Here is a 222,807-nt window from a genome sequence, read left to right as displayed (position 1 = left end):
ATGAAGGCGATGGAGGGCGGGATCAGGATGTCCGTCGCCGCCGCCGCCGCGACGGTCCCGGCGATGAAGGGGCGGGGATAGCCGTCCTTCACCATGCTGCGCGTCACCACCTGGCCGACGGCGGCCGAGGTGGCCGGGCCGGAGCCGGAGATGCCGCCGATCACCATGGCCACCAGCACCGCCACCGAGGCCAGCGCGCCGCGCCCGGCGCCGACCACCGCCGTCGCGAAGCGCACGAGCCGCAGCGCCACGCCTGTCCGGTCGAAGACGCAGCCGACCAGCACGAACATGGGGATGGCGATCAGCGGATATTTCGCGATGCCGGCATAGACGTTGGTTGGCATGGCCATGAGAGTCTGGTCGGCCAGGGTGATCGCCAGCGCGCCGGCGAGGCCGAGGGCCACGCCGATCGGCACGCCGCCCAGCAGCAGCACCAGGAACATGAGGAAGAGGACGGCGCCGATCACGAATCCTCTCCGCGCCAGAGGCGGAGGATGCGGCCCGCCGCGCGCCCGATCACCAGAAGCGCCAGCACCGGCAGCCAGACGCTGTAGAGCCATTGCGGATGGCCGAGACCGGGGGACAGCACCTCGAAATCGTACTCGTCCCAGACCATGCGCGCGCCATACCAGGCGATCAGCGCGAAGCAGAGGATGAGCAGCGCGCTGGCGACGATGTCGGCGATACGCCGGCGACGCGGCGGGAGCTTGTCGACGAAATAGCCGATGCGGATGTGCCGGCCCGCCGCCGTCGCGAGCGCGGTGCCGACCATGGCCGCGCCCACCATCAGCGCGACCGAATACTCCTCCGTGAAGGAGAAGGAGATATCGGTCAGATAGCGCGTCACCACGTTGCCGGCCGTGATGAGCGCCATGGCCCCCATCGCGACGGCCAGCAGCACGCGCTCCAGCGTCAGCGGGAGGCGCGTGCGGGGATCGGCGGGGGCCGCGGTCGGGTCGAAATCCGTGGCCATCAGGCGGCAGGCCTCACGAGGCGGCCCGGATGGCGGCCTCGGCCTTGCCCACGATCTCGCGCCCGACCGTCGCGGACCACTTGTCGTAGACGGGGCGCAGCGCGGTCGCGAAGACGCGCTTCTCCTCGGCGCTGAGGACCGTCACCTCGACGCCGCGGTTGCGCGCCTCGACCAGCGCGCTGTCGTCGGTGCCGGGGATACCGAGGCCGCGGCGGGCCAGCGCGATGTTGCGCCGCGCCGCCTCGATGCCGCATTCGCGGATGAGCTGCTGGTCGGCCGGCGTGAAGCCGGCCATCAGCTGCTTGTTGAGGCCGAAGATCAGCGCGTCGTTCACGTAGTTCCAGATGGTCATGTGCTTCTGCGACAGCGTGTCCATGCGGAAGGCCAGGAAGAGGTTGACCGGGTTCTCCTGCCCGTCCACCGCGCCGGTCGAGAGCGCCGGCTGCAGGTCGGCGAAGGACATCTGCAGCGGGTTGGCGCCGAGGCCGTTGAAGATGTCGTTGAAGATCGCGCCGGCGGCGAAGCGGATCTTCAGGCCGCGCAGGTCGGCCGGCGTGCGGATGGCCCGGCGGGAGTTGCTGATCTCGCGGAAGCCGTTCTCGCCGAAGGAGACGGCGGTGACGTCGCGGCGGTCCATGATGCCGACCAGGTCGCGGCCGACCTCGCCGTTCAGCAGCGCGTCAAAGGCCCGGTGGTCGGGCATGAGGAAGGGAAGCTGGAAGATGCCGGCCTCGCGCACCTGCGGGGCGATGTTGATGGTGCTGAACACCGCGAAGTCGATGATGCCCTGGCGCATGGCCAGCAGCTCGCGCGTCTGGTCGCCGCCCACCAGCTGGCTGCCGGGATAGACCTTCACGTTGATGCGCCCGCCCGAGCGCTCGGTGATGAGCTCGGCCCATTGGAAGGCGCCCTCGGCGAAGGGGATGGGGCGGTTGCCGACCACGGACATCTTGTATTCGGGCCGGTACTGGGTCTGCGCCTTCGCGACATGCGGCGTGGCCAGCAGCGTGGCGCTGCCGGCCAGCAGGGCGCGGCGGCTCGGGCTCGGGGTCATGGTCTCGGTCCTCCCAGGCGGCCTTGTGCCGGCCGCACGTTGCGGTGTCACAATGCGGTCCGGAAAGCCAGGCGCGCAAGACGGCCGTGAGCGGGGGAATATGGACATGCGATTGGCCGTGACGGGCGGGGCTTCCGGGATCGGGCTCGCGATCGCCGGGTCGGCACGTGAGGCCGGGTGGCAGGTGGACGCGGCCGATCGGACACCGGGCGAAGGGATCACGGCGCTGGACGTGACCGACGCGGCGGCGGTCGCGCGCTGGGTCGGCGGGATGGGCGGGCTGCGCGGCGTGGTGTGCAGCGCTGGAATCTCGGCGGCGACGCCGATCCTGGAGACGGATCCGGAGGTGTTCCGCCGCATCCTGGACGTGAACCTGACCGGGAGCTTCCTGGTGGCCCAGGCGGCGGCGCGGGCGATGGTGGCGACAGGGATGGGCGGCTCGATCGTCTTCGTCGCCTCGGTCTCGGGCCTGCGCGGCGTGCAGGGGCGGGTGGCCTATGGCGCCTCCAAGGCGGCGGTGATCAACATGGCGCAGGTCCTGGCGATCGACCTCGCGCCGCACCGCATCCGCGTGAACGCCCTGTGCCCGGCGCCGATCGAGACGCCTCTGGTGACGAGGCTGCACGACGCCGAGACCCGCGCGCAGTGGCTCTCGCGTATTCCCGCAGGCCGCTACGGCCGGGCGGAGGAGGTGGCGCAGGCCGCGCTCTTCCTGCTGGACGAGGCGCGTTCCTCCTACATCACCGGCCACGCCCTGCCGGTGGATGGCGGCTATGCCGGAGCCGGGGTGATGGCGTGATCCCCACGACCAATCTCGGCCGGCTGCTGACCCAGACGGCGCGGCGCCTGCCGGATGCGCCGGCGCTGATCTGGCGGGAGCGGAGCTGGAGCTGGGCCGAGATGAATGCGCGCGTCGACCGCCTTTGCGCGGCGCTGCGCGCGCAGGGCATCGCGCCGGGCGACCGGGTGCTGGTCCATTCCCGCAACTCCAACGTGATGTTCGAGAGCCTCTGGGCCTGCCTGAAGCTCGGCGCGGTCTGGGTGCCCACCAATGTCCGGCTGACGCCGCCCGAAGCGGCCTACCTCGCCGCGGCGAGCGGCGCGCGCGCCATGCTGCGCGACCATGGCTTCGCCGGCCATGCCGATGCGGTGCGGGAGGCGGCGCCGGACTGCCGGCTGATCCTCGCCGTCGGCGATGCGCGGGAGGGCGAACTGGATTTCGAGGCGTTGATCGCCGGCACGCCGGCGCCGCCGCCCGATCACGAGGCGGATGTGGATCGCGACCATCCCTGCTGGTTCTTCTTCACCTCCGGCACCACCGGCCGGCCGAAGGCGGCGGTGCTGACGCATGGGCAGATGGGCTTCGTCGTCACCAACCACCTGGCCGACCTCATGCCGGGGCTGACGGAGCGCGACGTCTCGCTGGTCGTGGCGCCGCTCAGCCATGGCGCGGGCATCCACGCGATGAGCCAGGTGGCGCGCGGCGCCTGCTCCATCCTCATGCCGGGCGAGCGGCTGGATCCCGGCACCGCCTGGGAGCTGATCGAGCGGCATGGCGTGACCAACATGTTCACCGTGCCGACCATCCTGAACATGCTCGTGGCCGACGGGCGCGCGGCGCCGCATGCCCTGCGCCACGTGATCTATGCGGGCGCACCGATGTACCGGGCGGACCAGAAGCGCGCGATGGAACGGCTCGGCCGCTGTCTCGTGCAGTATTTCGGGCTGGGCGAGGTGACCGGCAACATCACCGTCCTGCGTCCCGACCAGCATACGATGGACGACAGCGATCCGAGCGTCGGCAGCTGCGGCATGCCGCGGACCGGCATGGACCTCGCCATCCTGGACGAGGACGGCCGGCGCCTTCCGCCCGGCGAGCAGGGCGGGATCTGCGTGCGCGGCAATGCCGTGCTCGCCGGTTACTGGCAGAACGAGGAGGGGACGGAAAAGGCGTTCCGCCACGGCTGGTTCCACACGGGCGACCTGGGATTTCTCGACGCGCGGGGCTTCCTGCATATCACCGGCCGCGCCTCAGACATGTTCATCTCCGGCGGCTCGAACGTCTATCCGCGCGAGGTGGAGGAGGCGCTGCTGACGCACCCCGCGGTCGCGGAATGTGCCGTGGTCGGGCTGGCGCATCCGAAATGGGGCGAGGCGGGCGTGGCCTGCGTGGTGCTGAATGCAGGCGCCTTGGCCGAAGGCCCCGAGCTGCTCGCGCATCTGGACGGGCAGCTCGCGCGCTACCGTCATCCGCAGCAATTCGTCTTCTGGGAGGAGCTCCCAAAGTCGGCCTACGGGAAGATCCCGAAGGCCTTGCTTCGCGAGCGCCTGGAAGCGGAAGGCATCCGATTCTAGTCAATGCGAGGGCCGCTGCCCTCGCCCTACTTCAGGAATGAGGGTGCAGGGAACGTGTTCCCTGCTGGGGGAGTTTGAGGGGGCAAAGCCCCCTCAAGACCGCGCCGTCAGCTGTTCGGTCCGCGGCCGATTCCCACCGGCTGCCACCGCTGCAACTTGGTGTTCTGCAGCACGGCCGGGTTCACGCAGCTCATCGGCCACTTGCCCGAGAGGACCAGCGCCAGCTCGCTGCCCACGCGGCGCTTGCGCGCCTCGTCGAAGCGCGCCGAGGCCGAGGCCGTGTGCGCGGAGAGGATCACATTGTCCATGCTCAGCAGCGGGTTGTTGTGCGAGGGCGGCTCGACCTCCAGCACGTCCAGCCCGGCATAGGCGATCCAGCCTTCGGTCAGCGCCTTGATCAGCGCGGCTTCGTCCACCGTCGGGCCACGGCCCGTGTTGATGAAGATGCTGGTCTTCTTCATCTTCCGGAAATGCTCCTCCTTGAGGAGATGCGTGCATTCCGGCCGCGCCGGCGCGTGCATGGACACGAAGTCCGACTGGCTCATCACGTCGTTGAGCGAGACCGGCATCACGCCGTGCTCGCTGATCTGCGTCTCGTCGAGGAACGGGTCATAGGCGATCAGGCGCAGGCCGAAGGGCGCGGCGCGCTTGGCCACCGCGCGGGCCACGCGGCCGAAGCTGACGAAGCCGAGCGTCTGGCCCATGAGGCGGGGGATCTTCAGCAGCGCGGGGCGGCCTTCCTTCCAGCGATGCTCGCGCACCATCTTGTCCTGCTCGATCACGCGGCGGAAGGTCGAGAGGAGCAGCGTCATCGCGTGGTCGGCGACCTCCTCGATGAAGGTGTCCGGCACGTTCGTCACGGGGATGCCGGCGCGCGTCGCGGCCTTCACGTCCACGCTGTCCACGCCGACGGAGCCGAGCGTGATGGACTTGCAGTTCTGCAGCCCCGCGATGATCTCGGCCGTGATGTTGATGCCCTTGGCGTAGATGGCGTCCGCGTCCTTGGCCGCGGCGATGAAGCCCGCCGTGTCCATGGGGGCCTCGACGATCTCGGCGTCCATGCCCTGGAGCGCCTCCATCTCGAGGTCGTAGCCGCCCCCGGCGACGGTGAAGCTTGCGCCCGCGGGCGTGACGATGCGGAATTTCGCCATCTGCGTTTTCTCCCAATGAATTTCGGCGAGCGAAGCATGCTCATGACGGTGCGGCAAGCCGGGCCCTTGCACATGCAGGCGGGGCATCTAGGCTCGCGCATCTAAGGAACGGAGGGAGTGTCCGATGGGCAAGTTGGCTGGGCAGACCGCATGGGTGACGGGGGCGGGGAGCGGCATCGGCGAGGCTGCCGCGATCGCGCTGGCCGCGGAGGGGGCGACCGTCGTCCTCACGGGGCGCACCAGGGAAAAGCTCGACAAGGTGGCGGCCACGATCCAGGCCGCGGGCGGGACCGTGCATGTGAAGGTGGCGGATCTCGCCGAGCCCGCGGCCGTGCAGAAGGTGGCGGACTTCATCCAGAAGGAGCTCGGCCGCCTCGACATCCTCGTGAACAATGCCGGCGTGAACATCCAGCAGCGCAGCTGGAAGGACCTGAAGCCCGAGGGCGTTCAGGAGCTGGTGAACGGCAACCTCTTCTCGGCTTTCTACTGCGCCATGTCGGCGCTGCCGATCATGCGCGCGCAGGGCGGCGGGCTGATGATCCACACCGCCTCGATGGCCGGCCGCTTCGTGAGCCCGCTGTCCGGGGCCGGCTACACAGCCTCGAAGCATGCGGTGGTGGCGATGAGCCACAGCCTCAACATGGAGGAATGCGGCAACGGCATCCGCTCCACGGCCCTGTGTCCGGGCGAGGTGCGCACGCCCATCCTCGACAAGCGCCCCAACAAGCTCAGCGAGAAGGAGCTGGCGGAGATGGTGCAGCCGGAGGATTGCGGGGCGCTGGTGATCTTCCTGGCGACCATGCCGGCGCATGTCTGCATCAACGAGGTGCTGATCACCCCGACGCGCAACCGCAGCTACCTGGCCTCGCAGCAGCGCAAGCTGTGATCCCCGGGGGAGCCCTCCGGCGCGCTCAGCGGCCGACGGCGTAGCCCTGCATGCCGCGGGGGTTCGCCCCGGCGAAGATTTGCCCGTCGGGCTCGCGGCGGGCGCCGGTCAGGCGCCCCTCGCTCCACTCGCCGCCCATCTCGACCTTGTGGCCGCGCGCGTGGAGCGCCGAAAGCACCTCCGGCGCGTAGCGCCCCTCCAGCACCAGCTTGCCGGGCCTGGCGCCGCGCGGCCAGAAGCTGCTCACCCAATGCTCGGAGTGGAAGGAGGGCAGGTCGATCGCCTCCTGGATGTTGAAGCCGTGGGCCAGCATCCGCGAGAGCATGATGGATTGCCACTGGTCCTGCTGCTCGCCGCCGGGGGTGCCGAAGCTCATCCAGGGCTTGCCGTCGCGCAGGACCATCGAGGGGGAGAGCGTCGTGCGCGGGCGCTTGCCGGGCTGCAGGCCGTTGGGCAGCGTCTCGTCCAGCCAGAACATCTGGCAGCGCGAGCCGAGGCAGAAGCCGAGTTCCGGGATGGCCGGCGAGGATTGCAGCCAGCCGGCCGAGGGCGTGGCGCTCACGAAGTTCCCGTGCCGGTCGATCACGTCGACATGGCAGGTGTCGCCGCCCGAGGCGCCGAGGCGCGAGACGGTCGGCTCGCCCGTGCCCGCCGCCATGGCCATGACCTCGGCCCGGTGGACGGCGGCGGCGTAGTTCACGCCGCGGATGGGGAGGCCGTCGGGGTTGCCGGGCCGGAACTCCAGCGAGGCGTCGTGGCCGATCAGCCGGCGCCGCTCGTCCGCATAGGCCTTGGACAGCAGGGTCGTGAGCGGGACCGCGGTGAAGCCGGGGTCGCCGTAGAAGGCCTCGCGGTCGGCGAAGGCGAGCTTCATGGCCTCGGTCACATGATGGACGAAGGCCTCGCCCACCGGGTCCATCGCCGCGAGGTCGAAGCCGGAGAGCAGGGCCAGGGTCTGCAGCATGGCCGGCCCCTGGCTCCAGGGGCCGCATTTCAGGACCGTCGTGCCCATGAACTCCAGGGATACGGGCGCCTCCACGCCGGCGCGCCAGCCTGCCATGTCCTGGCCGGTCAGGGCCGCCGCGTGGCGCCGGCCCGAGGTGTCCATCGCCGGCGTCCGGCCGAAGCGGTCGATCGCCTCGGCGACGAAGCCAGAATACCAGGCGTTCCGCGCGGCCTGGATCTCGGCCTCGCGGTCGCGGCCCTGCGACTCCGCCTCGCGGATCACCCTCTCATAGGTGTCGGCCAAGGTGGGGTTGGCGTAGAGCTTGCCGGGCTGGGGGCCGCCATCGCGCAGCCAGAGGGCGGCCGAGCTCTTCCACTCGGCCTCGAAGAGCGGCTTGACGGTCGCCACAGTCTGGCACACCCGGGGCACCATGTGCGCGCCGTGCCGGGCATAGGAGATGGCAAAGGCCAGCACGTCGCGCAGCCGCCAGGTGCCGTGGTTGAGCAGCATCAAGGCCCAGGCGTCGAAGGCGCCGGGGACGGGGGCGGCCAGGAAGCCGGTGCCCGGCATGATGTCGAGGCCGTACTTTCCCTTCACCAGATCGACGGTCAGGCCAGCCGGTGCCGGCCCCTGGCCGCAGATCACCAGCTCCTTCCCGAGCTTCGCGTCGTGCAGGATGATCGGGCAGTCGCCGCCGGGGCCGTTCAGGTGCGGCTCGACGATCTGCAGGGTGAAGCCCGCCGCCGCCGCCGCGTCGAAGGCATTGCCGCCCCGCTCCAGCACCGCCATGCCGACCTGGCTCGCGAGCCAGTGCGTGGAGGCCACAACGCCGAAGGTACCGGCGATCTCGGGGCGGGTCGTGAACATGGAGGGGCCTTTTCGGGAGCGGCCTGATCTGCGCAAAGAAGGGCGGCGGGGTCAACCTGGCGGGGCCGGGCGGAGGAGCGATGATCTGGGTGGCATTGGCCGGCCCTTCGGGCGCGGGGAAGGACAGCCTTCTGGACCGGGCCAGGGACGCCTTGGCGGGCGATGGCCGCTTCCATTTCGCGCGGCGCACCATCACCCGTCCGGCCGAGGCCGGCGGCGAGGCGCATGACGCCGTCTCTTCCGAGGAATTCCAGGCGCTTGCGGAGGCCGATGCCTTCGTCCTGACCTGGCAGGCGCATGGGCTGCGCTATGGCATCCGGCGCAGCGAGGCGCCGGCCGACAAGCTCGTTGTCCTCAGCGTGTCGCGGACGGTGCTGCACGAGGCCGCGCGGTTGCGGCCGCTGCGGGTCATCGAGGTCACGGCGCCGCGGGAGCTGCTGGCCGAGCGGTTGGCGCGGCGGGGGCGCGAGACGGCGGAACAGATCGCCGCGCGGCTGGACCGGGAGATGGGCCTGCCCGAGGGGCTGGACCTCCGCAGGATCCGCAACGATTCCACCATCGAGGAGGGCGCGGCGCGCCTCCGGCATGTGCTGGAAGCGGCCGCCTCGTCTTGCGCGGCAGGGGCTTTTCGGCCATAGGGCTGCGCATCCGGCGGATGTCCGCCGGAAATCCGCACGCGGCGCTCCCTTCCTGACGGCAAGGGTCCGGTCTCGGCTTCGGCCGAGGTTTGCGCCGCGGAGGCCCAACCGGACTGATTGGAAGGAATATCGCTCATGGCGATGCCCGACGTTTCCCTGCGCCAGCTGCTCGAGGCCGGCGTGCATTTCGGCCACCACACGCGTCGCTGGAATCCGCGTATGGCCCCCTACATCTTCGGCGTGCGCAACCAGGTCCATATCCTGGATCTGCAGCAGACCGTCCCCATGCTCGAGCGCGCCCTGCGCTCCGTGCGGGACACGGTGGCCGGCGGCGGCCGCGTGCTTTTCGTGGGCACCAAGAAGGCGGCGGCGGAATACGTGGCCGAGGCGGCGACCCGCTGCGGCCAGTACTACGTCAACCACCGCTGGCTCGGCGGCATGCTGACCAACTGGAAGACCATCACCGGCTCCATCAAGCGCCTCAAGGAGATGGACACGCGCCTGCATGGCGACATCCAGGGCCTGACCAAGAAGGAAGTGCTGATGCTGACGCGCGAGCGCGACAAGCTCGACCGCGCGCTGGGCGGCATCCGCGAGATGGGCGGCCTGCCCGACATGATCTTCGTCATCGACGTGGTGAAGGAGAAGCTGGCCATCGAGGAGGCGAACACGCTGGGGATTCCCGTCGTGGCCGTGGTGGACAGCAACTGCGATCCCTCGGGCGTGACCTTCCCGATCCCGGGCAATGACGACGCGATCCGCGCCATCAACCTCTATTGCGACCTGGTCGCGGCGGCCGTCTTCGACGGCATTTCGGCCGAGATGCAGGCCTCTGGCCGCGACGTCGGCGCCATGGCCGAGCCGATGGCCGAAGACGCGCCCGTCGAGGTCGCCCCTGCCGAAGAAGCTCCGGCCGTCCAGGCCTGAGCGTAGATACCCGAAGCGCCAGAACGAGGAGCTTGAGCAATGGCTGAAATCACGGCCGGCATGGTGCGGGACCTGCGCGACGCCACCGGCGCCGGCATGATGGACTGCAAGAAGGCGCTGGTGGAGAGCGGCGGCGACATGGAGGCCGCGATCGACTGGCTCCGGAAGAAGGGGCTGTCGGCCGCCGCCAAGAAGTCCGGCCGCGTCGCCGCCGAGGGCCTGGTGGGCGTCGCCTCCGGCCCCGGCGTCGCCGCCATGGTCGAGGTGAATGCCGAGACCGACTTCGTCGCGCGCAACGAGGCCTTCCAGAACTTCGTCGCCGAGGTGGCGGGCCTCGCCCTCTCGGTCGGCGACAATCTGGAGCATCTCAAGGCCGCGACCTTCCCGGGCACGACGCACAGCACCCAGGAAGAGCTGACCAAGATGATCGCTACGATCGGCGAGAACATGACGATCCGCCGGGCGAAGGTCTTCTCGGTCGAGAAGGGCACCGTCGCGACCTATATCCACAACGCCGTGAAGCCGGGCCTCGGCAAGATCGGTGTGCTCGTGGCGCTCGAAGGTCCGGGCGAGAACGCGGTGATGGAGACGCTGGGCCGGCAGATCGGCATGCACGTCGCCGCCACTCGGCCGGAGGCGCTGGACGTGAGCGCCGTCGAGCCCTCCGCCCTGGAGCGCGAGAAGGCCGTGCTGACGGAGCAGGCCATGGCCTCCGGCAAGCCGCCGGCGGTCATCGAGAAGATGGTCGAGGGCCGCATCCGGAAGTTCTACGAGGAGGTCGTCCTCCTGGAGCAGGTCTGGGTGCATGACGGCGAGAGCCGCGTGAAGGCCGTGGTCGCCAAGGCCGGCCTGGGGCTCAAGGGCTTCGCCCGCTTCCAGCTCGGCGAGGGCATCGAGAAGCAGACCTCCGACTTCGCGGCCGAGGTCGCCGCCGCCTCCGGCGTCGCCTGAGCCGACAGACTTCGCCGGGGCGGTTCTGCCGCCCCGGCGCCACATTTGCCTGCCAGTACCGAATTCTCACAAGACCGGATCAGCGATGAGCGAAACGCCGAAATACAAGCGCGTGCTGCTGAAGGTCTCGGGCGAGGCCCTGATGGGCGGCCGCTCCTACGGGCTGGACGTCGCCACCCTCAAGGCCATCGCGCATGATGTCGCGGGCGTCGTGGAGCTCGGGGTCGAGGTCGCCATGGTGATCGGCGGCGGCAACATCTTCCGCGGCATCGCCGGCGCGGCGACCGGCATGGACCGGGCCCAGGCCGACTACATGGGCATGCTGGCCACGGTCATGAACGCCCTGGCCATGCAATCGGCGCTCGAGAAGATCGGCGTGCAGACGCGCGTCCAGTCGGCCATCGAGATGAGCTCCATCTGCGAGCCCTATATCCGGCGGCGCGCCATGCGCCACATGGAGAAGGGCCGGGTCGTGATCTTCGGCGCCGGCACGGGCAATCCCTTCTTCACCACGGACACGGCCGCGGCGCTTCGCGCGGCCGAGATGGGCTGCGACGTGCTGCTCAAGGGCACGCAGGTCGACGGCGTCTATGCGGCCGATCCGCGCAAGAACCCGGAGGCCGAGCGCTACGAGACGCTGACCTACCTCGAGATGCTGGCCCGGGACCTGGCCGTGATGGACGCCGCGGCCATCTCGGTTGCGCGGGAAAACCATCTGCCCATTATTGTCTTCAACATCCACGAACCCGGGGCTTTTACGGCCGTCATGAAGGGCGAAGGCCGCTTCACCACCGTAACCGACACCCCCTGACGCCGAGGCCCTTCCCATGGCTGTCCCGCCCGACAAACAGACGCTGAAGACCGACCTTGTGCGCCGCATGGACGGCGCGCTGGAGACGCTGAAGAAGGAATTCGCCGGGCTGCGCACCGGCCGCGCCAGCCCCTCGCTGCTGGAGCCGATCCGCGTCGAGGCCTATGGCAGCAACCAGCCGCTGGCCCAGGTCGCCAACGTCTCGGTCGCAGGGCCGTCCATGCTGCAGGTCCAGGTCTGGGACCGCTCGGTGACCAAGGCCGTGGAGATCGCGATCCGCGACTCGGGGCTGGGGCTGAACCCGCAATCCGAAGGCCAGACCATCCGCGTGATGCTGCCGCCCCTGACCGAGCAGCGTCGCAACGAGCTGGCCAAGACGGCGGCCAAGTACTCCGAAGGCGCCAAGGTGGCCATTCGCGGCGTGCGCCGGGACGGGATGGAGCAGATCCAGGGCTGGAAGAAGAAGTCCGAGATCGGCGAGGACGATGCCAAGCGCTGGTCCGACGAGGTCCAGAAGCTCACCGATGACTATGTGAAGAAGATCGACGTGTCGCTCGCCGAGAAGGAAAAGGACATCAAGACCGTCTGATGTCCGCAAACCCTGCCTTGCGGGCGGGTTCAGGCGCCCCGCCGCCCCGCCACGTCGCCGTCATCATGGACGGGAACCGCCGCTGGGCACAGGCGAGGGGCCTTCCCGTGGCGCTGGGCCATCGCGCCGGCGCGGACGCGGCACGCCGGACCATCGAGGCCGCCATCGGCTCCGGCGTTTCCTGGCTGACGCTCTTCGCCTTTTCCTCCGAGAACTGGGGCCGCCCCGCCGACGAGGTGCAGGAGCTGACGGCCCTGCTGCGCCACTACCTCCGCGCGGAGGTCGCCCAGCTGACCAAGGAAGGCGTGCGTCTGCGCGTCATCGGAGACCGGGGGCGCTTCGGCGAGGAGACGCTGAGAGCCATCGACGCGGCCGAGCAGCGTACCGAGGGGGGGCTGCGGCTGAACCTGACCGTGGCCCTGTCCTACGGCGCCCGCGCGGAGATTCTTTCGGCCGCCCGTTCCGCCGCGGCCGCCGCCGCTCGGGGCGAGCTCGATCCCGATACCCTGGACGAGGCCGGCTTCGCCTCGCGCCTCTTCACGGCGGGCATGCCCGATCCGGACCTCATCATCCGGACCTCCGGCGAGCAGCGCATCTCCAACTTCCTGCTCTGGCAGGCCGCCTATGCCGAGCTGGTCTTCCTGCCCGGCCTCTGGCCCGATTTCGGCGTGACGGACTTCAACGCCGCCCTGACCGACTATGCCGCGCGGGAGCGGCGTTTCGGCGCCCGTATCGGCTGAATGCGGCATTGGGGCGACCTGCGCCAGCGCGTCCTGACCGCTGCCTTGCTGGGACCGGCGGCGTTGCTCTGCGTCTGGCTGGGGGGGCTGTGGTGGGCGGCGCTGATGGCGCTCTGCGTGGCGGGCCTCGCCTGGGAATGGGTGAGGCTCTGCGGCGGCTCGACCCGTGCGCTCCCTGGAGCCCTCGTCGGCGCCGTCGTCCTGATGGCCGGCGCCGCCGCGGTGCTGGGCCGGCCGGGACTCGGACTGCTGATCCTCGCCCTGGGAGCGCCGGCGACCTGGTATGTCGCGCGGACAGCGCCGGGCGCGCGCCCCTTCTGGCTGGCCTTCGGCATCCTCTACATTGGCCTGGCCGGCATCGCGCTGGTCGCGTTACGGCACGACGGCCTCGTCGGGCGGGACAATGTGATCTTCCTGTTCCTGGTGGTCTGGGCCTCGGACATCGCCGCCTATGCGGCCGGGCGGAGCCTGGGCGGCCCCAAGCTCGCGCCGGCGATCTCTCCCAACAAGACCTGGTCCGGCGCCCTCGGCGGCCTGATCGGGGCCTCGGCGGTGGGGCTGGGCGTGGCATGGGGCCTCGGCGCGGGCGGCTCCCCGGCCACTATACTCCTGGTCTCGGCCCTGCTCGGCATCGCCACGCAATCCGGTGACATGCTTGAAAGCTGGATCAAGCGCCGATTCGGCGTAAAGGACTCGTCCGGGCTGATTCCCGGCCATGGCGGCCTGCTGGACCGCCTCGACGGCGTTCTGGCCGCAGCCCCCCTTGCCGCGCTGATCGGCGCCGCCGCGGGGGCGGGCGTTCATCTTTGGAGGTAGGTTTGACCGTCTCGCCCCCCCGCAGCATCATGGTCCTGGGCAGCACCGGCTCGGTTGGCCGCAGCACGCTGTCCCTGCTGGCGGCCGCGCGGCCCGGCGAGTTCGCCGTGGAGGCGCTGGTGGCCGGGAAGGACGCGAAGACCCTCGCCGCGCAGGCCAGGGCGCATGGCGCGCGGCTCGCCGTGGTGGCGGACGAGCGCGCCTATCCGCTCCTCAAGGAGGAGCTGTCCGGCTCCGGCATCGAAGCGGCCGCCGGGGCCGAGGCCGTGATCGCCGCCGCCAGCCGCCCCGCCGACTGGACCATGGCCGCCATCGTGGGCGCCGTCGGCCTGCGCAGCACCCTGGCCGCGCTGGGCCGGGGCGGCACGCTGGCGCTGGCCAACAAGGAGAGCCTCGTCTGCGCCGGCCACATCGTGCTGGATGCGGCCAGGAACACGGGCGCCACGCTGCTTCCCGTGGATTCCGAGCACAATGCCATCTTCCAGGCGCTGGACGCCCGCGACCCCTCCGTGATCGAGCAGATCATCCTGACGGCGTCGGGCGGTCCGTTCCGCGAATGGACGCCCGCGCAGATGGCGCAGGCGACGCCCGAGCAGGCGGTGCGGCATCCCGTCTGGTCCATGGGGGCCAAGATCAGCGTCGACAGCGCCACCATGTTCAACAAGGGCCTGGAGCTGATCGAGGCGGCGCGCCTCTTCCCGGTCCGGCCCGACCAGCTCGGCGTGCTGATCCACCCGCAATCGGCCGTGCACGGGCTGGTGCAATATGCCGACGGCTCGCTCCTGGCCCAGCTCGGCACGCCCGACATGCGCACGCCGATCGCGAGCTGCCTCGCCTGGCCGAACCGCATGGCCGTGCAGGTGGCGCGACTCGACCTCGCGGCGCTGAGCCGGCTCGATTTCGGCGCGCCCGACACCCAGCGCTTTCCCGCGCTGCGCCTCGCCCGTGAGGCGCTGGAGGCCGAGGGCGGCGCGCCCTGCGTGCTGAACGCCGCGAACGAAGTGGCCGTCGAACTCTTCCTCGCGCGCGGCCTCGGCTTCCTCGACATCGCGGCCGTGGTGGCGGAGACGCTCGCGGCCCTGGGAAGCCAGCCGGTTTCCGACCTCGATTCGATCCTGGCGCTCGACCAGGCCGCACGCCGCGAGGCCTCCCGCATCGCCGCCCATCGCGCCGCCGCCTGAAGGAGTCCATCATGCTTGAATTCCTGCCTTCTGCCGTGCGGACCATGCTGGCCTTCCTGGCCGTGCTGGGCGTCCTGATCTTCTTTCACGAGCTCGGGCACTATCTGGCGGCGCGCTGGCGCAAGGTGCACGTCGACGCCTTCAGCATCGGCTTCGGCAAGGCGATCGCTTCCTGGCGGGACCGGCGCGGAACCCAGTGGCGCATCGCCTGGATCCCGCTCGGCGGCTACGTGAAGCTGCACGGCCAGGCGCCCCTCGACGAGACGCCGGAGGCGGACCGGGTGCCGGAGCGCCCCGGCCTCACCTTCCACAACAAGGGCGTGCTGGATCGGGCCATCGTGGTCGCGGCCGGCCCGGCTGCCAATTTCCTGCTGGCGGCGCTGCTCTTCGCCATCCTCTTCGCGACGAACGGCGTTCCGAGGGGGCTGACGACGGTCTCTGCCGTTTCGCCGGGCTCCCCAGCCGAGGTGGCCGGAGTCATGGCGGGCGACATGATCGTGGCCCTCGACGGCGAGCGCGTGACGCGATTCGACCAGGTTCAGCGCCACATCCAGCCGCGGGCGGGCCAGCAGGTCGCGGTCCGTCTGGAGCGCGAAGGGCGCGAGGTGAACCTCCAACTCGTGCCGGCCGTTCGTCCCGGCAGCGAGGCGCAGCCGGTCGGCATCCTGGGAATCCAGGGCGGCCAGGCGGTCTTCGAGCGGCTGGATCCCCTCTCGGCGCTCTGGGCCGGCACCGTGCAGACCGCCGAGGTCAGCTGGGCGACCCTCGCGGGCATCGGCGAGATGCTGTCCGGATCGCGCAGCGCGACCGAGCTCGGAGGGCCCATCCGGATCGCCGAGGTCTCGGGCCAGGCCGCGACGCTCGGCATCGTGCCGCTGATCAACCTCATGGCGCTGCTCTCGGTGAGCCTGGCCCTGCTGAACCTCTTCCCCATCCCCCTGTTGGACGGCGGCCACCTCATGTTCTACGCCGCCGAGGCGATCCGGGGGCGGCCGCTTCCGCCCAAGGCCCTGGAGGTCGGCTTCCGCGCCGGCTTCGCGGTGCTGATCTGCCTGTTTCTGTTCGCCACGTGGAACGATATCGCCCATGGCGGGATCGGCCGCTGGGTCGCCGGGCTGGTCGGATGAGGGCGCGGGAAACGGCGGGGTGGCGGCATGCCGGCGGCGCGGCTATGTTCCCGCCGGCTCCGGCTCGACGCAAACATATGGGTCTTTCCTTGACGACAACGCTGCGCGCAATCCTGCTCACGACCGCCGGTCTCGTGATGCTGTCGCCAGGCCAGGCCGAGGCGCAGGGCCGCCGGCCCGTGCCCGCCCGCGCCGCCGAGGCGCCGGGCGGAATCATCACGGCGGTCGAGGTCCGCGGCAACCAGCGGATCGAGACCGATACGGTCCGCAGCTACATGCTGCTTCAGCCGGGCGACGCCTATGACGCCGACCGGGCGGACCGCTCGATCCGCAGCCTTTTCGCGACCGGCCTGTTCCGCGATGTGCGCGTCTCCCGCGACGGCTCGCGCGTCGTCGTGGATGTGGCCGAGAACCCGCTGATCAGCCGCGTGGCCTTCGAGGGCAACCGCCGCGTCTCCGACGACGTGCTGCGCAACGAGGTCCAGCTGCGCTCGCGCGCCGTGTACACCTCGCAGCTCGTCCAGGCCGACCGCCAGCGCATTCTGGACCTCTACGCGCGCCGTGGCCGCTTCGCCGCGCGCGTCGAGCCGAAGATCATCGAGCTGGACCAGAACCGGGTCGATGTCGTCTTCGAGATCCAGGAGGGCGAGGCGGCGCTCGTGGCGCGCATCAACTTCGTCGGCAACCGGGCCTACAGCGATTCGCGCCTGCGCGAGGTCGTGTCCACGAAGGAGCAGGCCTTCTACCGCTTCCTCTCCAATTCCGACACCTTCGACCCGGATCGCCTCAACTTCGACCGCGAGCTGCTGCGCCGCTATTACCTCCGCACCGGCTATCCCGACGTGCAGGTCGGCGCCGCGACCGCCGAGCTGGCGCCGGACCGCAGCGGCTTCTTCCTGACCTATAATATCGACGAGGGGCAGCGCTACACCTTCGGCACGGTCGAGATCACCTCCGCCTTCCCGAACCTGAACACGGCCGAGATCCGGCGCTTCCTCGAGATCGCGCCGGGCGAGTGGTACGACGGCGACGCCGTCGAGCGCAGCGCCCAGGCGCTGGCGGACGCCGCCAACCTGCGCGGCTTCCCCTTCGTCGACGTCCAGCCGCGCATCACCCGCGACACGGAGGCCCGCAAGGTCAACATCACCTTCGCGGTGAATGAGGCGCCGCGCGTCTTCGTCGAGCGCATCGACATCAACGGCAATACCCGCACGCAGGACCGCGTGATCCGCCGGGAGTTCCGCCTGGCGGAGGGCGACGCCTTCAACGCCGCCCAGGTCCGCCGCTCGCGCGAGCGCATCCGCAACCTGGGCTATTTCAGCGACGTCCAGATCACCAACTCCCCGGGCACCGCCCCGGACCGCACCATCCTGACCACGCAGGTCGCCGAGCGCGCGACCGGCGAGGTGAGCGTGGGCGGCGGCTATTCGACCGATGCCGGCTTCCTGGCCGATTTCGGCCTGCGCGAGCGCAATCTCTCGGGCACTGGCCTCGATGCGCGCCTCAACACCACGATCGCGCAGCGGCGCAGCCAGGTGGACATCTCGCTGACCGAGCCGGCCTTCCTGGACCGGAACCTCGCGGTCGGCGCCGACGTCTTCTACATCCAGCGGAACCTGCTCACGGTCTCGCAATACAGCGAGCGCCGCGCCGGCTTCGCGCTGCGCGCCGGCTACGAGTTCAACGAGCGCCTGCGGCAGTCCTGGTCCTACAGCCTCGTCAATCGCGACATCTACGACATCCAGCCCGGCGCCTCGCGCTTCGTTCTGGAGCAGCAGGGCAGCACCGTCCTTAGCCAGGTCAGCCAGACGCTGGCCTATGACACCCGCGACAACCTGATCGAGCCGCGCCGGGGCTACCTGCTGCGCCTCGGCACCGATTTCGCCGGCCTGGGCGGCGACGTGGCCTATGTGCGCGCCCGTCTCGACGGCGCGCTCTACCTGCCGTTCGAGCGGGTCTTCGGCAATCCGGACTACGTGCTGACCTTCTTCGGCAGCGTGGGCGCGCTGCAGTCCTATGGCGGCCGCAACCAGGATCGCATCGTCGACCGCTTCTTCCTCGGCGGCGAGAACCTGCGCGGCTTCGCCCTCGCCGGCGCCGGCCCGCGCGATCTCGCGACGAGGGACGCCCTTGGCGGCCGCATGATGTGGACGCAGACGACCGAGATGCGCTTCCCGCTGCCGGTGCCGTCCGAGATCGGCCTGATCGGCCGGGCCTTCGTCGATGTCGGCGCGCTCTGGGACACGGTCTCGGGCGCGGGGATCGGCGACACCTCCACGCCGCGCGTCGGCGCAGGCGTGGGCATCTCCTGGAGGAGCCCCTTCGGGCTCATCAATCTCGACGTCGCTCAGGCGCTGGCGAAGCAGCGCTACGACGAGACCCAGGTTTTCCGTTTTGGCTTTGGTACGCGCTTCTGAGCGCTGGGACAGGTAGACGCCAATGACATCGTTCCGACTTCCGATGGCCCTTCTGCTGGGGCTGGCCCCGAGCGTGGCCTTCGCGCAGCAGCGGCAGGGCCAGGAGTGGTTCGTCCCAGGCCAGAACCAGGGGGCTGCCGGCCAGCGTCCGGCGCAGGCGCAGCCGCAGCGTCCGGCCCAGGCGCCTTCGCGTCCGGCCCCGGCTGCGGCCCGCCCGGCGGCGCTGCCGCCCGGGACTCCGCCGCCCGCCGCCGTGATCGGCATCGTGGACATTCCAGAGATCCAGCGCCTCTCCACGGCCTTCAACCAGGTGCGCGAGGAGATCGAGCGGCGCCGGACCCGGCTGAACGACGACCTGCAGCGCGAGCAGAACGGCTGGCGCGACGCGCAGCAGGCGCTGGCCACGCAGCGCGCCCAGATGAATCCGGAGCAGATCCGCAACCGCGAGCGCGAGCTGCAGGATCGGATCACCGACAGCCAGCGCATCTTCCGCAACCGCAGCCAGGCGATCGAGCAGGCGGCGCAGCAATCGCTCGTGCAGATCGAGGAGTCGCTCGGCGTCGTCGTGCGTCAGGTCGCCGGCAGCCGCAACGTCAACATCGTCCTGCCGCGGCCCCTGGTGATCATGAACGAGCCGGCCTTCGATCTGACGGAAGAGGTGGCGCAGCAGTTCAACCGCACCCTGCGGCAGGTCACGATCCCGGCCGAGAGCGACGGTTCGCAGCCGCCGACGCCGCCTGCCGGCGCCCAGGCGCCCGGCGGCGCCGCCCCGGCCCGTCCGGCCGCTCCGGCCCCTGCCGCTCCTCCGGCGCAGCAGCCCGCCCGCCGCTGATCCGGAAAGTGCGGGACGCTTCGCATGTCGGCTGACGCCCGCTTTTTCGGGTATGCGGGGCCTCTCCCACTCACGACCATCGCCGCCGCCGCGGGCGGCGTGGTCCATGGGCACTCCGAGCGCCTGTTTGCCGGCGTGGGCTCCCTCGAGGCGGCGACGCCGGACGAGGTCAGCTTCTGCGAGGCGCCGCGCTACGTCACCGCCCTGAGGGCCACGCGCGCAGGTGCTGTATTGGTGCCCGAGGCGCTCGCCAACCAGGTGCCGGAAGGCTGTGTCGCCATTACCTGCTCCGCGCCCGCCGCGGCGTTCGGCAAGGTGGCCGTCCTCTTCCATCCGCGGCCCCGGCCGCAGGCCCGGATCGATCCGAGCGCGATCCTGGGCCCGGACGTCGTCATCGGCGAGGGCGCCGAGATCGGCCCCATGTCGGTGATCGGGGCCGGCGCCCGCATCGGCGACGGCTGCCTCATCGGGCCGCTGGTGACGGTCGGCCCCGGCGTGGTCCTGGGCGCGCGCTGCGTCCTGCACAGCCATGCCTCCATCTCCCACGCGATCTGCGCGGAGGGCGTCGTGCTGCATCCCGGCGCCAGGGTGGGGCAGGAGGGATTCGGCTTCGCCGTCACCCCGGACGGCCGCTTCGAGACAGCCCCCCAGCTCGGCCTCGTCGAGCTCGGGCGGGGCGTCGAGATCGGCGCCAATAGCTGCGTGGACCGGGGAACCCTGGCAAATACCGTTCTCGGCGAAGGGACGCGGCTCGATAACCTGGTCCAGGTGGGGCATAACGTCCGGACGGGGCGGGGATGCATCATGGTGGCCCAGGTGGGGGTTTCCGGATCCACCGTGATGGGCGATTACGTGAGCGCGGGCGGCCAGGCTGGATTTTCGGGGCATCTCTCGATCGGAAGCCGGGCCCGGATCGGCGCGCAGGCCGGCGTAATCCAGGATCTTCCCGCCGAGGCGGAGGTCTTCGGCACGCCGGCCGTACCTGTTCGCGAGGCCTTCCGGTCCTTGCGGGTCCTGAGACGCCTGACCGCCGAGTCGCGGCATATGAAAAGACGAGAAGCGGAGTGAAAGCCATGGATCAGGCGGCACCCCCGAATACGACGATGGAATCCTACGGTATCGCCCAGATCATGGCCGCGATCCCGCATCGCTATCCCTTCCTCCTGATCGACCGGGTGGTGGATATGGTGCTGGGCGAGTCGGCGGTGGGCGTGAAGAACGTCACGATCAACGAGTTCTTCTTCCAGGGGCATTTCCCGAGCGAACCGGTGATGCCCGGCGTGCTCATCGTCGAGAGCATGGCGCAAACCGCGGCGGTGCTCGTGGTGGCGACCCTCGGCGAGCACGCGCAAGGCAAGCTCGTCTATTTCATGTCCGTGGACAATGCGAAGTTCCGCCGGCCGGTGGTGCCGGGCGACCAGATTCGCGTCCATGTGGCCAAGGTGCAGCGGCGCATGAATGTGTGGAAGTTCTCGGCCCAGGCCAAGGTCGACGGCATCGTCGTCGCCGAGGCGACCTATGCCGCGATGATCAGGGACCGGTGAGACACGTGGACAGCATCTCCGGCACCGCCTTCATCCATCCGTCGGCTGTCGTCGAGCCGGGCGCCCAGATCGGCTCCGGCTGCCGGGTCGGGCCCTTCTGCGTCGTCGGCCCCTCCGTCGTGCTGGAGGAGGGTGTCGAGCTCGTCTCGCATGTGGTGATCGAGGGGCAGACCCGGATCTGCGCCGAGAGCCGGCTTTCGGCCTATGCCTCCGTCGGGCTGCCGCCCCAGGATCTGAAGTATCGCGGCGAGCCGACCGGCGTGACGGTCGGGCCGCGCAGCCATTTGCGCGAGCATGTCACCGTGCATCGGGGCAGCGTCGGCGGCGACGGCGTGACGCGCGTCGGGGCGGACTGCCTGCTCATGGCCTGCAGCCATGTGGGGCATGACTGCCGGGTCGGCGACCGGGTGATCCTCGCGAACAACGTCATGCTGGGCGGGCACGTCCAGCTCGGCGAGCAGTGCTTCCTGGGCGGCGGCGCCGCCATCCACCAGTTCGTCCGCATCGGCCGTCACGCGATGGTGGGCGGGCTCGCCGGGGTCACCAATGACGTGCCGCCCTTCGGCAATGTCTTCGGCCTCCCGGCGCGCATCGTCGGGCTGAACGTCGTCGGCCTGCGGCGGCGGGGCTTCTCGCGCGAGAACCTCCATGCGCTGCGCGCCGCCTTCCGGCTGCTCTTCCGCGATCCGGGCACCTTCGCCGAACGCCTCCTGGCGGCCGAGGAGCGCTTCGCCGGCGACGTGCTGGTCGGCGAGGTGCTGGGCTTCCTGCGCTCGGGCGACCGCAAGCGGGAGCTGATCCGGCCGGGCCGCATGGCGGCCGAATTGGGGGCTGAGGACGAGGAGGCGTGAGGCTCGGCCTTCTGGCCGGCGGAGGACCCTTTCCGGCGCGCGTCGCCGAGGCCGCCGTCCGGTCGGGCCATGAGATCTTCGTCGTCTGCCTGAAGGGCTTCTGTGATCCCGCGGATTTCGCCCCCTTCCCGCACGCCGTGGAGCGCCTCGGAGCCGGCGGGGCGATCGTCCAGCGGCTGAAGGACGAGGGCGCCACCCACATCGTCCTGGCCGGCAAGGTGAAGCGGCCGTCGATGCTGTCGCTCTTGCCCGACGTCTGGATGGCCAGGACCATGGCGCGCGTCGGCGTCGCGATCCTCTCGGGCGACGATGCGCTGTTCAAGGCGATGGCGCAGGTGCTCGGCGAGGAGGGGTTCGAGATCGTCTCGCCGCAATCCCTCATCGAGGGCAGCACGGCGGCGGAAGCCGGCCTGCTGGTCGGGGCCGAGCCGGATGGGATGGCCCGCGCGGACATCGCCCGCGGCATCCAGGCCCTGCGCTGCCTGGCGCCGGTGGATGTCGGGCAGGCGGTGGTGGTGCAGCAGGGGCTGGTGCTCGGCATCGAGGCGGTGGAGGGCACGGATGCCCTGATCGCCCGTGCCGGCGACCTGCGGCGCGACGGCCCCGGCGGGGTGCTGGTGAAGCTGTCCAAGACCGGCCAGGAGATGCGGATCGACGCGCCCGTGGTCGGTCCGGTCACCGTGGCCGGGGCGAGGTCGGCGGGGCTGCGCGGCATTGCCATCGAGGCGGGCCGCACCATACTCGCCGATCGGACGGCCACGCTGGAGGCGGCCGAGGCGGCCGGGCTCTTCGTCCTGGCCGTCGATCCGGAACGCTTCACCGCCTGACGCCGCCACCTCGAACGCCGCCACATCGCAAGGAGACCAAGAATGAGCGAGAGCTTCCGCTACCTGCACACCATGCTGCGCGTCGGCGACCTCGACCGCAGCATCGCCTTCTACACCACCCATCTCGGCATGAAGGAGCTGCGCCGGAACGACGTGCCGGACGGCAAGTACACGCTGGTCTTCCTCGGCTACGGCGACGAGAGCCGGGAGACCGTGCTGGAGCTGACCTACAATTACGGCGTCGAGACATACGAGATGGGCGGCGCCTTCGGCCACCTCGCCATCGGCGTGCCGGACATCTACGGCAGCTGCGAGAAGATGCGCGCCGCGGGCGTGAAGATCTCGCGCGAGCCCGGGCCGGTGAAGTTCGGCACCACGCTCATCGCCTTCATCGAGGATCCGGACGGCTACAAGATCGAGCTGATCCAGCGGAAGTAGGCCCAAGCGTGATGAAGGTCCGAATCACGCGATCCCGCTGAACTCAACCGTCCAGGCGGACATTGGCCGCCTGGGCGACCTCGCGCCACTTCGCGATCTCGCTGCGCACGAAAGCCGAGAATTCCTCCGGCGTGCCCGGATCCGCGATGGCGCCCATGGCGAGGATCCGGTCCTGCATGGCGCGCTCGCCGAGGATGGCGCGCACATCGGCCGAGATCCGCTGGACGATTTCCGGCGGGGTCGCGGCAGGGGCCACGAGCCCCGTCCAGCCCGCGGCCTCGTAGCCGGGGAAGAGCGTCTCGCCGAGCGTCGGCAGGTCCGGCAGCTGCGGGACGCGGCGCGGCTGGGCCACCGCCAGCGCCCGGGCGCGGCCGCCCTGGATCTGCGGCAGGGCGCTCGCCACGCTGTCCATCATGAGCGGCACGTTCCCGGCCACCAGATCCGAGATGCCCGGCCCCGAGCCCCGGTAATGGACGATGTTGAAGCGCAGCCCGGTCCGCAGCTGCAGCAACTCGATGGCGAGGTGCTGGCTGGTCGCCGGGCCGGCCGAGGCGATGTTGATCTCGCCCGGCCTGGCGCGGACCATGGCCGCGAGTTCCTGGATCGTCTGCGCCGGGAAGCTCGGATGGGCGATCATCAGCAACGGCACCATGACGACGTTGCTGATGGGCGCGAAGTCGCGCTCGGCATCATAGGGCAGCCGCTGCAGCACCGAGGGGTTCACGCCCAGCGTGCCGGAGGTTCCGGCGATCAGCGTATAGCCGTCGGGTGCCGCACGGGCGCCGGCCTCGAGTGCGGGAGCGCCGGCGCCCCCGCCCCGGTTTTCCACGACGACGCGCTGGGGCCAGCGCTGGGAGAGCTGGTCGGCCACGAGGCGCGTGAAGATGTCGGCGGCCTGGCCCGGCGGGAAGGGGACGATGATCCGGACCGGGCGTTCCGGCCATCCGGATTGCGCCTTCGCCGCGAGCGGCAGCAGGGCAGGGGCGGCCAGCAGGGCGCGGCGAGTGATCGTCATGGAGTCCTCCGTCCGGCGGCTCTTGCCGCTTCGTTCTGTCCGGCTAGCTTGGCGCCATGGGAACGGGAAGCGCAAGGCCATGAACTCACTCGACATCGCCGTCCTGGGCGGTGACGGCATCGGCCCCGAGGTGATGGAGGCCGCGGTCGCCGTCCTGCAGAAGGTGGATGCGCGGCATGCGCTGGGCCTCGGCTTCACACAGCTCCGAGCCGGCGCCTTCGCCTATCGGGACACGGGCACCGATCTCTCGGACGAGGTGTTCGAGCGCGCGCGCAAGGCGGATGCGATCCTGCTCGGCGCCATGGGGTGGCCCGGCATTCGGCACGCCGACGGCACCGAGCTGGCGCCGCAGATCACCCTCCGCCAGCGGCTGGACCTCTTCGGCGGGGTGCGGCCGATCCGCGCCATTCCTGGCGTGCCCCTGCCGCTCGTCGATCCGCGCGCGGCGCAGATCGACTTCGTGATCCTGCGGGAGAGCACGGAGGGGCTGTTCTTCTCGAAGGACAAGGGCCGCGTCACGCCGGAGATGGCCGAGGAGACGCTGCGGATGACGCGCGGCACCTCCCTGCGCCTTGCCCGCATGGCCTTCGATCTGGCCGGCCAGCGCGCCGCGCGGCTGGGCCGGCCGGGGCGCGTGACGCTGGTGGACAAGGCCAACGTCTTCCGCGCCTTCGCCTGGCTCCGCCAGATATTCAGGGAGGTCGCGGCGGAATATCCGGCGGTGACGCACGACGCGGCCTATGTGGACGCCATGGCGCTCGACCTGATCCGCCGGCCCTGGGATTTCGACCTTCTCCCCACGGAGAACATGTTCGGCGACATCCTCTCCGACCTCGCGGCGGGGCTGATCGGCGGCATGGGCTTCGCGCCCTCGGCCGACCTGGGCGCGGCGCATGCCGTGTTCCAGCCGAGCCACGGGACCGCGCCCGACATCGCCGGGCAGGGCAGGGCCAATCCCACCGCGACGATCCTGTCCGCGGCCATGATGCTCGACTGGCTGGCGATGCGGGGTGGGGGCTCGCGCCTCGCGGAAGCCGCCGAGGAGATCCGGCGGGCGGTGGACGCCGCCTTCGCGGGCGGGTTGCGCACGGCGGATGTCGGCGGCGCGGCAGGCACGGCGGAAGCGACCCGGGCCGTGCTCGAGGCCCTTCCGTGATCCCTCGGATCAATGTTCCGTGATCCTCCGGATCAATGTTCCATGATCCTCCGGATCAATGTTCCATGATCCTCCGGATCGATGTTCCGTGATCCTCCGGATCAACGTTCCGTGATCCTCTGGATCAACGCGCTTCCGAGACGCCCTGGATGATCAGCGCGGCCATGGCGCGGGCCAGGCAGTCGTTGAGCCTGTCTATCGTGGCCGCCATCTCGGGGCGCGGCGTGCGCTCCAGGTCGATCGCGCCTGTCTCCACCCAATGCTGCATGAGGTCGTAGCGCCGGAACACCGGCGCCCCGGCCGCGGCGGCGATCAGCCGCAGCTTCTCGCGATAGGGCTCGATATTGGTGTTGGCGCGCAGGAAGCGGGAGAATTGCTGGTCGATGAGGATCGTGTCGGCGCCCCAGCCGCGGATCCGCTCGAGGCCCGCCAGCATGGCGTCGGTCATCTCGTCGGGATCCATGCCGCGCACCGCCTCGACGGTCCCCGCCTGCCAGAGCACCAGCGCCGGCTCTTGGCCGGCGGGTGGATCGCGCAACAGGGCCAGATGGTCGTTGACGTTGATCCCCCGCCCGCCCCGGACGGCGACCTCCACGGCCCGCTCCGGATACTGAAGGGCGAGGAGGTTCTGCAGCCGCGTGGGCCAGGCTCCTTCCGGGGCCGACGCGCCCGATCCGGTGACCGAGCCGGAGCCGAGCACCAGAATGCGCAAGGTCTCCGACCGCAGGGCGCGCGCGGTGGCGAAGAGCGGACGCGGCACGGTCAGGTATTCGGTCGGGATGTCGCAAGCGGGGGCTGCTCCGGCCGGAAACGCCAGAAGCAGCGCGGCCAGGATCCAGGCGATGCGTGACATCCTGGCCACGTTAGCCAGCGGCCGGGTTCGGGGGCAAGGCCGATCGGGGCGGGTGCGCCCCGTTCCTCTGCCAATCCGCGAGGAAGGCCACGAGCACCAGGATTCCGAGGCAGAGGATGTTCGCCGCGATCTGCATGGGCCAGGCGTCGTCCGCCTCCAGCATCAGCCGCGCCAGGAAGGAGAGCAGGATCCCGAAGCAGAAGACCGGGAGGCTGTTCCGGCCCATGGCCAGCAGCGGCCGGGTCCATAGCCCCTGGAGGGCCGGAGCGTCGCGCGGGACGTATCGGGCCACGAGGTAGGTGATGGCCAGGACGGAGGCGAGGCGCCATGGATGGAGCGCCGTCTTGTCCACCGTCGCGAGGAAGGCCGGGATCGCCTCGGGCAGCCTCTCGCCCAGCGACGGGAGCCACTCGAGGGCGATCAGGGCCAGGAGCCCCAGGCCCAGCACCAGGATGGCGGCCGCGTCGAGCCAGCCGCTTCGCTTCGGCATGGGCGGCGCCGGAGCGCCACGCACGGCCTGGCCCATCAGGAAGCCGAGGAAGAACAGCAACTGCCAGGCGAGCGGGTTGAAGAACCAGCCGCCGCCCTGCCAGCGCGGCAGGTTGAAATCCGTCAGCCGCGCGCCGATCCAGAGCGCGGCCGACAGGCTGAGCAGCAGCCAGGGCCGGCTCCGCAGCGCGAGCGCCGGCAGCAGCAAGGCCAGGAGCACGATGTAGAGGGGCAGGATATCGAGAAAGGCCGGCTGAAAGCGGAGAAGCAGCGCCTCGAGGAGGGTGCGGTACGGCTGCTCGGCGAAGGGGTCGAGCGCGAGTTCGTCGAGATAGGCGCTCCGGTCCAGCGTCGCGGCGGAGTAGCCGACCTGCGCCGTGAAGACCACCAGCAGGAAGATGTGGGCGACATAGAGCTTGCCGATGCGCTGCACGAGGCTCGCCGCCGCGTCCGGCCATCCCAGGCGGTCCGCGCGGCCGGCATAGGCGAAGGCGCCCGCGTAGCCGGCCAGCAATACGAAGGCCTCGGTCGCATCGCAAAGGGCGAAGTTCTTGAGCGTGACCGCGCCCAGCCAGTTCCCCGGCGTGTGGTTGACCACGATCATCCACAGCGCGAAGCCTCGGCAGATGTCGGCCCTTGGATCGCGGTGGCGGGCTTTGCTGCGCGTGGCGTCCGTCGTCATTACGGGTTAAGCTAACATGATGCGTGTCTGGCTGGGCCTTTTGATGTTGCTCGCATCCGCGACGTCCGGCTCCGCCTCCATGGGCGGCTGCCCCCGTGTCTCCCTTACTCTGCCGCCCCTGCACGGGCTGCGGGCGGAGATCGCGGCCGGCCGTCCGGTGACCATCGTGGCGCTGGGGTCTTCCTCCACGGAAGGCGCCGGCGCCTCGCGGCCGGAGGCGGCCTATCCGGCGCTGCTCGAGACCCTGCTGCGCCGGGCGCTGCCCGGGCGCGAGGTCAGCGTCATCAATGCGGGGCGCTCCGGCGAGACGACGGCCGAGATGCTGGCCCGGCTGGATCGCGACGTCCTGGCCCATCGGCCGGGCCTCGTGGTCTGGCAGGCCGGCGCCAACGAGGCGCTGAAGGACTCGGATCCCGCGGTCTTCGCGGCGCAGGTGCAGGCCGGGCTCGGCCGCCTGGACGCGGCCGGCGTCGCCGTGGTGCTGATGGACAACCAGCGCGCGCCCCGGATCCTGCAGGCGGCGGGCAGCGCGCGGTTTCCGGAGATCCTGAGCCGCCTGGCCCGCGAAAGGCGGGTGGCGCTCTTCCCGCGCGGCTGGCTGATGTCGGCATGGGCGGAGGGTGGCCTGCCCTCCGCCGAGGTTCTCTCGCCGGACGGCCTGCATCACAACGACCGGGGCTATGCCTGCCTGGCCGAGGCGCTGGCCGGCGCCGTGCTCGAGGCCGTCGGCGTCCGGACCATGGTTGCCGGCCGCTAGCCGCCTGACGCAACATGCCAAGTCGAAACTGGAGAATTCCTGCATGAGCGGTTTGAAGCCCCTGGCCCGCATCCACCGTCCGCCGCGCTCGGCCATGCAGGCGGGCCGGGCGAACACGCAGGAATGGGTCCTGGAATACGCCCCGGCCGAGCGCCTGCGCCTCGATCCGCTGACCGGCTGGCCCGGTTCGGGCGATACGCGCAACCAGGTCCGTCTGCGCTTCCCGACGCGCGAGGCGGCCGTGGCCTATGCCGAGGCTAAGGGGATTTCCTTCGAGGTGGAGGAGCCGCCGCGCGCCAAGCCCATCAGGCCCAAGGTCTATGCCGACAATTTCCGCACCAATCGGGGCGAGAACTGGACCCACTGACCCGAATCCGCGCCCTTAGCTCAGTTGGATAGAGCAGGAGCCTTCTAAGCTTCAGGCCGGTGGTTCGAATCCACCAGGGCGCGCCAGATTTTTCAATATCTTATGCGATGATTTGGCCCGAATGTTTTGCGGACCTCAGGTTTGCGGACCCCCAGCGGACCTCATGGAATCAGTGCCACGCGGCCGGCCACTAGGGCGGCGGCATCACCCGGCGCTACATCCACTCGGCCGACGCCGTGCTGCTCGCCGCGGCCGACAAGGTGGCCAGTGAGGTGCAGCGGCAGATGGGCGAGGCGGGGCCGGCGGGACACGTGGTGCAAATGCCGCGAGCGCGCGCCTGACCGGCCTCCGGCGGGCCACGATGCGGCTGAGGTCACAAGGACTGGCGGGCGATTTCGGGCAGACCTGGCGGCGCTGCTCGGCCAGTATTCGTAGCCCGTCTGATTTGGTTTGCGCGGCAGGTTGGCGGCCATCAAGTAGAAGGGGAGCCCGATGACGATTTCCTATCCTGAGCGCGACGAAGGTCGGGCTGTCACGAGGCGCTTGATCGAGGCTGCCGCCCAATTCACCCCAATCACAGCGGCCCTGGCCCATCTCTATGGCTACACGCACCCCAGCCAATTCGAGCAAGATCTCGAGCGCTTCCAGCGGGAGATCGCCGAGGCGACCAACGACCATTCCGAGCGACTGGAGCGATTGGGGGCTCGCATAAACGGGCAGATCGTGCTCGACCCTCTGGCTCTGCAAGTGGCTTTCCACACGCTCAGCATGAATGACACCGGAATGATGCGCGCCGTGTCATTCGAGTCGCTTCAGGAAGCGTTTCCCGGTGACACCAAGACCGCCTTGGAGGACGCCGTCGCCGAGCTCGCGCATCACGGGTATGTCCGCACCACGACCGCGATGGGCGCCGCGATCCTGCAATACCGCCCCACTGGCGCGTTATTCCTCGCTTTTGATCGAGTGGCGATGGATTTCGACACCCGAAGCGATGCCGTCGAGATCGCCCGCATCTGGCTCGACGGAGATCCCGCGCTCACCAACGTCTTCCAGCTCAAGGAGCATCTTAGCTGGTCGGGGCGACGCCTGAACCCGGCCTTGGCGGCGCTGGAGCACGTCTTCCACCCGCGACGATGGTCCCAAGAGATCCATCCGACGCTGTTCACGACCTCCGTGTTGGTCACGCCCGACGAGCGCTTCAAGCTTCGGCGCATCGTGAACGACGGACGTGTGGACTGACGCTCTCCCGTTCGGTCGATTCGATCGCTGCGCGCGGAGCACGATCGCCACGGTCGATCTCCGCCGGTCACTTCCGCATCGCGAGCAGAAACACCCAGAGGGCGCCACCGACAAAAGCAAGAAGGGCCGCTCCGAACAGGATCAGCCCCAGCCCGCGCAGGCGGCTGTACCCCTTCCACCATCGATCTCTGGTCGCAGCGCGGGTGGCGGTCCCATCCTTCGATGCTGTCGTATCGAAGGTCCCTCTGAAGAACTGGAGCGCTTGATGCTCCGTCAGAACGGCGTCTGCTCGCGATGCTTCGATGTGGAAGCACATAGCCAAGTAGGCCGTCACCGACGCCAGCAGGCCAGCGATCACGCCAACGATGAAGATGCCCATGGGATAGACTAGGGCTGCCTTGGCGGCCGCATCAAAGCCGATGAAGGCCGTCACCGCGGGCATTGCCAAGGCTGCGCCCGAGTTCAGCAGCACCACCATCTTGAGGCCGTCCCGGACGAAGTTCGAGGCGATCTCCTCGCCCTTCCGGGCTGTCTCGTCCCAGGGCTTGCGAGCCTCAGTCGCGGCCTTCACCGCCTCGGCTGGGGATAAGGTCTGACTCATCGGCGCGCCCTCAGTAGCCTGACATCACGCCGGCGCTATGCCACCGCACGCTTTTCCGCAGGCGCCAGCTCCTCCACGCGTTGCCGGTAGACGGCCAGAAGCGGCGTATCGATCTCGGAGAGCTTGCTGACGGCGAGCTCTCCGCCCGCCGCACCGAAGTCGAAGTGCATGGAAGCGTCTTTGCCTTCACGAAAATCAAACAGTCGGCCTGCGCGCTCGCGGCGATAGAACGCGACCATCTTCCCCTTGTAGTCCTTGAATTCGATGTTCGAAATTTCGTCGTAGAGGCGCTCTTCCTTCACGAGAAAAGCCAGCCGCTTCCTCACATATTGCATGACTTGAAGTTCGGCGGCGGTCGTCTCGACCGCATCCGTCGGCGCCACCGCGGCCACGGCCACAGGGACCTCCTGCGAAGGGCCCGCTGCCTTCTCCGCGTCATCCTTGGTGGGCAGATCGAGCCTCCGCAGAATGCGCTGATTAACGAATTCCCGGAATGCGGACTTCGTCAGGTCGCGATACTCATCGAGAGACTTGGCTCGAACGTGGCTAACCCCAGCCTTCTGAAGAAGCATCCTGACGAACGGCTCGCTCGGATCCTGCGCGAGCGCACCGAGCTGGAGGACGATGTTTTGGAAGATGAGCTTGCGCTTCGCTTCCGCTCCAATGTTCTCGGGATCGAAGGTGCTTTTCTGCAGGCCGCGCAGACCCTCCTCAACGGAGTCCTCGATCTTTCCCTTCGCAATCTCTCGGAGATCGAGGGAAAGGAACGCGCTCTGATCCATCATATTGGGCTCGTCGGAGTCTGCATAAAACTCGTAGACGAGGCCGTCCGCTATGATGCCCATTTTCACCGTGGGCGCGGCATTGAAGTATGACCGCAGCTGGCCGCGCTCGTCTCGAAGAGCCATCCCGAGGGTCTTGCACTCCAGTGCAATGACAGGCGCCTCACCACGGAGGATCGCAAAGTCCACGCGGTTCTTATATTTCTCGCTGAAGTCGCACCCGTGCTCAGGGCAAACCTCGTCGGGATTCCTGTCGTCGTAACCGAGGAAGTTCAGGAACGGGAGGATCAGGAAGAGTTTGGTGCTTTCCTCATTCGTGCAGCGAGGCGCCAGCGCGACCATGCGCTGAGCGAAGGTCCGCAACTTTTCACGAAATTCATCCACTGGCCGTTCCTCCAACCACTATTTTTGCAAACGGGACGCTAGATCGTTGTCGGAATTCTTTCCATCAAATTGTTCCTTTACTACGCATGCATCTCATGATGCGGGGAGCGGCGTATTGTGGGGACCGTTTCCTGATGCTGGTGGCGGCCGCAGCCATTCCACCATCTGGGCTGCTACATCAAAGCCGGGGCGGGCACTCCTCCTCATCGAAAATCGCGACCCAGTGCTTCGCCTCGGCCTCGGTCCTGAGGCGCGCTGCGGCTGCCCGCCATCCCGCCGCGACGCCACCGTCGACCTCTGGCGCGAAGGTCTCCGTGCGCCTAGGCCCCGGCGCGGTGACAGTCCACACGACGCGCCGGGTGGGGTTCTCGCCGGTGATGTGCCGGATCAGGGGGTAGGCGATCACTGCCCCCCCTCCAGCGCCGCGCGCCCAGTGCTCCTCCTCCAGCTCCTGCCACTCGGCCTCGGTCAGGGCCGGCCGGGTCAGCCACGGGTGATCGGCCCAGCTCGCAAAGCCCTCGGGCGGCCCCTCACCATCGATCAGGGCAATCTCAACCGCGGCCCTGCGATTCATAGCAACCACCCGCTCGACGATGGGGCGTACCGTTTCCATCGGAAGGTGGGCCAGCAGCTCAAGCACGAGGTCCCAGACGCCGGCGGCGAAGACCGACACCGTGAGCATTTTCGGGAACTGATGAGCGTGCCGGAGCAGCGCCTCCCCTGAGGTGACGGCGCCAGCGTCACCCTGCCGCACCTGACGTGACGCTTGCCGCCGCAGGGTGACAGGCTTCAGGCGCGACAGGCCCGCCGCGGCCAGGCGGCTATTGGACCGCTCCACGTCCACGGCGCCGCCCAGGAAGACCAGGTATCCCTTGGCTTTCCACTCGTAGGCCGTCTTGCGGGAGACCGACTGCAATCGCGCGAATTCGGCCATGCTCGTTGTCACCACGTGTCACCTGTCACCCTGTTTCAAAAGACTTTGGCTAGGGACGGTCCGCGCTCGGCAAAACCCCCGCCCTGCAAAGGGCCCGGGAAGGACCCGAATGGGGGGGGTCATGCGCTCATAGCGTAGCTTGATAGCCCAGCCCATCGTGTGACGCATACCTCGCCCCCACCCCTCTGCATCGGTCAGAGCGCCGCTGCCTCGGCCCAGGCCCCATCGATCTGCTCGGGCGTCAGGCTGAAGGCCGCTCCGATCTGGTCGATGAGCGGATGCGAGCGGAGGTACTGGGTCGCGTACTCCCACTCGATTTCCGCGACGGCCTGCTGGTCGTCGGGAAGCTCGGTGATCGCCTCATTGACCATTGCCGGCGTGATGCCGCGGCCGAGGAGTCCAAGCCGGAGCTGCCGAGCCGTGAGGGGCGGCGGCGCGGCCGTGGGAGCCTGCGGGTCCTGCAAGACGGGATGGCCGTCTTCGCCGGGGACGATTTCCTTGCCGGCGGTCTGCCCAGCGAGAAGCGCTGCGTGGTCCGCGCCCGTGATCTCGACGGCATCGGAGCCGGGCGAGGAGATGAAGAAGGCGCGAAGGGAGGGACTGTAGAACATGATTATGCTACTCCCAGGGCGAGCCAGTTGAAGTTGCCGTTGCCGTTCACGAACCCCGTGCCGTTCCAGGTGACGCTGTTCACGAACATGCTCCCGGCAGCGACAGAATTTCGGCCGTAGATCGTCCAGTTGCTGGCCGGGACCCAGCTGCCGGCGCCGCTCTCGCTGAGCAGGACGATAGGCGGCGAGGCTCCGAAGCTGATGGGGAACGTGACGGCCACGCCGCCCGTAACGGTGGCGCCGGATCCCCACTGGAGCAGCATCCCGTCGGGCAGGTACTGCCACCCGTTGCCGCCCATCGTGCCGCCGCCGCCGAAGATCTTGTGCGCCGCTTCGAGCACCTGCGCGTTGTTGTTGCCGTCCGGCGTGATCCCGGCCGCGGCGAGCCAGGACATCAGCTCTTCCTGGTGGCGGTTGAAATCGTCCGCGCCGAAGATGGAGCCCAGCAGGCCGGCGCCGGGATCGCCACTGGTTCCGTAGCCGGGCGTGCCGACCGGGGCGGCCGGGGTGGGCATGGACGCGACCTGCGTCCCGTTGGCGATGCGTTGCATGGTCAGGGGGTCTCCTTCGTTTCGGGGGTCTCGGGGTTGGCCGCGGTCACCTCGTCGGGGCGAGGCGCGCGGAGGCGGTGGCCAAGGCGTCGCGGGACGCGGTGCGCCTCCGCGCTGGGCTCCGGGGTGGCGTCGGGCATGGTGGGGACGGCGGGCTGCGTGCCCTGGTCAGAGCGCTGCGTCGGCGCGGGGCTCTTCATCGGATGTCCATCCGACGAAGATCGGTGACGAACCAGTAAGGCTCGAAGTGCTTGCTCGCGCGAGGCCACACGGTTCCGTCGAGCGAGGGCAGCTGAAATGCCGCGCCCATGTGCAGGGACCAGAGCGACCCGGAGCCCGTGATCTCCGCCGAGGTGTAGATCAGCGACTTGCGGTTGAGACCCGTGCTCTCCAACGCAGCCTGCGCAACGGCCCGTGCGGAATGCGCCTGCTGCTCCAACAGGAGCCCGGCACGGATCGCCTCGGCGTGCTTCGGGTACTCCTCCCGCCACCAGGTCAGGAAGGCCGTGGCGACACGGTTGGATCCCTCCAGCAGATGGAGCGCCTGCTCCTTCTTCTCGCGCTCGCTGGCCACCTCCATCTCGGCGCGCATGGCCTCGATGAGGGCTGCGATGCGATCGGCTGCGCGCTGGGCATCTGCGGCCTGCTGCTCCATGGCCTGGAGCTCGGCATCGTCCGAGGTGAGGAGCGCGGCCGAGCGCTGGCCGGCCAGGTCCTTCACGCGGTTTAGGCTCTCCACCCGCGCCCTCTCGGCACGGAGGATGGCGCCCGCGAGCGAGGCACTATCCTGCGCCTCGGGGCGAAGCTGCATGACGTCGGCGTACTGCATGTTGGTGCTCCTCAATGGGTCTGGTGGGGGTGCGACAGGGCGGCGGCGCGGGAGCGCTGCCACTCCTGCAGCCCGACCTTCGCGACCGGGGATTCGAGGTGGGCCCAGCGTTGGCGCTGAGCCTCCGTCATGGCGCCGTCGATCGGGTCGGCGGGCTCGCGGGAGTGGATGGGGTCGGATTGCATGTCAGTTCCTTTCAGGCTGCCGCGTGCGGTCGCGCGCGGTTCGTGGAGTTGAGGACGCGGGCGGCGAGAGCTTCCGGTGTTCCCGCTGCGGGCTGCGGCGGTTCGCTGCCGAGGCGGATCTGCGTCTCGCCGGCCATGCGTTCCGACAGGCTGATGCGGGGCTCGGGCATCGCGAGCGGCGCTGCGGTGCTGAGCAGGTTGATGGCGATCGCGGGATTGAGGTCGGTGGCGAAGGCCAGGTGAGCGGCCAGCGGCGGATGCTTCGCGGCCTCTGGCGATCCGAGGATCGCCAGCATGCGCGCGCGCTCGTCGCGGATGGCGGGGTTCGGACCGGCTGCGGCCTTGTCCTCCCACAGCGCGGACCATTGCGCTCCGGCCAGCGGCGCCAGGCGGGCGAAGCTCTCGGCCGTGTAGGTGGGCGGCGGGGTGTCCGCGGCTTTCGGCCCGCGCAGCGTCGGCTCGATCCGGCGAGCTGTCGCGGCGCCTTTCAGCTTGGCGCGGGCTGCCGTCGCCTTCCGGCGACTGCGCATGGCGGCGAGTTTCGCGCGGGCTCTGTCAGGCAGCCCGATCAGCTGCTGGAAGAGATGGCCCGATCGGGGCTGCCCTTCCTTCCGCGCGAGGGCGTCTTCGAAGTTCATGTGCGGGTGCTCCTGCGTCGCGGTGACGTGCTTCCCCAGCGCGGCGACGGGGCGCGCGGGGCGGTGATGGGAAGGAGTTTCGGAGGGCCCGAACGCGGCCCTGGACCACTCGGAAGCGGCGGTCGGACAACCCGGGCCGCGGCTCCGTGTAGGGTTGTGCAGGGTTTCTCTTTTCAGCCGTTCACGCGCACACACACACGTGAACGGGTGAAATAGAAAACCCTGCACAACCCTACACTGGCTCTGACGAAGGGAGGTGGCGGGCATCAGAACGCCCCCGTCGAAGAGGGGAGAAGTCGCACGCCGGCAAAGATCATCCCGGCGTTGGAGCGCTTCTTCGCAAAGTGCCGCTCGAGCGCGGAAGAGAAGCGTTTGCCGGTGCCGGCCGCCTCTCCGCGCTGGTCGCACCAGGTCGACCAGTCGCGGAACAGCGCCGAGGAAGAGGTTTCGTTGCCGTTCTTCACCTCACATCGTTCGGACAGCCACTGGGCCAGGAGATCCTGGTCTTCGAAGTAGCCGTCCGTCGCGGCCTTGACGGCCATCGGCATCCCAAGGCCCGCCTGTTGCCAAGCGAGGCAGCCCTCAATGGCCCACCGCAGAATTCCCGGCCCCTCGGCCTTCAGGATGTCGAACAGCTTCGCGTCCGGCTGCGCCGGCTTGAAGGTGAGCGGAAGGAGATGAAGCCTGCGACGAAGGGCGTCATCGGGATTGCGGATGACGGGGCGGTGGTTGCCGACCATCACCAGTTTGAAGTTCGGCCGATAGGTGAAGAAATCGCCGCGCATGAAGCGCGCGCTCACCGGATCTCCGCCTGTCAGTGTCTTGATCTTGGCCTCGGCCAGGGCGCGCCCGGCCTCGGTCTCCTGGGCAATGACGAGCCGCGCGCCGCGCAGGCCGGCCAGGTCGGTTGGGTGCCGGTCGCCCGCGCTCGCCATGAACGTCTCCATCGGAGCCGTCGCGGCATAATCCCCGAGGAGATAGGCGAGGATGTTCACCAGCAGCGTCTTGCCGTTTCCGCCCGGCCCGACGATCACCAGGAAGGCATGCTCGCGGGTGGAGCCGGTCAGCAGGTACCCGGCCCATCGCTGCAGATAGGCGATGAGGTCCTCGTCCTCCTGGACGATCTCCGAGAGGAACTTCAGGAAGCGGAGGCACTCTCCCTGAGGGGCGACCGACGCGACCTTGGTGACGAGCTCCGACTTCCTCGCCGGTCGCGTGGCGCCGGTGGTCAGGTCCACGATACCGCCGGGCGTGTTCAGCAGCCATTCGTCGGCATCGAATGCCGCAGCAGGCCGTGCATGGCGTGGATCGGAACGGGCCATGCGCTCGACCGCGGCGACCGTACTAGCCGACGCGATGCGACTGGCGCCGTCCTCCTTCTGGTCTTCCGCGATTTGAGCCTGCTCGCGGCACAGCGCGCGCGCTAGGTCGAAGACGGCAAGGGTTTCGTCCCTAGCCCAGCGGCAGCCGTCCCAGCGCAACCACGATGCCCATTGAGGGACGTAGAGGAGTTGCCCATTGTGTCGATCGCTGAAGGCGAGCGCGAGGGCGTCGTCGGAGAACTGCGGAGCCTCTGGTGGCGGGCTATTCACTGCGAAGGGCTCGCGCCGTGCGCCGGCCGCCGCAAAACGAGCTTCGGGATCGAGGCCGTCCATCAAGCGGCCCTCCGGTGTGCGTCGTTCCAGTCACCGGCCGTCGGACTGACGATGCAGCCCTCCCGGCCCGCCTCCCGCCACCGCTGACCGCAAGCGCGGGCTGCGTGCATGCCCGGCCCATCCGGCATGTCCGGGCCCGCGTGGCCGTCCTGGCCGCGGAAGCGCGACGTGTCCCGGTCAGCGAAGATGGTCAGCGCCTCGATGCCGGCCAGCACGGGGAAGCGGGCGATCGCGCCGGCACTGGCCGCCGCCCAAACCGGCCGCCAGCCGAAGCCCTGCATGACGCTCAGCGCCGTTTCGATCCCTTCGGCCAGGCCGAGCCGCGTCGTGACCTCCTCATCCGGCGAAAGGCGGATCACGCCGGCCGCACCAAGCATCATCTTCGCGGGCTCGCCGAAGGGGCCGGGCGGGGCTTTTCCGCTGCCGTCGGGCAGGAGGAACGTCCGATGCACGCCGCAGGGAGCGCCCGTCTCCGGATCGGTCATAAGCGCCAGCATGGCGGGCAGGAACTCGGGCGGGCCCCTCTTGCCGTCCCCGCGCTGGCAGCGGGGATGGAACCGCAGGGGCAGGCCGGGCTCGCGAGCGAGGCCTCGGGCGTTGAGGTAGGCTTCCGCCAGCGAACCAGCAGCGTCCTGCCCTTCCCCCCAGGCTCGGCGGGCCGCGCTTATGGTCACCGGCGCCTTGGCGGGGCGCTGGGCGGCTTCCTGGCCGTCGTGGGGCACATCATGCACCGCCGGAGCGCCGCCGAGCCAGTCCTGCGCCCACCTGGCGGCACGCTCGGGTCGTTCGCGCCGGACGTGCCCGACGAGGCCAAGGGCATCGCCGCCCACGCCGGCCTCGTGGTCGTACCAGCTCCCGCGCTTGGATCCGGCCACCTCGACGGAGAGGCTGCCCTTAGCCCGGAATCGCCACTCCTCCCGCCCTTCCAGCGTCGGCTCACCGAGCAGGGCGCGCGCCAGGTCGCCCATGCGGCAGGCCAGCGTCTTGGCGAGGTCGGGATAGCTCACCCGCTCAGCGATGCTGTGCAGCACCTCCATCTGACGATCCGTGGGGTCGGCCAGGCGCTCCATGTCGCGGAGGAAGGCTTCTTCCCAAGCGGACAGCGGCGCCGGATTCCTCCGCGCGAGCTGGACCAGGTGGTGATGGGCGGGCTGGGTCACGGGGCCTCGCTGCCGCTCGCCACGGCCGCCGCGATGCTCGCGAACGCCATGAGCAGCGGCCGGCGCCGGGAACCCGTGGCGCGCACGATCAGCGGCTCGCCGGCGCGATCGCAAAGGCCCGGGATCATGCAGAGCCGCGGCGGCTCCTCGGCGATGAAGCGAGGGGCCGAGATCGCCCGACGCTTCGAAATCTTGCTCTTCGTCATGTCCTTCTCCTCGGACATGCACGGCACTGGAAATATGCGGTCGCTGCTGCTATGTGACGGGTGTCGTAGTAGTCCGTCTCAGGCTTCAGCCCCGCACCGCTCCAGCGCGTGCCGGGTTTCTACTTCTGGCGGCTGAAGGGCGAGACGCTGGCGAGGGGCGCGCGCATCAGGCCGCCCTCGACCGGCCGGAGAGTTCGGCGGCGCGGCTGGCGTACATGCGCTCCGCTTCCCACCGTTCCACCTCGGCGATCGGATAGATGACCTTGCGCGGACCGACACGCAGAAAGCGGGGGCCCGATCCGTCGCCGCGCCAACGCTCGAGGGTGCGCAGAGAAACGTGCTGACGCTCGGCCAGCATCTCGGAGGTCAGGTGCGGGGAAGAATGGCGCTGCATGGACTGCCCTTTCGTAGAGCGGCGCGACACGCGCCGCCTGAAGGGACAATGGGAAGTCGGATAACCAGTGAGCCAGCGCCTTCACTGGTGAAAGCACCGCTTCACTGGTCGTCAGCGCTGTCTCTTCGCCCGGCCGAATTCGCCCGCAATCTCCCGAGGCTTGAAGAAATCTGGGTACTCTTGCTGGAAGCTCTCGGCGGCCTTCAACTGCATCCGGTCCAGCCGGTCTATGGGCGGTTCCTCCGGCGTTACGCTGCTCACGATTCGCAAACTGCGCTGAGCATCCAGAAGAAGGCTGCTCGATCGCGGGGGTCTGAAGGCAGTTGCCCACTGGCGGAGCCATTCGGCCCACCCCAGAACCCAAGCGACCGATTTCGGCTTTCGTAGCTCGCGAGCGATTTGCTCCGGAGTCAAAGCCGGAAGACCGGGAGCAGGCGTGGCCATCATCTTCACAAAAGCGATGTGCGCCGCGAAATGCGGTGCAACGCCGCCCCGACGACGCCATAGGCGAACCAGGGCCGGTCGATCGGGCGGGGCGGTGTACCGCCCCGCCGCATCGTCCACCGCCATAACGGCCCACGCACGAGCCATCGACGCTGGGACGGATGAATGATGCTTGGCCATAGCCGCGATTTTCAGCAGCGCCCCGCCCGCTATCATCCCCTCCTTCTCGCAGATCTGCTGAAGTTCTCGGTTGATAGCCTCGAGGCCTGGCGCCGCCTTCAACGTCCGCCGGCCGCCAGCTGCTTCGAACATGCCATCGTTTATGTCCTGAGTAGCGCCCTCCATAAGGAGCCGCTCCACCCAGGCACGGTCGTCGGCGAATTCTGGCAACGACATAATCTCGTCGACCGTCCTGCCGTGAGCCTTGGCGAGCTCTGGCATCGCTTGGTCGACCTCCTTGCGAACAAGGTTCACGCCCTCGTCCTCTAGGTAGTCCAACGCATCCGCACCGAACGACGCGAGAGCTGCATTCCTTCGTGCTATGTCTTCTGGCCAGCACATCGCAGCCATAAGGCGAGTGTGGGCGTACGGCTGATCCGGCTCGAGGGGCACAACCAGCGGCGACGAATCGACCATAACACACGCCTCCGCAGCGCCATCCGCAGGTGGAAGTCGACGGGGCAGCCCGGCGCGGAGAGCCAGGCGTTCGGCGGCCAAACCTAGCCCCGTCGATTGCAGAATACCGGCTCACGAGGCCGTGCCGCCAGCAGAAGCGGGCGGAGGCTCGCGGAGAAATCCGCCATGCTTCTCCAGCGTCGCCATGGCGCGCACGAACGGCACGTCCACCGCCTGACGCGCGCACGCCCGCTCGCATTCCACCGCGAACAGCACGCGGAAGACGATCGTCTCCAGCGCGTTCATCTCCTTCATGGAGGTCCGCTTCGGGGTCGCGACTCTCATGCCGCGCTCCCCGCAAGCAGGGCAATGGCGTCGCGGCAGATGCAGGCGAGCATTCGGCCGCTGAAATCGTCGTCCGGGTCGAACTCCGACAGGTCTGCGTCGAAGGTCGCGACCATCGTGATCCACGCCAGCAGGCCTTCTGCCGTTGTGGCTTTCAGCTCTGCCAGGCGCTCGGCAATCTCGCCCTGCCGGCCGATCATCGGGTCAGTGGTGGCGGCATCCAGCGCCGCCTCCGCCTCGAAGGTGATATTCCGCGGGCGGGAGTCCCACTCCGCGATTTTGCGGCGCTCCAGCTCGCGGTGCTCGGCGCAGAGCGCAATCAGCTCGGCATCCGGATGCGGCGCGACAGGGGCCGCCGCCGCTCGCTCCAGCAGCATGACGGCGGCGGCGCCGAACAGGATGTTGCGACGGACCGCCATCAGACCGGCCCTCCCGACATCCGCAGCAAGTCCTCAACGACCTGCCAAGCATGCTCGTCGAGTCCGGCACTCTGGGCTGCCGAGGCCTTGACCCGAAGGCCATGGAGTGTCCGGGGCGCCGTATTCAGGAACGCCTCCTCCGCCGCACGCAAGGCGAAATACTGACGATCGTCCTCCTCCTGGCTCGTGGGCTCGGGGCCGGAATTGTACTCGTTCCGGATCGCGAGATAGCGGTCGCATTTGGCGATCAGCTCGGCGTCGGGATGCGGCTCCGCAGCGATGGCCGAGCCGGCGAGCGGCGAGGCGGCGGCGGCGGCGGCGGCCAGGATGCCGCGGCGGGTCGCGCTCATGCCGCCGTCCCCCGACCGGAATAGGAGCTGAGGAGGCGATCGTGGCCGTAGATGTAGTCTTTCCCGTTGCGGCAGTGCCAGTTGGTCGCGGCGAGCGAGCGGGAGGGGAACTCGTCTTCGTTGGCGCCGAGGTCATCTTCGTCCGGCTCGGCATCCTCCAGCGTGCCTGCGCCGTGGTCGTTCTGCCTCTGCCGGCAGGGAAAGCGGGAGAGGTCGTCGTCCGCCGCTTCGCAGCAGTCCTGCTCCTCCTCCAGGTCGCAGTCGCCGTCGAGCACGTCCAGCGCGGCAATGGCCCGGTCAATCAGGGCTTCGATCGCCTCGCGCCGGCGGCGGCGCATTCCGGCGGAGGGCGTCGCGAAAGCAGCGCCCTCGGCAGCAGCGCGGCGGGTGCTATTATCTCGGGTAGCCATGATCCTGTTGCTCCACAGTGGGGTTATGGTCAGGGCGGGCGGGGTGCTCGCAACATCCCGTCCGTTCGTCATCTCGCTTGCGAGATGGCACTATTGATGACATGGTGTTCGCATGAGTGCAATCGAAAATGTCATCGTTGATGCCATAACGGCGGCGCAGCTCCGAGCTGCTCGGGCGCTTGTGAATTGGTCCCAGGAGCAACTGGCGCAGGCCAGCGAGATACCCAAGCGGACAATCGCGCGAATGGAACTGGGGCAAGGGGCGCCGCAGCGGCGTACGGTTTCCGCTCTGCGCGCAGCCTTAGAATCTGCGGGAGTCGTCTTCGTCCCCGGCAACGGCGACGGGCCTGGCGTCAGGCTGAGGAAGGACCGTGGCTGACCGCCTGCCTATCGAGGCCCCGCGGCTATGGTCGGTCACGAGGTGGCTGAGCATTATGTTCTTCTCCACCGCCTCTCTCGCGGCGTGCGGAGGCTCCCCGACACCTCCCCCCGAGCCACAGCACCGCTGCGTGGTGACGCCCAATAACCTGGTGGAATGCTCAGCGATCGAAGATGCCGGGACGGCTCGTCCGGCGCGATGAAGCCAGTGAGCAGCATCGTTGGCCCGTGGCGACTTTTTCTGGCGGGCGTTGCCGTAGCATTCGCCCTCACGCCGCCGGCCGCAGCACGAGAGCAGCTGTACACGTTCCGGCCCGCCGATCGCGAGGCGCTGCACGCCTGGGCTGGTCTATTGCGCCGCCACCCGGATCTCGCACGTGATGCACGGCGGCACGGCTTTAAGCCGGCCCGCGACGTGGCGGTGCTGCGCGTCGACCTCGACGGCGACGGACGCAACGAGCTCGTGCTCTACGCCAACCTCATGCCCTACTGCGGCAGCGCCGGCTGCATGACTCGCATCCTCGGGCGCAGGCGTGCGGAGTGGATCACGGCTTGCGAGACCTACGTCGAGGACGGCCGCGGGTTGGTTCTGGACAGCTCGCGGACCGCGGGGTGGAGGAATTTCCGCGGGACCTATCGAGTTACGTGGGTTGCGGACCCGGCGCGGGCGGCGGGTGTGGGCTGCGTCGAGGGCGAGACGGTCGATCGCGTTGAGCAGGGTCGGGTGCGAACCGGGCGATAGAGGCAGCCAAGATGGCGCGAGGGGCCGTCCCAGAACGCACGGCAGGAATGCGCGGGAAAACTTGGGACCTGAGGGGCGTTCCGCTCCGGCTACTCATCCACCCATCCGGAACGAATGCCTTTGGAACACGATCGGTATACCCAGACCCTCACCAAGCGGCCGACAGAGTGGTGCATGGACGTCCAGCTTCTCCCCCACCGTGAGGGCGAAGGGCCGGTCGAGCCCGACAGGGTGCTGAAGAACAGCATGGAGGAGGAAGGCGAGCCCAAAGGCGACGGCTGGGTAGCTCTGTTGGGGTGCTTGGTTCTGCTTGCCGGCGTCGGCGTCATGGCTCTGATGTTCCGGTAGCAACAAGATCCCGACGGCCGGAGGGGGCGGGGCCCTATGGGATTAAGCGTACTGGCGGCTCTTTCTCCAACCTTAGCGACCTTGTATTCGGCGGCACGCTGACGGGGGTGCCGGCCTCCGACACCGTTGGTGTGACTTCGCCCGAGGCGCGGACGAGGTCCGAGCGCCGGCCTTGGGCGCCGAGCGGGTTGTTCGCTCCCGCTCTATCCTGCGCCGCCCAGCCCAGCAGGAATAAGCCCAAGACCAAAGGGGCGCATGTCTAAGCCCCCAGCCACCGCGCCGCCGCATCCCGGCAGCTCGTCAGCGCCACCAGCGTCACCTCGGCCTGACGCGCGGCGGCCTGATCGCTGCGGTCCACATCCGAGACCTGCTCTTCCGCGTCCGACACGCCGGCGACCAACGCCTCGTGCAGCGCCTGCACGCGCTCTTGAACCGGCTCGACCTCCCCGCCCAGCTCGCGCTCCCAATCGCCGATGATGATCTCGACCTCGCGGGCCATGCGGCTCGGCAAAGCGCCCCGGCCGGCGAGGGTGACGATGCGCTGCACCGCGGCGTCGAGCGGGCGGACGCGGGATTTTGCCTGCCCTGGCATTGGATGCACTCCGTTCTGCGGAATGGAACATATTTGGAACATCGGCGGGAAAGCAAGGTCTACGGCTCCGGCTCGCGTACTGGGAAGCACCGACGAGGCTGCGATCTCTCCCGACGTAACCTATGAGATTGAAACGTCTCGGCCTGTTCTGGTCTTTGCGGGGGATGACATTCGAACTCGTGCGGCTGGATCGTCGTCACTTGGCCGCCCTCGCCACGATGGCCGGCGACCGAATGAGCTACCTGGTACTCGGCGAGCTCCCGCGGGGCATCGGGCACGGGATTATGCATGAACTGATGCGGCAAGAACTGGTGGAGATGGGCATCTCCCATCGGTTTCCTGGCAAGGCGGGATGGCGGATCACCGCGCGTGGCCTAGAAGTGGCTGGCGCGGCCGGTTTCCAAACCTGATGAAGGCGTGGCCCGGCCGGTGGGTCCGTGCCGGGCCACGCGCTACTGCGGGCCGGACTCGAAACCGGCTCCATCGCTCCGCGGGCAATCCCGCGCCATGGTCCATTCGCCCAGGCGTCCCCAGGCAAAATAGCGCTTCCTTCAGCGCCGCCGCAGCACGCCGATTCTGACACGCTGCGAATCACGGCCGCAACTACGATCGGCGCCGAGTCGTTGGACTCATCCGGTGCAGAGGCCTCCCTGATGCCGCGCTACTTCTTCGACTGGTCGATCAACGGCGCCACCACGGAGGACCGGCACGGCCGCGAACTCGACGACCGAGCCGCCGCCCGGAAGCTTGCCATCGACGAGATGTATTGCCGTGTCCGGGAGCGCGACCCGAGCGAGTACCTGCGGATCGAGTGCACCGTCCGCGACGAGGACGGCGCTCACGTTTATCACCATGCCACCATCGTCCCGGCCTTCACGGAGGAAATGCGTCAGGCGCTTGAAGAGCGGCAAGCGCGCCGCGATGCCGCTCGGGCAGCCCGGCTCGCCGCGCAGGCAGTGGCCGAGTAGCCTGAACAGCAGCGTAGCAGGGCGGCCTCGCCGCGACGGGAGGCACCTAGGGCCTGATCGTGATGGCCTCATCGAATCGGACGGTCTGGACCCCTTCGACACCGGCTTCCGAAATCTCGATCCGATGACTTCCCGTCAGATGGCCGGCGGAGACGTTCGCGGCCGCCATGCACCGGATCGCTTCGATCGCGTGGGACCGAGCGAGAGAAGCGGATGAGAACGACTCCCCCTCGCTGTCCATGGTGATTTCGTCATCGTACACGTGGAAGTAAAATCGGGTCATGCGCTGCCCTACAGCCGTTGAGCGCATATACTTCAAACATTGGTAAGTTTTTTTTGTAAAAAAACCCGGCGCGGGGCTCCCCGGCCGGGCGTCGTGGCGGGTGGCTATTCAGATCGTTTCAGAATTGCGGCCATTAAGGGGCCACCCAGAGCTGCAACCGAACCGCCAACGAAGGCTCCTGGCGAATTCAGGAGCCAGCCAGCAAAAACCGCCAAGGCGACCCCTGAAACAGGCACAACTATAGCGGTCAGGCGGGAGGCCTTACCCTCCCAAGCATCCTGCTCTAGAGACCGGCGCTCCATGTCTCGGACGTGCTGAGCATCGGCGGTGAAGTTGTCGATAATCGTTTTCGCTGAGCCGGGAACGACAGCGTCATACCCCCTCATCGTCAGGGGATCAGGCATGGGCCCGGCGAAGGCGTAGGCGCGCATTTCCCTCACCGACTCCTTGGTCGGCGGGGCCGCTTCATTCGGCCTGAGCAGATCTGGCTCAATCGGCGGGAGATTCAGGTCCGGCGCCCTAGTCGGTCGCGCTGGCGTTGCTTCCCTACCAGTCATACTTTTTGGTTACGCGCTTGGCCATCGACCTTTTCATGGCGTTCCCCGTGCGGATCCAGCCGAGAGCACTCGCCGCCCCCGGGGGCATAACTGGCGCTGGACCGCGGGAAGGGGCAAAAGCGTCCGCGAACGCCCCCAGCCAAGTATCGCGGCGGCGGCGACGAACCAGCGCGCCGTTCTCGTCGAACGACGCGATCATCCTCTTCTGATAGACTCGCATCATCGGCTCCCTGGCCCGTCCCGGGGGGCTCCCTCAGGCGCCGCCCGGGCCCTCCCGGGCCTCGTGCCACCACTATGATGGCATCTTCGAAGAAACCTCAAGCGTCCTTTGGGTTGCCCTGGCATGCTTCGTGATAATGCGAGGCCCCCCCCGCCGAGCTCTCTATCTAAGAGGAATGCGCCGGATCACCCCGGTCGCACATCCCGCCACCACCTCCGATACCCCGCCGCCGAGGGATGCACGCCATCCCCGCCCAGCGGCTCGCAGCCTAGAGGCTCCGATCCCCGCCACGACGCGGCGCGTCTCACGGTACTCGCCGCCGCTTCCTCTCGCGGTCGAGGCTCGCGACCTTCACCGGCGTCCCCCGACGCTCAGCGCACGCCATGACGTGCTCGGCCCAGGCGTCGAGAGCAGCCTTCCGTTCGGCCAGGAACTCGTTGCGCTGGTAGATAGCCGCAACGCCGCGGATCGTTCCCTGCACGTGGTTCAGCAGCCGGTCTGCGACGTGCGGCGGGAAGCCGGCGCCAGCGAGCCACGTGACGCCCGTGCGCCGGAAATCATGGAAAACCCACGCCGGCATCGGCTCCGGCGCCTCCCCGGTCACCTCGGCCCGCTTTGCCCGTTCGGCCCCGATGGCCTTCTCCATGTTGCGCTTCATCCACGACTGCGACGTGATCGGCTGGGGTGGAACGGCGTCCGAGCCGTTGATGCCGAAGACCAAGCGATCGGCCGGGGGAAGGGGAGGAAGATCACCCTTCGGCTTCGCGCCCATTTGGTCACGTAGGATAGCCCGCGCGGGCGGAGAGAGTTGGACCAGATGCGCGCGGCCGTTCTTGGTTCGCGCTGCCGGCTGCGCCCATTTCGAGAGATCCGGCGTGAGCTCTCCCCAAACCATGCTACCCGCTTCATCGCGGCGCGCCAGAGTGAGCAGCAGGAACCTCACCAAAGGTCCGTGGGGCGAGGGGAGGGTGCCGGCAGCCCGCCAGACCTCACCTACCTCAGCATCGTCCAGGAACCGCTCTCGCTGGACGTAGGCGCCCTCGATGGGAGGTAACCCGGCGAAGGGGTTGAGGGCGAGCCGACGCCGCTTCACGGCCCAGCCATAGCAGGCTCGGCCGGCGGTCAGAATCAGTCGCGCCGCGTTCGGCTGCCCGTCCGCAACGCGATCATCGATCGCCGCGAGAGCATCCCCGTGAGCCAGGTGGGAGGCTGGCTTATCCAGATGTTCCGCAAAGGCGAGGCGCAGGGTCCGCGGCGCGCGAGTGGCGTAGCTGGCCCGGCGGGCGGCGAGGTGCAGCCGCTCCCATTCAGAAATGAGCACTTCGAGCGTGAAGGCCGCTTCCTTCCTGGCCGTCTCTGCGTCGGCGCGCTGACGTGCATCTTCGGCCCGCTTCGCATCGCGCTCGGCTTTCGGGTCGAAGCCCGCGGCCAGGCGGCCGAGCCTGATCCTCGCCGCCTCGCGTGCCTTTTCGATCGTCAGCGCACCCCACGCCCCGAGAGGTTCGCGGACCTTCCTGCCCGTCGCGGCATCGGTCCATTGAACCAGGAACGTCTTGTTGCCGCTCGACGACGCCCTGATGCCAAGGCCGCGGCATTCGGTATCGAAGGCAAGCCGATCCTTCGCGGGCGGGATCGGCGCGAACGACGAGATGAAGCGGTCTGTGAACCTGGGCATGTGGCCTGAAGCTTTTCCGACTCAGCGATTTTGCGGACCCCTAGCGGACCCGGCGAGTGGGTCCGCATGGCACCTTATGGCGGGCCGCGTCGGAAAAATATTCGGGCCACTCGCCGGAACGCAAGCTATTTGGCGGATTACGTCGCTTCCGGGTCCGCAACGTCGGCTTGGCCCAGACGACTTCTAAGCTTCAGGCCGGTGGTTCGAATCCACCAGGGCGCGCCATTTTGCTTGGCGCGATGCCGCCCACCAACCCATCGCGCGGGTTCGGCATCGCTCCGCTCAGCCGGGCCATTCCTTGGCCGCATGCGGCACTTTCCGTCGGCCGACCCGGGAAGCGTCGCCGCGCCGAACCGCGAGGCCAGCCCGGGGAGGCCAGGGTCGGCCTCCCGGCCTGACCCTCAGTCCGCCGTGATTCCCGCCGCGCGGATCACCTCGCGCCAGGTCGTCACCTCGTTCCGCGTCAGCTCCGCCAGCGCATCCGCCGTCCCGCCCATCGCCTGCACGCCCTGGCGGCGCAGCGCCTCGGCGGTCTCGCGATCGGCCAGCGCCGCGTTCACCAGCGCGTTCAGCCGCGTGACGATCGCCCCTGGCGTGCCGGCCGGGGCGTAGATCGCCCACCAGCCCTCCACGACGAAGTCGGCGAGCCCCGCCTCGGCCATCACCGGCACCTCCGGCAGGACGAGGCTGCGCGCGCGCCCGGTCACCGCTAGCGGGCGGAGCGTGCCGGCCTGGATATGCGGCAGGAAGCCGAGCGGGTGGTAGAACATCGCGTCCACCTGGCCGGAGATCAGGTCGGTCACCGCCCGCCCGCCGTCGCGATAGGGGACATGGGTGCTGTCGACGCCGCCGCGCAGGTTGAACATGGCCTGGGAGAGGTGGCCCGTGGTGCCGATGCCGGCCGAGGCGAAGGTCAGGTTGCGCCGCTTCCCGAGCGCCACCAGCTCCGCCACGCTGGAGACGCCCAGCCCCGGTCGCACGCCGAGCACGACCGGCGTCTGCACATAGGTGGAGATCGGCGCAAAGTCGCGCACGGGATCGTAGCCGATCTCGCGGACCAGGTTCGGATTCACGGCATGGGTGCCGATCGTGCCGAGCAGGATGTTCAGCCCATCCGGCGCGGCCCGGGCCACCGAGGCTGCGCCGACGCTGCCGCCAGCGCCGGAACGGTTGTCCACGACCACCGGCTGGCCGAGCTGCGCCGAGAGGAAGTTGCCCAGCAGCCGGCCGAGCGTGTCCGTCGTGGTGCCGGCCGGGAAGGGCACGATGAGCCGCACGGGACGGTCCGGCCAGCCGGCGGGCTGCGCCGCGGCGGCCGCCGGCAGGAGCGCCATGCCGCTCAGCAGGCTGCGACGGGTGAGGTGGTTCATGTCGTTTCCCTTGTCACGTAGCGGGCGATATCGCCCCGACCGACGCCGCGGCGCAACGGCACGCAGCAATCGGGTGGCTCCTGGGTGAAGACGGCGCCTGCATCCAGCAGGCGGCCGAGGAAGCGGTCGAGATGCCGCATGGCGCCGTTCGGCTTGTCGTGCAGCACCAGCAGCACCGGCTGCTCGGCTTCGTCGATCATCGCCCAGGCTGTCGCCGGCCAGCCCTCCGGGTCGCGGAAGTCGCCGGGCACGGCATTCCACAGCACGACCGTATGCCGATGCGCCTCCAGATGCCGCAGCGCCGCCGCGTTCAGCAGATGCGGCCCGAGTCTGCCGCCGCCGCCGTTCGGGCGGAACAGCCGCTCCGGCCCGTGCAGCGCGCCCATCAGGGCATCGGCGCCGGCGATCTCGTGCACGGAGTCCGCCGCGCCGCGGCCGCCGAGCGGGGCGCCGTGGGTCAGGGTATGGTTGCCGATGCGATGTCCCTCGGCCCGGGCGCGCTCGGCGAGGGCGAAGGCCCCCGGCGCGCGCAACTTCCCGCCGATGACGAAGAAGGTCGCGGCCAATCCGCGGCGCGCCAGCACGTCGAGCACGCCGGGCGTCGTCTCCGGCTCCGGCCCGTTGTCGAAGGTCAGGCAGATCGGTTGCATCGCGACCAAATCTGGCCGGTCGACCTCTGGCCCGCAAGCCGGGAAGGACCTGGCGCAGAAGGGGGAACGGGCCCTTCGGAGCTACTTCGCGCGCACGCGATCCATCACGGCGCGCAGCACCTCCGGCACGCCTTGGCCGGTTGCGCCCGCCGCCAGCATGACCTTCGTCCCGCAGGCCTTCTCCAGCGCCTTCACGCGCGAGGCCTTGGCCTGCGGCGTCATGGCGTCGAGCTTGTTCAGCACGACGATCTCCGGCTTCTCGTCCAGCCCGCCGCCATATTCCGCGAGCTCGTTGCGGATCATGCGATAGGCGCCGGCCGGGTCGCCCTGGCTGCCGTCCACGAGATGCAGCAGCACGCGGCAGCGCTCGACATGGCCAAGGAAGCGCGTGCCCAGGCCCGCGCCCTCGCTGGCGCCCTCGATCAGGCCGGGGATGTCGGCCAACACGAATTCCTCGGTGGCGTTCAGCCGAACCACGCCGAGCTGCGGGTGCAGCGTTGTGAAGGGGTAGTCGGCGATCTTCGGCCGGGCGGCCGAGGCGGCGGCGAGGAAGGTGGACTTCCCGGCATTGGGCAGCCCGACCAGCCCGGCATCGGCGATGAGCTTCAGCCGCAGCCAGACCCATCGCTCCTCGCCCGGCCAGCCCTTGTCGGCGCGGCGGGGGGCGCGGTTGGTGGAGCTTTTGAAGTTGGCATTGCCGAAGCCGCCGTCACCGCCTTTGGCGAGCAGGGCGCGCTTGCCCGGCGCGTCGAGATCCGCGATCAGCGCTTCCTTGTCCTCGTCGAGGATCTGCGTGCCGACCGGGACCTTCATCACCACGTCGTCCGCGCCGGCGCCGGTGCGGTCGCTGCCGGCGCCGTTGCCGCCCTTGCGGGCCTTGAAATGCTGCGCGTAGCGATAGTCGATGAGGGTGTTCAGCCCCTCCACCGCTTCCGCATAGACGTTGCCGCCGCGGCCGCCATTGCCGCCGTCGGGCCCGCCGAACTCGATGAAGCGCTCGCGCCGGAAGGCGATGACGCCGTCGCCGCCGTCACCCGACTTGATGAACACCTTGGCTTCGTCGAGGAATTTCATGATGGGCCTTCAAACGAAAACGGGGGCCCAAGCAAAACGGGGGCCTTTGGGGCCCCCGCTGCCGCACTTGCTGAGGAAGCGCAGTCTTACTCGGCGGCCATCTTGATGGGCTCGACGGAGACGTGGACGCGGTCCTCGGCCTTCCGCTCGAACTTCACGTGCCCCTCGACCAGCGAGAAGATCGTGTGGTCGCGGCCCAGGCCGACATTGCGGCCCGGCTTCATCTTCGTGCCGCGCTGCTTGACGAGGATGTTGCCGGCCAGCACGTGCTCGCCGCCGAACTTCTTCACGCCAAGCCGCTGGCCGGGGGAGTCACGCCCGTTGCGCGAGGAGCCGCCTGCCTTTTTATGTGCCATCTGAGAGTGCTCCTTACGCCGCGATGGTGGCGATGCGCAGAACGGTCTGCATCTGCTTGTGGCCACGCTTGCGGCGGCTGTTCTTGCGGCGGCGCTTCTTGAGGATCAGCACCTTGTCGCCGCGGTTCTGGTCGATCACCGTCGCGGTGACGGACGCGCCCGGCACGGTCGGCGCGCCGAGCTGCAGCCCGGCCTCGCCGCCCAGGGCCAGCACCTCATGGAAGGTGACGGTCGAGCCGGGGTCGGCCTCGAGCTTCTCGACGACGAGCACCGCATTCGGCGTCACCCGGTACTGTTTTCCGCCGGTACGGATCACTGCGAAGGTCATCACACGCGTCCTTGAGGCGGCCCGCGAGAGCGAACTGCCCGTGAAACTTGAAAGATTTCGGCCGCCTGCGGGGAGGAGGGCCCCCCAAGAACGACCTCGGGCGACACGCATGCGCCGCCCGGGAGGGGCCGTTTAGGGGGGAGGGCGGGTTTGAGTCAAGTCGTCTTGCCGCCCCCGTTGCACAAGAAGCGACCTCGGCCTATACGGCGCGCCGGCCAGGACAGGTGGCGGAGTGGTCGATCGCGCCGGTCTCGAAAACCGGAGTAGGTGCAAGCCTACCGTGGGTTCGAATCCCACCCTGTCCGCCAGTTCCCATACGAGCCGTGCTCTCCGCCTGACCGAGCGCCGCACTGAGTGGCAGGTTTCCTGGGATTTTCGGGGCAGACCTGTTGACTGGCCCGGCCTGGGGATGCCCGAATTTCGCTCTCCGGAGGCCAATTCTCTCCGGACCTCCTGACTTGGCCGTTTTCGTACGGAACTCAAAAGCCTAGGCCAAAGGCCGGTTTCAGCGCGGTCGGTACTTGCGCCGGTTCGAACCCCACTTGCCCGAATTCCGTACTTCGAGAGCGAACACTTCGGTACGGATCAGGTTGCGACTGCAATGGGAGCCAAGTTTGACTGGCTGAAACCCAGACGCGCTTGGAACCGGTCGTCCAGGGCCTCGAGGACAGCAACGAATTCACTCGAAGAACGCTCATCGGGAGTCAGCGCGACCCACAGGTTCATCTGCTCGACGAGGCGCTGCAGAATGGGCGCAAGTGATGCCAGTGGCGGCGCACGACGCGACGCCGCCAAGGCCATCTCGCCGGCCCATACGCACGTCGCCCAGGTTTCCAATAGGTCGGTCGGCAACCGGTCGTGGAACGCCTCGAGCTCCAGCCGCCGCACCGCAGGGTCACGTCCGCCGAAGAAGGTATTCAGTGTGCGCCCGATGAGCCGCGGCCACGTCTCCGCGGAGCCATTTGCCGACGTGGGTAGCACTTGAACCGTAGTCGGTTTCCGCGTCGCCTCACCGAAGCCAGCAATCGCGATCGCCGTCAGGAGGGCACGAAGCCGGAGGATGTCCTTTGAGCCGATCTCCTTCGCATCAGCCATGCGCTTGCCGAAGGCGGTCACGGCATCGCCGAAGGCCCGTGCGTCGGCCAGTCGGCGCAGAGCCGGATGCGGGGTCTTTGCGCGCGGCCCCACCGCCTGCCCGGCCTCGAGCCCAGCCTCAATTGCGGAGGCGCCGTCGGCAACCTCGTCACCGGTGTCGAGCGCCCGCAGGATCTCCCTATCATCGTCCAGGCCACTTTCAGCCTCGGCGCCGGCCAGCGCCACCCCGAGCGCACGGTTCAGAAACGCGCGCACCAGGGAGGAGGCGCTGCCCGCAAGGCTATTCCGCTCCCGCTCGCCCGGCTCGACCCGCCGCCGTCGTCCGGCCAGGAAGGCGGCGTAGTCCAGCATCTGCGCCTGCCCCGTCCCTTGATCCAAGACCCTAAGCCTTCGCGGCGCCATGGAGTCCGGCGGCGACTGGGCACCGCGGTCAGCCGCATCGAGATCGTCCAGGATCTCGAGCAGCCAGAGGCCCTCTTCCTGCGCGTCATCGAGCGCCGCTGCTGCCCTTTCGCCTCGGGAGCCCATTGGCTCGCGCGTCTCTGACCGCAGTTCACCCACGCAGGAGACCACCGCCGCCCCGGAACGCCGGCCATCCTGGAAGCGGATGCGGGCGACTCTCGGACGCGCCACACCGGTGGGGATGGAGAATGCGAGCGTCGCCGTGTCCGCCCCTGCTGCAGCTTCGAACGGCACGTCGAAAACAGCGCCGTCATCGCCCACAAGCTCGATCCGGGCCGATCCGTGCGCGACGTCGACCCCAAGCTTGGGCGAAGACGGCCACCAGCGCAGCCGATCGAAGACGGCCTCGAAGGTCCCTGGATCGCTTGCTCGCGCATCGTCAAGCGGTAGGGTCTCCCCCGGGTCGAAGGCGGGGACGTCGGCAGGATCTACAGTGTTCTCGCCATCTGCGATCAGGCCGAGGCCCAGCTCGTTCAAGACCCGGCCGGCGGGGACCTGCCGATAGAGGCATGCTTCCTCGTTAATGCCGGGGGCGTCTCCGCGCCCCAGAGCGGCCAGAGTGCAGTTCGCGCTCCCGACCAGCACGTGATCGGTGTCGCCGGTGGTCGCAACGATCAGTTTCGCGTGGACGAACCGGGAGTTGCGCTTCGGGAAACGTCGTTCATCAAAGTGCGCGAGCTCGCCCAGCCGGACCGCGCGCCCGTTCCGCAGCGCGGCTGTCGGAAAGAGACCCTGGGCGGTGTCGATCAGCGCTGCCGTTTCCGTCGCGTCGAGGCGATTTTGGAGCTGCCTGAGCGCCGCAAGCCCCTCATCCCAATAAGGCGAAATCACGATCAGTCGGTCTGCGGACCTACCGCCTACCATTCTGAGGAAACGCGCACCGACCCCCTCGGCCGCGCCGGAAGCGATGAACGCAGCCTGTGTGCCGTCCGCGAGCGTCTCGAGCCCTTCCGCCGGACGTGCTCGCAGAAGCCAGGGTGTCCGGGCCCGAGCCCATTCCAACTTATCAGCCACCGCCTGCTGCCGCTCGTCGAGGAAGCGGCTCAGAAACGCCCAACCCGACGCGACGAGGCGTTGCTCTCCGCTGTCGTCCAATCCGCACTCGACCAGACTCGCGAGCTCCAAGTTGCCGGCTAGCCCCGCCCCCGTCGCGTTCGCCGAGGCAACGATCATCCGACCGCCCTTCCGGCCCAGTTGGAGGAAGATCTTGGGGTGGAAAACGCCGCCGTTCGCCACCGCCTTCACCACCAAGTAGTGCGTGCCGGCCGAACGGGGTGGAGGCGCACCACTGTCGAGCGCCAGCCCGACCATTGCCGAATCGGCGATCAGCAGGACGTTTCGGCAGCCGGCGCCGCGTAGCCGGCTCAGTGCGATCGTCTCGAACGCCTGGAAGTCAACGCCGAAGCTGCTGATGATCGTCGTGTGGTATCCGGTGTCGCCAAGGCGCTCGTATAGCCTCATGTCGTTTCGGCGAGCTCGCGCCCGAGATTGCTCAGCCCGGAAGGACCAAGGAGGTGGATGTCTCGAAGGAACGTCAGGGCGTTGCCGAGCCTAGGATTCGTCAGCACCGGCCCGTCCTTCGCTCGCACGCGGATCTTCCCGTCGTCGGCCTCGACCAGGAAGGTATAGTCGCCTTGATGCCGCAATTTCTGCATGGCGACCCATAGGTGTCGATCGAGGACCCGGTCCCGTAAGAGCCGGATCAGTGTCTGCCCAAGGGGCTCATCCTGGTGCGCATCCAGGAATGCGAGCTCCGACGCGAGAGACCGGAAGGCCGAGGAATCGATCCCCTCACCGCCAAGCTCCGATGCCAGGAGAGCGCGGCTCGGCGAGCAGCGCCGGTGCAGCACGGCCAGCAACTCGATCGCGGCCCGCCCGCTGGCGAGCTCCGCTCGCTCCTCGCCCCTCCCTGCATCCAAGACGACCTCCGAGAGGGCGCGCTCCGACGTCCGCTCCAGGTGCGACAGTGGGTTGGCGGCCGTCGGCAGCGCCGCGACCAGCTGTCGCCAGGTGCCTGGCCATCCCGCCCCAACCGCGTCGAGCGAATCCACGGCCTCAGCGATCGCGCGAGAAGGCTGGACTCCCGTCGTATGCGTCTCGACCGTATCGAGAACCCACTTAAGCAGAGCCTCGCAGGCGATGCGGCCGAGGTCGCCAGCCTGGTAGGCCCACCAGCGCTGCCGATGCGCCTCCAGTTTGTCGCCAAGATGGATGGGCTGTCCGCTTGGCGCAGCCCCGGCGAAACACGCCCAGCGCAGGACATCCGCGCTCGCTTCTCCGTCAATCACCCCGGTGAGGTGGAGCGCAAGCTGTAGAGAGTGCCGGCGCGCGATGTCATTCGGCGTTGGATCCTCGAATGCGGCGAAGAGGAGCCGCTGGTATGCATCCCTTTCCGCGCCGTTGTGCCCGATGCCCGACGGGAGAACTGGCGTCAGCGACGTGAGATCCGGCGTGGTGACACGCCCCTCCTGGGCGAGCCCAAAAAAGACGCTGGCCAAGGGACCAATCGCCTCGGCGAAACCGTCCGCCAGAGCGTCGCCGAGGCCCGGCGTCGGTACTGGAATCTCGTGCTGATCGGCTTCTCCAAAGACGCCTGCCTCGTAGAGCTGGCTGGCGTAGGCTGCGCCGTAGGCGCCCCACGCCTGCTTGAGATAAGGCGTGCCGGCGCCCCCTGGATCGGTGTCTGCCCTGAAGTCGATTAGGCCCGCGCCGTGCTCGCCGAGACGGCGGCCGGCCCAGAGCACACCCGCCACACCACCGCTGCCCTCTCCGTCAGAGGCATTCGCCGCGACGAGGGCTAGCAGCGCCTCCGCCCGCCGAACCGTTCGCTTCCAGCTCTCTGGATTCGTGTCGCGGATCCGCTCGGCATAAGTTCGGCAGAGCCAAGCATAGAGTCCGTAATACCTGATCCGGAGGGTAACATTGCTGATGCCGGGGACGAGCCGCTGATAGAGATTGACGGATGCGGCCTGCATGCCGAGCGGATCGAGTCCACTCTTCTGCCGAAGCTCCGTCCACTCAGGAATGGCAACAAACTGGGCCGGCGTCGCTGACATCGTCAGGTCGCCTCCATCAGCGCCGAGTGCGGGTCGTCGGACAACATCGCTATGCCGCCCTCGCATAGTGCCCGCTCATCGCCTGCTGCCAGACGTGGGCGTACACGTTGCTCGCAACCAATCTCTTTTCCTCCGCGGTGAAGGGCGGAGTCGGGAGCTTGGCAAACACGTCGTCGAGGATGAACACTTCAACTTCGGCCTTCGTCTGCTCCTTCTCCCAGAACCGGTCGAGCTCGCCGAGCCGCGCCTTGATGGCTACGAGCAGCTCCCGGCTTGCTTGCTTCACCCGCTCCCGCGCGGCCTTATCGAGACCGTCCTTCTGAAGAAGATCGAATAGCGCGAGTTCATCCTCCCGAAGGCCCTCTCGCGTACCGCGCATCTGCTCCTCGTCGAGGCTGTTCACCAACTCCACGAGCCGGCGAAAGATCTCCTCGATCGCCGTGCGATCCTTCTCGCGGTTGTAGTCGGCGACGATCTCCTCGTATTTGCGCTGGTAGTCCATGCGCATGGGATTGCGCGCAAGCAGCTCCGCCAGCTTCTGCTCGACGATGTCTCGGATATCCTGGATCGCCGTTGCCTTGCGCCGGACCTTCTTGGCGAACTCGTCTCGAAGCCGCTCGAGGTCAATCTGGCTCAGATCGAAGGTCAGGCCCTCGGCCTGGTCATCCCCCACCGCCTGCGTGCGGATCGCTTCGTTGACGATCCGGTGCAACTCCTTCAGCAGCTCGGTTACGTCTGCCGTATCGCGCCGCTCGGTCAGCTTCTTGTAGATCGCCTCGATGTTGTCGTGGCGCTCGGCGAAAGCATACACGGTCGGCTCGGTGACCAGGGCCTTGAACCGGATGAAGACCTGGCGGGCGAGGATCTCGAACCGCTGCTTGGCTTCGTCGCTGGAGTAGACGGCATTCACCGCGTCAGCGAAGCCCTTGATACGAGCGAACCCCTTCGCGCCGATCAGCGTCGCAGGGTCGAAGGCAAGCCCCCTGAGATGAGCCTCGGTGGCCTCGATGGCTTCCAACAGGGCCTGAACGCGTTCTTCAATCGGGGTGACGATCTCCTCTCCGCCTGTGCCGTCGTCACCCAGGGCGTACTGCGCCAACGCCGCGCGCAGGCTGGCCAGCATGCCGTTGTAGTCGACGATCAGCCCGCAATCCTTGCCAGGATACACGCGGTTCGCGCGCGCGATCGCCTGCATGAGCGTATGGGCTTTCATCGGCTTATCGATGTAGAGCGTCGAGAGGCATTCCACGTCGAAACCGGTCAGCCACATTGCGCACACGATGGCGACGCGGAAGGGGTGCTGCGGCGTCTTGAACGCGGTCTCGACATCGACGCGCTCGCCACCGGCCGTCTCGAAGCCCTTCTTCATCAGGGCACGATGCGGGATGATGTCGAAGCCCCACTTCGCGAAGTCACCAACCTCGTTCTGCGCCTCGCTGATGATGATCTCGACGACCGTCTCGTCGAGCCAGTCGGCCTGCTTCTGCAGCGCAGTGGCCTGGGCGCGCAGGGCAGTCCGAGCCGCTTCATCGGCGGCTGCTGCGGCCTCTGCCGCCTTTGCTGCACTCGCCGCGCGAACCGCTGCTGCCTTGGCCTTCCATCGCGGCATGATCCGTTGGTGCATACGGCCGCAGGTGATCTTGTCGATGCAGACGAACAGTGCCTTGCCGGCTTCCCAACGCGCGGCGCAGTGCTCGACAAAATCGTCCGCGATCTTGTCCAGCCGTGCACAGGCGGTGATGACCTCGTAGTCCTTCCCGAGAAGCTTATCGAGCAGGGCGCCCTGGTCGGGATCGAGCTCGGCCTCCTCGATCTTGGCCGCGATGCGGTCGTTCAGGTCGAGATGGGCGACACCCAGCTTCTCACCCCGGTTCTCGTAGATGAGCTTGACGGTAGCGCCGTCTTCCTCCGACCGCTTGAAGTCGTAGCGAGAGACGTAATCCCCGAAGATGCGGCGGGTGATCTCATCCTGCCTGAACAGGGGCGTGCCGGTGAAGCCGATGAAGGCTGCGTTGGGCAAGGCGAGGCGCATGTTGCGAGCGAGCCTGCCAGCCTGCGTTCGGTGGGCCTCATCCGAGATGACGATGATGTCGTCGCGTTCGCTGTACGGCTCGCCCGGCTTCACATCCTGATTAAACTTGTGAATCAGGCTGAAGATGTAGCGGTGGTTCTCCTTCAGCAGCCGTTCCAGGTCGGTGCCCGATGCTGCGCGGGGTGTCTTGCTGTTCGCCACATCGCAGCCGACGAAGGTCTTGTAGATCTGGCTGTCGAGGTCGTTGCGGTCGGTCATGAGCAGGAAGGTGAAGTTGCCGGGCACCTTCCGGCGCACCTTCTCCGCAAAGAAGGCCATCGAATACGACTTTCCGCTGCCCTGCGTGTGCCAGAACACGCCGAGCCGGCCGAGGTCAGGGTGCGCGCGTTCGATGATCTGCACCGGGCCCTCGGGGATGAAGGAGGGCAATGCGGGAGTGCCGGCCTGCTCAGCCTCCGCCAGGCGCTGCCGATCGGCGACGGCCCGGCGTTCCAGAGGTAGTTCGATGACGCGATGCCGCAGGCGCCTCTCGGGGGGGAATTCGCGCTTCAGCGCCTCCTGGTGACGAACGGAGGCAACGGCGAGGTTGACGCCGAGCACCTGGTGATTGCGCGCCACCACCTTGCGGGTCGCACCGGCCTTGCTCTCGTCGAAGAGGATGAAATTCTCGATCAGGTCCAGCAGCCGGTCATGCGCCAGCATGCCGTTCAGCAGGACCTCGGCCTCAACACTGCCCTTCTCGTCCTCCTCGCCCCGCTTCCATTCGGCGAAGTGGTCCCAGCCGCTGGTGATCGATCCATAGCGAGCGCGGTCGCCATTGCTGACGATCAGGAAGGCGTTGTGATGGAAGGCATGGGCGACCACGTTCTCATCCATGTAGTCGCGCAGATTGCCGTCGAAGCCGGCGCGGATGTTTTTGTAAACCGCCTTCAGCTCGATGAAGACGACGGGCAGGCCATTGATGAAGCAGACAAGATCGGCGCGGCGGTTGTAGTTCGGCGTGCGCAGGCCCTGTAGCTTCAACTCACGCACCGCCAGGAAGCGGTTGCTGCCGGGCGCATTGTCGAAGTCGATGACACGGACGCGCCCATCCCGCGTATGGCCCGCGGCATCACGGTAGCGGACGGGCACGCCATTGCGGATCAGCCGCGTGAAGTCCTGGTTGTGCTGAACCATCGAACGGCTGAAGTCGTGGACGGTCAGCGCCCGCATGGCATCATCGATCGCGGCGGGCGGGAGGTCGGGGTTCAGACGCTCCAGCGCCGCCCGCAAATCACGCGTTAGGACCGCCTCCTGCGTGCTGTTGCGGCCCAGCGTGCCGGTTGGCCCGAAGGTCTCCTCGTTCCAGGCATAAACGCTGTCCCAGCCGAGGACGGTCTCCAGGTGCTTCCCGAAGGTCTCCTGCACCAGACGGTCTTCGCCGTTGATCGGCGTCATCGCCATATCATCGGGCCTCTGCGGCGAATGTCATATGTCATACTGCGATCTCACCGTTCATGAGCCGGGGGAGCAGGAGGTCTCGTGCCTGGGCAAGCTTCTCACACTGCACATTCAGTTTCGAGATCAAACGGAAATTGGCCTCAGTCGCTTCATGAAAGAGGGCAAGTAGCCGAGGCGGCGGAACCACGGCGATCGCCCGCTCAAAGTCGTCTGGCCGGACAGCCGGGTAACCAGCGCCAGTAGCATGGTTAACCAAATGCGCCACGAAGTTGTCTGTCGTTACGAACAAGTAAAGCCATGAGAATGGTACCGCGCGCGGCGAAAGAACCGTAAATCCAGTGGAGAAAACGTCGGTCTCCTCAGGGTCGAGAACAAGGGCATAGGCACGAAGGTTGGGGCGTACATTGGACCAGATGACGTCACCGTCTGACGCCTTTCGCCGTGCCCGTCCGGGGGCCTCTGCCGACGGGACATACGCCTTTTGAGCAATTCTGCCCTGGGTGACGGATCCGATGTCGATGTAGGCGATCTCGTTAGGAAGCCCTTTCGCGGCGTAGCTCTCAGCGTTGGTCACGGCGACATTACCGAGCGGTAGCCGCGCCCACCCCTCAGGGATATCATCCACAATCTTGACGTGTTCGTGGCCGGGAAAGCGGAAATCGATGAACCACTCGCGGTAGAGCATCCGCGCCGCCTCCTCCAGCAGCGCAATTCGCCGACGGTTGTTCTCCACAAGATCGTCGTAGGCGGCGAGCCTTTCGGCAATCTCGGCCTGCTCGCTCGGACCGGGCACCTTGACAGTCAGCGCGTGAACGAAATTGCGGTTGAGTGATGGCTGTGCGGCGCCGGAATTCAGCGATGAAAAGTCTTTTGTTCTAAGAAAATAATAAATAAATCGGGGATTGTTTCCAAGAAAATCGGTTACGTACAAGCAGGCATTATGAGGCCAGTAGTCAACAGGGGTGTATGTAACTTTTCCGATTGATGCGCCGCTGCGACCGATGGAAACGCCCGGTCCCTTCGCGAGGGCTTCGTTATGCCACCCATTTTGGCCCGCTGAACCAATCACTGGAACATCTCCGGGCTTCCGATTCTGGTCAGGGAGGTCATGACCACGCTGAAAGCGAACAACCTCCCCCAAAGTGCAATCTCGCCAAGTCACGCCGCCAGCTCCTCAAGATTCTTCACTATCCGCGCGACCAGCTCAGTGGCTTCCTCATTCAGCCCTGTCAGGTCAATGCGGATGGCGCGCAAAGCTTCCTCGAAGTCAAAATCTTCGTCACGCTCTTCCGGCGCGATGCCGACGTAGCGGCCTGGGGTCAGGCTCCAGTCCTTGGCAGAAATCTCAGTGCGATCGACGCACTTCACCAGCCCTTCAACATCGCGCAGCACTGCATCGGGGAAGCGCTCCTGCAACCAATCCGCCTGTTTCACAAAGTAGCGCGTCAGCCGCAGCGCCTCGACTGCCGCAGCGCGCCCCTCGTCCAATGCCTTTCGCGCGCGATTGACGTCGGCATTCGGCCACAGGGCATCCTCCCGGGCCGCAAGTTCCTTCACCGCAATATCGATCACCCGGCCCGCCAGCTTGGCCGCCAGGTCGAGCTGCTTCGTGAGGTCGCGGCAGCGTTCGGCCAAGGCGTGTAGGTCGGTGCGGGCGGTGTTCAGCCCGGCATTGTCGCGCCCCGAATCCGGCCAGGCCTTGGCCTGCGCCGCCGCCTCGGTGGCGAAGGCGTCGATGTCCGCGGCAACCATGGCCTGGGCACTGGTGAGTTCGTCCCACGGCCCTGCAAGCGGATCGTCCTTGCGCTTCGCCTTGGCAAAGGGGGCGACTATTTGCGCGAGTTTGCCAAGCGTCTGCTCGAACCCCTCAAGCGCCTTGGTCGCCGCCGCGCCCCGCTCCACCGCCTGCGCGAGGTATCCCTCTACCAGCTTGAGAAAGCGGTTCTGCTGCCCGCGATACAGCCAGACGATGGCGGCGATGTTTTTTTGCTGCTCCGGACTGAAGTCGCAGACCGAGCGCGAGACCTTGCGGAAGACAGTTCGTGCGTCGAGCATCAGCACATGCTCTCGCCGGGCCGGGTCTTTCTCCTTCATGCGGTCGAAGAACCAGAGCTGGCAGGGGACGGTGCGCGTGTAGAAGAAGTTGCTGCGGATATCGATCATCACATCCACAGCGCCGGTCTCGACCAGCTTCTGCCGCACGGTTGCCTCATCGCGCCCTGCGCTCGACGCTTGCGACGACATGACGACGCCGGCGCGGCCGGTCTCGTTCAGGTAGCTGTAGAAGTAGGACAGCCAGAGGTAGTTGGCGTTCGAGACCTTCTTGTTCTTGTTCACGCCAGGCAGGCCAAAGGGCAGGCGCTTATCGCCCTTCACCTTCTCCGCATCCACCTCATCCACGTTGAAGGGCGGGTTGGCCATGACGAAGTCGCACTTGCCGGCTAGCTCGTGCGGATCCTTGTAGTAGGTGATGGCTTCGTTGCCAGCCCTGATGGTGCCCTGCAGGCCGTGCACAGCGAGGTTGATCTGTGCGAGCTTCGCGGTGGTCTCATCTTCTCGTGGCCAAAGAAGGTGACCTTCTTCATCGTGTCCTGGCCGGCATCCTCGATGAAGTGGCTCGACTGCACGAACATACCGCCCGAGCCGCAGGCCGGATCGAAGACGATACCGTGGTCAGGTTCAATGACGTTGACGATGGTCTGCACGATGGAGGGCGGGGTGAAGAACTCGCCGCCGTCGTGCGCGCCTTGCTTCGAGAACTCGGCCAGGAAGTATTCGTAGATGCGGCCGAACACGTCGCCCGACGCCTTGCGCAGGCCTTCGGCGTCGAACATGCGCATCATCTCTTCGAGGACGCTGCCCTCGAATCGGCCGTAGTCCTTCGGCAGTTGACCTGCGAGCGGCGGAAAGGCGGCCTCGATCGCCTCCATGGCTGAGGTCAGCGCGGCGCCGAGATTGCCGTCCTTCGGCGCCTTGAGGATCACGTCGAAGCACGCGGCCTCCGGCAGATTCAAGGCGCGGCGGCGGGTGAAGTCGGCCTCGACCAGCGGGCGATCGGGCATCTTGCCCGCTGCTTTGTCGGCCTCGATCGCAGCCTTCGCTTCATAGAAGCGGTTCGTGGCATGGCGCAGGAAGATCAAGCCCATGATGGGCATGAAGTACTCGTTCGAAGCGAGGTTGGAGTTCGCCCGCAGGTTGTCAGCGATCTTCCAGAGGCCGGACTCGAACTTCTCGATGCCGTCGAAGTGGTCAGCAATCATTGTTAAATTTTCTTTCTTCAGCGCGACTGGTGGGGGGTGGCGGAGGGATCGCGGTCCATCTCCGGCCAGATCGCTTGCTGCCGTTCGGTCAGGTCGCGGCGCATCTGCTGGATCTTCTCCTGCATGTCGAAGATCGCATTCATCTGTGCGGCGATGGCGCCCTGCGCTTCGGCAGATGGCACCAGGACCGGAAGGCGTCGAAGGTCTGCCATCTGCAGTCCGGAGATCACCGAGCCGACCTTGAGGCTCTGCACCGTGACCTGGCCCATGGAGGACGAGAGGAAGCGGAACAGGATGGCCGGGTCGGTGATCGGACCGCGCCGGCGAAGCCGCAGGATGGCGAAGCTCTGGCTGGCGAGCCAGGCGGGACCATCGGGGATGTCGCGCACGAAGCCGACCTTGCCGACGCTACCCTTGATGACGATCAGCACATCGCCGGGCTCAAGCCGCGCGCGCCTGGTACGTTGGAGAAGCTCGTCGCTGGCTGGCACCGACGTCGTCGGCGTGCGTACCACGCCGGCGTCGTCGATGTCGCCGACCCCCACCTCGAGCAGAACGCCGTCGCTTCTGTCCGCGACATCTGCTTCGCGGCCTTCGCGGCCGGCGCGATCGCGGCCTACCAGCAGTGCCTGCGGACGGCTGATCTCCGCCACGTCTTCGAGCGGCACAGCTTCGGCATTTGCGAGAAGGTCCCGCATCCGGCGGGCCTCTGAATCGAGCACGTAGCGCTCGACGGAGAGATTGAAGTCGTGCCCGGCGATCTCGTCGGCAGAAGCCAGCACCGAGATATCGGTCTCAGCGTGGCGCTGCAGAATGTCGGCGAGGTCGCCGACCGTGGAAAAGCGACCGATCGTGGATTGCCGCGACTTATCCCGGTCCCGCTCTGGTCGGCCGTCGACCATGAGGACGCGCTGCTGCTGGCGCATCCACGGATGGGCTTTGGCCTTCGGGCGGAAAACAAGCATTGCGACCTGGACCAACGACGACGAGGGGAACGCATCCCTCGGCAGGCTAATGACTGCGTCCAGGCCATAGAGCCGAATGGCCTGCTCCTTGAACGCCTGATCCGCTTTGGTCGTGCGAAAGAGGAAACCAGTGGGGAGAAGGCACACAGCCGCGCGGCGGCCGCGTGCCAGGGCAAGCGCCACATACTGTCCCTCCGCCACGCCGGGCTGCGGGAGGTTGGTGCCGAGGCTTCGGTAATCCTCGCCGCGGCTTCGTATGCCAAAGGGGGGAAAGACGACCGCCGCATCGTAGCTTTCCTGTTCCGCGAACAGGTCCTGATCTACGTTTGCTGGCTCGGATAGTGGGTCGCGTTCCCGGACGATCAGCGGCAGATCATCGGTGACAGCGATGCATGCGCAGATGCCTGCGAGCCAGGCCTCCTCAACATCCAGGGTGACCTGGACGCCTCGGGTCTCGGCGAGGTGCGTAGCGACGATGGCCGTCATCCCATAGGCGCAATAGATGTGCTGCGCTTCGGTGGGGTCGATCGCCGTTGCGATGAGCTGGCAAAGCTCAAAGCTGGCAATGGTGGCGGACAGGGCCCGGTCGCCACTGGCGGCCAGGAGGGCGCGCCGAATCCAGCCGCGCATCGGCGACACCGCATCTGCCGCCTCCCCCTTCTTGACATAGGTGGCGAGCGCCAGGCGCCTAAGTCGCTCGAGATGACCTGGCGGAAGAGGTTGGGATACCGGTGCAAATGTCGCCCCCGGCGCTCGCCAGGCCTGGGGCCATGCGGCAGGCAGACGGTCCAGCATCGCTTGCCAGTCGGGGGCCGTCAGCTCCCTCTCCATGTCGAGGAAGCCCATGCCATTCGGGCCAGACACAGGCAGCAGGCGCGCCGCGACGCGCATCTGCGCCACGGTCAGAACAAGTGACGCGGGATCCTGACCACTCTCGGCTGCGGCGCGCTGCAGCTCGTGCTGGAAGGTCCGGATCAGCTCCATCTGCGCCGACGGCGAGGTGAGCTGGTGATCAGCGTGCATGGATGCGGCCGCGGTCAAAGGAGTCGACGTCGTATGCGGTGATCAGGGCGCCGTCCGCCTGCACCACGATGACGCCCCCCTTATCGAGCGCCTGCATGGCAGTGCGCTGCAGATCGCGGAGCTCATCGATGAGCTGCATGAGTCCCCGCCGCCCGAGGACGCATTTGTCCTGCGTATCCTCTCCAAATTGAAGGGTGAGGTCGACGAGCGCCTGCTTGATCCCGCGCTGGGACATTCGCCGCCCGATGTGTCGTGTCCTAGCCATGCCCAGCCCCCGTCCTGATAGAGATTATCTAGGACGGCAGGATCGAAAAATCAATCCTTCCTTTTTGTGGTTCGCGATATTTTCTTCGGCTTGCCTGCATGGGGCGCTTGTTCGTGATGCGTTTCCTCCCTTCGGCAACGATATCGACCCCGTGGCGGCTTCTCTAGGCTGTTGTTTTCCTTCGATGTTTCATCGTTGGCTCGCCCACTCCACCGGGAATGGCTCCATCAGCCCAGGCAGCGTCATCCCATCCGGCTGCCGCCCGTCCAGGATGGACTCGACGATGTCCGGCGCCAGCAGCGTCAGGCGCAGCAGGCGCGAGACATAGGACGAGTTGATATTCTCCGCCGCCGCCAGCTCGTTGATCGTGCCGTAGCGACCCACCTCCATCATCCGCCGCCACCGGAACGCCCGGGCCAGCGCCTTCACCAGCGTGGTGTCCGCCGCCAAGGGGCCCCGGTTCGTGCTGCTGGCAGGCGCGATCATCAGCTTGCGGCCACCCCGCTGCTTTCGAACCGCCAGCGGCACCCGCACGGTCAGCATCTGTCCGGCGCCCGTCACGCTGCCGCCCTCGCCGCTTCGGCCGGCGGCGCCGCCAGGTCCCGCGCCAGGCTGGCCAGCCCTTCGAGCTTCAGCCGCACGTCAGCGCCGCCCACGCCGATGTCTACCCGGTCGACCAGGAGGCGGATGATCCGCGCCTGCTCGGCGGGGAAGAGCTCCTCCCACAGTGGGTCGAGCCGCTCCAGTGCCAGCCGCGCCTCGTCCTCGGTCATATCCGACGCCGAGGCCCGTGCGGCGCGCCAGGCGCCAAGCACCACCTCCGGCTGACGCAGCAGCCCACGGACCTGGGCAATGACCGCGCCCTCAATCTCTGCGGCGGAGATGCGCGCGATGGCCGGGCCGTCTGCGGCGCTGCCCTTCAGCACTGACTGGCTGACATAGTAGCGGTACTGCTGGCCGCGGCGCCCCCGCGCGTGGGTGGGCGACATCGCGCGCCCATCGCTGCCGAAAATCAGCCCGCGCAGCAGCGAAGGCGTTTGGCAGCGGGTGCGATTGGCGCGAGTCTTCGGGCTGATCGCCAGCAGGGCGTGCGCCGCATCCCACATCGCCTGCGGCACGATGGCAGCATGCTCGCCCGGGTGCGACTTCCCCTTGTGCATGGCCTCGCCGAGATAGGTGCGATTGCTCAGCACCCGATAGATGTCGCTCTTGGTGAAAGCGCGGCCGCGTTTCGTCGTAGCGCCCTCGGCGCGAAGGGCCTGTACCAGCTTCGTGCCGGATTCCGTCTGGACGAAGCCATCGAAAATGCGCCGCACCAGGGCCGCTTCCACCTCGTTCACCAGCAGCTTGCGATCTCGCGCGTCGTAGCCGAGCGGCACGAAGCCGCCCATCCAGATCCCGCGCGCCCGTGACGCCGCCACCTTGTCGCGGATGCGCTCGCCAATGACCTCACGTTCGAACTGGGCGAAGCTGAGTAAGATGTTCAGCGTCAGCCGCCCCATGCTGGTCGTCGTGTTGAAGGACTGCGTCACGGAGACGAAGGTCACGCTGTTCGCGTCGAACACCTCGACCAGCTTGGCGAAATCCATCAGCGCGCGCGACAGCCGGTCGATCTTGTAGACCACCACCACATCGATCAGTCCGCGCTCGATGTCCGCCAGCAGACGGCGCAGCGCCGGCCGCTCCAGTGTCCCGCCGGAGACGCCGCCATCGTCGTAGCGGTCGCGGACCAGCACCCAGCCCTCCGACCGCTGGCTGGTGATGTAGGCCTCGCAGGCCTCGCGCTGCGCGTCGAGCGAATTGAACTCCATGTCGAGCCCTTCCTCGCTCGACTTCCGCGTGTACACCGCGGCCCGGATCTTCCTGACGGTGGCCGGCATGGCGGCGTCGGCGGCGGCTTTGCGCTTCATGCCGTGCCCCTCCGGTTCTTCAGGCCAAAGAACAGCCAGCCATTCCAGCGCGTGCCGGTGATGGCCCGCGCGATGGAGGAGAGCGACTGGTACGGACGACCCTGATACTCGTACCCGTCGTGCAGCACGGTGACGCTGTGCTCGACGCCCTGGTACTCGCGGATCAGCCGCGTGCCGGTGATCGGCTTGTCGTCGCCGCGGATGCGCCGAAGGACGGGATTGCCCCCGTCGAGCTGTTCTCCCAGGGCCTCGAGGCGCTGGATCGTCTCGGGCTTCAAGCCGCCATAGGCCAGTTCCTGGATGCGGTAGGCCAGGCGGCTTTCCAGGAAACGCCGGTTGTAGGGCGGCGGCTCGGCGGCGAAGAGCTCCCGCCATTGCTGCTTCAGGTCCGGCGTGCCGGTGGTCTTCAGGGCCGCCAGCCGACCGAGTACGTCGGCCGGTGGGATGGCGGGGATGGTCGGCGCCGGGGGGGTGCCGGCTTTGGCTTTGGTGGCGCGTGTCATGCGGGTCTCCGGTTGGTCCGGTTCGCATGCAGGCGCTGGGGCGCCGGGAAGTGTAGGCCACGTTCTCCCCGGTCAGCAGCCTCCCGCGCAGCTTCCGCGGCAGCGCGGCTGCGCAGCCGCAGCAGACCGGCGGCGAGGATGCTGCAGACCTCGCGGAGGTGCGGTGGGAGGTGGGGATTGGCCGCAGGGCGGAGGGGTTCACTTGCCACCTCCACCATTTACCCAGGCAGGCGGGAATCCGTCTCACCGGGTGCAGAATCGATTCGACAGGCGCACGCCTGGGTTGATAGAACGCATGGCGAACACATTGCGCGGAGTCCAGGTTGGCGAAGAATGTCAGGAACTTTGTAAATCGCGCGTTCATGCGCACAGTAGATCTCGATCTGCTCCAGGAGCTTCTGGCGCCGTATGCCGCCGAACTGAAGTTCGACTGGAATACTCTACCAGCCGACGAGGCTGAGCGGAGAGATGCGCTCTTCATCCTGTTCAAGGATGGCGGAGAAGATTTTCCGGATGCGCTCCTGGATGCTTTGCACTGCATCCTGACCCTGTCCACTCCGAATGGCGCGCGTGCCCTGCAGGAGATTGCGGACGAGAAAGGGGTTGCGCTCGTCCCGGAGAGCGAACTCGCTGCGCCGGGCGACGGCAAGCATCTGACACCGCGGCATCTCGCGCTTCGGGCCTACCTTCGCCACCCCGGCATCTTTGAGCGCGCGGTGCACCGCCAGGCTTTCTTCGCCGCCTCTCCACTGCGTCTCGTGGGGGCCCGCCGCGGCGTCGTTGTGCTGAACGAGAATGCCGCGGCCCAGGGCGCCTTCAAGGCGGCATGCTCGGTATTCTTCGCAAAACGGTACCTTGGACGGATCTGCGATATCCATTGGTACCCGGAAGCGGGCCTCATCAACGTCCTGATCGAGCACGGCATGAACGCCGTGACCACCACCGTCGAGGAGGAAGGCGAGCAGAAGGTCAGAACCATCCGCGAGATGACGCTGGACGCCATCAGCTTTGATCCAAGGACAGGGCACATCAAGGTCAATGCGCGAAGCCTTGTCGAACGCCGCGAGCTGGTGCGGCTGTTCGCCACCCACCTTCTTGCCGATCCTGACTTCTTCGCCGGACCAGGCAACGATCGGCTTTACACGCTTGCGCCCATTCGGTCTGGCGGTGCGCCGTGGAAATTCAAGAATGGTTGGGACGAGGACCTGAAGGAGGTCTTTGTAAAGCAGGTCGATGTCGACGAGGCAGAGGAGGGACATACCGGGCGCGGCGGCTCGCCGTGGTCGCTCAGCATGCGCGACACGGAGAATGCGCTGGCGCGGCTCTATGAGATGGTGCCAGACATCGATCTTGGCGTGCTGCGGATCGAGACAATCAAGCTGTTGCTCCGCTTCGAGGTCGATGGCCGGAAGCGCGATGTCCTCGTGACCATTCGCCCGAATAATGTGGCCAACTTCCGCGACCACATGTTTGAGGCACGTATCTTCCAGCATCTGCGCGAGAACGGCTTTGTCCAGTCACCTCCATCTCTCCCGGCTGTTGCTTCGGCAGCTTGACCGTCATCCGATTCGCGCCCTGCCGGAAGCCGAACTCGCGTCGTATGGAGAAGCTTTCGCGGACTTTCGGCAGGCGGGGATGCTGCACTATCGGCGGCCGGAAGACGACCTCGACCTTTGCCGTACCGGCTTCGGCGACAATGGCGAACTCATCGTCGAAGGCATCACCGCGGGTGGGCATCGCTGGCTCGACATAGACTTTAGCGCAGTCGGTGCTCAAGCGCGCCGCGCTGCAGGCTTGGCAGGCCCGCCGCTCGAACGGCTCTCCGACCGCGTCCTCCACCTCGGTCAGCCGCCTGGCGACGTCCATCGCAGGGCCTTCTACCTTGTTCGGCTTTTTACCAACGCCAATGCCCTCGACATAGCCCTGGCGTTGAAGGGGCGGAGCAGCGGGACACGGCCGGTCATCGTGACGCCTGTGGCGCGCGATCTCGCACTCGATGTCGGCCGACGGCTGGAGTTGGAAGGCATTCCCGTCGTCGCCGCGATCGGGCTGCTGGACGAGGAGGCCGCTGTGCCCGTCGCCTTGCGCCTGACCGAAGCGGGAATCCCACAGGAGCGTCCGCCTGATGCTCTCGAAATCGACGAGCACGCGGGCGCGGCACTCTTCCATCGCCAACCGCTTGACTTGGAACCGCGGCATTTCCGCGTGCTCGTCGCCTTGGGCCGCGAGGCCAGCACCGACTGCGGGATCGTGCCGGCTGACGCGCTCCTTGAGGAACTCGCCAAGAGCAAGGATCAAGACCGGCAGCCACAGCAGGAGCAGGTCGCGGTGTCGATCAGCCGCATTCGCGCGGCCCTTCGTACCGCCGCGGGTACCTCCGCGGACAGCGAAGGGCAGACGGTTCGGAATGACCGGCAGGGCGGCTACGCGCTGATGATCGAGAAGCGCCGGGTATTCGTCGACTGAGCGTTCGCTGCCCGCGCCAGCCTGGCCGATAGACTACCGATAGGAACCGATAGGCTGTCGAAAGGCCAGGACGCGCGCCGTCCACGAGGCTGTCCCCATCGCCACCCGATGGACAGGACCAGCCAATGCCCTTCACCCCCACCCGCGCCGAAACGCATGCCCTGCAGCGCAGCGCCGACCGCGTCGCCCTGCGCATCATCCGCACCTGCCGCATTCCCCGCCATGAGCAGGAAGATCTCCGTCAGGACCTGCTGACGGACCTCTTCGCCCGATTGAAGGGCTTCGACCCGGCCCGCGGCGAGCTTGGCCCGTTCGCCGCCGCCTGCTTCGACCACCGCGCCATCCGCCTCACCGAGCGCATCCTGCGCGGTCGCGCCACCATGGCGCCAATCTCGCTGGATGACCCTCAGCCCGGCGGCGAGGGCCTGACCATCGGCGACAGCGTCGCCGAGGCGGATGGCTACGGCGCCTGGCTTGGCCAGCCGACCGACGCCTTTGCGGCGGCGGAGCGCCGCATCGACCTCGACCGCGCGCTGGGCACCCTGCCGGCCGAGACCCTCCCCCTCTGCGCCGAACTGACCGAGCGCTCCCCGCACGAGCTGGCCAAGGCCAGCCCGACGTCGCGCGCCACCCTCTACCGCCATCTGCGCGAGCTGCGGCTCCGCCTGCTCGTCGCCGGTATCCCGGCGACGGCGTGAGACGGATTTGCGGGAGGCTGGGTAATACTCAACATGGACAGCACGATCACTGGCTTCCGCTCTGCGGAGCCGCCGCTCACCGAGACGATGTTCTGTGCCTGGTTCGGCTCCGCCATGCCTGGTGACCGCATCGTCTATCACCGCGGCTTCCTGGCGGTCGACGGCTCGCCGCTCACCTCGACCGTGCCGGACGCCGAGCGTCGCGCTCTTCTGCGCGTCGCCGAACGCGCCCTGCAGCTGGCCCAGGACGGGTTGGTGCACCTCGTCCAGCGCCGCATGGGCGAAAGCGACTTCATCTACCTCGCCATCGCCCGGCCACGCGCCCGCAGCCGCGCCGGCACGCTGGCCTCGGTCCTGGCGGCGGCCAAGCCGATGAGCGTCGCCGCGTGATGGCGCTCACCGCTGACGCGGGCGTCGCGCCCGGCACCCACTCCACCGCACCCAACCAGGAGAACGGCATGACGCCGCGGACCCCGCTCGACCATCTGCGCGAGAAGCTCTGGCTGAAGATGCTGCCCGACAGCATCGAGGTGCCGACCGGTCCGGGCGGCAGCCCGGTCATCACCAAGCCGATCGCGCAGGCGACGGTGGACGACGTGGCCTTCGCCGCCGAGGCGCTGTTTCGCCAGTCGGTCGCGCTGCATCGCAAGGCCGACGCGCTGCGGCAGATTCACGACCTGGCGCGCCGCGCCGGCGCCGTCGGCACGGTCAATGCGACGGCCGCCGCCGCCCGCATCGTGGACAGCGCGGAATGAGCGCCCCCTTCGCGCAGGCGCCGGGGCGCGGCTTCCGGATCATCACCGCCGACGAACGGCAGGCCGAGCCACGCGGCGTCAAGGCCTGCATCTTCGGGGGCAGCGGCCAGGGCAAGACCAGCCTGCTCTGGACCCTGCTGGCCAGCACCACGCTCTTCATGGACCTGGAGGCGGGCGACCTCGCGGTCGAGGGGTGGGGCGGCGACACGATCCGCCCGCGCACGTGGCAGGAGTGCCGCGACTTCGCCGCTTTCATCGGCGGGCCCAACCCGGCGCTGCGCGACGACCAGCCCTATTCCCCTGCGCACTACGCCGCCGTCTGCGAGCAGTTCGGCGATCCCGCGCTGCTCACCCGCTACGAGACGGTGTTCATCGACAGCATCACCGTCGCGGGCCGGCTCTGCTTCCAGTGGTGCCGCGGCCAGCCCGAGGCCTTCGCCGAGAAAACTGGCAAGCCCGACATCCGCGGCGCCTACGGTCTGCATGGCCGCGAGATGATCGCCTGGCTGACGCACCTGCAGCACACGCGCGGCAAGAACATCATCTTCGTCGGGATTCTCGACGAGAAGCTCGATGACTTCAACCGCAAGGTCTTCGTGCCGCAGATCGACGGCAGCAAGACCGGGCTCGAGCTGCCCGGCATCGTCGATGAGGTGCTCACGCTGGCGGCGATCAAGGACGAGGCCGGCGCGCTCCGCCGCTCGCTGATCTGCCAGACGCTGAATCCCTGGGGCTATCCCGCGAAGGACCGCAGCGGCCGGCTCGACCTGGTCGAGGAGCCGCATCTCGGCCGGCTCTTCGAGAAGATCCGCGGCCCTGCGCGCCCCGCCGCCGAACGTCTCGCACTGCCACCGCCGCCGCTCGCGCTGGCCGCCCCCTTCGACACCCCGAACACCTGATCCGAGGAGATCCCGCATGGCTTCCTGGAATGACTACAACGACGCCTCGCAGAACCCGAACCTGATTCCCAAGGGCACCATCGCGAAGGTGCGCCTGACGATCCGCCCCGGCGGCTTTGACGATCCGAGCCAGGGCTGGACGGGCGGCTACGCCACCCGCGGCAGCACCGGCGCCGTCTATCTGAACGGCGAGTTCACCGTGCTGGAGGGCCCCTACGCGAAGCGGAAGATCTTCACGTTGGTCGGCCTCTACAGCCCGAAAGGCCCGGACTGGGGGAATATGGGCCGCAGCTTTGTGCGCGGCATGCTGAACTCCGCCCGCGGGATCTCCGACAAGGACGCCTCGCCGCAGGCCCAGGCCGCGCGCCGCATTGGCGGCTTCGCGGACCTCGAGGGGCTGGAGTTCCTCGCCAAGATCGACACCGGCACCGACGCCAACGGCGAGCCGAAGAACGAAATCCGCATGGCGGTCACGCCGGACCACCGGGCCTATGCCACGGCGATGGGGCCGCACGCGGGCGCGCCCGGGCCCGCCTACGCGCCGCAGGCGCAGACCTATGCTCCGCCGCCCGCGGCCCCGACGCAGGGCGCCTTCCCTGCCGCCGTGCCGCGCACCCCGCCGGCGGCTGGAGCCGACAATCGCCCCGCCTGGGCGCGCTGAGGGAGGGCCGCACCAGCATGATGCTCCGCCCCCGCCAGAAGCTCTTCGTCGAGCGCAGCCTCCGTGCGCTCGGTCAGCACGGCAACACCCTCGGCGTCGCACCGACCGGCGCCGGCAAGACGATCATGCTGTCGGCGGCGGTGGGCGAGCATATCGGCAGCAGCGCCGCCAAGGCTGCCGTCCTCGCGCATCGGGATGAGCTCACGGCGCAGAACCTGGCGAAGTTCCGCCGCGTGAACCCGGGCGTCTCCACCTCGGTGGTGGATGCCGGCGAGAAGTCCTGGGGCGGCCAGGTCACCTTCGCCATGGTGCCGACGCTGACGCGCGCCGCCAATCTTGAAGCCATGCCGGTGCTGGACCTGCTGGTGATCGACGAGGCACATCACGCCGTCGCCGACAGCTATCGCCGGATCATCGATCGCGCCCTCAACCGCAACCCGGACTGCCGGATCTATGGCGTCACTGCCACGCCAAACCGCGGCGACAAGGTCGGGCTGCGGCAGGTCTTCTCCAACGTCGCCGACCAGATCCGGCTCGGCGAGCTGATCGCCTCCGGCCACCTGGTGCCGCCGCGCACCTTCATCATTGATGTCGGCGTCCAGGATGAGCTCCGGGCAGTGCGGCGCAGCGGCGACGATTTCGACATGGGCGAGGTCGCCCGCGTCATGGACACGGTGCCGGTCACCGACGCGGTGGTGAAGCACTGGCAGGAGAAGGCCGGCGGCCGCCAGACAGTGGCCTTCTGCTCCACCATCGCCCACGCCGAGCACGTCGCGGCCGCCTTCAACGCGGCCGGCGTCCCCACCGTCGTGGTGACCGGCGACATGCCGGACGGCGAGCGGCGCTCCGTCTTGGCCGCCTATGCCAGGGGCGAGGCACGCATCGTCGTGAATGTCGCGGTGCTGACGGAGGGCTGGGACCACCCGCCCACCTCCTGCGTCGTGCTTCTGCGGCCAAGCTCCTTCAAATGCACGATGATCCAGATGGTCGGCCGCGGGCTGCGCACCGTCGATCCCACGGAGCATCCCGGCATCGTCAAGCGCGACTGCATCGTGCTCGACTTCGGCACATCCTCGCAGATCCACGGCTGCCTGGAGCAGGACGTCGATCTCGACAGCCAGCCCGGTGAAGGTGAGCCGCCCACCAAGACCTGCCCCTCCTGCGAGGCCGAGGTGCCGATCGCGGTGATGGAGTGCCCAATCTGCGGCCACGCCTTCGAGCCCCGCGGGCGCGAGACGGCGCCACTCACCGATTTCATCATGACGGAGATCGATCTCCTCCGTCGCTCCGCCTTCCAGTGGTGTGACCTGTTCGGCGACGACGCTGCCCTGCTGGCCAATGGCTTCAACGGCTGGGCGGGCATCTTCTTCCTGAACGGGGCCTGGCACGCGGTCGGCGGCGCCAAGGAGGAGCGGCCGCGCCTGCTGTCCATCGGGGAGCGGCTGGTGGCGCTGGCCGCGGCGGACGATTGGCTGAACGCCTACGAGACGGACGAGAGCGCCCACAAGAGCCGGCGCTGGCTGCGTGAGCCGCCGACCGAGCGCCAACTGGTCCACCTGCCGCCGGCAGTCCGGGCCGATCTCGGCATGACCCGGTACCAGGCGTCGGCGCTGCTGACCTTCAAGTTCAACCGCCAGGCCATCCAGCATCTCGTGCGCAGCGCCCAGCCCGCGGCGCTGGGGCAGGCGGCATGATCAGTGGCCCGCTCCCCGGAACCGCCCTGCGCCGTCTGCTCCCGCCCGGCGCGTGGCTTTGGCTGGTTCGACCCGGCGCCGCGGAGGAAGCCGCGACCCTCGGTCTCCTTCTGCTGCATCGCCTGCCAGGGCTTCTGGTCGCGCTTGGCGGGGAGGTCGTCCGCCATGGTTGACCTCACCGAGCAGGAGAGGACCGCGATGCGTGCGGCCATGCGCCGCGTCGCGGAGACGATGGCCGAGATCGGCTGGGGCACCCGCTTCAAGGATCTGAGCGAGGCGCAGGTGCTGACGCTGATCGAGGTCGCTGTCGGCGGCTTCCAGGAGGCCATGCAGGCGATCGCCCGGCAGGACGCTACGGCGGAGGTGCCCTTCTGATGCTCGACTTCAACAGCCGCAGCGAGACCTCCGCGCATGTGAATGCCGCCATCGACGCGGCACTGATTACGGCCAATCAGGCGACGCCGCCGCGCAGCTACCTGGGCGGCTCTCGCCTCGGCCATGCCTGCGAGCGGGCGCTGCAGTTCGAGTTCGTGCAGGCCCCGAAGGATGAGGGCGCCGACTTCGACGGACGGCTGCTGCGCATCTTCGGGATCGGCCACGCGCTGGAGGACGTGGCCGTCGCTTGGCTGCGCGCCGCCGGCTTCGATCTCTACACCCGCCGTGGGGGTGGCGAGCATGGCGAGCAGTTTGGCTTCTCGGTAGCGGGCGGTCGCATCCGCGGCCATATCGATGGCGTCTTCGCCGGCGGCCCGACCATCCCCGGCATGGCGTTCCCCGCGCTGTGGGAATGCAAGACCATGAACGCCAAGGCCTGGCGCGAGACGTCCAGCAAGGGCGTCGCTGTGGCCAAGCCGATCTACGCGGCGCAGATCGCGGTCTACCAGGCCTACATGGACGCCGCCGTGCCGGGCGTGGCGGAAAATCCGGCGCTCTTCACCGCCATCAACAAGGACACGGCGGAGCTGCACCACGAGCTGGTGCCGTTCAACGCCGAGCTGGCGCAACGCATGTCCGATCGCGCAGTCCGGATCCTGGCCGCGACCGATGCTGGCGAATTGCTCCCGCGGGTCGCAGCCCAGGCCGATCATTTCGAGTGTCGCTTCTGCCCCTGGGCCAAGCGCTGCTGGGCGCAGCCTGCATGACGGCATGGGGCGACTTCAACGATGCAGCGCCGCTGGTGGATGAGAGCGAGACCGATATTCCCGCCATTGGGCATGTCGAGATGGATCAACTTCCCGGTGCTGGGCAGTCGATGCCGCGCGTTGGCGGACACGTCGCGCCGGATATCGAGCAGATCGCCGCCTTCCTCGACGTGGTGTTCGGCTATTGCGACGGGCTGATCCCCGTCCGCGGCTTCGTCGACCAGGGCCAGGGCCTCGACACCAAGCCGCACAATATCTGGGTCCCTGCCGATCGGCACGCCGCCGCATCCCTCAGCGCCTACGCTACCTGGGCCGCGCGCGAAGGCAGCGCCGTCTATGTCATCCCCGGCACCGTCGCCGAGCAGGGGCAGGCCCGCGCCGAGCATGTGCACCAGATGCAGACGGTGGTGGTCGACCTCGACGCCGGCGACATCGCCGCCAAGTTGGCGCACCTCGTCCACCACCTCGGCGCGCCGACCCTGCTGGTCGAGAGCGGTGGCCGCACCGCCGAGGGCACCGCCAAGCTGCACGCCTGGTGGCGGCTGACCGAGCCGGCGGAGGGCGAAGACCTGGCGCGGGTCTGCGCGCTGCGCGGGGAGATCGCCGACAAGGTCGGTGGCGACACGCATTTCCGCTCCGCGCACCAGCCCATCCGCGTGCCCGGCACCGTCCACCAGAAGCATGGCGTGCAGCGTCGGGTCACCATTCGCGAGCACCGGCCCCGGGTCGAGGTGGAGCTCCCCGACTTTGCCGCGGCCGTCGCGGCCATGCCCGCCATGCCAGGCTTCACGGCGCCCACGGCCGCCCCTGGCGTCAATCGGCCAGGGCTCGATGCCGTCCTCACCACGCCGGTGCGTGAGGGCAGCCAGGACGCGTGGACCCGCTTCCAGGGCGCCAGCGCCGCCATCGGTCACTTTGTCCGCATGGTCCACGAGGGCCGCATGACCGGCGATGAGGGCTGGGAGGCGATCTGCCAGTACAACGCTGCTTGCCTTCGCCCCGAATGGCCGCTGGACCGCCTCAAGGTCGAGGCCGATGCGATCTGGGCCTTGCACGTCGACCGCAACGGGCCGCCGCTGCTGCGGGCAGCGGCAGCGCTGCCCGGCGCCATCGCGGCGCACACGCTCGGCGCGCTGCTGGACGACACCTCGCCGATGCCCGACGACCTGATTGGGCCGCGCCTGCTGACCCCGGGCGGGATGCTGGTGCTCGGCGGCGCGCCGAAGGTCGGCAAATCAGACTTCCTGATCAGCCTGCTGGTGCACGCCGCGGCCGGCGCCCCGTTCCTGCGCTTCACCGCGCCGCGCCCGTTGCGCGTATTCTATCTCCAGGCGGAGATCCAGTATCACTACCTGCGCGAGCGCCTGCAGCAGCTGCGGCTCGATCCCGCGATCGTCGCCCGCGCCCGCAACACCCTCGTCGTCACCCCCAAGCTGCGCATGTTGCTCGATGACCAGGGTGTGCCCCTCGTTGCGGCTGCCATCCGCGCCGCATTTCCTGACGCGCCGCCGGACATCATCTGCATCGATCCCATCCGCAACCTCTTCGATGGCGGGCCCGCCGGCGAAGGCGAGAACGACAACGCCGCGATGATGTTCTTCCTGCAGAGCCGGGTCGAAGCGCTCCGCGACATGGTCGCCCCCGAGGCCGGCATCATCCTGGCCCACCACACCAAGAAGCTCAGCAAGCAGCAGGTGAAGGACGATCCCTTCCTGTCGCTCTCCGGCGCCAGCGCACTGCGCGGCTACTACACCTCGGGCGCCATCCTGTTTCGCCCCGACGAGGAACAGACCGAACGCGAGCTGCATGTCGAGCTCCGCAACGGGCCCGGCCTCGAGCCGATGCTGATCGATAAACGTGGTGGCGCCTGGGTCGAGCTCGATCGGAAGGGTGAGCGGATCGTCCGAAAGGACATCGGCCGCAAGCTCGATGCCGAGCGCACGCGCCGCCACGACGTAATCCTGCGCCTGATCGCCGAGGAGGCGGAGGAAGGCCGGCTCTGCACCACCAACGCCTTTGCGTCGAAGTTCGAGAACAAGCGCGGGCTCGGCGGCAAGGACAACATCCGTGAGCGGATCGGTGTCCTGGCCATGAAGGGCTACATCAAGTACCGGCGCGAAGCGCGCGACCTCGGGCAGCCCTACACCAAGTCGAAGAACGGCTATCTCGTTGTCCAGGACATGCTCCTCGGCACCGGCGAGGAGACCATTGATCCGGAGACCGGCGAGATCATCCCGGCCACCGTGCGGGTGCTCCCGAGCCACTTTCAATGCCCCCGCAGCGAGGCGCTGCTCGAGGTCGAGAACCCCGAGGTGTGGGTGCTGCACGACCCCGAGGAGCCCGCCTGATGCCCCCCTCGATGCGACTCCGCACTGACCTAAACTGCTCCCGAAACTGCGCAGTTTCGGTCCCAATCTGCTTCCCTGCCGAAACTGCGAAACTGCTTTTCGTCAATCAGATCAGCGGCTTCTGGCCGAAAGCAGTTTCGCGTAACGAATCTGTCCGAAACTGCTCCGAAACTGCTTTTTCTGACGTGAAACCAGTAACTTGGAGCAGTTTGGCAGATTCGGTTTTTCGCCTCCCCCCTACGGGGGGTGTGCGTGCGCGCCTCAACGGCGCGCGCACACCACACCTCGGGCGACCGGGTTGGGCGCGTGGGCCACCCCCTCCAAGGGTCATCCACCCCAAGCCGGGCAGCGACGGCGAGCTCCGCCAAGAACCGCACCGTCGCCGCCCTCACCAGGACGATCCCATTCCGGAGACCACCATGGCACCCACGACTCTCACCATGTCCGCCGCCCATGCAAGCGGCCCGCCCATCGCCCTCCCGCCCGCGATCAGCCTGGCGCACCACACCGTGCTCGCCCTGGACCTCGGCACCACCACCGGATGGGCGCTGCGGTCACGCGATGGCGGCATCACCTCCGGCACCATGACGTTCAGGCCAACCCGCTTCGAAGGCGGCGGGATGCGCTTCCTGCGCTTCCGTGGATGGCTGGTCGAGGTCGCCGCCCTGTCCGGCGGTGTCGCGCGGATCGTGTTCGAGGAGGTCCGCGCGCATGCCGGCACCGATGCGGCGCACATCTACGGCGGCTTCCTCGGCATGCTAACCGCTTGGTGCGAGGAGCACGACGTCCCCTACGAGGGCGTTCCGGTCGGCACGATCAAGCGCTACGCGACCGGCAAGGGCAATGCCGACAAGGCAAAGATGGTCGCCGCCATCCAGGCTCGCGGCTTCGCGCCGGCCGACGATAACGAGGCGGATGCCATCGCCCTTCTGCTCTGGGCGACCGACCCCCAGGGAGGCCGCGCATGAGCATGCACGGCGCACCTCTACCGCCCCGATCCTGCCTCGACCGCGGGACGCGCAGCCCGACCAACGACAGCGAGGTGAACGCCATGCGCGCCGCCGCCTGGCATAGGCACGGCGTCGCCGCCCTGCCGGTCGCCGACATCACTGACGACTGGCTGCGCCAGGCGATTACCAACGAGGCCAATCGGCGCTGGGGTCGTCGCAACGGGGAGAACTACAATGGCCGGTAAGCGGAAGACCAAGGTGGCGAAGCCCAAGCAGGATGATCTGGCGAAGCCGTCAAAGTGGCGGCTGCAGCATGGCGAATTCACAGAACCCCTCCGCGAAGCGGATCCGGAAACAGGCGTGCCGGTGACGCATCGACGTTCTGTCGACACGCTGGGCCTCATGCTGGTGAAGGGCAGCATCACGCAGACGATGCACGACGCCGGGGCGATGTTTCGGGTGACCTTCCGCCTCGCCGCACTGGACGGCATGCGTACCACGCAGTTGCTCCGCGTCCAGGGCGGTGGCGGCGACTTGCTGAGCGAACGCCAGGCTGCTGCACGGCGTCGGTTGGCCGCGGCCCTGGACGTGTTCGGCGGCGCGGACAGCGCCGGCGGAAGCTGCCTGTGGCACGTGCTCGGCCTCGAGTGCTCCCTCCGGGAATGGGCGATGCGGCAAGGGTGGTCCGGCCGTCCGATCCACCACGTCCAGGCACAGGGCATCCTGCTCACCGCGCTCGGCGTGCTGGCGGCCCATTATGGCCTGCAACCGCGGGAGCATGCCGCGTGAGCGTCAGCCCAGGGCGGCCTTCAGGTCCGCCATCGTGGCCATCAGCGTCATCGGGTCGATCGCTGACGGCGTGAAGCCACACGCCTGGTAGAAGCGCTGAGCGTCGGCGTTCAGGGCCTGCACCAACACCCCGCGCACCGCCAGCACCTCGCTGGCCTGTAGCACGCGCAAGACCGCATCCCGCAGCAGCGCCCGCCCGATGCCCTGGCCGTGCAGGCTACGGTCCACGGCCAGTCGGCCCAGCATCGCCATGGGGATCGGGTCGGGCATGTTGCGCTTCACACGCCCTGGAGCAGCGGTCACGGCCACAGCCCCAGCCGCCAGGCAGTAGAACCCCACCACGAAGCCGGCGCGGCACACCACGAAGGTCCTTGACGCGCCGGCCGCCTGATTCGCCCGCGCACGCCGCCGTAGCCAGTCATCGAGCGTGGCCTCGCCGCTATCGAACATCGCCAGGTCGTGCGTGTCGTCGAGCGGCGTCGGGGCGCTGAGCCTGTCGGCACTCACTCCCACGGTGGCGCGGTTTCCAGCAGCTTGCGAAGCCTGCCGTTCGGGTTGGGCGGCGCGTCGAGCAGCGCCTGGAACTTGGCGTACGCGGCCGGCTGGGTGCGGAACAGCGTGCGGTCGAGAATGGCGTCGGTCGCAGCGCGGCGCGCGGCCTCCAGCATGAACTCGGAGCGCGACTTACCCGAGAGCACGGCGGCCTGGTCGATCAGGGCACGCTCCTCGGGCCGGACGCGGATGTTGATCGCGCCGACGGTGATGGCGGGCTGGGCCTTGGCCGGGCGGCGGGTCGGGGTGGTGGTGCGCTTGGCGGGTGTGGGCATGGTGGCCTCCGAGGCTGGTTCTACGACTCTGTATAGACATTGTCCACCACGCAGTCGTGGCGCTGCTGAAACGCGATTGCGGCACCGGAACCAGAAGGGATAGTGTTTCGACAGTCGTTGAATTGCGACCGCAGCAGAGTGGCTCCCGAGCCACTGACCCGCTGTTCAGCCACAGTGGCTCTCGAGCCGATGGTTCCTTCCTGGCCCCGCTGTATGCGGGGGGCGGAAGCGCGCAACATCGCTAGCGCCAGGCCGAAAATATGGGTTGCGGTTTGCAGCCTTCGCCCGCGGCTTCAAATCGTTAGCTGCAAACCGATGCCGCGCCGCGGCCCTGCAAACCACCTGCAAACCGGATGGCATCATGACGCTCCCCTGGATGGCGGCGAAGATCCTGCTGCGTCCGGTGGGGGAGCTGCGTCCGCACGCCGGCAACGCCCGCGTGCACAGTGCCGAGCAGCTGGAGCAGATCAAGGCCAGCATGCTCGCCTTCGGCTTCACCAACCCGCTGCTGGTCGATGAGGACGACGTGCTGATCGCCGGCCACGGTCGGCTGGAGGCTGCGTCGGCGCTCGGCATGGCCAAGGTGCCGGCGATCGTTCTGCGGCACCTGTCCGCGGCGCAGAAGGAGGCGCTGCGGCTCGCGGATAATCGCATCGCGGAGAACGCGACCTGGGACCAGGCGCTGCTGCGCGATGCGCTGGCTGCGGTGCAGGCGGCGCAGGACATCGATCTCGGCGCGCTCGGCTTCTCGGCGGATGAGCTCGCGGACATCCTCGCGGCGGCTGGAGATGCCGTGTCCGACGGCGACGCGCCCGAGGCTCTGTCCGCGGATCCAGTCGAGGGGGGCGGTGCGGCCGGCGCGGCGGATGTGGAGGAGCCGGCGGACGACCCCGCCGATGCCGATCCGGAGCCGCCGCGCCAGGCCGTCACTCGTCCAGGCGATCTCTGGCTGCTGGGCGAACATCGCCTGCTCTGCGGCGACAGCACCGACGCCGCCTCAGTGGCGCGAGTCATGGGCGAGGACCGCGCCGCGCTGCTCTTCACCTCCCCGCCCTACGGCAACCAGCGCGACTACACGACCGGCGGCGTCACGGATTGGGATGCGCTGATGCAGGGCGTGTTCCAGCATCTCGACGCGGCTTTGCGGCCCGACGGCCAGGTGCTGGTGAACCTCGGCCTGATCCATCGTGACAACGAATGGCAGCCCTATTGGGCCGGCTGGCTCGACTGGATGCGCGCCCGCGGCTGGCGGCGCTTCGGGCTGTACACCTGGGACCAGGGGCCTGGCCTGCCGGGCGACTGGAATGGGCGGCTGTCGCCCGCCTTCGAGCTGCTCTTCCACTTCAATCGCGAGGCCCGGCGCCCCAACAAGATCATCCCCTGCCGCTGGGCGGGGCACGTCAACTCCGAGAAGGGTGGCCTCCGCGCCAAGGACGGCACCGTCGGTGAATGGCAGCATGCCGGCCAGGGCGTGCAGGAGACCAGGATCCCGGACAACGTGCTGCGCATCACGCGGCACAAGGCCCGCGGCATCGAGACAGAGCATCCCGCGGTGTTTCCGGTCGCGCTGCCTGACTTCGTGATGCGTGCCTATGCCGATGAGGGCGACGTGGTGTTCGAGCCCTTCGCTGGCGCTGGCACCACCATCATTGCCGGCCAGCGCACCGGCCGTTGCGTGCGGGCGATCGAGCTCGCGCCTGCCTATGTCGACCTGGCCGTGGCGCGATGGCGGATGCTGCATCCCGATGTGCCGGTAACCCTGGCCGATGACGGGCGCGATTACGACGCCGTGGCGGCGGCGCGAATGGAGGTCACCGCGAATGCAGCCTGACCTCGTGATCTCCGCTCTGCCGCTGGCAGCGCTGGTCCCCTATGCCGAGAACGCGCGCACGCATTCGCCGTCGCAGGTGGCGCAGATCGCGGCGTCCATCGCCGAGTTCGGCTTCGTGAACCCAGTGCTGGTCGACGCAGAGGGCGTGCTCATTGCCGGCCACGGCCGCGTCATGGCGGCCAAGCAGCTGGGCCTGGTCGCGGTACCGGTGCTGCAGCTCGGACATCTCTCCCCTGCGCAGGCGCGAGCCCTTCGCCTGGCCGATAACCAGATCGCCCTGAACTCCGGCTGGGACGAGGCGCTGCTGGCCGCGGAGATCGCCCGCATCCGTGACGAGGCCGTGGTCGATCTCGACGTGCTCGGCTTCTCGGGCATGGAGCTCGACCGTCTGCTGGCGGCAGCCGATGCGGGCCTTGGCGATGACGCCGACGAGGCTCCACCGCCGCCGGTGGTGCCCGTCACGCGCGCCGGCGACCTCTGGCGCTGCGGCGAGCACCGGCTGCTCTGCGGCGACGCGACCAAGATCGATGATGTCCAGCGTGCGCTCGGCGCCGGCCACTTGGCCGACATGGGCTTCGTCGATCCGCCCTACAATGTGGCCTACGAGGGCGGCACCGCGGCCAAGATGACCATCGCCAACGACGCGCTCGGCGGCGGCTTTCCGGAGTTCCTGCGGCCGGCGCTGACCAACCTGCTCTCGGTGACCAAGGGCGCCTGCTACGTCTGCATGTCCTCCTCCGAATGGCCGACGCTGCATCGCGTCTGGCAGGAGGCCGGTGGGAAGTGGTCGAGCACCATCATCTGGGCGAAGAACACCTTCGCGCTCGGCCGCGCCGACTACCACCAGCAGTTCGAGGCGATGCTCTACGGATGGAAGGCCGGCGCGCAGCACTATTGGTGCGGCGCGCGTGACCAGGGGAATGTTTGGCACTTCGACAAGCCGGCGCGGAATGACCTGCACCCGACGATGAAGCCGGTGGCGCTGGTCGAGCGCGCCATCCGCAACAGCAGCAAGCCGCGCGACACAGTGCTGGACTGCTTCGGCGGCTCGGGCACCACCATGATCGCTGCCGAACGCACGGGGCGGCGCGCGGTGCTGCTGGAGATCGACCCCGCCTATGCCGATGTCATCGTGCGGCGGTGGCAGGAGACGACCGGCGAAGCCGCCGTGCTGGAGGGTGATGATCGCATCTTCGCCGATGTCGCCGCGGCGCGTGGCGTCGTCGATCATGATGTGATCCAGACCGCCGAAACATAGCAATTCCGCGCCGCTGCATCTTGCTTGGCTCGTGCGCAGCACAGCGCGAATGGTCCGTCACACGCAGAGCACGCCGCCCTGCACCACGACGGAGACCACGATGACCGACCGCGAAGCCCGCGCCGCCCGCAACCAGGAACGCAGCCTGGCCGCCTTCCTCGCGAAGAAGGCCGAATTCGACGCCCTCCTCACGGAACTCACCCAGGCCAGCGCGGACCATTTCGGCGCGGACCCCGAGACGGTGCTCTGGGGCGAAGCGGCCTGGCTTTCGGATGCCACCGCGAAGCTGAAGGACATCGCGGACCAGCATTTCCGCCGCGGCGAATACGAAGCCTGACGCGGGTCACTCCCACACCGCCCCGACCGGCGACGCCGGCGGGGCTCCGGGCAGTAGGGGCCGATGGTCGGCGCCCGACACCGGAGACCACCAGGATGACCAAGCTTTCCGACACCCAGCGCGTGATCCTGAGCGCCGCCGCGCAGCACGAGATGGGCCTCGCCCGCGCGCCGAAAACGCTCCCGGCCGCCGCGCGCAACGCGGTGTTCCGCAGCCTGATCAAGAACAACCTGCTGACCGAGATCAACGCCCCGCGGGACTACGTGGGCCTGGGCTGGCGCCAGGATGACGACGGAACCTGGATTGTGGCGCGTATCACCGACGAGGGGCTGCGCGCCATCGGCATCGACCCGAACGAGGACGACGCGGTGGCCGGCGAGCCCGACTGCTCCGGCATCGAGGGCAGCGTGCCCGACACGGCGCCCACGGGCGCGGAGGAGCCGGCGCCGCAGGGTGAGGACGCCCCGCCGCCCGAAGCCGCCCAGGCCGCGCCCCTGGCGGAGGAAATCGCCCTGCTCGACCAGGCCCTCGCTGCGCGCGCCGCCACTCCGCGCGCCAGCCTGCGCGACGCCGCCGCGGCGATCCTCGCCACCTGGGATGACGAGGCCAACCGCGAGGGCGACATGATCGGTGCACTCGACGCGCCGATGGAAGCGCTCCGCACCCTGCTCGCCGGCAAGCCCGCCCGCATCGCCCGCGAGCCGGGCGCGCTGCGCAAGCCGCGCGAGGGCACCAAGCAGGAGCAGGTGCTGGCCATGCTGCGCCGCCCCGAGGGCGCCACGGTCGCGCAGATCGCCGAGGCAACGGGCTGGGCGCAGCACACGGTACGCGGCTTCTTTGCCGGGCTGAAGAAGAAGGGCCACGCGGTCGAAGTGAAGTCGCGGGAGCGGATGGTCGGCCCCAACAAGACCGGCGCGAAGGGGTCCTTCACCATCTACGCATTGGCGGAGTGAAGCATCTCAGCCACGCCGCTGAACATGATCGGGAGCGCCGGGGATCATCGAGATTCCCGGCGCCTTATCGAGTTGGCTGCGCTCCGACACAGCGCGAATCGTCCGTCACGCGCAGGGCCATCCCGCCCCGCCGAGACGGAGACGACGATGAGCGCCACCATCCTCCCGCACCAGACTGCCGAAGGCCCGCAGGACCGCGCTGCCTGGCAGCAGCTTCTTGCCACCGCGCCGCGCAGCACCGACAGCGTGGGCCGCGCCACCATTCAGGTCTGCACCGCCAGCGACGGGCGCGGGATCTTTGCCACGGTGGACTACGCCACCTGGCAGACCGAGAAGGAGGAGGGCTGATGCCCTCCGAGCGCCGCTGGATCATCCTGGCGCAGGATGGCCGGCACGTGACGATGGGCCGCGCCGCGCCGCCCAGCGAAGCCGAGGTCGAGGCCGCCGCCGCGGCGCTTGCCGCACAGGGGCTGGCAGGCTGGCTCGCCACGCTGGACGGAAACTACTGGGCGCGCCGCCGCGTGGCCCTCGCGCCGGTGCAGATGCTCGGCGACGGCGCCACGCTGGACTGGTCCGCCGCCATCACCGCCTTTGAAGCCGCCCGCCAGCGCGCCCTTCGTCCCCTCTGAGGAGGCCGGCATCGCCATCACGCGCGGCGGCTTGCGGGCCCCCATCGCGGCTCCGCGATGGGAGGCAGAGTCGCCGCCATGCCGGAAATGACCGCCTCCACGCGCGAGGCCGCCCGTCGCCTCGGCGTCAGCGACACCGCCATCCACAAGGCCGAGCGGGCGGGCCGCATCGCCCGCGAGCCGGATGGCCAGTGGGACATCGACAAGACCCGCCGCCGCCTGACTGAGACCGCAGACCCGGCGCGGTCGCCGCTGGCCAATGGCGCGGGCGCCGAGGGCACGCCCTTCGCCCGGCTCAAAGTGGCGCAGCTTGCGCTGAAGGTGGAGGCGCAGCGCCTTTCGCTGGATGAGACCAAGCGCCGCCTGGTCGATGTCACCGAGGCCAATGCCGCGCTCGACGAGATCGGCAGCACCATGCGCGACGCGCTGCTGAACTGGCCGGCCCGCGTCTCCGGCCTGATCGCCGCCGAGATCAGCGTCGATCCGCATCTGCTGCAGACCATCCTGCAGAGCCACATCAACGACCTGCTGACGGAGGCGGCCGATCGCTTCGATCCAGCAGGCCTCGGAGGGGACCGGTCTCCGCAGCCGTGAGCATGTGCGCCGGCGTGTCGGCGCCATGCTCCGCCCGCCGCCGCAGCTCACCGTCTCGGAATGGGCCGAGCGGCACCGCATGCTCGGCAGCCGCGCCTCCGCCGAGCCAGGGCCGTGGCGCACCAGCCGCACGCCCTACCTCAAGGATGTGATGGACGCGCTGTCGGCAGTGCATCCGGCCCGGCGCGTCGTCTTCATGAAGGGCGCGCAGGTCGGGGCCACGGAAAGCGGAAACAACTGGCTCGGCTACATCATGCACCACGTGCCGGCGCCCGCGCTTGCGGTGCAGCCGACCGTGGAACTGGCCAAGCGCTTCTCGCGCCAGCGCATCGACCCGCTGCTTGAGGAGACGCCGGCGCTGCGGGAGCGCGTCGCCCCGGCTCGCGCCCGCCACAGCGGCAACACGATGCTGTCGAAGGAATTCCCCGGCGGCATCCTGGTCCTGACCGGGGCGAACAGCGCGGTTGGGCTGCGCTCGATGACCGCGCGGTTCCTGTTTCTCGACGAGGTGGATGCCTATCCCGGCGACGTCGCCGGCGAGGGTGATCCCATCGCGCTCGCCGAGGCGCGCGCCCGCACTTTCGGCTGGCGGCGAAAGGCCTTCCTGGTCAGCACGCCCACCATCGCCGGGCGCAGCCGGATCGAGCGGGAGTATCTGGCCTCCGACCAGCGCCGGTTCTTTGTGCCGTGCACGGCGTGCGGCGAGATGCAGTGGCTCCGCTTCGAGCGGCTGCTGTGGGAGAAGGGCGCGCCCGAGACAGCGCGGTATCACTGCTCGGCCTGCGACCACCCCATGCAGGAGCACGACAAGACCGCCATGCTCGGCGGCGGGGAATGGCGCGCAACGGCGGAGGGCCAGGATCCGCACACCATCGGTTTCCACATCTCGGCGCTCTATTCGCCGGTGGGCTGGCTGTCCTGGGAGCAGATCGCCCGCGATTGGGAGGCAGCCCAGGGCAAGCCCGAGGATATCAAGACCTTCAAGAACACCGTCCTGGGCGAAACCTGGCAGGAGCAGGGCGAGGCGCCGGATTGGGAACGCCTGGTCGAGCGCCGCGAGGATTTCGCTATGGGCGTCGTCCCGCCCGGTGCGTTGGTGCTGACGGCCGGCGTGGACGTGCAGGACGATCGCCTGGAATGCGACGTCTGGGGCTGGGCGGAGGGCTTCTCGTCCTGGCTCGTTGACCATGTGGTGATCCCCGGCAGCCCGCGGGATCGCGAGCCATGGGACGAACTGGCACGGGTGTTGGCTCGCGACTGGCCACGCCAGGGTGGCGGCGCCATGCGCATCGCCCGGCTCTGCGTCGACACCGGCGGCCGCGACACCGCCGCCGTCTATGGCCATCTGCGCCGCCTGCGGGATCCGCGCATCGCGCCGACCAAAGGCATCGACGGTTGGAACCGGGCGCAGCCCGTGCAGGGTCCGACGCCGGTGGATGCGCTGGTGAACGGCCAGAAGCTGCGGCGCGGGCTCAAGCTGTGGACGGTGTCGGTCTCGACCTGGAAGGCCGATCTTTATCGCCGGCTCTGGCTCGGCCGCGGCGACGCGGAGGAGTTGCCGCCCGGCTGGGTGCATCTGCCGCGCGGCGTCGAAGTCGAATGGGTCAAGCAGCTCGTCGCCGAGCAGCTGCGCACGGTGAAGGACCGCCGCGGCTTTGCCCGGCAGGAATGGGCCAAGCTGCGGGAGCGGAATGAGGCACTGGACTGCGCGGTGCTGGCTCGCGCGGCGCTCTGGCTGCTGGGCGCGGACCGCTACGGCGAACAGTTCTGGGCGCGGCTGCGTGACGAGGCGGCGGACGCACCGCTGCGGCCCAGCGAAATTCCCGCCGCTGGGAATGTCGCTCCCCCATCGCCGGCGTCGCAGGCCGCGGCGGTGCCGCCATCCGACAACCAGCGCCCGCGGGGCTGGCTCGCGCCGCGCAGCGGCTGGCTTCGTTGAAAGGAGGACGAGCATGGATCCGACCGTCCTCGCCTGGGCACTCGCCCAGCCCGCCGGCACCCGTGCCGCCGTGCTGGCCGCCGCCTTCACCGGCGGTACCACGCGCGTGACCTTCGATGGCCGCACCGTTGAATACCGGTCGCTCGATGAACTGGGCCGCGCCCTATCGGTGCTCCATGCCGCGGAGAACGCCGCCGCGCGCCGCCCCAGCGCGACCTTCGCCAGCTTCTCGCGGGAGGGCAGCCGGTGATGGGGCGTCTTCGTGATGCCTGGCACGCGCTGCGCGGCTATGCCGCAGCCCAGGACAGCCGCGCATCGAGCTGGGCGGCCTCGGGGAGCAGCGCCACCGCGGAGGTCGGCGCCGCCGCTCCCACGGTCGCGCGCCGTGCCCGCGATGCTGTCCGCAACGACCCCTACGCCGCCCGCATCGTCGATCTCTGGACCGGCAACGCCGTCGGCGCCGGCATCACCACCCGCTGGCCTGACAAGCCCCATGCCGAGGCCTGGCGCCGCTGGTCCGACAGCACCGCCTGCGACGCGGAGGGCCGGCTCGACCTCTATGGCCTGCAGGCGCTGGTGATGCGCGCTGTTGTCGAGAGCGGCGAATGCTTCGTTCGCCTCCTGCCGGCCGACATCACGCCAGCCAATCCGATCGGCCTGCGGCTCCAGGTGCTGGAGAGCGATCACCTCGACGCGGCCCGCCAGGGCGTCATCGAAGGCGTCCCCACCCTGCAGGGCATCGGCCTGGGCGAGGCCGGCGAGCCGGTCGGCTACTGGCTGCACCGCGTGCATCCCGGCGCGTCCTGGGTGCTGCCGGGCGGCGCCACCTGGTTGAGCAGCCAGCGCGTGCCCGCGCGCGACGTGCTGCACATCTACCGCAAGCGCCGCCCCGGCCAGCTGCGCGACGTCTCCTGGCTCGCTCCGGTGCTCACCCGCCTGCGCGACCTGGGCGACTACGAGGCCGCGCTCCTCATGAAGGCCAAGATCGAGGCCTGCCTCGCGGCGGTCGTCTCGGAGGATGGCGACGAGGCCATGACCGGCCCGGCCTCGGGCCTGCTGCGCGACGCCCAAGGCCGGACGGTCGAGAGCTTCGAGCCGGGGATGATCCTGTATCGCCGCGGCATGGGGTCGGTGGAGGTCGTGAACCCCTCGGGCGGTGGCAGCCACGCCGCCTTCGCACGCCGTGCGCTGGAGGCTTCCGCCGTCGGCACCGGCCTGACCTATGACCAGGTGGCCGGCGACCTGACCCAGGCGAACTACTCCTCGCTGCGTGCCGGCAAGATCGAGTTTCGGCGCCTCTGCGAGCAGGTCCAGTACGGCATGCTCATCCCGATGCTGGTGCGGCCAATCGCGGACCGGTTCCACGCGCAGGGCGCGCTGCTCGGGTTGTGGAGCGCGGATGTTCCCGAGGGCCTGTCGCACGTCCCGCCCGCGCACGAGATGATCGACCCGCTCAAGGACACCACGGCGCTGATCGCGCAGGTGCGCGCCGGCTTCGTGCCGCAGCCCGAGGCGGTCGGCGCCTTCGGCTACGATTTCCGCCAGGTGGTGGAGATGATCCGCGAGGCGAATGCCCTGCTCGACGAGGCGGGCCTCTCGCTCGACAGCGATCCGCGCCGCGTCGCGAAGTCCGGCGCCGCACAGGATGCGGCTCAGCTCGCCGCCATCGAGATCGCCGCCACCGGCGCTGCTTCGCCGCGTGCGGATGCCGGCGCTGCCGCCAATCCAGGAGCATCCCCATGATCGCAGGCGCCTACGACTGGACCGACGACATGCTCAAGATCAAGAGCATGCAGAAGAAGTTCCGCGACAGCTTCAACGGCACCGAGATCAACCCGGCGCGGTGGGAGATCGCGGCCACCGGCGGCGGCATCACGCACACCGTGGCAGAGGGCGCGGTGACCATCTCCACCGGCACCACGCTCGACGACGAGCTCACGCTCACCAGCCGCACCACCTTCACCATCCCGCTCCGGGTCATGGTGGCGGTGAACATGAGCCAGCGGATCGTCGGCCAGTCGGTGTGGCTCGAGCTCGTCAGCATCGATCCCACCACCGCCCAGCCGGATGGGCGCAGCGCCGCGGCCTGGCGGCTGGATGGCGCCAGCCCGACGCTCGCCAACTACGAGGTGGGCAGCGAGGGCGCCCCGCGCCTCGGCAGCGCCTCCGGCAGCACCATTCCCACCACGGCGCCCGCGGGGTGGTCCGTGCTGGAGATCGAGCCGACCAACGACGAGTGCTACTTCCACGGCCGGCTGCTCGACACCACGGCAGCGCGCTCGAACTCCTATGTTCGCCACCAGCAGATTCCCGAGCCGAATGCGCTGTATCGGTTCCGGATCCGGGTGCGGAACCGGCAGGTGATCAACGGCATCTCGGCGGTGGCGAACAACGGCGGCGGCGCGGTGCGCGTCACCCGTGCCGCGCATGGCTTCGCGACGAACGACGTGGTGACCGTGGCCGATGTCTCTGGCGTGCCCGGGGCGAATGGCAGCTTCACCATCACGGTCATCGACGCCAACAGCTTCGACCTGGTGGGCTCAACCTTCAGCGGCGCCTATCTCAACACCGGCTGGGCCTCGGTCAGCCGCAATTTGGCGCCGGCCTCGAACACCGACATCAGGGTCCAGTTCGTCACCATCGCCGACTATGCCGAGCTGACGACGGAGATCACCGCCGGCCGCGGCCAGTCGGTCGCTGGCCAGGGGCTGGGCGTGAACGTGCTCAGCACCATCCCGCCGGCGGTCACGCCAGTGGGTGGTCAGGCGCGCAACACGGCTGGCGCCGTGCCGGTGTTGGCCGCCACTGGCTACTCGGCCAACCCGATCGCCGTCACGACGGCGCGTGGTGTGGATCTGCTGGCGACGCTGATCGGCGCGCTGGTCACCAAGCCCTACGCCATCCCCGAGGCCGACTGGCAGACCGCGGCCGCGGCGGGTGGGATCATCACTACCACCGACGTGGTGCTCCGGGCGGCGGCTGCGGCGGGCATCCGCAACTACGTGACCTCGATCGACCTCCGCAACGCGCATCCGACGGTGGCGACCGAGGTGGTGATTAAGGACGGCGCCACGGTGATCTGGCGACAGCTGCTTCCGGCAGCGATGGCGGCGCCGGTGGAGATCACCTTTCCCACCCCGCTGCGCGGCACCGCGGCCACGGCGATGAACGTCGCCTGCATCACCACCGGCGCGCAGGTCTACGTCAACGCGCAGGGCTTCGCCGCGCCGTAAGGCGCCGCCCCAGGAGCATCCCATGACAGAGCCGATCGACCTGGGCGGGGGCTCCCCCGTGCCGGAGGCCACGCCATTGCCCGATCGACTGCCCACCGCTGGGCAGTCGATCACCGCCTGCCGTGCGCTCGCCGCGCCCGTTACCGTCGACCGTGCCGCGCGCACCGTCGAGGTGGTGTGGTCCACTGGCGCCCGCGCGCGGAACTTCGTGCCGCCGCTCGGTCCCATCATCGAGGAGCTCGACATGCGGCCGGAGGCGGTACGCATGGATGCGCTCCGGTCCGGCCGGGCACCCGTGCTGGACACGCACCGCCGCGCCGGGACGCGGGATGTGCTGGGCCGCGTCATCGCCGCCCGCCTCGAGGCCGGCCGCGGCTACGCCACGCTCCAGTTCAGCGGCGCCGATGACGTGGAGCCGGTCTGGCAGCGCGTGGCCGACGGCACGCTGCAGTCCGTCAGCGTCGGCTATCGCGTTCATCGCTACGAGCCCCGGCCCGACGCCGCCACCGGCCAGACCATCCACCGTGCCGTGGATTGGGAGCCCTACGAGATCTCGATCGTGCCGGTGCCGGTGGACGGCTTGGCCGTGATCCGTGGCGAGGGGGATCAGGGCACCTCCGCCACCGCGATCGAACCCGCCCTGACCGAGGAACACCCCATGCCCGAGACGACGCCGGCTTCGCCGGATCCCGCGCCGGCGCCGCCCGCGCCGCCCACCGCCCCGCCCCAGGAGATTCCCGTGACCACCGCACCCGCCACCCCGCCCGCCGCTCCGCCCGAGCCGACCCGCGCCATGCCGCCCACGCCCGACCTGGACTCCATCCGCGCCGAGGCGGACCGCGCCGCCGTCGAGCGCATCGCCGCCTATGAGCCGGTGCTGGCCGGCGCCCGCGGCCTGGTGACCCCCGACATGCTCGACGCCATGCGCGAGGCCGCCATCCGCGACCGCATCTCGCCCGAGGTCCTGCGCGGCCGCCTGTGGGACGCCTTCGCCAGCCAGGGCCCGCGCCCGAGCCTGCCGGCGCGCCCCGAGACCGGCCCCGGCCAGGACGATCCGGCCAGCCTGCTCGACGCCATGGCCGAGGCGCTCGCCGCCCGTTCCATGCCCGGCTACCAGGCGCCCAGCACGGGCCCCGGCGCTGGCCGCCACGTCGAGTTCATGGGCTGGCGCCCCTCCGACATGATGGGCGAACTGCTCCGCGCCCGCGGCGAGCGCAACATCCCCCGCAACCCGACCATCCTGGCCGAGCGCGCCTTCCACACCACCAGCGACTTCCCCGCGCTGCTTTCTGCCGCGGCCAACAAGATGCTGCTCGCGGCCTACGGCCCGGCGCAGCCGACCTATCGCACGCTGTTCCTCCGCCGCGACTTCCGGGACTTCAAGCCGCACCGCCACCTGCGCGTCGGCGACTTCCCCAACCTCGTGGCGCTCTCCGAGAACGGCGAGATCCAGGCCGGCACCATGTCGGAAAGCCAGGAGCTGGTCTTCCTGCAGACCTTCGCGCGCCGCATCCGTGTGACGCGGCAGATGCTGGTCAACGACGACCTTGGCGCCTTCACCGACTTCGCCTCCATGATCGGCCGGCGCGTGGCCGATTTCGAGAACGCGACGGCCTATGCGCTGGTGAACAGCGCCAACGGCGATGGCCCGACGCTCATCACCGGCAATGCCGCGGTCTTCGGCACCGCTGCGGCCCGCGCCAACAAGGCGGGCGCCGGCACGCTGCTCGACCTGCCGAACCTGGCGCTCGGCCGTGCCGCGGTGATGCGGCAGCGGACGCTCGATGGTCTGCCCATAGCGGTCGGCGCGCAGATGCGCCTGCTGGTCGGGCCGAACCAGGAACTGGCTGCGCGGCAGCTCACGGTGTCCGTCCAGGCGACGCAGACCAGCAACGCGAACGTCTATGCCGGCTTCGTGCAGCCGCTGGTCGAGCCGCTGATCCCCGCCAACCGCTGGTACCTCTTCTCTGATCCCTTCGCGGCTCCCGTCTACGTCTACGGCTATCTGAACGGCGCCGAGGGGCCCCAGGTCACCACCGGCAACGTCCAAGGCGTGGATGGTGTCGAGGTGTCGGTGATCTTCGACTTCGGCGTCGGCGCCATCGACTGGCGCGGCGCCTGGTTCAATCCGGGTACCTGATCCCGGCTCCTCCCTTCCATCGTGAACCCATGCAGAGGGCGCCCCACCGGGCGCCTTCTGCGTTTCTGGAGACCTCATCCCCATGCGCAACTACGTGCAGCCCGGCGACAGCCTGGCGCTCGCCGTCCCCTATGCGGGCGGCGTCACCTCCGGCCAGGGCGTCCTGGTCGGCGCGCTCTTCGGTGTGGCCGCGGTCGATGGCGCGCAGAACGCCGTCATCGAGGCCGCAACTCAGGGCGTGTTCGACATCACGAAGGAGCCGGCGCTCGCCATCACCGCCGGCGCCCGCGTCTTCTGGGACAACACCAACCGGCGCATCACGACCACCGCCACCGGCAACTTCCAGGTCGGCATCGCCAGCTTGGCGGCGCTCGCCGCGGACACCACCGTCCGGGTCTGGCTCAACCGCGTGCCGGCGATCGGCACGTGAGCATCGATCCGAAGGCCACGCGGGGCTATCGCAACCGCAATCCGGGCAACATCGAGCACGTCCCCGCCAACAAGTGGCAGGGGCTGGCCGATCCGCCCTCCGATGGCCGCTTCTGCCGCTTCACCAGCCATGAGCTCGGCATCCGCGCGTTGGCGGCGCTGCTGGTCACCTATCAGGACCGGCACAAGCTGCGGACGCCACGCGCGATCATCGAACGTTGGGCGCCCAAGGTGGAGAACGACACCGCGGCTTATGTCGCGGTGGTGGCGCGGCGGATCGGCGTCGGGCCGGATGAAGCGATCGACCTGCATCGGCACGATCACCTCCGCCCGCTGGTCGAGGCCATCATTCACCATGAGTGCGCCGGCCTGTCCTATCCGGCCGCGGTGATCGATCGCGCGCTGACGCTCGCGGGTGTCCCTCCGGCGCAGCCCGCGACCCTGCGCGAGGTGGCCGCCATCACCGGCACCGGGCGTGGTGCGGTCCTCGTGGGCGCGGCGGGCATCGCCACCGCGGTGGCGCAGGCGGCACCAGCCATCCAGGCGCTGGGCACGCTGGCGCCGGCCGTCGCCATCGCGGTCATCGTGGCAGCGGTGGTCGGCGTGCTCGCCTGGCGGCTGCGGCGGCCGGCATGAGCGCCTTCGCCGCGGCGATGGACGCGCTGGCCGCGGATCCGAACATCGGCGCGGATGCGACCTATCGCGAGGGCGGGACCGGTGCGCCGGTCCTGCTCCGCGTGGTCCGCTCGGCGCCGGACCGGCTGGGAGATGCCTTCGGCACCAGCGTTACCCAGGCCAGCGATGTGCTGACCGTGGCCATCGCCGTGCTGGCAGCGGTGGACGCCGACGACACCTTCACCCTCGGCGCCTACACCCTGACCGTCCAGCACGCCGAGCGCGACGCCGCCGGCATCGCCTGGCGGGTCTTCTGCCGCAGATAGGAGCACCGCCATGATCGATCCGGAGCGCATCGGCGGCATCGTCGGCGAGGCGCTGCTCGCTGGCGCCCTGGGTGCGCTCGGGGCGATGGCGCGCTTCTCCTCTACCGACCGGCCACTGCTGACCCGCGCCTATCTGCTGCATGCGTTGGCCGGCGGCAGCCTGGGCACCGGCGCCTGGCTGATCGCCCATGCCTTCGAGCTCGATGGCTGGTGGCTCTTCGCCGTCGCGTGGCTGGCCGGCACGCTCGGCTATGCCGCCCTGCATGACCTGCTGCTGCGCATCCTGAGCCGCAAATTCGGTGGGCGCTGATCCATGCGGCTCGGTGCCGCCATCGCCGGCGACCTCCGCAAGGTGCTGGCCGATGAGGTGAAGGCGGGTGAGCGCGCGGCCATGACGGCCATCCGCGCCGAGACCGATCAGGTGAAGGCCGAGCTGCGGCGGCAGGTCACCACCGCCTTCTCGGGGAACGCGCGCGGCATCGCCAATGCCTGGCGTTCGATGATCTTCCCGCGGAGCGGCCAGTCGCTGCGGCCCGCGGGGCTGGTCTTCACCAAGGTGCCGAACGTCATCGACGCCTTCGAGCGTGGCGCGCTGATCCGCGCCAAGGGCGGCGGGGAGTTCCTGGCGATCCCGACCGGCTTCAACGCGGCGCGTGGGCGCCGGGGACGTGGCGAGAAAGGCATGCGGGTGACGCCAGCGCAGATGGTCGCCTCCGGCCAAGCCTTCCTCCGGCCCTTCAAGTCGGGCCGAGGATTCGTCTGGTGCCTGCCGCTGCGCCAGGGCGAGCAGACCGGGCGGCGGCGCCGGACCCGTCTCGTGGCGGGCGGCGTCACCGAGGTCGGCACCGCCAATCGCAAAGGCCGCGAGGCCTGGGCGCGCGGCCTGCTGGAGCAGGGGATGGTGCCGATGTTCCTGCTGCTGCCTCAGGTGAGGCTCGCCAAGCGCCTCGATGTGCGCGGCGCCGCGGAGCGCGGGCTGCGCCGCCTGCCCGGCCGCTTCGTGGCGGCTTGGGAACGCGAGAGCGGGAGGTCATCGTGAGCAGGCGCGAGATCGCCATCGCCGCACTGCACAGCCGGCTGGTCACGTCGCTGGCGGCACGGAACCCAGCACCGATCGTGCTGCGCGGCGAGACCATCCCGCAGCGCATCCCCGCCGGCGGGCTGGTGGTCGTGCGCGATGGCGAGGCGGTGGAGGAGACGCCGATCCTCTCCCCGCTGGCCTGGCAGATCGAGCATCGCGCCGAGGTCGAGATCACCGTGGCCGGCGCCACACCCGCTGCGCGCAACGCCTTGCTCGACGCGCTGCTGATCGATGTCGCCGCAGCGATCACCGCCAGCCGCACCCTCGCTGGCGCTGTGGAATGGTCTCAGCCCGGCGGCGCGTCCTTCGAAGATGTCGAGTTCGAAGGCGCGGCCGCGGCCCGCGCTGCCGCCGTCCCCATCACCCTCTGGTTCACCGTCGCCGGCTCGCCGCTGGCCTGATCCCCCTCCAGGAGAAAGCCCATGCCCCGTGCCATCGGCGCGAATTGCCGCCTGCTCATGCTGCCCGAGACCACCTACGGCACCGCACCTGGCAGCAACTGGCGGCGGATGCCCTTCCTGTCCTGCGACCTCGGTGCCGAGCAGCCGCTGTTGGACGCTGACGTCATCGGCGTGGGCAACAACCGGGATCCCGCAGCGCCGTTCCTCGACACGGTGACCGTCGCCGGCCAGGCGGTGGTACCAGTGGACCTGATCAATATCGGGCACTGGCTGCGACTGCTGCTCGGCGCGCCCACCACCACGGGCACGACCAACTTCATCCACACCTTCGGATCGGGTGCCGCCTCGCTACCGAGCAATGCGATGGAGATCGGCTATCCCGATGTGCCGTCCTTCGACGTGTGCACCGGCGTCCGTGCCGACACGCTGGAGATGGACTTCACGCCGACCGGTGCTGCGACGGCGACTTTCGGGCTGCTGGGCCAGGGCTCGGTGCGCACCGGTGCCACCTCAGGCGGCACGCCGACCAGCGCCGCCTACACCGCGTTCAACAAGGCGCAGGGTTCCATCACCCGCAGCGGTTCGGCGCTGGCGCAGGTCACCGGGGCGCGGCTCACTTACGCCAACGGGATGGAGGCGGTGCGCACCATTCGCGCCGACCGTCGCGTCGAGGGTGTGGATCCCGGAATCGCGCGCTGCACCGGCCAGATCACCGTGCGCTTCGAGAACACCACGCTGCTGGCCCAGGCGCAGGCCGGCACCTCGGCGGAGTTCGCGCTGGCCTTCACCATCGACGCCAACCGCAGCCTGACCATCACGCTGCACGAGGTCTATCTCGCGCTGGCCAAGACGCCGATCGAGGGGCCGGCCGGAGTGGAGGCCAGCTTCGATTTCCGCGCCGCGTTCAACGCGACGGCGACGCGGATGATGACGGCAGTGCTGCGGAACCAGCAGGCGGGAACGGAGTATGCGTGAGAGCCGACAATCGGGCCCGGTAACTGTCTGATGCGGAAATCCGACCTGTGCGGCTTCAATCCGCAATGATCGATACCCGAATACTAAGGGGGGCATCTTTTCCGATTGCGATCCAGAGTTTCCAATATCAAGGCTTTCGAACAGTATAGCCGAAAGGAACCTGTAATTCGCCCTTCACGGCAGACGCTGGCGTGTAAGTAAGCTTGAGAGAACGCATCGGCACAACAAGTTCCTGTGATAATTGTTCTTTAAGGTCAGCCGCACTTTTCCGTCCATAAACTTTTTGCTCCTCACCCCCTACTGTCCATTCTTCGTCCTCGGCCCGAAATACATTTATCCCATCGACGTAAATTGCATCAACTCGGTAAGCATCCTTTACTTTTGTGGTTCCAACGGTCACTGCCAATTCATGATCGCGCCCCGGTAAAGCATAAAATTCTCCGTCGGAGGCGATAAGCGCCTCAGCGATAAATTCAAAACTTTCTTTTAAGGAGGCGTATTTCTGTAGATCAAATAATTCGTTAAAGAGATTTGATTTAATTTTTGATCGTAGTTTTGCTTTTGGGTCAAAAAATATCTCGAACAGCATTCCGTCGAGGAGCGCCTTGCGCTTCTCATCCGGGTAGCCAGATGTCTCGTCCATGAAAGAGAGTACAAAAATCCTAGCTGAGTTCGAGCCGCCGCATGCTGCTTGGTAAATATTTCGTCCAAGAACGAAAAGATTACTGTCAGTCATCTTCTTGACCGACGCAGCGGTAAGCTGGCTAAGCACGGCATTCTGGGTATACCAGTTGTGACTCTTTAGACCCTTAATGATTTTGTGGGATGGCTTTGTCTCGTCCACCACAAACAGTTCATCAGCGATTGCGATTTCAGGATAAGATTTTATTATTTTTCCAAGGCTAATATTAAAGAAAAAATTTCCTGATAGAGAGGTGTGTTCCCACGAAGTTTGTTTGCCTCGTGTCTCGGCTGCGACTGTGTTTCGCACCCTCTTAAACATCGTTTCAATTGTCAGATCCGGTTCGTCAATATGCTGGAGTAGCGCCTCAGTATAGGTGCCGTTACGTCCCTTGCCGTCGGAAGCCAGCTCACCGGGAGAGGTGGCAAAGCCGATGATCGTACCCTTAGGCGCATAGACCGACGCTAAGCCGCGGATTGAGGCCGCTCGACTCCACGCACGCTCCCAAGGGTTATCGCGGCAGGCATCTAGGATAATGATTTTCGTCGAAGCGTTGGACTTCTCCATCACGTCGATAACTTTATCGAGCGATAAAGAACTATGCTTCGCGTCTGTTTCATCAGATATATCAGTATCGATCGCCAGCAGATAATTGCGGCCATCTATCTGCATCCCATGGCCTGCAAAAAAGAAAAGACCTACATCATTTGCCTCTAGTAATTTTTTGAATTCTTTAAGTTTTTTATCCATTTCTTTATTTGTCGCGTCGGTTGCGACGATTACATGAAAGCCATAGGATGACAGCTTAGCCGATACATCAGCGGCGTCGTTGGCAGGGTTCTTTAAAATGCCGCCATTCACGTAATTGGCGTTGCCGAAAACCAACGCCGCCATATTGCGCTTCACGTCGAATATTCTCCGATGGGCCTTCATCGTCTGGGTAGCGGAACGGTATGCGAAAGGGAATGCCGCCCTCTAGCAGCGCTGCGGTGCTGCCGGCACGCCAACCCTTTCCCACGCTATCATGCTGCTTGGCTTGACTTACCTGCCGCTGGCGGCCGCGTCCGAGCTGCCGTCGAGTAGCCAAGAAGCTGCAACAACGCTCTGGGCAGAGTCGCCCGCCTCGAGGAATTCGGCTTTCGCGCCCCCCCCCGCACCCGGGGCTGAGCGTCGTCCTGCATGCACCTGATCGGCTGGCAGATCCACATCCTCCCAATTCCTCAACGGAGAACTACATGCTCACCCTCGACCTCCCGGTCGAGCCGTACTGGCTCGACCTGCCGCGCGGCGTCCGCGTGGAAATCCGTCCCGTCACCACCGCTGTCATGGCCGCGGCGCAGGCCGGCTCCGCCCGTCGCCTTGGGGCACTGCGGGCCGCGGAGGCCGACCTGGACCCCGACATGGCCCGTGGCCTGGCCTTCGCGTTCCTGGTCAAGGCGCTGGCCCGCCACGCCGTCACCGCCTGGGAGGGCGTCGGCGACGCCGCCGGCAAGCCGCTGCCGCTCTCTCCCGAGGCCGTCGAGCGCCTCATGGACATGGACGAGATGGCCGCCGCCTTCTGGGACCGCGCGACCGGCCCTGTCGTTGCCGTAGCCCTGGAGGGAAACGGCTAAGGGCTCGGGCCGAATGGCACTTCGGCCAGGGCCCTGATTACTGCCGCGGCTGCGCGGCTCTTGATCGCGACTGCGGCCTGGCCTGCCCCTACGCTGCTCACGCCCCGGTCAGCGTCGAGGGTGCCACGGTCTGGGCCGCCGGCACCACCTGCGCCGCGGCGACGATGACCGGCCTCGACCTCGACATGCCGGCCGCGCTCGCCACCGCCCGCGAGATGGGCGCCTCCGGCTGGCCCGCCGCCGAGTTGCTCCTAGCCATGCGCATGGGCCTCGCCGCCGGCAGCGCCGCGCGCCGCACCGATCCCCCCGGACCCTGACCATCCCACCGACGCAGGAGGCGTGACGCATGGCGGATAGCACGCGCCGTGTCTCGGTCCGGCTGTCGCTGGACGACGCCGCCCGGGTCAAGCAGGAACTCCGGGAGGTCGGCGAGACCGGCCAGCGGTCGCTGGAGCGGATCCAGGGCGGCGCTGATCGCGCATCCCGCGCGCTCGACCTGCTCGACGTCGCCGTGCGCGGCGTGCAGATCGCCGGCCTCGCCGCCGGGCTGCGTGCCGTGGTGGTGGCTGGCGATGCGCTCACCCAATCCATGGGCCGGCTGAACACCGCGCTGGGTTCCGTGGAACGCGCCGGCGAGATCTACGACCGGCTGTACCGGGACAGCCTGCAGACCGGCGTCGCCGTGCGCGAGAGCGTCGACGCCTTCGCCCGCTTCTCGATCGCCGCGCGCGAGATCGGCGCCACCTCCGACCAGGTCGCGACCCTGGTCGGCGGCCTGCAGCGCATTGCCATCGCCTCCGGTGCCTCGCAGCAGGAAATCGCCTCCAGCACCCAGCAGCTCGCGCAGGCGCTGGCCTCGGGCACGCTGCAGGGCGACGAACTGCGCTCGATCCTGGAAGGCCTGCCCACGCTCGCCCAGGCGCTGGCGCGCGAGCTCGGTGTCTCCATCGGCGAGCTGCGCAAGCTCGGCTCCGAGGGCAAGCTCACCGCCGACACGGTCTTTCCGGCGCTGCTGCGCGCCGTCGAGCGGCTGAATGGCGAGTTCGAGCGGGCGCCCCTCTCCGTCGGCCGCGCCTTCGGGCAGCTGACGGCCGCGGCCGACCAGTTCCTCGCCCGGCTCGACCAGGCGATCGGCCTGTCCAACGCCCTGGCGCGTGCGCTGTCCGGTGCCGCCCGTGTGCTGGACGGTGTCCGCCGCGGCTCCGGCCTGCTGCTGCCCAGCGAGCAGGAGGCCGACCGCCGCGCCCAGGCCGAGGCGCTCCGCACGCAGATCGCCCGCCTCGAGGCGGAGAATGACGGCCGCGACAGCCTGCGCTCGCAGCCGCGCCGCGGCAGCATCCGGGGCGGGCTGGTCGGCGCCGCGCAGCAGCAGGCGGGCGTGGACCGCGCCGCACGCCTCGAGGAACTGCGCCGGCAGTACCAGGAACTCACGGAGGAGATCACCCGCGGCGAGCAGGCCGCCGGCGAGCGCCAGCGCACCGAGCAGGAGGCGGCAGCCGGCCAGGCCGCCGAGGCGCGTCGTCGCCGGACCGCCGCGGATGCCGAGGAACTGCGCAAGGCGCTCGACGACCGCTTCCGGATCAACAGCGAATACGACGACCGTGTCCGTCGCCTGCGCGAGGCCGAGGCCGCGGGCGGCATCACCGCCGCCGATCGCACACGCATCGAGACGCTGGCGCTGCGCGAGCGTGACGAGGCGCTGCGCCGCATCGAGGGCACCACGCGCCGCGTCGCGTCCATCCCGCGCCCGGACCGTGAGGCCGAGCGCGAGATCAACGACATCATCCGCGAGCGCGAGCGGCTGATCCAGAACAACGAGAACGCCCAGGAGCGCTACGCGCGGCGCCTGGAGACCCTCGGCCGGCTGGTGGAGCGCTCCGAGCGCATCGGCCAGCCCATCCCGGACGAGACCGTCTCGCGCGAGGCCAATGCCGCGCTGGAGGAGCTGGAGCGCAGCCAGCAGCGCGTCCAGCAGGCCACCGAGCGCACCAGCAACACGGCACGCGAACTCGGTCTGACCTTTTCCTCCGCCTTCGAGGACGCGATCATCAAGGGCGAGAGTTTTTCGAGGGTGCTGCAGGGCATCCTGCAGGACATCGCCCGCATCGTGGTCCGCCGCACCATCACCGAGCCGCTCGGCACGGCGGTCACCTCCAGCCTGGCCGGCTTTGACTTCGGCTCGATCTTCTCGGGGATCGGCTCGGCGCTGGGCGGGCTGTTCCGCGCCGAGGGCGGGCCGGTGGCGGGAGGCCAGCCCTACATCGTGGGCGAGCGCGGACCCGAATGGTTCGTGCCCAACCGCAGCGGCACGGTCCTGCCCAACGGCATGGCGCCCGGCGGGCCGGTGATCAACCAGAGCATCACCATCGATGCCCGTGGCGCGGATGCCGGTGTCGAGGCGCGGCTGCGGGTGCTCTCGGCACAGATCGTGCGCCAGGCCAGTGCGGCGACGCTCGACGCCATCCGCCGCGGCGGCAGCGCCACCTCCATCGTGCGGGGATAGGGCCATGACGGAATACCCTTGGCCGGCCGTGCTGCGCCCGTCGCGGCTGAGCTTCTACCTGCAGCACAACACCCTGCGCTTTGTCTCCCCCGTCACCCGCGCCACGCAGGTGCTCCGGCGCGAAGGCGCACGCTGGGTGGCCGAGGCGAGCTTCGAGCCGCTGGGCCGCGTGCAGGCGGGCGTGATGGACGGGCTGCTGGCGGCTCTCGCCGGTTCCGCCAACACGGTGCGCATCTGGGACTGGCGGCGGGAGTACCGCACCGGCGATCCGCGCAGCCAGGGCGACGTGCCGATCGGGCCCTACAGCTTCTCGGACGCCACCATCTTCACCGACGGCACCGGGCTGGTGGTGGGATCCGGCAATCCCTCGCTGGCGGCCGGGGCGCCACGCGGCGCGCTGTCCATTGTCACGCAGGGCTGGTGGCCGAGCACGGTGGCCGTCGGCGCCGGCGACTACATCGGGCTGGGTGGGCGGCTCTACATCGCCACCGCTGCGGTCGCGGCCTCCGGCGCCGGGACCGCCACCATCGCCATTGCGCCGCCGCTGCGCGCCGCGGTGGTGGTCGGTGAGCCGCTCATCCTCTCGCTGCCGAGCGTGCCGATGCGGCTGGTCTCCGATGACGAGGCGGCGAACCCGACGCGGCCGGGGCCCTTCGCCGCGGTCACCATCCGCATGGAGGAAGCCCTCTGATGTCCGGCACCCCCCGCCTCAGCAACCAGGCCGCCTCCGCTGCCACGGCGCCGATCGCCACGCCGGTGGTGCTGGTCGAGCTCGACTTCGCCACCGGCCCCTTTCGCGTCTGGACAGGGCTCGGTCCGCTGGACTGGGCGGGTAAGGTCTTTGAAGGCGCCGGCAGCATCGGTGCCATCTCCGATGTCGAGGAGACGGTAGAGCTGCGCGCCGTGCGGCTCACCCTCGCGCTGTCGCCGGTGCCGCAGGAGGTGGTGGACATCGCGCTGGCCGAGCGCAGCTATCGGCTTCGGCCGGTCACGCTGTGGGGCGCGCTGCTCGATGCGCAGGGCGCCTTCGTGGCGGACCCGTTCCCGCTGTGGGCGGGGCTGATGGACACGATGGAGGTGACGGACGGCGCGGAGTCTTCCGTGGCGCTGGCCTGCGAGAGCCGGCTGGTCGACCTCGAGCGGGCCGAGGTGCGCCGCTACACCGACGCCGACCAGCAGGCCGAGTATCCCGGCGATCGGTTCTTCGAGTTCGTCCCCGCCCTGCAGGAGGCGGAGATCCGGCTGCCGATCCAGTGACCCGGCTGCCGGACTGGCCGGAACGGCTCGCGGCGCTGATCACCGCCGCGGAGCATCGGCCCTTCGACGCAACAGGCTGGAACTGCGGGCACTTTGCCATAGCTGCGGTGGTGGCCTGCACGGGCCGGCGGCCATCCTGGCAGCACCGATCCTCCCTGGCGGAGATGGCCGACACCGCCGGCTACCCCCGCGTGCCGGTGCCCTTCGCCCGTGCGGGCGACGTGGTGCTGGCCGCCGACCCGGATCGCCTGGGCGTCGTGCTCGATGCCGGCCGCGCTGCGTTCGTCGGTCCTGCGGGCCTGGTCCGCCTCCCCATCACCGCCTGCACCATCGCCTGGAGGGTTGGCTGATGCCCGTCGCCATCCCCTTCATCGCCGCCGCCGCAGGTGCCGCGGCCTCCGCCGTCATCGGCGGCGGCGTCCTGGGCGCCGTCGCGGCCGCCGGCGCCGCCCTGGTGGTCTCGGCCGTGGGTGCCGCGGTCTTCCGCCCCAAATCGCCCTCCGCCGCCCGCAGCGCCAACGTCACGCCAGGGACCGACACCGGTCCCGGATCCGGCTTCGATCCCCGCACGCCCGGCGCCGGCCGCACCCAGTCCTTCCGCCAGCCCATCACCGAGCACCAGATCGTCTTCGGCCGCTGCCGCACCTCGGGCCCGGTCGTGTTCCTGCACTCGGCCACCGACGATGAGGGTCGCGCCGATGGCTTCCTCCATGTCGTCGTGGTCCTGGCCGCGCATCGAGTCCGCGCCATCGGCGAGGTGTTTCTGAACGGCACCGCCTCCACCGACGCGAAGTTCGTCGGCCTGCTGCGCATCGACCGCGCCCTCGGCGATCCGAGCCAGGCCGCCAATGCCAATCTCATCGCCGATACCGGCAGCCAATGGACCGCGGCCCATCGCGGCCAGGGGCGGGCCTATCTCGCCGTGCGGCTCAAGCTGCGGCCCGAGGCCTTCCCCTCCGGCGCGCCCAGCCTGTCGGCCATCGTCGAGGGGGCGGACACCATCATCGATCCGCGCACTGGCGCCACCGGCTGGTCGGACAATCCGGCGCTGTGCCTGGCTTGGTACCTGACCTCGCCCTTCGGGTGGCGCGCGGCCTGGGCGGATATCGACCTGCCGGCGCTCATGGCCGCGGCCAACATCTGCGACGAGATCATGGGCCGGCGAGATGGCACCGCCGAGCGGCGCTACACGGTCAACGGCGCCGTCACCCTGGGCGAGGGCAAGATCGCCATCACCCGCAAGCTGGTCGCCGCCATGGCTGGCGCGCTGGTCGTGTCGGGCGGTCGCTTCTACATCCATGCGGGTGCGCCGGCGCTGCCGGCGGCGACACTCACCTCCGACGACCTGCGTGGCGACGTCACCATCGTCGGCTCGCGCCCGCGGCGGGATCTCTTCAACGGGGTGCGCGCCGTCTATGTCGAGCCGGCCGCCGCCTGGCAGCCGACCGACGCCCCGCCGCTGCTCGCCAGCAACTACGTCACCGAGGATGGTGGCGAGGCGATCTACCGGGACATGGAATTCCCGCTCACCACCTCGGCGGCGACGGTCCAGCGCCTGATGAAAATCGAGCTGGAGCGCAACCGCCGCCAGCGCGAGGTGGCGATGCAGGCCAACCTCTCGGCGCTGCGCCTACGGCCCTGGGATGGGGTGACGGTGGCGCTGGAGCGGCTGACGCCATTCCCGGCGCGCGTGACGGGCTGGGCGCTGGCGCCGGATGGCGGGGTGAACCTGCAACTCGCGGAGGAGGATCCCGCCGTCTGGGCCTGGAACCCGGCGACGGATGAGCGGGCGACGGGGCAGAACCCCTCGGTAGTGCTGCCGAACCCGGGCGTGATCGCCGCGCCCGCCGCCATCCTGGTGGAGACGCCTCTGGCAGTGACCTTCAGCGCGATCGCGGTCTCCTGGTCGGCGGTGGGCTCGGCCTATCTGGCCGGCTACGAGATCGAGTTCCGCCCAGCCTCCGTCGCTGTCTGGCAGGGCTATGCCGGGGGCTTCGGCGCCACCGCCGTGGCCATCCCCACCGCGGAGCCGACAGCCTTTCGTGTGCGGGCGCAGGCGCGCAGCGGCGCGGTGTCGGGCTGGCGGGAGGCGCTGGTGCCGGCCGCCGCGTCAGGCCTGGCTGCAACGGGCATCGCCGGCGGCGTGCGCCTGTCGGGTGGCTTTCCCGCCGATGCGCTCCGGCTGCAGGTCTTCGAGGCCAGCAGCGCCAGCCTCGCCGCCGCGTCCAAGCTGGTCCCCGAGCCGACCTCGCTGCCCTGGGACCGCACCGGCCTCACCACCGGCCAGACCCGCTGGTACTGGCTGCGCAGCGTCTCGGCCGAGGGGAATATCTCGGCTTTCGCCGGCCCGGTCACCGCCACCGCCCTCTGATCGGAGTACGCCATGCCGGCCCGTATCGACGACCTGCTGGTCCTCAACGCCAACCTCAACAAGACCGACTTCGCCAAGTACCTGCGTGACCGCGAGGCCGTGCTGCCGAATGACTTCGGTGGGCTGGGCGATGGCGTGGCGGATGATCGCACGGCCATTCAGGCCGCCTTCGATCGCGCGGGCGCAGACCAGAAATTCGCGATGATCCCGCCCGGCACCTGGAACGTCTCCGGCACCGTCACCCTGCCGGGCGGCGCGCGCGGCCTGATCATGCAGGGCACCATCCGCTACACGGGCACCGCGCCGACCGCCGTGCTGGTGCTGGGCGATGGCGGCACCATCCGCAATGCGGAGAAGCTCTACACCGGGTTGAACGTCATCCGGCAGACGCAGTCCGACTGGTCCTCCGAGGCCGACATCGGCATCACCGTGCGCAACGTCGATGCGAGCCAGATCGAGCTGCGACGGGTGGAAGGCTTCACCATCGGCATGCGCACCCTCGGCGATGGCCGCGGCGTCGAGGATAGCACCTTCACGCTGGGGCGCATCGTCAACAACCGCATCGGCCTCGACATCTGGTGCGCGACCGCCACCGCCTGGAACACCTCGATCCGGTACTACGGCGGGCACTTCGCCCAGGCGACGGGCGTGAATGCCGCGCAGGACCGCTTCGGCGTGCGCTTCGGCAATGAGCCCGGCGCCTACACCAACCACAACCGCCACGTCTTTGACGCACCGAACTTCGAGCTGCGTCAGGCCGGCAGCAACATCGCCATCCCCTTCCTGAACCAGACCTCGGGCTCCGCCATCATCGCGCGCAACATGCGCATGGAGGCCTGCTCGCCAATGGCGGCGCGGCACACGGCGGGCGCGCAGGACTGCGAGTACGACATCGCCTGGACCAATACCTACCTGGTCGGCATCGACTACACGGCGACGGCCAACCGCTGCGGCAATGCGGTGATCAACCGGCACCGGGCACCGGCGTCGCGCCTCCAGCGATTTCTCGCCGGTGTGCCCAACACTCGCGCGGCGGCGTTTCGCCAATCGGCGACCGAGGTCGGGGTGGAGGGGCTGATCACTATCGCCACCTCCACCACCACCGCGACCTTCATGGCGGATTTCTGCTTCAACGGGCTGACGGACGTCACGCCGACCGACCGCGCCGTGACGCTGGCGGCGAACCGCGGCCTGGGCTGGATGCTCGACAGCTCGCAGGCGAAGGAGTTCGCGCTGGCGCATTGGCTGACGAGCGGCGCCTCGGGCGGGCGGCTTTTCGTGCGGGTGTTCGATGGCGCCGGGAACGTCCGCGAGGACATTGCCGGCGATGTGCTGGCGTCGATTACCACGATGCAGTGGAACGGGCCGGCCAAGGGCTGGAATGCCGGCGCGCCAATGGATGATGCGAACTTCAATCGGCGGCAGACCATCCGCGTTGGCGCGGCCGTCGCCTATGCGCAGGTGGGGGTGATCGGGTTCGACGGGGCGATCGACCTGCAATCGCTGCGGCTCTACGGGCTGCCGGAGGCGGCCCCGGCCGTGCTGAACGGCACGCCGTTGCTGACGGGGGCGCTGTTCGGCTCGGGGCGACGGGAGTTCGCGGCGGAGGTGTCCTGGGACCTGCCGAGCCTGGCGCCGGGGGCGACATCGCTGCTCGACGTCACGGTGAACGGGGCGCGGGCGGGCGACCTGGCGCAAGCATCGCTGGTGTCGTCGACGCGGTTCATCGAACTCGACGCGGCGGTGTGGTCGAACAACACGGTGCGGGTGATGGCGCGTAACATCTCCGGGGCGACGTTCGATCTGGCGGCGGCGACGCTGTCGGTGGGGGTAACGAAGCGGCTTGTGCCGTGACCCGGAACAGGTCGAATGTCCGGGTGCCTCGGGGTCCAAGGTTACAGCCTTGGCGACCTAGGGAGAGGAGGAAAGCTTACCCTTACTCCAAGGCAAGGTATAAGGACGTTCTCGTGGGATATTGGGCGGGCATTGCACTTGTCGCGAACAATGGGCTTTTGCCTTTCCCTCCATCTTGGCTATTTTATCTGCGGTAAAGGGGTACGTCGTGGGCCAGGAGAGGCGACGGAGGGCTGCTAGGCGCCACGTCTCGCCGGCCGCACCTCCGGTAACAATGTTGGAGGCCGGCACCCTACCGGTGCGCGAGCTTGCTACAATCGCTGTCCGCGAGGGGCAGCGCCCTCGTCCTGTCTACGGCGCTCACAAGTGGTTCGCCCGCCGCCTTGGGTCGGCCTTCCGGGCCCTGTTGCTCGCATCGACTCTTCCCCCGAACGGGGATTTTTGGGCGGCCTACGAGACCGGAGTCTCGCTCGAAGGGATCACCCTGCTGGATCCTTTCGTCGGCGGAGGCACCTCTTGCGTTGAGGGACAGCGGCTTGGGGCGCGCTGCCTGGGCACCGACGTAGATCCCGTTGCCGTGGCAGTTAGCCGGTTCCAGGGGCGGATGCACGCTCTCGGCGACCTGGTGCAGCCGCTCGCTCGCCTCTCTGCTGAAGTCGGTGCGGAGGTCGAGCGCTTCCATAAGCGCCCCGACAACCGTTTGATCCTCCATCATTTTTGGGTCCAAGTAGTCGAGTGCCGTGGCTGCGGTCTTTTGTACGACGCTCAACCCCATCACGTGCTAGCTGCCGAGGTCGGCAAGCCGGAGCGCCACGTTTTCTGCGGGCAGTGCGATCAGGTGCATCTGCGACCAGTCGGCGAGGAGGTCCTTGCCTGCGACGCTTGCGGCGCCAGCACGGAGATTGCAAAGGGTGCCGTCGTGTTCGGCACGGCGACTTGCCCGCATTGTGGCCTGGTTGAACGACTAATCGACCTGTCGGAGCGCACCGGAGTGCCGCCGCGGTTCCGCCTCTTCGCAACCGAATCTATCCCGCCCAACCGGAGCGGACGTGCGGTCCCAATGACGGAGCGCCAATTCCAGAAGGCCGATGAACATGACTTCCGGCTGCTGGACGCTGCGGCCGCCATGCTGAAAACGTTGCTCGCTGACGGTGGTCCTGGCCTGCCAGACCGCATAATCCCGAACGAGGGGCGCGCGGATGACCGCCTAATCCGCTATGGGTATCGACGCTACATCGAACTCTTCAACGATCGCCAGCGGCTTCACCTTCTCCTCCTCGCCAGGGCGATCACAGCGTTGCCGGAAGGTCTCGAACGGGAGGCGCTGGCAATCGCGTTCAGCGACCACCTCAAGTCCCTCAACATGATGGCCGGATACGCATTCGGCTATCGCCGAATCTCTCCTCTCTTCGCCCTTCGCGCGTTCCGTCATATCCCCCGCCCGGTGGAGCTCAACCCATGGGTCCCGGGCACCGGCCGTGGCGGCTTTCCAAACGCGGTGCGCTCAGTTCAGCGCGCAGCGCGGTGGGCGCTTTCTCCCGTGGAGTACAACCCGGCGGGGGGCTTTTTCCCACCGCGCCAGGAGAAGAAGGGTGAGGTAGACGTTCGGCATGTGCCGGCTAGCCACCTCGCACACGTTCCCGACGGATCTGTAGATCTGCTCCTGACCGATCCGCCCTACTTCGACAACATTGCCTACTCAGAGCTCGCTGATTTCTTCCTGCCCTGGCAGCGAATGCTTGGCCTTGTGGATTCGCCGGAGGTGCCGGGCCTGCCCCCAGACCAGCTTGCTGCGCCCGGACGGTCAGATGCGGAAGGGGACGTTTTCCGGGAGAAGCTCGGCGCATGCTTTGCCGAAGTGTCAAGGAAGATGAAGGACGGCGCTTTAGGCGTGTTCACCTATCAGCACCGCACGGCAGTCGGCTGGGAGCGCCTTGCTTCCGCACTGGCCTCATCACCTCTGCGCGTCGTGAACGTGTTCCCCCTCGCAGGGGACGTCGGCACGAGCCTGCACAAGCACGATGAAAGCATCTCCTGGGACGCTGTCCTCGTGGTCAGAAAAGACGTGGCCCTCAAGCGTCGATCTAAGCCGGCGAATGTGGACGTGATTGCCGCCGCCGGCATGGTGGAACGCTGGTCAAGGGTTCTCGACGACCTCACCTCGCCCCGGTTTCGGAAGGCGGACCAGGATAATCTCTGGCGCGCCGCCCTCGTCGCCAGCAGCCTGTCCAATGGCAGTGGCCCGATTGCCCTCAGCGACGCGTTGAAGCTGCCCTGGGACGCCTCCCTGGGCATCGCCGGCGAGACCGGTCCGGAAAAGCTGCAGGCCGCAGCCCTGGCTACCTCACCCGCGTCCTAATCTCGCAAGGGCCGAGCCGCGGAAGGTTCTCGCGCCGGACTTGGCGGAGGTGCCCGTCGGCGTAGTGCTTGATGAGAGCCGATTGCCGCATCACGACGGGGTCAGACGGAATGTGGTCGATGAGCGGCCGGCTCGCTAACAGGATGAACTTGGCCTGCGCGCGGGAGGCAATGACGTTGAACCGGTTGAGCGAGTAGAGAAACTCCTCCTCGCCCCGGATCTGGTCCACATCACCCAGGCCCAAGCTCGCGATCATCACTAGCCTTTCCTGTCCCTGGAACCGCTCGACGGTGTCCACCGCCTCGTACAGGGCAGCCCGTCCGGGACCGCGTGGCAGGGCATGTTCCAGAAGGCTGATGACCGTAGCCTGCTGTGCCCGGTGAGGGGTAACCACCCCTATACCGCTTCGGAGGAATGTCTCCAGGTCCATTGGGTCGTTCGTCCCCAACGCATTCGGCGGCCCTCCTGTCATGCCCGCGAGGCGCCCCCAGAGGGATCGCACGAGGGCAGCCACCGCATGCGCCTCTCCCTCATTGCTCTGACTCGACATATCGTCGGCATGCAGAACTGCCACGAGGGGCTCTTCGGGATCTAGGATGCGCTCCCACGCAGGTGACCATTCAAGATCGACAGGCCACCCTGCCGGCTCGGCAATCGGCACCGATCCCAAGAGGCGAAGCCGCTGGTCTGGGTTCACCGCCTGCAGCCCGGGCCCGTAGCCTGCCTCTCTGACAAACTCGACGATGTCCCGGTTCGATCGGTAACTCCGGTCGAGCATCGTTGGGATCACTTCGTCAGCTGCAGTGCCCTCGTTACGGTAGTAGTCGTAGATGGACCCAACCATCTTCTCGAGGCCCTTCGGAGGCGGCACGGGTTGGATCGGTGGCATTTGCTTGTCGTCACCAACAACGGTGATGGTTGCCTCCGGCGCGACGGAACTAAACGCCATAATCGCATGGGCGACGTCCATCTGCGACGCTTCGTCCACCAGGACGAAGTCGAACAGATCGGCTCGGAGTTTATTGTTCGGGGAAAGCCCACACTTCCGCACAAGGTTCGCAACCTGATGCGACGTCGCCGCCACCAATACGACAGGGGGACCAACTGCAAGGTCGTTCACGAGGCTCTGGAACCGGGGGGCAGTTTGGTCGGTTGGGCAGACGAAGTCGCGGAGCTCGGCCGCGACGGCCGCGTCGTCCCCCTGGGAGGACTTCAGCCGATAGATGGCAAATTCGTCCTCGGCCATAAAGCGGCGAAGGCGCGCAGGCATTCGCTTGGCAACGTTGTCGATCGCCGTCCAGGTCGGCCCGGTCACGAGCATCCGGATCCTTTGTCCGGTCGTCCTGGCCCACTCCGCAAGGCAGCCGAGCATCGCCTCGCATGTAAAGCTTTTTCCGGTGCCGGGCGGCCCCCAGATAAGGCTGAGTCTGAGGGTGACTGCCTGAACAAGGGCGCGCCGCTGCGTCTGCGTTAGGCGATGCGCTTCGATAGCGGCATTGGCCAGTCCCGCAGTTGCAGTAAACCGGGACGGGGTGGTCGATAGGCCGCGCGCGTCCCAGATGAACGGTTCGACTGGGTTCGAAGGCGTTTGTCGCGGTCCTCGAGCGCCTGGACGAGGGCCGAGCACCTGCGGAAGCCTAGCCATTCCTACCCGCGGCCGAGCCACCGCGAGCGGGGGATTTCCCATGCCGGCGAGGGCCTCCTGGATCTTGGAGGTGGAGAAATCGGTCACGACTGGATCGATGATGCCCCACTCGTCGGGATGAGAATCTTCAGCCTGCGGCAGCACCATTAGGCCATGGTTGATCGCCAGACGGCTGATCGGCACCCCTGCGGCGCGTGCGTAGGTATCGAGGTCAACGGCCACGCGCCGGCGCGAGCGATCGATCGCCGCAATATTGACCTTCATGACCTCGAAAAAGCGCTTCTTCAGATGCCAAGGGTCCACGCCAGCAAGATCGGCAACAAAGCCCCGAGGCAATAACGCGTGGACGTTGCTGCCCGGCCTTAGCATCGAGCTCACAGTTGCGTACTGCAGCGGGACTAACGCTTCGGTCATGAGGGACCACCCCATGCCGGGCTTAAGCTTCGCGTCACGCGACCCTTCCGCTATCTCAAACACCAGCCGGTCTCCGCCGACGTCGGCTAGGCCAAGGTCAGCAAGCGCGTTCGCACGCTCAGTGCCGACGAGGAGGCGACGAACTCTGGCCGACGCAAACTTGGCCTCCCGCTGTTCTGACGTGAGGGCACGAAGCATGTCGTTCTCGAACTGCTCTGATGCCGCCTGTAGCTTGCGGTGCGCGAGCCACACGAGCCCGTCTGCAGAGATTCCAGACTCCACACGCCCGGCCGTCGTGATGTCCTGTAGCTCGGGTGCGCTCGCCTCTAGACCAACGCGAAGGTCCGCTGTCAGGCGCTCGGTTACCGCTGAGAGGGCGCGCAGCTTTACGACGGTGGTGCGTCGCAATTCATCGCGTACGTCGGACGGGATCGGAAGGGGACGAAGGCCGCGGACGGTACGGCGAAGGTTGCGTGCGTTGATCTCGGCAGGGTCCTGCCAAATTTCATGTATACGCTCGACGGGGACGTAGTCCGTAAGCGGGTCCTCATACACCGGATTCACTCTAAAGCGGACGTAATCGGCCAATGCTGCTAGGCGCTGCGGATGAAAGAGCCTGGCGCAGCCGAGGAGCGAGTAGAAGTGCGGCGAGTCTGCCGCCGTCAAAGCGCGAAAGGCGTCTGAGACGATTGAGACCGGGCTTCGGAGGGACAGCGTCTCCGGGTTCGGGATCACCTGCTCTGGGGGGAACAACCACGCCAAGTCGCGAAGCTGCGGCGCGCCAACAAGGAAGGAAAGGTGCCTGCCGATAACTCGACGGAGGTGCTCGTATCCGATCCGGTCCCAGAAATACACCTGTGCGGTCGGTCGTCTCGGCGTTCCATCTCGCCACGTCCAGACCTGCTGAAGGGCGAGTGCAAGGCTTTGTTGGATGGCGTTGAGCATTGCGACGAGAGCGTTCCGCTCTGCATCTACCGATTTGCTTTGCACCTCGGCGACGCGGGCCTGGTTGCCGGTGAGCCCGCGATGCTCGACCATCCAGCCAAAACAGCCTGTGATGCCACTAGCCGGGTCGAACTCCACGACGATATGAATTTTCACATCCACGTGCTTCGGAAGCACAGCGGTGCTCCCGGCTGCCGGCACAACGGTGGCTGTCCGCGATCCGAGCACCTGGGCCCGAGTGCCGGCTAGTGCCCGAATACCCTTTAGCGATCCGTGGCCATCGAAGATCGCATCCCCTGGCGACATTGCCGCAATGTCGGCCACAGTGCGGACATGCTGACTTTCGAGTATTCGACGGGCGCCATCCGTGATGCCTGGAATCCGACTGATGTGGCCGTCGGCCCTGGCCATGGGCTTGCAGTAGAGTAGCCGGTTCGGATCGGCTTCAGGAGCGTCGTCTTCGTGCCGGCGGTTCCAGTGATGCCCGAGGAACTCACATCCTACGCAGCGGGAGTCGACGTGATAGCCGATAGCCCTCCAGTCTTCTGGCGTCAGTGCGTCCCGGAGATCCGCCTCGAAGAATCGCCGGACCCGCGCTGTGAAAACCGGTGCAGGCAAATAATCCAGGTCAAGCTCAAAGGCCGCGAGATTTTCCACATCGGTAGGCTCCCTACCCGCGGCCTCAGCCTCCCGGAGCCTGGTCTCCATCGTCGAACCGCCATGCCGTCCGGGCCAAACAGCGGCGTCTGCTCGGACGAAGAAGCGCTCAGACAACACGCGTCCGTCCTGGTCGACTGTGGCGCCTAACCAGGCGGCGAGCGTCATGCAGTAGTAGGCGATCTCGGCGAAATGTGCCTCCGACGCCTCGGCAGCGAGCTTGCAGTCAATCACCCGGAGACCGATGCGGGCGTCTCCGTCCGGCAAACCCACGATCTCGCCAGATCCAGTGATCTCCATCACCGGTAGGTTGACGTCTCCCATGGCGCCGAGCTGACTCGCTGCCATGGCTTGAATAATGTCAGGGCGCGCATGTCCGAGGGTGAGGGTCTGCTCCATCGCTCTGTTGCAAAGCGAGGAGGTCACAATCTCGTCTAAGCCAACAATCTCCTGAAAGGCTGGCGGCACCGCATATTCCGTCTCGATCAGGAAACGCGGAGTGTCCAGAAGACGCGACCAGACCGTCTCCAGCCTGAAGATCAGCCCGTCGCCATGCACTATGGGCCTGGCATCGGCGTCCCCCACGACGGGCCGGGATGTATTCGCCGGGAATATCTCAGCCAATTCCTCGTAGCGCTCTGCTTCGTTTCGCCGTCCTTCCTCCGCCAAAATCGGTAGGCCTGGCCTGGCGGTCTCCCGCTCCGGCGGGGGATTTGGGATCAGATTCCCGGAGGGGTCTCGTATAACCTCCTCGTCGCGGGAGTTGCTGTAGAGATCAAACCGCAGGCGGCGCTTGCAAGAGCGCCGGACGTATTGAGAGATGTGACGTTTTGCTAGGTGAGGCACCCGAATCCCTCATAAACGGCGGCTGCTTAAGCTTAGCATTGCACGCAGTTGGCGATGAAGTGATTCCTCCTTCAACGCGACCGAACGCTTGAGCATGCCCCCTAACCACGCAATCGCAGACCGAACTCCGGCCCAACTCTCCAAGGCTCCAGCCTAGAGACCGCCTGTACCGAGTCGCACCTCCTCCGCCAGATCTTATATGCCCGACGCCTTCCTCAACCCACTGCCCGGGTCTGCGAGCCGTCCGCCGCCGCGCAGGGGAACGCCTGGGCTCAGTTGCTGAAATACGCCCGGTACTTCGTGTCCTGCTCGCCCAGGAACGACGCGAAGGCCGGCGCGCCGAGGAACCGGATTCCGAAGCCCTGCTGGGCCATGAACTGCTGGAAGACCTCGTCCTGCAGCGCCTGCCGCACGGCGCTCTCCAGCCGCGCCAGGGCCGGCGTCGACGTGCCGCGGGAGGTCGCGAGCCCGCGCCACGTGCTCACGTCGAGGTCCAGGCCCTGTTCCCTGGCCGTCGGCACGTTCGGATGGGTGCGCATCCGCTCCGGCGCCGCGACCGCGACCATCCGGGCCTGCCCGCCGCCGACCGGGGCCCGCACCTCCACGGCGCTGAAGGTGACCGCGTCGATATGCCCGCCGACGAGGTCCTGCAGCGCGGGCCCGGCGCTGGCATAGGGCACGTGGATCAGCTCGATCCCAGCCTTCCTCTCCAGTTCCAGCGAAAGCATGTGCCAGGCGCCGCCCTGGCCGCTGTTGCCCACGCGGATGGACCGCGGATTGCGCCGCGCCTCCTCGAGGAACTCGGGCAGGTTGCGCCAGGGCTTCTGGGCGCCCACGGTGATGGCGCCCGGATCGGTGTTCAGAAGCGCGACCGGCTGCAGCTCGCGCCAGGTGACCGGCACGCTGCCCAGAAGCGGGCCGGTGATGAGCTGCGGCGTGACGAAGCCGATCGTATGGCCGTCCGGCGCCGCGTCGCGGATCGCGACATGGCCGACGGTCCCGTTGCCGCCCGCGCGGTTCATCACCGGCACGGGCACGCCGAGATTCCTCGACAGCGCCTGTCCCAAGGCGCGCCCCACGGAATCCGTGCCGCCGCCGGGCGCCCAGGGGACGATGAGCGTGACCGGACGGTTGGGCCAGTCCGAGGCCTGGACCCCGCCGGACAGCGCGGCCGCGCCGGCGATGCCGGCCCCCGCACGCAACCACGAACGCCTGCCGTGCATGACCGCTTCTCCTCCTGAGGGAGCGGATGTTCTTCCGCTTCCCGGGTCAGCCCTTCGGGAGGAAGGGCTTCGCCTCCTTGTCGTAGTCGCCATAGCCGAGGGTGGTCCGCAGCTCCGCCGCGGGCAGCGCCATCTCGGATTCCGCGCCGCCGGCCGCCAGCGCCGCGAGCCCGGACTTCACGCCCGCGATCGAGGCCGAGAGCATGGCCGTCGGATAGGTGCCGATCTTGATGCCGAGCGCGATCGCCTCCTCGCGGCTCGGGATGCGCCGCCCCGGTCCGGGCGAGAGCACGGCGAAGGAAGGCCTCCCTTGCGCCGCCGCCACGGCGCGCTGGAATTCGCCGTCATCGGCGGGGCTGTCGAGGAAGAGGATGTCCGCGCCCTCGTCCACGAACATGCGGATGCGCGCCTCGGCCTCGTCGATGCCCTGGGTCGGGCGGCAGTCGGTGCGCGCCATGACCAGGATGCCGGAATCCTTCGCGGCCTCCACGGCGGCGCGGATCTTCATGCGGGCTTCCTCGCGCGGCAGGCAGGGCTTGCCGGCGGCGGTGAGCTCGCGCGGGGTGATCTTGTCCTCTATGAGGATCGCGGCCGCGCCCGCGCGGCCATAGGCGCGCACCGTGCGCTGCACGTTCATCGCATTGCCGTAGCCGTGGTCGCCATCCGCCAGCACCAGCAGCTCGGGCGCGGCGCCGCGCACCATGTTGAAGCTGTCGAACATCTCGCCGAAGGAGATGAGGTCGAGGTCCGGCCCGCCGAGCCGGCTGGCCGCCACGCAGGAGCCGGAGAGAAAGGCCGTCGCGAAGCCGGCGCCGGCGGTGAGCTTGGCCGTCAGCCCGTCCCAGACGGCCGGCATGGTGACGAAATCGGGCTTGGCCAGAAGGGCGCGCATGCGTTCGGGGGCGGTCATGGAGTTCCCTCAGAGATGTTCCTTATGAGGACGCTATAGGCGATCCGCGCCGTCACCAAGCTGCCGTCCCGGTCCCTATTCGACGGTCACGTTCGCCGTGCGGATGACGGTGGCCCAGCGGTCCACCTCCGAGCGCAGGAGATCGGCGGTCCCTTCGGGGCTGCGCCCTTCCGCAAGCAGCCCCATTCCCAGGAGGCGAGCGGTCATCGCCGGCTCGCGCACGATCTTCGCGATCTCGGTAGAGATGCGCCCCACGATCTCGGCCGGCGTTCCCGCGGGCGCGAGCAGCATGGACCAGGTGCTGACGACGAAATCGGCGACGCCCTGCTCCTCGAAAGTGGGCATACCGGGCGCGAAGCCGGCGCGCTGGGCGGCGGCGATTCCGAGCGGCAGGATGCTGCCCGCCTGGAATTGGGGCCGCAGGGCCGAATCGACGTCGAACATCGCGCCGATATTGCCGCCGATGAGATCCTGCAGCGCCGGCTGCGTCCCACGATAGGGCGCATGCACCATGCGAAGCCCCGTGCGGATCTGCAGGAGCTCCATGGCCAGATGGGCCGTCGAGCCGATGCCGCTCGACCCGTAGGTGAGCGCGCCCGGCCGAGCGCGGGCATAGGCCAGGAATTCGGTGAAGCCGCGCGCGGGAAGGTGCTTTCCGCTCGCCATCACCAGGGGCGAGGTCGCGATCAGCGAGACGGGCGCGAAGCTCCTGATGGAATCGAAGGGCATCTTGCCCGCCTGGAGAGTGGCATTGGCCGCATGGGCCGGCAGCACCATTACCAGCGTATAGCCGTCCGCCGGACTTGTCGCGGCGATGCCGGCGCCAAGGATGCTGTTCGCCCCCGGCCGGTTCTCGACCACGACGGGCTGCTGCAGCGCCCGCGAGAGCGGCTCGGCGACCAGGCGGGCGGAGAGGTCGGTGAAGCCGCCGGGCGTATAGGGGACGATGATCCGGATGGGGCGGGTCGGATAGTCGGCCGCGCGGGCCGCGACCGCGGTTCCCGCCACGAGGCCGAGCCCCAGGGTCGTGCGACGGGACAGGGCTGCCTTGGAGGTTTTCACGGTGGTTCTCCCATTTCCGCTTGTCCCGGCGTCTCCCGCGTCCGCCACGGGGGAAGCCGGCCAGCGGTTGGGGGGTAGTGTGACGACGCGCCCGCGGCGTCGCAAGCGCGCTGGCGCGGGCCGACCAGGGCCGTCGCCGGCCCAGATGGCGTTGGGCCCATGACGATCGGGTCCCTGGGCCGGATGCCGGGCTATCCCCCGCTCATCGCGGTCAGGATGAGCACCTCGGAATGCGCGGCGACCGGCGTCTCCAGGCCGGCCTTCCGGCCGTCGACGAAGACGTCCAGATGCCGCCGGATGCGCGGCGTGGAATCGGCCACGCGGTCGCGCATTCCGGGCCAGCGCGCGTCCAACAGGTCGAGCACGGCGGCGACATCCGCGGCGTCGACCTGCTGCTCGCGCGGCGCGCCGGGGAAGAGCCGCGCCAGCGCATCGGCCAGGACCACGGTGGCCATGCGCTCAGCCCGGCACGCGGAGCGTCTCGACCGACAGGATCGGCGGGAGATGCCGCGCGAGGCAGCGCCAGCTCTCGCCCTCGTCGGCGCTGCCGTAGAGCTCCCCGGAGCTGGTGCCGAAATAGACGCCCGTGCCCGCCATCCCGTCCACCGCCAGCGCCTGCCGCAGCACGCCGAAGTAGCAGCCCTCCTGCGGCAGCCCGTTGCGCAGCGCCTGCCAGCTGCGGCCGCCGTCGCGCGTGCGCCAGACCGCGGCCTTGGCGTCGGGCATGAAGCGCCCCAGGGAATCGCCGTTGAGCGGCAGGAGGAACAGCGTGTCCGGATCATGGGGATGCGCGGCCACGGGGAAGCCGAAGCTGGAGGGCAGCCCCTGCTCGATGCTTTGCCAGCTGCGGCCGCCATCGTCGCTGCGGTACATGCCGCAATGGTTCTGCTGGTAGAGCCGGCCGGAGCGGCCCGCCGCCATCGTTAGGCCGTGCACGCATTGCCCGTATTCGGGATAGCGCTGGTCCTCGGGATTGTAGTCGCAGCGGATGCCGCGGTTGCGCGGCGCCCAGCTCCGGCCGCCATCCGCCGTGTGGAACACGCCGACCGAGGAGATGGCGACCCACATCTGCGCGCGATCCTCCGGATGCGGCAGGATGCCGTGCAGGATCAGCCCCGCGCCGCCCGGTTGCCAGTCCGGCCGAGAAGGGTGGTCGCGCAGGCCCCGCACATGCTCCCAGCTTTCGCCGCTGTCGGTGCTGCGGAAGAGGCCGGCCGGCTGGACGCCCGCATAGAGCGCCCCATCGGCGACGGCCAGCGACCAGGCCGTCTTCACCGGCTCCTCGCCCTCGGGATAGGCGAGGCCCCGGCTCGAATGCGTCCAGCTCCGGCCGAGGTCGGTGGACTTCCACACGGCCGGCCCGAACCACTCGTTGCCGCCGGCGCCCCAGATGGTGCCGGTGGCGGGATCGGCGACGACATGGTTCAGCGGCCAGGTCTCGCAGAAGGGACCGCGCAAGGCCCAGTCGCGCCGGGCCTCGTCGCTCTCGAGAAGGAAGGCGCCCTTCTTCGTGCCGAGCAGCAGCAGCAGTCTGGACATGGCGTCAACCCAGGCGGCGGTAATGCGCCTGCATGATCTGGTGCCACTCTCCGTCCGGCCCCTTCATGCGCGAGCGCAGGATGCGGTGATCGTCAGCGACGATCTCCAGGATGTCCTGGTAGGGGCAGGTCTTCGTCGGGTCGGCGAAGTCCGGCCCCTCGCAGTCCAGCGTCAGCACGTCGCCGGCGAGGCTGCCCTCGTAGATCCAGAGGTTGGACATGACGGAGCTGATGAAGCTGCCGACGAAGCGGCCCTTCACCGGGTCGTAGCCCAGGGTGATGACGTTGCGCGCCTCGCCCCCGCCGCCGGGCATCTCGCCCCGGCCCTCGCCCATGATCCACAGCTCGCCCAGGGCGCGCATGGTCTCGGTGCCGGTCATGGTCTCGGGCGCCTTGTCGGGGCCCATCTCGCAGCTCCCCTCCACGCTCCATTCGCCGAGCATGCGCTGCAGCCAGCGGTGCTCCGCCTTGGGGTCGGGCTTCATCATGTCCTGTTCCTCCTGTGGGTGCTCAGTCGGCGGCAGCGACGGCGAAGGCCGTGGCCAGCCGCTCGAAGCTCTCGGTCCAGCCGCGGCGATGGTTGGTGGCCGTCGTGGCATCGGCGAAGCGGTCGTGGATGAGGGTGACCTCCGTGCCTTCCGGCACGGGCCGGAACGTCACCATCACGCGGGATTCGCGCTCGGGCATGGTGACCCAGGCCCAGGTGAAGACCAGCAGCCGATCCGGATCGAATTCCGCATAGGTGCCCGAGACCTGGTGCCGCTCGCCATTGTCCTCGACCATCCGCACGGTGAAGCCGCCGCCCGGGCGCGCATCCACCTCGGCGGATTCCACGCGCGTGTGATGCGGGCCGAACCAGCGCATCAGCGCCTCCGGCGTCGTCCAGGCCTCGAAGACGCGGGCGGGCGGCGCCTTGATGCGACGGACGATCGTGACGCTGGGCATGCAGGTCATGGGGTCTTCTCCACAAGGGCGGCCAGGCGATCGAGGCTCTCGGACCAGAAGCGCGCATAGCGGGCGAGCCAGGACATGGCATCCTCCAGGGGGGCGGCGGTCAGCCGGCACTCGACGGTCCGCCCGATCTTCCGTCGCGCGATGAGGCCGGCCCCCTCCAGCACGTCCAGGTGCTTCATCACCGCCGGCAGCGACATCTCGAAGGGCCGCGCCAGCTCGGAGACGGAGAGCCCGTCCTCCTCGTCGAGCCGGGCGAGCAGGGCGCGACGGGTGGGGTCGGTGAGCGCACCGAAGACGCGGTCGAGCTGGGCCGTCTCTAGGTTAACCATCAGGTTTAGTAAACCCTCGGGTTAACCGTCCGTCAAGTCATTTGGCGAGACGCTCGATCATGGCCATGGCGGCGGCCGGGTTGCGGGCCTTGTGGCCGCTGATGACGTAGAGGAAGACGTCGCGCGGCTTGCCGTCCGGCTTGTGCGCGCCGAAGGTTTCCAGCCCCTTCGGAGCCTTGCCCTCGGCCCATTCCTTCGCCCGCTCGACCCACTTGCTGAGCGCCGCGGAGGGGTAGCCAAGCTTCTCCTCCTCTCGCGTGCCCATGATGCGGGCATAGACAAAGGGCGCGGTGACGTCGGCGATCTGCGGGAAATCGGAATCGCCGGCCGTGACGATGGCCACGCCATGCTCGCGCATCATCGCGACGAAGTCGGGCGACCGGAAGCTCGGATGCCGGACCTCGATGGCATGACGGAGCGCGTGCCCCTCGTAGCTGTGCGGCAGCAGCCTGAGAAAACTCTCGAAGTCCTTCGGATCGAACTGCTTGGTCGGCGCCATCTGCCAGTTGATGGGGCCGAGCTTGCCCTTCAGCTCCAGCAGCCCGCTGGCGAGGAATCGCTCGATGGACTCGCCGGCCTCGGCCAGGACGCGGCGGTTGGTGGTGTAGCGCGTGCCCTTCAGCGAGAAGACGAAGCCCTGCGGCGTCTCGTCATGCCACTTCCTGAAGCTGGCCGGCTTCTGCGAGCCGTAATAGGTGCCGTTGATCTCGATGGAGGTCAGCTTGCCCGCGGCGTATTCCAACTCGCGCTTCTGGGCGAGGCCCTCCGGGTAGAACTCGCCGCGCCAGGGCTCGTAGGTCCAGCCGCCGACGCCGATATGAATCCTGCCCTTGGCCATGCATCCCTCCCAGGAAGGCGCGGGTCAGGAAACGCCCGGCGCGCGACTCAGTTCCATGCTGCAGGCGCAGCGGCCCTCGGCATTCGCGCCGAAGGCAAGCCCCACCTCCTCGACGGCATCGACCGCATCATCGATACCGGCACCAAACGCCTAGCCACCGACCAGCCCGGGCAGCGGGGGCGCATCATCGCTGGCAGGGAAAGAGCGCCTCAGCGCCGGGCCGCCCAGTCCCAAATGTTCCGACAGCAGTCCCTTGGCCACCCGCCTCAGATCCAAGGTGGGCGCCAGGTCGCGATTCTCGAAAAGTCTCTGCGGCGAGAGGCCAGGCCAATCCGCCAGCACGCGGCCGCCCCGCACCGCGCCCCCGAGGAGGAAGGCCGCACCGGCCGTCCCGTGATCGGTCCCCATCGTCCCGTTGATCCGAGCCGTGCGGCCAAACTCGGTCATCACCAGGATCGCGGTGTCCGCCCATGCAGGCCCCAGGCCAAGCCGCAACGCGTCGAGTCCGTCATCGAGCGTCCGCAGGGCCGCGGCGATCCGGACCGCCTGGCTGCCGTGAGTGTCCCATCCGCCGGTTTCCATCGCGGCGATGCGAGGGCCACGTGGATCTGCCAGGAGCCGGCCAGCGGCGCCGGCCAGCGCGACAAATCCGTTCGTGCCTCTGGGCGGCGGCTCCTGTCCGGCGAGAACGGCCGTGGAAAAGCCGCGAGCCCGAAGCCCCTCGGCGAAGGCGGGGCCAAGTTGAGCGTCGCCGGCGTGCCAACGGGCCAGGAGAGCCAAGGTCTGGGTATCGGCTTCGGAATCCGCGAGCGCAGCGTAGCTGCCTACGCGCGCCGGGCCGCGCATCATCAGCGGCAGGTCTGGTCCTATGGCAATGCCGCGCCGTGCCGCGCCGCCCTGCGCCTCCGCAGGCATGGTCGCGATGGCCCGGTTCAGCCATCCGTCATGCAGGCGCTGTGCCGCGCCGCTCTCGAGCATGTCCTGCGCCTCGAAGTGGCTCCGGCTGCGCCACGGGCCGGCCACCGCATGCACGACCATGGCCTGATTGGCCTTGAACAGGGCGTGCAGCTTGGGCAGGGCAGGGTGCATCCCGAAGCGGCCCCCGAGATCGAGCACGCCACCCTCCTGGCCCGGCTCGGGCAAGGCCAATGCGCCGCGAAGCGCGCGGAAATCCGGGTCTCCATAGGCCGGCACGGCCGAAAGACCGTCCATGGCGCCCCGCAAGAGCACGATGACCAGCCGCTTGTCGCCGGCAGGCCCATTTGCGAGGGCGAGGCGGCTTTGCCCCGCAGACATCAGGCTGGCGAGGCCGAGGAGAAGGGGGCGGCGTTCAATGTTCATCGGCGCTGCGCCTCCGGACTTGCGAGAAGCAGGAGAAAGGCCTCTTGCATCGACCCTGCGCCGCGGACGCCCGCCACGGTTTCGGCGCGGGCGAAGGGGCCGAGAAAGACGTCCGCCACCTCGGCGGGATTGGCATGCCTGGCCGTGGCGAGCCGGCCCGAGTGGCGCCTGGCCAGATCCAGACGCCGCATGAGCTGCTCGGGGGCGGCCCACTCCTCCGCCACATCCGCCCACCCGTTCGGGGCAGGCGCACCCCAAAGGGATTGGTTCAATCGGATCATCGACGCGATGGTGAGCGATGCGTCTTCAGGCCCGGAGCCGAGCGCGCGCTGGGCCGCGATCACGTAGTCCTGCGCGTCGCGGACCTTGCGAAGCGGCTCCCAGGCCTCAGGCGCCTCGATCACGGCGCGCGCCGCTGCCCCGAGGTCGCCCCCGGTGTCACGAAGCGCGGCTTCGATCCGGCGCACTGGCCCAACGGGCGGATCGTCCGCGATGAAGTGGCGGGACAGCTTGAAGGCGAGCGAACGGAACGTGGCAGGATGCCTCGCCAGGAAGCGGAGGGCCTGCAGGCCGCCCTCTTCGCCCTCCGGGAAGGATCGGCCGAGCACGCGCTTGGTCCCCGGCTCGTGGTTCGCCGACCGAAACACGAACCCGTCGGGCTCACCTGCGGCTTCGCCCCGCCCCGTGGTCCAGCCCGTCAGAACTCTCGCCAGGCTGGTGACGTCCTCCTGCGTGTAGTTCGCCGCCGGCGTAACGGTGTGCAGTTCCATACATTCGCGCGCCAGATTCTCATTGAGGCCACGGCTTCTACGTTGGCCAGTTCGGCTGGCCGGGCCCGTCGATGTGTTCTGGTCGAGATAACCCAGCATCGCCGGGTGTCTATACGCCGCGACGAGCATATCCTCATATCGTGCGAAGGAATGCGCGCGGATCGCCTCGCGTTGATAGTTCCCGATGAGGGGGGCCATCGCGCGACGGCGCCGGCTGACGGTCAGATGGTTGGTCCAGAAATTTGCCCACCGCTCCAGAAAGGGCTCGCGCGTCTGGATCATGCGCGAGGCCCATGCCGCGCACTCGGCCCGGAACACCTCGACGGGCGCCCGGCTGGCACGGTCGAGCTTCTGTTCGCGCATGGCCGAGACCGCCTCGCCGAGGCTCGCGCCGGGGGCAGGGCTCGGGGTGTGCACCTGCGCCAGGAGCCAGGGCAGAGGGTCTGCCGGCGGCATCGCATCGGGGCGGGCGCCAAGGCCGAAGCGGATGGCGGCTTGGGCTGCATTTGGAAGCATGACGAACCCTACTTTGGTCCGGCAGCGCTAAATGCCACAAAATGTGTCAAAGATTTGCGGGCCTGGGTTCGCCCGGGTTAGATTCGCCCTGGCCATCGCGTGGCGAGGGGCCTGGCCCCAGGGACCGCACCGGCAGACCCTGGGATCAGGCAGCTACCGCGCCGGCCGCACCGTCGCGGGATCGTTGCGCTCGTCGGACCGCGCTTCGTAGGTCACGCTGGACCGCATCGCCCAGATCGCGTTCTGCAGGTACAGCGGCACGATCGGATAGTCCTCCAGCACCAGCCGCGTCGCGCGCCGCAGCAACGCCTCGCGCTTCCCATCGTCCAGCTCCACCTCGGCCTGGCCGATCAGCTCGTCCAGCGCCGGGTTGGAGTACTGGATGCGGTTCGACGAGCCGTGCCCGCGCTCGCGGCTCACCGTGCGCAGAACCGAGTTCAGCAGCACCGAGACCTCGCCGGTGGAATTGCCCCAGCTCAGCAGGTTCGCCGGCGCCTCGCGACGTGACGCGCGGCCGATGAAGGTGGCGTAGGGCTGCGCCTCGATGGTCGTGCGGATGCCGATGCGCGTCCACATCTGGCCGACCGCCTGCACCACCCGGGCATCGTTCATGTAGCGGTCGTTCGAGCTCGCCAGCGTGAGGGAGAATCCCTGCGGATAGCCGGCCTCGGCCAGCAGGCGGCGCGCCGCCTGGGGATCCGCGGTCGGTACCGGGAAGTCCGGCATGTGGGAGAAGCTGCCGGGCGGCATGAACTGGCCGGTGGCCAGCGCCGAACCCTCCATCACCCGCTCCTGGATCATCCGCCGGTCGATGGCGAGCGACAGCGCGCGCCGCACCCGCAGGTCGGCGAGCGGATTGCGGTCCAGCGCCGCGCCCGTGCTGGAGGCGAGCGCGGGTACCGGCGGCGCGCGCACGCCGTCAAGCGTCAGGTACATGGTGCGCAGGCTCGTCGTCTCCGCGACCCGGAAGCGGCTGTCGCGGCGCATGCGGCCGATGTCGCTGGTCGGGACCTGGTCGATGAAGTCCACGTCGCCGGCCAGCAGCGCCGCCGTGCGCGCCGTGTCGTTGGTGATGATGCGGTAGCCCACCTCCGCCCAGTGCGGCTTCGCGCCCCAGTACTGCTCGTTGCGCGCCAGCACGATGCGGTCGTTGTTGGTGTAGGAGACGAGGCGGAAGGGTCCGGTGCCGATGGCGACGCGGCCACTGTTGAAGTCGGCCGTGGCGGCGCCGGCGTGGATCTTCCGGCTCAGCATCACGACCTGGCTGAGATAGGTCGGCAGGAGCGGCGAGGGGCCGGTGGTGTAGAGGCGGATGGTGCGGTCATCCACCACCTCCACGCGGCTCACCGGGCGGATCAGGCCGGAATAGGAGGCGCCAGGGCCCGTGACGGTCGGGATGCGCTCCAGGGTGAAGGCGACGTCATCGGCGGTGAAGGCGGTGCCGTCGTGGAAGCGGATGCCCTCGCGCAGGCGGAGCTCCCAGCCCTCGGTGCCCATGGCGCGCCAGCTTTCGGCCATGCCGGGATGGATGCGCGCCTGGGCATCGGTCCGGGTGAGCGTGTCGAAGATGGACTGGGCGATCTCGCCGTTGGAGCGGAGCTGGTGATAATGCGGATCGAGCGAGGAGATGGGCGAGCCCACGCCCATGGTGAGCGTCTGCGCCATCGCTCCGGCGGCGCCGGCCATGGTGGCGGCGGCGCCGAGCAGCGCCCGGCGGAAGACGGACCGGCCAACGAGCTTCCGCATGGAACTTTCCTCCCGCGCGCCGGTTCGGGCGCATTGATTATACGCAATTTGAAGCCGACCGACCGATCGGTCGACGGGGCGGAACCTAGGCCGGGGGCCGGATCCGCGCAAGGCGAAACGGCCCGATTGCGGAGACCGGTATCGCGGCCTATGCTCGGCGGAAACCGACCGACCGTCCGGTCAGCGGTGTGAACTTCGCCGTCGCCCGCAGAGGCGGCGGCCGGGACAGGAAACGATCCCATGGCGACACGAGCCCCTGCGGCGACCGCACCCTCCTCATCCTTGCCGACCGGCGGCGGACTGTCACGCCGCGCCGCAATATCGGGAGTCCTGGCCGCGCCCTTCCTGACGACGGCCGCCGCCGCGCAGGAGGGCTACCCCAGCCGGCCGATCCGCATGGTCGTCCCCTTCGTTCCTGGGGGAGGCGCCGACATCACGGCGCGCTTCCTCGTGGAGCCGCTGGGCGCCGAGCTCGGCCAGAGCGTCATCATCGAGAATCGCGGCGGCGCCGGGGGCACGATCGGCACGGCCGCCGTCGCGACGGCCCCGGCCGACGGCTACACGCTGCTCTACGGCACGCCGGGCCCGCTCATCACCAACCGTTTCCTGATGGCGAACCTGCCCTACGATTCGGACAGGGACTTCGCGCCCGTCAGCCTGCTGACGCGCGGCGCCTACCTGCTAGCCGTCCACAAGGACGTGCCGGCGCGCACCCTGCCGGAACTCATCGCGCTCGCCCGCGCGCGCCCCGGCGAGCTCACCTTCGCCAGCGCCGGCAATGGCGCGGGCAGCCACCTCTCCGGCGAGCTGCTCTCCATGATGACCGGCATCCGCATGACGCATGTGCCCTATCGCGGCACGGCGCAGGCGGTGCAGGACGTGGCCTCCGGCCGCGTCACCATGTCGATCGACACCTATGGCGTCATGATCCCGCAGATCCAGGCCGGCAACCTCCGCCCCATCGCGGTGACGAGCCCGCGGCGCTACCCCGAGCTGCCGGACGTGCCGACGGTCGCGGAGACCGTCCCCGGCTTCGAGGTCGGCGTGGTGAACTATGTCTGCGTCCGCTCCGGCACGCCGCGGCCGATCATCGACCGCCTGAATGCGGCCTTCGTGAAGGTGCTGGGCGATCCCGGCCTGGCGCAGCGCATGCGCGACGCCGGCAGCAGCCCGCCGCTTTCCAGCACGCCGGAGGAACTGGGGGACATGCTGCGCTCCGAGGTGGCGAAATGGGGCCCGGTGATCCGCCGGGCGGGCATCACCGCAGGGTGACGCGACGCATGGAGAGGGTTGCGGACCGGGCGGGCGCCGTGCCATCGCGAAGCATGGACGATCTCGCGGAAATCCTGGAGCTCGACACGGCCGGCAACCCACTGCAGGGCAGGATCGTCCAGATCTTCCAGGTGGCCTGCCGCCTCTTCGCCCAGCGTGGCTTCGACGGCGTCTCCATGCGCGACATCGCGGCCGAGTGCGGCATCTCCAAGGCCACGCTCTACCACTACTTTCCGGACAAGGACTCCATCCTGCGCCCGCTGGCGATGGGGACGACCAAGTCCATCTTCGTGCATGTCTCCCGGCACGACGATCCGGCGCAGCCGCCGCTCGCCCGGCTGCGGGTCTTCCTTGTCGAGACTGCGAACTTCTTCGAGAAGTTCCGCTGGGCCTGGATCGCGGGATCGACCGCCTTCTGGAGCGATCCGAAGGCGCGCGCCCGCAAGGAGCGCATCGGCTGGCGCGACCGCTACGAGCAGCTGCTGCGCGACATCCTGCAGGCGGGCATCGATGCCGGCGAGATCAAGGTGCAGGACGTGGCGATGGCCGGGCGCTTCGTGCTGGGCAGCGTCAACTGGATGGCGCGCTGGTACGACCCCGAGGGGCCGCTGACCGCCTCGCAGGTGGCCGACCAGTTCTGCGACATGATCGTGGACGGCATCCGCGCGCCGCAGCCGCGGAAGCGCTGAATATAAGGACGGGATATAAGGACGGGACAGCTTGCGCCAGGCCGCGCGCCGGCCTAGGGTCCCGACCGATCGGTCGGTCGGATGCCGGCCAGCAGCCATCGCGTGGCGGAGGGAACAAGACCATGTCATCTGACATCGTGAAATTCGAAGTGTCCGACTACATCGGCGTCGTGACGCTGAACCGCCCGCCGGTCAACGCGGTGAATGCCGAGATGAAGGATCGCCTCATCGAGATCTTCGATGCGGCGACGGATCGCGAGGACGTCCGCGTCGTCGTGCTGACCGCGCAGGGCAGCATCTTCTGCGCCGGCGCCGACCTCAAGCAGCGCCCGGACCCGAAGGTTCCCGGCCAGTACTGGGGCCACAACCGCACCACGCGCGAGCTGGGCAATTCCATCAAGGAATGCGCCAAGCCCGTCATCGCCGCGGTCAACGGCACGGCGCTCGGCGCGGGCTTCGGCCTCATGGCCGCCTGCGACATCATGATGGCCTCCGAGAACGCGACCTTCGGCATGCCCGAGATCGACGTCGGCCTGGCCGGCGGCGCGGCCATGATCCGCGAGATGTTCGGCAAGTCCTGGACGCGCCGGCTGATGTTCACCGGCGATCGCATCCCCTCGGCCGAGCTCTACCGGCAGGGCATCATCGACAGCATCTGGCCGCAGGAGCAGCTGCTGCCGGAGGCGCTGAAGATGGCCGCGCGCATCGCCTCCAAGAGCCCGCTGGGCATCAAATATGCGAAGAACAGCTGCAACTTCGTCGAGCTGATGTCGCCCAAGGACGCCTATCGCTTCGAGCAGAACTTCACCTACGAGCTCTCCAAGACGGAGGACGCCAAGGAGGCCCGCACGGCGCAGCTCGAGAAGCGCAAGCCGAACTTCAAGGGCCGCTGAGCATGCCCGCCGCCATCGATTACGAGGCCTTCCGCGAGGAGGTCCGCGACTTCGCGCTGCGCAACTGCCCGCCGGAGATCCGCGCGGTGGTGGCGAGCTACCGGAAGCTCTCGCGCAAGATCTGGTATCCCTGGCAGAAGATCCTCTTCGAGCATGGCTGGGGCGCGCCGAACTGGCCGCAGGAGTTCGGCGGCACCGGTTGGGACACGCGCCAGCGCGTCATCTTCGACGAGGTGATGGCCGAGTGCGACTGCCCGCCGCAATACCATCACGGGCTGCGGCATCTCGGCCCCGTCATCATCGAGTTCGGCAACAAGGAGCAGCAGGAGCGTTTCCTGCCGGGCATCCTGAACGGCACGGACTGGTGGTGCCAGGGCTATTCCGAGCCGGGCGCGGGCTCCGACCTCGCCTCGCTGCGCACGACGGGGCGACGCGAGGGCGACGAGTACATCGTGGACGGCCAGAAGACCTGGACCTCGCACGCCCAGGAAGCGGATTGGATGTACACGCTGGTCCGCACCTCGAAGGAGCCGAAGAAGCAGCAGGGCATCAGCCTGCTGCTGATCCCGCTCAATTCGCCCGGCATCACCATCCGCCCGATCCGCACGATCGACGGCTGGCACCACGTGAACGAGGTCTTCCTCGACAATGTCCGCGTGCCGGTCGCGAACCGCATCGGCGAGGAGGGCCAGGGCTGGACCTATGGCAAGTTCCTGCTGGAGCGCGAGCGGCTGGGCGGCGCGAACATCGCGCCGCACCGCATGGCGCTGGAGCGCGTGCGCGATATGGTCGGCAAGGAGCTCGCCGGGGAGGACCGCCGCGCCGAACGCGAGCTGCTGAATCACCGCCTGCTCCTGGCCGAGGCCGAGCTGCTCGGGGCTTCGGAGCTGGGCCGCGAATCCATCGAGGCCGCGATCGAGGGCAAGCCGCTGGGCATGCTGCCGGCCGTCATCAAGCTCTGCACCAGCGTGACCATGCAGACGATCAGCCAGATCGCGCTGGACGCGGTGGGCGACCGGCTCGCGCCGCGCTTCAAGCGCGTGGACGGCGAGGGCCCGAACGCCGAGGCGCCCGGCATCGAATGGGTGCAGAACTACATGTACGCCCGCGTCCGCACGATCTATGGCGGCAGCAGCGAGGTGCAGAAGAACGTCATCGCCAAGCAGCTGTTCGGGATGTGATCATGGGCTTCGAAACCAAGCCGGTGATCGGCGGCGAGATGTACGAGATGGCCTCGCGCTTCGCGACGGAGGCGGGCGAGGAGCTGGCGGCCATCGCCGAGGCGCACGCGCAGGCCGCCTGCATCGGCCGGCATTGGGCCGGCATCGCGGAGCTCGGCTGGATGGCGACCGCCATTCCCGAGACCGAGGGCGGCGCCGGCGGCGACCTCGCCGACCTCGCCTCCCTGGCCGCCGGCGCCGGGCGCGCCGCCCTGGCGCTGCCGGTGGCGGCGAGCTGCGGCGTGGTCCCGGTGCTGCTGGCGGGCCACCCCATCCTCGCTGATGTCGCGAGCGGCAAGGCCCGCGTCGCGGCGATCCTGCCCGGCGCGGCGCGCGATGCCGACGGCAAGGCGCTGAGCGCGGCGAAGGCTCTCGACGGCGACGCCGTGGGCGTGGAGACGCCGCCCGACCCCACCCATGTCGCGCTTGCGATCGGCGGGGACGAGGCGGTCCTGCTGCTGGTTCCGACCGGCGCCGCCGGCCTGCAGACCGCGACCTATCTGCGCATCGACTGGCGCCTCGCGGCCGACTTCCACTTCGGCCATGTCGCGATCCAGCCCGAATGGATCGTGGCCCGCGGCGCCCAGGCCATGCGCCGCGCCGAGGCCGCGCGCGACGTCGGCGCCCTGCTCACCGGCGTGGAATGCGTCTCCGCCATGGGCGCCTTGGTCGAGCAGACCATTCACTACCTGCTCAACCGCGTGCAGTTCGGCCAGCCGCTGGCGACCTACCAGGCGCTGCGGCACCGGGTGGCGGAGATGTATGTGGAATACGAGACGCTGCGCGGCATCGTCTCGCGCGCGCTGCGCGCCGCGCAGTCGGGCGAGGAGGCCTCGCAGGCCATTTCCTTCGCCAAGCTGCGCCTCGGTGAGGCCGGACGCGCCGTCGCGGAATCCGCCATCCAGTGCCATGGCGGCATGGGCATGACGGAGGAGCTGCCGGCCAACCGCCTGTGCAAGCGCCTGATGATGGCGGAATTCGAATTCGGCAACCGCGTGTTCCACGCCACGCGCCTGCTGGCCGGCCAGGAAGCCTGAACCATGCATCAACTGGACAAGATGTTCCGGCCGCGCTCGGTCGCGGTCATCGGCGCCTCGGGCGATCCCGACAAGCTGGGCGGACGTGCGCTGTGGCACATCAAGGAGCTCGGCTTCCAGGGGAAGATCTACCCCATCAACGTCACCGCCAGGGAAGTGCAGGGCCTGCCCGCCTATCCGAGCGTCCTCGACCTGCCCGAGACGCCCGACACGGCGATCATGGTGCTGCCCGCCAAGCTCGTCGCGAAGTCGCTCGAGGAATGCGCGCAGAAGGGCATCAAGCTGGTGCAGGTGCTCTCCTCCGGCTTCGCGGAAGAGGGCGGCGAGGGCGTGGCCATGCAGGCGCAGCTCGTGGAGATCGCCAAGCGCCACGGCATGCGCATCACGGGGCCTAACGCGCTCGGCAGCATCAGCCCGCCCGATTCCTATTTCGCGACCTTCTCGAGCCTGCTCGCGACCGCGCGTCCCGGGCCCGGGACGGTCGGCGTCGCCACGCAAAGCGGCGCCTATGGTTCGCATATCTACGCCGTGGCGGGTTTCCGGGGCGTGGGCATCAGCCGCGCGATCGCGACGGGCAATGAGGCCGACATCGACGTCGCGGCCTGCATCGAATACCTCGCCGAGGATCCCGGCACGACCGTCATCTGCGCCTCGCTGGAGGGCTGCAAGGACGGCCCCGGCCTGCGTCGCGCGCTGCTGAAGGCGGCTGCCGCGAAGAAGCCGGTCATCATCATGAAGGTCGGCAGCACCGAGGAGGGCGCGGCCGCCGCCGCGACCCATACCGGCTCGCTTGCCGGCGAGGATCGCATCATCGACACGGTCTTCCGCGAATGCGGCGCCGTCCGCGCGCAGTCGATCGAGGAGATGATCGACATCGCCTATGTCTGCTCGGTCGCGCCGCTGCCGCCCTCGCGCGGGGTGGGCATCCTGAGCGTCTCGGGCGGGCTGGGCGTGCTGATGGCCGATGGCGGCATCCATGCGGGCCTCAAGGTGCCGGCGATGACGCCGGAGGTGCTGGCGCGCATCCGCGAGATCCAGCCCCCGGCCGGCGGCTGCAACCCCATCGACACCACGGCCCAGCTCAATGGGCGGATGCACATCTTCGAGAGCATCAGCCAGGCGATGCTCGGAGGCGCCGAGCTCGGCTCCTTCGTCTTCTACCTCGCCCATCTCGGCCGTGATCTCCGCCGTTTCCCGCCGCTGGAGAAGGCGCTGACCGAGCTGCGCAAGGCCGCGCCCGATCGGCTGGTCGTCGCCGTGATGACGCATGTGGACGAGATCCGCCTGAAGCTGGAAGCCGCCGGCATTCCCGTCTTCGAGGATCCCTCGCGCGCCATCCGCGCCATCGCGGGCGCGACCTTCGTCCGTGAGCTCCAGGCCGCGGCGGCGTCGGTGCCGGAGGTGGCCAAGGCCGCGCCCATCGCGCTCGCCTCCCGCAACGAGGCGGCGGCGAAGGAACTCCTGGCGCGATCGGGCGTGCCGGTCCTGCCGGAAAAGGCCTGCGCCAGCGCCGATGCGGCCGTGGCGGCCGCGACCGCCATGGGCTTCCCCGTCGTGATGAAGATCCTGTCGGACGACATCCCGCACAAGACCGAGGTCGGCGGCGTGCTGCTGAACGTGGCCGATGCGGCGGCCGTGGCCGTGGGCTTCGACGAGCTCCACCGCCGCGCCCGGGCGAAGAGGCCCGAGGCCAGGCTGGACGGCGTGCTGGTCGCCCCCATGGTCTCCGGCGGCGTCGAGACCATCATCGGCGTGCAGCGCGATCCCGTCTTCGGCCCGATGGTCATGTTCGGCCTGGGCGGCGTCTCGGTCGAGCTGTTCAACGACGTGGCCTTCGCCACCGCGCCGCTCACGCCCGAGCGGGCCGAGGCGCTGATCGCCAGCGTGAAGGGCGCGAAGCTCCTCGAGAGCTTCCGCGGCCGTCCGCCGATGGACAAGGCGGCGCTGGTGAAGGCGCTGGTCGCGGTGTCGGAGCTGGCCGTTGCGCAGCAGGACGTGATCGAGAGCGTCGAGATCAACCCCTTCCTGGTCCGCCAGGACGGCGCCTATGCGCTCGACGGCCTGGTGGCCCTGCGGGGCGAATCCGCGGCCCGTTGAGGGCCGCGGCTCGGCTCAATCCACCGACGCGCCGGAGGCCCGGATGATCGGCGTCCAGGCCGCGAGCTCGGCGCGCACGAAGGCCTGCGCGTCGTCCAGGAAAAGGCGCCCGGGCGCGGTCGCGCTCTCGGCATAGCGGCGCAGCAGCTCGGGCGATTGCAGCGAATCCCGCGCCGCTTCGGCGAGCCGCTCCAGGATCGGCCGTGGCGTCCGCGCGGGCGCGGCGATGCCCGACCAGCCATCGACCACGAGCGAGGGGAAGCCGAGTTCCGCGAAGGTCGGGATATCGGGAAAGGCCGGCACGCGCTCGGGCCAGCTATGGGCGAGCGGGCGCAGCGCCCCGCTGCGGATATTCGCGCTGGCCGCCGTCAGGCTGTCGATCATCATGGGCAGCACGCCGCCCGCGATGTCCGTCACGATCTGCGCCGAGCCGCGATAGGGCACATGCGTCATCTGGATGCCGGCGGCCTGGAGGAAGCGCACCATCACCAGATGCGGCATGGAGCCGATGCCCGAGGTGCCGTAGGAGAAGCGGTTGGGCTCGCGCTTCGCCGCTTCCACCAGTTCGGCGAGGCTGCGGACCGGCAGGTCCGGCCGCACCAGGATCAGGTAGGGCGTGCTCATCACCATCGCGACATGGGCGAAGTCCCGGTCGGGGTCCCAGGCGACGCGGTCGCCCTGCAGCACCTTGCCGACGATCATCGCGCTGATGACGGAGAGCACCAGGGTGTAGCCGTCCGGCGCCGCGCGGGCGACCTGGCCCGTGCCCAGCAGCGCCCCGGCGCCGGGGCGGTTCTCCACCAGGATGGTCTGGCCGATGCGGCGCGACATCTCGGCGGTGACGATTCGCGCGATGATGTCGGTCGTGCCGCCCGGGGTGAAGGGCACGACGAAGCGGATGGGTCCGCCCTGCGGCCAGGGCGCCTGGGCCAGGGCCGGGGCCGCGAGGGTGGCTGGGACCAGGGCGAGGCTGCGGCGCTTCAGCATCACGCCACCCCCGCCGCGAGGCCGTCGCGCTGGGGGTCAGCGCCGCCTTCGAGGCGCCCGTCCCACATCGCGATGCCATGCACGCCCGCGAAGGGGAAGGTGGCGGCGCTGCGCTTCACCTCATAGCCCATGGCCTCGACCTCGCGCTGGACAGCGCGGGGGATGCGGTTGCCGATGTCGATGGCGTCGCTCGTCGCGCTGAAGCGCGGCGCCTGGACCGCCTCCTGCATGCCCATGCCGAAATCGAGCAGGTTGAGGAGCACCTGGGCGATGGCGATGGGAATCCAGGCCCCGCCCGGCGCGCCCAGCGTGGCGACGGGTTTGCCCTCCTCCAGCACGATGCTCGGCGTCATCGACGAGAAGCGCCGCTTTCCGGGGCCGATGGAGCCCGGCCGGCCCGGCCGCGGGTCGCACCAGTTCATGGCCCCGTTCAGCATGAAGCCGGTGCCCGGCACGATGACGCCCGATGGCACGCCCAGCGTGTGGGTCAGCGAGACGACCATACCCGCCGCATCCACGCAGGAGATGGCGGTGGTGTGCTTGGAATCCGCCTCCGTGCGGGGCAGGTGGTGCTTCTCGCCCGCGCGGATGGCGGCGGCGCGCTCCTCGGCATAGGCGTCGGAGAGCAGGCGCTCCAGCGGCGGGGGGATGAAGCGCGGATCGCCGATGTGCAGGTCCTTGTCGCGGCCCGCGACCTTCATGGCCTCGGCCACCACGCGCATGTATTCGGCGCTGTTGTGGCCGAGGGCGGGCAGATCGAAGCGCTCCAGGATGCGCAGCATCTCGGCCACCATGATGCCGCCGGCCGGCGGGGCCGGCACGGCGATGGTCCGGCCGCGATATTCCACGGTGAGCGGCGAGCCGATCTCGGGCGCGATGCCCGCGAGGTCGGCGGCGGAGAGCAGCCCGCCATGGGCCTCCATCTCCGCGACGATGCGCCGCGCGATGCCGCCGGTGTAGAAGTCCTCGGCGCCCTCGCGCGCCAGCGTCGAGAGCGTCGCGGCGAGGTTGGGGTTGCGCACGCTGTCGCCCACGCGCTTGGGCGAGCCGTCGGGCCGCAGATAGAGCTGCCGGCCCTCCTCGGTGAAGGCCAGCTTCTCGCGGTAGGGCAGGCGGCCATAGCCGGCCTCGTCCAGGGCGAACATGGTCGCGACATGGGGCCGCACGAGCCAGCCCTCGGTGGCCGCCGCGATGGCGGGGCCGAAGAGCTCCGCCCAGGGCCTGCTGCCCCAGCGGCGATGCGCCTCGGCGAAGACGCGCAGGATGCCCGGCGTCGTCACCGCGCCGTGGCCGAGCTCGTTGACGAAGCCCTTCAGCACATAGCCGTAGCCGTCCGAGCATTCGCGCTCGAAGGCCTCGGCCCACATGGTCTCGGTGCAGGCGCCGGGGCAGGTGGAGAGGCCGTTGACGACGAGGTGGTCACCGGTTTTCGGGTCGAGGATGTGCAGCACGCCGAGCCCGCCGATGCCGCTCATCATCGGGTCCACCACGCCCTGCGTCAGCGCGCAGGCGAGGGTGGCGTCGAGCGCGTTGCCGCCGGCCGCGAGGATGGCGGTCCCGGCCTCCACGGCCTCGGGCTGGGGTGCAGCGATCATTGCGCGGGGGGCGGGGATGCGGCGTTCGGGACGGGCCATCGGTTCTACTCCACCCGGATGCCGCGGCGGCGGATGAAGGAGGCGATTTCGCTGCTCTCCATCCGCGCGCGATCCTGGATCGATTGGGCGGTGCCGGAGATGGGCTCCAGCACGGAATCGCGCAGCTTGCGGGTCACCTCGGCGCCGTCCACCACGGCGCGGGTCGCGGTGTTGATCCGCTCGACGACGGCGGGCGGCATGCCGGCGGGCCCCACGAAGGCGTACCAGCCGGGCAGGGTGATGTCGCCCAGGCCCGCCTCGCGCAGCGTGGGGGTGCTGGGGAGGGCCGGGGAACGCTCGCGCCCCATGGTCACCAGCGGCACGACCTGCCCCGCTTCCGAGGCGCGCACGATGCTGCCGAGCGGCGTGAACATGCCGTCGATGTCACCCGCGATGATCGCCGTCAGCGCGGGGGCCGAGCCCGCGAAGGGCACGTGGGTGAGGCGGATGCCGGCCTTCTCGGCCACCATCTCCATGCCCAGATGCGTGGAGTTGCCGTTGCCCGCGCTGCCATAGGTGATGCGCTCGGGCTGGGCGCGGGCCCGCTCGACATATTGCTGCATGGTGGTGATGCCCGTGCGCCGGCCCACGATGATGGCGAAGGGCGTGTCGGCGATGGGCGCGATCCAGGTGAAGTCGGCCCAGGGATCGTAAGGCAGGTTGGAGAAGAGGTTCGGGTTGAAGGCGAAGATCGAGACGCCGCCCAGCAGCACGGTGTTGCCGTCGGGGCGCGACTGCTTCAACGCGTTGATGGAGACGATGCCGTTCGCCCCCGGCCGGTTGTCGATGACCACGTTGCGCCCCAGCTCGCGCGAGAGCGGCTCGATGAGCAGGCGCGCGAGCACGTCGGTCGCGCCGCCGGGCGGCTGCGGGATGATGAGGCGCAGCGTCTGGTCCTGCGCGCGCGCGACGGCCGGCGCCGCGAGCAGGAGGGCGGCGGCGCGGCGGGGGATGCGGACGCTCATGCGATCTGGCTTTCGATGATGCTGAGGAAGGGGGCGATGGACAGGCCGGCCAGGACGTTCAGCACGGGCCGGTGCTGCGGTCCGTAATAGCCCGCCTCATGCAGCAGGTTCAGCGATCCCAGCGTCCGGCCGTTCCAGCGCACCGGCATGTTCACCCCGGATTCGCAGCCGAGCCCGAGGATGGCCGGGTGATCGGGAAAGGTGCGGATGATCGTCTCGCGGTCGCGCAGGTAGCGCGGCTCGCCCTGGTTCACGACGATCTCGTAGAACTCTCGGGTGGGGTCGATCGGCTTGAAGCCGCCCACCGGATATTCCGCCGGATGGCTCGTGTAGAAGCGGCTGTTGAGGCCGCGCGCATGGTCCAGGATCAGGATGGTGAAGAGCTTGTGGCCGATCAGCTCCTGGCAGGCATTCTGGATCGCCTTCAGGGCGACCTCGGGTTGGCCGGGCTGGGCCAGGGCCTGGGCGAGGCGGTCGAAGCTCACAGGATCACCTGCGATGCGAGGGTCTTGGGCGAGTGGGTGATGACCTCAGGGGTCGCGCCCACGATCACGGTGTCGTCGTGCCGGAAGCCGCCGAGCCCCCATTCATAGAGGCCGGGCTCGGCCGAATAGACCTCGTTCTCCAGCAGCGGGCGGTGGTTGAAGGCCATGTCCTCGGGGAATTCGTGGCCCATGGTGCCCATGCCGTGGCCGGTGCGGTGGAGGATCAGATCCGCCACGCCCGCCTTCTCGATGACCGCCTGCGCCGCGGCGTCGATTCCCGAGACAGGCCGCCCCGACACCGCCGCCTCGCAGGCGGCCTCGTTCGCCGCGCGCGCCGTTTCGAAGAGGAAGGCCTGCCGCGGCGTCGGCTTGCCGCAGAACCAGGTGCGCTCGTTCTCCACCACCAGCCCGTTGACGCGCGGGATGACGATGTTCACCAGCCCGTCGCCCTTCTCGATGCGCTGGCCGGAGGAGCGCCCGTCGCCATGGGGCGCGCAGCTCGCGGGGCCGGAGAGCGTCCAGCAGCGCATGATCTCCAGATGCTGGCCAGGGAAGCGGACCGCCGATTCCTCGGCCAGCAGCGCGGCCATGGACATGTCCAGCTCCTGGACCAGCCGGCCGGGGCGGATGTTCTCCCGGTAGCGGTCCTGCACCCAGTCGGTCAGCCCCGCGATCTCGCGCAGGAGCTGCAACTCCTCCGGATGCTTCACCCAGCGCAGCTGGCGGCAGCCCGCGGTCGCGCCCTCCAGCTTCAGATGCGGCAGCAGCGCCGTGGCGCGCGCCAGCATGCCGCCCGCCGCGTCGGCGCCGATGCGCGCCTTGGCCAGCCCCGCGCGCCGCAGCCGGTCGGCGACGAGCTGCGGCCATTCCGTTACCAGCGGAACCCGGTTCGCGAGGCGCGGATGCTCGGCATAGAATTCCACATCCGTGACCCAGAGCTTCTGCGCCTCCATCCCGAAGCGCCAATGATTGGTCGAGAGCTCGCAGAGCACCGCGAAGGGCTCGCCGTCGCGGGGCACGACGCAGACGATGGGCCGCTCCCAGGGCTGCACGTCGGTCGCGAAATTGGTGGCGAACTGGAAGAAGTCGGCGCCCGTGAAGGCGAGGGCGTCATAGCCCTCCCGGTCCATCAGCCTGCGCATGAGGGCGAGGCGGTGGTCGCGGACGGCGGTGCTGAGCGTCATTCGGAAATGGTCCTGGATTTGGATTTCCGCGCAGGATGGCATGGCGCGGGGCATGCGTCATGCCGGCCGTGCGGCTAAGTTGAGCCCCGATACAGGAGCCCGGCATGGACGAGACACCATCCCCGCGCGGCGAGCTGCAGATCCGGCAACTCGCCATGCCGGCCGACACCAACCCGGCCGGCGACATCTTCGGCGGCTGGGTCATGGCCCAGATGGATGCGGCCGGCGGCATCGCGGCGGCGGGCGCGGCGCGCGGCCGCGTCGTCACGGTGGCCGCCTCCACCATGATCTTCATCCAGCCGGTGAAGGTGGGCGACGTGGTCTGCGTCTACACCGAGCTCAAGCGGGTCGGGCGGACCTCGCTCACCTTCGACGTGGAGGCGTGGGTGCTGCGCCAGCGGACCGGCGACCGGGTGAAGGTGACGCAGGCGGAGTTCACCTTCGTGGCCGTGGACGAGGCGGGGAGGCCGCGGCCCGTCCCGGGGGATCCGGCGCGGGCCTGACCTTCGGGCCCTGCTAGGCCATGGCGCGCCCGAAGCGCCCTGCCGTCCGCGTCACGCCGATGCCGAGCCACACGAAGAGGGCCAGCACCGCCGCCTGCGCGATGGCGAAGGGAGGCTCGGACTGCGTCGGCGCCAGCACGTGCAGCGAGGGGATCTTCGCGAAGCCCTGGGCCACCAGCACGAAGACCAGGAAATAGAGGCTCGCCACCATGCCGATGGCGTCCACCTTCCTCCAGGGTCCGCCGAGGCCGAGGGCGTAGCGCGCGGCCAGCACCACCGCGAGCACCAGCAGCGCGAAGCCGCCCACGACATGCGAGGGCAGCACGCCGTTGAACGGGAAGAGGTAGCCCGTTGCGCTCGTCAGGATGGAGGTGGCGAGGAAGAGCACCGTCCAGAAGGGCGTGGCGCCCGCGCGCAACAGCTCATAGACCACGACCACCCCGGCCGCGATGGCGACGAAGCTGAGCACGGTGTGGATGGTCACCAGATCGAAGGCCATGATGGATCTCCCCTGTGCGGCGAGCCGGCCGCGTCTGGCCGGCGGTCCATCATTCCCAGTTCTGGAGGGAAACGCCACCGAGAGTTGCAGGTCGGGCCGCTGCCTGTCCGCGCGCAGGGCGACCAAGGTCGTTCTGGGGATACCGGCGGTTCGTGCGCCGGCCAGGCGATGCCGGATCAGTCGCCGGCCCGGGCCGGCACGCCGCGCGCGAGGCCGCCGAAGAGGTCCAGCATGCGCTCCATCCAGGCGTGGACGGGGTCGCTCTCCTCGAGGATCCGCAGCGGGCTTGCCACGCGCGCCCACATGAAGCCGCCGAACATGAGGTAGTCGGCGTAGTCCGGCGCATCCCCCGCGACGCAGGGCTGCTGCATGAGCACGGCGCGCAGCGGCTGGAGGCTGGCGCGGAATTCCGGCAGCTTCGCCTCGCGGCCGGCGGTCACCTGGTCCAGCGGCATGCCGAAGCGCCTCTCGCGGCTCTCCACGAAATAGGCGCGCTCCCCCGCGCCGAGCAGCGAGGGGATGTCCGAGACGATAAGCTTCGCGAGCCCGGCATTCAGCACGCGGTCGGCCCAGGAGGCGGCGAAGCGCAGCGCGGCGGGCGGGCCGGGGAAGAGCGCGGGCCGGTCGGGATAGGTGCGGTCCAGATACTCGGCGATGGCCCAGCTGTCGGCGACCGCGTGATCGCCGTCGATCAGCACCGGCACGGTCTTGGAGCCGGCGAAGGCGATGGCCTCGGTCTGCGTGAAGCGCCAGGGGATCGTCTCGGCGTCGAGGCCCTTATGCGCGAGCGCCATGCGGATGCGCCAGCAATAGGGGCTGAAGCGAAGGTCCGGATCGGTGCCGCAAAGCTCGAAGAGCTTTCGCTCGGTCATGATGTCCCTGTCTCCTCGGGGCGGTTCGGCGAGCGCCGGGCCTATCGCAGCGCGCGCGCGAAGGCCTCGTGGCCCTCGCGGAACTGCAGGCCGAGCTCGGCCTGCCCGACATGCGCCACCCGGCCGAACCAGCGCTCCACCAGCTCCTTCATGGCCGGGCTCGCCGTGGCGTCGCGGATGGCCGCATCCCACCAGGCGAGGATCGGTGGCGGCATCCCCGCCGGCCCGACGACGCCATAGGCCACCGCCGCATGCAGCGGGTAGCCAAGCTGTGCGAAGGTGGGGATGTCATGCCCGGCGGCGGGAACCGGCCCCGTCTCCACCAGCAGCCGCACCGCGCCCTGCCGCAGCAGCGGGCCGAAATCCGTCGAGGCCACGGCATCCACATGCCCGCCGAGCAGCGCCGTGATCGCCTCCGCGCCGCCACGGAAGGGCGCCGAGGTGGTCTGCAGGCCAAGCTGCCGGAAGGCCGCCTCGACCGTGATCTCCGCCATGCTGCGGCTGCCCGCCGTGCCCCAGGAGAAATCGCCGGGCTTCGCGCGCAGATGCGCGAGCACGGCGTCCCAGGAGGCGAAGCGGCTGTCCGCCTTTACGTAGACGGGCATGGGCTGGGTGCAGATCTGCCCGAGCGGCGTGAGGTCCTTCAGCGGGTCGTAGCCGACGCGCTGGAGCTGCGGCACGATCCAGACCGTGCTCGGGCTGTAGAGCGCGACGGTGCGGCCGTCCGGCGCCGCCTGGGCGGCGCGCTCATTGGCCAAGGTGCCCGCCGCGCCCGGCCGGTTCTCGACGATCACCTGCACGCCGCGGCTCTGGCGCATGTGCTCGGCCAGCGCGCGCATCAGCGCATCGCCGATGCCGCCCGGCGCGAAGCCGACCAGGATGGTGACGGGCCCTGCCGGTTGCGCCGCTGCGGCGAGGGGAAGGGCGGCGCCGGCGGCGAGCAGGCTGCGACGAAGAAGCATGCGGGTCCTCATGCGGAAGGGCCGCCGATGGCGGCGGAAATCCGAGCGGCCACCTCTTTCACGTCGCAAGCGACGCGGCGGCGGTCCTCCTGCGGCGCCGCGGAGGGGAGCCAGGCGACGGAGACGGAGGCGACGGTCCGGCCCTGCGCGTCACGCACCGGCGCGCCGAGCGAGAGCACGCCGGGCAGGTTCTCGTTGTCGGTCACCGACAGCCCCTGCCGCCGGAACTTTCCGAGCTGCGCCACGACCTTGGCCGGATCCGTGATCGTCTGCGGCGTCACGGCCTCGAGCGGGCCGGGGCCGAGCAGGGCGGCCGCCTCCGCATCCGTCATGCCGGCGAGCAGCGCCTTGCCCATGGCCGTGGTGTGCAGCATCCCGAAATCGCCGGGCCGCGAGCGGATCGCGATCGGGCCGGTGGACTGCACGGCGACGAGGTAGAGCGCCTGCCGGCCGCGAAGTACGGCGAGATAGCCGTTGAGCCCGCGCGCGGCGAGGGGCGCCAGCGCCTCGCGCGCGGCCTCGGCCATGCGGTCGGAGAGGTCCACGCGGACGGCCAGCGAGAGCAGCGCGCCGCCGAGCCGGTAGCGCTGGGTGGCCGCGTCCTGCTCCACCCAGCCGCGCCGGGCCAGCGTGTTCACCAGCCGCTGCGCCGTGGCCGGCGCGAGGCCGCAACGCCGCGCTATGTCGCGCACGCCAAGCGGCGCCTCCGCGCCGAGGCGGGTCACGATGTCGAGGCCGCGCTGGAGCGAGAGGCTGGCCTCCGCTTTCTTCGCATCCTCCGGAAGGGCATTGCCCATTTCGGAACACTGTTCCATTATTCACGAGGATGCGAACTCTGGACGGAGAAAGCAAGCCCATGCTGCGCCTTTCGCGACGCTCGACGCTCGCCATGCTGGCCGCCCCGGCGGCCCTTCCGGCGGCTGCGCAATCCTGGCCGACGCGGCCCATCCGCCTGATCGTGCCCTTCCCGCCGGGCGGCGGCGTGGACCTCACGGGCCGGCTTCTGGCGGAGCCGCTGGGGCGTCATCTCGGCCAGTCCGTCGTGGTCGAGAACCGCGGCGGCGCGGGCGGCGTCATCGGGGTCGAGGCGCTGTCGCACGCGCCGCCTGACGGCTACACGCTTTCGCTCACCGGCGCCGGCACGCTGACGGTGGGACCGCATCTGCGTCAGCTGCCCTATGATCCGCTCGGCCTCGGGAACATCACGCGGCTCGTGCGGATGCCCTTCATCCTGGCCGTCCGCACCGATCTTCCGGCGCAGACGCTGCCGGAGTTCATCGCCCTCGCGCGACGCGGCGGCCTCCGCTACGCGAGCGGCGGCGCCGGCACCAGCCAGCACCTGACGGGCGAGCTCTTCAACCAGTCGGCCGGCGTCCGCATCGAGCACGTGCCCTATCGCGGCACGGGCCCCGCGCTGAACGACCTCGCGGCCAAGGTGGTGGACGCCTATTACGGCGACCCGGCCACGCTGACCCTCATCAACGGCGGCCAGGCGCGCGCCATGGCGGTGACCTCGCCGGAGCGCTGGGCGCTGCTGCCGAACACGCCGGCGGTCGGCGAGGCGGTGCCGGGCTTCGTGTCGGAGAACTGGTACGGGCTGGTGGCCCCCGCGGGCACGCCCGAGCCGATCCAGGACCGCATCCACGCCGAGGTCCTGCGCGTCTTCGCCGACCCGGCCTGGAAGCGCCGCTTCGACGAGGCGGGGCTGACCCCCGCGCCCATGCCGCGCGCCGACTACGTGGCCTTCCTTCGCGCGGACACCGAAGTCTGGGGGCGCGTCGTGCGCGCCGGCAACATCAGGATCAACGACTGAGATGCAGCACCGACTGGCCGTCGACATCGGCGGCACCTTCACCGACCTCGTGCTCGAAGCGCCTGGCCGGAGCTTCTCCCACAAGCTGCTGACCACGCCCGATGCGCCCGAGCGCGCGGTGATCGAGGGCACGCGGATCCTGCTGGCCTCGGCCGGCGTCCAGCCCTCGGCGATCGGCCTCGTCCTGCACGGCACGACCTTGGCGACCAATGCGCTCATCGAGCGCAAGGGCGCCAGGACGGCGCTCATCACCACCGAGGGCTTCCGCGACAGCATCGAGATCGCCTACGAGCACCGCTTCGCCCAATACGACCTGACGATGGAGCGCCCCGTGCCGCTGGTGCCGCGCGCGCTGCGCTACACGGTGCCCGAGCGCATCGCGGCCGATGGCGGCGTGCTGCTGGAACTGGACGAGGCGGCGCTTCGCGCGGTCTGCGGGCAGGCGAGGGCGGACGGCATCACGGCCATCGCCATCTGCTTCCTGCACTCCTTCACCAACGACGCGCATGAGCGCCGCGCGGCGGCGATCGTGGCGGAGATGCTGCCGGGCGTTTCCCTCTCGCTCTCCTGCGAGGTCTGCCCCGAGGTTCGCGAATACGACCGCGCCAGCACCACCATCGCCAATGCCTATGTGCGCCCGCTGATGGACGGCTATCTCGCGGGCATCGAGGGCGGGCTGCGCGGCCTGGGTCTGAACGCGCCGGTGCTGATGATGATGTCCTCCGGCGGGCTCTGCACGGTGGAGGCGGCGCGCCGCTTCCCCGTGCGGCTGGTGGAGAGCGGCCCGGCGGGCGGCGCCATCCTCGCGCGGCACGTGGCGGCCCAGAATGCGCTGGACCGCGTGCTGGCCTTCGACATGGGCGGCACCACGGCCAAGCTCACGCTCATCGATCACGGCAAGTTCCACATGGCGCGCAGCTTCGAGGTGGCGCGCGCCTATCGCTTCGTGCAGGGCAGCGGCCTGCCGATCCGCATTCCGGTGATCGAGCTGGTGGAGATCGGCGCGGGCGGCGGCTCCATCGCGCGGCATGACAGCCTGGGCCGCATCCAGATCGGCCCGGACAGCGCGGGCAGCAAGCCGGGCCCGGCCAGCTACGGCCTCGGCGGCACCATGCCGACGGTGACGGATGCGGACCTGCTGCTCGGGCGGCTCGATCCGGATCTCTTCGCCGGCGGCACGATGAAGCTGGACACAGCCGCCGCGGACCGGGCCTTCACGGCGATGGGCGCGGGCGCCCCGGTGGGCGTGGCCGAGATCGTGGACGAGACCATGGCCAGCGCCGCCCGCGTCCATGCCGTGGAGAATGGCGAGGACACCGCCGGCCGCACCATGATCGCCTTCGGCGGCGCGGCGCCGCTGCATGCCGCGCGGCTCGCGCAAAAGCTCGGCATCGCCAAGGTGCTGGTGCCGCGCGGCGCGGGCGTGGGCTCGGCGCATGGCTTCCTGCAGGCGCCGATCGGCTTCGAGGTCGTGCGCACGCGCTACACGCGTCTCGACGCGATGGACGGGGCCTCGCTGGAGGCCATGTTCGCGGAGATGCGCCAAGAGGCCGAGGGGGTCGTGCTCCAGGCGGCGGCGCCCGAAGGGCTGGTCGAGACCCGCACCGCCTTCATGCGCTACCGCGGCCAGGGGCACGAGATCGCCGTGCCTGTCACGGGCGGCATCGACCCCGCCACCCTGCACGACGCCTTCGTCGCCGCCTATCGCGGCATCTTCGGCCGGGCCATCCCGGGCCTGCAGCCCGAGATCATGACCTGGGCGCTCTCGCTCTCCTGCCCCGTGGCGGAGCCCGATCTCCTGGCGGAACTCCCCACGGAGCCGGCGCGCCGGCCCGGACGCGAGCGTCCGCTCACCGACCCCGCCACCGGCCGCACCGACCCGGCCGCCATCCATGTCCGGGACGCGCTGCCGCCGGGCGCGATGCTGCGCGGCCCCGCCCTCATCATCGAGGACGAGACCACCACCGTCGTGCCGGCCGGCTGGTCCGCCCGCATCAACGCCGCCGAGCAGATCCTGCTGGAGCTCCTGCCATGAGCCAGAACGACGACATCCGCTACCAGGTGATGTGGAACCGGCTGCTCTCCGTCGTGGAGGAGCAGGCCAAGACGCTGGTCCGCACCGCCTTCTCCACCTCGGCGCGCGAGGCGGGCGACATCTCCGCCGGCGTCTTCGACGTGGAGGGCCGCATGCTCGCCCAGGCCGTGACCGGCACGCCCGGCCACATCAACTCCATGGCGCGGAGCGTGAAGCACTTCCTGGCGAAGATCCCCGCCGGGACGATGAAGGAGGGGGACCACTACGTCACCAACGACCCCTGGCTCGGCACGGGGCATCTCTACGACATCGTCGTGACCTCGCCGGCCTTCCACAAGGGCAAGATGGTGGGGCTCTTCTCCTGCACCGTGCATGTGGTGGACATCGGCGGCATCGGCCTCGCCCCGGACGGGCGGCAGGTGTTTCACGAAGGCCTCCGCATCCCCATCATGCCGCTCGCGCGCGAGGGCGTGGTGGATCGGTGGCTGGTGGACCTCGTCCGCGCCAATGTCCGCGAGCCGGTGCAGGTGGAGGGCGACATCTACGCGCTGATGGCCTGCAACGAGACGGGCGAGCGCCGCCTCTCCGCCATGCTCGCCGAGAACGGTCTGGACGACCTGGAGCTGCTGGGCGAGCACATCATCGCCCGCTCGCGCGACGCCATGCTGAAGGAGATCGCGGCCCTGCCGAAGGGCACGTGGAAGAGCCACATGCGCATCGACGGCATGGAGGCGCCGGTCGACCTGCATGCGGCGGTCACCTTCGCCGAGGACCATATCGCCGTGGACTACGCCGGCACTTCCGGCCAGAGCAGCTTCGGCATCAACTGCCCGCTCTGCTACACCGACGCCTACACGGCCTTCGGCATCCGCTGCATCATCGGACCCGAGATCCCGAACAATGCCGGCACGCTGGACCTGGTGCGCGTGACGGCGCCGGAGGGCAGCATCGTCAACGCGCTCTTTCCGGCCGCGGTGAACGCGCGCAGCACCATGGGCCACATGATGCCCGACGTGGTCTTCGGCGCGCTGGACCAGGCGCTGCCTGGGCGCGTGCCGGCGGAGGGAACCTCCAACCTGTGGAACCTGAAGCTCGGCGCGGGGCAGGGGCTCACGGGCGACACCGGCCGGCCCTTCATGGTGACCATGTTCCACTCCGGCGGCTCCGGCGCGCGGCCGGCGCAGGACGGGCTCTCCGCCACGCCCTATCCCTCGGGCGTGAAGAACGTGCCGGTGGAGGTGACCGAGACGGTCGCGCCGCTGGTCGTCTGGCGGAAGGACCTGCGCGACGATTCCGGCGGCGAGGGCAGGTATCGCGGCGGCGACGGGCAGATCATGGAGGTCGCCCATCGGCACGGTGAGGCCTTCGGCATCTTCGCGACCTTCGAGCGCGTGAAGTACCCGCCGCGCGGCCGCCACGGCGGCGGCGACGGCGCCAATGGCGTGGTGAAGCTGGCCTCGGGCGCGGTGCTGAAGGCCAAGGGCTTCCAGGTCATCCCGGCGGGCGACCGGCTGGTGGTGGAGATGCCGGGCGGCGGGGGGATGTACGCGAAGGATTCCAGCTGAGGCCGGGGCGACGGCTGCGGCGGGTCTTCCCCGCCGCACAATCCCGTTCGCTTCGCGCGGGGCCGCGCCTATCCTCCCTCGATTCAGGGAGATCCGCGCATGCCCGACGCCGCCCTCACCGATACCGTCACCCCCGAGGCCATCCTCCAGCTCGGCCTCGGCTTCTGGGCCTCCAAGACCCTGCTCACCGCCGTCGAGCTCGGCCTCTTCACCGGCCTGGCGGCCGAGGGCCCGGCGGACCTCGCCGCCCTCGCCGCGCGGCACGGGCTGCACGGCCGCGGCGCCGCCGACTTCCTCGACGCGCTGGTCGCGCTCGGCATGCTGGAGCGCGACGCGGGCGGGCTCTATGCCAATACGCCGGCAACGGCCCTGTTCCTGGACAGCGCCAAGCCGGGCTACCTCGGCGGGCTGCTGGAGATGGCCAATCGCCGCCTCTACCCCTTCTGGGGCCGCCTGACCGAGGCGCTGAAGACCGGCCAGCCGCAGAACGAGGCGCGCGAGGGCGGCGACCCCTTCGCCGCCCTCTATGCCGACCCGCAGACGCTCGGGATCTTCCTGCGCGCCATGAGCGGCGGCACCCGCCTGACCGCCGGCATCATCGCGGCCCGCTTCCCCTGGGCCGGGCACCGGACCTTCGCCGATATCGGCTGCGCCCAGGGCGCGCTGGTCGCCGCCGTCGCGGGGGCGCATCCGCATCTCTCCGCCGTCGGCTTCGATCTGCCGTCGGTCGGGCCCGTCTTCGAGCGCCACATGGCCGAGATGGGCCTCTCGGATCGTGCCCGCTTCCAGCCCGGCAGCTTCTTCACGGACCCGCTGCCCTCGGCCGATGTGCTGGTGATGGGCCATATCCTCCACGACTGGGGGCTGGACGAGAAGCGCATGCTGCTGCGCAAGGCGCACGAGGCGCTGCCGCCCGGCGGCGCGCTGCTCGTCTACGACGCGATGATCGACGATGACAGGCGGAAGAACGCGCTTGGCCTGCTGATGAGCCTCAACATGCTGATCGAGACGCCCGCGGGCTTCGACTACACGGGCGCCCAGGCGATCGGCTGGGCCCGCGAGGCCGGCTTCGCCGAGGCGGAGGTGCAGCCCCTGGCCGGGCCGCATTCCATGCTGGTGGCCAGGAAGGGGCAATAGCTCTCCCGCCCTCCAACGCATTGCGGCGATGCCCGATGCGCGCTTTGCGGCCGGCCGCATCGCCCCTATCTGCCGGGGGCGCGCACCACGCCCGATGTGGGTTTGCGCCCCATCAGGATTCCGAAAGTGCCCTTTCCCACGCTCGCTGCGCCCATCGCGGCCGCCCTCGCCGAACGCGGCTATGCCGAGCCCACCGCCGTCCAGGCCGCGGTGCTCGAGGCCGAGACCGCCGGCCGCGACCTCCTCGTCTCCGCCCAGACCGGCTCGGGCAAGACCGTCGCCTATGGCCTGGCCATCTCGCGCGACCTGCTCGGCGAGGCCGAGCGGCTGCCCGCCGCCGGCCTGCCCCTGGCCCTCGTCGTCGCGCCGACCCGCGAGCTGGCCCTCCAGGTCCAGACCGAGCTGAACTGGCTCTATGCCCGCGCCGGCGGCCGCGTCATCTCCTGCGTCGGCGGCATGGACCCCATGACCGAGCGCCGCCAGCTCGCCCATGGCGCCCATATCGTGGTCGGCACGCCTGGCCGCCTGCGCGATCATATCGAGCGTGGGAATCTTCGCCCGCAGTCGATGCGCGCCGTCGTGCTCGACGAGGCGGACGAGATGCTCGACCTCGGCTTCCGCGAGGACCTCGAGGCCATTCTGGAATCCCTTCCGCCGGAGCGCCGCACGCTGCTCTTCTCGGCGACCGTGCCGCGCCCGATCGCGCAGCTGGCCAAGAACTTCCAGCGCGACGCGCTGCGCATCGCCGCCGCCGGCGAGGGCGGGCAGCACACCGACATCGAATACCGCGCCCTCTCGGTCGCCCCCGGCGAGATGGAGCGCGCGGTGGTGAACACGCTGCGCTACCTCGACCCGCGCACGGCCATCGTCTTCTGCACGACCCGCGCCGCGGTGAACCGCCTGCACGGCAACCTGGTCGAGCGCGGCTTCTCCGCCGTAGCGCTCTCCGGCGAGCTGTCCCAGGCCGAGCGCACCCGCGCCATGCAGGGCCTGCGCGACGGCCGCGCCCGCGTCTGCGTGGCGACCGACGTGGCCGCCCGCGGCCTGGACCTGCCGGACCTCGCGCTGGTCATCCATGCCGACCTGCCGAACGATCCCGAGACGCTGCTGCACCGTTCGGGCCGCACCGGCCGCGCGGGGAAGAAGGGCATCAGCGCGCTGGTCGTGCCGCACAATCGCCGCCGCATCGCCGAGCGCCTGCTCATGGGCGCCAAGGTGAAGGCCGAGTGGTCGCCCGCGCCCAGCGCCGAGGAGATCCAGGCGAAGGACGTCGAGCGCCTCGCCGAGACGGCGACCGCCATGCTCGACCAGATGCCCGAGGAGGCCGACCTGGCCCTCGGCCGCCGCCTGCTGGAGGGCCGCAACCCCGAGGCGATCGCGGCCGCCCTGGCCCGGCTGCTGCGCAGCCACCTGCCCGCGCCCGAGGAGCTGGCCGGCCCGGTGCAATATGCGCCGCGCACCGAGCGCGGTCCGCGCGCCGTCGCGCCTTCGCGCGATTATCCGCAGCAGGCGCCGGTGGCCGTGGAAGGCGTGTGGTTCCGCATGAATGTGGGCCGCAGCAACCAGGCGGACCCCAAGTGGATCCTGCCCTTCCTCTGCCATCGCGGCCATGTGACCCGCGAGGCCATCGGCCAGATCCGCATCCTGGATCGCGAGACGCGCTTCGAGGTCGCGCCCCAGCTGGCCGAGCGCTTCGCCATCGCCGCCTCGAGGCCCGGGCAGGACGACGCGCATATCCGCATCGAGCCGGCGGCCTCCGCCGGCCCGGCCGACCGGGCCGCGCATGCGGCGGGGCCGCGCGCGCCCCATGCCGGCAAGCCGCGTCCGGCCTATCAGGCCCGGCCGCGCGCCGAGGGCGCCAAGAAGCGCCCCGCGGCGTCGCGTCCGCCGCGCTCCTGACCGCTGCGTCCGATCCGCCGTGAGGCTCGGCGGATCGGGCCGGTCACCGTTGCTCCATGCGGAAGCCGGAGTCTCCTGCCGGCAAGGTGTCCCGGATCGCGGAAAAATTTACAGTTTCTGGAACGAATCCCTTAAGAGCACTGTCGGAAGACGGAGATTCGCGGGATGTCGGTCCAGGATTTCATCAATGATCCGGAATCTTATTCCAAATCCCATAAGGTGAAATTCGGCAATATCGGTCCGGAGATCGCCGGCCTGCGCCTGCGGAACCGGGTCAAGTACCAGGGCTGGTCCTCGTACCAGTACGAGCGCTGCCCGCCCTACTACACCAACTTCGCCTTCGACGGGGACACGGTGTTCGACGACGTGGTGAACAACATCCAGGGCTGGCACGTCCAGCTCGGCAGGCAGGCCTGGCACACCGTGACGGCCATTCCGGGCTGGCAGGACAAGGGAATCTGCTACCTGCCCTGGGAGGAGGACGCCGTCACCTGCATTCAGATCCCGTCCTCCGCGAAGACCTTCTTCACCGGCCCTCTCACGGGATGCTCCGTCCATATCGGCGATGGCTCGGACGGCTCGCTCTGGGCCTTCCACGCCAATCGCAACGGCATCGAGGAGCGGCACCGCAACGCGGCCGTCAAGCAGGCCATGACGGCCATGACCTCCACGAGCCTCGGCCTGGGGATCCGCGGGCGCCACGCGGCGATCAAGGGCACGCATTACGACAACCTCGCCTTCGTCTTCGGCAAGAAGAGCTGGCGGGGCCGCTGGACCTTCTACGTGGCCGACATTCCCATCGCCGGGGCGCGCTGCACGGTCACCGCCCTGCCCTGAGCCCGAGGGGAGCCCGCGGACGCGAAAAGGCCACGCGGGCCGGGGGGCGGCCCGCGTGGCTCAGTGTCCCGGACCCCGGAGAGGGGGTGAGGCCCGGGAACTCAGGCTCCCGCCGCTTAACCGCGCGCGGGGATCTGCACCGCCACGAAGGCGCTCTGGCCCTCGCGGATGATCCTCAGCGCCACCGCCGTCCCCGGCTGGCGGCCGGCCTCGCGGATCGCGGTCGCGACCGCGTTCACGTCGGCCACGTCGCGGCTGCCCACGCCCACGATCACGTCGCCCTCGCGCAGGCCGGCCGCGGCGGCCGGGCTCTCCGGGCGGACCTGGGCGACCACCGCGCCGCGGGCACCCTCGGGCAGGTTCAGCGCCTGCCGGGCCCGCTCGTCGATGGGCGCCAGGGCCACGCCCACCGGGCCGCCGCGCTGCTGCTCGCGCTCGCCGCGCTGGCCGGGCTTGCCGCCGCGGGCCGGGTTGCTCTCGCCGTCCTGCAGGGTGGCCAGGGTCACGCTCAGGTCGCGGGGCTGGCCGTCGCGCTGCACGGTCAGCTGGACCGTGCTGCCCGGGCGGCTGTCGCCGATCAGGCGGGCCAGGTCGCGTGGATTGGCCACCGCCGTCTCGCCGACCTTGGTCACCACGTCGCCGGGGCGCAGGCCGCTGCGGGCGGCGGGGCTGTCCGGCTGGATGTCGCCGACAAGCGCGCCCTCGGGCCGCGGCAGGCGCATCGCGCTGGCCAGCGCCGGCGTCAGGTTCTGCGTCGTGGCGCCCAGGAAGCCGCGCTCGACCCGGCCGTTCTCCTCGATCTGGGTCACCACCTGGCGGACCATGTTCGAGGGGATGGCGAAGCCGATGCCGACCGAGCCGCCCGTCGGCGAGAAGATCGCCGTGTTCACGCCGATCACCGAGCCGTCCAGGGCGAAGAGCGGGCCGCCGGAATTGCCGCTGTTGATGGAGGCGTCGATCTGCAGGAAGTCGTCATAGGGGCCCTGGCCGATGTTGCGGCCGCGCGCCGAGACGACGCCCGTGGTCACGGTGCCGCCCAGGCCGAAGGGATTGCCCACGGCCACCACCCAGTCGCCCACGCGGGCCCGGGCGCTGTCGCCCAGTTCGAGGAAGGGCAGGGGCGCGCCGGCATCCACCTTCAGCACGGCGATGTCGGTGCGCGGGTCGCGGCCGACGACGCGCGCCGGCAGCTCGCGGCCGTCCTCCAGCGTCACGGTCACGGTGCCGCCTTCGCGGACCACGTGGTTGTTGGTGACGATGGTGCCGTCGGCCTTCACCACGAAGCCCGAGCCGAGGGCGCGGCCGCCGCGCGGACGCTCCTGGCCCTGGCCGCCGCGCTGGGGGGCCTGGTCGCCGAAGAAGCGGCGGAACATCTGGTCCTGCTCGCTGCCCTCGGGGAAGGGCGAGCGGGCGGAGGCATTGGCCGCGCGCTCGGTCGCGGTGATGGTCACGACGGCGGGGCGGACGCGGTCCACGAGGTCGGCGAAGCCGGGCAGGGCCACGGCGGCCTGGCGCGTGATGGGGGCGGGGTTGATGGCGGCCTGCTGCGCGCCGGCCGAGCCTTCCCAGAAGGCGAGGCTGCCGAGCGCGGTCCCGGCCATGAGCACGGCGGCGAAGCCGGCGCGGCGGCGGCGGGAGGGGGTGGAAGTCGTCGTCATGAGGCGTCTCTCCGGTTCATCGGTCGCGGGACAGTCCCGCCTTGGATGATGGGAGCTTCCTCCGGGGACGCTGGAGGCGAGCGGGACCGATCGTGAAGATCGTGTCAGAATTTCCGCCCTCAAACGCCGGGCGCGCGCTCCGCGCGCTTGGCTTCGCCGCGCGACTGTCGTGCCGGCGGTGAATTCGGCTGGGCGGCGCCAGCCGCCATGCGGCCGGATTCGTGGTTGTGGCGCAGGGACTTGTCGGGTCAGCCGGGCGTGAAACGGTTGGGCGATGCCGGCCGCCGTGCGGCCGCGTTCGTGGTTGTGGCGCGAGACCCTTTCAGGTCATCCGGGCGTCAGGTGTCAGCGTCAGCCTGGCCCGGAAGCCCTTCCCGCCGGCGCCATCCTCCAGCGTCAGCGCGCCGTCATGCGCCCGTGCCGCCGCCGCGACCAGGGCGAGGCCGAGGCCGGTGCCCGGCGTCGACCGGCTGCGGTCCAGCCGGTGGAAGCGGCGCATCGCCGCCTCCCGCTCCCCGGCGGGGATGCCGGGCCCGTCGTCTTCCACCTCGATCACCGGCCCGGGGCGCAGCCGCAGAACGACCTGCGATCCGCCGTGATGGACGGCGTTCTCGATCAGGTTCACCACGGCCTGCCGCAGCAGCGCCGCATCGCCCCGCAGCGCGATGCCGGGCGCGATCTCGGTCCGCAGCGCCTTCCCCGCCTCCTCGGCCACGGGCGCGTAGATCTCCGCGCTGGTCTCCACGAGCGCGGAGAGGTCCACCGGCAGGAAGCCCTGCCGGAGCACCCCGCTCTCGGCCCGGGCGATCCGCAGGAGGGCGGAAAAGCTGGCGAGCACCGCGTCCAGCTCCGTCATGGCGCGCTCCAGCACCTCGGCATCGGCGGCGGGGTCGCGGGGGCCGGCCAGCGCGCCCTCCAGCAGCTGCCGCAGGCGGGAGAGGGGGCTGCGCAGGTCGTGCGCGATGTCGTCCGTCACCTGCCGCTGCGCGATCATGAGCGTCTCGATGCGGCCGAGCAGCGCGTTGAAGGTCTCGGTGAGCCGGTCGAACTCGTCGTCGCGGCCGCTGAGCGGCAGGCGGCGCATGAGGTCTCCGTCCATCACGTCGCGCGCGGCGTCCGAGGCGGAGGCCAGCCGGCGCTCCATCCGCCCCGCCGCGACGAAGCCGAGCAGCAGCGCCAGCAGCGCCGCCGCGCCGCCCGCGATCGGCGGCGTCCAGGCCAGGGCCGTCGCCGCCTGGTCCACGGGGGTGAGGTCGGCCGCGACCAGCAGCGTGCCCCCGCCGGGCAGCGATCCGCCGAGGACACGCAGGCTCGGCCGCTCCCCCGTGCCCGGCAGGTTGGCGAAGCCGCGGAGCGGCGGCGGCGGCTGGGGCAGGCGGCCGGCGATGACCCGGCCGTCGGGCGCGAGCAGCGCCACGAAGAGGGGGCCGCGCCGCCGCGCATAGGCCTCCACCGACAGGGCCAGCCCGCGGATTCCCGCCTCCTCGAATTCGCGCACGAAGCCCTCGGCCTCGGCGGCGATCGCGAGGTCGAGCTGCTGGCGCAGCGCCGCCTCGGCGCGCCACCAGCCCCAATAGGAGCCGAGCAGCGACAGCACGAGCATGACGGCGGCCGAGGCCGTCGCGGCCCGCAGCGCGAAGCTGGAGAGGTGCCTCATTCCTTCCGGTCGCCATAGGCGGCCGGAAGGAATGTTTTTTCCGCCCTCAGACGCCGGGCGGCGGCTCCGCCGCCTTGGCTTCGCCGCGCCAAGGGGGCACCCGGCGGGGCGGTCGGTTGGGCGGCGCCGGCCGCTGTGCGGCCGGATTCTGCTGACGAGTGACGATCCCTCTCCATCATCCCTCCGTCCCGGGGGCGGAGAGCGCGTAGCCCGCGCCGCGCACCGTGCGGATCATCGGCGGCTCGCCCGGCAGGTCGAGCTTGCGGCGCAGCCGGCTGACATGCACGTCCACCACATTCGTCGTGGGATCGAAGGAGAAATCCCAGACCTTCTCCAGCAGCATGGTCCGCGTGATGACTTCGCCCGGATGGCGCATCAGGAATTCCAGCAGCCGCCATTCCGTCGGCAGCAGGTCGAGCTTGCGCGCGCCGCGCGCGGCCGTGCGCTGCAGCAGGTCCATGCGCAAATCGCCCAGGCTCAGCACCGACTGCTCGGCCGGCGGCCCGGAAGGGCGGCGGGCCAGGGCCCGGATGCGCGCGCGCAGCTCGGCGAAGGCGAAGGGCTTTCCCAGATAATCGTCGGCGCCGGCCTCCAGGCCTTCCACCCGCTTCTCCACCTCGCCCAGCGCCGTCAGCATCAGCACCGGCGTGGCGATGCCGGCCAGGCGGATCGCGCGGATGATGGAGAGCCCGTCCGGTCCCGGCAGCATGCGGTCGGTCACGATCACGTCGAAGGGCTCGTTCATGGCGAGGAACATGCCGTCGCGGCCGTTATTGGCATGGTCCACGACGTGGCCTTCCTCGCGCAGGCCCTTGGCCACGTAGCCGGCGGTGGTCTCGTCGTCCTCGATGAGGAGGATGCGCATTTGGGTTCGTGCAGCCTGTTGGGCCGGCCAGCCTGCCACGGATCGCGCGACGGCGGGAGAGATGCGCCCGGCGCCGGGCCGGAGGTGCTATGAACCTGCATGTCCGTCCCCACCCCCACCGCGCCCGATGCCCCGTCCCCGGGACGGCCGCGCGACCTGCTCGCCGTCTCCCACGTCACCACCTACCGCTACGCGGTTCCCGTCGCGCTCGGCCCGCAGCGGCTGATGCTGCGCCCGCACGACAGCCACGACATGCGGCTGCTCTCCGCCTCGCTGACCCTCTCGCCGCCGGGAAAGCTGCGCTGGTTCCACGACGTCTTCGGCAACAGCATCGCCATGGCCGAGTTCGACGCGCCGACGCGGGAGCTGGTCATCCGCAGTGACCTCGTCGTCGAGCGCTTCGGCGACGAGCGGGCCCGCGATATCGCGGCCGAGATCACGCCCGAGGCGCGGAACTGGCCCTTCCTCTACTCGCCCGACGACCGCGCCGACCTCGGCACCATGATGATCGCGCAATATGCCGATCCCGGAGGCCGTGTCCTGCGCTGGGGACAGGGCTTCGTGGCCGCCTATCCGACGCCGACGTTGGGCCTGCTGCGCGACATCAACGCCAGCATCCAGGCCGGCTTCGCCTATCGCGCCCGCGAGGAGGCCGGCACCCAGACGCCCATCGAGACGCTGGATCGCGGCTCGGGCACCTGCCGCGACTTCGCCGTGCTGATGATCGAGACCTGCCGCGCCATGGGCCTGGGGGCGAGGCTCATCAGCGGCTATCTGCGCGTGCCGGAGGAGAGCGCGCTGCTCGGCGCCGGCTCCACCCATGCCTGGTGCGAGGTCTATCTCCCCGGCGCCGGCTGGATCGCCTTCGACCCGACCAACGGCCTCATGGGCAGCCGCGACCTGATCCGCGTGGCGACGGTGCGCGACATCCGCCAGGCCGCGCCCATCAGCGGCAGCTTCACCGGCCGGCCGGAGGATTTTCTGGGGATGGAGGTCTCGGTGGAGGTGCGGCGCATCGAGGCGGGCACGCTTCCGCCCTCGTAGGGCCTGGGCCTATCCTCCGGAAACGGAGGACGATTCCATGCACGATCCGCTCGACGCGGCCCACCTTCCCCCGGGCGTTCGCGCCCGCCTCCTGCGGCACGTGAACGGGCTCGACATGCACCTGCTCGAGGCCGGCGAGGCCGGGCGGCCGCTGTTGCTGCTGCTGCACGGCTTCCCCGAGCTCGCCTTCTCCTGGCGTCATGTCATGGTCCCGCTGGCCGAGGCCGGCTACCACGTCGTGGCACCCGACCAGCGCGGCTATGGCCGCACCACCGGCTGGACCGCCAGCTTCGACGGCGAGATCCAGAGCTTCGGACCGCTCAACTACGTCCGCGACGCGCTGGCCCTGGTGGCGGCCCTGGGCCACACGGAGGTCGCGAGCGTGATCGGCCACGACTTCGGCTCGCCCGTCGCGGGCAATTGCGCGATCTCGCGCCCCGACGTCTTCCGTTCCGTGGCCCTGATGAGCGCGCCCTATGGCGGCCCGCGCCCCTGGCCGAGGGGCGAGCAGCCGCAGCCCGAAGCCGCCGCGGGCCTGGCCTCGGGCGGGATGAACGAGGCGCTCGGCCGGCTCGATCCGCCGCGCAAGCACTACCAGTGGTATTATTCGACCCGCGAGGCCAACGAGAACATGTGGCACGCGCGGCAGGGCCTCGCGAACTTCATCCGCGCCTATTACCACCACAAGAGCGCCGACTGGGCGGCCAACACGCCCTTCCGCCTTTCGGCCTGGACCGCATCCGAGCTGGCGAGGATGCCGACCTACTACATCATGCCGGCCGGCCTCGGCATGGCGGAGACGGTGGCTGCCGAGATGCCCGGCGCGGCCGAGGTGGCCGCGAACGGCTGGCTGCCGGAGAAGGATCTCGCCGTCTATGCGATGGAATATGGCCGCACCGGGTTCCAGGGCGGGCTGCAATCCTACCGCTGCACGACGAGTGGGCTGGCCGCGGCCGAGATGCGGCTCTTCGCCGGCAGGCGCATCGAGGTGCCGTCCTGCTACATCGCCGGCGCCAGCGACTGGGGCGTGTACCAGAAGCCCGGCGATTTCGAGGCGATGCAGGCCACGGCCTGCGCGGATCTGCGCGGCGCCCATCTTGTGCCGGGGGCCGGCCACTGGGTGCAGCAGGAACAGCCGGAGGCGACCGTGGGGCTGCTGCTGGACTTCCTGCGCGGGCAGGGGGCGCCGCGGCGACGGGACGGGCGCTCGGACTGAGGGTCAGTCGCGCTCGATCGGCAGGGATTCGTCCCTGGCCCATTCGCTCATGGAGGCGTCGTAGACCGCCAGCTCGGAATGGCCGACCTGATGCAGGAGGAAGGCGTCCAGCGTCGCGGCGATGCCGCCGCCGCAATAGAGGATGATCCGCTTCGACCGGTCGGCGCCCACGGCAGCGAAGGCTCCGGCCACCTCCTCGGGCGGCCGGAAGGCGAAGGTCTCCGGATCCACCAGGGACCCAACCGGCACGTTGACGCTGCCGGGAATCCGGCCGGGCCGCCCATATCGCGGATTTTCGCCGCTATGCAGGTCCGGGGCGAGCGCGTTGATCGTGCAGCGTCCCGCGTCGCCGATGGCTGCCTTCACCTCCGCCTTGCCGACGAACAGCCCCGGGCGCGGCCGGGCGGCGAGGGCGGCCGGCGGGTAGTCCGCGCTGCCCGTCTCGGTCGGCCGCCCTTCGGCCTGCCATTTGTCGAAGCCGCCATCGAGCACCGCCGCCTCGTCGAAGCCGATGGCGCGCAGCATCCACCAGACGCGCGTGGCCCATTGCATGTTCTTGCGGGAATAGAGAACGACGCGCGTCCCGCTGCCGATGCCCTTCGCGGCGAGGCTCGCCGCCAGGGCCTCCGGCGCCGGCATGGTGAAGTTGAGCCCGCTCGACGGGTCGGAGAGCTCGGCCTGAAGGTCCAGGAAGGCCGAGCCCGGGATGCGCGCGGCCTCGTAGTCGCTGCGTCCGCTCTCCACGCGATAGGGCCGTCCGGTGCCCGTCTCGTAGAGCAGGTAGGTGGTGCAGTCGAAGAGGCGAAGCGACGGATCGCGAAGGTGCTCCTCGAGCCATTGCGTGCTGACGATGGCCTCGGGGTGGGCGTAGCGGGCGGTGGTCGACACGGACGAATCCTCCGGGAATGTTTCGCGGGAGCTTGGGCCGGTTCCGGCCGCTTGCAAGCTCGGGGTACGGCTTCGACCGCCTTCAGCTCCGGCCGACCAGCGCCGTCGGATCGAAGCGGCGCCCATCCTGCCAGCCGCTCTCCAGCGCATATCGCCAGGCCATCGGGCCGGGCCCGTCCCGCCCGATCATGACGGAACGCATCCGGTCGCTCCCTGGAGCGTTGCGGAGAATGCCGCGCCGCCTTTGTCCACCAGGAGGCAGCCGTCAAGAATTGGCGCGAATCCGCCCGGCGTGCTGCAACACCCGGGCAGTATGCTGTCGGCTCCGCCGCTTAGCGGGGATGGACGGCCAAGCGCCGCGGCTGAGGCGCCAGGAAGGGGACCGGCAGGTTGGAGCGCGAGATCGCAAACGTCATGAAGGCGAGCGGCCTCCGGAATTTCCGCTACGTGGCCTTTCCGCCGATCGTCTTCGATGCGGCGCAGCGCCCCGTCGAGGAGGCGCCGGCGATCCTGCCGGAGCCGGCGCCCGGCGAGCCCGAATGGGTGCTGGCCCCGGAGAACGAGCCGCCCGCCCCGCCGGCGCCGATGCCAGCCCTGCCGCCGCTCGCCCCGCATGCGGAGGTGCATGCGGCGCCGGTTCAGCCGGCGGCGCCCGTCATGGCCGCCGCCGCCCCACCGAACGCCCCGGCAAGCGCCCTGCCGCAGGCCGCGCCGGAGCCCATCCCGGACCCGCCGAGCTGGTCCCGGACGCCGCCTCCGGCCCGCCCTTCCGGCCTGCGGCTGCTCGCAGAGGCCGCCGCCGCGGCCGTGCCTCCGCCCCCGAAGCCGCCCGGGGCCCCGCGCCGCTTCGCCCTGCTCGACGAGATCTCCACCGAAATACGCCCGCGCCGTGCCCGCACCGGCCGCCGCGGGCCCGGGGACCTGCTGTGAGCGACGCATGCCGCTGATCGCCTTCGCCTCGCCCAAGGGGGGGGTCGGTAAAACCACCATCGCCGCCCATGTCGCCGCGATCCTGGCGCGGCGCGGCTACAAGGTGATCGCCCTCGACCTCGATCCGCAGAACGCGCTGCGGCTGCATCTCGGCGTCTCGATCCGCGAGGAGGGGCGCTTCCTGTCCAGCCTGCCGTCGCGCCCGCTCTGGCGGGACTGCGTGGTGGAGACCGAATCCGGCGTGCGGCTGCTGCCCTTCGGCCCGCAGGACCCGCTGGGCACGCTCGAGCTCGCCGTGGCCCTCACGCAGGAGCCCGCGCTCCTCGCCGACCCCGTGCGCGACATGCTGGCGACGCCCGACAACATCGTCATCGTGGACAGCCCTCCCGGGCCGAACGCCGCCCTGACCGCCGTCACCTCGATGCTCGACCTGCTGGTCCTCGTGCTGCTGGCCGATGGCGGCAGCGCGGCGATCATCCCGCAGATCGCCAGCAACCGCTTCCTCGGTCGCGGCACGCTGGCCAGCCGCTCGGCCGATCGCGCCGTGGTCGTACTCAACCAGGTGGACGACGCCGAGCCGCTCTCCGACGCCGTGGTCGAGATGGCGCAGGCGGCGCTCGGCAAGCGCCTGATCGGCGCCGTCTGCCGCGACCAGGCCCTCGCCGAGGCCCTGGCCGACAGGCGCATGCTGGTCGAGGGGGAGGAAGGGGCGGGCGAGGATTTCCAGCTCCTCGCCGACGCGATCGTGAAGCGCGTCAGGCTGCCGGGCGCCGATCCGCAGACCTATCAGGGCCTGTTCGAATGGAGGCAGCCTTGAGCGGCGCGCGCTTTTCCGAGTTCGTCCAGACCTTCCCCGGCCCGGTGCCGCGCGCCGCGAAGCTGAAGCGCCTCGGCGCCATGACGCTGGGATTGCTCGGCGCCTTCTTCTTCGTCACCACGCCCATGGCCGAGGAGGGGCAGGTCTGGCTGACCCTGGCGGGGATCGCGGCCTTCCTCGTCCTGAACCGCAGCGACTCCCGCAAAGCCGGGATGGTCCTCGTCGTGATGTCGGTGATGATCAGCTCGCGCTATCTCTTCTGGCGGGCGACGGAGACGCTGGAATTCGACTCCCTGCTGCAGACCGTGCTGGGCTCGGGGCTCTTCGGCGCCGAGCTCTTCGCCGGCATCCTGATGACGCTGTCCTATATCCAGACCTCCTACCCACTGGACCGCAAGCCGGTGCCGCTGCCGGCCGATCCCGAGACCTGGCCGACGGTGGACATCTACATCCCCAGCTACAACGAGAGCCTCGACCTCGTGCGGCCGACCGTGCTGGCGGCCATGAACATGGACTATCCGCGCGACAGGCTGAACGTCTGGATCCTCGACGACGGCCGCCGCCCCGAATTCCGCGACTTCGCCGAGGAGGCGGGCTGCGGCTACATCATCCGGCCGGACAACAAGGGCGCGAAGGCCGGCAACCTCAACCACGCGATGCGTCACACCGACGGCGAGTACATCGCGATCTTCGACTGCGACCACGCGCCGACGCGGGCCTTCCTGCAGCTGACCCTCGGCTGGCTGGAGCGCGACAAGCGCATCGCCATGGTGCAGACGCCGCACCATTTCTACTCGCCCGACCCCTTCGAGCGGAACCTGGCGCGCCAGCGCCTCGTGCCCAATGAAGGGCTGCTCTTCTACGGCGCCATCCAGCCCGGCTCGGACATGTGGAACGCCGCCTTCTTCTGCGGCTCCTGCGCGGTCATCCGCCGCGAGGCGCTGGAGGAGGTGGGCGGCGTGCCGCACGTCACCGTCACCGAGGACTGCCACTGCGCGCTGAAGATGCAGCAGAAGGGCTGGCACACGGCCTATCTCCGCATCCCGCTCGCGGCCGGGCTGGCCACCGAGCGCCTCGCGCTGCACATCGGCCAGCGGCTGCGCTGGGCGCGCGGCATGCTGCAGATCATGCGGACGGAGAACACGCTCTTCGCGCCGGGGCTGAAATGGGCGCAGCGCTTCTGCTACTTTATCGCGGGATTCGGCTTCCTCTTCGCCCTGCCGCGCGTGATCTTCCTCACCTCGCCGCTGGCCTTCCTTTTCCTCGGCGAAAGCGTGATCGCCGCGAGCCCGCTCGCCATCATCGCCTATGCGGGCAGCCACATGTTCCACGCCGTCGCCACGACCGCGCGGCTGAACGGCAAGCACCGCCACTCCTTCTGGTCGGAGATCTACGAAGCCTCGCTGGCGGTTCCCCTGCTGCCGGTGACGCTGCTGACGTTGTGGGACCCCTCCAAGGGCAAGTTCAACGTGACGGACAAGGGCGGCATCCTGGAGGCGGGCTATCTCGACTTCCGCGCCGTGCTGCCCAATCTGATCATGCTGGTGCTGCTGGGCGCGGGCTTCCTCATCGGGCTCTGGGGCAGCTTCACCAGCGAGTTCGGCACGATCGAGGGCAACGCCTATCTGCTGAACACCATCTGGGCCGGCATGTGCCTGATCCCGCTCTCCGCCAGCGTGGCCGTGGGCCGCGAGCGCGAGCAGTCCCGCGTGCGCGCCCGCGTCGAGGCCGACCTGCCGGCCAGCATCCGCCTGCCGGGCGGCGAGCTGCTGGCGGCGCACAGCGCCAACCTCTCGCTCTCCGGCGCGCGGCTTATCCTCGACCGCGCGCTCGGCGTCGCCGAGGGGGACCACGTCCAGGTCTGCTTCGAGACCGGCGGCGACACGGTTCAGCTCGAGGCCGAGGTGATCCGTTGGGATGGGCAGGAGGCCTATCTGCAATTCGTCATCGAGGACATCGCCGCCGAGGCCGCCGTGGTGCGCGCCTTCTTCGGCCGGCCTGACGCCTGGCTCTACTGGGACCATTGGCCCGAGGACAAACCGCTGCGCTCGCTTCTCAACGTCGTCCTCGCCACGGCCGATGCCGTGTTCCGCAAGTACCGCTTCGGCATTCTGCGGGCCGCCAAGCCCGTCGGCCCCGCCAAGCCGCAGGCGCCGCGCGTGTCCGACGTGGTCGCGCCGCGCCGGCCGGTCACCCGCGGGCGGCCGGTAGTGGAGACCGTGGCGGCCCTGTTGCTCGCGGCCGGCCTCGCCTTCGCCGCGCCGGCGGCCGCCCAGGGGCCGGCACAGCCGGCGGACCCGGCCCTGCCGACGGCGGCGGCGCTCGCCCCGGTCCCGGCCGCGTCCGATCCGGCGGCGCCCGACGCGCTACCGCCCGGGGCGCGGATCGTCACGCGGACGCTGCGCGAGCTCGGGCTCTCCGGCCCGATGCAGTTGCGCGGCATCTCCGACCTTCAGGGCGTGCTCTTCGGCCTGCGCGGCGACGAGGTGGTGACGCAGGCGCGCATGACGGTGGGAGGCGCGGCCTCGCCGCAGCTCATCCCGAACCTCAGCCAGATCGCCATCACGCTGAACGAGCAGGCCGTCGGCACCATTCCGATGGATTCCGCGCGCCAGACCTTCGGCCCGATGGAGTTCCCGCTTGACCCGCTCTTCTTCGCCGAGGTGAACCGGCTGAACTTCCGCTTCGCCGGCCGCTACACGACCGAGTGCAACGACCCGCTCTCCGGCCTGCTCTGGGCGACCATCTCCGACCTCTCCGCCGTGGAGATGCGCATCGAGCGCCTGCCGCCGCAGCGCGAGCTGGCGCGGCTGCCGGAGCCGCTCTTCGACCGGCGCATCCTCCAGGGCATCGTGACCCTGCCGATGATCCTGCCGGAGACGCTTGGGCCGGCCGGCCTGCGCGCGGCGGCCATCGCGGCCTCCTGGTTCGCCGTGCAGGCCGACTATCGCGGCGCGACCTTCCCGGTGTCCCGCGTGGCGCCCGAGCGGGGTGACGGCATCGTGGTGGCGGTGGGCGTGGATTCCGTGCCGGGCGTGTCCCTGCCGCGGATGGACGGGCCGACGCTGGCGCTGATCGCCAATCCGACCGACGCCTTCGGCACGCTGCTCGTCATCGGCGGCCGCAGCGAGGCCGAGGCGGTGGCCGCCGCGCAGTCGCTGGTCGCGGCCCGCGCGGCGCTCTCGGGCGAGGTGGCGCGCGTGGTGGCGCCCTCCATCCCCGGCCGCCAGCCCTATGACGCGCCGCGCTGGATCCGCACGGACCGGGCGGTGGAGCTGGGCAGCCTCGTCTCCGCGCAGGACCTCCAGTCGCAGGGCTATGCACCTGGCCCCGTCCGCGTCCCGCTGCGCACCGCGCCCGACATCCTGACCTGGCGCAACCGCGGCTTCCCGCTGACGCTCGCCTATCGCGCGCCGCCCGGCCCCGTGGTGGACGTCGCGACCTCGCGGCTGGATGCGGCGGTCTCGGGCGTCTACCTGCGCTCCTTCCGGCTGGCCGATCCCCCGCTGGTCCCGGCGCTGAGCGCGGCCTGGGACTGGGTCTCCGACCAGACGGGCGTCGGCACGGGCACCGAGATCCGCAGCGGCCGGGTGAGCATCCCGCCCTATCTCATCCTCGGCCGCGACGAGCTGCAGCTGCGCTTCGACATGCGGCCCATGGCGCGCGGCGACTGCGTGGCGGTGCCGGCCGACGTGCGGGCCGCGATCGAGCCCACCAGCACGGTGGACCTGCGGCGCGCGTATCGCCATGCGCGCCTGCCCAATCTCGGCTTCTTCGCCTCCTCGGGCTTCCCGTTCACGCGGATGGCCGACCTCTCCAACACGGCCGTGGTGGTGCCGGAGCGCGCCAATCCGGTGGAGCTGACCGCCTTCCTCGACCTCGTCGGCCAGCTGGCCGCGACCGTCGGCCTGGCCTCGACCGGCGTGCAGGTGGTGACGCCGGGCGGGCTGCAATCCGTCGCCGCGCGCGACCTGCTCGTCATCGGCACGATCGGGCGCAATCCGGCGCTCAACACGCTGCTGCGCGACACGCCGGTGCGAATCGAGGGCGACCGGCTCACCCTGGCCCTGCCGGATGCGCTGCAGGACGCGCGGGCGCTCTTCCTCGACGCGCCGAACGGCGCCGAGCGCGGCCGGGCCAGCGCCGCCGTCAACGAGAGCGGCGGGGAGGGGCTCGCCATGCTGCTGGGGGCCGAGAGCCCGCTGCAATCCGGCCGCTCCGTGGTGGCGCTGACCGGGGTGACGCCGGTCGCGATCGGCGGGCTCGTCGCCGCGCTGCGCGATCCGGTCCTCGCGCCGCGGATCCAGGGCGATGTCGCGCTGTTCTCGGGCGGCGTCATGCAGAGCTTCCGCACCCAGGCGCCCTATTCGGTCGGCCGGCTGCCCTGGTGGCTCTGGCCGCAGGTCTGGCTGGCCGAGCGGCCGGAGCGGGTCATGCTGCTGCTGCTGGCCTCCGCCGCGCTCATCGGCATTCCTTTCTTCTGGATGCTGCGCCGCCGCTCGCTTTCGCGGTTGCGAGGACGCACGCCTTCGTGAGATTCTTCCCGACGGGGGATTTTGTATGCGCGCCGTGCCTATGGCCCTGCTGCTCGGGGGAGCCGCACTGGGTTCCGCCGCCGCCCAGACGCAGACCGTCGCCGCCGATCCGGCCGCGACGGCTCAGGCGCCGGCGCGCGCCGTGGATGTCCTGATCCGGCAGGCCGAGCGCTGGCTGGCGCAGGACCGCCCGGATCTCGCCGCCGCCTCCATCGAGCGCGCGCTGGCCGCCGAGCCGCGCAACACCGCCGCGCTTGCGGTGGCCGCCCGCGTCGAGGCCGCCCGCAACAACCGCAGCGGCGCCGCCGCGATCGCCACGCGGCTGCGCGAGGCGGGCGCCACCGAGGAGCAGCGCGCGGTCGCTGAGAACGCGCTGCGCGGCGCCGCCATCGACCGCGCCGCGATCGAGGAGGCGCGCCGCCTCGCCCGCGAGGGCCAGGCCGAGGCGGCCGCCGCGCGCTACCGCCAGATCTTCGGCGCCCAGGGGCCGACTCCGGCCTTCGCGCAGGAATACTATTTGGCGCTGGCCGCCACCCAGGCCGGGGCCGAGGCCGGGCGCGCCGGCCTGGCGCGCCTCGCCCAGAGCCCGACGGCCACCCCCCGGGCGCGCTTCGCCTTCGCCCAGAACCAGACCTTCCAGCCCGCCACCCGGGCCGACGGCATCGCGCGGCTGCAGGCGCTAGCGGGCGATCCGGAGGTCGGTGCCGAGGCCCGCCGCGCCTGGCGCCAGGCGCTGATCTGGGGCGCCGCCGACCCGGCCAACGTCCCGCAGATCCAGGCCTATCTCCAGCGCGTGGGCGACGATCCGGAGCTGCGCCGCGCCATGGAGACGGCGCGCACCGCCGCCGTGGCCGCGCCGCCTGACCCTGGCGCGCGGCTCCGGCAGGAGGGCTTCGCCGCGCTCGAGACCGGCGGCGCGGCCGGTCTGCGTGAAAGCACCAGTCGCTTCGAGGCCGCCCTCGCCGCCAATCCGCGCGACGCTGACGCGCTCGGCGGCCTGGGCATCGTGCGCCTGCGCGAGGGCCGCGCCGCCGAGGCCCGGCAGCTCCTGGAGCGCGCCGTCGCCGCCGATCCCGCGCGCGCGCAGCAATGGCAGGGCGCGCTGGACGGCGCGAGCTACGGGCTGGAGCTCGCCGAGGCCCGCGCCGCGCTCCGCCGCAACGACATCGAGGGCGCCGACGCCGTCGCCCGCAGCGCCGCCCGCCGGCAGGTGGAGGACCGCACCGATGTCGAGGTGCTGCTCGGCCAGATCGCGCTGCGCCGGGGCGACGCCCCCGCCGCCGAGCAGCGCTTCCGCACCGCGCTCTCGCGCCGCCCTGGCTTCGCGCCGGCGCGCGACGGGCTGAACCAGGCGCTGCGGAGCCAGGGTCGCATTGCGGAGCTTCCTGCGGTGCAGCGTCCGCCGCGCATCGCCGGTGAGGCTGCGGAGTCGATCGGCGCCGGCGGTCAGCTCCGCTCCGAGGCGAACCGCTCGATGGATCCGGTGGTCGCCGAGGCGCTGCTGCGCCAGGCGCTCACCCAACAGCCCAACGACCCCTGGACGCGGCTCGACCTCGCCCGCGCCCTGCGCCGGCAGGGACGCGCCGCCGAGGGCCGCTCGGTCATGGAGGAGCAGGTTGCCCGCGATCCGCGCGCGGACAGCCTCTTCGCCGCCGCGCTCTTCGCCGACGAGGACAACCGGCTGGCCGATGCCGAATCCTATCTGAACCGAATCCCCCCGACATCACGCAGCCGCGACATGTCGCAGCTCCAGGCCCGCATCCGCACCCAGCGCGACGTGAGCCGCGCGGCCGCGATGATGGCCAGCAACCGCGCCGAGGCGCGCACGCAGCTGCTGACCATCGCCGCCCGGCCCGACCCTTCGGGCGCCACGGCCGCCGCCGTCATCCGCGCCTTCGGCGACGCGAACGAGCGCTTCGGCGCGGCCGAGGCCGCGCGCGTCGGCGAGGCCGCGAATCGCGGCGGCGCGCCGGTCCGCATCGCCATCGCCGGGGCGCTGCTCGGCGCCGGGCTCGAGGCCGAGGCGCTGGCGCTGGCCGACCAGGCGGATGCAGGCACGCTCACGCCCGAGCAGCGGCGCGATGTCGCCTCGCTGCGCGCGGGCATCGCCGTCCGCGCCTCGGACCGGCTCAACGACGAGGGCCGGCAGGCCCAGGCCTTCGAGCGGCTGCGCCCGGCCCTGGAGCGCGACCCGGGCAATGTCGACGCCAACCTCGCTTTGGCCCGCCTCTACCAGGGCGCGCGCGAGCCCGCCGAGGCGCTGCGCATCGCCGAGGGCGTGCTGGCCCGCAGCCCGCGCAACTTCGACGCGCGGCAGGGCGCGGTCAGCGCCGCCCTCGCGCTGCGCCAGCGCAGCAAGGCCGAGCAACTCCTGGCCGAGGGGCGCGAGTTCTTCCCGAACGACAGCCGCATCGCGCTGATGGAGGCGCGCATCGCCCGGGCCTTCGACCAGGACGACCGCGCCCGCCGCGCGCTGGAGACCGCCCAGGCGCAGCGTCAGGCCGAGATCGGCCGCGTCGCGGCGCTGCCCTCCGGCGTGACCACCACCACGCCGGGCGGTCTGCAGAACCCCTTCGTCCGGCCGGGGGCCGCCGTGCCGCTGCCCACCGTCGACGGGCGCATGGCCGTGGTCCAGCCGACGGACCGCATCGCCCGCGAGATCTCGCAGGAGCTGGCCTCGCTGGAGGCGGTCAATGCCGGCCGCGCCACGCTCACCGCCGGCCTGCGCCAGCGCTCGGGCACGCGCGGGCTGGACCGATTGCAGGAGATCTCCGGCACGGCCGAGGCCGAGGTCACGCCACCGGGCATCGGCGGCCGGCTGACCGCGACGGTGACGGGCTATTCGCTGGATTCCTCCAGCATCGCGACCGACCGCAACACCCTGCAGCGCTACGGCACCAATGCAGCGAGCGGCACGAGCGCCACGCCGCGCACCACCGCGGCGGGCGTGGGCCTCGGCGCCACCTACCGCCGCGGCGACGTCTTCCGCGCCGACATCGGCTCCTCGCCGCTCGGCTTCCCGACCACGACCATCCTGGGCGGGCTGGAGGTGGCGCCGCAGATCGGCGGCGTCCGGCTGCGGCTGACCGGCGAAAGGCGCTCCGTGACGGACAGCGTGCTGTCCTGGGCGGGGCTGCGCGACAGCGTGTCGGGCCGCAGCTGGGGCGCGGTGGTGCGCTCGGGCGGGCGCGCGCAGGTCGAGATTCCGGTCGGGCCGGGCTATGCCTATGTCGGCGGCGGATATTCGACCTTCGTCGGCCAGAACGTGGCCGACAACAACCGCGTGGAGGCCGGCGCCGGCTTCGCCTATCCGGTGATCGGCTCGATCACCGAGGGCCTGACCATCGGGACGGACCTCGTCTATTTCGGCTACGACCAGAACCAGCGCGCCTTCACCCTCGGCAACGGTGGCTATTTCAGCCCCCAGACCTTCACCTCGGTGAACGTGCCGGTGGATTATCGGGGGCGCTCGGGCGACTTCAGCTACCGGATGGGCGGCACGGTGGGCTACGCGGTGTTCCGCGAGTCGGCGGCGCCCCTCTACCCGAACGATCCGGGGCTGCAGCAGCAGGTGGTGGCCCGATCGCAGACCGATCCGACCGTGCTGACGAGCACGCCGGGGCAAAGCCGCCAGACCTTCGTGGGCAGCCTGCGTGGCGATGTCGACTACGCGGTCACGCCGCGGATCAACCTGGGCGCCATGTTCCGCTACGACAAATCGGCGGATTACGACGAGACGCGGGTTCTGCTGCGGCTGAACGGGCGATTCTGAACCTGACAATCGTTCGAGTGGGGATCTAAATATTTCCTCGGAATAGTATGTAATTGTGAGAGTAATTTATTTGCATGACACGCCTGAGTTGTATGGCGTTCGGCAAATGCCAGCGGTTAAGTGGCGCGCATGCGCGTCACTTGCGTGCTCGGCACGCGCCCCGAAGCGATCAAGCTGGCCCCCGTCATCCTGGCGCTGCGCGCAAGGGGCATGACCTGCGATGTGGTCTCGACCGGCCAGCATCGCGACCTCCTGCGCCAGGCGCTCGGCGGCTTCGGGTTGAAGCCGGACCATGACCTCGCGCTCATGCGGCCGGACCAAACGCTCACCCACCTGACGGCGGGCGCCCTGGAGCGGCTCGCGCCGCTCCTGCCCAGCCTCCGCCCCGACTGGCTGCTGGTGCAGGGCGACACGACCACGGCCTTTGCCGGCGCGCTGGCCGGGTTCTACGCCGGCGTGCGCGTCGGCCATGTGGAGGCCGGGCTGCGCAGCTGGAACCCGCTGGCGCCCTGGCCGGAGGAGGTGAACCGCAGCCTCGTCGCCCGCCTCGCCACGCGGCATTTCGCGCCTACGCCGCTGGCAGCGAAGAACCTGCGGAACGAGGGCATCGCGCCGCGGGCGATCGCCGTCACGGGCAATACGGGCATCGACGCGCTGCTGGTGGTGGCGGCGCGCGTGGAACGCGATCCGGCGCTGGCCGCGCGCTTCGGCTTCCTCGATCCGGCGCGGAAGCTGATCCTCGTCACCGGCCATCGCCGCGAGAATTTTTCGGGCGGGCTCGGCCGGATCGCCCGGGCGGTCGCGGTCCTGGCCGCGCGGCCGGAGGTCGAGGTCGTCTTCGCCCTGCACCTCAACCCGCGCGCCGAGGGGCCGGCGCGGGCCGCGCTGGGACACCTGCCGAACGTGCACCTGCTGCCGCCGCAGGATCATGCGGGCTTCGTCTGGCTGATGCGACGGGCGCATCTGGTGGTGACCGACAGCGGCGGCGTGCAGGAGGAGGCGCCGAGCCTCGGGCGGCCGGTCCTCGTTACCCGCAACGAGAGCGACCGTCCGGAGGCGATCACGGCCGGCACGGCGCGGCTCGTGGGCACCGACGGCGCGACGCTGCTCCGCGAGGCCGGCCGTCTCCTGGACGACGAGGGCGCCTGGCGCGCCATGGCGCGGGCGGAGAATCCCTATGGTGATGGGCGGGCCGCGCCACGCATCGTGGAGGCGCTGCTGGCCGAGGGCGGGCGGGAGCCGGCGATCACCTTGCCGCTGGCGGTCCGGACACCGGCGCCGAGAACGGCCGCACGGTCGGTGCCGGTGCAGCCCATGCTGCGGGAACTGTCGATCCGCGTGCCGGAGTCTTAAGCGGCCCTTTCCAACTCACCGGCCGCAAAGCGGCCGGCGCCGCCACTCCACTTCCCGGCCCGGTGCCGCCGGTCGTGCGGCGAAGCCAAGCGCGCGGGGCGCGCGCCCGGTGTCTGAGGGCACATCAAACCGTGAACTGCTCCGAGATGATGCGCTCGGACAGGTTCCGGTCCGGATCGAACAGCATGGTCATCGTAATGCTGCGGTCCTCGCGCACCTCCACGCGGCGAACGTCGCGCACCTCGGTGTAGTCCGCCGTGGCCGAGACGGGGCGCTTCTCCGCCTCCAGCACCTCGAAGACCACCCGCGCCGTCGAGGGCAGCAGCGCTCCGCGCCAGCGCCGCGGCCGGAAGGCCGAGATCGGCGTCAGCGGCAGCAGGTTTGCGTCGAGCGGCACGATCGGGCCATGCGCCGAAAGGTTGTAGGCCGTGCTGCCCGCGGGGGTCGCGACGATGATGCCGTCGCAGATGAGCTCCGGCAGGCGCTCCTTGCCGTCGACGAGGATGCGCAGCTTGGCCGTCTGGCGGGTCTGCCGCAACAGCGAGACCTCGTTGACGGCGAGGCTGGCGTGGGTCTTCCCGTCCATCGAATGAGCGCGCATGCGCAGCGGGTGCAGCTGCGCGGCCTGGGCGGCGGCGAGGCGGGCGGGCAGATCCTCCTCGCGGTACTCGTTCATCAGGAAGCCGACGCTGCCGCGATTCATGCCGTAGATCTGCGCATTGCGGCCGAGGAAGCGGTGCTGCGTCTCCAGCATCATGCCGTCGCCGCCGAGGGCCACGATGAAATGGGCCTCGCCGGGCTGCGCCTCGCCATACATGGCGACGAGCCGGTCGCGGGCCGTCTGCGCGACCTCGGTGGCCGCGGCCAGGAAGGCGATGCGGGGCGCGTCGCTCAAGCGAGCCGGCGGTGCTCGAGCACCGGCATGTCGCGGCGGACGCGCGCGGTGACGGCGGGGTCGATGCGGGCGGTGCACCAGCCGGTGCCGTCGCTCGCCTTGGCGACGACATGCCCCCAGGGATCGGCGATGAGCGAATGGCCATAGACCTGCCGCATCGCGCCGCGCTCCTCGTAGGCGCCGTGCGAGGCGGCGGCGGCGATCCAGCATTGCGTCTCGATGGCGCGGGCGCGCAGCAGGACCTCCCAATGGTCCTTGCCGGTCATCAGGGTGAAGTTGGACGGCACGAAGATGACATCGGCGCCCGCGCGGCGCAGGGCCAGGTACTGTTCGGGGAAGCGCATGTCGTAGCAGATGGTGCAGCCCAGGGTGACGTCGCCGGCGCGGAAGGTGACGATCTCGCTGCCGCCGCCATAGAGGGCGCTTTCGCGGTAGCCGGTGCCGTCCGGGCCGGTGATGTCGAAGAGGTGGATCTTGCGGTACCGCGCGATCTCGGCGCCCATCGGGTCGAAGACGACGGTGGTGTTGAAGAACTTTTCCGGCCCCTGCTCGATGATGGAACCGCCGTGAACGTGGATGCGTGCCTTGCGCGCGATGTCGCGCAGCATCTCGTAGGCCGGGCCGCCCGGCTCATTCGAACCCACCGGCGGCAGCACCTCCGCCGCATTGGCCCGCGCCTCGCGGCCGCCGCCGAGATTGGTCCAGGTCTCGGGCAGGGTGACGAGATGCGGCCGATCGGCGTCCAGCGCGGCCTCGATCAGGCGGCGCGCCTGGTCGAGATTGGCTGGCTTGTCGCTGCCCTGGTTCATCTGGATGGCGGAGATGCGCATGGACGCCATCAAGCCACAGAACCCGGTTCGCACAAAGCGGCGCCTCAGGCATGGCGGCAGCCCCACGGCATGGCCATGGTGCCGGGCACGCCGAGGGCCACGCGCGCCAGGTGCAGATAGCCCGCTTCTCGACGAGCGCGCGGCTCGCGGCCCGGCAGGAAGGCGAGCATCGCGATAAGGATCGCAGCGAAGCCGCGCTTGCAGGAGGGCTTCCCTTGGATGGGCCGCGCGCGATCCTCGAGCAGGCGTCGCGCGGGCTGTTCGCGATGGTGACGTAGAGGGCGGCGCGGCGAAGAGGGAGGCTGCGATCAGCCCAGGCAGCATCTACCGCTTGGGCCAGGAAATCTTCGGCTCGGCTCGCCCGCCCGGATAGATCGCCGGATGCGGCTCGGACGGCGGGGAGGGGTCGGACCGCGCGGGGGGCGTGGGCAGGTCGATCCCGGCATCGCCGCGCCAGTCGGGCCGCCGCGCCTCGGGCATGCGGGCCGCGAAGACGCGCAACTCGGCGCGGATCTCGTCCAGCTGCGCCTCGATATTGTCCAGCCGGCCCTTCACCCCGAAGACCGAGAAGGGCATCACCACGAGGCAGAACGCCAGCAGCAGCAGCACCAGCAGCGCCACGAGGCCGGTCCATTCCGGCAGGCCGGGCAAGGTGAGGCGGGTCGCGAGATCCTGCAGCATCAGCCCCCCGTCACGCTCATGTGACGAGCGACCGCGGGGGCCTTGTGGCGGCGGTCGATGATGAAGTCGTGGCCCTTGGGCTTGCGCGTGATGGCCTCCAGGATGGCGGTCTTCAGCCCGTCCTCGCCGAGCGCCTCGTCGCGGAGCGGGACGCGGAGATCGGCGTCGTCGTCCTGGCCGAGGCACATGTAGAGCTTGCCGGTGCAGGTGATCCGCACCCGGTTGCAGCTCTCGCAGAAGTTGTGGGTCATCGGCGTGATGAAGCCGAGGCGCGTGCCTGTCTCGACGACGTCGTAGTAGCGGGCGGGGCCGCCGGTCACGTAGTCGGTGGAGTTCAGCGTCCAGCGCTCCTTCAGCTTGGCGCGGACGAGGCTGAGCGGCAGGAACTGCTCCGTGCGGTCCTCGCCGGTCTCGCCGAGTGGCATGGTCTCGATGAGGCAGAGGTCGAAGCCGTGCTCGCCGCACCAGGCGAGCATGCGGTCGAACTCGCCCTCGTTCACGCCGCGCAGCGCGACGGCGTTGATCTTCACATGCAGCCCGGCGGATTTGGCGGCGAAGATGCCCGATAGCACCTTGTCGAGATCGCCCCAGCGTGTCGCTGCGCGAAAGGTGCCGGGGTCCAGCGTGTCGACCGAGACGTTGACGCGGCGGATTCCGGCGGCGGCGAGATCGTCCGCATGCCGGGCGAGTTGTGTGCCGTTGGTGGTCAGCGTCAGTTCATCGAGGCCATGGCCCAGCCGCGCGCCGAGGCTGCGGACGAGCGAAATGACGTTCCGGCGCACCAGCGGCTCGCCGCCCGTGAGGCGGATCTTGCGCACGCCAAGGTCGATGAAGGCGCCGCAGAGGCGATCCAGCTCCTCCAGGCTCAGCACCTCGGCCTTCGGCAGGAACGTCATGTCCTCGGCCATGCAGTAGACGCAGCGAAGGTCGCACCGATCCGTGACGGAGACGCGGAGATAGGAGATGTCGCGACCGAACGGATCGATCATGGAAGCTGGAGCCCCGGAATCTCGTGACATCGTCATTTGGGGCGGGCGGGGCCGCGGTTGCAACCCCCGCCGAGGTTTACGCCGCGGCCATGCGCTGGTCCGGCGACCGCGTCATCCAGTTCAGCGTGCTGGCGAAGATGCCCACCACGATCATCACCGGCCAGAAGGCATTGTAATTGCCCACCGTCTCCATCAGCAGCGCGCCCGATCCGGCACCCAGGAAGCCGCCGATCTGGTGGCTGAAGAAGCAGACGCCGTAGAGCGCGCCCAGATTGGCCACGCCGAAGCGCCGCGCGATGGCGGCCGAGGTCAGCGGCACCGTGCCCAGCCAGACGAAGCCCATCACGGCGGCGAAGACGATCGTCCCCCATTCGGTGGGCGTGGTATAGGCGAAGATGGCGATGGCGATGGTGCGCACCAGGTAGATCCAGCCCAGCCCGTTCTCCGGCCGGATGCGCGAGGAGAGCCAGCCGCAGAGCCAGGAGCCGGGGATGTTGAACAGCCCCACCATCATGAGCGCCGTCATGCCGATGCTGGCCGGCAGGCCGCAGAGGGCGATGTGCGAGGGCAGGTGCGTCGTGAGGAAGGCCAACTGGAAGCCGCAGGCGAAAAAGCCGCCGGTGAGCAGGGCGAAGTCGCGGTCGGCCAGGGCGTTGCGGGCGAGGCCGGGCAGGCCGCGCAGGCCGGCGGCGGGCGGGCCGATCCGTGGTGTCGGCTTCCACTCGATGTTCCGGGCGATCGGGATGATGAGAAGGGCCGAGAGCGCGAGCATGGCCATGGCGCCCGTGGCGCCGATCCAGCCGATCGCGTGGAACACCAGCGGCACCATGGCCGCCTGGCCGAGGCTGCCGCCCGCGCTCGCGATGCCGATATACTCGCCGCGCTTGGCCGCCGGCGCCATCCGGCCAATGGCGGCGAGGGCGAGGCCCGTGCCCGCGCTGGCGACGCCCAGGCCGGAGAACAGCCCGATGCCCAGGAGCACGGTCGCATTGGAGGGAAAGAGGGCCGGCAGGCCGCAGCCGATCACATAGAAGACGGCGCCGGCCGCCATCACGCGGCCGGAACCGTATTTGTCGGCCATCGCGCCGCTGAAGGGCTGGGCCAGCCCCCAGACGAGGTTGTGCAGCGCCACTGCAAGGCCGAAGGCCCAGGGCGCAACGCCATTCTCGGAGGCGAGTGGAAGAAGCAGCAGGCCGAAGGTCTGGCGGATGCCCATGCCGAGGCTCGATGTCGCCGAGGCCGCGATCAGCGCGATCAGCAGCACGGTCTTGGCGGAACGAGCGGAGGCTTCGGCGCTTTGCATCCCCGAAGCAGACCGGAGGCCTCCTTGCTGCACAAGCGAATGGAACGCCGGGGCCGTCATGCGTCTGCTGCAACGCAGTCCGTCAGCCCAGCCCTGCGGAGGAGCAAGCCGGGCCGCAGGGGTCGAAGCGCGGGTGCGCGCCCCGGCCGCCGGAGATCAGGCCGCGCGCCGGACCTCGGCGCGGTCGTTGGCCGGCCTCGGGACCGAAGCATGGGCGGCCGCCGGGATGCCGCTGCGGAAGAGGCCGATATCAGCCAGTTCCCGGTCGGTGAGGCCGCTCAGCTGCTCGATCGTCTCGCGGCGGGCGCGCATGGCGGCCAGGGCGTCGCGCAGGCCGCGGAAAAAGCCACTGAGGCGGGCGGCGAGGGCCGCGTCGCGGGCGCGGCGCGCCTCGTCGATGATCCGGGCGATCTCGTCGGCCTTGTCGTTGCGCGGGGCTAAGGGCATCAGCAGCGCGGCTTCGGCTGAGATGATGCGGGCGTTCATGATAGCGGTTCCGTCTTGGCGGGCAGCCACCTGCCCTGCGACGGGGTATGTAGGACGTGAAACTGTGGAAAACTTGCGCGAAGCCTGGATTTCAGATGCGCTCTGCAAGCATGACAAATTGTGAAATGCTGCATTTTTGACGGATCGAGGATCATGCCGCCAGACCATTCCGCCCGCCTTACCGCCCTTCGCTCCATCCTAGCCGCGGCGGGGGTGGATGGCTTTCTGGTGCCACGCTCGGACGAGCATCTCGGCGAATACGTGCCGCCCTCGGGCGAGCGCCTCGCATGGCTCACCGGGTTCACGGGCAGCGCCGGCATGGCTGCGATCCTGGCGGACCAGGCGGCGATCTTCACCGACGGGCGCTACACCACCCAGGTCCAGGCCGAGACCGACGGCGGCCTCTTCGAACGCCGCCACGTCACCGAGGATCCCCCGGAAGGCTGGCTGCGCGCCCAGGCCCAGGGCCGCCGCATCGGCTACGATCCCTGGCTGCACAGCGAGGTCGCGCTGAAGCGGTTCACCGGCGTGCAGCTCGTGCCGCTCAGCCCCAATCCGATCGACGCCATCTGGCGCGACCGCCCCGCGCCGCCCGTGGCTGCCGTGGTGCCGCACCCGCTCGAACACGCCGGCGCCACCGCCGAGGCGAAGCGCGAGGCCGCCGCCGCCGAACTGCGCAGATCGGGCGAGGCGGCGGCGGTCCTGGCGGATGCGCATTCCGTCGCCTGGCTGCTGAACATCCGTGGCGCCGACCTCGCCCATACGCCAATGGCGCTGGCCACGGCGCTGCTGCGCGCCGACGGCTCGGTCCGCATGTTCCTGAATGCGCCGGAGCGCGTCTCCGCCGAGACCCGCGCCTGGCTCGGCAACCGGGTGGCGGTCGAGCCTCGCTCGCAAATTCCGGCCGCGCTGCAGGAGCTTTCCCGCCAGACCGTGCGGATCGACCCCGACCTCACCCCCGCCTGGTTCGCCGCCACCCTGCGCGCGGCCGGCGCGACCGTGACCGCGGGCGAGGACCCCTGCCGCCTGCCCCGGGCCACGAAGAACCCGACCGAGCAGCAGGGCGCCCGCAATGCCCATGCGCGCGATGCCGTGGCCGTGGCGCGCTTCCTCGCCTGGTTCGCGGCCGAGGCGCCGATGGGCGGGCTGACCGAGATGTCGGCCGCCGAGCGGCTCCTCGCCTTCCGGCGCGAGGTGCCGGGCTTCACGGGGGAAAGCTTTCCCGCGATCTCCGGCGCCGGCGAGAACGGCGCCATCGTCCACTACCGCGTCACCGAGGCCACCGACCGGCCCATCGCCGCCGACGAGTGCTACCTCATCGACAGCGGCGGCCAGTTCCCCGACGGCACCACGGACATCACCCGCACCCTCTGGAGCGGCCCGGGCCCGGCGCCGGCCGGGCTGCGGGCGCGCTACACGGCGGTGCTGCGCGGCCATGTCGCGCTCGGCACGCTGCGCTTTCCCGAGGGGGTGGCGGGGCCGCACCTGGACGCCGTCGCGCGACGGCCGCTCTGGGAGGCCGGGCTGGACTACGATCACGGCACCGGCCACGGCGTGGGAAGCTTCCTCTCGGTGCATGAGGGGCCGGTGGCTTTAAGCCGGGCGGCGAAGGTGGTGCCGATCCGGGCGGGCATGATCCTGTCGGACGAGCCCGGCTACTACCTGCCGGGCCAGTACGGCATCCGCATCGAGAACCTTCTGCTGGCCCGCCCCGCCGAGCCGCAGCCCGACCAGGTCCGTCCCTTCCTGGAATTCGAGACGCTGACGCTGGCGCCCTATGCCCGGGCTCTGATCGAGCCGGCGCTGCTGACGCCCGCCGAACTGCGCTGGATCGACGCCTATCAGGCGCGGGTGCTGGAGGAGGTCGGGCCGCATCTGGACGAGGCGGCCCGGGCGTGGCTCGCGGCGGAATGCGCGCCGCTGGAGGCGTGATCAGCCGCCCCTGACGGTCAGCTTGACGTCCACATTGCCGCGCGTGGCGTGGCTATAGGGGCAGATCTTCTCATGCGCTTCCTTCGCCAGCGCCTCGAGCTCGGCCTGCGGGAGGGAAGGGTCCTCGACGGTCAGTTCCACGGCGAGGCCGAAGCCGCCGGCCTCACGCGGGCCGATCGAGACCGCCGTCGAGACCTTGGCCTTGGAGGCGTCCTTCTTGTGCTGCTTGCCCACGAAGTCGATCGCGCCGCCGAAGCAGGCGGAGTAGCCCGCCGCGAAGAGGTGCTCGGGCGTGGCCGTGCCTTCCTTGCCGGGGCCGCCCATCGCCTTGGGCACCGAGAGGTCCACCGAGACCAGCCCGTCATCGGACTGGGTGTGGCCGTTGCGGCCGCCGGTCGCGAAGGCATGGGCGGTGTAGAGCGGGTTGATCTTATCCACCATGGGTCGGTCTCCTTGCCGTGCTAGCCCTGAGGGCCGATCGGACATGGGGACGAGTCGGGCGGCGCCCAGGGGCCCGTCGCGCCCGATCAGCGCGGGGCGGCCGTGCCGTAGGGGACCGTCGCGACGGCGTTGTGGGGCGAGCCGTCGACGAGCCGCGTGCTCCAGGCGAGGTAGACCAGCACCTGCGCCTGCTCGTCCACGAAGCGCTGCACGCGCGTTTCCTTGAAGAAGAGGCTGCTGGAAGCCTCCCAGATCTGCTCGCCCCGCTCGCCGCGACGGGCGCCCTCGGGGATGGCGATCGGGCCCGTCGCCGTGCAGGAGAGCGAGAAGCGCGAGGGATCCTCCGCCACGCCCACCATGCCGGCCAGCCCGCCCGTCCGCGCCTGGCTGACATAGCAGGCGACATTGGGAATCTCGGGGTCGGTGAAGCGTTCGACCACCACCTGGTGGCTGCGCGTCAGGCCGAGATTGGTGATGGCCGTGTTCACCCGGCCGACGCGGGTGGTGTCGTCGGCCGCGGCGGGGGCGGCGACGAGGAGGAGGGCGGCGAGGACAAGTTGGCGCTTCATGCAGGGATCAGCGCCGCGCGCCGCCTTCAGGTTGCAGGGAAGCCCGCCAACTCGCGGAATTCCGCCTCGGTGAGCACGCGGACGCCGAGTTCGGCGGCCTTCGCGGCCTTGGAGCCGGCATCGGCGCCGACCACGACGAAGTCGGTTTTCTTCGAGACGCTCTTCGTCACCTTGGCCCCCAGCGCCTCGGCCCTGGCCTCGGCCTCGGCGCGGGAGAGGGTCTCCAGCGTGCCCGTGAAGACCAGGGCTTTGCCGGCAAAGGCGGAATCCCCGGCGTCGAGACCGGCGACATCCTCCGGCGTGACGTAGCGCAGCAGGTCGTCGAGTGCATCGAGATTGTGCGTCTCGGCGAAGAACTCGACGAGCTCGGTCGCGATCGCCGGCCCGATACCCTGGATGCTGCCCAGCTCCTCGCGCGCCTCGCTGCCTAGGATGCGGGCCTCCAGCATGCGGGCGCGCAGATGGCCGATGCTCTGGTAGTGGCGCGCCAGCAGCTTGGCGTTCTGCGCACCGATCCGCCGGATGCCGAGGCCGAAGAGGAAACGCTCCAGCGGCACGCGCCGCCGGGCCTCGATGCCAGCGAGCAGGTTCGAGACCTTCTTCGCCTCGCCCTTGGCGCCTTTCCCCCAGCCCTCCCACTGCCGCATCCGCGCGGCGTGATCCTTGAGCCGGAAGATATCGGCGGGGCTTTTGACCAGGCCCTCCTCGTGCAGGAGGAGGATGTTCTCCTCGCCGAGGCCCTCGATATCCATCGCACCGCGGCTGGCGAAATGCTTGAGGCGCTCGACCGTCTGCGCCGGGCAGATCAGGCCGCCGGTGCAGCGGCGCACCACGTCCTCGCCCTCGCGCACGGCGTGGCTGCCGCAGGCGGGGCAGAGGGTCGGGAAGGCATAGGGGGGGCCGCGGTCGGGGCGGTCGGCATCCACCACGCCCACCACCTGGGGGATGACGTCGCCCGCGCGCTGGAGGGTGATCGTGTCGCCGATGCGGATGTCCTTCCGGGCGATCTCGTCCTCGTTGTGCAGCGTCGCATGGGTGACGGTGACGCCGCCGACGAAGACCGGCGCCATCACCGCGCGCGGCGTCAGCGCGCCGGTGCGGCCGACCTGGATCTCGATGGCCAGCAGCCTGGTGCGCGCCTGCTCGGCCGGGAACTTCCAGGCGATGGCCCAGCGCGGCGCCCGGCCGACGAAGCCGAGGCGGGCCTGCCAGTCCAGCCGGTCCAGCTTGTAGACGACGCCGTCGATCTCATAGGCCAGGGCCGCGCGCTCGCTCGCCATCTTGCGCTGGAATTCGGCCGCCTCGGTGACCGGCGTGGAGAGCGGGTTCACGGAGAAGCCCCAGCGGCGCAGCAGGTCGAGCCAGTGCTCGTGCGTGTCGGCGGGGATCGCGCTGGCCTGGCCCATGGCATAGGCGAAGAGCTTCAGCGGCCGCGATGCGGTAATCGTCGGGTCGAGCTGCCGCAGCGAGCCGGCCGCCGCGTTGCGGGGATTCACCGGGACATTGACGGCGGGGCCGAGCTTGCCGCCGCTGGCCTTGCGGGCTTCGCGCTCGGCCAGCGCCTGCTCCTGCTCCGCGCGGAACTTCACGAAATCCGCCCGGTCCATGAAGACCTCGCCGCGGATCTCGATCAGTTCCGGGAAGGGGGCGGGCAGCTCGCGCGGCAAATCCTTCAGGGTCAGCAGGTTGGGCGTGATGTCCTCGCCCTCGACGCCGTCGCCGCGCGTGGCGCCCTTCACGAAGCGGCCGTGCTCGTAGAGCAGGTTCACGCTGAGCCCGTCGATCTTGGGCTCGGCGACGAAGCGCAGCGGCTCTTCCGCCGGGAGCGAAAGGAAGCGCCGGATCCGCGCCGCGAATTCCAGAAAGTCCTCGGGCGCGAAGGCGTTGTCGAGGCTGAGCATCGGCGCCAGGTGGCGCGACTTGGCGAAGCCCTCCGCCGGCGCGGCGCCGACCCGCCTCGAGGGGCTGTCCGCGCGGATCAGGTCGGGAAAGAGCGCCTCGATCGCCCGGTTCCGGCGCACCAGCATGTCGTATTCGGCGTCGCTGACCTCGGGCGCGTCCCTCTCGTGATAGGCGCGGTCGTGATGCGCGATCTCGCCGGCCAGCGCGGCCAGCTCCTCCGCGGCCTGGGCCTCGGTCAGCGCCTCCGGGGCGAGGGGGCGGAGGCTGGCGCTCATGCGGCCTCTCGCGCGAGGCGCTCGAAATCCGAACCGGCGATCAGGAAGTTGAGCGTCGCGCCCTCCTCGGCCGGGAGAGCGCGATGGAAGGCGAGGGCCAGCTCGTCCCCATGATCGGCGTCCCACCAGAGAAAGCGGCCCCCCTGGCCGGAGGCCTCGGCCGCCAGGGCGGCGACAAGTGCGCGTCCCTGCCCTCGCCGGCGGGCCGTGGGTGCCACGTAGAGATCGGACAGGATGAAGCCCCAGCGGCTCTCGGCGCTGTCGTAATAGGGATGGGCGACGGCAAGGCCCTGAAGCGCGCCGGCCGCTTCGGCCAGCCGGACGATGGCGCGGGGATCCTCGATGAGATCGCGGAGCACGGTTTCGGGCGTGATGAGGTCGGGCCGAAGGCCCGGCTCGTCGTTCAGGGCGCGGAGCAGCGCCGCGAAGGGGACCGCGTCCAGGGGGCGGGCGGGGCGGATCACGCCGCGCCCTCCAGAAGGCTCGCGGCCGCGGCGCGCGCGGCCTCGGTGACCACCTCGCCGGCCAGCATGCGGGCGATCTCCTCGCGGCGGGCGGCGGCATCCAGCGGGATCACGCGGGTCTCGGCCGCCGCGCCCCGCACGGATTTGGCGACCTGGAGGTGCTGCGCGCCGCGTGCCGCGACCTGGGGCGAATGCGTAACCACCAGCACCTGGAGGCGCTCGGCCACGCGCGCCAGCCGCTCGCCCACGGCGGCGGCGGTGGCGCCGCCGATGCCGGCATCCACCTCGTCGAAGACCAGCGTGGGCACCGGCGAGCCGCGCGCCAGCACCACCTTCAGCGCCAGCATGAGCCGCGACAGCTCGCCGCCCGAGGCAATCTTCACCAGCTGCCCCGGCGTCTGGCCGGGATTGGTGGCGACCAGCAGGGTCACGCGGTCCATCCCGTCCGCGCCCCAGGCGGATTCCTCGCGCGGCGCGACCTCGACCACCACGCGGGCGCGGTCGAGCTTGAGCGGCGGCAGCTCCTTCGCCAGCGCGCGCTCCAGCTTGCCGGCGGCGGCGCGGCGCGCCTCGGTGAGGGCTTTGGCGGCCGCGACATAGGCGGCGCGGGCCTGCTGCCGCGCGGCCTGGAGCGCCGCGACGCGGCCGGTGCCGGCGTCCAGGGCCGAAAGCCGCTCGCGCAGATCGGCCAGGTGCTGCGGCAGCTCGATGACGGCGACCCCATGCTTCCGGGCCGCCGAGCGCAGGCCGTAGAGCCGGTCCTCCAGCACCTCCAGCCGGCGAGGATCGGGCATGGCGTCGAGCGCCAGGCGCTCCAGCAGCTGTTCCGCCTCCGCCAGCGAATCCTGCGCGGCGTTGAGCGCGGCCAGGGCCGGCCCCGCCGCTTCATTGGGCGGCGGCAGCCGCTCCAGGGCGCGGACGGCGCTGCGCAGCGCGGAACCTGGATGGGCCGAGCGCCGGTCGCGCGGCTGCAGCTCGGCCAGGGCCGAGGCGATGGCCTCGTTGCGGCGCTCGGCCTGCTGAAGGCCCTGGCGCTCCTGCGCCAGCCGCTCCTCCTCGCCCTCCTCGGGCGCGAGCTCGTCCAGTTCCTGCACGGCGTGGCGCAGCCATTCCTCGTCGCGCACCGCGGCGGCCACGGCCTCCTCGGCCGCCGCCAGCGCCGATTCGGAGGCGCGCCATTCGCGGAACCGCGCCGCCGTCGTGCCCCGCGGCCCGTCCAGCGCGCCGAAGGCGTCGATCAGGGCGGCATGCGTCGAAGGATCGGCCAGGCCGACCTGGTCGTGCTGGCCCTGGACCTCGACCAGCGTGGCGGCGAGCCGCCGCAGCAGCGTGACGCCCACCGGCTGGTCGTTCACGAAGGCGCGCGAGCGGCCGTCGGCCGAGAGGACCCGGCGCAGCACCAGCGCGTCCTCGGCCTCGATCCCCTGCTCGGCGAGGATGGCGAAGGCCGGATGCGCCTCGGGGGGCTGGAACATCGCCGCCACGCTCGCCTGCGACTGCCCGGCGCGCACGAGCCCCGATTCGGCCCGCATGCCCAGCGCCAGCCCCAGCGAATCCAGCAGGATGGATTTTCCCGCGCCCGTTTCGCCCGTCAGCACGGAGAGGTTTGGCCCGAATTGCAGGTCGAGCCGCTCGATCAGCACCACGTCGCGGATGGAGAGGGAGGCCAGCATGCCTCCTCGCTACAGCATCTCGCGGCGTGGCGGAATCGTCCCGGCCCTAGGGCGCGGCCCTTTCGGCGGAATCGCCAAATGGATCGCGGCTCCCGTCTTCAGAAGACGGTGCCCCAGGCCCGCCGGAACAGGCCCGGCCGGTCCTCCACCGACGCCTGGGCGCCCGGCGTCAGCAGCGCATAGCTGTCCTGGTACCAGGGGCTGCCCGGAAAGTTGTGGCCGAGCACGGAGGCCGATCGCGCCGCCTCGTCGCGCAGGCCAAGGCGGAGATAGATCTCCGTCAGCCGGTGCAGCGCCTCGGGCACGTGGTTGGTCGTCTGATACTCCTCGACGACGCGGCGGAAGCGGCCGATGGCGGCGCCGAAGAGGCCCTGCCGCTGGTAGAAGCGGCCGATGTTCATCTCCTTGCCCGCCATGTGGTCGCGCGCGAGGTCCATCTTGAGACGGGCGTCGCGGGCATAGGCCGTATCGGGGAAGCGGTTCGCCACGTCCTGCAGCGCGGTCAACGCGAGCTCGGTGCCGCGCTGGTCGCGCTGGCTGTCGGAGATCTGCTCGTAATAGGAGAGGGCCCGCAGGTAGTAGGCATAGGCGATGTCGCGATGCGCCGGATGCAGCTGGATGAAGCGGTCCAGCGCGCCGATGGCCTCGGTGTAGCGGTTGCGCATGTAGTCGCCATAGGCGCCCATGATCTTGGCGTTGGTCGCCCAGGTCGAATAGGGATGCTCGCGCTCCAGCGTGTCGAAGAGCTCGACGGCCTGCTGGAAGCGGCGGGCCTGCATCGCCTCGATGCCGGCCGCATAGAGCGACTCGGGCGAGCGGTCGACCAGGCCGCTGGTCGCCGAGGAGCTCCCGAACAGCGAGCCCATGGTCCCGTCCCACGACGTGATGCCGCAGCCCGACACAGGCAGCGCAAGGGCGAGAAAAAGGGAAGTGCGAGTCAGCAGATGCATGGGCAAGTTCGGCTCCAGTCGGGCCGCTCTATACCATGCGGCCGGCGGCGTCTGCTAGGCCGCGACCGGTTGCCTGACCGGGGCCTGCCGGACGGCGGGCTGCCGGACGGGGCTGGCGCCGGCATCGGCCAGCGCATGGCCGCCGGCATAGCGCCAGGCGGAGCGATCGGCCATCAGGCGGCGCAGCAGCTGGTTGTTGATGGCATGGCCGGAGCGATGGCCCGTGAAGCGGCCGGCGATCGGCGCGCCGGCCAGCGCCAGGTCGCCCACGACGTCGAGCAGCTTGTGGCGGACGAACTCGTCCGGCCAGCGTAGCCCGCCCGGGTTCACGATCAGCGTGCCGTCCACGACGATGGCATTGTCCAGGCTGCCGCCGCGCGCGAGGCCGGCGGCCCGCAGGCGGGAGATCTCCTCGGCCAACGTGAAGGTGCGGGCATTGGCCAGCTCCGCGCGGAAGCTGTCCGAGGAGACGCGCAGCGCCAAGCTCTGCCGGCCGATCGCGGTCTCGCCGAAATCGATGGTCAGCTCGGCGTCCAGCGCGAGGTCATCGGTCGGGGTCAGCTCGGCCCAGGCGCCGTTCTCGTCCTCGACGCGGACGGGCTTCAGCACCTCGATGGTGCGGCGGGTGCCCAGGTGCTCGGCGATGCCGGCGCAGTCGATGAGGAAAAGGAACGGATCGGCCGAGCCGTCCAGGATGGGGACCTCCGGGCCGTCCAGCTCGACGACCGCGTCGTCCACGCCGGCCGCGGCCAGGGCGGCCATCACATGCTCGACGGTGCCGATGCGCGCCTCGGGATGGCCGGGCAGCGTCAGTCCCGTGCAGAGGCGCGTCTCCGAGACATGGTCGTAGCGGGCGGGGATGCTGACGTTCAGATCGCTGCGGTGGAAGACGATGCCCGCGCCGGAGGTGCCGGGGTGCAGCGACAGCGAGATGTTGCGACCGGAGTGAAGCCCGATGCCCTTGCAGCTGATGCTGGAAGCGAGGCGGCGGCGGCGGCCGAGCGTCAAAGGTGCGAAACCATCCATATAGAGAAAGCCCCCGAAGAGTGTGGCCGGGGCTCCCCTCCGCCCGGATCAGTGACGCGGAAAATGACAGCGCGGGGACTGCGGCGCCACTCAAGCGATGTTTCCTGATGTTTCCCCTTAAATGTCGGAAAAGACGGCGAAATTGTGCAGATTTTTCATGAGCCGCTTCATTGACTTCGACATCCTGGGCCGACAGGGCGGTCGGGCTGGCGTCGCGGGCGCCCGAACGAGAACGGGCGGGGCAAGGCCCCGCCCGTCATCCAGAACGCCCGAAGGGCCGTTCGCTCAGTTGCTCTGGCGACGGAGGAAGGTGGGGATGTCGAGGCCCATCTCGTCCGGCTGCGGCTGGGCCGGCCGAGGCTGCCGCGTTGGCTGGGTGGCCAGCGAGGGCTCCGCGCGTGGGGCGGCGGGCGCCTCGGGCTCCATATTGCGGCGCATCAGCCCCGTCGCGTTGCGGAAGAGCCCGCGCCAGCCGGCGCCCTGGCCCCCAACCTGGCCCGGCTCCGGCAGGGAAGGCTGGTGCAGCTGCGGCTGCGGCGGCATGGGGGCCGGCATCGGCGCAGGCTGCACCATCTGCGGCTGCGGCATCTGCTCGGCATAGACGTATTGCTGCGGCTCGGGCGCGGGGGCCGGGGCCATGGCCGTGGCGGCCGGCTGACGCAGCAGGCCGGCGCCGCCGACCTGGACCGGACGGCGCGGCGCGGCGGGAAGGGTCGGCGCGCCGAGCGGGCCGGCCGCCGGGCGGGCCGGAGCGGCCGGGGCAGGCGCCGCGGCGACCGGCGGGTTCACCACGGCCAGGCGCGGACCGGCCGCGGCCGCGGCCGCCGTCGTGTTCATGACGGCCCCCATCGAGGCGAGGTCGATGCCCGTCGCGACCACGGAGACGCGGACCCGGCCGTTCATGTTCTCGTCGATGGAGGAGCCGAAGATGATGTTGGCATCCTCGTCCACCTCGCGGCGGATGCGCATCGCGGCCTCGTCCACCTCGAACAGCGTCATATCGAGGCCGCCCGTGATGTTGATCAGCACGCCCTTGGCGCCGCGCATGGAGGTGTCCTCCAGCAGCGGGTTGCTGATGGCGGCCTCGGCGGCCTTCACCGCGCGGTCCTCGCCCTCGGCCTCGCCCGTGCCCATCATGGCCTTGCCCATCTCCGCCATGATCGTGCGGATATCGGCGAAGTCGAGGTTCACGATGCCGGGATTGACCATCAGGTCGGTCACGCCGCGCACGCCCATGTAGAGGACGTTGTCGGCCATCTTGAAGGCCTCGGCGAAGGTCGTGCGCTCGTTCGCCAGGCGGAAGAGGTTCTGGTTCGGGATCACGATCAGCGTGTCCACGAAGGACTGCAGCTCCTCAAGGCCGAGATCGGCGCTGCGCTTGCGCTTCGGCCCCTCGAAGTCGAAGGGCTTGGTGACGACGCCGACCGTCAGGATGCCGCGCTCGCGCGCCATGCGGGCGATGACCGGCGCCGCGCCCGTGCCCGTGCCGCCGCCCATGCCGGCGGTGACGAAGACCATGTGGCAGCCCTCGAGATGGCGGGCCAGCTCGTCGGTGGCCTCCTCGGCCGCCGCGCGGCCGATCTCGGGCTTGGCCCCGGCGCCGAGGCCCTGCGTCAAATGCGGGCCGAGCTGCACGCGCCGCTCCGAGCGGCTGTTCACCAGCGCCTGGGCGTCGGTGTTGGCGACGATGAACTCGACCCCATCCAGACCGAGGTTGATCATGTTGTTGACGGCGTTGGTTCCGCCGCCGCCCACGCCGATGACGGCGATGCGCGGCGAGAAATCCGTGTGCTGGGTTACCGGCAGCGTCAGGTTCAGGGTCATGTGGCGAGGTCTCCTCAACTCAGCTTAGAGCACCGGAAGCGATTCGAGTCTGCACGCGCGGGGCGTCGTCCCCGTTATCCACAGCCTTGTCGTCGAAAAACCGTCATTTCGGCCTGCAACCGTCCCAAGACGTCAGATTCTTTCCCGCAGCCAGGCGAAGCTGCGGCGGATCCAGCCGCCCTGCGCCACCGGCGGGCCGGCGGCGAAGTCCATGAAGGGGCGCCCTTCGCCCGCCGCCCAGGCCAGCAGGCCGATGGCGCCGGAGAAGCCCGGGCCCGAGGCGGTCTCCGGCAGGCCCCGCACCAGACGGGGGCGGCCGAGGCGGATCGTGGTCTCGCGCCCCAGCACGCGCTGGGCGAGCTCCCGCGCGCCGATGAGCTGCGAGGCGCCGCCGGTCAGCACGATGCGCCGGCGCATCTCGGCCGGCAGGCCGCTGCCCTCCAGCCGGTCGCGCAGCAGCTCGAAGCTCTCCTCCAGCCGGGGGCGGATGATGCGCACGATCATCTCGCGCGGGATGCGGGCGATCTGGTCGTCATCCTCGCCGACCAGGGGCACGGGCAGCATCTCGCCGCGGTCCTCGGCGGATTCCAGCACGCTGCCATGCATGGTCTTCAGCCGTTCGGCATGGGTGATGGGGGTGGAGAGCACCCGGGCCAGGTCGTTGGTCACCTGCCAGCCGCCCACCGGAAGCTGGGCCGTGTGCATCAGCCGCCCGTCGGCAAAGGCGGCGAGGCTCGTCGTGCCGCCGCCCATGTCCACCACCACGGCGCCCAGCTCGCGCTCGTCGTCCACCAGGGTGGCGAGGCCGGCCGCGAAGGGGGAGGAGACCATCTCCTCGGCCTCCAGTTCGCAGCGGTGCAGGCACTGGCCGAGGTTGAACAGCGCATGGCTGGCAGCGTCCAGCACGTGCAGGCGCGCGCTCAGCGTGTCGCAGACCATGTTGCGCGGATCGTCCACGCCGCCCGTCGCATCCACCTGGAAGCCGAGCGGGAAGGAGTGCACGGCCTCGCGCCCCTCGGCCTCGGTGCGGCGCACGCCCTCGGTCATGATGCCGCGCAGGTCCGCCTCGGTGACGGGGCGGCCGGCGACCTGCCAGAGGATATTGTGCGTCCGGCTCTCCGGCTGGCCGCAGGACAGGTTGACGATCACGCCCTTCAGCAGCGTGTCGGCCATCTCCTCGGCGGAGGCGACGGCGGCGCGGATGCTGCGCTCGGCCTCCTCCATGTCCACGATGGAGCCGGCCTTCACCCCGCGCGACTTCTGCCAGCCGAAGCCCAGCGCGCGCGGCGTGCCGTCGCTCTCGATGCGGGCGATCAGGCAGACGATCTTGGTCGAGCCGATATCCAGCACGCCGAAGGCGCCGGAGCGGGCCTTGCCGAGGCGGATGCCGCGGCTGGGCACATCCGCCTGCGGCGGGGTGTAGCGAACGAGCTCGTTCATCCGCGCTGGCTCCGGGCAGAGGGGGAGGAGGGGTTGGCGGTCGCCGGCGTGGCGGGCGCGCCCGGCTGCATGCGGACCACGAGGCGGTCGGGCAGGCGCATGTCCACGGCGGCGAGGGGGCGGTCCAGCAGCTTCTCGCGCGCCTGGAGCTCGGCGAGGCGGGTGATCGCCGCCTCCTCATGGCCCTCGGGCAGCATCACGTCGGCGCCGTTCTGCAGCCGCAGGTTCCAGCGCCGCTCGGAGACGCGCACGATGGCCTGCACGCGGTCGGCGATCTCGGGGGAACTGCGCAGCAGGTCGATCATGGGCGCCGCCGCGCGCTCCGCGCCGGTGCCGACGACCAGGGGCAGCGGCCCGAAGGCCTGGAGCCGGTCGGTCGCCATGATGCGGCCCTCGCGGTCGATCACGGCGAAGCGGCCGTCGCGCTGCCAGACGGCAAAGGCGCGGCGCTCGACCAGGCGGATGAGGATGGTGCCGGGAAGCCGGCGCTCGACATGGGCGTGCTCGACCCAGGCGATGCGCTCCAGCCGCTCCTTGGCGGCGGCGGGGTCGAAGTCGAGCATGGCCTCGCCGGGGGTGGTGGCGATGGCGGTCTGCAGGGCCTCGCGGGGCGAGAATTCGCGGCCTTCGATGCGGATCTCCTGGATCGACAGGCCAGGGCCGCGGCCGAGCTCGGCCAGGCTCGCGGCCGTGTCGCGCAGCCGCGCGGCGGGGTCGAGCGCGACCACGCCGATGGCGAGCGCGCCGACCGCGACCAGGGCCACGGAGGCGAGGCCCACGCCGCGCAGCGCGTTGCGCCAGCGCTTGAACCAGAGGCGCGTCGCCGAGGGCCGCTTCGGCGGCTTGGCGGCGTTGCGGGTGCGGGCCGGCTCTCCCCTCAGGGCTTTAGGGGCCATGAGCGGCCTGCTCCACCATCCAGGCGCAGAGCGCGGGGAAGCCGATGCCCTGATGCGCGGCCTGCTCGGGCAGCAGCGAGGTCGGCGTCAGGCCGGGCTGGGTGTTCACCTCGAGCAGGATGAGGCGGCCGGGCTCCCCCCCGGTGTCGTCGTAGCGGAAGTCGGAGCGCGTGGCGCCGCGGCAGCCGAGCGCCTGATGCGCGGCGACGGCGACCTCCATGGCCTTCCGGTAGACGCCCGGATCGATGGCGGCCGGGACGACGTGGCGCGAGCCGCCCTCGGCGTATTTGGACTCGTAGTCGTAGAACTCGCCGGCATCGGCCAGGATGTCGGTGACGGCGAGCGCGCGGTCGCCCATCACGCCCACCGTGATCTCGCGGCCGGGGATGAATTCCTCGACCAGCGCCTGGTGGCCGAAGCGCCAGCTGCGGGCGATCTCGGCGCGGCGGTTGTCGCCTGAGCGCAGGATGTGGACGCCGACCGACGAGCCCTCGTTGATGGGCTTCACGACGAAGGGGCGGGGCATGGGATCCTCGGCCTCCAGCTCCTCCATCTCGACGACCTTGTGCGGCGTCACCGGCAGGCCGGCGGCGCGGAAGACGGCCTTCGCGGCCACCTTGTCCATCGCGAGCGCCGAGGCGCGGACGCCCGAATGTGTATAGGGCAGGCCCATCCAGTCGAGCACGCCCTGGATGCAGCCATCCTCGCCGAAGCGGCCGTGCAGGGCGTTGAACACCACGTCGGGCGCGGCGGCCCGGAGCGCGCCGATCGTCGCGGCGAGGTCGGCGCTCACGTCGATCGCCGTGACCTGGTAGCCGAACTGGCGCAGGGCCTCGATCACCTGGACGCCGCTGGCGAGGCTGACCTCGCGCTCGGCCGAGATGCCGCCATGCAGCACGGCCACGTGCGTGTCCTTCGGATCGCGGCTGTTCGGGGTGAACGCGTTCATGCCGGAACTCCGATGCGCTTGATTTCCCAGTGCAGGTCGATGCCCGAATGCTCCAGCACGCGGGCGCGGACCTGCTCGCCCAGGGATTCGAGATCGGCGGCCGTGGCGCCGCCGGCGTTGAGCAGGAAGTTGGTGTGCTTCTCGCTGACCTGCGCCCCGCCGAGTCGCAGGCCGCGACAGCCGGCGGCGTCGATCAGCGCCCAGGCCTTTTGGCCCGGCGGATTGCGGAAGGTGCTGCCGCCGGTGCGGGCGCGGACGGGCTGGGTGGCCTCGCGCGAAGCCCTGATCTCGGCCATCCGGCCGGCGATGGCCGCGGCATCGCCCGGCGCGGCGCGCAGGCGGGCGCGGGTGACGACGCCGCGCGCCGGCAGTTCGGCATGGCGATAGGCGAGCCGCAGCCCTGCCGCGTCGAGGCGGACGAGGTCGGCGGGCGTCGCGATCTCGGCCCAGTCCAGGACGTCGACGATCTCGCGCCCATAGGCGCCTGCATTCATGGCGACGGCGCCGCCGAGGCTGCCGGGGATGCCGGAGAGGAATTCCAGCCCGGCGAGGCCGGCGGCCGCCGCGTGCTCGGCGACGGTGGCGTCCAGCGCCGCGGCGCCGGCGACCACGCCATCCGCCTCGATGCTCACGCTGCCGAAGCCGCGCGCGGGCAGGCGCAGGGTCACGCCCGGCAGCCCGCCGTCGCGGATGATGAGGTTGGAGGCCGCGCCCAGCACCGTCAGCGGCGTCGCCGGATCGAGGGCGGCGAGCAAGGCGAGCAGATCCTCGGCATCGGCCGGGCGCGCGAGCCACGCCGCCGGCCCGCCCACGCGGAACCAGGTGAAGGGCGCGAGGCTCGCGCCCGCCTCCACGCGTCCGCGGATGGCGGGCATGCGATGCGGGGTGGCGTCGCGCATGCTCATGCGCGTCGCAGCGGCGTCACGCGCGCGCCGGCATGCCCGCCGCCCTGCGCCTGGAGCGCGGCCAGCTGCTCCGGCAGCGCATGCGCCCAGCTCGTGATATTGCCGGCGCCGAGGCAGATCACATAGTCGCCGGGCTTGGCCATGGCGTTGATCATCTCGGGCAGGCTGGAAGGCTCGGGCAGCGGCACGACGCTGCGATGGCCGCGCGCGCGCAGGCCCTCCACCAGCCCGTCCTTGTCCATGCCCTCGATCGGCGCCTCGCCGGCGGCATAGACATCGGCCACGATCACCGTGCCGGCGTCGTTCATGCAGGTGCAGAACTCGGCGAAGAGCTGGCTGAGGCGCGAATAGCGATGCGGCTGCACCACCGCGATCACGTCGCGCGCGCCGGCCTGGCGGGCGGCCTTCAGCACGGCCGCGATCTCCACCGGGTGGTGGCCGTAATCGTCGATGACGGTGACGCCCCCGGTCTCGCCGACCCGGGTGAAGCGGCGCTTCACGCCCTTGAAGCCGGCCAGCGCGGCGCGGATCACATCCTCGGGCACGTCCATCTCGACGCCGACGGCGATGGCGGCCAGCGCGTTCTGCACATTGTGCTGGCCGAGCATGGGGAGGCGGAAAGGCTGCAGCGTGCGGGCGCGCCCCGTGGTGCGGTCCTGCACCGTCACCTCGAAGCTCGCGCCCATGCGGTTGGTGAGGAGCTTCTCGGCGCGCACGTCGGCCTGCGGCGAGAAGCCGTAGGTGACGAGGCGGCGGTCCAGCTTCGGAATCATGGCCTGCACGCCCGGATGATCGGCGCAGAGGACGGCGAAGCCGTAGAAGGGAATATTGCCGACGAACTGGGCGTAGCCTTCCTTCATGGCCTCCTCGGTGCCCCAGTGGTCGAGGTGCTCCGGATCCATGTTGGTGACGACGGCGACCGTGGCGGGCAGGCGCAGGAAGCTGCCGTCGCTCTCGTCGGCCTCGACGACCATCCACTCGCCCGTGCCCATGCGCGTGTTGGTGCCATAGGCATTGATGATGCCGCCGTTGATGACGGTGGGGTCGAGCTTGGCCTGCTCCAGCACGCAGGCGATGAGGCTGGTGGTGGTGGTCTTGCCATGGGTGCCGCCGACGGCGATGCCCCATTTCAGGCGCATCAGCTCGGCCAGCATCTCGGCGCGGCGCACGACGGGGAGCAGGCGCGCACGGGCGGCCTGGACCTCGGGATTGTCCTTCTTCACCGCGGTGCTGACGACCACGACCTGCGCCATGCCCAGGTTTTCCGCCGCATGGCCGACGGTGACCCGGATTCCCGCCTCCCGCAGCCGGGCGACGTTGGCGCTTTCCGAGAGATCGCTGCCCTGGACCGAATAGCCCAGGTTGTGGAGCACCTCGGCGATCCCGGACATGCCGATGCCGCCGATGCCGACGAAATGGATCGTCCCGATGGAGAGAGGGAGAGCGCGCATCAGCGGCCGTTTCCTTTCGCCGCTCCGCGGCAGGCGATGCCGACGAAGTGGATCGTCCCGATGGAGAGAGGGAGAGCGCGCATCAGCGGCCGTTTCCTTTCGCCGCTCTGCGGCAGGCGATGCCGACGAAATGGATCGTCCCGATGGAGAGAGGCAGCGCGCGCATCAGCGAGGTTCCTGAAGCAGGTTGGCACCAATCCGGTCGGCGGGGTTGGCGAGGGCGAGGACGAGGTCGGCCAGGTCGCGCGCGGCCTGGGGGCGGGCCAGGGATGCCGCAGCCCGGGCCGCTTCGGCAAGCCTTTCCGGCGAGCCCAGGAATTCCGCCAGCAATTCAGCGAGTCGCACCGGCGTGGTGCTGGCCTGGGGGAGAATCAGGGCCGCTCCGGCCTCCGCGAGGGCGCGTGCATTGGCGAACTGGTGGTTGTCGATGGCCGAGGGCAGGGGCAGCAGGAGGGAGGGCCGGCCGGCGCAGGCCAGCTCGGCCACCGTCGAGGCGCCGGATCGGGCGATGACCAGATGCGCATTCGCCAGCCGCCCCGCGATGTCGGGGAAGAAGGGCGAGAGCTGGACCGGGATGCCCGTGCCGGCATAGGCGGCGCGGACGCGCTCAAGGTCCTCCACGCGGCATTGCTGCGCGACCACGAGGCGGGCGCGGATCGCGTCGGGCAGGGCGGCGATGGCGGGCGGCACGAGGTCGGCGAAGACCCGGGCGCCGAGCGAGCCGCCGGTCACCAGCAGCCGCAGCGCGCCCTCGGGCGAGGGATAGCCGGCGCCGGCCAGGGCGGCGAGCGCCGGGCGGACGGGATTGCCGACCACCTGCGCCTTGGCGGCCTTCGGCACGCGCGTGGTGTCGGCATAGGCCAGGGCCAGCAGGTCGGCGCGCGGCGCCAGGGCGCGGTTGGCGCGGCCGAGCACGGCATTCTGCTCGTGCAGGATCAGGGCCGGGCGTCGGGCACCGAGGCTGAGCGCGGCCAAGGCGGGCGGGATCGCGGGATAGCCGCCGAAGCCCACCACGGCCGCCGCGTCCAGCCGCCGTAGCAGCCGCCGCGCCGTGACCGTGCCGGCCGCGAGCTTCATCGCGCCCCTGGCCGCGCGCAGCGGGCTGCGCCCGGCGATGCCCTCGCCGCTGAGGACGAAGCGCTCGGCATTGGCGAAGGCCGGGCTGTCGAAGGCGGCCGAGCGCGAATCGGTGAAGAGCACGATCCGCTCCCCGCGGGCGGTGAGCTCGGCCGCCAGGGCCTCGGCCGGGAAGAGATGCCCGCCCGTGCCGCCGGCCGCGATGGCGATGGGGCGCACCGAGGGACCTCTCATGTCATGACCGGCTGGCGGCCGCCTGCCGGCAGGCCCGAGGGGAGAAACGGCTGGGTATCCTCGGTGCGCGCCGTGCGGCGGCGCGTCAGCGCCAGCAGGAAGCCCATGCCGATGGCGAGCGCGATGACCGAGGAGCCGCCGTAGCTCACGAAGGGAAGCGTCATGCCCTTGGTCGGGATGAGGTGCAGCGAGCTGCCCATGTTGATGAAGGCCTGCAGGCCGAACTGCGTGAGCAGGCCCGTGGCGGCGAGCGTCACGTAAGGATCGCGCTCGTGGCGCAGGCGCACGAGGCCGCTGATCACCACGAAGGCGAAGATCGCGAGGATGACGAGGCAGACGACCAGGCCGAACTCCTCGCCCACCACCGGGAAGACGAAGTCGGCATGGGCGTCGGGCAGCACGTCCTTCACGCGGCCCTCGCCGGGGCCGCGGCCCAGCAGCCCGCCATTGCCGAAGGCCTCCAGCGACATGCGGATCTGGAAGTTGTCGCCCGCCTCGGGGTCGAGGAAGCGCTGCACGCGGCTGCGCACGTGCCCGTGCAGCATATAGGCGAGGATGCCCATGCCCACGACGCTCGCGCCGCCCATCGCCACCCAGAAGAGGTTGATCCCGGAGACGAAGACTTGGGCCAGGAAGACCATCACGATGACGGCCAGCATGCCGATGTCGGGCTGCTGCTTGAGCAGCACGGCCACGATGCCGATCAGGCAGAACGAGATGGTGAGGCCGGGAAACCGGCGCGAGCGCTTGCCCTCGGCGATCAGCCAGCCGCAGGCCACCGCGAGGCAGGGCTTGAGGAATTCCGAGGGCTGCAGCGAGAGCCCCGGGATGGGCAGCCAGCGGCGCGCGCCCTTGATCTCGACGCCGACCACCAGCGTCGCCGCCGTCAGCGCCAGCGCGCCGAGCGAGCCCAGCAGCGCCAGCCGCAGCACCCAGCGCGGCGTGCAGAGCGAGCAGGCGACCATCACCGCCACCGCGATCGCCGAGTAGAAGACCTGGCGCGCGAGGAACATGTGGCGCGAGGAGGCGCCGATGCGCTCGGCGACGGCCGGCGAGGCGGAGAGCATCATCACGTAGCCGATCGCCACGAGCGAAAGCAGGGCGGCGAGCGTCCAGCGGTCCACGCTCCACCACCAGCGGCCGAGGAGCGAGGTGTCGTTGCGCGAGACGGCCATCAGGCGTGCCCCTTGGAAAGGTTCTGGACGAGGGCCCGGAAATGGTCGCCGCGCTGGTCGAAGCCGGTGAACTGGTCCCAGGAAGCCGCCGCCGGCGAGAGGAGGACCACCTCGGCGGCGCCGGCGAAGGCGGCGTCCGCGGCGGCGGAGACCGCCTCCTCCAGGGTGTCGAGGCGCAGATGCGGCACGCCGTGCTCGGCCAGCGTCGCGGCGAAGATCCCGCCATCCTGCCCGATGAGATAGGCCCGGGCGATGCGCGGGAAATGCGGCGCGAGCGGCGCGATGCCGCCCTCCTTGCCCGTGCCGCCGGCGATCCAGACCACGCGCTCGTAGCTGGCGAGCGCGCGGGCGGCGCTGTCAGCATTGGTCGCCTTGCTGTCATTCACGAAGCGCACGCCGCGGATCGTGCCCACGATCTCCTGGCGGTGCGGCAGCCCGGGATAGGAGTGCAGCCCGTCGGCGAGGTCGTTGCGCCGGAGGCCGAGCGCGAGCGCCATGGCGCAGGCGGCGGCCGCATTCTGGGCGTTGTGCGCGCCGGGGAGGGTGGGGCAGGTGGAGAGGTCGGCGATGAGGCCGCGCCCGTCGCGTAGCAGGCTGCCAGTGGCCCAGAAGCCGCCATGCTGCGCCGTGTGCCCCGAGATGGGCACGACATGCGCGCGGAGGCCGTCCCGCAGGCCGGCGGTCGCCGGATCGTCCATGCCGAGCACGGCCGTGTCCCCGGCGCGCTGCGTCGCGAAGATGCGCGCCTTGGCGGCGCGGTACCCGTCCATGTCGCCATGGCGGTCGAGATGGTCGACGCTGAGGTTCAGCATGCTTGCGCAGTTGAATCGAAGCGTCTCGATTCGTTCCAGCATGTAGGACGCCATCTCGAGGACATAGATGCCGTCGTCGTCCAGGATGGGCATGTCGAGCGCCGCCGGGCCCAGGTTGCCGCCCACCTGCACGGGGATGCCGGCGCGGGCGACCAGATGCCCGAGCAGGGCCGTGGTCGTGCTCTTGCCGTTGGTGCCGGTGATGCCGGCGAACCGGGCCTTGCTGCCGGCGGCGCGGACCGCGCGGTAGAGGAACTCGACATCGACCAGGATCGGCCTGCCCAGGGCCCGGGCGGCCGCCGCGGCGGGATGCGCGCGCGGCAGGGCGTGCGGGATGCCAGGCGAGAGCAGCAGGGCGTCCTGGATGAAATCGCCGGCCGGGTCGGCCACATGCAGCCCCGCCGCCGCCGCCGCCTCGCGGCCCGGCGCCCGGTCGTCCCAGGCGGTCACCTCGGCGCCCCATTCGCGCAGCCGGCGCGCGGCCGGGAGGCCGGCCTTGCCCAGCCCCACCACCGCGACGCGCAGGCCCGCGAAGGGCTGGTCGCCGGGCGCCGCACTGGCTCTGCGATCGGACGCCGTCATCGGATCTTCAGCGTGGAAAGGCCGACCAGCGCCAGCACCATCGCGATGATCCAGAAGCGGATCACGATGGTGGGCTCGGCCCAGCCCTTCTTCTCGAAATGGTGGTGCAGCGGCGCCATCAGGAAGACGCGCCGGCCGGTCCGCTTGAACCAGAAGACCTGGATGATGACCGACAGCGTCTCCACGACGAAGAGCCCGCCCACGATGGCCAGCACGATCTCGTGCTTGGTCGCCACCGCCACCGCCCCCAGCGCGCCGCCCAGCGCCAGGCTGCCCGTGTCGCCCATGAAGACCGCGGCCGGCGGCGCGTTGAACCAGAGGAAGCCGAGCGAGGCGCCGATCAGCGCCGAGCAGAAGACCGCGAGCTCGCCCGCGCCCGCGACCGCATGCAGCTGCAGGTAGTCGGCGAAGACCCGGTTGCCGACGAGATAGGCGATCAGCGCGAAGACCGCGGAGGCGATCATGACCGGCACGATGGCCAGCCCGTCCAGCCCATCGGTCAGGTTCACCGCGTTGGAGGCGCCCATCATCACGAACACCGCTACCAGCGGGAAGGCGAGGCCGAGCGGCACCAGCGTGTCCTTGAGGAAGGGCACGGCCAGGGTGGTCGAGAGCGGCTCGGGCAGCATCAGGGAGAACCAGATGGCCGCGCCGAGTGCGATGGCCGCCTGCGCGATCAGCTTCTGGCGCCCCGAGACGCCCTTGGTGTTGCGCTTGGTGACCTTCAGCCAGTCGTCCACGAAGCCCAGGCAGCCATAGCCCAGCGTCACGAAGAGCACCGCCCAGACGAAGCCGTTGCGCAGGTCGGCCCAGAGCAGCACGGAGAGCGTGAGCGACAGCAGGATCAGCACGCCGCCCATGGTCGGCGTGCCCTTCTTGGTGAGCAGGTGGCTCGCCGGCCCGTCCTCGCGGATGGGCTGGCCGCCCGGCTGGAAGGTGCGCAGCCAGGCGATGACCTTCTTGCCGAAGAACAGGGCGATGAACAGCGCCGTCATGCAGGCGGCGCCCGCGCGGAAGGTGGTGTAGCGGGCCAGGTTGAACAGAATGAAATCGTCAGCCAACGGGCCGAGCAGCAGGGGGATCATGCGGTCTTCCTATCGGTGCCCGCCCCAGGGGCATCCTTGGGGGCACCCGTGAGTGCGCGGATGATCTCGGCCATGCGCATGCCGAGCGATCCCTTCACCAGCACCGCATCGCCGTCGCGGAGGGCCGCGGCGACAAGCGGCGCGAGGCTCGCGGCATCTGGGGTGTGCGCCCCGCGGCGGTCGGCCGGCAGGGCGGCGAAGAGATGCCCCATGAGCGGACCGCAGGCATAGACCAGCTCGGCCGCGCTGGCCGCATCGGAGGCCAGCGCCGAGTGCAGGGCAGGGCCGAACTCTCCCATCTCCAGCATGTCGCCCAGGACGGCGATGCGGCGGCGCGCCTTCTGCTGGGCCAGCACGGCGAAGGCGGCGCGCAGCGCGCTGTCCGAGGAATTGTAGCTCTCGTCCAGCAGCAGGGCCGTGCCCTTGTCCGGGGTGGAGATGCGGCGCATCTCGCCGCGCCCGGCCCCGGCGCCGAAGCCCGAGAGCGCGGCGGCGGCGAGGCCCGCATCGCCGCCCGCGGCCTGGATGGCGGCCAGCGCCGCCAGCGCGTTCATCGCCATGTGCCGGCCCGGCTGCTCCAGCCGCAGCGTCACATGGCGGCCCGAGAGGTCGAATTCCGCCTCGCCCGACGCCTCGCCGCCGCGAAAGGCGATCAGCCGCGCCGTGGAGGCGGGATCCTCGCCGAAGCCCACGACCCGGGCGCCGTAGCCGGCCGCGATGTCGGCCATGCGGGCGAAATGCGGGCTGTCCTGCGGCAGGATGGCGACGCCGCAGCGGGCGATGCCGGCCGCGATGTCGGCCTTCTCGTCGGCGATGGCCTCCGCGCTGCCGAGATGGCCGATATGGGCGGTGCCGACATTGGTCACCACGGCCACGCCGGGCTTCGCCAGGCGCGCGAGGGGCGCGATCTCGCCGCGATGGTTCATGCCGATCTCGATGGCGGCCCATTCCGTGTCGCGCGGCATGCGGGCGAGGGTGAGCGGTACGCCCCAATGGTTGTTGTGGCTGGCGGCCGAGGCATGGGTGGCGCCGAGGGCCGCGCAGGCCCGTTTCAGCATCTCCTTGGTCGTGGTCTTGCCGACGCTGCCGGTGACGGCGATCACCTGTGCCGCGCTGCGTGCGCGCCCCGCGGCGCCCAGCGCGGTAAGGCCGGCCAGCGTGTCGGCGACGCGCAGCATGGGCCCGACCGCCTCGACGCCGCGGTCCACCATGGCGGCGGCGCCCTTGGCGAAGGCCTGGCCGACGAAGTCGTGCCCGTCCCGGACGTCGCGCAGGGCGACGAAGAGCTCGCCCTCGCCGACGGTGCGGGTGTCGATGGAGATGCCGGAGACCTCCAGGGAGTCGTCGCAACTGCCGCCCGTCGCCGCGCGCAGCTCGGCGCAGGTCCAGAGGGCGCCGTCGCCCCGCCCTTCGACGCTCCGATCGTCGGGCGCGGTCATGCCGCGATCCCCGCGAGGCGGCGGACCACCTCGGCATCGTCGAAGGGCGTGGTGACGCCGGCGATGGTCTGGCCGCTCTCGTGCCCCTTGCCGGCGACGGCCAGGACGTCGCCCGGCCGCAGCGCCGAGAGGGCCGCCGCGATGGCGCCCTCGCGCTCGCCCGCGTCGCGCGCGGCGGTGGCGGAAGGGATGGCGGCGCCGAGGATGGCGGCCCGGATGGCGGCAGGGTCCTCGCTGCGCGGATTGTCGTCAGTGACCCAGAGCACGTCGGCGGACTCCGCGGCCGCGGCGCCCATCAGCGGGCGCTTGCCGGGGTCGCGGTCGCCGCCCGCGCCGAAGAGGACATGCAGCTTCGCCCCGGGCGCCACATGGGGCCGCAGCGCGGCCAGCAGCCGGGCCAGCGCGTCCGGCGTGTGCGCGTAGTCGACATAGACGGCGGCGCCGTTGGGCAGGGTGGCGGCCAGCTCCATCCGGCCGCGCACGCCGGCGAGGCGCGGCAGGAGCGCCAGCGCGTCGACGCCCAGACCGGCCGCGAGGCCCATGGCGACGAGGGCGTTGTCCGCCTGGAAGCGCCCCGGCAGCGCGAGCGTCACGCTCTCGCGCCGGCCGAAGGCGTCGAGCTCGACCACCTGGCCGGCCGGCAGCGCGCGCTGGGAGATCAGCCGGATGTCGCGCCCGGCTTCGCCGACCTCGATGCCGCGCAGGCCCCGCGCCGCGACGATCCCGCGCAGCGCCTCGAGCGTGCCGGACTCCATGTCCGCATGCAGCACGGCCGTGGCGCCGGCGGGCAGCAGCCGGTCGAAGAGGCGCAGCTTGGCCGCGCGGTAGCCGGCCATGTCGCCGTGATAGTCGAGATGGTCGCGCGTGAGGTTGGTGAAGGCGCCGGCGGCGAGCTTCGCCCCGTCGAGCCGCCGCTGGTCGAGCCCGTGCGAGCTCGCCTCCATGGCGAGGTCCGTGACGCCCGCCTGCGCCAGGGCGGCGAGCTGCGCGTGCAGCGAGACCGGATCCGGCGTGGTCAGGCTGGGCCCGACCGGGAAGCCCTCGGCGATCAGCCCGAGCGTGCCGAGCGAGGCGGCGCGCCGCCCGGCCAGCGCCATGAGCTGACGGTGGAAATCCGCCGTGCTGGTTTTCCCGTTGGTGCCGGTGATGGCGACGATCCGTTCCGGCTGCGCGCCATGGAAGGCGGCGGCCATCAGCGCCAGCGCGCGGCGGGGATCGGCGGCGCGCAGCAGCGGCCGCTCGGGCACCTCGGCCGGCCATTCCGTGCCTTCCGGCGCCAGGACGGCGGCCGCGCCGGCCTTCACCGCATCGGCAATGAAGCGCGTGCCGTCGGCCTTCGCGCCCGGCAGGGCGGCGAAGAGGAAGCCCGGCCGCACGGCCCGGCTGTCGGCGGTGATTCCGCGGATTTCAGCCGAGCCCGAACCGCTCAGCCTCGGGCAGGGCGCGCGGAGCTCATCGAGTCGCACGGCCTGTCTCGGGGGGCTGAGAGGGGGGGAAGGAAAGGGGAGGAGAGGTCACATGCAGCACCAGCCGTGGCATGGCGATGCCGTCGCTCGCATCGGTGCGGCGCAGAGGGGGAGGCTGCGGTTCCATGGAGGGGAGGGGGCGGGGCGCGATGGCGGGGACGCGCGGGGACGCCGCGGGCGCGGCCGGCGCGGTGGCGGCCGGGCGCTGGGCCGTGGGGCGGGCGCCGTTGAGCGACAGGGCGATGGTCTGCTGGATCTGCGCCATGCGCTCGATCTCGGGCACGAGGCCCAGGATGGGCGCCGTGCGCTCCACGACCCGGCGCGCGGCGGGCGCGGCCACCCAGCCGGCCGTCGCGTAGCCGCCCGTGTCGGCGCGGCCCTTGGGGTCGTCCACCAGGACGTGCAGCGCATAGCGCGGCGCGTTGATCGGGAAGGCGCCGATGAAGGAGGAGATGCGCTGGTTCTCGAGGTACTGGCCGCGATTGCCGACCTTCTGCGCCGTGCCGGTCTTGCCGCCGACGAAATAGCCCGGCGAATCCGCGGCACGCGCGGAGCCGTCGGTCACCGCGACGCGCATCAGCCGGCGAATGCTCTCCGAGGTGCGCTCGCTGATGACGCGCACGCCCTCGCGCTCCTGCCCGGGCGGGACGGCGAGCACGGTCGGCTGACGCAGGATGCCGCCATTCGCCAGCGCCGAGACGCCCGTGACGATGTGCAGCGGCGTCACCGAGATGCCCTGGCCGAATGCGATGGTCATCGTGTTGATGTCACGCCAGCGCCGGGCGGAGGGCGCCAGCGGCGAGGCCGCCTCGGGCAGCTCGACGCCGAGCCGCGAGAGCTGGCTCAGGCGCCCGAGGAACTCGCGATGCCGTGTGATCCCCTGCGCCATCGCCATGTGCGCGGTGCCCAGGTTGGACGAATAGGCGATGATCTCGGGCAGCGAGAGCCAACGGTGCTTGCCCTTGTAGTCGTCGATCTGGAACCGGCCGATGCGGATCGGGCGGCTCGCGTCGTAGCCCGAGTTCAGGGTGACGGTGCCGGAATCCAGCGCCATGGCGGCGGTGAAGAGCTTGAAGGTCGAGCCCGGCTCGTAGACGCCGGTCACGGCGCGGTTGAAGCGCTGCTCGGCCGGGGCGGTCGCGAGGTCGGAGGCGGCGAAGTCCGGCAGGCTGACCATGCCGATGACCTCGGCCGTGTTCACGTCCATCAGGATGGCCGAGCCGCCGATGCCGCTGAAGCGGTCGATCGCGTAGTCCAGCGCCTCGCGCAGCTCGCGCTGGATGCGGATGTCGATGGAGAGGCGCAGCGCCGTGGGGCTCACGCGCAGGCGCTCGTCGTACCATTTCTCGACGCCCGCGATGCCCTCGCCGTCCACGTCCACCGCGCCTAGCACATGGGCGGCGTCGCGACCGCGCGGATAGGTGCGGCGCTCGGCGGTCTCGAAGTAGAGGCCGAGGATGCCGAGGTCGTTGATCTGCTGCTGCTGCCGCGGCGTGATGAAGCGGTCGATATAGGCGAATTGCCGCGGCGGGCTGAGCCGCGGGACCAGCCTGGCGCGGTCTAGGTGCGGCAGGATGCGGGCGAGCTGGTCGGCGACCTGGACCGGATTATCGATCTCGGCCGGCCGCGCGTAGAGCGCCGTGCCGCGCACGGTGACGGCGAGGATCTCGCCGTTGCGATCGGTGATGGCGGCGCGGCTGACGGCCGGCTCCGGCGCCGGAATCCGCGGCGCCTGGGCGATGCGCGAGGCGGCGGGCGAGAGCACCGTGGCGTCGGTGAGCTTGGCCGCGACGGCCAGGAAGAGCACGCCGAAGCCGATGGAGGCCACCGCCAGCCGCCCGCGCATCCTGCGCATCTGCGCGGCCTCCGAGGCGGCGACGCGGACCAGCGCGCGCGACGGACTTTCCCGCGGCAGCGCATCGCGCGCGGGCAGGCCCGGCTCGGGCAGGGGCAGCCCGTCGAAGCCGAGGGGCCGGGCGTTCGGGGCAGGGGGGGGCAGGTCGCTCATCGGCCGAAGGGCACGGGAGGCGGCAGGCTCATGCCGCCGCCGAGCAGCGAGCCGCCGGACGCCTGCGCGGGCTGGACATGCATGGCCGTGCGGAGCGGCGCCGGGGGTGCGGCGATCGGAGCCTGGGCGAGCTGGGCCCGACGCGGGGCCGGCGCCTCGACGCGAATGCGGGGCGTGGCGCGCGGGGTCGGGGCGGCGTCTGCGACACGCGCCGCGGGGGACTCGGTGCGTGCGGCCGGCGCGGCGGCGGGACCGGCGATCGGCGGCAAGGCGCTGGCGCGCGGCGCGGCGACGGCAAGCTCGGTGGAGGAAGGCGCGACCGCCGGGACCGGGCGGGTCGCGGCGGCAAGGCTGGGCCCGGCGATGGGCGGCAGCGCGGCGGCTTCCGGCCGCGCTGCGGCGGGCGCGCGGGCAGCCGGCGAAGCGGCCGCGACGGCGACGGCGACGGGGGCCGGTTGCGGAGCCGGCGCGGCCACGACGGGCGCGGTCACGACGGGCGCGGCCACCACGGGCGCGGATGCGGCGGCCACGGCCGGCTCGGTGGCCGGCACGACGCGCTGCGCCGGCCTGGCGCGGCGCGGCTCCGCCTCGGCCAGCATGCTCGCGGCGGTGAAGACCAGGACCTCGCCCGGGGCGGAGGGCGCGTCGGCGCGGCGCCGGAAGCCGGTGGCTTCCGGCACGAAGGCCACGGCCTGCGGCATGCGGCGCTGCGCGTCGTCCAGCCGCTGGAACTGCGAGGGCTCCATCGGCTGCATGTCGCGCAGGTGGCTCGTCACCATGCTGCGCAGCCGGTCCTGGTCGTTCAGCCGTGCCCATTCGGCCGAGAGCGTCTGCGTCCGGGAGCGCTCGCCCTCGATCTGGCGGCTGACGTCGCGCAGTTCGCGGTCCAGCTTCGCCACCTCCTCCTTGGTCTGGAAGACGTAGAGCCCGGAGCCGAGGAAAGCCGCGAAGGTCACGAGGGTCAGCGGATGGATCATGCGGCGCGGCTTTCGGGCTTGCGGAGCAGGGCGCGGAGATGGGCGGAGCGGGACCGCAGATTTTCCGCGGCCTCCGTGGCGCCCGGACGGACGGAACGTGGCGTGAGCAGGGCGAATTCCGTCTCGGCGCGCGGCGCCAGCAGCGCGCCTGGGTCGTGCCGCGACGCCCCAGGGGTGCGGCCTGCGGCCTTCTGGAAGGCACGCTTCACGATCCGGTCCTCCAACGAGTGAAATGATACGACAACGATTCGGCCCCCGGGCGCCAGCAGTCCGAGCGCCTGTTCCAGCGCGCGCTCGATCTCGCCCAGCTCGTCGTTCACGCGGATGCGCAGCGCCTGGAAGCTTCGGGTCGCGCCATGGATGCCGGACGGGTCGCGCGGCACGGCGCGGCGAATGGTCTCGGCGAGGCGCAGCGTGGTCTCGAAGGGCGCCTCCGCGCGGTCGCGCACGATCGCGCGGGCAACGCGGCGGGAATGCCGCTCCTCGCCGAGCTCCCAGATCAGATGGGCGAGCTCGGCCTCGGGAAGGGTGTTCACGAGGTCGGCCGCGCTCGGGCCGCCGCGGCCCATGCGCATGTCGAGCGGACCGTCGAAGCGGAAGGAGAAGCCGCGCTCGGGCGTGTCGATCTGGAAGCTGGAGACGCCGAGGTCCAGCACCACCCCGCCCAGCGCGGACACGCCTGCGGCCGAGAGATGCGCGAGCATGTCGCCGAAGCGGCCCTCGATGAGGTGCAGGCGGCCGGGATACGCGGCGGCCAGGGCCGCGCCGCGCGCGATCGCCTCGGGGTCGCGGTCCATGGCCCAGACGGTGCAGGGGGCGGCCTCAAGGATGGCGCGGGCATAGCCGCCGCCGCCGAAGGTGCCGTCGAGGATGTTCTCGCCGGCGCGCGGCGCCAGGTATTCCAGGACCTCCTGGAGCAGGACGGGGATATGGGCCATCAGGCGCTCCCCGCCGCGGCCCGGGCGCGCGCCTTCTCGGCCAGCGCCTGACGGGCCTTCTCGATCTGTGCCTCGGCGGCCGCGGGTTCCCAGAGCTCGATGCAGTCCATGCGGCCGAGGAAGGCCACGCTGTCGCTCAGCTTCGCGAACTGGATGAGGTCGGCGGGAAGGATCATGCGGCCATCGGGGTCGGGCGTGACGTCCACCGTGTCGGAGTAGAGGGCATAGGCCTTGAATTCATCATCCTCGCTCGGTTCGTCGAGCGGGCTCTTGGGGCTGACCTCGGCCTCGAAGGCGGAAGTGGGCCAGGCCTCGATGCAGGGATGGCGGGTGGAACGGCGCAGGACGAGGCCCTCTCCGGCAAGGCGGGTGCGGAACAGGGCCGGCACGCTGCAGCGGCCCTTCTTGTCCAACCCGTTGATGAATTTGCCCCGGAACTGGGTCATCGTGCCGTCGGATGCCCCTCTCGAACGCGCCAAAGGGGGACGGTCAGTTTGGTTCCTCTGCCGGGAGCAGCGGCCGACGAGGTTCCCCCCCGGAAACCCCGTCGGCTCGCCCGACCAGCCCTTTTCCAGATGCTCGCCCCCCCGAGCGTCTCATCCGTATTGGGCTGTGGCGGTTTTATCTGGGTGGATATGGGTAATCAAGGGATAACGACTCATGCCCAGGCGGCCCTTGATGCGGAGTATCGTTTTTTGACAGGGCCTTATGCTCCGGGCTTGAAACCTTACCTCCATGGCGTGACAGGCTTTTCGAGTGCTGTTGCAATCGGGCAACACAAACGCGCTTGACCGGCCGGCAAGGGTCTGCGCAACAAGCACCCGGTGCCGGGCGGCTGGACGGCCGCTGGTCCTGCGAGCGATCGCGGGGCTGGAGGAAAGTCCGGGCTCCACGGAAATGCGGTGCCGGCCAATGGCCGGCGGGCGTAAGCCTAGGGAAAGTGCCACAGAGAACAGACCGCCGCTCCAGTGCCTGCTTCGGCGGGGGCTCGGGCGGTCAGGGTGAAACGGTGGGGTAAGAGCCCACCGCGCTTCCAGCAATGGCGGCGGCACGGCAAACCCCACCGGGAGCAAGGCCGAATAGGGAGGGCAGCGCAAGCAGGGGCATTTCCGCCCCGTCCTCCGGGTTGGCCGCGCGAGGCCCGCGGTGACGCGGGTCCCAGAGGAATGGTCGTCCATGGCTTTCGGGCCAAGACAGAACCCGGCTTACAGGCCGCCCGGCATCATTCTCCCCCTCGGAAGGCGGGCGCAACTCCGGCCGCTCGGCTTTGAGGGCAATCGGCTTCTCCACAACCCATTCGGCCCCTGGCCTTGTCCGACTCCGGCGGGGCGCCCATTCATTCCCGCATGCTGCATCTCATCAAGCTCTCGGTCGGCTCGAAGGATGTCGCGGGCCTGCAGGCCTGGCAGGCGGAGCGCGCCCTTACCCATCCGCCGCTGCGGCACCGGACGCGAAACCGTCCGAAGCGGCGCGACGACATCCTGGACGGCGGCAGCATCTACTGGGTGATCGCCGGCTTCATCCAGGCGCGGCAGCGCGTCGTCGACATCATCGACGACACGATGGAGGACGGCACGGCCTGCGCGGGCATCGTGCTCGATCCCCTGCTGGTGCCGGTCGCGGCCCGCGCGGCGAAGGCCTTCCAGGGCTGGCGCTACCTGGAGCCCGAGGCCACGCCGCCCGACCTGGCGGATCACAGCATGGCGCCGGGCCTCGACGCGCTCCCGCCCGGGTTGCGCGCCGCGCTGCGGGACGCCCGGCTCATCTGAGGCGAAGTCAGCCGAGCAGCAGGAAGGTCGAAAGACCCGCCGCAAAGGCGCTGGCAGCTGCCGCCACCAGCGGCAGCCAGAAGGCCACCGGCCCCGCCGGAATGGCCAGACACAGCCGTCCCAGCGCATTGACGCCCAGGGCCGCCAGCACCGCCTCGCCGATGAGGCGCGCCGGAATCCCCTGGTCGAAGAGGCGAAGCGCGCTCAGCACCGCGACATCCACGTCGAAGGCGCCGGACAGCGCCGAGGTCGCCACCACGCTCCCTCCCCCGAACTGGCCCACCAGCGCGGCGCTGGCTGTCGAGACCACCGCGAAGAGCAGCGCAAAGAGCAGCAGGGCGCCCAGCGCGAAAGGATTGCTCGCAGGCAAGGAGGCCTCCTCCCCTCGCGCATGGAAGATCAGCGACAGGCCGAACAGCGCGAAGGTGGCCGCCGCCGCCAGCGCGGCCGGTACGATCGCCGGCAGGACATGCGGCTGCAGCAGGGCGACCACCGCCGTCACGCGCAGGATCGAGACCATGGCCGCCAGAGCGGCCGCGCCCGAAAGGGAGCGCACATTGCTGCTCTGATGGGCCGTGCGGGCGAAGGCGAGCGTCACCGCCGTCGAGGAGACGAGCGCGCCGGCCAGGGCGCTCACCAGCAGCCCGCGCGCGGCGCCCAGGACGCGGACGGCGATGTAGCCGAGGAAGGAGAGTGCCGCGGTCAGCACCGTGAAGAACCAGATCTCCCAGGGGTTCAGCCCGCCCCAGGGATCGATCGTGCGATTCGGCAGGAGGGGCAGGACGATGGCGGTCATAACCGCCAGCACGATGGCCGATCGCAGCTCGATCCAGGTGAGCTGCCGCAACACGCCGTGCATCGCCTCGCGGCTCGCCAGCACGGCCGCCAGCCCGGCGCCGCCCCCCGCGGCGACCCGGTAGTCCCCGACCACGGCGAGCCCCCCGAGCGCGAAGACGCAGATCGCGGCGATGGTCCCGGTGACGCTGAAGTTCCGGTCGTGCCGCGCCTCGTGGAAGCTGAACCAGCCGAAAACGAGCGCGAAGCCCAGCAGGCCGGCGATGAAGACCGAGGTCGTCGCGAAGGCCTGGGAAAGCACCGCCAGAATCCCGCCGAGCAGCCCTGAGATGCCATAGGTCCGGATGCCGGCGGTGCGGCTGCCGGCGGGCTCGTCGCGCTCGCGCCAGCCGCGCTCGAGTCCCACCAGCAGCCCGATCGCCAGTGCCATGCCCAGCCGAAGCAGCAGGCTATCCATGAGCCCTCATTCGCGTCAGGGGCCTGGGGATCGACACGATCCCAAGCGGGGCGTGGGGCAGCGCCCCGCCCTTACTTCTCGCCCAGGTCCCAATACATCCCGGCGAAGGCGAGCAGCCCCTCGCGCGCCGGCCCCGGCAACAGGTGCTCGTCCGGCCCGTGCTGCTTGCAGCCGTTGTAGCTGTGCGGCACCCAGACCAGCGGCACGTTCAGGTGGTCGACGAAGACATCGCCCGGCAGGCCGCCCGAGGAATTCGGAATGACCTGCACGGGCTTGCCCAACGACTTCTCCATGCTCTCGCGCGCCCAGACGACCCAGGGGTGCGAGGGCGAGGTGCGGGAGGCCGGCATCCGCGTGAAGGCGTTCTCGATCCGCACGTTCTGCAGCCCATGCGCGTCGAAATGCTTGCGAAGCGACTCCGCGAAACTGTCCGGATCGCTGTCCACGGTGTAGCGGATCTGGCAATGCGCGCGGGCATCGGGGGCGACGGCGTTGACCGGGTTCTCCGGCCGGCCGCTGACCATGGCGAGGATGATGAGGCTGTTCCAGCCGTAGATCTTCTCCGCCGCCGTGAGGCCCGGCTCGCCCCAGTCCGGGTCGATCGTCGCGGCCTCGCCGCCGCCGCCCACCTCGCAGCCGTCCAGCACGCCGCGGACATCGGCGGGGACGCCGTTGCGGGGCAGCCAGTCGCGCACGAGGATCTTGCCGTTGCGGTCCATCATGGTGCCGATGGCATGGGCGAGGATGACGGCCGGATCGCTGGTGAGGCCGCCCCAATGGCCGGAATGCACGCCGCCGTCGCGCAGCTTCACGACGAGGTCGAAGTGGAAGGTGCCGCGCGTGCCGGTGGCGATGGTCGGCACCTCGGGCATCACGCGCGGGCCGTCGCTGGCGATGAGCGCGTCGGCGGCCAGAAGGCGGGCGTTCTGCGCCACGAACTCGCGCAGGCCGCGGCTGCCGCGCTCCTCCGCCATTTCGAGGACGAGCTTGACGTTGGCGTTCAGCCGGCCGCCGCGCGCGGCCAGCGTGGCCTCCAGGGCCATGAGGTTGATGACGTGCTGGCCCTTGTTGTCGGCCGTGCCGCGCCCGTACCATTTGCCGTCGCGCTCGATGAGCTCCCAAGCCTTGAGGCCCTCGCTCCACTGGTCGTCCAGGCCGCGCACCGTGTCGCCATGCCCGTAGAGCAGGACCGTCGGACGCGCGGGGTCCTCGATGCGTTCGGCGGTGAGGATAGGGCCGAAGCCCTCCAGGGGGTTCGGGTGGATCGTGACGGCGGTGAAGCCCAGGCTCTCCACCCAGGGCTTGATGGCCTGCTCCAGATACCGCGTCAGATGGGGCTCGTAGCCTTCCTCCTGCGCCGTCGAGGGAATGGCGACGAAATCCGCGAGCCGGGCCTTGAGCTTCCCCTCGTCGAACATCGCGGCGGCGCGCGCGAGGGCATCGGCCCGGGTACCTGTCTCAATCGCCATGTCAGTGCTGCCTTTTCGGACCCGAGCGCGATCCTAGATCGTGATGCGTTCGCATTCGCTCACTTGTCCCGATCTAGTCCTTTGTCTTAGCGCGTGATTCAGATCTCCGGACGCCTTGGCGCCTTCGATCACCACGTTTCAAAATGCCGTGCGCCACGGCTTTCGTCCATGGCCTAAGGCGAGTGCTCCGCCCGCCAGCGCAACCATTGCGCAATCTCCACCAGGCGGCGCGGCGCCAGGCTCGGCCCCGTGAGGCGTAGCGCGACCTCGGGCGCGCCCTCCTGCACGGGCAGGGTGATGCGAAGGTCGAGCACGTCGCGGGGCAGGTCGATCTGGCCGGCGAGGCCCAGCGCCAGCCCCGCATCGCCGCCCAGCGCCGCCTCGTCGACCGTGATGGTGCCAGCGGCCAGGGAGAGGCTCGCGGTCCCCCGCTCGACGGGCGTGGCGCCGCCGCGCAGCGCTGCCCGCAGCGCCGCCTCCGCCGCGCGCAGATCGGCCAGGCCGAGCGCGCCGGCGGCCGCCACGCCGTCCAGCCCCTGCACCACGCCGTCGCGCAGCGTGAGCCGCGCGGCGCCGCCCAGCCCGGCCACGAGCGAGGCCGGGGCATTCCCGGTGCTGGCCAGGCGGAACTCGCCGGAAAGGCGGCCTGCGCCGATATCCACGGGCCGGCCGGACAAGGGCGCGGAGAGCACCACATCGGTGAAGCTGCCATCGGCCGAGAGGCGGAGCGCCGGCCCGTGCTCCAGCCGGGCGGTGCCGGCCAGGGTGCCGCCCGCCAGGCTGCCGCGCAGGTCCTCCAGCCGCAGCGAGGCGGCGTCGGCGCGGAGGTTGGCCGAGACCTGCTCGATCGCCGGCAGGCCCATGGGCTCCACGCGATCGGCGGTCAGCGCGACGTCGAGGTTCAGGTCGGGCCAGGCACCGAGGTCCAAGGCCCGCCAGTCCGGCAGCGGCAGGCGGTCCATGGCGAGGCGGCCGGTGATGGCCCGGCGCCCTTCGGCCGCGGCGACGGCCAGCTGGCCGCGGCCGCGCAGTTCGCCGGCGACGAGCTCGAAGCTCTCGGCGCTCCAGGATCCGGGACGGCCGGCGAGGCTGGCGATCAGCGAGAAGGAGCCCTCGCCGATCCAGCCCGGCGCCTCCCGCTCCAGCAGCGTGCCGATCATCCGGGCCGCGCCCGGATGGCGCATGGTCACGGTGCCCTGGCCACGCCCCGAACCCTGGTCCAGGAGGGCCTCGTCCAGCGTGAGCTGCGCCTCGATGCGGGCCTCGGCGAGGTCGCTCTCCAGCCGCACCGCCAGCGCGTCCAGCGGCCCGGCGCCCGTGGCGCGCAACCGCAGCGGCAGGGCGGCCAGGCCCGGCCGGTCGAGCCCCAGGCGCGCGAGGAGCGGGCCGGCGGCGCCCTCGGCCTCCAGGCTGAGCTCGCTGACCCGGCCGGCGGCCAGCGTGCCGGCCAGGGTCACGTCCAGGCCGAGATGACGCCCGGCGAGGCGGCGGAAGAGGAGGCGCCCGTTCTCCGCGGCGCCGTCCAAGGCCAGCCGGTCCCAGATGGAGCCTCCGAGGACCAGCCGGCCGAAGCCGAGGCGCAGCTGGAAATCCGCCTCCGCGCCCGCCTCGCGCAGCGACGCCAGGAGCTGCCGGGGCGTGACGGTCGTCTCCAGCGCGTCGAATTCCAGCCCGAGGGCAAGGCTCGGCCGGGCCTGCTGCCGCCAGACGAAGCCGCCGGTCGCGCGGGTCGCCCCGAGCCGCGCGGTGAGGTCGGTCGCGGTAAACTGCGGCCCCTCCCAGGAGAGGCGAAGCTGGCCCTCGGAGCCGCCGACCGGCAGCGGCCAGCGGGCCTGCAGGCCCAGTGCCTCGGCGAGCTGCCCGGGGCGCGCGGAGCGCCAGCGCAGGGCCAGGTCCAGCCGCGGCCCGGCGCTGGCGCCGGAGGCTTCCAGCGTGGTGTCGCCGGGAAGCTCGGCCGAGACGTCGCTGAGCGTCAGGCGCTCGCCCTGGAGAAAGGCGGCGGCGCGCAGCTTGCGCAGGCGGAGGGGACCGAGCGTGGCGCCCTCGGCGGAGAGGTCGAGCGAGACGGGGACGGCCTGCGGACCGGCGCCGCGCAGGGCGGCCAGCCAGGGCTCCACGTCGAGGCGGGGCGTGGCCAGCGTCAGATCGAAGCGGGGCTCGCGGCCCAGCCGCAGCAGCGCCGAGCCGCGCACCGTCTGGCCGCCCAGCTCGAGGGTGAGTTGCCCGGCCGTGAGCGCCTCGGCGCCGGCCAGAAGCGAGGAGGTCGCGCGGAAGGGGCCGGGCGGGGCGGGGATCACGGCCGCGAGGTCCGGGCCGCCGACCTCCAGCCGCCCCTCGAAGCCGCCCTCGGCCAGCAGCGCGCCGCGAGCCTGGAGGTTCACGCCGGCATGACTCGCCGAGAGATCGAGAGGCGCGATCCCGTCGTCGCCGGCCCGGCCGAGCGTGGCCTGGAAGCGCACCGGCCGGCCGCGCCAGACCAGCGCGCCCTCGGCCGTCAGCGCCTCGGAGGGGTTGCCGGCGGTGAGGCGCGCGGAGACGCCCTCCATCACCGCGTCGCCGATGGAGATGCGGCTGTCCTCCAGCCGCGCATCCAGGGCCGTCAGGCGCGGGAGCGGCGCCAGCCCGGGCAGCGCCGTGGGTGGCCAGGGCAGGCGGATATCGGCGCCGACCAAGGCCAGCTCGCGCACCTGGATCCCGCCGAGCAGCAGGGCGCCGAGGTCGAGGCGGAGGCGCAGGGCGCGGGCCGACATGCGGACGTCGTCGGCGGTCTGGCCGATGACGATGCGCGACGCCTCCAGCCGCGGTTGGGGGAGCAGCTCGAGGGTGACGGGGCCTTCGAGCCAGACCGGGCGGCCCAGCCGCTCCGAGGCGAGGGCCGCGATGGTCCCGCGATGGCGGTCCCAGTCCAGGTATTTCGGGAGCAGGTAAGCCGCCACCGCCGCCAGGGCCGCGAGCCCCGCGAGAAGCGCGAGAATGGCCCCGCGCAGGGTGGCGGCTCGGCTCAACTCTTGCCCCAGCCGCCGCCGCCCGGCGTCTCGACGACGAGGATGTCGCCCGGCTCCAGATCGGCCTTGCCGGCGTTGCCGGGGATGATGTCGCGCGTGCCGTCGGCGCGATCCACCCATTGCCGGCCCGGCAGGCCGTCCGCGCCGCCGTGCAGGCCGTGCGGCGCCACGTTGCGGCGCGAGGCCACCACCACCGCCTGCATCGGGCGCAGGAAGCGGATGCGCCGGCGCGAGCCGTCGCCGCCCTTCCACTGCCCCGCGCCGCCCGAACCCTGGCGGATCGAGAATTCCTCGAGGCGCACGGGGTAGCGCATCTCCAGGATCTCGGGGTCGGTCATGCGGGTGTTGGTCATATGCGTCTGCACGGCGCTGGTGCCGTGGAAGCCCGGGCCCGCGCCCGTGCCACCGCAGATCGTCTCGTAATACTGGTAGGTGTCGTCGCCGAAGAGCGAGTTGTTCATCGTCGACTGCGCGGCGGCGCAGGCGTCGAGCGCGGCCAGCAGCGCGTTGCAGGTCACCTGGCTGACCTCGGTGTTGCCGGCGACCACGGCCCGGCCCGGCGTCGGGCTCAGGAAGCTCGCCGGCGGGACGATGATCTCCAGCGGCTTGAGGCAGCCGTCGTTCAGCGGGATGTCCTCGCCCACCAGCGAGCGGAAGCAGTAGAGCACCACCGCCCGGCAGACGGCGGCCGGGGCGTTGAAGTTGTCGGGGCGCTCCGGGCCGGTGCCGGTGAAGTCAATGACGGCGCGGCGGTTCGCCCGGTCCACGCGCACCTCGACGACGAGGGGCGTGCCGTCGTCGGTGACCGTCTCGAAGCGGCCGTCCTTCAGCGTGGAGAGCACGCGGCGCACGCTCTCCTCCGCATTGTCCATCACATGGCCCATATAGGCGCGCACCACGCCGAGGCCGAATTCGCGCACGGCGCGCCGCAGCTCCTGCACGCCCATCTCGTTGGAGGCGACCTGCGCCTTCACATCGGCCAGGTTCACGTCGGGGCTGCGGGCCGGGTAGCGCGCGGAGGCCAGCAGCGCGCGGAACTCCGCCTCGCGGAAATGGCCGGCATCGACGAGCAGGAAGTCGTCGATGACGACGCCCTCCTCCTCCAGCGTGGCCGAGCCCGGCGGGGTGGAGCCGGGCGTGAGGCCGCCGATATCCGCGTGATGCCCGCGCGAGCCGACGAAGAAGAGGATCTCGCGCCCCGCCTCGTCGAAGACGGGCGTGATCACCGTCACGTCCGGCAGATGCGTGCCGCCATTGTAGGGATTGTTCAGCGCCACCACGTCGCCCGGCCGCAGCGTGGCGCCGCGCGAGCGGATCACCGTGCGCACGCTCTCGCCCATCGCGCCGAGATGCACGGGAACATGCGGGGCATTCGCGACCAACTGGCCCGTGGCGTCGAAGATGGCGCAGGAGAAGTCCAGCCGCTCCTTGATGTTCACGGAGAGGCTGGTGTTCTGCAGCACCGTGCCCGTCTGCTCGGCGATGGACATGAAGAGGCTGTTGAACAGCTCCAGCATCACTGGATCGACACGACCGGTCTCGGCCAGCCGCGCGGCCGCGCGCGCCTCGACGCGGTGGAGCACGAGGTGGTTCAGCGCCGTGACGCGCGCCTCCCACCCCGGCTCGATCACGGTGGTCGCGATGGCCTCGCGGATCAGCGCGGGCCCGCGGATGGCATCGCCCGCCAGCAGCGCCTCGCGGTCATGGACCGGCGCGTCATGCGCCTCGCCCTGCGCGAAGAGCCTGACGCGGTCGAGCAGCGGGATGGCCTCGCCGGTCGGCCGTTCCGCCAGCTTCTCCTCCTGCACCGCCTCGCCCGGCATGGTGACCTCCACGAGCGCGGCCTCCACGACCACCTGGCGCTCCGGTGTCGCGAAGCCGAAGCGCGCGCGATGCGCCTCCGTGAAGTCGCGCAGCACGCCGTGGTAGCAGCCGAAGGCGACGGGCAGGAAGGCATCGGTGCCGGCATAGCGCAGGTGCAGGCGATGCTCGGCCTTCAGCCTGGCCGGATCGGCGCCCTGGCGCACCAGCTCGGCGCGCCCGGCGGCCTCCAGCTCCGCGAGCCGCGCCTCCAGCACGCCGATGCCCTCGGGCGCGAGGGGCTTCTCGACGGCCGCCTCGCGGATCACCGCCTGGTCGGCCAGGCCCATGCCATAGGCGCTCAGCACGCCGGCGAAGGGGTGGATGAAGACGGTCTCCATGCCGAGCTCGTCGGCCACGAGGCAGGCATGCTGCCCGCCCGCGCCGCCGAAGCAGGCCAGCGCGTATTTCGTGACGTCATAGCCGCGCTGCAGGCTCACCTGCTTGATGGCATGGGCCATGTTCGAGACGGCAATTCGGAGGAAGCCCTCGGCGACCTGCTCCGGCGAAGGCGAAGTGTCCGTGGTCTTCGCGATCTCTGCGGCGAGGGCGGCGAACTTCCCGCGCACCACCTCCGCGTCGAGGGGCTGGTCGCCATTCGGGCCGAAGATCGCCGGGAAGTGGCGCGGCTGGATCTTGCCGGCCATGACATTCGCGTCGGTCACGGTCAGCGGCCCGCCGCGGCGGTAGCAGGCCGGGCCCGGGACCGCGCCCGCGCTCTCGGGGCCCACGCGATAGCGCGCGCCATCGAACTTCAGGATGGAGCCGCCGCCGGCGGCCACCGTGTTGATCGCCATCATCGGCGCGCGCATGCGCACGCCGGCCACCACCGTCTCGAAGGCGCGCTCGAAAGCGCCCGCATAGAGCGCCACGTCCGTCGAGGTGCCGCCCATGTCGAAGCCGATGATGCGGTCGTAGCCTGCCATGGCCGCCGTCCGCGCCGCGCCGACGATGCCGCCGGCCGGGCCGGAGAGGATGGCGTCCTTGCCCTGGAAGCTGCTCGCCTCGGCCAAGCCGCCGGAGGACTGCATGAAATAGAGCTTGATGGGCTGCCCGGCCGATTCACGCCCGCCGCCAACGGCGTCGATCGATCGGAGGCTTGGCCCGGCCGATCCACGCCCGCCGCCTTCGGCGTCGATCGATCGGACGGGGCCGCCCAGCTCCGACGCCACCTGCCGCACGTAGCGGCCCAGGATCGGCGAGAGATAGGCGTCCACCACGGTCGTGTCGCCGCGCGGCACGATGCGGGGCAGGGGACTCGCCTGGTGCGAGAGGCTGATCTGCGGGAAGCCGATCTCGGCGGCGATGGCGCCGATCCGCAGCTCGTGCGCCGGATGCGCCCAGGCATGCATCAGCACGATGGCGACCGCGCGGATGCCGTCGTCATGGGCGGCCTGGAGCGCCGCGCGGGCGGCGGCCTCGTCGAGGGGCTCGATCTCCGCCCCGTCCACCGAGACCCGCCCGCCGATCTCGGCCACGCGCTCGTGCAGCAGCTCGGGCAGCTTCACGTTCAGGTCGAAGAGCCGCGGCCGCGCCTGGTTGCCGATGCGCAGCATGTCGGCGAAGCCCACCGGGACCAGCAGAAGCACGCGCTCGCCCTTGCGTTCCAGCAGAGCGTTGGTGGCGACGGTCGTGCCCATCTTCACGGCCTCGACCAGCCCCTCGGGCAGCGTCGCGCCCGGCTCGAGGCCCAGCACCTGGCGGATGCCCGCGACGGCGGCGTCCCTGTAGCGCTCGGGATTCTCGGAGAGCAGCTTGGCGGTGGAGAGGGAGCCGTCAGGGTGCCGGGCCACCACATCGGTGAAGGTGCCGCCGCGATCGATCCAGAACTGCCAAGTCCCCACGCTCATTCCGATACTCCTCGAGACGCCTCCGCTTTGCAGGCGCGAGGCGTGGCGCGCAAGGGGGTTGGCGTGTTACGTCCCTGCGGAGGCGAAGGGATTTCCTGTTGGGCTTCTGGGGCAAGATCATCGGGGGGATCGCGGGCTTCGCGACGGGCGGGCCCGTCGGCGCCGTCATGGGTGCCATGGCGGGGCATGCGGCCGACAGCGCCACGCGCCTCGGCCCCAACGCGGCGAACATGGCCGCGATGCTGGGCTCGCGCGAGCAGCTCTTCGCCATCTCGGTGGTCGTGCTCTCCGCCAAGCTCGCCAAATGCGACGGGCCGGTGGTCCGCGCCGAGATCGACGCCTTCAAGCGGATGTTCCGCATCCCGCCGCAGAACATGAAGGACGTGGCGGAGCTCTTCGACGAGGCCCGCCGGACTTCGGAGGATTTCGAGCCCTTCGCCGACCGCCTCGGCGAGGCCTTCGCCGCCGAGAAGCCCATTCTGGAGGACGTGCTGGGCGCGCTCTTCCAGATCGCCCGGGCCGACGGGCCGCTGACCCGCGGCGAGGTGCGCTTCCTCCAGCGCGTGCAGACCGGCTTCCGGCTGGAGGCGCGCGAATGGGAGCGCGCCCGCGACGGCCAGGCGCGGCCGGGCGCCGGCGCAAGCGAGATGCCGGGCGTGGACGCCTATGCGGTGCTCGGCCTGCCGAAGGATGCGACCGACGAGCAGGTCCGGGCCGCCTGGCGCAAGCTCATGCGCGAGAACCACCCGGATGCCATGGCCTCGCGCGGGGCGCCGCAGGACCTGATCCAGCGGGCGACGGGCAAGGTGGCCGAGATCAACAATGCCTGGGACCGCATCAAGCGCGAGCGCAAGCTTTGAGCCTGCGCGCCACGGAGCTGCCGTCCCCCAATGCGAGCGAGCGCCCGGCGGGCGCCGTCATAGACACGCTGATCCTGCACTATACCGGCATGAGGTGCGGCGGCGAGGCCATCGCCCGGCTGCGCGACCCCGAGGCCGTGGTCTCCTCGCACTATGTCGTCGAGGAGGACGGCCGGATCTTTCATCTCGTGCCCGAGCTGCTGCGGGCGCGGCATGCCGGCGTCTCGCACTGGCGCGGCCGCGAGGCGCTGAACGACGTCTCCATCGGCATCGAGATCGTCAATCCGGGCCATGAATGGGGCTACCGCCACTTTCCGGCCCTGCAGATGGCCGCGGTGGCCGACCTCTGCCTGGAGATCCTGGGTCGTCACCCCATCCCGGCCCGCAACGTCGTCGGCCACAGCGACGTGGCGCCAGACCGCAAGCAGGATCCGGGCGAGCTCTTCGACTGGCAGGGGCTGGCGGAGAACGGCATCGGGATCTGGCCGGCGATGGACGGACCCGCCGAGGGCGATGCGCGCGAACTGCTCGGCCGCATCGGCTACCGCACCGACCTGGAGCTGCCCATGCTCGTCACGGCCTTTCAGCGCCATTGGCGGCCCGAGCGCGTGGATGGCGTGGGCGACTCAGGCACGCTGGCACGGATGCAGGGCGTGCTCGCGGCGATCGGCTGACGCGGGCGAAGCCCGACGGACCCGCCGCTGGGCGTCCGGACGACCGGGCGCCCAGCGGCGGTTTCAGCCCTGCCGCGTCACCATCAGCGTCTTGATCTTGCCGATCGCATCGGCGGGGTTCAGCCCCTTCGGGCAGGTCCGCGTGCAGTTCATGATCGTGTGGCAACGGTAGAGCCGGAAGGGATCCTCCAGGTTGTCCAGCCGCTCGCCGGTCGACTCGTCGCGGCTGTCCGCGATCCAGCGATAGGCCGCCAGGAGGACCGCCGGGCCGAGGTAGCGGTCGCCGTTCCACCAGTAGCTGGGGCAGGAGGTCGAGCAGCAGAAGCACAGGATGCACTCCCACATGCCGTCGAGCTTGGCGCGCTCCTCCTTGGACTGGCGGCGCTCCTCGTCCGGCGGCGGCGGGGTCTCGGCCTTCAGCCAGGGCTCGATGCTCCGGTACTGCGCGTAGACCTGCGACAGATCGGGCACCAGGTCCTTCACCACGGGCATGTGCGGCAGCGGGGTGATCCGCACGTCGCCCTTCACCTCGTCGATGGGCTTGAGGCAGGCCAGCGTGTTCAGCCCGTCAATGTTCATCGCGCAGGAGCCGCAGATGCCCTCGCGGCATGAGCGCCGGAAGGTCAGCGTCGTGTCGACCTCGTTCTTGATCTTGATGAGCGCGTCCAGGACCATCGGGCCGCATTTGTCGAGATCGATCTCGAAGTTGTCGGTGCGCGGATTGGCGTCCTCGTCCGGATCCCAGCGGTAGATCTTGAAGGTCTTGACCTTCGTCGCGCCGGCTTCGGCCTTGAAGGTCTTGCCGCCCTGGACGGTGGAGTTCTTTGGGAGCGTGAACGTTGCCATTTTCAGCCCTTCCGCCGGTTCCGAGAATTAAGAGCGGGCATCAAATTGTTTTCTTCTTCGATACGCAGCATCCGGATGTCGCGGACGCTGGGTTGAAACCAGTCATGCTCTGCTGAAATCGCCTGAACTGCTACGACGCAATCAACAGGGCTCATTCCCTCCGCACTAAAATAAACTGAGCCCTGTTGCCATTTAAAGCCAAACTCTTCAAGAATCTTTCGAATGTCACCATAAGCATTCTTAAAAGATGCATTTCTATAAGTAGACTCAAGTGTGGCTTGATCTAAATCGAAGGTAATCGCGTAGCGAGCCATGATCAGTACACCCGCGGCTTGGGCGGAAACACCTGGACCTCGTTGGTCAGCGTCCGCATCTTCACGTCGCGATAGTCGAGCCTGACCTCGCGCTTGTCGCTCACCCAGGCGAGCGTGTGCTTCATCCAGTTCACGTCGTCGCGGTCCGGGTAGTCTTCCTGGGCATGGGCGCCGCGGCTTTCGTGGCGCGCCTCGGCGCCATGGATCGTCGTCAGCGCGTTGCCGAGCAGGTTGTCGAGCTCCAGCGCCTCGACCAGGTCGCTGTTCCAGATCAGCGAGCGGTCGGCGACGCGGACGTCGTCATAGCCGGCGGCGATCTTGTCCATCTTCTGCACGCCCTCCTTCAGCAGTTCGGAGGTGCGGAAGACGGCCGCGTGGTTCTGCATGGTGCGCTGCATGTTCAGCCGCAGGTCGGAGACGGACGTGCCGCCCTTGGCGTGGCGCACGCGGTCGAGCCGGTCCAGCGCGTTCTCGCCGGCCTTGGGCGGCAGCGGCGGCTGGCTCGCGCCGGGCTTGATCGTGTCCGCGGCGCGCAGCGCGGCGGCGCGGCCGAAAACCACGAGGTCGAGCAGGGAGTTCGTGCCGAGGCGGTTGGCGCCATGCACCGAGACGCAGGCGGCCTCGCCGACGGCCATCAGGCCGGGGACGATCGCGTCCTGGTCCTGCGCGGTGGGGCGCAGCACCTCGGTGTGGATGTTGGTGGGGATTCCGCCCATGTTGTAGTGGACGGTCGGGAGCATCGGGATCGGCTCCTTCGTCACGTCCACGCCGGCGAAGATCTTCGCGGTTTCGGAGATGCCGGGGAGGCGCTCGTGGAGCAGGGCAGCGCCCAGGTGTTCCAGGTGCAGGTAGATGTGGTCCTTGTGCGGGCCGACGCCGCGGCCCTCGCGGATCTCCATGGACATGGCGCGCGAGACCACGTCGCGGCTGGCGAGGTCCTTCGCGGTCGGTGCGTAGCGCTCCATGAAGCGCTCGCCCTCGGAATTGGTGAGGTAGCCGCCTTCGCCACGGGCCCCTTCCGTTACGAGGCAGCCCGAGCCGTAGATGCCGGTCGGGTGGAACTGCACGAACTCGTTGTCCTGCAGCGGCAGGCCGGCGCGCAGGATCATGCCGCCGCCGTCGCCCGTGCAGGTGTGCGCCGAGGTGCAGGAGAAATAGGCGCGGCCGTAGCCGCCGGTCGCCATCACCACGCTCTGCGCGCGGAAGCGGTGGATCGTGCCGTCCTCGAGGTTCCAGGCGGTGACGCCGCGGCAGACGCCTTCCTCATCGATGATGAGGTCGAGCGCGATGTACTCGACGAAGAACTCGCAATTGGCCTTCAGCGCCTGCTGGTAGAGCGTGTGCAGGATGGCGTGGCCCGTGCGGTCGGCGGCGGCGCAGGCGCGCATGGCCGGCGTCTTGCCGTAGTCCTGCATGTGGCCGCCGAAGGGGCGCTGGTAGATGCGGCCGTCCTCGGTGCGCGAGAAGGGCACGCCGTAATGCTCGAGCTCGATGATCGCGGGCACCGCCTCGCGGCACATGTATTCGATGGCGTCCTGGTCGCCGAGCCAGTCCGACCCCTTCACGGTGTCGTACATGTGCCAGCGCCAGTCGTCCTCGCCCATGTTGCCGAGGGAGGCGCCGACGCCGCCCTGCGCGGCCACGGTGTGCGAGCGCGTGGGAAACACCTTGGTGATGCAGGCGGTCTTGAGGCCTGCGGCGCCCATGCCGAAGGTGGCGCGCAGCCCCGCGCCGCCGGCGCCGACCACGACGACGTCGTAGGTATGGTCCACGACGCGATAGGCGCCGAAGGAGGGCTTGCTGATGGCGTTCATCGACCCGATCCGCTCTCTGGCGCGGCGGCAATGGCCCCCACGCCCCAAATGACCCGCCGGAACATGCCGGCCTCAGGAACGGCGGCGCGACGCCGCCGCGAATTCACAGCGCGCCCTAGAGCGCGAAGGCGATGCGCAGCACCGAGAAGCCGCAGGCCAGCGCCAGGATGGCGCAACCGCCCTTGACGACCAGCAGCGCCGCGATGCGCTGGAACTCGTTGCGCACATAGTCCTCGATCACGACCTGCAGCCCGCCCGCCATGTGGTGGAAGGTCAGCGCGATGAGCGCGAGGAGCAGCACCGCGTTGAGCGGCGTCGCGATCCAGAGCAGCGTCTCGAGATAGGTCGTGCCGGCGAGGCCGATCATGCTCAGCACGAACCAGATCGTCAGCGGCAGGAGCGCGATGGAGGTGACGCGCTGCATCCACCAGTGATGCGTGCCCGACTTGGCCGAACCGAGGCCGCGAACCCGCCCGAGGGGGGTGCGCATGGCGCGGGGAGAGGTGGTTTCGATGGCCATGGCGCTCAGCCCCAGAAGATGATGGCGAGGAGCCAAGTCAGCACCGTCAGCACGCCCGTGCCGATCAGCACCGCGTGGCCGGTCTTGTACACCGTCGGGATCTCGAAGCCGAAGCCGGCGTCCCAGGCGAGGTGCCGCAGGCCGGCCAGCGTGTGGTACCAGGCCGTCGCCGTCAGCGCGAACAGGATCAGGAGCCCCAGGAAGGAGGACATGAACCACTGCACGCGGGCGAAGGCGACCTCGCCGGTCGCGGCCGCCATGAGCCACCAGGTCAGCAGCAGCGTGCCGGCGGCCCAGGCGCAGCCCGTCGCGCGATGCATGATCGAGGTGAAGCTCGTCATCTGCATCATGTCGTAGGCCTGCAGATGCGGGGAAAGCGGGCGGCGAACGATCTTGCCGTCCGTGCGGCGGCCGATCATGCCGGCCTCGCGCGGGTCACTCATGCGCTCAGCGCCTTCATCTCGGATGAACTCCAGCCATGGCTGATTTGCGGTGCTTTCTAGGCGTCCCTTCGCAGCTGCGTCAATCCGACCCGGCCACGCGGAAGTGCTTCTCACCATTGCGAATAACTCGCAAATCGGCGCGGGCGGGCTCGGCTGCAAGACCCTCGGCTCCAGGCGGGTCAGATTCCGGATTGACCCGACCCCTGTGTGACGTGACTGTGCCACCCCAATCAGAACCGGAGTTCCGCTCCGGCAGGAAAGCCTCGTGACGCCGCTTCGCCTCCCATCGCTGATCGGCTGCGCGCTGAGCCTGGCGCTCGCGGCCGGTGCCGCCTTCGCGCAGACCGGCACGCCGGCGCTCCCGCCGGCCGACGAGCGCGAGCCGATCCGCCTGCTGGTCGGCCTGCCGCCGGGCAGCGGCGTGGACCGGATCTCCCGGGTCTTCGCCGAGGCGCTGAGCCAGCGCCTCTTCCGCCCGGTCAATGTCGAGAATCGCACGGGCGCCCGCGGCAACGTCGCCGGCGAGGAGCTGGCCCGCTCGACGCCCGACGGGAATACGCTCGGCGTCGTGACCGCGACGACGATGATCCTGAACCGGCACCTGTCGCGCCAGATGGGCTATGACCCACAAGCAGACCTGACCCCCATAAGCCGCTTCGCGAGCTTGCCTCTCCTGGTGCTCGGCGGCCCTGGCCAGGGGGTGCGGACGATCGGCGAGCTGATCGAGGTTTTGAAAGCCCGGCCAAGCACTTGCGGGACGCCTGGGGCCGGGACGGCGCAGCATCTGGCGCTGGAATTGCTCATCAGATCGGTGGGTGCCCGATGCGATTTCGTGCATTTCCGGGGGATCGCCGGCGCACTTCCGGAATTGCTCGACGGGGGTGTCCAGGTCTATGTGGAGGCTGCTGTCATCGGATTGCCACTGGTGCGGGAAGGGCGGGTCAGATTGCTGGCCGTGACTTCCCGCGTAAGGTCGGCCCTTCTGCCCGAGACCCCGACAGTGGCGGAGACGGTCGCCGGCTACGAAGCCGAGACCTGGCTTGCGCTGATGGGGCCGCGCGGATTGGCTGATTCCGTCCTGGTCAAGCTCGAGGCAGCAGCCATTGCGGTGGCGCGCGACGCCGCGGTGGTTCGGAGATTGCGGGCGCTCTCCGCGGAACCCATCGGGGGAACGCGGACGGAGCTCGCGGCTACGATCCGCGCGCAGGATTCCATTTGGGGGCCGGTGGCTAGAGCCGCTGGAGTGACCGCTGATTGACGTTGCCATCCAAGCCACCATCCCCCGCAAGCTCGGCTTCAAGCCCGGCATGGTGTGCTCCGTTCTCGAACCGCCGGCCGGGCTCAAGCACGGCCTGCCGGCCACCTCGGCCTCCGAGCCCGAGCTGATCCTGGCCTTCGCGTCGGACCGCGCCTCGCTGGGCCGGGTCGCCGCCAAGGCGCTGGACCTCTACGGAGTCGGCGGGCGGCTGTGGTTCGCCTATCCGAAGAAGAACGGGCCAGTTCGCTCGGACCTCGACCGCGACCACGGCTGGGAGCCGCTGACCCAGGCCGGGCTGCTGCCGGTCACGCAGGTCGCGCTCGACGCCACCTGGTCGGCGCTGCGCTTCCGTCTGCGCGAAGAGATCCCGACCCTGGCGCGGAAGGCCTGACGGCCTTTCGCGGCCGGTCATGAAAACGGGGCCGCGAGGCCCTGTTTTTCGTTCCGGCAAGGATGTGGGGCGAGCTCAGCGCGCGCAGCCCGGGGGGCCGGCCCTGCCCTTGCTGCGGGCGACGACGTTTCGATAGGCGAGCACCACCGGGCTGTCGCCCCAGCCCTGCAGGCTGCCGAGCCAGTCCCGCGCCGGGGTGAGGACACCGGCCTCCGCTGCGGCGCAGACGGGCAGCCGGGCCATGTTGGCCGGCAGTGCGTGGCCCGCGGGGCCCATCAGGGGCAGGATCGCCAGGCAGGTTCCGGCGAGGATCAGGGGCAGGGTGCCGCGCATCTTCGAAACGCTCCGCTTAGTCGGCTGAAGTGACGCTCCGGCATAGACGCGCTTCGGACGATCCGAAAAAGCGACAATAACGGAAATTTCGACACCTCGCGCCCGATGAAAATTCCCGGGCGTCGTGCCCGCGGCAGCTCATCGCTCCCGAGATGTGCGCCGAAATTTCGCGAAACGCAAGGATGAAAATTAAATCTTCGGAGATTATCGCAAATTTAAGACAGTTTTGGACTGTACACCGAAGGCCGCTCGGCTCCACTCGCGTCAGGGTTGCGTCCCGCCTCAGCCGCGGCCGGATGCGGCATCGGTCGGGGACTCGCGTCTGGAGGCCGAAGTTACCGGCCGGCCTGGAGCCCGTTCGGCTGAACCGTCAGAACTGGGGTGGCGCAGACGTCCATTCCGGTCATCTCGGCTGCGCGGCCGTTCACGAAGACCACGCGCACGGCGTTGATCCCCGGCCGCGCCATGACCGATTGCGTGCTGCCCGCGGGCAGGGTGCCCGGCGCCAGGTGGTCGCGGCCCCAGTCGGACGGCCCGGCCATGCTCACATAGAGCTGTTCCACCGCAATGGGCGCGGCGTTGCGCAGCTGGATGCGCCCGTCGCAGCCGGAGGTTCCGCCGCCGGGCGGGGCAGCGCAGGCGGCGAGCAGGGGCGACAGGAGCAGGAGGGCGCGCATGGGCCGATCTAATCCCAGTCCGGCTCGACCGGCGAGGGCGGCGTGCCTCCCGCCGCGATGTCCTCCCCGGCCGCGAGCAGCAGGTCCTCGCGGTAACGGCCGCCGAGGAGCTGCACGCCCACCGGCGCCTTGCCCACCATCCCCGTCGAGACCGTCAGCCCGGGCAGTCCCATCAGCGGCAGCCCGACCTGGACGAGCTGTGCCTCGATGATGGCGGAAAACGCCTCGGCGCCGCCCTGGTCGGCGTGGTTGGCGAAGGGTAGCTCGCCCGAGACGGGGACGATCACCACCGGATACCTCTCGAAGAACAGCATCCAGGCGCGGAGAAAGCCCGCGCGGGCCGTCAGCGCATCCTGGAATTCGGCGAGGCTGGGTTGCGGGCTGAGCGCCGTCATATGGCCGAAGATGGCCAGCGAGGCCGCCTCGCCCTCGCGCTCGGCCAGCGCCATCCCGCCCCGCGGAAGCATGGCGAGCCAGAGCTGCGCCTGGAGGCGGGCCGGCTCGCGGAGCGGCGGCACCTCCGCCACCTCCTCGACCTCCCATCCCGCCGCGAGCAGCCGCGCCGCGGCGTCGCGCAGCGCGGCGGCCACGGGCGCCGCGACCTTCATCCCCTCGGGCGCGACGCAGAGCGCCGCGCGCCTGGGCGCCGGCGGGCCTTCCAGCGGCGCCGGTACCCACCAGGGGTCGCGCGGGTCGCGCGCGCTCATCGCGGCCAGCGCGAGCCGCAGGTCGGGGATGGTCCGGGCCAGCGGGCCGCTCACCGCCATGAGCTGCGGGCCGATGTCGCGCTCGGGCAGGCTGGGATTCCAGGCCGGGATGCGCCCGAGCGTGGGCCGCAGCCCGTGGATTCCGCAGGCATAGGCGGGGTAGCGCACCGAGCCGCCGATATCGGTCCCGTGCCCGATCGCGCCGATGCCGGCCGCCGTGGCCGAAGCCGCGCCGCCCGAGGAGCCGCCGGGCGTGAGGCCCTTGTCGCGCGGATTCCAGGTCTCGCCATGGATGTCGTTCGCGGTGAACCAGCGCAGCGAGAAAGCCGGCGTGTTCGTCCGCCCGATGATGACGGCGCCCGCGTTCCGCAGGTTCGAGACGACGGGGCTGTCGTCCGTCGCGCGATGATCGGCCTGCAGCTTGATGCCGTTCGTGCTCGCGAAACCCGTCTGGTCCGTGTTCACCTTGACGGTGACCGGCACGCCGGCCAGCAGCCCGGGCGCCTCGCCGCGCGCGATGGACTGGTCCACCGCCTCGGCCGCGGCCAGCGCCTCCTCCGGCATCGCCTGCACGACGGCGTTGAGCCGTGGGTTCACCGCCTCGAGTCGCGCGAGCGCGGAGAGGGTCACCTCGCGGGCCGAGACCTCGCGGGATCGGACCCGTCGCGCCACCTCCGTCGCATCCAATCGCCAGAGTTCGGGCATCGCGCGCTCCTTCGAATTCATGCGTGATCCTTCGGCATGGGAAGCTTCCTGGTCAACCTGGCGGGGTCATGTATCCTGCGAAGCGGATTGCCGGGGGGCGGGGGTTATGGAAGCTGGCGCGACGATGCGGGTCGATCGGCAAGCGGATCGACGCAGGCTCGTGATGCGCTTCGCGATCA

211 protein-coding genes, 2 tRNA genes, 1 other RNA gene and 1 pseudogene (2 of these 215 cut by a window edge) are annotated in these 222,807 nt (G+C 70.0%); 101 read left to right on the top strand and 114 right to left on the bottom strand.

The annotated features are described in order from the left end of the window. The 3 genes in view from EJV46_RS16305 to dctP are tightly spaced (at most 13 nt apart) and all read right to left on the bottom strand, a layout consistent with a single transcriptional unit that may run on beyond the window. On the bottom strand, window positions 1–467 hold the 5' end (the start) of the coding sequence (locus EJV46_RS16305) for a TRAP transporter large permease (RefSeq protein ID WP_131549742.1). The gene continues 820 nt to the left of window position 1, outside the view; the window shows 467 of its 1,287 coding nt (coding positions 1–467); its start codon is at window positions 465–467; the stop codon falls past the left edge of the window. Further along, window positions 464–973: a TRAP transporter small permease gene (locus EJV46_RS16300; RefSeq protein WP_131549741.1), complete on the bottom strand. Its 510-nt coding sequence runs from the start codon at window positions 971–973 to the stop codon at window positions 464–466. Before EJV46_RS16300 ends, EJV46_RS16305 begins: the two co-directional genes overlap by 4 nt. Before the next feature lie 13 nt (window positions 974–986). Further along, window positions 987–2,027: a TRAP transporter substrate-binding protein DctP gene (gene dctP, locus EJV46_RS16295; RefSeq protein ID WP_131549740.1), complete on the bottom strand. Its 1,041-nt coding sequence runs from the start codon at window positions 2,025–2,027 to the stop codon at window positions 987–989. Between the two features lie 100 nt (window positions 2,028–2,127). Between dctP and EJV46_RS16290 the strand changes: the two genes are divergently transcribed. Next, window positions 2,128–2,826 carry an SDR family NAD(P)-dependent oxidoreductase gene (locus tag EJV46_RS16290; RefSeq protein WP_131549739.1) on the top strand — a complete coding sequence of 233 codons (699 nt, stop codon included), beginning with the start codon at window positions 2,128–2,130 and terminating at the stop codon, window positions 2,824–2,826. Continuing rightward, complete coding sequence (locus EJV46_RS16285) at window positions 2,823–4,382, top strand: acyl-CoA synthetase (protein WP_131549738.1); 1,560 nt, start codon at window positions 2,823–2,825, stop codon at window positions 4,380–4,382. The genes EJV46_RS16290 and EJV46_RS16285 overlap by 4 nt, the downstream gene beginning before the upstream one ends. 107 nt (window positions 4,383–4,489) lie before the next feature. On the opposite strand, the gene EJV46_RS16280 is transcribed toward EJV46_RS16285, so the two are convergent. Then, on the bottom strand, window positions 4,490–5,533 hold the full coding sequence (locus EJV46_RS16280) for a C-terminal binding protein (RefSeq protein ID WP_131549737.1): 1,044 nt from the start codon (window positions 5,531–5,533) through the stop codon (window positions 4,490–4,492). A gap of 124 nt (window positions 5,534–5,657) precedes the next feature. Here EJV46_RS16280 and EJV46_RS16275 point away from each other — a divergent pair, with 124 nt between their 5' ends. Further along, a complete protein-coding gene (locus EJV46_RS16275) occupies window positions 5,658–6,419 on the top strand; it encodes an SDR family oxidoreductase (protein ID WP_131549736.1) in 762 nt (253 codons plus the stop codon). A gap of 25 nt (window positions 6,420–6,444) precedes the next feature. Here the strand turns inward: EJV46_RS16275 and EJV46_RS16270 are convergent, their stop codons facing one another. After that, window positions 6,445–8,232 (bottom strand): gamma-glutamyltransferase family protein, encoded by a 1,788-nt coding sequence (locus tag EJV46_RS16270; protein WP_131549735.1) that lies wholly within the window; start codon window positions 8,230–8,232, stop codon window positions 6,445–6,447. Between the two features lie 80 nt (window positions 8,233–8,312). Between EJV46_RS16270 and phnN the strand changes: the two genes are divergently transcribed. The 16 genes from phnN (at window position 8,313) to gloA (ending at window position 22,921) form a co-directional block, all read left to right on the top strand. Continuing rightward, window positions 8,313–8,870, top strand: a complete 558-nt coding sequence (gene phnN, locus EJV46_RS16265; protein ID WP_131549734.1) for a phosphonate metabolism protein/1,5-bisphosphokinase (PRPP-forming) PhnN — start codon at window positions 8,313–8,315, stop codon at window positions 8,868–8,870. A 135-nt stretch (window positions 8,871–9,005) separates the two neighbouring features. Next, window positions 9,006–9,797 (top strand): 30S ribosomal protein S2, encoded by a 792-nt coding sequence (rpsB, locus tag EJV46_RS16260; protein ID WP_131549733.1) that lies wholly within the window; start codon window positions 9,006–9,008, stop codon window positions 9,795–9,797. A gap of 39 nt (window positions 9,798–9,836) precedes the next feature. After that, a complete protein-coding gene (gene tsf, locus EJV46_RS16255) occupies window positions 9,837–10,748 on the top strand; it encodes a translation elongation factor Ts (RefSeq protein WP_131549732.1) in 912 nt (303 codons plus the stop codon). 85 nt (window positions 10,749–10,833) lie between these two features. Next, on the top strand, window positions 10,834–11,559 hold the full coding sequence (gene pyrH / locus EJV46_RS16250) for a UMP kinase (protein WP_131549731.1): 726 nt from the start codon (window positions 10,834–10,836) through the stop codon (window positions 11,557–11,559). Between the two features lie 16 nt (window positions 11,560–11,575). Beyond that, a complete protein-coding gene (gene frr / locus EJV46_RS16245) occupies window positions 11,576–12,148 on the top strand; it encodes a ribosome recycling factor (protein WP_131549730.1) in 573 nt (190 codons plus the stop codon). Continuing rightward, window positions 12,148–12,888, top strand: coding sequence for a polyprenyl diphosphate synthase (gene uppS, locus EJV46_RS16240; protein ID WP_131549729.1), 741 nt, complete (start codon window positions 12,148–12,150; stop codon window positions 12,886–12,888). The genes frr and uppS overlap by 1 nt, the downstream gene beginning before the upstream one ends. Next, a complete protein-coding gene (locus EJV46_RS16235; RefSeq protein ID WP_131549728.1) occupies window positions 12,889–13,704 on the top strand; it encodes a phosphatidate cytidylyltransferase in 816 nt (271 codons plus the stop codon). It begins immediately after the preceding gene. A gap of 29 nt (window positions 13,705–13,733) precedes the next feature. Beyond that, window positions 13,734–14,885 carry a 1-deoxy-D-xylulose-5-phosphate reductoisomerase gene (gene dxr, locus EJV46_RS16230; protein ID WP_131549794.1) on the top strand — a complete coding sequence of 384 codons (1,152 nt, stop codon included), beginning with the start codon at window positions 13,734–13,736 and terminating at the stop codon, window positions 14,883–14,885. Window positions 14,886–14,896: 11 nt separating this feature from the next. Then, on the top strand, window positions 14,897–16,012 hold the full coding sequence (rseP, locus tag EJV46_RS16225) for an RIP metalloprotease RseP (protein WP_131549727.1): 1,116 nt from the start codon (window positions 14,897–14,899) through the stop codon (window positions 16,010–16,012). Window positions 16,013–16,101: 89 nt separating this feature from the next. Beyond that, window positions 16,102–18,429 carry an outer membrane protein assembly factor BamA gene (bamA, locus tag EJV46_RS16220; protein WP_240782589.1) on the top strand — a complete coding sequence of 776 codons (2,328 nt, stop codon included), beginning with the start codon at window positions 16,102–16,104 and terminating at the stop codon, window positions 18,427–18,429. A gap of 43 nt (window positions 18,430–18,472) precedes the next feature. Further along, window positions 18,473–19,261 carry an OmpH family outer membrane protein gene (locus tag EJV46_RS16215; protein WP_240782588.1) on the top strand — a complete coding sequence of 263 codons (789 nt, stop codon included), beginning with the start codon at window positions 18,473–18,475 and terminating at the stop codon, window positions 19,259–19,261. A gap of 24 nt (window positions 19,262–19,285) precedes the next feature. Continuing rightward, window positions 19,286–20,329 (top strand): UDP-3-O-(3-hydroxymyristoyl)glucosamine N-acyltransferase, encoded by a 1,044-nt coding sequence (gene lpxD, locus EJV46_RS16210; protein WP_131549724.1) that lies wholly within the window; start codon window positions 19,286–19,288, stop codon window positions 20,327–20,329. A 5-nt stretch (window positions 20,330–20,334) separates the two neighbouring features. Then, window positions 20,335–20,805 carry a 3-hydroxyacyl-ACP dehydratase FabZ gene (fabZ, locus tag EJV46_RS16205; RefSeq protein ID WP_131549793.1) on the top strand — a complete coding sequence of 157 codons (471 nt, stop codon included), beginning with the start codon at window positions 20,335–20,337 and terminating at the stop codon, window positions 20,803–20,805. Continuing rightward, window positions 20,802–21,656 carry an acyl-ACP--UDP-N-acetylglucosamine O-acyltransferase gene (gene lpxA / locus EJV46_RS16200; protein WP_240782587.1) on the top strand — a complete coding sequence of 285 codons (855 nt, stop codon included), beginning with the start codon at window positions 20,802–20,804 and terminating at the stop codon, window positions 21,654–21,656. Before fabZ ends, lpxA begins: the two co-directional genes overlap by 4 nt. Then, entirely contained in the window at window positions 21,653–22,483 is an 831-nt protein-coding gene (locus EJV46_RS16195) for an LpxI family protein (RefSeq protein ID WP_131549723.1), read from the top strand. The genes lpxA and EJV46_RS16195 overlap by 4 nt, the downstream gene beginning before the upstream one ends. A gap of 42 nt (window positions 22,484–22,525) precedes the next feature. Next, entirely contained in the window at window positions 22,526–22,921 is a 396-nt protein-coding gene (gloA, locus tag EJV46_RS16190) for a lactoylglutathione lyase (RefSeq protein ID WP_131549722.1), read from the top strand. Between the two features lie 43 nt (window positions 22,922–22,964). Here the strand turns inward: gloA and EJV46_RS16185 are convergent, their stop codons facing one another. Further along, the gene (locus tag EJV46_RS16185; RefSeq protein WP_131549721.1) at window positions 22,965–23,936 is read right to left on the bottom strand and encodes a tripartite tricarboxylate transporter substrate binding protein; all 972 of its coding nucleotides are present in this window, start codon (window positions 23,934–23,936) and stop codon (window positions 22,965–22,967) included. Window positions 23,937–24,015: 79 nt separating this feature from the next. Here EJV46_RS16185 and EJV46_RS16180 point away from each other — a divergent pair, with 79 nt between their 5' ends. Continuing rightward, on the top strand, window positions 24,016–25,092 hold the full coding sequence (locus tag EJV46_RS16180; protein WP_206020842.1) for an isocitrate/isopropylmalate dehydrogenase family protein: 1,077 nt from the start codon (window positions 24,016–24,018) through the stop codon (window positions 25,090–25,092). Between the two features lie 124 nt (window positions 25,093–25,216). Here the strand turns inward: EJV46_RS16180 and EJV46_RS16175 are convergent, their stop codons facing one another. Both EJV46_RS16175 and EJV46_RS16170 read right to left on the bottom strand, forming a co-directional pair. Beyond that, window positions 25,217–25,945, bottom strand: coding sequence for an SGNH/GDSL hydrolase family protein (locus EJV46_RS16175; RefSeq protein ID WP_131549719.1), 729 nt, complete (start codon window positions 25,943–25,945; stop codon window positions 25,217–25,219). 10 nt (window positions 25,946–25,955) lie between these two features. Continuing rightward, window positions 25,956–27,116: an OpgC family protein gene (locus EJV46_RS16170; RefSeq protein ID WP_131549718.1), complete on the bottom strand. Its 1,161-nt coding sequence runs from the start codon at window positions 27,114–27,116 to the stop codon at window positions 25,956–25,958. Window positions 27,117–27,159: 43 nt separating this feature from the next. Between EJV46_RS16170 and EJV46_RS16165 the strand changes: the two genes are divergently transcribed. From EJV46_RS16165 to EJV46_RS16150, 4 genes are all read left to right on the top strand, one after another. Beyond that, window positions 27,160–27,873 carry a GDSL-type esterase/lipase family protein gene (locus tag EJV46_RS16165; RefSeq protein ID WP_165585582.1) on the top strand — a complete coding sequence of 238 codons (714 nt, stop codon included), beginning with the start codon at window positions 27,160–27,162 and terminating at the stop codon, window positions 27,871–27,873. Between the two features lie 43 nt (window positions 27,874–27,916). After that, window positions 27,917–28,240 (top strand): ETC complex I subunit, encoded by a 324-nt coding sequence (locus tag EJV46_RS16160; RefSeq protein ID WP_131549716.1) that lies wholly within the window; start codon window positions 27,917–27,919, stop codon window positions 28,238–28,240. 9 nt (window positions 28,241–28,249) lie between these two features. Beyond that, window positions 28,250–28,326 (top strand) — tRNA-Arg (locus EJV46_RS16155). Between the two features lie 406 nt (window positions 28,327–28,732). Then, the gene (locus EJV46_RS16150) at window positions 28,733–29,479 is read left to right on the top strand and encodes a hypothetical protein (protein WP_131549715.1); all 747 of its coding nucleotides are present in this window, start codon (window positions 28,733–28,735) and stop codon (window positions 29,477–29,479) included. Window positions 29,480–29,546: 67 nt separating this feature from the next. Here the strand turns inward: EJV46_RS16150 and EJV46_RS16145 are convergent, their stop codons facing one another. The 17 genes from EJV46_RS16145 to EJV46_RS16070 all read right to left on the bottom strand — a co-directional run bounded on the left by EJV46_RS16145 (window position 29,547) and on the right by EJV46_RS16070 (window position 40,992). Beyond that, window positions 29,547–30,080, bottom strand: a complete 534-nt coding sequence (locus EJV46_RS16145) for a hypothetical protein (protein WP_131549714.1) — start codon at window positions 30,078–30,080, stop codon at window positions 29,547–29,549. Between the two features lie 35 nt (window positions 30,081–30,115). Beyond that, window positions 30,116–31,246: a type I restriction enzyme HsdR N-terminal domain-containing protein gene (locus tag EJV46_RS16140; RefSeq protein WP_131549713.1), complete on the bottom strand. Its 1,131-nt coding sequence runs from the start codon at window positions 31,244–31,246 to the stop codon at window positions 30,116–30,118. A gap of 178 nt (window positions 31,247–31,424) precedes the next feature. Then, complete coding sequence (locus EJV46_RS16135) at window positions 31,425–32,180, bottom strand: hypothetical protein (protein ID WP_131549712.1); 756 nt, start codon at window positions 32,178–32,180, stop codon at window positions 31,425–31,427. Window positions 32,181–32,374: 194 nt separating this feature from the next. After that, the gene (locus tag EJV46_RS16130; protein WP_131549711.1) at window positions 32,375–32,791 is read right to left on the bottom strand and encodes a hypothetical protein; all 417 of its coding nucleotides are present in this window, start codon (window positions 32,789–32,791) and stop codon (window positions 32,375–32,377) included. Between the two features lie 2 nt (window positions 32,792–32,793). After that, the gene (locus tag EJV46_RS16125; RefSeq protein WP_131549710.1) at window positions 32,794–33,342 is read right to left on the bottom strand and encodes a hypothetical protein; all 549 of its coding nucleotides are present in this window, start codon (window positions 33,340–33,342) and stop codon (window positions 32,794–32,796) included. Between the two features lie 196 nt (window positions 33,343–33,538). Then, window positions 33,539–34,171 carry a hypothetical protein gene (locus EJV46_RS16120; RefSeq protein WP_131549709.1) on the bottom strand — a complete coding sequence of 211 codons (633 nt, stop codon included), beginning with the start codon at window positions 34,169–34,171 and terminating at the stop codon, window positions 33,539–33,541. An 11-nt stretch (window positions 34,172–34,182) separates the two neighbouring features. Next, entirely contained in the window at window positions 34,183–34,356 is a 174-nt protein-coding gene (locus tag EJV46_RS22900) for a hypothetical protein (protein ID WP_165585581.1), read from the bottom strand. 11 nt (window positions 34,357–34,367) lie between these two features. Beyond that, window positions 34,368–35,261, bottom strand: a complete 894-nt coding sequence (locus EJV46_RS16115) for a hypothetical protein (protein WP_131549708.1) — start codon at window positions 35,259–35,261, stop codon at window positions 34,368–34,370. Further along, window positions 35,261–36,649, bottom strand: a complete 1,389-nt coding sequence (locus EJV46_RS16110; RefSeq protein ID WP_131549707.1) for a phage/plasmid primase, P4 family — start codon at window positions 36,647–36,649, stop codon at window positions 35,261–35,263. The genes EJV46_RS16115 and EJV46_RS16110 overlap by 1 nt, the downstream gene beginning before the upstream one ends. Continuing rightward, window positions 36,649–37,809, bottom strand: a complete 1,161-nt coding sequence (locus EJV46_RS16105; RefSeq protein WP_206020841.1) for a toprim domain-containing protein — start codon at window positions 37,807–37,809, stop codon at window positions 36,649–36,651. Before EJV46_RS16105 ends, EJV46_RS16110 begins: the two co-directional genes overlap by 1 nt. Then, the gene (locus tag EJV46_RS16100; protein ID WP_131549706.1) at window positions 37,806–38,015 is read right to left on the bottom strand and encodes a hypothetical protein; all 210 of its coding nucleotides are present in this window, start codon (window positions 38,013–38,015) and stop codon (window positions 37,806–37,808) included. Before EJV46_RS16100 ends, EJV46_RS16105 begins: the two co-directional genes overlap by 4 nt. 166 nt (window positions 38,016–38,181) lie before the next feature. Beyond that, a complete protein-coding gene (locus EJV46_RS16095) occupies window positions 38,182–38,409 on the bottom strand; it encodes an AlpA family transcriptional regulator (RefSeq protein ID WP_206020840.1) in 228 nt (75 codons plus the stop codon). Between the two features lie 111 nt (window positions 38,410–38,520). Then, on the bottom strand, window positions 38,521–39,327 hold the full coding sequence (locus EJV46_RS16090; RefSeq protein WP_131549704.1) for a hypothetical protein: 807 nt from the start codon (window positions 39,325–39,327) through the stop codon (window positions 38,521–38,523). A gap of 273 nt (window positions 39,328–39,600) precedes the next feature. Next, window positions 39,601–39,813 (bottom strand): hypothetical protein, encoded by a 213-nt coding sequence (locus tag EJV46_RS16085; RefSeq protein ID WP_131549703.1) that lies wholly within the window; start codon window positions 39,811–39,813, stop codon window positions 39,601–39,603. After that, a complete protein-coding gene (locus EJV46_RS16080) occupies window positions 39,810–40,232 on the bottom strand; it encodes a hypothetical protein (protein ID WP_131549702.1) in 423 nt (140 codons plus the stop codon). The genes EJV46_RS16085 and EJV46_RS16080 overlap by 4 nt, the downstream gene beginning before the upstream one ends. Beyond that, window positions 40,232–40,582 (bottom strand): hypothetical protein, encoded by a 351-nt coding sequence (locus EJV46_RS16075; protein WP_131549701.1) that lies wholly within the window; start codon window positions 40,580–40,582, stop codon window positions 40,232–40,234. Before EJV46_RS16075 ends, EJV46_RS16080 begins: the two co-directional genes overlap by 1 nt. Continuing rightward, a complete protein-coding gene (locus EJV46_RS16070; protein ID WP_131549700.1) occupies window positions 40,579–40,992 on the bottom strand; it encodes a hypothetical protein in 414 nt (137 codons plus the stop codon). Before EJV46_RS16070 ends, EJV46_RS16075 begins: the two co-directional genes overlap by 4 nt. Window positions 40,993–41,104: 112 nt before the next feature. Between EJV46_RS16070 and EJV46_RS16065 the strand changes: the two genes are divergently transcribed. From EJV46_RS16065 to EJV46_RS22895, 3 genes are all read left to right on the top strand, one after another. Then, on the top strand, window positions 41,105–41,371 hold the full coding sequence (locus tag EJV46_RS16065; RefSeq protein WP_131549699.1) for a helix-turn-helix transcriptional regulator: 267 nt from the start codon (window positions 41,105–41,107) through the stop codon (window positions 41,369–41,371). Window positions 41,372–41,578: 207 nt separating this feature from the next. Continuing rightward, a complete protein-coding gene (locus EJV46_RS16060) occupies window positions 41,579–42,112 on the top strand; it encodes a hypothetical protein (RefSeq protein ID WP_131549698.1) in 534 nt (177 codons plus the stop codon). A gap of 174 nt (window positions 42,113–42,286) precedes the next feature. Continuing rightward, window positions 42,287–42,460 carry a hypothetical protein gene (locus EJV46_RS22895; protein ID WP_165585580.1) on the top strand — a complete coding sequence of 58 codons (174 nt, stop codon included), beginning with the start codon at window positions 42,287–42,289 and terminating at the stop codon, window positions 42,458–42,460. A gap of 259 nt (window positions 42,461–42,719) precedes the next feature. Here the strand turns inward: EJV46_RS22895 and EJV46_RS16055 are convergent, their stop codons facing one another. Continuing rightward, entirely contained in the window at window positions 42,720–43,052 is a 333-nt protein-coding gene (locus tag EJV46_RS16055; RefSeq protein ID WP_131549697.1) for a hypothetical protein, read from the bottom strand. Window positions 43,053–43,180: 128 nt separating this feature from the next. Here EJV46_RS16055 and EJV46_RS16050 point away from each other — a divergent pair, with 128 nt between their 5' ends. Together EJV46_RS16050 and EJV46_RS16045 are read left to right on the top strand one after the other, a co-directional pair. Beyond that, entirely contained in the window at window positions 43,181–43,462 is a 282-nt protein-coding gene (locus tag EJV46_RS16050; RefSeq protein ID WP_131549696.1) for a hypothetical protein, read from the top strand. Window positions 43,463–43,705: 243 nt separating this feature from the next. Beyond that, window positions 43,706–44,020, top strand: coding sequence for a DUF6894 family protein (locus tag EJV46_RS16045; protein ID WP_131549695.1), 315 nt, complete (start codon window positions 43,706–43,708; stop codon window positions 44,018–44,020). A gap of 46 nt (window positions 44,021–44,066) precedes the next feature. On the opposite strand, the gene EJV46_RS23565 is transcribed toward EJV46_RS16045, so the two are convergent. From EJV46_RS23565 to rplU, 8 genes are all read right to left on the bottom strand, one after another. Continuing rightward, window positions 44,067–44,303 (bottom strand): DUF6894 family protein, encoded by a 237-nt coding sequence (locus tag EJV46_RS23565; RefSeq protein ID WP_408893678.1) that lies wholly within the window; start codon window positions 44,301–44,303, stop codon window positions 44,067–44,069. Window positions 44,304–44,407: 104 nt separating this feature from the next. Continuing rightward, window positions 44,408–44,707, bottom strand: coding sequence for a DUF2335 domain-containing protein (locus tag EJV46_RS23545; RefSeq protein ID WP_370323094.1), 300 nt, complete (start codon window positions 44,705–44,707; stop codon window positions 44,408–44,410). 677 nt (window positions 44,708–45,384) lie between these two features. Beyond that, on the bottom strand, window positions 45,385–46,755 hold the full coding sequence (locus tag EJV46_RS16030; RefSeq protein ID WP_131549692.1) for a site-specific integrase: 1,371 nt from the start codon (window positions 46,753–46,755) through the stop codon (window positions 45,385–45,387). A gap of 401 nt (window positions 46,756–47,156) precedes the next feature. Next, window positions 47,157–48,125, bottom strand: coding sequence for a tripartite tricarboxylate transporter substrate binding protein (locus tag EJV46_RS16025; protein ID WP_131549691.1), 969 nt, complete (start codon window positions 48,123–48,125; stop codon window positions 47,157–47,159). Next, window positions 48,122–48,775, bottom strand: coding sequence for a polysaccharide deacetylase family protein (locus tag EJV46_RS16020; protein WP_131549690.1), 654 nt, complete (start codon window positions 48,773–48,775; stop codon window positions 48,122–48,124). Before EJV46_RS16020 ends, EJV46_RS16025 begins: the two co-directional genes overlap by 4 nt. Before the next feature lie 81 nt (window positions 48,776–48,856). Continuing rightward, window positions 48,857–49,849: a GTPase ObgE gene (obgE, locus tag EJV46_RS16015; protein WP_131549689.1), complete on the bottom strand. Its 993-nt coding sequence runs from the start codon at window positions 49,847–49,849 to the stop codon at window positions 48,857–48,859. A gap of 86 nt (window positions 49,850–49,935) precedes the next feature. After that, window positions 49,936–50,205, bottom strand: coding sequence for a 50S ribosomal protein L27 (gene rpmA, locus EJV46_RS16010; protein WP_131549688.1), 270 nt, complete (start codon window positions 50,203–50,205; stop codon window positions 49,936–49,938). Window positions 50,206–50,218: 13 nt separating this feature from the next. Next, window positions 50,219–50,533, bottom strand: coding sequence for a 50S ribosomal protein L21 (gene rplU, locus EJV46_RS16005; protein WP_131549687.1), 315 nt, complete (start codon window positions 50,531–50,533; stop codon window positions 50,219–50,221). Window positions 50,534–50,751: 218 nt separating this feature from the next. On the opposite strand from rplU, the gene EJV46_RS16000 reads away from it, so the two are divergent. After that, a tRNA-Ser gene (locus EJV46_RS16000) sits at window positions 50,752–50,841 on the top strand. A 277-nt stretch (window positions 50,842–51,118) separates the two neighbouring features. On the opposite strand, the gene EJV46_RS15995 is transcribed toward EJV46_RS16000, so the two are convergent. From EJV46_RS15995 to EJV46_RS15950, 10 genes and pseudogenes are all read right to left on the bottom strand, one after another. Continuing rightward, window positions 51,119–53,551, bottom strand: coding sequence for a hypothetical protein (locus EJV46_RS15995; protein WP_131549686.1), 2,433 nt, complete (start codon window positions 53,549–53,551; stop codon window positions 51,119–51,121). Beyond that, entirely contained in the window at window positions 53,548–55,146 is a 1,599-nt protein-coding gene (locus tag EJV46_RS15990) for a hypothetical protein (RefSeq protein WP_131549685.1), read from the bottom strand. The genes EJV46_RS15995 and EJV46_RS15990 overlap by 4 nt, the downstream gene beginning before the upstream one ends. A gap of 49 nt (window positions 55,147–55,195) precedes the next feature. Then, window positions 55,196–58,615 carry a type I restriction endonuclease subunit R gene (locus EJV46_RS15985; protein ID WP_206020839.1) on the bottom strand — a complete coding sequence of 1,140 codons (3,420 nt, stop codon included), beginning with the start codon at window positions 58,613–58,615 and terminating at the stop codon, window positions 55,196–55,198. A gap of 37 nt (window positions 58,616–58,652) precedes the next feature. Beyond that, window positions 58,653–59,780, bottom strand: coding sequence for a restriction endonuclease subunit S (locus tag EJV46_RS15980; protein WP_131549683.1), 1,128 nt, complete (start codon window positions 59,778–59,780; stop codon window positions 58,653–58,655). Further along, a pseudogene (locus tag EJV46_RS23310) lies at window positions 59,777–61,878 on the bottom strand (N-6 DNA methylase). The gene EJV46_RS15980 and the pseudogene EJV46_RS23310 overlap by 4 nt, the downstream one beginning before the upstream one ends. A 17-nt stretch (window positions 61,879–61,895) precedes the next feature. Next, window positions 61,896–63,866 carry an N-6 DNA methylase gene (locus EJV46_RS15970; protein WP_131549682.1) on the bottom strand — a complete coding sequence of 657 codons (1,971 nt, stop codon included), beginning with the start codon at window positions 63,864–63,866 and terminating at the stop codon, window positions 61,896–61,898. Then, window positions 63,856–64,101 carry a DUF4258 domain-containing protein gene (locus EJV46_RS15965; protein WP_131549681.1) on the bottom strand — a complete coding sequence of 82 codons (246 nt, stop codon included), beginning with the start codon at window positions 64,099–64,101 and terminating at the stop codon, window positions 63,856–63,858. Before EJV46_RS15965 ends, EJV46_RS15970 begins: the two co-directional genes overlap by 11 nt. A gap of 219 nt (window positions 64,102–64,320) precedes the next feature. After that, window positions 64,321–64,692 (bottom strand): hypothetical protein, encoded by a 372-nt coding sequence (locus tag EJV46_RS15960; RefSeq protein WP_131549680.1) that lies wholly within the window; start codon window positions 64,690–64,692, stop codon window positions 64,321–64,323. Beyond that, a complete protein-coding gene (locus EJV46_RS15955) occupies window positions 64,689–66,041 on the bottom strand; it encodes a recombinase family protein (RefSeq protein WP_131549679.1) in 1,353 nt (450 codons plus the stop codon). Before EJV46_RS15955 ends, EJV46_RS15960 begins: the two co-directional genes overlap by 4 nt. Then, a complete protein-coding gene (locus tag EJV46_RS15950; protein WP_131549678.1) occupies window positions 66,038–66,544 on the bottom strand; it encodes a DUF2924 domain-containing protein in 507 nt (168 codons plus the stop codon). Before EJV46_RS15950 ends, EJV46_RS15955 begins: the two co-directional genes overlap by 4 nt. A 323-nt stretch (window positions 66,545–66,867) precedes the next feature. Between EJV46_RS15950 and EJV46_RS15945 the strand changes: the two genes are divergently transcribed. The 14 genes from EJV46_RS15945 (at window position 66,868) to EJV46_RS15880 (ending at window position 78,946) form a co-directional block, all read left to right on the top strand. After that, window positions 66,868–68,100 (top strand): hypothetical protein, encoded by a 1,233-nt coding sequence (locus EJV46_RS15945; RefSeq protein ID WP_131549677.1) that lies wholly within the window; start codon window positions 66,868–66,870, stop codon window positions 68,098–68,100. Beyond that, window positions 68,054–69,010 (top strand): hypothetical protein, encoded by a 957-nt coding sequence (locus EJV46_RS15940; RefSeq protein ID WP_165585578.1) that lies wholly within the window; start codon window positions 68,054–68,056, stop codon window positions 69,008–69,010. Before EJV46_RS15945 ends, EJV46_RS15940 begins: the two co-directional genes overlap by 47 nt. 125 nt (window positions 69,011–69,135) lie before the next feature. Continuing rightward, window positions 69,136–69,708: a hypothetical protein gene (locus tag EJV46_RS15935; RefSeq protein WP_131549675.1), complete on the top strand. Its 573-nt coding sequence runs from the start codon at window positions 69,136–69,138 to the stop codon at window positions 69,706–69,708. Between the two features lie 33 nt (window positions 69,709–69,741). Next, on the top strand, window positions 69,742–70,098 hold the full coding sequence (locus tag EJV46_RS15930; RefSeq protein WP_131549674.1) for a hypothetical protein: 357 nt from the start codon (window positions 69,742–69,744) through the stop codon (window positions 70,096–70,098). Further along, window positions 70,098–70,463, top strand: a complete 366-nt coding sequence (locus EJV46_RS15925; RefSeq protein ID WP_131549673.1) for a hypothetical protein — start codon at window positions 70,098–70,100, stop codon at window positions 70,461–70,463. Before EJV46_RS15930 ends, EJV46_RS15925 begins: the two co-directional genes overlap by 1 nt. Next, window positions 70,460–71,362, top strand: a complete 903-nt coding sequence (locus tag EJV46_RS15920; protein WP_131549672.1) for an ATP-binding protein — start codon at window positions 70,460–70,462, stop codon at window positions 71,360–71,362. Before EJV46_RS15925 ends, EJV46_RS15920 begins: the two co-directional genes overlap by 4 nt. Window positions 71,363–71,378: 16 nt before the next feature. Then, a complete protein-coding gene (locus tag EJV46_RS15915; RefSeq protein WP_131549671.1) occupies window positions 71,379–72,023 on the top strand; it encodes a hypothetical protein in 645 nt (214 codons plus the stop codon). 17 nt (window positions 72,024–72,040) lie between these two features. Then, window positions 72,041–73,717 carry a DEAD/DEAH box helicase gene (locus EJV46_RS15910; RefSeq protein WP_131549670.1) on the top strand — a complete coding sequence of 559 codons (1,677 nt, stop codon included), beginning with the start codon at window positions 72,041–72,043 and terminating at the stop codon, window positions 73,715–73,717. A 165-nt stretch (window positions 73,718–73,882) separates the two neighbouring features. After that, on the top strand, window positions 73,883–74,092 hold the full coding sequence (locus EJV46_RS23305; protein ID WP_131549669.1) for a DUF6511 domain-containing protein: 210 nt from the start codon (window positions 73,883–73,885) through the stop codon (window positions 74,090–74,092). Continuing rightward, a complete protein-coding gene (locus tag EJV46_RS15900) occupies window positions 74,092–74,859 on the top strand; it encodes a hypothetical protein (protein ID WP_131549668.1) in 768 nt (255 codons plus the stop codon). The genes EJV46_RS23305 and EJV46_RS15900 overlap by 1 nt, the downstream gene beginning before the upstream one ends. Then, window positions 74,856–77,207, top strand: a complete 2,352-nt coding sequence (locus EJV46_RS15895; protein ID WP_131549790.1) for an AAA family ATPase — start codon at window positions 74,856–74,858, stop codon at window positions 77,205–77,207. Before EJV46_RS15900 ends, EJV46_RS15895 begins: the two co-directional genes overlap by 4 nt. Window positions 77,208–77,626: 419 nt before the next feature. Continuing rightward, a complete protein-coding gene (locus tag EJV46_RS15890; protein ID WP_131549667.1) occupies window positions 77,627–78,175 on the top strand; it encodes a crossover junction endodeoxyribonuclease RuvC in 549 nt (182 codons plus the stop codon). Further along, window positions 78,172–78,402 carry a hypothetical protein gene (locus tag EJV46_RS15885; RefSeq protein WP_131549666.1) on the top strand — a complete coding sequence of 77 codons (231 nt, stop codon included), beginning with the start codon at window positions 78,172–78,174 and terminating at the stop codon, window positions 78,400–78,402. Before EJV46_RS15890 ends, EJV46_RS15885 begins: the two co-directional genes overlap by 4 nt. Continuing rightward, entirely contained in the window at window positions 78,392–78,946 is a 555-nt protein-coding gene (locus EJV46_RS15880) for a DUF6456 domain-containing protein (protein ID WP_131549665.1), read from the top strand. Before EJV46_RS15885 ends, EJV46_RS15880 begins: the two co-directional genes overlap by 11 nt. A gap of 3 nt (window positions 78,947–78,949) precedes the next feature. Here EJV46_RS15880 and EJV46_RS15875 read toward each other — a convergent pair whose 3' ends face one another. Beyond that, window positions 78,950–79,459: a GNAT family N-acetyltransferase gene (locus EJV46_RS15875; protein ID WP_240782586.1), complete on the bottom strand. Its 510-nt coding sequence runs from the start codon at window positions 79,457–79,459 to the stop codon at window positions 78,950–78,952. Next, window positions 79,450–79,773, bottom strand: a complete 324-nt coding sequence (locus EJV46_RS15870) for a DUF1778 domain-containing protein (RefSeq protein WP_131549664.1) — start codon at window positions 79,771–79,773, stop codon at window positions 79,450–79,452. The genes EJV46_RS15875 and EJV46_RS15870 overlap by 10 nt, the downstream gene beginning before the upstream one ends. 265 nt (window positions 79,774–80,038) lie before the next feature. Between EJV46_RS15870 and EJV46_RS15865 the strand changes: the two genes are divergently transcribed. The 19 genes from EJV46_RS15865 (at window position 80,039) to EJV46_RS15775 (ending at window position 96,514) form a co-directional block, all read left to right on the top strand. Beyond that, a complete protein-coding gene (locus EJV46_RS15865) occupies window positions 80,039–81,604 on the top strand; it encodes a site-specific DNA-methyltransferase (protein ID WP_240782585.1) in 1,566 nt (521 codons plus the stop codon). Continuing rightward, window positions 81,594–82,862, top strand: coding sequence for a site-specific DNA-methyltransferase (locus EJV46_RS15860; RefSeq protein WP_131549662.1), 1,269 nt, complete (start codon window positions 81,594–81,596; stop codon window positions 82,860–82,862). Before EJV46_RS15865 ends, EJV46_RS15860 begins: the two co-directional genes overlap by 11 nt. 49 nt (window positions 82,863–82,911) lie before the next feature. Next, window positions 82,912–83,199: a hypothetical protein gene (locus EJV46_RS15855; protein WP_165585577.1), complete on the top strand. Its 288-nt coding sequence runs from the start codon at window positions 82,912–82,914 to the stop codon at window positions 83,197–83,199. A 95-nt stretch (window positions 83,200–83,294) separates the two neighbouring features. Then, entirely contained in the window at window positions 83,295–84,152 is an 858-nt protein-coding gene (locus tag EJV46_RS23300) for a DUF3489 domain-containing protein (protein WP_240782584.1), read from the top strand. A gap of 147 nt (window positions 84,153–84,299) precedes the next feature. Beyond that, window positions 84,300–84,500 carry a hypothetical protein gene (locus EJV46_RS15845; protein WP_131549661.1) on the top strand — a complete coding sequence of 67 codons (201 nt, stop codon included), beginning with the start codon at window positions 84,300–84,302 and terminating at the stop codon, window positions 84,498–84,500. Beyond that, window positions 84,500–84,781, top strand: coding sequence for a hypothetical protein (locus tag EJV46_RS15840; protein WP_131549660.1), 282 nt, complete (start codon window positions 84,500–84,502; stop codon window positions 84,779–84,781). The genes EJV46_RS15845 and EJV46_RS15840 overlap by 1 nt, the downstream gene beginning before the upstream one ends. Window positions 84,782–84,859: 78 nt before the next feature. Beyond that, window positions 84,860–85,375: a hypothetical protein gene (locus tag EJV46_RS15835; RefSeq protein WP_131549659.1), complete on the top strand. Its 516-nt coding sequence runs from the start codon at window positions 84,860–84,862 to the stop codon at window positions 85,373–85,375. Between the two features lie 25 nt (window positions 85,376–85,400). After that, window positions 85,401–87,314 (top strand): phage terminase large subunit family protein, encoded by a 1,914-nt coding sequence (locus tag EJV46_RS15830; RefSeq protein WP_131549658.1) that lies wholly within the window; start codon window positions 85,401–85,403, stop codon window positions 87,312–87,314. A 13-nt stretch (window positions 87,315–87,327) separates the two neighbouring features. Beyond that, on the top strand, window positions 87,328–87,564 hold the full coding sequence (locus EJV46_RS15825; protein ID WP_131549657.1) for a phage head-tail joining protein: 237 nt from the start codon (window positions 87,328–87,330) through the stop codon (window positions 87,562–87,564). Then, window positions 87,564–89,057 (top strand): phage portal protein, encoded by a 1,494-nt coding sequence (locus EJV46_RS15820; RefSeq protein ID WP_131549656.1) that lies wholly within the window; start codon window positions 87,564–87,566, stop codon window positions 89,055–89,057. Before EJV46_RS15825 ends, EJV46_RS15820 begins: the two co-directional genes overlap by 1 nt. Beyond that, window positions 89,054–90,547 carry a ubiquitin-activating E1 FCCH domain-containing protein gene (locus EJV46_RS15815; RefSeq protein ID WP_131549655.1) on the top strand — a complete coding sequence of 498 codons (1,494 nt, stop codon included), beginning with the start codon at window positions 89,054–89,056 and terminating at the stop codon, window positions 90,545–90,547. The genes EJV46_RS15820 and EJV46_RS15815 overlap by 4 nt, the downstream gene beginning before the upstream one ends. Window positions 90,548–90,569: 22 nt before the next feature. Then, complete coding sequence (locus EJV46_RS15810; protein ID WP_131549654.1) at window positions 90,570–92,687, top strand: prohead protease/major capsid protein fusion protein; 2,118 nt, start codon at window positions 90,570–90,572, stop codon at window positions 92,685–92,687. An 82-nt stretch (window positions 92,688–92,769) separates the two neighbouring features. Further along, entirely contained in the window at window positions 92,770–93,117 is a 348-nt protein-coding gene (locus tag EJV46_RS15805) for a DUF2190 family protein (protein WP_131549653.1), read from the top strand. After that, window positions 93,114–93,752, top strand: coding sequence for a structural protein (locus EJV46_RS15800; RefSeq protein WP_131549652.1), 639 nt, complete (start codon window positions 93,114–93,116; stop codon window positions 93,750–93,752). Before EJV46_RS15805 ends, EJV46_RS15800 begins: the two co-directional genes overlap by 4 nt. Continuing rightward, complete coding sequence (locus EJV46_RS15795) at window positions 93,749–94,057, top strand: hypothetical protein (protein ID WP_131549651.1); 309 nt, start codon at window positions 93,749–93,751, stop codon at window positions 94,055–94,057. Before EJV46_RS15800 ends, EJV46_RS15795 begins: the two co-directional genes overlap by 4 nt. 10 nt (window positions 94,058–94,067) lie before the next feature. Then, window positions 94,068–94,367: a hypothetical protein gene (locus tag EJV46_RS15790; RefSeq protein WP_092963389.1), complete on the top strand. Its 300-nt coding sequence runs from the start codon at window positions 94,068–94,070 to the stop codon at window positions 94,365–94,367. A gap of 3 nt (window positions 94,368–94,370) precedes the next feature. Next, complete coding sequence (locus EJV46_RS15785; protein ID WP_131549650.1) at window positions 94,371–95,096, top strand: DUF6441 family protein; 726 nt, start codon at window positions 94,371–94,373, stop codon at window positions 95,094–95,096. Then, window positions 95,093–95,539, top strand: a complete 447-nt coding sequence (locus tag EJV46_RS15780) for a hypothetical protein (protein WP_131549649.1) — start codon at window positions 95,093–95,095, stop codon at window positions 95,537–95,539. The genes EJV46_RS15785 and EJV46_RS15780 overlap by 4 nt, the downstream gene beginning before the upstream one ends. 21 nt (window positions 95,540–95,560) lie before the next feature. Next, the gene (locus EJV46_RS15775) at window positions 95,561–96,514 is read left to right on the top strand and encodes a phage tail tube protein (protein ID WP_131549648.1); all 954 of its coding nucleotides are present in this window, start codon (window positions 95,561–95,563) and stop codon (window positions 96,512–96,514) included. Window positions 96,515–96,641: 127 nt separating this feature from the next. Here the strand turns inward: EJV46_RS15775 and EJV46_RS15770 are convergent, their stop codons facing one another. After that, window positions 96,642–98,102 carry a caspase family protein gene (locus EJV46_RS15770; protein ID WP_206020835.1) on the bottom strand — a complete coding sequence of 487 codons (1,461 nt, stop codon included), beginning with the start codon at window positions 98,100–98,102 and terminating at the stop codon, window positions 96,642–96,644. Between the two features lie 329 nt (window positions 98,103–98,431). Here EJV46_RS15770 and EJV46_RS15765 point away from each other — a divergent pair, with 329 nt between their 5' ends. The 9 genes from EJV46_RS15765 to EJV46_RS15730 all read left to right on the top strand — a co-directional run bounded on the left by EJV46_RS15765 (window position 98,432) and on the right by EJV46_RS15730 (window position 109,153). Further along, window positions 98,432–98,809 carry a hypothetical protein gene (locus EJV46_RS15765; RefSeq protein ID WP_131549647.1) on the top strand — a complete coding sequence of 126 codons (378 nt, stop codon included), beginning with the start codon at window positions 98,432–98,434 and terminating at the stop codon, window positions 98,807–98,809. Window positions 98,810–98,973: 164 nt separating this feature from the next. Beyond that, window positions 98,974–99,126: a hypothetical protein gene (locus EJV46_RS22890; RefSeq protein WP_165585576.1), complete on the top strand. Its 153-nt coding sequence runs from the start codon at window positions 98,974–98,976 to the stop codon at window positions 99,124–99,126. A 29-nt stretch (window positions 99,127–99,155) separates the two neighbouring features. After that, a complete protein-coding gene (locus EJV46_RS15760) occupies window positions 99,156–101,312 on the top strand; it encodes a tape measure protein (protein WP_131549646.1) in 2,157 nt (718 codons plus the stop codon). 4 nt (window positions 101,313–101,316) lie between these two features. Beyond that, a complete protein-coding gene (locus EJV46_RS15755) occupies window positions 101,317–102,003 on the top strand; it encodes a hypothetical protein (RefSeq protein ID WP_131549645.1) in 687 nt (228 codons plus the stop codon). Further along, complete coding sequence (locus tag EJV46_RS15750) at window positions 102,003–102,569, top strand: hypothetical protein (RefSeq protein ID WP_131549644.1); 567 nt, start codon at window positions 102,003–102,005, stop codon at window positions 102,567–102,569. The genes EJV46_RS15755 and EJV46_RS15750 overlap by 1 nt, the downstream gene beginning before the upstream one ends. Further along, on the top strand, window positions 102,566–102,919 hold the full coding sequence (locus tag EJV46_RS15745; RefSeq protein WP_131549643.1) for a DUF6950 family protein: 354 nt from the start codon (window positions 102,566–102,568) through the stop codon (window positions 102,917–102,919). The genes EJV46_RS15750 and EJV46_RS15745 overlap by 4 nt, the downstream gene beginning before the upstream one ends. Continuing rightward, the gene (locus EJV46_RS15740) at window positions 102,919–104,940 is read left to right on the top strand and encodes a phage tail protein (RefSeq protein WP_131549642.1); all 2,022 of its coding nucleotides are present in this window, start codon (window positions 102,919–102,921) and stop codon (window positions 104,938–104,940) included. Before EJV46_RS15745 ends, EJV46_RS15740 begins: the two co-directional genes overlap by 1 nt. 12 nt (window positions 104,941–104,952) lie before the next feature. After that, a complete protein-coding gene (locus tag EJV46_RS15735) occupies window positions 104,953–106,794 on the top strand; it encodes a hypothetical protein (protein ID WP_131549641.1) in 1,842 nt (613 codons plus the stop codon). A gap of 298 nt (window positions 106,795–107,092) precedes the next feature. Then, window positions 107,093–109,153 carry a hypothetical protein gene (locus EJV46_RS15730; protein ID WP_165585575.1) on the top strand — a complete coding sequence of 687 codons (2,061 nt, stop codon included), beginning with the start codon at window positions 107,093–107,095 and terminating at the stop codon, window positions 109,151–109,153. Here the strand turns inward: EJV46_RS15730 and EJV46_RS15725 are convergent. The 13 genes from EJV46_RS15725 to EJV46_RS15665 all read right to left on the bottom strand — a co-directional run bounded on the left by EJV46_RS15725 (window position 109,134) and on the right by EJV46_RS15665 (window position 124,887). Next, window positions 109,134–113,399 carry a bifunctional RecB family nuclease/DEAD/DEAH box helicase gene (locus EJV46_RS15725; protein WP_131549639.1) on the bottom strand — a complete coding sequence of 1,422 codons (4,266 nt, stop codon included), beginning with the start codon at window positions 113,397–113,399 and terminating at the stop codon, window positions 109,134–109,136. The genes EJV46_RS15730 and EJV46_RS15725 overlap by 20 nt on opposite strands. A gap of 533 nt (window positions 113,400–113,932) precedes the next feature. After that, window positions 113,933–114,883: a tripartite tricarboxylate transporter substrate binding protein gene (locus tag EJV46_RS15720; RefSeq protein ID WP_165585574.1), complete on the bottom strand. Its 951-nt coding sequence runs from the start codon at window positions 114,881–114,883 to the stop codon at window positions 113,933–113,935. Between the two features lie 46 nt (window positions 114,884–114,929). Further along, window positions 114,930–115,793, bottom strand: a complete 864-nt coding sequence (locus EJV46_RS15715; protein WP_131549637.1) for an oxaloacetate decarboxylase — start codon at window positions 115,791–115,793, stop codon at window positions 114,930–114,932. A gap of 75 nt (window positions 115,794–115,868) precedes the next feature. Next, the gene (locus EJV46_RS15710; RefSeq protein WP_165585573.1) at window positions 115,869–116,855 is read right to left on the bottom strand and encodes a tripartite tricarboxylate transporter substrate binding protein; all 987 of its coding nucleotides are present in this window, start codon (window positions 116,853–116,855) and stop codon (window positions 115,869–115,871) included. A 191-nt stretch (window positions 116,856–117,046) separates the two neighbouring features. After that, a complete protein-coding gene (locus EJV46_RS15705) occupies window positions 117,047–117,310 on the bottom strand; it encodes a MoaD/ThiS family protein (RefSeq protein ID WP_131549635.1) in 264 nt (87 codons plus the stop codon). A 4-nt stretch (window positions 117,311–117,314) separates the two neighbouring features. Beyond that, on the bottom strand, window positions 117,315–118,394 hold the full coding sequence (locus tag EJV46_RS15700) for an exo-alpha-sialidase (protein ID WP_131549634.1): 1,080 nt from the start codon (window positions 118,392–118,394) through the stop codon (window positions 117,315–117,317). A 4-nt stretch (window positions 118,395–118,398) separates the two neighbouring features. Continuing rightward, window positions 118,399–118,881, bottom strand: coding sequence for a DUF1579 domain-containing protein (locus EJV46_RS15695; RefSeq protein ID WP_240782583.1), 483 nt, complete (start codon window positions 118,879–118,881; stop codon window positions 118,399–118,401). Window positions 118,882–118,903: 22 nt separating this feature from the next. Then, window positions 118,904–119,347 carry an SRPBCC domain-containing protein gene (locus EJV46_RS15690; RefSeq protein ID WP_131549633.1) on the bottom strand — a complete coding sequence of 148 codons (444 nt, stop codon included), beginning with the start codon at window positions 119,345–119,347 and terminating at the stop codon, window positions 118,904–118,906. Beyond that, window positions 119,344–119,676, bottom strand: a complete 333-nt coding sequence (locus tag EJV46_RS15685) for a helix-turn-helix transcriptional regulator (protein WP_131549632.1) — start codon at window positions 119,674–119,676, stop codon at window positions 119,344–119,346. Before EJV46_RS15685 ends, EJV46_RS15690 begins: the two co-directional genes overlap by 4 nt. A 37-nt stretch (window positions 119,677–119,713) precedes the next feature. Then, the gene (locus tag EJV46_RS15680) at window positions 119,714–120,514 is read right to left on the bottom strand and encodes a DUF72 domain-containing protein (protein ID WP_131549631.1); all 801 of its coding nucleotides are present in this window, start codon (window positions 120,512–120,514) and stop codon (window positions 119,714–119,716) included. Between the two features lie 150 nt (window positions 120,515–120,664). Continuing rightward, window positions 120,665–121,855: a DUF1501 domain-containing protein gene (locus EJV46_RS15675; protein WP_131549630.1), complete on the bottom strand. Its 1,191-nt coding sequence runs from the start codon at window positions 121,853–121,855 to the stop codon at window positions 120,665–120,667. Further along, a complete protein-coding gene (locus EJV46_RS15670) occupies window positions 121,852–123,081 on the bottom strand; it encodes a DUF1800 family protein (RefSeq protein WP_240782603.1) in 1,230 nt (409 codons plus the stop codon). Before EJV46_RS15670 ends, EJV46_RS15675 begins: the two co-directional genes overlap by 4 nt. Before the next feature lie 213 nt (window positions 123,082–123,294). Further along, a complete protein-coding gene (locus tag EJV46_RS15665; protein WP_131549628.1) occupies window positions 123,295–124,887 on the bottom strand; it encodes an ABC transporter substrate-binding protein in 1,593 nt (530 codons plus the stop codon). 240 nt (window positions 124,888–125,127) lie between these two features. On the opposite strand from EJV46_RS15665, the gene EJV46_RS15660 reads away from it, so the two are divergent. From EJV46_RS15660 to EJV46_RS15635, 6 genes are all read left to right on the top strand, one after another. Further along, window positions 125,128–126,159 (top strand): tripartite tricarboxylate transporter substrate binding protein, encoded by a 1,032-nt coding sequence (locus tag EJV46_RS15660; protein WP_131549627.1) that lies wholly within the window; start codon window positions 125,128–125,130, stop codon window positions 126,157–126,159. A 38-nt stretch (window positions 126,160–126,197) separates the two neighbouring features. Continuing rightward, the gene (locus EJV46_RS15655; RefSeq protein ID WP_165585572.1) at window positions 126,198–126,848 is read left to right on the top strand and encodes a TetR/AcrR family transcriptional regulator; all 651 of its coding nucleotides are present in this window, start codon (window positions 126,198–126,200) and stop codon (window positions 126,846–126,848) included. Window positions 126,849–126,970: 122 nt separating this feature from the next. Further along, window positions 126,971–127,741: an enoyl-CoA hydratase/isomerase family protein gene (locus tag EJV46_RS15650; RefSeq protein WP_131549625.1), complete on the top strand. Its 771-nt coding sequence runs from the start codon at window positions 126,971–126,973 to the stop codon at window positions 127,739–127,741. Between the two features lie 2 nt (window positions 127,742–127,743). Next, a complete protein-coding gene (locus EJV46_RS15645) occupies window positions 127,744–128,922 on the top strand; it encodes an acyl-CoA dehydrogenase family protein (protein ID WP_131549624.1) in 1,179 nt (392 codons plus the stop codon). A gap of 2 nt (window positions 128,923–128,924) precedes the next feature. Beyond that, the gene (locus EJV46_RS15640) at window positions 128,925–129,998 is read left to right on the top strand and encodes an acyl-CoA dehydrogenase family protein (protein ID WP_165585571.1); all 1,074 of its coding nucleotides are present in this window, start codon (window positions 128,925–128,927) and stop codon (window positions 129,996–129,998) included. 3 nt (window positions 129,999–130,001) lie between these two features. After that, the gene (locus EJV46_RS15635; protein ID WP_131549622.1) at window positions 130,002–132,095 is read left to right on the top strand and encodes an acetate--CoA ligase family protein; all 2,094 of its coding nucleotides are present in this window, start codon (window positions 130,002–130,004) and stop codon (window positions 132,093–132,095) included. 15 nt (window positions 132,096–132,110) lie between these two features. Here EJV46_RS15635 and EJV46_RS15630 read toward each other — a convergent pair whose 3' ends face one another. Genes EJV46_RS15630 through EJV46_RS15610 form a run of 5 tightly spaced genes read right to left on the bottom strand, consistent with a single transcriptional unit; the run spans window position 132,111 to window position 137,350 of the window. After that, the gene (locus tag EJV46_RS15630; RefSeq protein ID WP_131549621.1) at window positions 132,111–133,082 is read right to left on the bottom strand and encodes a tripartite tricarboxylate transporter substrate binding protein; all 972 of its coding nucleotides are present in this window, start codon (window positions 133,080–133,082) and stop codon (window positions 132,111–132,113) included. Further along, window positions 133,082–134,716 (bottom strand): gamma-glutamyltransferase family protein, encoded by a 1,635-nt coding sequence (locus EJV46_RS15625; RefSeq protein ID WP_206020834.1) that lies wholly within the window; start codon window positions 134,714–134,716, stop codon window positions 133,082–133,084. Before EJV46_RS15625 ends, EJV46_RS15630 begins: the two co-directional genes overlap by 1 nt. 5 nt (window positions 134,717–134,721) lie before the next feature. Then, window positions 134,722–135,681: a tripartite tricarboxylate transporter substrate binding protein gene (locus EJV46_RS15620; RefSeq protein WP_131549619.1), complete on the bottom strand. Its 960-nt coding sequence runs from the start codon at window positions 135,679–135,681 to the stop codon at window positions 134,722–134,724. Beyond that, on the bottom strand, window positions 135,678–136,166 hold the full coding sequence (locus tag EJV46_RS15615; RefSeq protein WP_131549618.1) for a GAF domain-containing protein: 489 nt from the start codon (window positions 136,164–136,166) through the stop codon (window positions 135,678–135,680). Before EJV46_RS15615 ends, EJV46_RS15620 begins: the two co-directional genes overlap by 4 nt. After that, complete coding sequence (locus tag EJV46_RS15610; RefSeq protein ID WP_131549617.1) at window positions 136,163–137,350, bottom strand: Xaa-Pro peptidase family protein; 1,188 nt, start codon at window positions 137,348–137,350, stop codon at window positions 136,163–136,165. Before EJV46_RS15610 ends, EJV46_RS15615 begins: the two co-directional genes overlap by 4 nt. A gap of 104 nt (window positions 137,351–137,454) precedes the next feature. Here EJV46_RS15610 and EJV46_RS15605 point away from each other — a divergent pair, with 104 nt between their 5' ends. After that, a complete protein-coding gene (locus EJV46_RS15605) occupies window positions 137,455–137,853 on the top strand; it encodes an acyl-CoA thioesterase (RefSeq protein WP_131549616.1) in 399 nt (132 codons plus the stop codon). 13 nt (window positions 137,854–137,866) lie between these two features. Here the strand turns inward: EJV46_RS15605 and EJV46_RS15600 are convergent, their stop codons facing one another. From EJV46_RS15600 to EJV46_RS15585, 4 genes are all read right to left on the bottom strand, one after another. After that, window positions 137,867–138,352 carry a hypothetical protein gene (locus tag EJV46_RS15600; protein ID WP_131549615.1) on the bottom strand — a complete coding sequence of 162 codons (486 nt, stop codon included), beginning with the start codon at window positions 138,350–138,352 and terminating at the stop codon, window positions 137,867–137,869. Between the two features lie 176 nt (window positions 138,353–138,528). Continuing rightward, a complete protein-coding gene (locus EJV46_RS15595) occupies window positions 138,529–139,224 on the bottom strand; it encodes a glutathione S-transferase family protein (RefSeq protein ID WP_131549614.1) in 696 nt (231 codons plus the stop codon). A gap of 41 nt (window positions 139,225–139,265) precedes the next feature. Next, window positions 139,266–140,186, bottom strand: coding sequence for a tripartite tricarboxylate transporter substrate binding protein (locus EJV46_RS15590; RefSeq protein WP_165585570.1), 921 nt, complete (start codon window positions 140,184–140,186; stop codon window positions 139,266–139,268). A gap of 8 nt (window positions 140,187–140,194) precedes the next feature. Next, window positions 140,195–140,983: an IclR family transcriptional regulator gene (locus EJV46_RS15585; protein ID WP_131549784.1), complete on the bottom strand. Its 789-nt coding sequence runs from the start codon at window positions 140,981–140,983 to the stop codon at window positions 140,195–140,197. Between the two features lie 59 nt (window positions 140,984–141,042). On the opposite strand from EJV46_RS15585, the gene EJV46_RS15580 reads away from it, so the two are divergent. From EJV46_RS15580 to EJV46_RS15555, 6 genes are all read left to right on the top strand, one after another. Continuing rightward, window positions 141,043–141,999 carry a tripartite tricarboxylate transporter substrate binding protein gene (locus EJV46_RS15580; RefSeq protein WP_165585569.1) on the top strand — a complete coding sequence of 319 codons (957 nt, stop codon included), beginning with the start codon at window positions 141,043–141,045 and terminating at the stop codon, window positions 141,997–141,999. Between the two features lies 1 nt (window position 142,000). Further along, a complete protein-coding gene (locus EJV46_RS15575; RefSeq protein WP_131549611.1) occupies window positions 142,001–144,034 on the top strand; it encodes a hydantoinase/oxoprolinase family protein in 2,034 nt (677 codons plus the stop codon). Further along, on the top strand, window positions 144,031–145,599 hold the full coding sequence (locus tag EJV46_RS15570; protein WP_131549610.1) for a hydantoinase B/oxoprolinase family protein: 1,569 nt from the start codon (window positions 144,031–144,033) through the stop codon (window positions 145,597–145,599). Before EJV46_RS15575 ends, EJV46_RS15570 begins: the two co-directional genes overlap by 4 nt. A gap of 99 nt (window positions 145,600–145,698) precedes the next feature. After that, window positions 145,699–146,736, top strand: a complete 1,038-nt coding sequence (locus tag EJV46_RS15565; RefSeq protein WP_131549609.1) for a methyltransferase — start codon at window positions 145,699–145,701, stop codon at window positions 146,734–146,736. Between the two features lie 126 nt (window positions 146,737–146,862). Further along, on the top strand, window positions 146,863–148,635 hold the full coding sequence (locus tag EJV46_RS15560) for a DEAD/DEAH box helicase (RefSeq protein ID WP_131549608.1): 1,773 nt from the start codon (window positions 146,863–146,865) through the stop codon (window positions 148,633–148,635). 165 nt (window positions 148,636–148,800) lie between these two features. Then, window positions 148,801–149,472, top strand: a complete 672-nt coding sequence (locus tag EJV46_RS15555; protein WP_131549607.1) for a hypothetical protein — start codon at window positions 148,801–148,803, stop codon at window positions 149,470–149,472. 116 nt (window positions 149,473–149,588) lie between these two features. Here EJV46_RS15555 and EJV46_RS15550 read toward each other — a convergent pair whose 3' ends face one another. From EJV46_RS15550 to EJV46_RS15540, 3 genes are all read right to left on the bottom strand, one after another. After that, complete coding sequence (locus EJV46_RS15550; RefSeq protein WP_131549606.1) at window positions 149,589–151,130, bottom strand: DegQ family serine endoprotease; 1,542 nt, start codon at window positions 151,128–151,130, stop codon at window positions 149,589–149,591. Between the two features lie 322 nt (window positions 151,131–151,452). Further along, window positions 151,453–152,787, bottom strand: a complete 1,335-nt coding sequence (locus EJV46_RS15545; RefSeq protein WP_131549605.1) for a HAMP domain-containing sensor histidine kinase — start codon at window positions 152,785–152,787, stop codon at window positions 151,453–151,455. 175 nt (window positions 152,788–152,962) lie between these two features. Beyond that, window positions 152,963–153,652 carry a response regulator transcription factor gene (locus EJV46_RS15540; protein ID WP_131549604.1) on the bottom strand — a complete coding sequence of 230 codons (690 nt, stop codon included), beginning with the start codon at window positions 153,650–153,652 and terminating at the stop codon, window positions 152,963–152,965. Between the two features lie 99 nt (window positions 153,653–153,751). Here EJV46_RS15540 and EJV46_RS15535 point away from each other — a divergent pair, with 99 nt between their 5' ends. Further along, on the top strand, window positions 153,752–154,696 hold the full coding sequence (locus EJV46_RS15535) for a transglutaminase family protein (protein WP_131549603.1): 945 nt from the start codon (window positions 153,752–153,754) through the stop codon (window positions 154,694–154,696). Window positions 154,697–154,733: 37 nt separating this feature from the next. Beyond that, on the top strand, window positions 154,734–155,912 hold the full coding sequence (locus tag EJV46_RS15530) for an alpha/beta hydrolase (RefSeq protein WP_131549602.1): 1,179 nt from the start codon (window positions 154,734–154,736) through the stop codon (window positions 155,910–155,912). Between the two features lie 3 nt (window positions 155,913–155,915). Here the strand turns inward: EJV46_RS15530 and EJV46_RS15525 are convergent, their stop codons facing one another. Continuing rightward, on the bottom strand, window positions 155,916–156,800 hold the full coding sequence (locus EJV46_RS15525) for a sulfurtransferase (RefSeq protein WP_206020833.1): 885 nt from the start codon (window positions 156,798–156,800) through the stop codon (window positions 155,916–155,918). Between the two features lie 414 nt (window positions 156,801–157,214). Here EJV46_RS15525 and EJV46_RS15520 point away from each other — a divergent pair, with 414 nt between their 5' ends. From EJV46_RS15520 to wecB, 5 genes are all read left to right on the top strand, one after another. Further along, window positions 157,215–157,730 carry a hypothetical protein gene (locus EJV46_RS15520; protein WP_165585568.1) on the top strand — a complete coding sequence of 172 codons (516 nt, stop codon included), beginning with the start codon at window positions 157,215–157,217 and terminating at the stop codon, window positions 157,728–157,730. Window positions 157,731–157,737: 7 nt separating this feature from the next. Further along, window positions 157,738–158,547 carry a ParA family protein gene (locus EJV46_RS15515; protein WP_131549599.1) on the top strand — a complete coding sequence of 270 codons (810 nt, stop codon included), beginning with the start codon at window positions 157,738–157,740 and terminating at the stop codon, window positions 158,545–158,547. Next, entirely contained in the window at window positions 158,544–163,082 is a 4,539-nt protein-coding gene (gene bcsA / locus EJV46_RS15510; RefSeq protein ID WP_165585567.1) for a UDP-forming cellulose synthase catalytic subunit, read from the top strand. The genes EJV46_RS15515 and bcsA overlap by 4 nt, the downstream gene beginning before the upstream one ends. 25 nt (window positions 163,083–163,107) lie before the next feature. Further along, window positions 163,108–166,854, top strand: coding sequence for a cellulose biosynthesis protein BcsC (locus EJV46_RS15505; RefSeq protein ID WP_131549597.1), 3,747 nt, complete (start codon window positions 163,108–163,110; stop codon window positions 166,852–166,854). A 129-nt stretch (window positions 166,855–166,983) separates the two neighbouring features. Further along, window positions 166,984–168,207 carry a non-hydrolyzing UDP-N-acetylglucosamine 2-epimerase gene (gene wecB, locus EJV46_RS15500; protein ID WP_131549596.1) on the top strand — a complete coding sequence of 408 codons (1,224 nt, stop codon included), beginning with the start codon at window positions 166,984–166,986 and terminating at the stop codon, window positions 168,205–168,207. A gap of 124 nt (window positions 168,208–168,331) precedes the next feature. On the opposite strand, the gene EJV46_RS15495 is transcribed toward wecB, so the two are convergent. Further along, window positions 168,332–169,102 (bottom strand): NAD kinase, encoded by a 771-nt coding sequence (locus tag EJV46_RS15495; protein ID WP_206020832.1) that lies wholly within the window; start codon window positions 169,100–169,102, stop codon window positions 168,332–168,334. Next, window positions 169,099–169,932: a carbon-nitrogen hydrolase family protein gene (locus EJV46_RS23075; protein ID WP_206020831.1), complete on the bottom strand. Its 834-nt coding sequence runs from the start codon at window positions 169,930–169,932 to the stop codon at window positions 169,099–169,101. The genes EJV46_RS15495 and EJV46_RS23075 overlap by 4 nt, the downstream gene beginning before the upstream one ends. A gap of 50 nt (window positions 169,933–169,982) precedes the next feature. Here EJV46_RS23075 and EJV46_RS22885 point away from each other — a divergent pair, with 50 nt between their 5' ends. Further along, on the top strand, window positions 169,983–170,210 hold the full coding sequence (locus EJV46_RS22885) for a hypothetical protein (RefSeq protein WP_165585566.1): 228 nt from the start codon (window positions 169,983–169,985) through the stop codon (window positions 170,208–170,210). A 46-nt stretch (window positions 170,211–170,256) separates the two neighbouring features. Here EJV46_RS22885 and EJV46_RS15490 read toward each other — a convergent pair whose 3' ends face one another. The 4 genes from EJV46_RS15490 to EJV46_RS15475 form a co-directional block, all read right to left on the bottom strand. After that, complete coding sequence (locus EJV46_RS15490; RefSeq protein WP_131549594.1) at window positions 170,257–170,613, bottom strand: hypothetical protein; 357 nt, start codon at window positions 170,611–170,613, stop codon at window positions 170,257–170,259. Then, window positions 170,613–171,602, bottom strand: coding sequence for a GTP 3',8-cyclase MoaA (gene moaA / locus EJV46_RS15485; RefSeq protein ID WP_240782582.1), 990 nt, complete (start codon window positions 171,600–171,602; stop codon window positions 170,613–170,615). The genes EJV46_RS15490 and moaA overlap by 1 nt, the downstream gene beginning before the upstream one ends. A 76-nt stretch (window positions 171,603–171,678) precedes the next feature. Next, complete coding sequence (locus EJV46_RS15480; RefSeq protein WP_165585565.1) at window positions 171,679–172,905, bottom strand: MFS transporter; 1,227 nt, start codon at window positions 172,903–172,905, stop codon at window positions 171,679–171,681. Window positions 172,906–173,061: 156 nt separating this feature from the next. Next, entirely contained in the window at window positions 173,062–173,391 is a 330-nt protein-coding gene (locus tag EJV46_RS15475; RefSeq protein ID WP_165585564.1) for a DUF1127 domain-containing protein, read from the bottom strand. Between the two features lie 153 nt (window positions 173,392–173,544). On the opposite strand from EJV46_RS15475, the gene EJV46_RS15470 reads away from it, so the two are divergent. Beyond that, entirely contained in the window at window positions 173,545–175,323 is a 1,779-nt protein-coding gene (locus EJV46_RS15470) for an aminopeptidase P family protein (protein WP_131549590.1), read from the top strand. Here EJV46_RS15470 and EJV46_RS15465 read toward each other — a convergent pair whose 3' ends face one another. From EJV46_RS15465 to EJV46_RS15355, 23 genes are all read right to left on the bottom strand, one after another. Continuing rightward, window positions 175,324–175,764 (bottom strand): organic hydroperoxide resistance protein, encoded by a 441-nt coding sequence (locus EJV46_RS15465; protein ID WP_131549589.1) that lies wholly within the window; start codon window positions 175,762–175,764, stop codon window positions 175,324–175,326. Window positions 175,765–175,850: 86 nt separating this feature from the next. Further along, window positions 175,851–176,333, bottom strand: a complete 483-nt coding sequence (locus EJV46_RS15460) for a CreA family protein (RefSeq protein WP_131549588.1) — start codon at window positions 176,331–176,333, stop codon at window positions 175,851–175,853. Window positions 176,334–176,359: 26 nt separating this feature from the next. After that, on the bottom strand, window positions 176,360–178,510 hold the full coding sequence (ligA, locus tag EJV46_RS15455) for an NAD-dependent DNA ligase LigA (protein WP_131549587.1): 2,151 nt from the start codon (window positions 178,508–178,510) through the stop codon (window positions 176,360–176,362). Beyond that, on the bottom strand, window positions 178,507–178,974 hold the full coding sequence (locus EJV46_RS15450; protein ID WP_131549586.1) for a GNAT family N-acetyltransferase: 468 nt from the start codon (window positions 178,972–178,974) through the stop codon (window positions 178,507–178,509). Before EJV46_RS15450 ends, ligA begins: the two co-directional genes overlap by 4 nt. Then, the gene (gene recN, locus EJV46_RS15445) at window positions 178,971–180,647 is read right to left on the bottom strand and encodes a DNA repair protein RecN (RefSeq protein ID WP_131549585.1); all 1,677 of its coding nucleotides are present in this window, start codon (window positions 180,645–180,647) and stop codon (window positions 178,971–178,973) included. Before recN ends, EJV46_RS15450 begins: the two co-directional genes overlap by 4 nt. Window positions 180,648–180,745: 98 nt before the next feature. Next, complete coding sequence (locus EJV46_RS15440) at window positions 180,746–181,597, bottom strand: outer membrane protein assembly factor BamD (RefSeq protein WP_131549584.1); 852 nt, start codon at window positions 181,595–181,597, stop codon at window positions 180,746–180,748. A 54-nt stretch (window positions 181,598–181,651) separates the two neighbouring features. Continuing rightward, window positions 181,652–182,605, bottom strand: a complete 954-nt coding sequence (gene lpxC, locus EJV46_RS15435) for a UDP-3-O-acyl-N-acetylglucosamine deacetylase (RefSeq protein ID WP_370323091.1) — start codon at window positions 182,603–182,605, stop codon at window positions 181,652–181,654. Between the two features lie 303 nt (window positions 182,606–182,908). Next, window positions 182,909–184,447, bottom strand: a complete 1,539-nt coding sequence (gene ftsZ / locus EJV46_RS15430) for a cell division protein FtsZ (RefSeq protein ID WP_131549582.1) — start codon at window positions 184,445–184,447, stop codon at window positions 182,909–182,911. A gap of 132 nt (window positions 184,448–184,579) precedes the next feature. Continuing rightward, window positions 184,580–185,887, bottom strand: a complete 1,308-nt coding sequence (ftsA, locus tag EJV46_RS15425; RefSeq protein ID WP_131549581.1) for a cell division protein FtsA — start codon at window positions 185,885–185,887, stop codon at window positions 184,580–184,582. Beyond that, complete coding sequence (locus EJV46_RS15420; protein ID WP_131549580.1) at window positions 185,884–186,783, bottom strand: cell division protein FtsQ/DivIB; 900 nt, start codon at window positions 186,781–186,783, stop codon at window positions 185,884–185,886. The genes ftsA and EJV46_RS15420 overlap by 4 nt, the downstream gene beginning before the upstream one ends. Continuing rightward, the gene (locus EJV46_RS15415; RefSeq protein WP_131549579.1) at window positions 186,773–187,732 is read right to left on the bottom strand and encodes a D-alanine--D-alanine ligase; all 960 of its coding nucleotides are present in this window, start codon (window positions 187,730–187,732) and stop codon (window positions 186,773–186,775) included. Before EJV46_RS15415 ends, EJV46_RS15420 begins: the two co-directional genes overlap by 11 nt. Continuing rightward, window positions 187,729–188,637: a UDP-N-acetylmuramate dehydrogenase gene (murB, locus tag EJV46_RS15410; RefSeq protein ID WP_240782581.1), complete on the bottom strand. Its 909-nt coding sequence runs from the start codon at window positions 188,635–188,637 to the stop codon at window positions 187,729–187,731. Before murB ends, EJV46_RS15415 begins: the two co-directional genes overlap by 4 nt. Then, window positions 188,634–190,088, bottom strand: a complete 1,455-nt coding sequence (murC, locus tag EJV46_RS15405; RefSeq protein WP_131549578.1) for a UDP-N-acetylmuramate--L-alanine ligase — start codon at window positions 190,086–190,088, stop codon at window positions 188,634–188,636. The genes murB and murC overlap by 4 nt, the downstream gene beginning before the upstream one ends. A gap of 165 nt (window positions 190,089–190,253) precedes the next feature. After that, the gene (gene murG, locus EJV46_RS15400; RefSeq protein ID WP_370323090.1) at window positions 190,254–191,384 is read right to left on the bottom strand and encodes an undecaprenyldiphospho-muramoylpentapeptide beta-N-acetylglucosaminyltransferase; all 1,131 of its coding nucleotides are present in this window, start codon (window positions 191,382–191,384) and stop codon (window positions 190,254–190,256) included. Between the two features lie 11 nt (window positions 191,385–191,395). Continuing rightward, complete coding sequence (locus tag EJV46_RS15395) at window positions 191,396–192,577, bottom strand: FtsW/RodA/SpoVE family cell cycle protein (RefSeq protein WP_370323093.1); 1,182 nt, start codon at window positions 192,575–192,577, stop codon at window positions 191,396–191,398. Continuing rightward, complete coding sequence (gene murD, locus EJV46_RS15390; RefSeq protein WP_131549575.1) at window positions 192,574–193,968, bottom strand: UDP-N-acetylmuramoyl-L-alanine--D-glutamate ligase; 1,395 nt, start codon at window positions 193,966–193,968, stop codon at window positions 192,574–192,576. The genes EJV46_RS15395 and murD overlap by 4 nt, the downstream gene beginning before the upstream one ends. Further along, the gene (mraY, locus tag EJV46_RS15385) at window positions 193,965–195,053 is read right to left on the bottom strand and encodes a phospho-N-acetylmuramoyl-pentapeptide-transferase (RefSeq protein WP_131549574.1); all 1,089 of its coding nucleotides are present in this window, start codon (window positions 195,051–195,053) and stop codon (window positions 193,965–193,967) included. The genes murD and mraY overlap by 4 nt, the downstream gene beginning before the upstream one ends. Next, window positions 195,050–196,492, bottom strand: a complete 1,443-nt coding sequence (gene murF / locus EJV46_RS15380) for a UDP-N-acetylmuramoyl-tripeptide--D-alanyl-D-alanine ligase (RefSeq protein ID WP_131549573.1) — start codon at window positions 196,490–196,492, stop codon at window positions 195,050–195,052. The genes mraY and murF overlap by 4 nt, the downstream gene beginning before the upstream one ends. Next, entirely contained in the window at window positions 196,489–197,958 is a 1,470-nt protein-coding gene (locus EJV46_RS15375) for a UDP-N-acetylmuramoyl-L-alanyl-D-glutamate--2,6-diaminopimelate ligase (RefSeq protein WP_131549572.1), read from the bottom strand. The genes murF and EJV46_RS15375 overlap by 4 nt, the downstream gene beginning before the upstream one ends. Continuing rightward, window positions 197,945–199,966, bottom strand: a complete 2,022-nt coding sequence (locus EJV46_RS15370) for a penicillin-binding protein 2 (protein ID WP_131549571.1) — start codon at window positions 199,964–199,966, stop codon at window positions 197,945–197,947. Before EJV46_RS15370 ends, EJV46_RS15375 begins: the two co-directional genes overlap by 14 nt. After that, complete coding sequence (locus EJV46_RS15365) at window positions 199,963–200,943, bottom strand: hypothetical protein (RefSeq protein WP_131549570.1); 981 nt, start codon at window positions 200,941–200,943, stop codon at window positions 199,963–199,965. Before EJV46_RS15365 ends, EJV46_RS15370 begins: the two co-directional genes overlap by 4 nt. Next, the gene (rsmH, locus tag EJV46_RS15360) at window positions 200,940–201,881 is read right to left on the bottom strand and encodes a 16S rRNA (cytosine(1402)-N(4))-methyltransferase RsmH (RefSeq protein ID WP_131549569.1); all 942 of its coding nucleotides are present in this window, start codon (window positions 201,879–201,881) and stop codon (window positions 200,940–200,942) included. The genes EJV46_RS15365 and rsmH overlap by 4 nt, the downstream gene beginning before the upstream one ends. Beyond that, entirely contained in the window at window positions 201,881–202,327 is a 447-nt protein-coding gene (locus tag EJV46_RS15355) for a division/cell wall cluster transcriptional repressor MraZ (protein ID WP_131549568.1), read from the bottom strand. Before EJV46_RS15355 ends, rsmH begins: the two co-directional genes overlap by 1 nt. Window positions 202,328–202,708: 381 nt before the next feature. On the opposite strand from EJV46_RS15355, the gene rnpB reads away from it, so the two are divergent. Beyond that, window positions 202,709–203,105: RNase P RNA component class A (rnpB, locus tag EJV46_RS15350), an RNA gene on the top strand. A 122-nt stretch (window positions 203,106–203,227) separates the two neighbouring features. Then, the gene (locus tag EJV46_RS15345; protein ID WP_131549567.1) at window positions 203,228–203,650 is read left to right on the top strand and encodes a DUF1489 family protein; all 423 of its coding nucleotides are present in this window, start codon (window positions 203,228–203,230) and stop codon (window positions 203,648–203,650) included. Between the two features lie 7 nt (window positions 203,651–203,657). Here the strand turns inward: EJV46_RS15345 and EJV46_RS15340 are convergent, their stop codons facing one another. From EJV46_RS15340 to EJV46_RS15325, 4 genes are all read right to left on the bottom strand, one after another. Then, window positions 203,658–204,902 carry an MgtC/SapB family protein gene (locus tag EJV46_RS15340; protein WP_131549566.1) on the bottom strand — a complete coding sequence of 415 codons (1,245 nt, stop codon included), beginning with the start codon at window positions 204,900–204,902 and terminating at the stop codon, window positions 203,658–203,660. Between the two features lie 71 nt (window positions 204,903–204,973). Continuing rightward, on the bottom strand, window positions 204,974–206,371 hold the full coding sequence (locus EJV46_RS15335) for a M20/M25/M40 family metallo-hydrolase (protein ID WP_131549565.1): 1,398 nt from the start codon (window positions 206,369–206,371) through the stop codon (window positions 204,974–204,976). Window positions 206,372–206,544: 173 nt separating this feature from the next. Next, a complete protein-coding gene (locus tag EJV46_RS15330) occupies window positions 206,545–209,376 on the bottom strand; it encodes an AsmA family protein (RefSeq protein ID WP_131549564.1) in 2,832 nt (943 codons plus the stop codon). Beyond that, window positions 209,373–213,086, bottom strand: coding sequence for a hydantoinase B/oxoprolinase family protein (locus EJV46_RS15325; protein WP_131549563.1), 3,714 nt, complete (start codon window positions 213,084–213,086; stop codon window positions 209,373–209,375). Before EJV46_RS15325 ends, EJV46_RS15330 begins: the two co-directional genes overlap by 4 nt. Window positions 213,087–213,184: 98 nt before the next feature. On the opposite strand from EJV46_RS15325, the gene EJV46_RS15320 reads away from it, so the two are divergent. After that, complete coding sequence (locus EJV46_RS15320; RefSeq protein ID WP_131549562.1) at window positions 213,185–213,946, top strand: TerB family tellurite resistance protein; 762 nt, start codon at window positions 213,185–213,187, stop codon at window positions 213,944–213,946. After that, window positions 213,943–214,620 (top strand): N-acetylmuramoyl-L-alanine amidase, encoded by a 678-nt coding sequence (locus tag EJV46_RS15315; protein ID WP_240782580.1) that lies wholly within the window; start codon window positions 213,943–213,945, stop codon window positions 214,618–214,620. Before EJV46_RS15320 ends, EJV46_RS15315 begins: the two co-directional genes overlap by 4 nt. A 63-nt stretch (window positions 214,621–214,683) precedes the next feature. Here the strand turns inward: EJV46_RS15315 and EJV46_RS15310 are convergent, their stop codons facing one another. The 5 genes from EJV46_RS15310 to sdhC form a co-directional block, all read right to left on the bottom strand. Further along, window positions 214,684–215,466 (bottom strand): succinate dehydrogenase iron-sulfur subunit, encoded by a 783-nt coding sequence (locus tag EJV46_RS15310; protein ID WP_131549561.1) that lies wholly within the window; start codon window positions 215,464–215,466, stop codon window positions 214,684–214,686. Between the two features lie 2 nt (window positions 215,467–215,468). After that, complete coding sequence (locus EJV46_RS15305; RefSeq protein ID WP_131549560.1) at window positions 215,469–215,780, bottom strand: virulence factor; 312 nt, start codon at window positions 215,778–215,780, stop codon at window positions 215,469–215,471. A 2-nt stretch (window positions 215,781–215,782) separates the two neighbouring features. Further along, entirely contained in the window at window positions 215,783–217,594 is a 1,812-nt protein-coding gene (gene sdhA / locus EJV46_RS15300) for a succinate dehydrogenase flavoprotein subunit (protein WP_131549559.1), read from the bottom strand. 115 nt (window positions 217,595–217,709) lie between these two features. Continuing rightward, complete coding sequence (sdhD, locus tag EJV46_RS15295; protein ID WP_131549558.1) at window positions 217,710–218,114, bottom strand: succinate dehydrogenase, hydrophobic membrane anchor protein; 405 nt, start codon at window positions 218,112–218,114, stop codon at window positions 217,710–217,712. 5 nt (window positions 218,115–218,119) lie between these two features. Continuing rightward, window positions 218,120–218,557 carry a succinate dehydrogenase, cytochrome b556 subunit gene (sdhC, locus tag EJV46_RS15290; RefSeq protein ID WP_131549557.1) on the bottom strand — a complete coding sequence of 146 codons (438 nt, stop codon included), beginning with the start codon at window positions 218,555–218,557 and terminating at the stop codon, window positions 218,120–218,122. A 265-nt stretch (window positions 218,558–218,822) separates the two neighbouring features. Between sdhC and EJV46_RS15285 the strand changes: the two genes are divergently transcribed. Together EJV46_RS15285 and EJV46_RS15280 are read left to right on the top strand one after the other, a co-directional pair. Next, window positions 218,823–219,815, top strand: coding sequence for a tripartite tricarboxylate transporter substrate binding protein (locus EJV46_RS15285; protein WP_165585563.1), 993 nt, complete (start codon window positions 218,823–218,825; stop codon window positions 219,813–219,815). 49 nt (window positions 219,816–219,864) lie between these two features. Then, a complete protein-coding gene (locus EJV46_RS15280; protein WP_131549555.1) occupies window positions 219,865–220,206 on the top strand; it encodes a hypothetical protein in 342 nt (113 codons plus the stop codon). A 75-nt stretch (window positions 220,207–220,281) separates the two neighbouring features. Here EJV46_RS15280 and EJV46_RS15275 read toward each other — a convergent pair whose 3' ends face one another. The 3 genes from EJV46_RS15275 to EJV46_RS15265 form a co-directional block, all read right to left on the bottom strand. Next, window positions 220,282–220,539, bottom strand: coding sequence for a hypothetical protein (locus tag EJV46_RS15275; protein WP_131549554.1), 258 nt, complete (start codon window positions 220,537–220,539; stop codon window positions 220,282–220,284). Between the two features lie 335 nt (window positions 220,540–220,874). After that, complete coding sequence (locus EJV46_RS15270) at window positions 220,875–221,216, bottom strand: hypothetical protein (RefSeq protein WP_131549553.1); 342 nt, start codon at window positions 221,214–221,216, stop codon at window positions 220,875–220,877. Between the two features lie 8 nt (window positions 221,217–221,224). Then, window positions 221,225–222,628: an amidase family protein gene (locus EJV46_RS15265; protein WP_131549552.1), complete on the bottom strand. Its 1,404-nt coding sequence runs from the start codon at window positions 222,626–222,628 to the stop codon at window positions 221,225–221,227. A gap of 163 nt (window positions 222,629–222,791) precedes the next feature. Between EJV46_RS15265 and EJV46_RS15260 the strand changes: the two genes are divergently transcribed. After that, window positions 222,792–222,807, top strand: the 5' portion of a protein-coding gene (locus EJV46_RS15260) for a hypothetical protein (protein ID WP_131549551.1). 323 nt of this gene lie beyond the right edge of the window; the window shows 16 of its 339 coding nt (coding positions 1–16); its start codon is at window positions 222,792–222,794; its stop codon lies off the right edge, out of view.

It is taken from the genome of Roseococcus sp. SYP-B2431, from assembly GCF_004336745.1.
Lineage (GTDB): Bacteria > Pseudomonadota > Alphaproteobacteria > Acetobacterales > Acetobacteraceae > Roseococcus.
Note: the sequence above shows the minus strand (reverse complement) of the source record. Positions and strands in the feature narration are given on the sequence as shown.

What these genes read in the sequence shown, in the direction of transcription:
- EJV46_RS15580 (WP_165585569.1), top strand. Translation starts at nt 141,043, where the DNA reads ATGCTGCGCCTTTCGCGACGCTCGACGCTCGCCATGCTGGCCGCCCCG.
- EJV46_RS16160 (WP_131549716.1), top strand. Translation starts at nt 27,917, where the DNA reads ATGAGCGGTTTGAAGCCCCTGGCCCGCATCCACCGTCCGCCGCGCTCG.
- EJV46_RS16055 (WP_131549697.1), bottom strand. Translation starts at nt 43,052, where the DNA reads ATGCCAGGGCAGGCAAAATCCCGCGTCCGCCCGCTCGACGCCGCGGTG.
- EJV46_RS16300 (WP_131549741.1), bottom strand. Translation starts at nt 973, where the DNA reads ATGGCCACGGATTTCGACCCGACCGCGGCCCCCGCCGATCCCCGCACG.
- EJV46_RS15950 (WP_131549678.1), bottom strand. Translation starts at nt 66,544, where the DNA reads ATGACACGCGCCACCAAAGCCAAAGCCGGCACCCCCCCGGCGCCGACC.
- EJV46_RS16080 (WP_131549702.1), bottom strand. Translation starts at nt 40,232, where the DNA reads ATGGCGGTCCGTCGCAACATCCTGTTCGGCGCCGCCGCCGTCATGCTG.
- EJV46_RS15685 (WP_131549632.1), bottom strand. Translation starts at nt 119,676, where the DNA reads ATGGTTAACCTAGAGACGGCCCAGCTCGACCGCGTCTTCGGTGCGCTC.
- EJV46_RS15625 (WP_206020834.1), bottom strand. Translation starts at nt 134,716, where the DNA reads ATGGCCCGTCCCGAACGCCGCATCCCCGCCCCCCGCGCAATGATCGCT.
- EJV46_RS15765 (WP_131549647.1), top strand. Translation starts at nt 98,432, where the DNA reads ATGCTCACCCTCGACCTCCCGGTCGAGCCGTACTGGCTCGACCTGCCG.
- EJV46_RS22900 (WP_165585581.1), bottom strand. Translation starts at nt 34,356, where the DNA reads ATGCAATCCGACCCCATCCACTCCCGCGAGCCCGCCGACCCGATCGAC.
- EJV46_RS16020 (WP_131549690.1), bottom strand. Translation starts at nt 48,775, where the DNA reads ATGCAACCGATCTGCCTGACCTTCGACAACGGGCCGGAGCCGGAGACG.
- EJV46_RS15475 (WP_165585564.1), bottom strand. Translation starts at nt 173,391, where the DNA reads ATGAACGCCCGCATCATCTCAGCCGAAGCCGCGCTGCTGATGCCCTTA.
- EJV46_RS15880 (WP_131549665.1), top strand. Translation starts at nt 78,392, where the DNA reads ATGGCCGGTAAGCGGAAGACCAAGGTGGCGAAGCCCAAGCAGGATGAT.
- EJV46_RS15305 (WP_131549560.1), bottom strand. Translation starts at nt 215,780, where the DNA reads ATGGCTCGCTACGCGATTACCTTCGATTTAGATCAAGCCACACTTGAG.
- pyrH (WP_131549731.1), top strand. Translation starts at nt 10,834, where the DNA reads ATGAGCGAAACGCCGAAATACAAGCGCGTGCTGCTGAAGGTCTCGGGC.
- EJV46_RS15265 (WP_131549552.1), bottom strand. Translation starts at nt 222,628, where the DNA reads ATGCCCGAACTCTGGCGATTGGATGCGACGGAGGTGGCGCGACGGGTC.
- EJV46_RS15540 (WP_131549604.1), bottom strand. Translation starts at nt 153,652, where the DNA reads ATGCGCATCCTCCTCATCGAGGACGACGAGACCACCGCCGGCTACGTG.
- EJV46_RS15370 (WP_131549571.1), bottom strand. Translation starts at nt 199,966, where the DNA reads ATGAGCGACCTGCCCCCCCCTGCCCCGAACGCCCGGCCCCTCGGCTTC.
- EJV46_RS15860 (WP_131549662.1), top strand. Translation starts at nt 81,594, where the DNA reads ATGCAGCCTGACCTCGTGATCTCCGCTCTGCCGCTGGCAGCGCTGGTC.
- murF (WP_131549573.1), bottom strand. Translation starts at nt 196,492, where the DNA reads ATGACCGCGCCCGACGATCGGAGCGTCGAAGGGCGGGGCGACGGCGCC.
- EJV46_RS15470 (WP_131549590.1), top strand. Translation starts at nt 173,545, where the DNA reads ATGCCGCCAGACCATTCCGCCCGCCTTACCGCCCTTCGCTCCATCCTA.
- EJV46_RS15665 (WP_131549628.1), bottom strand. Translation starts at nt 124,887, where the DNA reads ATGCGGAAGCTCGTTGGCCGGTCCGTCTTCCGCCGGGCGCTGCTCGGC.
- EJV46_RS15520 (WP_165585568.1), top strand. Translation starts at nt 157,215, where the DNA reads ATGAAGGCGAGCGGCCTCCGGAATTTCCGCTACGTGGCCTTTCCGCCG.
- EJV46_RS15915 (WP_131549671.1), top strand. Translation starts at nt 71,379, where the DNA reads ATGGCTTCCTGGAATGACTACAACGACGCCTCGCAGAACCCGAACCTG.
- EJV46_RS16180 (WP_206020842.1), top strand. Translation starts at nt 24,016, where the DNA reads ATGAACTCACTCGACATCGCCGTCCTGGGCGGTGACGGCATCGGCCCC.
- ftsZ (WP_131549582.1), bottom strand. Translation starts at nt 184,447, where the DNA reads ATGACCCTGAACCTGACGCTGCCGGTAACCCAGCACACGGATTTCTCG.
- EJV46_RS16095 (WP_206020840.1), bottom strand. Translation starts at nt 38,409, where the DNA reads ATGCAGCGCCATTCTTCCCCGCACCTGACCTCCGAGATGCTGGCCGAG.
- recN (WP_131549585.1), bottom strand. Translation starts at nt 180,647, where the DNA reads ATGCTGGCCTCCCTCTCCATCCGCGACGTGGTGCTGATCGAGCGGCTC.
- EJV46_RS15890 (WP_131549667.1), top strand. Translation starts at nt 77,627, where the DNA reads ATGGCACCCACGACTCTCACCATGTCCGCCGCCCATGCAAGCGGCCCG.
- EJV46_RS23075 (WP_206020831.1), bottom strand. Translation starts at nt 169,932, where the DNA reads ATGCGCATCTCCGCCATCCAGATGAACCAGGGCAGCGACAAGCCAGCC.
- frr (WP_131549730.1), top strand. Translation starts at nt 11,576, where the DNA reads ATGGCTGTCCCGCCCGACAAACAGACGCTGAAGACCGACCTTGTGCGC.
- rplU (WP_131549687.1), bottom strand. Translation starts at nt 50,533, where the DNA reads ATGACCTTCGCAGTGATCCGTACCGGCGGAAAACAGTACCGGGTGACG.
- EJV46_RS15830 (WP_131549658.1), top strand. Translation starts at nt 85,401, where the DNA reads ATGCTCCGCCCGCCGCCGCAGCTCACCGTCTCGGAATGGGCCGAGCGG.
- EJV46_RS16235 (WP_131549728.1), top strand. Translation starts at nt 12,889, where the DNA reads ATGCGGCATTGGGGCGACCTGCGCCAGCGCGTCCTGACCGCTGCCTTG.
- EJV46_RS15575 (WP_131549611.1), top strand. Translation starts at nt 142,001, where the DNA reads ATGCAGCACCGACTGGCCGTCGACATCGGCGGCACCTTCACCGACCTC.
- obgE (WP_131549689.1), bottom strand. Translation starts at nt 49,849, where the DNA reads ATGAAATTCCTCGACGAAGCCAAGGTGTTCATCAAGTCGGGTGACGGC.
- dctP (WP_131549740.1), bottom strand. Translation starts at nt 2,027, where the DNA reads ATGACCCCGAGCCCGAGCCGCCGCGCCCTGCTGGCCGGCAGCGCCACG.
- EJV46_RS15955 (WP_131549679.1), bottom strand. Translation starts at nt 66,041, where the DNA reads ATGAAGCGCAAAGCCGCCGCCGACGCCGCCATGCCGGCCACCGTCAGG.
- EJV46_RS15995 (WP_131549686.1), bottom strand. Translation starts at nt 53,551, where the DNA reads ATGAGGCTATACGAGCGCCTTGGCGACACCGGATACCACACGACGATC.
- EJV46_RS16070 (WP_131549700.1), bottom strand. Translation starts at nt 40,992, where the DNA reads ATGGCTACCCGAGATAATAGCACCCGCCGCGCTGCTGCCGAGGGCGCT.
- EJV46_RS15985 (WP_206020839.1), bottom strand. Translation starts at nt 58,615, where the DNA reads ATGACGCCGATCAACGGCGAAGACCGTCTGGTGCAGGAGACCTTCGGG.
- rpsB (WP_131549733.1), top strand. Translation starts at nt 9,006, where the DNA reads ATGGCGATGCCCGACGTTTCCCTGCGCCAGCTGCTCGAGGCCGGCGTG.
- EJV46_RS15490 (WP_131549594.1), bottom strand. Translation starts at nt 170,613, where the DNA reads ATGCTGCAGGATCTCGCGACCCGCCTCACCTTGCCCGGCCTGCCGGAA.
- EJV46_RS15460 (WP_131549588.1), bottom strand. Translation starts at nt 176,333, where the DNA reads ATGAAGCGCCAACTTGTCCTCGCCGCCCTCCTCCTCGTCGCCGCCCCC.
- sdhC (WP_131549557.1), bottom strand. Translation starts at nt 218,557, where the DNA reads ATGAGTGACCCGCGCGAGGCCGGCATGATCGGCCGCCGCACGGACGGC.
- EJV46_RS23300 (WP_240782584.1), top strand. Translation starts at nt 83,295, where the DNA reads ATGACCAAGCTTTCCGACACCCAGCGCGTGATCCTGAGCGCCGCCGCG.
- EJV46_RS15620 (WP_131549619.1), bottom strand. Translation starts at nt 135,681, where the DNA reads ATGAGCGTCCGCATCCCCCGCCGCGCCGCCGCCCTCCTGCTCGCGGCG.
- EJV46_RS15760 (WP_131549646.1), top strand. Translation starts at nt 99,156, where the DNA reads ATGGCGGATAGCACGCGCCGTGTCTCGGTCCGGCTGTCGCTGGACGAC.
- EJV46_RS15825 (WP_131549657.1), top strand. Translation starts at nt 87,328, where the DNA reads ATGGATCCGACCGTCCTCGCCTGGGCACTCGCCCAGCCCGCCGGCACC.
- EJV46_RS15870 (WP_131549664.1), bottom strand. Translation starts at nt 79,773, where the DNA reads ATGCCCACACCCGCCAAGCGCACCACCACCCCGACCCGCCGCCCGGCC.
- EJV46_RS16130 (WP_131549711.1), bottom strand. Translation starts at nt 32,791, where the DNA reads ATGTTCTACAGTCCCTCCCTTCGCGCCTTCTTCATCTCCTCGCCCGGC.
- EJV46_RS15990 (WP_131549685.1), bottom strand. Translation starts at nt 55,146, where the DNA reads ATGTCAGCGACGCCGGCCCAGTTTGTTGCCATTCCTGAGTGGACGGAG.
- murB (WP_240782581.1), bottom strand. Translation starts at nt 188,637, where the DNA reads ATGAGCATGCGCGACGCCACCCCGCATCGCATGCCCGCCATCCGCGGA.
- EJV46_RS15910 (WP_131549670.1), top strand. Translation starts at nt 72,041, where the DNA reads ATGATGCTCCGCCCCCGCCAGAAGCTCTTCGTCGAGCGCAGCCTCCGT.
- EJV46_RS15610 (WP_131549617.1), bottom strand. Translation starts at nt 137,350, where the DNA reads ATGACGCTCAGCACCGCCGTCCGCGACCACCGCCTCGCCCTCATGCGC.
- EJV46_RS15795 (WP_131549651.1), top strand. Translation starts at nt 93,749, where the DNA reads ATGAGCGCCTTCGCCGCGGCGATGGACGCGCTGGCCGCGGATCCGAAC.
- EJV46_RS15815 (WP_131549655.1), top strand. Translation starts at nt 89,054, where the DNA reads ATGATCGCAGGCGCCTACGACTGGACCGACGACATGCTCAAGATCAAG.
- EJV46_RS15670 (WP_240782603.1), bottom strand. Translation starts at nt 123,081, where the DNA reads ATGCCGCCGGCAGACCCTCTGCCCTGGCTCCTGGCGCAGGTGCACACC.
- EJV46_RS15270 (WP_131549553.1), bottom strand. Translation starts at nt 221,216, where the DNA reads ATGCGCGCCCTCCTGCTCCTGTCGCCCCTGCTCGCCGCCTGCGCTGCC.
- EJV46_RS15750 (WP_131549644.1), top strand. Translation starts at nt 102,003, where the DNA reads ATGTCCGGCACCCCCCGCCTCAGCAACCAGGCCGCCTCCGCTGCCACG.
- EJV46_RS15530 (WP_131549602.1), top strand. Translation starts at nt 154,734, where the DNA reads ATGCACGATCCGCTCGACGCGGCCCACCTTCCCCCGGGCGTTCGCGCC.
- EJV46_RS15720 (WP_165585574.1), bottom strand. Translation starts at nt 114,883, where the DNA reads ATGCACGGCAGGCGTTCGTGGTTGCGTGCGGGGGCCGGCATCGCCGGC.
- EJV46_RS15675 (WP_131549630.1), bottom strand. Translation starts at nt 121,855, where the DNA reads ATGAACATTGAACGCCGCCCCCTTCTCCTCGGCCTCGCCAGCCTGATG.
- EJV46_RS15640 (WP_165585571.1), top strand. Translation starts at nt 128,925, where the DNA reads ATGGGCTTCGAAACCAAGCCGGTGATCGGCGGCGAGATGTACGAGATG.
- murD (WP_131549575.1), bottom strand. Translation starts at nt 193,968, where the DNA reads ATGACGGCGTCCGATCGCAGAGCCAGTGCGGCGCCCGGCGACCAGCCC.
- EJV46_RS15735 (WP_131549641.1), top strand. Translation starts at nt 104,953, where the DNA reads ATGCCGGCCCGTATCGACGACCTGCTGGTCCTCAACGCCAACCTCAAC.
- EJV46_RS15545 (WP_131549605.1), bottom strand. Translation starts at nt 152,787, where the DNA reads ATGAGGCACCTCTCCAGCTTCGCGCTGCGGGCCGCGACGGCCTCGGCC.
- EJV46_RS16100 (WP_131549706.1), bottom strand. Translation starts at nt 38,015, where the DNA reads ATGACGAAGAGCAAGATTTCGAAGCGTCGGGCGATCTCGGCCCCTCGC.
- EJV46_RS15715 (WP_131549637.1), bottom strand. Translation starts at nt 115,793, where the DNA reads ATGACCGCCCCCGAACGCATGCGCGCCCTTCTGGCCAAGCCCGATTTC.
- EJV46_RS15590 (WP_165585570.1), bottom strand. Translation starts at nt 140,186, where the DNA reads ATGCTTCTTCGTCGCAGCCTGCTCGCCGCCGGCGCCGCCCTTCCCCTC.
- EJV46_RS15680 (WP_131549631.1), bottom strand. Translation starts at nt 120,514, where the DNA reads ATGGCCAAGGGCAGGATTCATATCGGCGTCGGCGGCTGGACCTACGAG.
- EJV46_RS15550 (WP_131549606.1), bottom strand. Translation starts at nt 151,130, where the DNA reads ATGACGACGACTTCCACCCCCTCCCGCCGCCGCCGCGCCGGCTTCGCC.
- EJV46_RS15755 (WP_131549645.1), top strand. Translation starts at nt 101,317, where the DNA reads ATGACGGAATACCCTTGGCCGGCCGTGCTGCGCCCGTCGCGGCTGAGC.
- rseP (WP_131549727.1), top strand. Translation starts at nt 14,897, where the DNA reads ATGCTTGAATTCCTGCCTTCTGCCGTGCGGACCATGCTGGCCTTCCTG.
- EJV46_RS16085 (WP_131549703.1), bottom strand. Translation starts at nt 39,813, where the DNA reads ATGAGAGTCGCGACCCCGAAGCGGACCTCCATGAAGGAGATGAACGCG.
- EJV46_RS16120 (WP_131549709.1), bottom strand. Translation starts at nt 34,171, where the DNA reads ATGCAGTACGCCGACGTCATGCAGCTTCGCCCCGAGGCGCAGGATAGT.
- EJV46_RS15595 (WP_131549614.1), bottom strand. Translation starts at nt 139,224, where the DNA reads ATGACCGAGCGAAAGCTCTTCGAGCTTTGCGGCACCGATCCGGACCTT.
- EJV46_RS16025 (WP_131549691.1), bottom strand. Translation starts at nt 48,125, where the DNA reads ATGAACCACCTCACCCGTCGCAGCCTGCTGAGCGGCATGGCGCTCCTG.
- EJV46_RS15930 (WP_131549674.1), top strand. Translation starts at nt 69,742, where the DNA reads ATGGACAGCACGATCACTGGCTTCCGCTCTGCGGAGCCGCCGCTCACC.
- EJV46_RS15345 (WP_131549567.1), top strand. Translation starts at nt 203,228, where the DNA reads ATGCTGCATCTCATCAAGCTCTCGGTCGGCTCGAAGGATGTCGCGGGC.
- phnN (WP_131549734.1), top strand. Translation starts at nt 8,313, where the DNA reads ATGATCTGGGTGGCATTGGCCGGCCCTTCGGGCGCGGGGAAGGACAGC.
- EJV46_RS15310 (WP_131549561.1), bottom strand. Translation starts at nt 215,466, where the DNA reads ATGGCAACGTTCACGCTCCCAAAGAACTCCACCGTCCAGGGCGGCAAG.
- rsmH (WP_131549569.1), bottom strand. Translation starts at nt 201,881, where the DNA reads ATGGCCCATATCCCCGTCCTGCTCCAGGAGGTCCTGGAATACCTGGCG.
- EJV46_RS16110 (WP_131549707.1), bottom strand. Translation starts at nt 36,649, where the DNA reads ATGGACGGCCTCGATCCCGAAGCTCGTTTTGCGGCGGCCGGCGCACGG.
- EJV46_RS23545 (WP_370323094.1), bottom strand. Translation starts at nt 44,707, where the DNA reads ATGCCTGATCCCCTGACGATGAGGGGGTATGACGCTGTCGTTCCCGGC.
- EJV46_RS16145 (WP_131549714.1), bottom strand. Translation starts at nt 30,080, where the DNA reads ATGAGTCAGACCTTATCCCCAGCCGAGGCGGTGAAGGCCGCGACTGAG.
- EJV46_RS15660 (WP_131549627.1), top strand. Translation starts at nt 125,128, where the DNA reads ATGGCGACACGAGCCCCTGCGGCGACCGCACCCTCCTCATCCTTGCCG.
- EJV46_RS15480 (WP_165585565.1), bottom strand. Translation starts at nt 172,905, where the DNA reads ATGCAAAGCGCCGAAGCCTCCGCTCGTTCCGCCAAGACCGTGCTGCTG.
- EJV46_RS15650 (WP_131549625.1), top strand. Translation starts at nt 126,971, where the DNA reads ATGTCATCTGACATCGTGAAATTCGAAGTGTCCGACTACATCGGCGTC.
- EJV46_RS16170 (WP_131549718.1), bottom strand. Translation starts at nt 27,116, where the DNA reads ATGACGACGGACGCCACGCGCAGCAAAGCCCGCCACCGCGATCCAAGG.
- EJV46_RS15275 (WP_131549554.1), bottom strand. Translation starts at nt 220,539, where the DNA reads ATGCGCGGCACCCTGCCCCTGATCCTCGCCGGAACCTGCCTGGCGATC.
- EJV46_RS15895 (WP_131549790.1), top strand. Translation starts at nt 74,856, where the DNA reads ATGACGGCATGGGGCGACTTCAACGATGCAGCGCCGCTGGTGGATGAG.
- uppS (WP_131549729.1), top strand. Translation starts at nt 12,148, where the DNA reads ATGTCCGCAAACCCTGCCTTGCGGGCGGGTTCAGGCGCCCCGCCGCCC.
- EJV46_RS16065 (WP_131549699.1), top strand. Translation starts at nt 41,105, where the DNA reads ATGAGTGCAATCGAAAATGTCATCGTTGATGCCATAACGGCGGCGCAG.
- EJV46_RS15935 (WP_131549675.1), top strand. Translation starts at nt 69,136, where the DNA reads ATGCCCTTCACCCCCACCCGCGCCGAAACGCATGCCCTGCAGCGCAGC.
- EJV46_RS15335 (WP_131549565.1), bottom strand. Translation starts at nt 206,371, where the DNA reads ATGGCGATTGAGACAGGTACCCGGGCCGATGCCCTCGCGCGCGCCGCC.
- gloA (WP_131549722.1), top strand. Translation starts at nt 22,526, where the DNA reads ATGAGCGAGAGCTTCCGCTACCTGCACACCATGCTGCGCGTCGGCGAC.
- EJV46_RS15740 (WP_131549642.1), top strand. Translation starts at nt 102,919, where the DNA reads ATGCCCGTCGCCATCCCCTTCATCGCCGCCGCCGCAGGTGCCGCGGCC.
- EJV46_RS16290 (WP_131549739.1), top strand. Translation starts at nt 2,128, where the DNA reads ATGGACATGCGATTGGCCGTGACGGGCGGGGCTTCCGGGATCGGGCTC.
- EJV46_RS15565 (WP_131549609.1), top strand. Translation starts at nt 145,699, where the DNA reads ATGCCCGACGCCGCCCTCACCGATACCGTCACCCCCGAGGCCATCCTC.
- EJV46_RS15630 (WP_131549621.1), bottom strand. Translation starts at nt 133,082, where the DNA reads ATGCTGAAGCGCCGCAGCCTCGCCCTGGTCCCAGCCACCCTCGCGGCC.
- EJV46_RS15920 (WP_131549672.1), top strand. Translation starts at nt 70,460, where the DNA reads ATGAGCGCCCCCTTCGCGCAGGCGCCGGGGCGCGGCTTCCGGATCATC.
- EJV46_RS15840 (WP_131549660.1), top strand. Translation starts at nt 84,500, where the DNA reads ATGCCCTCCGAGCGCCGCTGGATCATCCTGGCGCAGGATGGCCGGCAC.
- EJV46_RS15635 (WP_131549622.1), top strand. Translation starts at nt 130,002, where the DNA reads ATGCATCAACTGGACAAGATGTTCCGGCCGCGCTCGGTCGCGGTCATC.
- EJV46_RS15600 (WP_131549615.1), bottom strand. Translation starts at nt 138,352, where the DNA reads ATGGCCTTCGATCTGGTGACCATCCACACCGTGCTCAGCTTCGTCGCC.
- EJV46_RS15340 (WP_131549566.1), bottom strand. Translation starts at nt 204,902, where the DNA reads ATGGATAGCCTGCTGCTTCGGCTGGGCATGGCACTGGCGATCGGGCTG.
- EJV46_RS15325 (WP_131549563.1), bottom strand. Translation starts at nt 213,086, where the DNA reads ATGAGCGTGGGGACTTGGCAGTTCTGGATCGATCGCGGCGGCACCTTC.
- mraY (WP_131549574.1), bottom strand. Translation starts at nt 195,053, where the DNA reads ATGATCCCCCTGCTGCTCGGCCCGTTGGCTGACGATTTCATTCTGTTC.
- murC (WP_131549578.1), bottom strand. Translation starts at nt 190,088, where the DNA reads ATGCGCGCTCTCCCTCTCTCCATCGGGACGATCCATTTCGTCGGCATC.
- EJV46_RS15810 (WP_131549654.1), top strand. Translation starts at nt 90,570, where the DNA reads ATGACAGAGCCGATCGACCTGGGCGGGGGCTCCCCCGTGCCGGAGGCC.
- EJV46_RS15605 (WP_131549616.1), top strand. Translation starts at nt 137,455, where the DNA reads ATGGACGAGACACCATCCCCGCGCGGCGAGCTGCAGATCCGGCAACTC.
- EJV46_RS15515 (WP_131549599.1), top strand. Translation starts at nt 157,738, where the DNA reads ATGCCGCTGATCGCCTTCGCCTCGCCCAAGGGGGGGGTCGGTAAAACC.
- EJV46_RS15645 (WP_131549624.1), top strand. Translation starts at nt 127,744, where the DNA reads ATGCCCGCCGCCATCGATTACGAGGCCTTCCGCGAGGAGGTCCGCGAC.
- EJV46_RS16150 (WP_131549715.1), top strand. Translation starts at nt 28,733, where the DNA reads ATGACGATTTCCTATCCTGAGCGCGACGAAGGTCGGGCTGTCACGAGG.
- EJV46_RS15415 (WP_131549579.1), bottom strand. Translation starts at nt 187,732, where the DNA reads ATGAACGCGTTCACCCCGAACAGCCGCGATCCGAAGGACACGCACGTG.
- EJV46_RS16165 (WP_165585582.1), top strand. Translation starts at nt 27,160, where the DNA reads ATGTTGCTCGCATCCGCGACGTCCGGCTCCGCCTCCATGGGCGGCTGC.
- EJV46_RS15925 (WP_131549673.1), top strand. Translation starts at nt 70,098, where the DNA reads ATGGCGCTCACCGCTGACGCGGGCGTCGCGCCCGGCACCCACTCCACC.
- EJV46_RS15835 (WP_131549659.1), top strand. Translation starts at nt 84,860, where the DNA reads ATGCCGGAAATGACCGCCTCCACGCGCGAGGCCGCCCGTCGCCTCGGC.
- EJV46_RS23305 (WP_131549669.1), top strand. Translation starts at nt 73,883, where the DNA reads ATGGTTGACCTCACCGAGCAGGAGAGGACCGCGATGCGTGCGGCCATG.
- EJV46_RS15785 (WP_131549650.1), top strand. Translation starts at nt 94,371, where the DNA reads ATGCGGCTCGGTGCCGCCATCGCCGGCGACCTCCGCAAGGTGCTGGCC.
- EJV46_RS15280 (WP_131549555.1), top strand. Translation starts at nt 219,865, where the DNA reads ATGGTGTGCTCCGTTCTCGAACCGCCGGCCGGGCTCAAGCACGGCCTG.
- rpmA (WP_131549688.1), bottom strand. Translation starts at nt 50,205, where the DNA reads ATGGCACATAAAAAGGCAGGCGGCTCCTCGCGCAACGGGCGTGACTCC.
- EJV46_RS15690 (WP_131549633.1), bottom strand. Translation starts at nt 119,347, where the DNA reads ATGACCTGCATGCCCAGCGTCACGATCGTCCGTCGCATCAAGGCGCCG.
- sdhA (WP_131549559.1), bottom strand. Translation starts at nt 217,594, where the DNA reads ATGAACGCCATCAGCAAGCCCTCCTTCGGCGCCTATCGCGTCGTGGAC.
- EJV46_RS15535 (WP_131549603.1), top strand. Translation starts at nt 153,752, where the DNA reads ATGTCCGTCCCCACCCCCACCGCGCCCGATGCCCCGTCCCCGGGACGG.
- EJV46_RS16185 (WP_131549721.1), bottom strand. Translation starts at nt 23,936, where the DNA reads ATGACGATCACTCGCCGCGCCCTGCTGGCCGCCCCTGCCCTGCTGCCG.
- dxr (WP_131549794.1), top strand. Translation starts at nt 13,734, where the DNA reads ATGGTCCTGGGCAGCACCGGCTCGGTTGGCCGCAGCACGCTGTCCCTG.
- EJV46_RS15855 (WP_165585577.1), top strand. Translation starts at nt 82,912, where the DNA reads ATGGTCCGTCACACGCAGAGCACGCCGCCCTGCACCACGACGGAGACC.
- ftsA (WP_131549581.1), bottom strand. Translation starts at nt 185,887, where the DNA reads ATGAACGAGCTCGTTCGCTACACCCCGCCGCAGGCGGATGTGCCCAGC.
- EJV46_RS22895 (WP_165585580.1), top strand. Translation starts at nt 42,287, where the DNA reads ATGGACGTCCAGCTTCTCCCCCACCGTGAGGGCGAAGGGCCGGTCGAG.
- EJV46_RS15555 (WP_131549607.1), top strand. Translation starts at nt 148,801, where the DNA reads ATGTCGGTCCAGGATTTCATCAATGATCCGGAATCTTATTCCAAATCC.
- EJV46_RS15820 (WP_131549656.1), top strand. Translation starts at nt 87,564, where the DNA reads ATGGGGCGTCTTCGTGATGCCTGGCACGCGCTGCGCGGCTATGCCGCA.
- EJV46_RS16075 (WP_131549701.1), bottom strand. Translation starts at nt 40,582, where the DNA reads ATGAGCGCGACCCGCCGCGGCATCCTGGCCGCCGCCGCCGCCGCCGCC.
- EJV46_RS15695 (WP_240782583.1), bottom strand. Translation starts at nt 118,881, where the DNA reads ATGATGAAGCCCGACCCCAAGGCGGAGCACCGCTGGCTGCAGCGCATG.
- EJV46_RS15585 (WP_131549784.1), bottom strand. Translation starts at nt 140,983, where the DNA reads ATGGGCAATGCCCTTCCGGAGGATGCGAAGAAAGCGGAGGCCAGCCTC.
- EJV46_RS16045 (WP_131549695.1), top strand. Translation starts at nt 43,706, where the DNA reads ATGCCGCGCTACTTCTTCGACTGGTCGATCAACGGCGCCACCACGGAG.
- EJV46_RS15700 (WP_131549634.1), bottom strand. Translation starts at nt 118,394, where the DNA reads ATGTCCAGACTGCTGCTGCTGCTCGGCACGAAGAAGGGCGCCTTCCTT.
- EJV46_RS16215 (WP_240782588.1), top strand. Translation starts at nt 18,473, where the DNA reads ATGGCCCTTCTGCTGGGGCTGGCCCCGAGCGTGGCCTTCGCGCAGCAG.
- EJV46_RS15465 (WP_131549589.1), bottom strand. Translation starts at nt 175,764, where the DNA reads ATGGTGGATAAGATCAACCCGCTCTACACCGCCCATGCCTTCGCGACC.
- EJV46_RS15845 (WP_131549661.1), top strand. Translation starts at nt 84,300, where the DNA reads ATGAGCGCCACCATCCTCCCGCACCAGACTGCCGAAGGCCCGCAGGAC.
- ligA (WP_131549587.1), bottom strand. Translation starts at nt 178,510, where the DNA reads ATGAGCGCCAGCCTCCGCCCCCTCGCCCCGGAGGCGCTGACCGAGGCC.
- EJV46_RS15900 (WP_131549668.1), top strand. Translation starts at nt 74,092, where the DNA reads ATGCTCGACTTCAACAGCCGCAGCGAGACCTCCGCGCATGTGAATGCC.
- EJV46_RS15705 (WP_131549635.1), bottom strand. Translation starts at nt 117,310, where the DNA reads ATGGCCACCGTGGTCCTGGCCGATGCGCTGGCGCGGCTCTTCCCCGGC.
- EJV46_RS16030 (WP_131549692.1), bottom strand. Translation starts at nt 46,755, where the DNA reads ATGCCCAGGTTCACAGACCGCTTCATCTCGTCGTTCGCGCCGATCCCG.
- EJV46_RS15775 (WP_131549648.1), top strand. Translation starts at nt 95,561, where the DNA reads ATGCCCCGTGCCATCGGCGCGAATTGCCGCCTGCTCATGCTGCCCGAG.
- EJV46_RS22885 (WP_165585566.1), top strand. Translation starts at nt 169,983, where the DNA reads ATGGCGGCAGCCCCACGGCATGGCCATGGTGCCGGGCACGCCGAGGGC.
- EJV46_RS23565 (WP_408893678.1), bottom strand. Translation starts at nt 44,303, where the DNA reads ATGACCCGATTTTACTTCCACGTGTACGATGACGAAATCACCATGGAC.
- EJV46_RS15965 (WP_131549681.1), bottom strand. Translation starts at nt 64,101, where the DNA reads ATGTCCCAGCGCGGGATCAAGCAGGCGCTCGTCGACCTCACCCTTCAA.
- EJV46_RS16275 (WP_131549736.1), top strand. Translation starts at nt 5,658, where the DNA reads ATGGGCAAGTTGGCTGGGCAGACCGCATGGGTGACGGGGGCGGGGAGC.
- EJV46_RS16115 (WP_131549708.1), bottom strand. Translation starts at nt 35,261, where the DNA reads ATGCCCGCCACCTCCCTTCGTCAGAGCCAGTGTAGGGTTGTGCAGGGT.
- EJV46_RS15440 (WP_131549584.1), bottom strand. Translation starts at nt 181,597, where the DNA reads ATGCATCTGCTGACTCGCACTTCCCTTTTTCTCGCCCTTGCGCTGCCT.
- EJV46_RS15805 (WP_131549653.1), top strand. Translation starts at nt 92,770, where the DNA reads ATGCGCAACTACGTGCAGCCCGGCGACAGCCTGGCGCTCGCCGTCCCC.
- EJV46_RS15885 (WP_131549666.1), top strand. Translation starts at nt 78,172, where the DNA reads ATGAGCATGCACGGCGCACCTCTACCGCCCCGATCCTGCCTCGACCGC.
- fabZ (WP_131549793.1), top strand. Translation starts at nt 20,335, where the DNA reads ATGGATCAGGCGGCACCCCCGAATACGACGATGGAATCCTACGGTATC.
- EJV46_RS15570 (WP_131549610.1), top strand. Translation starts at nt 144,031, where the DNA reads ATGAGCCAGAACGACGACATCCGCTACCAGGTGATGTGGAACCGGCTG.
- EJV46_RS15790 (WP_092963389.1), top strand. Translation starts at nt 94,068, where the DNA reads ATGATCGATCCGGAGCGCATCGGCGGCATCGTCGGCGAGGCGCTGCTC.
- lpxD (WP_131549724.1), top strand. Translation starts at nt 19,286, where the DNA reads ATGTCGGCTGACGCCCGCTTTTTCGGGTATGCGGGGCCTCTCCCACTC.
- EJV46_RS15355 (WP_131549568.1), bottom strand. Translation starts at nt 202,327, where the DNA reads ATGACCCAGTTCCGGGGCAAATTCATCAACGGGTTGGACAAGAAGGGC.
- moaA (WP_240782582.1), bottom strand. Translation starts at nt 171,602, where the DNA reads ATGATCGATCCGTTCGGTCGCGACATCTCCTATCTCCGCGTCTCCGTC.
- sdhD (WP_131549558.1), bottom strand. Translation starts at nt 218,114, where the DNA reads ATGGCCATCGAAACCACCTCTCCCCGCGCCATGCGCACCCCCCTCGGG.
- tsf (WP_131549732.1), top strand. Translation starts at nt 9,837, where the DNA reads ATGGCTGAAATCACGGCCGGCATGGTGCGGGACCTGCGCGACGCCACC.
- EJV46_RS16135 (WP_131549712.1), bottom strand. Translation starts at nt 32,180, where the DNA reads ATGGCCGAATTCGCGCGATTGCAGTCGGTCTCCCGCAAGACGGCCTAC.
- EJV46_RS15505 (WP_131549597.1), top strand. Translation starts at nt 163,108, where the DNA reads ATGCGCGCCGTGCCTATGGCCCTGCTGCTCGGGGGAGCCGCACTGGGT.
- EJV46_RS16280 (WP_131549737.1), bottom strand. Translation starts at nt 5,533, where the DNA reads ATGGCGAAATTCCGCATCGTCACGCCCGCGGGCGCAAGCTTCACCGTC.
- EJV46_RS16175 (WP_131549719.1), bottom strand. Translation starts at nt 25,945, where the DNA reads ATGTCACGCATCGCCTGGATCCTGGCCGCGCTGCTTCTGGCGTTTCCG.
- EJV46_RS15970 (WP_131549682.1), bottom strand. Translation starts at nt 63,866, where the DNA reads ATGCACGCTGATCACCAGCTCACCTCGCCGTCGGCGCAGATGGAGCTG.
- wecB (WP_131549596.1), top strand. Translation starts at nt 166,984, where the DNA reads ATGCGCGTCACTTGCGTGCTCGGCACGCGCCCCGAAGCGATCAAGCTG.
- EJV46_RS16270 (WP_131549735.1), bottom strand. Translation starts at nt 8,232, where the DNA reads ATGTTCACGACCCGCCCCGAGATCGCCGGTACCTTCGGCGTTGTGGCC.
- EJV46_RS15420 (WP_131549580.1), bottom strand. Translation starts at nt 186,783, where the DNA reads ATGGCCCCTAAAGCCCTGAGGGGAGAGCCGGCCCGCACCCGCAACGCC.
- EJV46_RS16125 (WP_131549710.1), bottom strand. Translation starts at nt 33,342, where the DNA reads ATGCAACGCATCGCCAACGGGACGCAGGTCGCGTCCATGCCCACCCCG.
- EJV46_RS15365 (WP_131549570.1), bottom strand. Translation starts at nt 200,943, where the DNA reads ATGATCCATCCGCTGACCCTCGTGACCTTCGCGGCTTTCCTCGGCTCC.
- EJV46_RS22890 (WP_165585576.1), top strand. Translation starts at nt 98,974, where the DNA reads ATGACCGGCCTCGACCTCGACATGCCGGCCGCGCTCGCCACCGCCCGC.